Source organism: Candidatus Uabimicrobium amorphum (genome assembly GCF_009002475.1).
Classification (GTDB): Bacteria; Planctomycetota; Uabimicrobiia; order Uabimicrobiales; family Uabimicrobiaceae; genus Uabimicrobium; species Uabimicrobium amorphum.
In genome coordinates this window covers 3,748,645-3,979,330 of sequence record NZ_AP019860.1, presented here as the reverse complement: position 1 = coordinate 3,979,330, position 230,686 = coordinate 3,748,645, and the positions used below count along the sequence as shown (strand labels likewise).

Below are 230,686 nucleotides of genomic sequence, written 5' to 3'. Positions count from 1 at the left end.
GCCTCGGCGAAATCTTCGCGCGAAATACTCGTCGAAGACTTCTTTGTCACTCCAAGAGAAAATATGCACAGAGAGAACATCTTGGAACAGGGAGAAATCATCACTGCGATTCATCTTCCTCCCGCAGCAAAAAATATGGTGAGCTATTACTACAAGCAAAAAGCAAAGCAATCTTTCGACTGGCCCATTGCCGAAGTCGCCGTTTCCATGCAACTAGATGGAAAAAAATGCCAAAATCCTCGCGTAGCTCTTGGTGCCGCAGCCCCGGTTCCTATGCGTTCAAAGGAAGCGGAAAGTGCACTAAACAACCAAGAAGTGACCATTGATATTGCGGCAAGCGTGGGAAAAGAAGCGATGAAAAAAGCAACGCCATTGTCACAAAACAAATACAAAGTTCACATATTCCAAGCCGTAATAAAAAGAACAGTTTGTTGGGCTTCTGATATCGATCCATTTGCATAAGGGGAAAGACATGGAAAAGAAAGATATAGTTGTATCGAATTGCTGCCATTTGCGTTGCAAAATGGCCTATCTGCCTATCCCAGGAGAAACAGATTGGCGTACAAACCAGAGCTCATTGTCGAACTATTGGTGTTTGCGAACCATGACGCCCGTGGGACCCGATGACTACTACGTCGCTCCCGAAGTATGTCAAAACCGCCGAAAATGCTATGAGAGTGAAGAACTAACGTAGATTTTGGTTTTGTCTTGGCTATTAAGTCGAGGCATCTTTTTTATTCAAGGAATACAATTAATAAAAGGGCAATTCTATCAGCAAAAGCGATAGAATCGCCTTTTTTTGCCCTATAAGTTTTATAACAGAAATCTTTCTTATGAGATTGGTATGTAGATGGAAAAAACGATGGTATTTCTATATTCAATTATTTGATAAGAGTGATATGCTTTTATTTGTTTGATGTATTGCTATACGGGCAATTCTTGGTATTTTTTATAGTAAGTACAATTACTACTTTTGTAGTTCGAATCCAAGAAGTTAAAAAAGTATTTTTCATACTAACTTTATTGATGACAGATGGAAAAGTTTGATGTCCCTTGATATGCGAATGTGTAATTTAAAGCACTTTCCCAAGGGAGATATAATGAAAATAGAAAGCCTCAAGCAAATAAAAGTAAGAATGAAATTCAGAATGAGTCGAGAAAAGTTCACCACAAGTAAAAGCACCTGTAGATTTATCACTGTGGAAAAAAAATCTGACTACGACATAATCACCCTATCAAGGATACACAAAATATCAGAGTTGGAAGGTAGCAATATAATATGAAAGTCGTAAAAGGAAAAACCTTACACGCAGTTGAACGACACACCGAGTACCGTGGTTGCACCTTCTATTTGGAGGGGTCACACTGCCTCGATGACTGCGTTTTTGAGAACTGCTCTTTTCGGGGGGAGCTGCATTATGTGGAGTCTAACGAAAAAATTAGAACTCCTGTTTTTTCAAATTGCAGCTTTAACTGCAAAAGTGTATTGATTGATTCAATAGAATCCTATCAGATGATTCCAGTACCAGGAATGGAAAAATTACTTGAACTAGCGAACGAGATAAAAATTACACCTCTATGGGATTCGCAAGAAAAAATAAATATCGAGCTTGATCTACCCGAAATAAAAACAATAGATATTTCCGCTTGCAAGAGCTACAGTGAAATACCCATCGATTGGTTTGATAGGTTTCCTACGCTAGAGAAGGTTATTTTGCCTTTTGGATTAAATCTAGTAGCCACATTGAGAGAATTTCCTCCAGAAGAGAGAATTAAGTTTAAAGCATTTTACGAGAAAAGCAAAGGATACGCCCTTTGCCGCAACACTCAAAAGGAAGATACATGCGAATAGTAAAACAAAAAACCTTACACGCAGTTGAACCACGCACCGAGTATCGCGGTTGCACTTTCTATTTGGAAGGGCCACACTGCCTCGATGACTGCGTTTTCGACAACTGCTCTTTTCGGGGAGAAATGCATTATGTGGAATCAGAAGAATCACAAAGATATCCCGAATTCAGAAATTGCAACTTTAATTGCAAAGAAGTCTCTATGAAATCAATAGGAGTCGATGAACTGATTGCTGAAGTAGAAACTATAGACATAGAAAAAATAATTACAAAATTAATAGTCGTACCGTTTTCAGAAACACAAGACAAACTCAAAATAGAACGTGATCTACTCAAAATAAAGACAATAGACCTCTCCGCATACGAATCTTACAACGAAATTCCCGTTGAATGGTTCGAGCGCTTTCCTACTCTTGAGCGCGTTATTTTGCCTCTAAGCACAGATTTGGTGATATGCTTTCAAGAAATACCTTTGAAGAAAAGAATAAAGTTTAATATATCGAGAGTAAACAACGGTTACAAATTAACACGCCTAAAAAAAATAGACTAGTCGCCGTAGGCACACGCCCCGAAAGGGCACTTTGTCTGCGATCATCTACAAGGAAGATAAATGCGAATAGTAAAACAAAAAACCTTACACACAGTTGAAAATTTGCGTATAGAAGAAGATTTGTCGTTTCGTGGGTTTAAATTTTGTTTTACTTGGAATAGTCCTAAAATTAGAAGATTTTATTTTGCTTTTATCTACAAGGGCACTTGGAGTGTTGGTAGAAATTTTATTTCACTAGATATTGTTTGGAGTCCGTTTTACAAGTGTTATATATAACATCCTTTAAAATATGTTCATTGCTTGTTTTCCTACCTTTGCAAAATAACTTTTCTATTTTACGATTTGTCCTAGATGACCGATTTAACATTTCAGTTATTTTGATAGAAATGCAACCTAAACCTTCGCAGCGCCTTGTAATTGCATTGATTTATTTGTATTTATTTTATCGAGAATTAGCTCAGTATTTGAAATAACAAAAATAACAAGCATCTGTTATTTTTGTTATTTTTGTGTTGACAGGTTATCCAAATACATTGATAATAACAAAACTAACAAGGCTATGTTATTTTTGTTATTATTTAGGGGGAATAAAGATGAACCCTTATATCACTGGTTTTCCAGTAGCGCCCCAAGTATTTGTAGGTCGCAATCGACAACAAATGTATTTTCAAAGAGCAGTAAAACAAACTAGACTATCAAATCCTGTAAGCCCTCAAAATATTGCAATTATGGGAAATTGGGGAATTGGAAAAACATCTTTATTGAACAAGTGTCTACAAGATGCTCAGGAAGAAAACATACTTGTTGTGAAGGTAACTCTTAGTCCTGAGAAATGTAAAACAATGGAAGATTTTGCAGTCAATACAGTAGATGCATTATATCAATCTATCTGGCATTATGATTTTTCAACAAAGGTAAAATCTCAGCTATCCAAATGGAAAATAGATGGTTTTAAACTATTAGGAGTGGAAATAAAAAAGACAAAAAATAAATCTCCAACTCCAGCAACCATTCTCACAAATAAAATTAAAGAATTATGGGATATCATAAAAAATGATGTATCTCTTATGATCATTGCATACGACGACTTACACTATTTATCTAAGTGCTATGCCAATGGTCTCTATGACTTAAGGGCCATATTTCAAGACACAAGAGAAGCAGGGGTTCGAGCAATGTTAGTTGTGACAGGAGACAAGTCTCTTTTCTCTAATATAAGAGGAATTAGTGAACCGCTGGTTCGATTTTTCGAGCAAATACACCTTGGTACCTTTTCGGAGTTAGAAGCAAAAGAATGTTTAAAACGTCCTTTGGCCGTGAATAATATAAACTTAAAATTTGAAAAAAAAGTAATGGAGGAAATATTTCAAAAAACAGAACAACATCCATACTTCATTACATTCTTCGCCCATGACTTATTTGAGTACAAGTCAGCAGGTAGAATTACTATCAAATTATTCCAAAAAGTTTATCCTGAAATTTTAGAACATCTTGCTGCAACAAGATTTATAAATGATATAGCGATTACAAATGATACTGAACGAAAATTATTGGACTACTTTTGCCGAACTGAAACACTTCGGACAAAGGATGTAAAAGGTGTAACAAATCCGTCAATGGCGTTTAAAAGGTTAGAAGAAAAGAACTTAATAAAAAAAGTTAAAAGAGGTTACTATCAACTTTATCATACTTTATTTCGTGAATACCTAACAATATCTTCTCTAGATGAAAGTTTCTAATGCACCAACATTTATCTGCTCTTGTCGATAATGCTGTATTTATGAGATATCATCAACAATGATACATCTCTTATGATCATGCAATGGCAATTAACTCACTTTTGTTGGTAGAATTACCTTTTTATTGTCCAATTAACTCAAGCAAAAGACGCATAGAAATATTAAAAGTCCATCATGGTGAATCTTGTCAGAAGGATAAACGCAATGCTATATTACCAAACAGAAGATTTAGAGTTACCTGATTTACCAAAAATCCGACATGTTAAAGTTATTGGAGAAATGAAGTCTTATAATCACGATTTCACATTAGATGAATATCTTGAGAATACCTTGAGCCAAGACATAAATCATATTATTGTCGATATTTCGGGTGTCACCATCATGAATAGTGGCGCTATAGCTTGCCTGTTCGGTTTTGATGATAAATTTAGCATTTTTGGTGGAAAAATGGTTCTTATCCAAGTCCCCGAAAAAGTCTCGAGCCTTTTTGATATGCTCGGGATACCTTTTAAAATGCATAATACTTTAGAAGATGCGGTTCGTAATATCTTAAATAAGAACGATGCTTCTTTGACACGCAAAAAAACAATAAAATCTAAATCATTAGAAACAATCGAAAATAGTACCTCGTATCATGGTTGTACTTTTTTCTTAAAAGAAGACGATACATACCAAATAGCACATTGTACTTTTGAAAATTGTAGTTTCCGTACAGATATCGTGTTGGACGAAATAAAAGATTGTTTTTTTGAAAACTGTAACTTTTCAAATAGGTTTTGCCTTAATTTGGCTTACGCAAAGAGACTACCACTTGGACTCGGGATGCTTTCTTCTCTTACACACCTGAATTTACAAAGTGCGGAAATCACAAAGCTACCATGGGAAATAAGAAGATTATCTTCCCTTACTCACCTGGATTTAGAATGTTCAGAAATCACAAAGCTACCACCGGAAATACTAGGACTTTCTTCTCTTACGCAGTTAAATTTGCGTGGTGCAAAAATAAGAGAGTTGCCAAATGAGATCGGGCAACTTTCTTCTCTTACTCATTTATATTTGAGCGGTACTTGTATCGATGTTTTACCAAAAGAAATTGGACAACTCTCTTCTCTTAAAGTTTTAGATTTAGGTGGGACAAGAATAACAGAGTTGCCAAAAGAGATTGGGCAAATCTCTTCTTTGCGAACTATAGATTTAAGCGGAACAAATATAACAGAACTACCCAAAGAAATAACAAAAACTATTGATGTCGTTGTTTAGGATAATATTGATATAGATTTTAGTTTTGTCTTGGTTATTAAGTCGAGGCATCTTTGTTATTCAAGGAATACAAACAATAAAAGGGCAATTCTATCAGCAAAAGCGATAGAATTGCCCTTTTTTTATTGTAGCAAAGATATTTTTATGAATATTTATTGCTCTTAAATAGAACAAATACAAGAAGAAAACATGAATATAGTTACGGTAATATTTAAAAATAATAAATTTGCCTATAACGCTCTTTGAAATTATTCCGATCATAACACAAGGAATATATAACAGAGCAATAAAACTCTGGGCCTTTACATCAATGTAAAATTACTGGGATCAATACCTTTACTTGTGTTGCGGCCGACAAATTCCTTTCGCATGCCTACTGTACAAAAAATACCATGCTTAACAAAGGAGTTACACAATGAAGAAAACAATAGTAATGGTTTTATCATTTCTTTCCATCAGTTCATTATCTGCTCTTAGCATCGGAATAATTGGTACTAATGGTCGCGCAGGTCTTGAGAATGTATTGCAAGGTAATGGACACAATATCACTCAAGTCGCAAACACATCTAGCGATCTAGCTGATCTTGATGCTCTTTTTTTACTGCGAACAAATGGAGATAGTAACGTTAGAGATTTTGTATTCGGCGGAGGTCTACTTGTCACAGAATGGACAGGTGCTGACTGGGCGATCAATACGGGAAATCTTTTGAATGCTTCGATTTATGGCGGTGGATTCAAAGGAAACGATTTAGCTGTTACCTTCACTCCAGAGGGAGATTTTTTAGCCGAAGGAATTGGAGATAGTTATTCCGCAAACGGAGCAACACAATTTTTCCGCGATTTTAACTCAACTGGCCCAGAGGTCGATGTTTTGGCGACGCGTCCTGGTGGTGCAGCGGCTATCGTTGGAGGCGCTGCGGATCAAGGATACGTTCTCGCAATTGCCTATGATTGGGGAGATTACGGAGGTATTGGTCGTAGTCCAGGAACAAATCAACTCATATTAAATGCTCTAAATGCTCCTCGTAATAGCCAAGCTAACGTACCAGAACCTAGCTCTATCCTGCTGTTATCTATCGCTGTTCTTGTTGTTTTAGGATATTCTCGAAAAAGAAATTAGTTGTATGCACTCTTTTTGTTTTGGCCTTACTTAATAAAATAGTTGCAACAGTGTTTGAATATTGAGGTCACATCGTTCTACGACGATGTTTTGCGGTTGATTCGCGTAAATGTGTATTCACCTGTTCTTTTACGTCCTATGCGCAAGTTATTTTTTACAAGCTCTCGAACTAACCCAAGTTGGAACCCTGAATCCGCAGGCAACGTAACTCGCTGTAAAGTGGGAAATCGTTCAAACCAGTCAACGGGTATTTTGCGGTAAGATTCGTATGCGGATAGGTCTACTGTTTTTATTTTGGGTAAGTGCATATTGATTTTCATTTTGTCGTCTTGTTGGTAAAGTTGCGTGATCTTTAGGTGTCGTGTTATGGCTAACAATTTGCCTATTTCTGTATTTTTATAATCACATATGTCTCTATCTATGATTTCGCAAGCGACATTGTTGCAATTAAAGCTACAGTTGCGAAAACTAGGATACGCTCCCTTTTCTATATTCTCCACATAGTGCAATTTACCGCGAAAAGAACAGTTATCAAAAACACAATCATCGAGGCACTGTGGACCTTCCAAGTAAAAAGTGCAACCGCGGTACTCGGTATGCGGCTCTACGGCGCGTAACGTTTTACTTTTTATTACGCGCATATGCCCTTCTCGTGGATGAATCTCTTCGCCCAGTTCGACAAATTCATCTATGTTAATTTCACCTTTTTTTAGTTGGTCAACTAGGGTTTTTATGTCAACAAGTTCGTTTCCCCAGGAGGGAGCTTGTAACTCTACAAGGCGAAATGCACGTTCTTCTATGTCGTCTACGATAGCACGGGCTCTTTCTGCGTGCTTATGATGAAAAGTGGAAAGTAGTAGCGTTTCTTTTTCTTTTACCTTCGCGGTAATCAATTTCTTTTTGTATTCCGATGTTTTGCTCATGGTTTTACCTCCTGCGCTGCGGGTGCACTGTTAGTTGCTCGATGATTGAAATTTGTGTCAGACTCAGTTACTTGTAATTTTGTTCGATCTTTTGTATTACATTTTACGCTATGGTATCCTGAGGATTTTTATGGACAATAGCCCACGATAACATGGCCGCAAATATAAAAATACACAATTTCTCTAAAGCGTGAAAACTCCCCGACCAGTCGAGAGAAAGACTAAAAAAAGCGGGTCCTATGGCACTACCAAACACCATCATCGAGCCAGCAAAACCGCTGATACTTCCCAAATGCCCCAATCCATAAAAACGTGGCCAGGTAACGCTAATCAGTAAGATAAAAATTCCCCCACTAAAACCAGAGCTAACAATTAGTAGTCCATAACCCCAAGGTTGTCCAAGATAGAGAAGGCTTACGAGAATCATGATAAAACTAATGAGCATTGTAACTAGTAGATGTTTAAGACGTAAATAATCACTGATCCAGCTCGCAATAAAATTGACGGTCATCGAAATAATGGAAATAGGTAAAAATATAGTAAAAGCTTGTTTGGGATCGCGTCCTGATTCGGCAAAAAATACCGTAATATGAAATGTTACGGCAGTGAATAAAAAGGAGTACAGACAAAGACTTATTGCGTACAGCCAAAATACAGAGTCTTTGTAAACCTCATGTAATGTCCATGATTTTTTTTCTATACGCGAAAATTGCTCCTTCTCAAATTTTTGACCATCCGGTATAAGGCCGCAGCTTTGAGGGGTGTTGCGATTAAAAATAGCAGAAACGATCGTAAAACCGATGCCAATAAATGCCGCTAAAATTATCCATGTTCCGCGCCAAGTAAACTCTTCAATAAGAACGGAAAGTATTAACGGCGAAGAAGAAAAAAGAAGAGAGGTAAAAATGCTTTTTATACCATTTGCGAAGCCACGTTTATAGTGAAACCAAGCTTGTATCATATTGCGTGACGCCATCGTGAGTACACCTTGTCCTGACAATCGCAAGAACAAAAATCCACAAAAGATAGCAAAGAAGATGCACCATTTGGCGGGCACAAAAAATAGTATGTTGTGTATTGTCAAGCCAATGCGGTCTATTTGGCTAAGCGTTAGCAGGGTAAATCCGAGAACAAGGCTCGCGAGGCAGATGACAGTACGTGCCCCCCAGCGATCATAGAAAAAACCCATTTTGGTCAATAGTAGCGCACTACCTATTGTCCCGAACATATATGCTAGACTTAGCTCTGTTCTTGAAATTTGTAAAGCCTCGATTAACGGGTCTGTAAAGGCAGACACGCCGATTGTTTGTCCGGGAATACTCATTAGGATTCCCAATGTTCCAAAACCGACGATCGCCCATCCATAAAAAAAAGGACTATTTTTCACGGGAAAAGGCCAGTTACCGTTTTGTAAAAGTTGTTGATATTTTTGCATGACGCTCTTCTATAGTTGTAGTTTTTCATCTATGTATGGTGACATCTGAACAATAGGCAGCGCTGTTCAAATTTTCTATTCTAGCGAATATTTACAAGTTCTATTCCGTAAAGGCTTTTATCTTAGCCTATGCTAGGTAAAAACACACCTAGAATTTTATTTTATCGTTTTACCTTCAATTCTAAATTGTCAAGGTTAACCCGAGCAACTATTTTCACTTTTCCTCAATAGATTCCACGCCAAAAGTTTTTCAGTCTATACTCTAATATATAATATACACCATACCCTAGAGCCTTAAACAACATCTACATAATTCGTAAGAGTATATTTATATATACTGCTTTTAGTGTTTGCGAATTGTTTTTTTGTGTATTTTTTATGCTTTTTCGCATAGAATATTTTCAGGCTTTGATTTCGTTAAAGAAGTTGTAGAGATATAAACAACATGAACATGGAAATGAAAATGTTAGTTTTTAAGTGTGAGAAGTTTCGTTAAAACTTTTGAGGTATTGCATATGAACAAAAAACTACTCTACTTTTTTATATTGCTACTCTCTGCACCTGTCTGGTGTGAAAGTATATCGTTTACCGCGCGTTATATACAAGTTGACGATATGGGTCTTGGGTATCAGAACGGCGAAGATGTGAATTTTGAAGTAACTTTTAATCCTAATGAAATTATAGACAGTGATGTTCGTCAAGGCGCTGGTAATTTTTTTGATGCTAATGGTACTCTACGAATAACAGGCTCAGATTCTGGTGCTGATAATTTTTTAACAGGGTTTACGATTAGAACAAGTAATACAAGTACAGCCTCTTTTAGTGGTTTCAGTATACAAAGTGATAGTTTGTTTGAAAACACCAATATTGGTTACGCTCAAGCAGTGAGCTTTGTTTATGATTTTGATGGTAGTTTGAATTTAAACCCTGATGACTTAATTGATTTTTTTTCCGCTATTAGTGGGCTTCCCACTATAGGAGTCCCTCAATTCAGACTTACTTTCGGTGATGATTTACTCGACCTCATTGAACCAAGTGAAGCTCAGGGAGCCCAAGGAATTACGTTTGTTAATTCAGGTCCCATTCCTGAGCCTAGTACTTATTTTATCTTCATACTGGGGTTTTGTATCCTGATTTTTAGGCATGCGAAGTTGAAGTATTTTCCACCTAAAAGTTTGGCTTTTTCGTAAATTGTGATGATATACCCATTATTGACTTTAACAAAGGATTTAGAATATTATGTTCCAAAAACTAATGATATTTTTACTGATGTTGACAACTCCAAATATTTTTTGTGAAACTATTTTTAGTCTAGATCTAACAGGACAAGAAATTAATCAGAATAATAGTATTAATAAGAAAAATGCTAGCTTTTCTGAAGTTGGTACTTCACTCAGTATAACGCAAACCACACCCGGTTTTATGAATTTAGAGTTATTTGTGGCTTCAGCAGGACAAATAAACCCAACAGAGGACATTACTTTTTCTATCTCATCAACACAAACGCGATCTTCTGCAGGAGATTTAGATATTTTCTATGCATTACTAGATAGTTCCGATATTAGTACCGGAATATTTATTGTTGATGAAGGTAATGTTGCAAACTTTCGTTTAGAAGATATGACAGGTACTACCTTTAATGGTAACAGAAACAATTTCGATGCTCGAAATGACCAAGGGATCTCCGCTCCTCTACACAATTTTGGCGAACAAGGATTACTGGAGTCTACATTTGTATTCTCCGGTGGAGATGTCACTATAAATACGTCATTTAATGGTGTATCCGTTTCTCAATTTACGGTGGCAAACCCTATTGATTTAACGAGTGATTTGAGATTTGTTTTAGGTCTTAACGATATAGGGGAAAATTTTACTGTGGATAATTTATCGATCAATCTATTCACAAACACTGTTCCTGAACCATCTACTTATTTGGCAATTATCGTGGGACTACTCTTTTTTGGACTAAGTCGAAGAAAGAGCCGCAAATAGTTAGTGGCTTTGTCTTTTATTTTACAAACTGAACAGGATGAAAAACCAATTATCCTGTTCAGTTTGTTCATCTAGTCGAAATTTTTTATTCGTCGTTTTAGAAAATCAATTAGCTCTTGAAGTTCTTTGATGTACTCTTCGAGAGCGTTTACTTTTTGATAAAGACTACGCGTTTTTTCTTCGATGTCTAAAAGAGCTTTTTTCTTTTCACGTAGCGATTTATTGGCTTTTTGTAATTCTTTTTCATTTTCGCGAAGTTGTTTTATCTTTCTTTTTAAACTTTCTTCTATATCACGTCGCCTGGCATCACTGGCACTCTGCATTTCTTCCATATAACTGTCTCTCAATGCCTGTGAATTTCGCCGATCTTGAAGTGCTTTCTCTTGCCTTTCTGTCGCGTTAGCAATGTTATCTTTTGCCACTTTTTTCAATTCTTTAGCTTCTCTAAGCCATGCTTTTAGTTTTTTCTTTGCCAAACGAAGTTGTTTTTTTGTTTCTCTTATTTGTTGCTTCGCATTGACTATTTTCTGTTGTATGCTTTTTCTTTCGGCTCTTTTTTGCTCTTCACTAAGACGTACCTGCCACTCATGAGTCAATGGAAATGATTTACTGGCAAAAAGCTGTGGCTTTTTTTCTTGCGAGAACCATGTACTCTGCGAAAAAGAATACACTTTAGATTTGCGATTTCCGCGAATCAATTGAAAAGAAATATTTTCACATAACCACGCATCGTCACCGTCACAACGAAGTAATAAATACTTTATCTTTGAGACAGGGTAGTCAAAAGGTAAAAAAAATACATCGCTACTGCCACTTTCAAAATCGTCTAAAAAGGTGTCCAAAACGTGCTTGTGCGCTTCTTCTCCGTTGATATAGAGGTGCATGTCGTCATCACTTTTCGCTTCTTTAGATAATCCGGTTTGCGTCATGACTTTCAAAATAAAATCATCGCCCTCTATTTGCTGCCAATCGAGAATCGGAAAAAGTTCATGTGTTGTGGCGTTTATCTCTTTTTGATCCGCTTTGTCTGTAGAAAACCACTTATGGACTTTAAAATCGTACGTTTTGACAGCCTCGCCGCGAATGAACTGAAAAGAAATATTTTCACATAACCACGCGTCTCCTCCTCGAAAGCGCAGCAGAATGTTGTGAACTTTGGACATCGGATAATCAAAGCGAAAAGTAAATACATCGGTTGCATTGCTTTCCAAATCATTTTTTTCGGTATCTAATTCTCGTTTGAGGTCTTGATTACCATTGAGAAAAATGTATACTCGGTCATCCGTATCGGCATTTTCTACACCTGAAGTTTTGGTGGTTACTTTTAAAATGAAAGTATTATCTTTCTTTATGGTAGATGCACTACTTTCCCACTCCTGGGCGTTAACAGTGTGAAGCAAAAATAAACAACAAAATACCACTCTTAACCAGCTATTTTGATATTTTCTCATATTTTTACAAGGATTTCCTCGCCTCCGTTTTTAACAAAAAAGGTAAACGTTCTTTTATATTAATTTAATAGGCAAATAGCATGCCGTGGCTGATTCTTAACTTTATGACATAATTTTATGTATGTTTTATCGTACGTTAACAAGACTCTTCATAATCTTGTATTTTAGAAAGGAAATATAATGTCCGAATACATTCGCATTGCAAAATACACTCCAGACGCTTTTGCCGATTTTGACGGTACACAAGTGGTGGTTAGTGATTCTTTTGTTTTGTTCTGGAAACCTCCGTGTGCTTTTGGACAGTGGACACTTTCTCCTTTTGAGGTGGATGGTGTGCACTACAATTGTGCAGAACAATACATGATGGCAGAAAAGGCACGTTTATTCCAAGACGAAAAAAACGAAAAATTGATTATGGAAAGCGATTGTCCTCGTGAGCAAAAAAAGCTAGGAAAGCGCGTTCGCGGATTTAAAGAAAAAACGTGGCTTGAAGAAAGGTTTGCAATCGTTTTTCGAGGTAACATGGCCAAATTTTCACAGAATCTCGATTTAAAACAAGCCCTGTTGGAAACGGAAAATCGAACGTTGGTAGAAGCAAGTCCTCTCGATAAAATATGGGGAATAGGTTTTGCCGCCAATCAGGAAGAAGCATACGACGAGACAAAGTGGAACGGTTTAAACTTGTTGGGAAAGGTTTTGCAAGAGGTTCGTCAAGAACTACAAAGTGATGCGTGAGTAAACTCCGATTCTACGAGACAGACAACTACGGAGGATTGTCGATGCGAAAAGTAAAATCAAAAGTATTGAAAGAACTAGATAGCAATACCACCTATGATGCATGTACTTTTTATTTGAAGGAAGACAAATATTCTATTCAAAAGTCTACTTTTAAGAATTGTAGTTTTCGTAGTAGTGTTACGTTTACAGATGTATCAGATTGTCGTTTTGAAAACTGTGGGTTTTCCGAAAAATTTCGCTTGGATTTGTCCTCCCAAAAGCTACAAAAAATTCCTGATTACGTTTTCGAGATGGCAGAACTACAGGAGTTGTGTTGCAAACACAATGATATTGACGTAGTACCACCGGAAATATCCCAATTAAAAAAATTAACGGTACTCGAACTTGGATTTAACAAAATTACAAGTCTTCCTTTACAAATATCCAAACTAAAGAATCTTAAAAATCTTAGCTTAAGTGGGAACGGTCTAAATACATTTCCTTTAGAAGTTTTACAAATCGAGAATCTTGAAGTGTTGTCTTTATCTCATAATCATATCGACAGCATTCCACAAAATATAGATCAATTACATCTACAATCATTGAATTTGCAGTACAATCGTTTTGAATCTTTTCCTCTTTCTCTGCAAAACTTGCGTCATCTCAAAAAACTATATTTGTCAAACAATGAGATGAGTGAATTGCCTAGCGAAATTGGCAAACTACAAAATCTCGAAATGCTGTATCTAAGTGAAAATCGAATTTCATACTTACCCGAAGAAATGCAGCAACTGCAAAAACTGATAGCCCTAGATCTTAGACGTAACCAGCTTTCATCATTTCCCATAGCAACTTCACACTTGCCAAACTTAAAGAAATATGATTTGAGCCGTAATAAAATTAAACAACTTCCACAGCAACTCCAATTACCTAAGTTACGTTCACTTGAGTTATTTGACAATGAGGTAAAAGATATTTCGGTTATTTTGAATGAACTTATAAATCTCCAAGAACTCGGGTTAGGTATGAATAAATTAAGTACGCTTAGTGACCAAATAGGTAATCTAAGACAACTACGATTTTTGGACTTGTCTCGTAACAAGCTACGTAAAATACCGGCAAAGATCGGTCAATTACGACTCTTACAAACGCTAGAGCTACAAAATAATAAGCTCCGTGAGTTGCCTCCCCAAGTAGGACAGTTACAACATTTAAAAAAACTAGAACTACAACACAACAAACTCAATGAACTGCCCAGCGAAATCGGTCAGTTGCAGAGCTTAGAAGTATTAGACGCGAAGAACAATAATTTACAAATGCTACCTTCCTCTATAGGAAAATTGATGCATTTAGATCGACTAGAGCTCGAGAAAAACAGTCTATGCGAATTACCGCCAGAAATAGGAAAAATGCAAAACCTCCGCATTTTGCGTTTAGACGACAATCTCATTAAAGAATTACCAGATTCCATAGGGTACTTGTCCAATTTAGGGCTTTTCACATTGCGACGAAATCAAATACAAAAACTACCAGAGAGCATAACCATGTTACATAAACTACAATATTTGTCCTTACAAGAAAATCCTATCAGAGAATATCCAGATGCGATTCGTAGCATTATTAACCTGTAAAATGTACTGCCCTCCTAATAATCATCTCGAAAAATAGAAGTTTTACAATGCTATAGCTAATGTTGATTAGATTGGAACATTAATTGCTTCGAAACATGTTAGTGAGACACCTTAACACATATGACTTAATGTTGAGTATAGGAGTTCTGAGATGTTTATGCGAATTACTCTAATCGCGCTTGTTGTGTGTATGACACCTTTGTATGCAATTCGTCCTGGGCAGACGAAGAAGTACCGCGTATGGGAAGGAAAGACCGACAGGCACTATACATCCCAAAATGGGTTACGTGCCTTTTCCATCTGGGTTGGGGACGACCAGACGGTTGTGGAAGCGCAGTGGCATGAAGAAGTCCGAGGTGGTCACAAATGGGTATTGCGCGGAAAAGCAATCATCAGTGGTAAAAATAGACGTTCTTCCCGGACAGTTTATTTGCGTCCAACAGAAAAATTTCGTCTTACTGTAAAGGGAATGCGCTCATCGCGCGGTAAACAAAAGATTTGTTACTATTGGGTTCGGTGCATCAATAACCCTTCACCGGGCGTTCAGATGTACAATAGCAAATATTTTACAGATATTGGAACATGGTTTAAAGCAGGACCTTATCAGTATTGGTACTGGGGAGGATGCTCTACATGGGTGATGGTCAATCCCATTGATAAACAAATTTTCTTGTTTGATGGTTATGTGAGCAAAGCAACAATTGGTAGAACACGTAACTTTGATTATACAAAAGTGCAGCGCAAACGTGTGGTGCGTCTGGTAAACGTATTGCGTCACTTTATTCGACGTGGTTTCAAATTGGAATGCATTTTAACCTCTCATAAATATGGCAATCATCTAGGGGATATTCCGTATATTTTAGGTGGGATAAAAGCGACCGCCGATCGCGATTTTATGCGAACAGGAATGGCTCTTACTGGCAAAGCGCAAAAGGAGAAAGTTTCTGTTATTATGTGTCGTGAGGCTTATGAGGATCCTTATTATGGTAAGCCGGGCTATGATAGCAATTATTTCAAACCGCCTCGCGATGATATCTTTATCCCGACCTTTTACAATGTTCATCATATCCACAGGTACTTTACCAAAATTAATGGTAGTGGCTTTTCTGTTGCGGCAAAGACCCATCGCTTTGGTAATTTTGTTATTGATATGTACGTTTGGGATCATGGAATGATGGGGGACGGCGATATCTTAGAATTTGGAGATTTGCGAACAATAGCATACCGAATTACCCGTGTCAACGGTAAGAAAGCTGCAAGTGTGTTTTTCACCTCTGGTTTTTGTGAAGATAGACATTTCTTTCTTGGTTTTAGTCGGCAGAAAATTCGTTGCCACCATGTTATTATGGCGTGGAGCGGTCATGAAATAAACGCAGAAGCAGCAAAAATAATTGAGCTGTTGGACAATAGCCCTGTAAAATACAATTATCTTTTTGCCAACCTCACGGATAATAAATCAAATCCCGGAGGAATGAAAGATGAGAACGCGGAAGTTGTTGATATGTTTGGTATGTTGCTGGAAAAAGGTGTGATCGAAAATTACCCAGGGGTGATTACTCCGCGCATAAAATGGAAAGGGAAAGAGCGTCTAATACGCTTGGGAGCTTTTTCGAATAGAATCGGCGTTGATTAAACATTTTTTAAAATTCATTCATGAGCAAAAATCTTTTTTATCGGTAAAAATAAATGAAACGACAAGAAAAATATACAATATGGCATTATTTGGCTCTTTTTTCTTTACTACTTTTACTACAGTCTACGTTGTTTTCGTCAAGAGCCACGAAAGAAATCTCTTACAAAGAATTTCGCGATTATCTCGCAGCGGGTAGAATGGAAAGTGTCGTACTTTCCACAAATAGTATTGTTGGAAAATTAAAGGATTCTCCCAAAGAGCAGAAGACCGATTTGACACAACCAAGCACACAAAGCGACTCTAAAACTAACCGTATGAAAGACAAGTCGCAAAAAATAGAGAAAAAGGTCGTGCGTTATTTTCGCGTAGTTCGCTTAGAAGACAAGAAACTCATTGAAGATTTGCAGGCGGCCAAAGTGGATTATCGAGGGCGTATCGAATCTAATTTTCTATCGAATTTCTTTTTCAATTGGGTTTTACCCATAGGATTTATGATACTTATATGGACGTTTATTTTTCGACGTTTTAGTGCGACGCAAAATCAATTTCTCAATCTCGGTAAAAACAAAGCGAAAATTCAAGCGGAAAATCTCAAAAGCCAGATTACCTTCAAGGAGGTAGCCGGGATTGATGAGGCCGTGGAAGAGGTACAGGAAATAGTCGATTTTCTCAAAAATCCCGATAAATACACGCGATTGGGAGGAAAGCTTCCCAAAGGGATTCTTCTCGTTGGTCCTCCAGGAACGGGAAAAACCTTGTTGGCAAAAGCTGTTGCCGGAGAGGCGGAAGTTCCTTTTTTTAACATCAGTGGCTCAGATTTCATCGAAATGTTTGTGGGAGTAGGAGCGGCAAGAGTTCGTGACCTGTTTAAAGAAGCCAAACAAAAATCACCGTGTATTATCTTTATCGATGAAATAGATGCGATTGGTAAAAGTCGTTCGCGACATTCCGTATCCGGGGGATACGATGAACGAGAAAATACTCTCAATCAACTACTCGTTGAAATGGATGGATTTCAGTCTGGCTCGAATGTAATTATCATGGGCGCGACAAATCGTCCCGACTTACTGGATAAGGCACTTTTACGTCCGGGTCGCTTTGATCGGCAAGTCCTAGTTGATAAACCTGATTTAAATGGTCGCATCGATATCTTTAAGGTACATTGCCACAATATCGTTCTTGCCGATGATGTCGACTTTCATAATTTAGCCGCGCAGACTCCAGGATTTGCTGGTGCCGACATTGCCAACGTTGCCAATGAAGCGGCCTTGCTCGCGTCGCGTAAAAATAAAGACCAGGTAAGCAAACAAGATTTTGAAAATGCCATTGAACGAGTCGTTGCTGGACTTGAGAAGAAAAGTAAATTGATCAATGCCAAAGAACGCAAAATAGTGGCTTATCACGAGTCTGGGCATGCCATTGTTGGTTATTTCACTCCTGGAGCAGATGAGGTACAAAAAGTTTCCATCGTACCACGGGGGTTTGGTGCACTAGGATACACATTACAAATGCCTCTTGAAGATCGTTATTTAATGGGGAAAGAAGAACTACTAGGTAAAATTAAAGGGCTACTAGGGGGAAGAGCTGCGGAGGAAATTATTTTTAGTGATATTTCCACAGGAGCTTCTAACGATTTGGAAAGAGTTGCACAAATTGCGCGTAACATGATTACCGTATATGGTATGAGCCAAAATTTACCGAATTTTTCCCTAGTCAATAAAGGAACACCTGGTTTTCTCGGGCAGGATAACCTCATGTACAAATGCTCCGAAAAAATAGAACAAATTGTCGATGAAGAAGTACTGGAAATGATTCAACATTGTTATGAGGATGCAAAAAACATCCTCATCGAAAAGAAACCCCTACTCGAAGAAATGGCAAACGCTCTTTTACAAAAAGAAGTCCTAGAAAAGAACGAAATTGAAGAAATACTTGGAAAAGAAAATAAATCTTAATTGGGTAACGCCATTATAGTTTGTGCGCAACAGCCAATTGCAGTATTTCCCATAAAGATTTGACATGTTCGAGTGTGGTTGCTTCCGCGCCAATAGAGATACGAACCATCCATCTTCCGTCAAGTTTTGCCGGTATTAGATAAGCTTTACCACTTAGGTTAACTCGGTTTACCCAATCCAACGTATGTTTATCTAAATCATCTCCGGCGAGATGTGGCGGGCAGTGGTGGACACAAACGGTTTGCAAAATAACAGGAGCCAAAACTTGCCAATGAGGCATGTTCTCCACTTGTTTTTTTAGCCATTGCGCATTTTCCATATCTCTTCGGAGTCGTTTTTGCAATCCCGTAATCCCCTGATCTCGAATTAAAGCCCACAATTTTAACGCACGAAAACGTCGTCCTAAAGGAATGCCCCAATCGCGATAATTTTTTGCCTCATCATCATGTGCGGTTTGTAAATAACTGGGATTGGTAGACATGACGCGAATGAGATGCTCGGAGTCCTTGATATAAAACAAAGAAGTATCGAAAACAATTCCCAACCACTTATGAGGATTCAACACCAAGGAATCCGCTTGTTCAATGCCTTCCCACATCCAACGACACTCTGGTAGGATCATCGCCGAACCCGCCATGGCAGCGTCCACATGTAACCACAGGTTGTATTGTTGGGCAAGTTTTGCCATTTTCGCAATAGGATCAATGGCCGTGGTACCCGTCGTACCTGTGGTAGCTACAATAGCGCAAGGTTTGAATCCTTGGACCAAATCTTCTTTAATTGTTTTTCGAAGTGATTCGGCATCTAAGGCAAATTGATCGTCGGTTTCAATAAACCGAAGGTTGTGTAGCCCAAATCCAGCTAACAAAGCCGCTTTTTTTACCGAGCTATGGCTTTGGGTAGAGGAGTATACAATCAATGGTGATTTTTCCCCTTGTAAGCCGCTGTGTACTTGACAATGATTCGAAGTTCTCTCACGTGCACAGAGCAAGGCAACCAAGGTGGAGGTGGAGGCCGTGTCTTGAATGACGCCTTGCCACTGCTCCGATAAACCAACCATTTGTCGCATCCAGTCACACATGACTTCTTCCACTTCTGTCAGGGCAGGCATCGATTGCCAATTCAATCCAATACCACCAATTCCCGAACAAATTATGTCGCCTAATATAGAAGATAATGTGGCGTTACCTGGAAAGTAGGCGTAGTAATGGGGATGATTCCAATGAGTAACTCCAGGTAAAACAATATGGTTCAGATCATCTAGGAACGCGGCAAACGATTCGGAATCGCTCGGAGGAGTCGTTGGTAATTTTTCAGCGATGGCACCTGGATCTAACGAAGCCATTACCGGATGCTTTTCCACATTTTCACGGTAATCTGCAATCCAATCAATAATTTGATGACCATATTTTCTAAAATCTTCAGGTGTCATTACTTTTCCCCTTTTATTGAAAGCGACAAATGCAACAAATACACATAGTATACACTAGAAGAGTAAAAATTTTATAAATTTTACGTATCTTTTATGGAAGACCTATTGTAAAAATGTTGTAGAAACAAAAGTTTATGTTTACCAATCACAAGCAAAATAAACAGCGTTTTGTATGAAAAACGCTTATAATTCCACAAAATATTACGAAAAGAAAAGGTTTGTCCGATGAATAAGAAAAGTCTTTTACTTAAAATTCTCGTGCGTATGGTTTTGAGTGTTGTGGTATTTGGTTTGATGCTCTTTTGGCCCGCCGGTACTTTTTCCTATACGGCAGGTTGGATTTATCTTGGTGTTGTGTACAGTTTTATGCTGGTGATGACGAGTTATTTCTTTAAGCACGATCCCGCGCTACTGGAACGGCGCATGCAAATGAAGGAAAAAGAAGCGGAGCAAAAATTATTGATAAAGCTTGCTTCTTTGATTTATCTTTGCGGTTTTTTCCTACCAGGTTTCGATTATCGCTATGGTTGGTCTGAAGTACCAATGGAGTTGATCATTGCCGCTAACGCGGTGGTAATGGTAGGATTGATTATCGTTTTTTGGGTGTTCAAGGCCAATAGCTACGCAGCACGTACGATCGAAGTGTTTGATGGACAAGAACTCGTTTCTACAGGTCCTTACGCCATTGTTCGTCATCCCATGTATACCGGAGTGCAACTCATGTTGCTGGCTACCCCTATTGCCCTAGGTTCTTACTGGATGCTCATTCCTTTTGCACTATCGCCATTGTTTTTCTATTTTCGTATCAAGAATGAAGAAAAAGTGCTGTGCGAGCAACTCGATGGATATTTACAGTACCGTGAAGAGGTACGTTATCGAATGTTTCCATACATTTGGTAGAAATTTAATGATTCGTGGTGAAAACTTGGAGGAAGTTTCGTGAAAAAGCTAATGACTATTTTGTTTACCGTTTGTTCTGTTTCCTTACTGTGCCAAACTTTTGAGGATGACAAACAAGCACAGAGAAAAAAACAAGCAGAGGTCTATTTTCAAAAATCTTTAGAATTGTACTACCACAAAGATCATGCGACAAAATCTTGGAAGGAATTACAAAAAGCCATAGATCTAGTTCAAGATCCACGGTTTTTAGCGCAAAAAGCGAAAATGATGGTGCTGGGATATGGAACAGAGAAAGATGACAAAGGGTATGCACTCCTTGAGCAACAAATAGAATCATTGAAAGCTAATAAAGACGGCTTCTCACTTTATTTTTTAGGTTACCTGTACCATTTTGGAGAGGTTCTTGAACAGGATGTTACAAAAGCGGTGGCTTTCTACAAAAGAGCGATAAAAAAAAATAATAGCTTTGCCATGTATAATTTAGGGGCGATGTACGACGAGGGGCGAGATATTGACTTTGATGAAGAAAAAGCTTTCAAGCTTCTTAAAAAAGCCGCTAAACTAGGACATAGTCCTGCCATGTCTCAATTAGCAATTATCTATGAGTACTACGAGTCTATCGCTGATCCTGAAAAAGCTCGATACTGGCATAAAAAAGCAGCGCATAGTGGTTACATTCCCTCCATATATTTCGTCGCAAAAAAGTTAAAAGATATCGATAAAAAGCTCTTCTTATATCAATTAGGTGTTGCGCGCGGAGATATTGAGTGTGCGGAGTTGTATTTACGAACATGCTATCAGCAGGAATACAAAGAGAAAATTTCTCCAAATCACATCGCAACGCTTTCTAAGTCAGAGAAAGTAACTCATCTGGAAACATTAGCTCTCATCTATGCGTGGCGACAAGACAAAGAAAACGTTAGTACTCATCATGACAAATTAAGTTATGAAGCCAAAGCAAAAGTAAAGCTATTGTTAGAAGGAAATTCACCGAAAACAACGGATTCGATATTGCGTAAGAAATGGAATGAGTTCATAGGCGTCCACATCAATAAATTTCCCAAAGAGAAACGGCAAAAGAAATGGAATGGTATATCCGTTACCCAAAAATGGTCTTCTTTTCCTGATTTGTATGAAATGCAAATGTCACCAGACGGTAATTTTATCGCGATTGCTTCGGAAAGTAGCACTACTCTTGTCTTAGCCACAACAAATGGAGATGTTGTTTGGATGAGAAAACTACATAAAGGGGAAAACACACAAGGAATAGCGGTAACCAGAAATGCAGAGATGATTATCATTTCTAACGGGGCTGGTGTCATGGCATACTCAAAACAGGGCCAACTGTTGTGGTTTCATCAACTAGAAGACGCTCAATGGGATGTTGCCGCTTCTGAATTGGGAGAAAAAATCTATGTCAGCCATGGTTGGGATTTATATTGTTTTAGTGATCAGGGAAAAAAACAGTGGCAGGCAGAGGTCAATGCTCGCGATTATAGTATCTGGGGCGTAGATACTTCACAAAATGGAGAAGTCATACTTCTTTCCACCAATAGCGATGTCATCATCTGCGATAAGAATGGTAAAGAAATCGCATTTTTTGATATTTGTAAGGGAAATAATCTAGGAGTTGTCGACTTAGATCTTGAAGGCGAAACGTTTGCGGCTTCCTACAACAAAAATCAAGCTTATATTGGATTATATAGTGTTGAAAAAGGCAAGTTGTGGGAGACGAAAGTTGATACTGGTGTTCACTGTGCCTTTGTACAAAGAAATCTAATTGTTTCGACAAGTCGAGACGGCAATATTAGCGTACTGGATTTACAAGGGAATGTTTTAAAGTCTTTTTGGACGTATGTCATCTACACCCTCACAGCACCTTATGACAGAAAGATTTTTGCTGTGGCAGGAGATTCTGTTCATTTGTATTCCATTGCTCCATCAGATAAATAACGGCGCTAAGTAAGGTAATGTTTGTCAGAGGAGATATGTTTATTTGCGCAATTCTTGTACTTTCTGCCAATGATAATTGGCTTCTCGGGGGCGATTTAGGTTTTTATAACAAAGATGTAATCCATAATGAGGTTGCCACATATCGGGAAAAATGGAAATCGCTTTTTTGAAATCTTTGATGGCGCGTTTGTACTTTTGGGCTTGTGCATGAAGAGCACCTCTATTTGTGTATGCACCGGAATAATTTGGACTTAATTGGATAGATTTATTGTAGTCTGCTAGGGCCAATGAATTTTGTTGTAAATCTTTGTATAGAGTTCCCCTGTTGTGATAGAGATCTGCATCATTAGGATTTAGCTGTAGCGCAGCATTAAAGTCACGCATCGCCAATGGATACTTTTTTATTTGGGCATATAGAATCCCGCGATTTCTATATGCTTTCAAATATCTCGGATTTATTTCTATCGCTTTGTTATAGTCCTGTAGTGCTAAATCATATTTCTTTAGTTTACAATAAAGAAGTCCACGATTATTATAAGCTCTGGAATACCTCGGATTTATTTCAAAAATTTCGCGATAGTCTTCTAATGCAAATTGATATTTACCCAGTGCTTCGTAAAGTAAGGCGCGATTATTGTAGATATCTGGACTAGCTGCGTTTAAGCTGATGGCCTTGTTAAAATCGGACATCGCTAAATTGTATTTTTTTAAATCGCGATAAAGAAGACCACGGTTATTGTAAGCTTTTGTATATTGATCATTATGCCTTATGGCCGCATTAAAGTTCTCTAACGATCGCTTGTACTGCCGCATTTCGTGATATATATTTCCCAGGTTGTTGTAAGCACTAAAAGACTCCGCGTCAACCTCAATGGCTTTCTTCAAATAAGAAATCGCTTTTTTCCGTTCTCCCAGTTCGCGATAAAGGTTGCCGTGGTTGTTGTAAGCATTCGCATACTTAGGATTAATTTTTTCCGCTTTTTCGAAATCTGCTAAGGCCTTCTGATACTGTTTTAACTCTTGGTAAGTAAGGGCTCGATTGTTATATGTTGTACTATCTAGAGGATCAATTGAGAGAGCTTGTGCAAACGACTCCAACGCTTTTTGATATTGTTTAATCTCTCGGTAACGATTACCTAAATTTGCGTAAGCCGTCGCACTTTGGGGATGTTGTTTGATTTGTTTTCGATAATATTCAATACTTTTTTGTGTATCACCACTTTGGGCACTCACATACCCCTTGATAAAGTTCCAGTTTTGGTTTTCTCCGTATTTTTCGAGGTCTTGAAATATTTCAGAAAACAACATCGCAAACTTCTTATCTCTTTGCAAAATTTCGTATTTCTCCATCGAGTAATTTAAGATGGACATTACTTTATTGAGAGCCAGTTTTGAGTTATTTTTTTCCTGCTTCATTTCAACGACAGCTTGTTTCATTTTTTCTATTGCGTGCTCCATTTTTGCGGCTGCCTGTTGGGCGTTTGTTTTTGCCTTTTCCGCCGAAGTCCACGCGGAAAAAATAACCATCAGAGAAAGAACCAGAACCACAAAAATAGCCATGAGGCTACCACAGATTACTTTATGTCTGACAACAAAGTTTTTGACCACATCCCAAGATGTATATTTTTTGGCTATGATAGGACGATGCCCTTGAAAGTTTTTGAATTCTTTTGCGAGCACTTTAAAATCGTTGTATCTTTTTTGTGGTTTCTTGCTCAAACATTTTAGACAAATAGCCTCTAAATAAGGTGAAATATCTGGATTGAGTTGTCGCGGAGGAATGGGGAAGTTATCCATGATTTGGCAGATAATATTAATTTCTGTTTCTCCTTGAAAAACAGAACGATATGTCAATCCTTCGTACAAGCTTGCTCCTAAAGAATAAATATCGCTTTGATAGGTAGCTTTCCCATCTACCTGTTCTGGGGCCATGTAAGCCACTGTCCCCAACATTTGCCCTGAACGAGAGAGTTTTTTGGTTTTATCGGATATTTTTGCCAATCCAAAGTCCATGATTTTTGCCGTACCGTCTTGAGAAATCATGATGTTACTTGGTTTTATATCACGATGGATGATATTATTCTGGTGAGCGTAGTGTAGCGCTTCACACAAGTAAATCATTATATTGACAAGTTTGCCAGCTTTTATGTTACGGTTTTTAATCAAGTCGGAAAGAGTACTGCCTTCAATATATTCCATGGTAAAATGCGGACGTGGCGCAGTGCCATATTCATAAAAGCGTACAATATTTGGATGATTTAACTTGGCAATAGCACTTATTTCCATCAAGAAACGTTCGATATATTCTGGTTCTTCGCAGAGAATTACTTTGAGCGCAACTAAAGATTTCCGTTTTGTATCGTAAGCTTTATAAACTACTCCCATACCACCACGACCTAATTCACCAAGTAGTTGGTATCTACCAAACATGGGATATTGATTTGCCATTGTTTTTTCCTTTAGCGATACGGTTGAATGAAGACTGTTTCGTTGATGAATCAATTACATCTTTTACAGTTTTCATTGTAATAGATGGCCTATTTTATAAGAAGAAAAATCCACTGTGAATCTGTTGATTTGATCGAACAATTTACATAAAATGTTGAAAGAACTGTGTCGTTATAGTCGTTGATTCTATGGAGTAGATACTTGATATGAAGGTAAAATCTAAATCGTTAACTGCAATAGAAAATAATACATCCTATTATGGGTGTGCTTTTTTTTGGATGAAGACGCGAAGTATAAAGTACAAAATTGCACTTTCGATAATTGTAGTTTTCGTAGTGATGTAACTTTTACAAAAATACAAAAAAGCTATTTTGTAAACTGCAATTTTTCCAAAAAATTTTGCCTAGATTTAAGTGAACAAGAGTTGGAAATAGCAACACAACACTTAGAAGGCATCGCAAAATTATCTTCTCTTACTCATCTAGATTTAAGTCGTACGCACATAACAGAATTGCCACCGGCGATTCAACATCTCGTATCCCTTACTCACCTGAATTTACCGCAAACAAAAATAAAAAAATTACCAAAGGAAATAGGGCAGCTCTCTTCTCTCACACACCTCAACCTATCCTTTACGAAAATCGTAAAATTGCCCAAAGAAGTGGAGCAACTATCTTCGCTTGTCCATCTAACACTGCGTGGTACAAGAATCAAAAAGATGACAAAAGAAATTCAGCGAATCCCTTCTCTTACTCACTTAGATTGGAGTCATTCAAATTTAATTGAATTTCCAAAAGAAATATTGCAACTTCCGTACCTTGTTCATCTGAACTTAGGATATTCAGACATCGCTGAATTACCAAAAGAAATAGGGCAACTTTCTTCTCTTACCTTTTTGAGCCTGAGTAACACTGAAATAACTAAAATTCCCAAGGAAATAGGGCAACTCTCTCTCCTTACTCATTTATGCTTAAGGGGGACAAGTATTACGAAGTTACCCAAGGAAATAGGACAGCTCTCTAGTCTGACACATCTGAATTTGGGACGAACGCAAATAACAAAGCTTCCGAAAGAAATAGGGCAGCTCTTTTCTCTAATGGATTTAGATTTAGCAGACACACTAATAACAAAGCTACCAAAAGAAATAGGACAGCTCTCTTCTCTTATTCATTTAAATTTAGGGCGAACGCAAATCGCAAAACTCCCAAAAGAAATGGGAAAACTCACTTCTCTTCGACGTCTAGGGATCGCATTCACCGAAATAAAAACATTTCCAAAAGAAGTAAAAAATTTATCATCACTTGAAATCTACAGGTTGATGGGTTCTTAAGTAATATCTATCTAAATGGAAAGAGAAAAAATAATGTGTAGAATAATATGTATTTTATCATTTATCGGATTGGGATTTTCGACGGTAAGTTCCCAACAAATAAAAGAAGAACAAGTTGTTTTTTTCCACGGTAACGTTCGCTTAGCAGGAACATTGGTACTGCCAAAATCGCCAGGACCTCATCCTGCCATAGTGGTTGTTCACGGCTCAGGTGCTTCCGATCGTAGTAACTGGGAAGATCAAACGCGCCACTTCCCGCAACATGGTATTGCGCTTCTAAAATTCGATAAGCGTGGTGTTGGTGATTCTAGTGGTGATTGGCGTTTGGCCACAATGGCAAATCTTGCTGACGACGTGATTTCGGGTGTAAAGTTTTTACAGCGTAGAACAGATATTCGGTCAAATAAGATTGGTGTTTGGGGAGGGAGTCAGGGATGGACCGTGGCATCGCTTGCCGCTGCGCGTAGTAAAGGTTCTATCGCTTTTGCCGTTGTTATTTCAGGTGACCCTAAAGGCTTGTGGGAACAAGAAAAATATCGCATCCGCGTCGCTCTCGCCCAAGATAAAGTTGCGAAAGAAACTTCTACTCGTGTGGAACATCTGATGAATTTGATGCAAACGTATTTTGCGACAGGTAAAAATTACGGAGCTTTAAAGGAATGTGCCCAATCTCCGCAATACAAAAAACACCTTCACTATGTGGTTCGTGGAGGTGTGATTCCTCCCGAAAATCACCCATTAGTGACATACTGGAAACTAAACTTTTCTTATAAGCCACTGAGTATTATACCGCAAATTCATTGTCCCATTTTATCTCTATGGGGGGACAAAGATTCGTTGGTCAACGCTCATGATGCGGAAGAAGTTGCAGGAAAAGCGTTTCGTGAAAGTAACCACGCTAATTATACTAGTAAAGTAATCTCAAATGCAGATCATGGTCTTTATTATCGTAAACAATCAGGAATCGGCTGGGCCAAAGATCGTAGCAAGTTTGCCCCTGGGGCTATGGAATATATGACTTCGTGGGTCCTTAATGAAATCAATAAAGAATAAATAAATCTTCGGTAAATTTATTTAACAAAACGCATCTTTTTTTGCCCTGCGTCATTTTAATGTTTGTTCTACAGTTAAAAAAATATGAATATATTTGACTAAATATATTTTTATTGTAGAGTATATTGACTTTTTCATATTAAGAATGTATAATATGATAAAATAATCACTTTAAGATGTGTGTGGCTCTGCCCACGTGTACTCACAACTTGACTTATTAGAGGAGATCAATATGAGAAAAATCATCTTTGTAAGCCTTTGTTGTATGTGTTTTCTGGCGTGTGCTATACCAATTAATGACAATTCTGACACATATTTAGATCAAACGTACATGAAGCCCGAACCTATTTACGAATTAGACCCGTATCACCCACACAGGTAATTTTTCCGAAAAAAGCAACGGGAAAAAGGCAAAACAGTTTGACAAACGGATAAGGTAGTTCGTTTGTCAAACTGGATAATATGAGTCAACAACAACTATTCGCCTTCGAATAGTCCTTGGAAAAATTAGACAGGATTAACAGGATGGATAGGAATGGAGTAAACGAAGCGGTGATCAATCATGCTCAACTTTTTTTCGTAGGTAGTCATTTGTAAGGTGTTTTACTACATCAAAAGAATCGGCTTGCATTTTCTTTAGGCATTACCTTCCTCAATCCAAAAAATACAATACCTAACAACATAATAATGAATGTCCCTGGCTCTGGCACAGCCTTTTTTCAACGAAGCACACAAACGGACTTTCGATCACAGGTAAAGTGTGAATTATTTAAGATATCATATCAATCTTGAGTTTCACTTATCAAATACAGACTATTCTTTATGACATAAAAGTATGATAAAATTGATTATATAGTCAGTCTGACACCTTTTTTCGAAAGTGATTTATGGATATGAAACTCTTACACAATAAATACAAAATTGAAAAAGTGCTTGGACAAGGTGGAATGGGACGTGTGTACTTGGCAACAGATGTCCATTTTCATCATCAAGTGGCCGTAAAAGAATGCCTAACGGATAGCAACAATACAAAAATGATGCGACGTATAAAGCGCGAATATCAATTTTTAAGTAGTATACAACATCCGAATATTGTCAAAGGATTGGATTTTTTTACCGCTCATAATCGTCATTTTATTGTCATGGAGTACGTTGAAGGAATTACCCTACAAGATTTTATTATCGAGTACGAACAGAGCATTTCTATAGAAAAGCAATTGGAGATCGCCAAGCAGATATGCAGCGCCGTTGCGACATTAAACGACCAAGGAATTATTCATCGCGATTTAAAACCCTCCAATATTATTTTAGTCGGGGAAGAGTACACACCAAAAATACTAGATCTTGGTATTGCAAAAGCGGTGAACCACGAATTGTCAACGCTGACACAAACGGGAGGAATTGTGGGGACCGCTTGTTATATGAGCCCTGAACAAGCAAAAGGACGTGTGAAAAAAAACACCGATGTATTTAGCCTGGGTGTGGTGTTTTACCAGTTTTTTAGTTGGATGCCAAATTCGCCTTTTTATGCAGGTCACAGTTATTCGAGCATGGTAAAAGTCATCGAACAGCAGTTGCCTCCTTTAGAAAAGATTGTAGAAAAAACACCGGAAATTCTACAGATATCGAATGTTCTTGAACGTGCATTACAAAAAAATCATCTAACACGCCTTTCATCTGTACAAAAGTTGTTGGAACAACTGCAAAATATCGACACGCCTTTATGGTTGATATACAGCCAAAAAGCTTGGCGAAAAGCCATACAATACAAGCACGTTGTCGCGATGTTGTGTGTATGTCTGTCACTGTTTGTGAGCTATGTGTTTCTGTCATCAGATAACGAAAAAATACGCAACAGGGTAGAGACTTATATGAATAGGGGGCTTGCGGAATACGCTGATCAGCGTTATGTAAAAGCGATTGATTACTACAATAAAGTGATTGAGCTACAACCAAATCACCCTACAGTATATCACGATCGTGGAATTGCGTACTTGGATAGCAATAAATCATTGTTGGCATTGAAAGATTTCCAAAAAGCGTTAAAAATAAATCCCAAGCATGCGAACACACATTACTGTATGGGAATTTTGCACAATAATAAGTTGCAATATAATCAAGCGATTGGTTACTTCAATCGGGCGATTGAACTAGATGCAAAGTACGATGCCGCGTATTGTAACAGAGGTTTTAGTCATAATAAACTTGGACAAGCAGAGCTGGCAATTCGCGATTATACACAAGCAATAAAAGTCAATCCTCGTTCCCCAGATGCTTACACCAACAGAGGTGCAATTTATTCGCGTTTAAATCGTTATGATTTGGCACTTCAAGATCTTGACAACGCATTGCGTATCAATCCAAAAGATGTGGAGGCGTACTTCAATCGTGGCTCTTTATATTTCAAAATGCAGAACTGGCAAAAATCGCTGAGTGATTTTAATACCGCGATTGCTTTGCGCCCTGAGTATGCCGAAGCGTATCATAGCCGTGGTATTGTTTATGCTACATTGAGGCAAGACCAACAAGCATTTGCTGACTTTGCAAAAACCATTGCTTTACAACCGCGACATGCCAATGTTCACTATAGCACAGGTATACTTTATGCACAGCAGAGACAATACACAAAAGCGATCGAGTTTTATCTACTGGCAATCAAATATGACCCCATGGATGCAGGATCTCACTACAATTGTGGAAATAGTTATCGCGCCCTAAGAAAATTTTCATCAGCAATAGAGCATTATAGTAAAGCGATTCAAATACGTACGAATTATCCTGAAGCGTATGGAAATAGAGGTCTAGTTTATCGGCATCTGGGAAAATTTCAAGAGGCCATTCATGATTTTCAAAAAGTGATTGAATTAGATCCTGCGAATGCCGCTACAGCTCAAAAGTGGATTAGACAGACTCGATATTTGCAACAAACTAAGAAATAAGAAAGCTACCGTACAAACATGTACAGTTCATCGTTTGCAAAGATCGCAGCAATTTACAAAAAGGCTACAGGAAATAATAGGTGAAAAATGACTAAATTATCTGAAATATTAGATTCCATCGTCGAAGTTAACAAACGTAAACCAAGAGAATCCTTTTATTCTTACATCTATAAGAATCATTCCTCTTGATATTTTTTTAAATCGGTCATCATTTCTACTACTGTATATCGATCTTTGATAGAGGCAGCCATTGCTTTTTCTACAATACAGACGACTTTATTGTTAATGTTAGGATTCCTCTCTCTTAGAGGAATGTAATCGTTTTGCTTTTTCGATGTCAAAATTTGCGAAAGATTTGATGCCAAAAACGGAGAAAATCCTTTTGACAAAAGCACATATAGGGAAATACCTAGCGCATATACATCACTAGAAGGGGTACGAGTTCCTTCCTTCATGGATTCTAGAGCTAGATATTGAATATTCGAATAGATATTTCTTTGATTTCCTTGGTTTATGATGTTATATACATCGTATTCAAAAAAACCCGCTAACTTTACAATGTTGCCAGAGGTAATTAGTATATTATCAACAGAAATATCTTTATGTATTACTTTCTGTTTATGAGCATACTCCAATGCTTCTAAAACAGAAATTGCAACTTTTAATATCTGTTCTGTTGTTAAATATCTTTTCGAAATCATGTCTATAAGTGATGAACCTTCGAAAAATTCGGTTACGATGTAATAGCGCCCGTTATGCAGGCCATGATCTTTAATTTGAATAATGTTTTCATGTTTCAATTTTGCGATATTCACTTTTTTTAGTGTGGAATATTTTTTGTCGCTAATAGTTTTTTCGCTAAATCTCAACATTACTTTTTGGTTATCACACAAATCCTTAGCACTATAAACGCGCACCTCTATTTCTTCCTTGAGATATCTCTCAATTTGATAACGATTAGCAATAATAGGTTTGTCCATATTTTATACCTCAAAAAGTTTGGGGCGTCAGTGTCAATAAGAATCGAGTTTTTCAAATTTTGAGTTTGTTAGGTATCCCAATTTAAAACCGCTTTGAGTCCAAAATGATCGGATGGAAAAACAGCTGGATATTCAGAAGAAACAGGTTTTGTTCCTAATAATTCAATGGTTTTTGGTTTCCATCTGAGGCTAGAAGTTCTATTTAGAATTCTATCAAATCGCACTTGCTTTTTCTTTCCTTTTATTTTCAACCTCATCAAATTAATGTCTGTATCTTCCGTAAATCCTGGCTGATTAGGATGTAATATAGACCAAATGTCTTGATATTCATTTTCAATATTTTTGTTTTCCTCCCAAGAACTACTTGAACAAAAGCTTATTGAACGTAGCTAAAATAGAATATCATTTTTAGGAAATAGAGGAAAACGATTACTCTCATTTATACCTATAAATAAAAAAATCAAAAATATATCAAAAAAATTAGATACGCGAAAAAAAAGTTTCCAAACATTATGTAGAGTAAGTCTACAGCGATAATTTTTTTGAGCGATACTATTCCTGCGGATCACAGGAATGAATCCGAATAGAAGGTGACAGATTTACCAAAAATGAAAGTAAATATACGTGCTTTTAGATCCGCTAGGGAATGACACTAGTAGCAAAATAGTATCAAGGAATACGGCGGATGATATTTATCCACTAAATCAAATTTTATAGAGGTCAACCAATGAAAAACTTATTATTGATTTTTGTAGTAATGCTGAGTTCCTTGGTTTTTTGTCAAAGTGAATTCGAGCAAACTTATTTCCAAGGAAAATGGAAGCCAAGTAATGAAGCGATAAAGAACACTTATGCTTTAGATGAGATTGGCGATTTTGGAACATTTGTTATTGATGAAGAAGGCAAAAAAATTCGGATACCTGATCTACTATATTCTGTAAAATTAGGAAAAGGTAGCTCTAATCTGGGAATCAGAGCTATCCCCGTCAAAGATCATGAGCATGATTTTGAAATTGTTGTAGATGAAGAAGGATTCGTTCGTTTCGATTACAACAAACAGTACTCTGATTTTAAATGGGGCAATGGCTCGCAATTAATAGATGAACATCTACAGTCTATTATGTTTGATGGGCAAAAAAACGAAGAGCTATTTGCTTTGATTGGTTATACCCACCCTGAGAGCCAGGATAACGAATATTTGACCGAAGGCCGTATTAGTCATATGGGAGTATATATTGGAGATGGAGAAACGCGCCATTCTCCTTACGACTACGATCCGACATGGGGAGCTATTGAATATCCCGTGAATGTATATACTGTCTCATTACGAGGTGTTTCTCAAAGAGCCTTAAATGCCAATTTTCGTATTACAACACGACTGCTTAACGAAACAAACGAAGGTCCAAGATTTCCTGAAGATTACACTTTTGATTGGTTTCGTACGCACAATTTAGAAGAATTATTAGCGTTTTATCGTGGTTGGATAGATCCTACTTACGTACGAAGAGATCTAAACGAGAGACTAATGCGTGCAGGTGTAGCAGGTGTTGATCTAGATACTCCTTACCAACATATCATCTCCACAGAGCAGTTTCTGCAAACCTATTGTTCTGAACACATGACCATAATCGTGAATATTGCCATCAATTTACCTCAAACAAAAAAAGGTTACCAGGAGATATGGGGAGAAGAAGAAGGAGCGAGACTTTTTACTTTAGCAAACGAACTTTGGGTCAAAATGACAGGAGAAAATATTCCTCAAGAAATCGTTTCTTCATTTGACAATCCTTTGTGGAAAAGAAGATTAGGATTTTCCAATGATATTTTGATCAATAATCCCAAAATACGCGAAACGGCTTTTGCGTTTGCCTGGAAACCTCAAACCACAGCGGATCTTTTGGGTGATTTTGTAGGCCAGTATGCATCTTTTGACAAAGTCTCTGTGGTAAGAAGTGTCATGAGTATTCTGTCGTTTGCTCCTGAAATACAAAAACGCACAGGTGTATCTGCCGAAAAGTATATGGAGTTATCGTTGTTGTTTATAGATAAAATGTTCAAGCATCATTTTCGTCTATTTTCTGCACAACAAGATCTAAGAAGCAAATCCAAAGAAGCACAACAGGCAGTATCACAACAATATTTTGCACAACTAAAAGGTATTTTCGCGAACATGCTTCAAGAGCAACCTGAAGTACTATTTCTCATAAATCAAAAGCTTGATGAAACTCAGCAAAGTGCTTTTAGTCTGATAGAGAACCAAGTAAGCTATGAAAGTTTTAATGAAAATTCGAAGACAATTACCGAGATTTTACGCTTAAAAATCGAAGATAAATATGCTTTGAGTCTTGGAAAAATAGCGTGGATTCAATTCTTAGTCGATTCACACAAGAAAAATATCGTTGTCATAAAACCCGATGGCTCTAAAAGTCTAGAAAGTTTGATGAATATTGCGCGTAATGCAGAAGTAAAACTTGAAAAAGTCGTTGATCAAGCGGCTGCTGGTTCTAAATTTGTAAAGTTTTACTCTCCTCCCGCGATCGCACATCGGATTGTAAATAATCTGCACTTAGACCTTACAGATCCTGATATACTTATACAAGCAGTCGCCACTGTTTTCGATCATTCCGAAGTAGAAATTAATGAAGAATACGATGTAACAACCGATAATACTTTTGAAATGGCGAGAAAAATGAGAGAGTTTGAAAACGATACTCCCACTTTCGGCGAAAATAATCGCTAAGTAAAAATACTGACGATATCCAGGGCGCGTTTGTCTTTAAATACTTGCATTATGGTGCAATTCTTGAATGCCAACGCGTCCTAACAACGAATTGTGTTGAGTGAGAATGTTCTCGTTTTCAACACATTCTCTCTCAATCCTCTATAATCCAAGGAACGTTAGGTACTGCAAGAACAGGGCATTTCGCATTACGTAAAACTTGTTCTGTGTGACTTCCACGAAACATATCTAGAAAACCATCGTGACCTTTTGTTGTCATAATAATCAAATCCCCTTGATTTTCATCAGCTTTTCCGATAATTTCTTTCACCAGATTACCTTTGCTAACAATTGTTTGCCACTTCCATCCTTGCCTTTCTTCTGTATTTACAGAGGGGCAATTTTCTCCGACATGGACAAGAGTAAAACAAACTTTATCGAGTTTACAAGTTAGAGCAAGTTGTGTGGCGCAATTGATGGAATATTGAGGGTCTGGGTCTTTGGCGATGGGAATAATAATATTATGCAGTTTTACTTTTCCTGTGTCATATGAGACAAACCCCTGACATTCGCCGGGAATAAATAATGTAAGCGTTTTTGACTCCCTGGCAATAGGCTCAGAAATAGATTTGTCCAACCATCGCGTAAATCCTTTTTTTTGATTTGTTGATAGAACGATCATGTCTAATTCTTTCGTGGATATATAATTCGAAATTCGCGAGAGGGAATTTGCCCCCTGAATACCTACTTTTTTTACAAAAAGGCCCATTTTTTTTAAATCTTGTGGAGTACTATTTTCAGGAAGTAATTGCCATTTTTCTAATAACTTTCGCACCTTAGGAAAATCGTCTGAGGTAACACTTTCTGCAACATGTAAGATATCTAGTTTTGCGTTTGTTAATAAACTAAATTTCACGGCATGGGCCAGGGCAATATTACTTGCGGGGGATAAGTCAGAGGGATGAAAAATTTGTTTAAATGATAGATCCATCAAAGAGTATCCTTAAAGTTTGGGTTAATTGCAATTTGTTGTTAAAACATAATTTGAATATCCTAGGAATTTCTTTTCTGTTATAACAGATAATTTATATAATTGGCTTCAAAAAAATAAAAAAATGAAAATCGATAAACACTACAGTTGAAACTTACTATCTTTTCGTATTGTAAAAGCTTTTCCAGGTGAGGAGAATTTTCATGTACCACTTGCGCATTATTTGTTTATTTACTATTTTACCCCTAGCCCTCCACGCTAATTTTGACTTACAAGAAGCGGTTTCCCAAGGGAAAGTAGAGGCAATAAAAAAGTATTTATCCAGCTTGTCAGCGGAGGAAAGAGCAGAGTTACTAGATCCTGAGTATGATGAAACAGAACAGCTCTTTCATACCGCTATTGAAAATAATCATCTGCAAATCGTAAAACTACTCTGTGCGGACGATGCAGAGACTTTCTCTGACTACTATTTGGATTTTTCCAGGAAGCACAGCAAGGAAATTTTCGCCTATTTTATGGAGAACTCCAACTACAATTACACACCGCTTATGATCGCGGCATACATGGGACAAGTTGAACAGGTCAAAAAACTGGTAAAAGAAACGGAAGACATAAACGCGGCAACCGAAGCCTACTACGAAACAGCTCTTATGTTTGCAGCAAATGCCGAAATTTCAAAAATATTAATCGAAGCAGGAGCAGATTCACAATTAGAAAATATCGAAGAAGAAACAGCTATCCACTATGCCATAAAACATAACAATGTGGAGCAGTTTAAACTACTCATCAACTACCTAGATCCAGAGAATAAAGATGACGTAATTTTGGACATCACAACAAAGCAAATGCTAAAAATTGCCTTAGACTCTGGAGCACGCTTATTGCCACCAGATAAAATGGGATTTCTATGCTATGCTGTCGATGATCAAAACAAGCAATTGGCGAATTTACTACTCGAATGTGGTGCAGATATTAATAAGCCAGATGCGGAAGCATATCTCCCGCTCATGTATGCAGAAAGCAAAGAGTGGGCAGAGTATTTAGTGTCCAAAGGGGCAGATGTCAACGCAAAAAGTGAAAATGGCACCATAATGCAAAATGTTTCGCGTAACGACCAACTGATCGCCTTCTTGGTGGAGCAAGGAGCAGATCAGTGGACGCATTTTATGTATCTAGCGTGTTTTGGTCACAACGAAAAAATACAAACACATCTTGCCAAAAACAATACCGATTTACACAAAAGAAATATTCATGGTGAAACACCGCTTTTGATTGCCGCAAGCAACGACCAAGTAAAAACCGTGGAGATATTACTTGAAGCTGGGGCTGACGTAAATGCCGTTGACAATGAACAGTGGGCTTCAATTATGTACGCTGCGAAACAACCAAATAAAGGCATGATGCAAATATTGATCGACAATGGAGCAGATCTCACCTTAAGAGATAACGAAGATGACAGTGCTATGAGCTTTGTACAAAATGAGATAGAAAATGCCGAACATGACCTGAAAGAGATGCTAAGATATAAAGAAAATTATACAGAAGAAGACTTTGCAGAGACCAATAAAATACTTGCTGATGGTAGAGCCATCAGAAACATGTTGCGCAAAGCAGGTGTAGATGGCTGGAACAAGGTTATGTATGCTTCTCTAATGGGTGATCACAACACACTAGAAGAGCTTCTATCAGACGAATCTTTAGATTTTCATGATGTACATGCAACAAACGACGATGGACAAACAGCGCTAATGTTCGCAAAAGACAAACGCGTAGTAGACATACTTGTCAAAGAAGGGGCAGAACTAGAATCAGAGACCGCAAAAGAAGAAACGGCTCTAACTTTTGCGGTAAAAGCGGGTAATAAAGAAGTTTTTGATGCTCTGATAGAAGCTGGTGCTGATATCCACTTACACAACAGTAAGTGGGAAAGCTTAGTGGAAATTGCCATTCAAAAAGAACAGACAGAGATGGTCGACTATCTCGTCAAACACAAGGCACGAGGATGGACACCTCTTATGGCTGCGGCGTACAAAGGAGATTTACAAATGTGCAAGTCACTACTGGCAAACGGTGCAAATCTCAACGCCAAGAACAATGACGGTGAAACAGCGTTCCTCGTCTCCTTAAAACACAAGTATAACAGCGAGCTTTTTACCTTTTTTATTGAAGAAAAAAAAGTTGACATCAACCAGAGTGATAAATACATGTACACCGCTCTAATGCACGCGGCTTACTATCTCGACGCAGTAGCAATTGTTGACGTACTGCTAGCAGATGGTATTGATCATACCCTAAAAAATAACTACGAAGAAACCGCTTTTGACATCGCATTAGACAACGCTGATGCGTACGGTGTCCAAGCATTTTTCGACAATGACAAAGCACCAGGTTGGACGCCTTTACTAGCCGCTGTTTACCGCAAAGATTACGAGGAAGTCCTTGTGGCTATTGACGATGAAAATGTCGATTTCCAGGCACGAGATAAAAAAACAAGAACGGCGTTGTTGCTGTGTGTAGGAGAGAAGTGGGATGAAGACGTTTTTGAGTTATTGTTAGACAAAGGTGCTAACATCGAAGACAAAGACATTTTCGGTCGCGGTGTTCTCCACCATGCTGTTGCTGCAAAAAATATCGCGGTATTAAAACGTCTACTTGCGAGTGGTGTTGATCTAGATGCGCAAGATTCCGAGGGAAATACCGCACTTATGATGGCAATTAGAGACAATAACCACGCCATTGTCGCAACACTGAAGGAAGCAGATCCAGATATCTTGTTAGAAAACAAAAACGGAGAAAGTGCGCGGAGTTTAGCAAAAATGTCTGGCGATGAGAAAATGATAGAATTGGTAGAGGACAAATAGGCAATGGAAATCGTTGTGACTAGGCTAATTTTTGGAAAAGAGCTGATATCTGTGCCAGACTAAAAAATGCCGTAAACTTTTGCACATTTATTGGATTTAAGGTGTTATAATGGAACTTGCAAACCAATTCATTTAAGGGGAAAAGTTGTGACAAATAAACAAATGACCATTGCCCAATTGTTAGATGAACAAATAGAAACTCTCGGAGAGCATGAAGCACTGGTATATGTAGACCCACCACTTCGCTATAGCTACCGCGAATTTGGTGAAATGTGCAAGGTTGTTGCCAAGGGTTTTCTGAAAATGGGAATTGCCGCAGGGGATCATCTTGCCGTTTGGGCAAACAATGTTCCGGAGTGGGTAGTGGCACAATTTGCGTCGAGTAAAATGGGTGCTGTACTGGTTACGGTAAATACCAATTATCGTCAGGCAGAGTTAGAATATTTACTAGAGCATTCCGATAGTAAAACTTTAATTCTAATTGACGGAATTAGAGGACGCGAGTATCTCGATACGATCTACGCGATATGCCCTGAGCTTCACGATTGCAAACCTGGTGAGCTGAAATCTCAGCGCCTTCCACTACTCAAGAATGTCGTGTACATAGGTGACGAGAGTATGCCGGGGATGTTTTCATGGCAAGATATTGTTGAGATGGGAAAAAGTGTAAAAGATGAAGATTTACAAGAGCGCCAGAATTCTTTACATGCTGAAGATGCGATTAATATTCAGTACACTTCCGGGACAACTGGGTTTCCCAAAGGGGTAATGCTCACGCACAATAATCTAATTGGCAATGCGAGGAGCATTGTCGAGTGTTTGCGGCTTACAGAGAAAGATCGTCTGTGTATACCGGTTCCGTTTTTCCATTGTTTTGGTTGTGTTTTGGGAACACTAGTTTCTGTTGTTTCAGGAGCTACAATGGTGCCCGTCGTTTCTTTTCGTGCCCCACAGGTGCTTGAAGCGATTGTTAAAGAAAAGTGTACCGTGATCCACGGAGTACCAACGATGTTCATTGCCGAACTCGAAGAGATGCAAAAGCAAAACTACGAGATCACGTCATTGCGTACCGGAGTTATGGCCGGAGCTACCTGTCCTATCGAAGTGATGAAGTCCGTTGTAGAGGTAATGGGGGCTGAAGAAATTTGTATTGCTTATGGACAGACAGAAGCTTCGCCTGTTGTTACCATGACGCGTACCAACGACCCTATTGATCTACGCGTAAGCACCGTAGGACGCGCTTTAGAAAATGTGGAAGTAAAAATTATTGACGAAGATGGTAAAACAGTGGCAAATGGTGTACAAGGAGAGCTTTGTTCACGTGGATACTTGGTGATGAAAGGTTACTACAAGATGCCCGAAGCTACCGCAAAAGCGATTGATAAAGATGGCTGGTTGCATAGTGGTGATTTGGCAATTATGGATGAAAATGGTTATTGCCGTATTACCGGACGTTTAAAAGACATGATCATTCGCGGTGGGGAAAATATATATCCTCGGGAAATTGAGGAATTTCTATACCAGAATGAAAAGATAAAAGATGTACAGGTAGTTGGAGTTGTCAGTGAAAAATACGGAGAAGAAGTTGCGGCATTCATCCAGTTAAAAGAAGGGCAAAGTGCTGACGAACAAGAAATTCAGGAGTTTTGTAAAGAAAAGATATCGTGGCATAAAATTCCCAAATATGTGTTCTTCATCGAAGAGTATCCTACGACAGCAAGTGGTAAAGTCCAAAAGTACAAACTGCAAGAAATTGCTGCGGAAAAGTTAGGAAGAAGTTAAATCTACAATCATAACGATTCTTAATTCGTAGGAACTATGGTTGAACTAAGTCTCCAGAAGTCTTCGTCTTCTATAGCTCGGGGACTTCTGGAAACTTAGTTAAATTTGCAATATTTTGCTAACGATTTTTATGTCTTCTTGCTTATGTAATACAATGCGCAAATCTTCGATAGCAATACGATCACTTAGTGAGTCGTGTAATGCGTGTGCAAACTCTTCGGTACTCAGGGGACCATATCCGGTTGCCAGAGCGGGAACAGCGACCGTTTTCGCATGCAATTCTTCACATTTTTTCCATACGTTTACCAATAAGTCGCGAACAAGTTGGGAACTAGACTCATAAAAGCCATTGATGGCAACAGCGTGAAGTATGTGTTTTACTTTTAACGCTCCTGGGCCAGTCACAACGATACTTCCTTCTTTTACCCAACGACGATCGTGCTTTTTTAAGTAGTTGCGCAATTCTTGCTGAACGCATTCTCCCCCTCTTTGCAAGATGGCGCCATTTACCCCTCCTGACATGTTCAAGGAGGGATTTGCTGTTGAAATGAGAACATCCACTTCTTCGTCTATGATGTTACCACTTTTCACAATGATATTCACTTTTTACTCCTGTAAATAATCGCATTCTCGGTAGTTTATTTTTCCACTGTTGGCAAATTATGATATCTTTTATTTTATAATATTGTTATATAAATTACGATAGACACAAATTGGCTATGGAATATTTATTTTCACTACTTCTTTCTTATTAGGATGCGTTCGCTATGTTTAAACTACCTTGGGAGATGACAGGAGCATGGCTTGTTGCAATTGTGTTTTTGATATTTGCTTTGCTTTTTCGTGCTATCGCACGTCTTTTTTTACGCTCACGTGTAGGAAATGTTCGTATGGAAGTGAATGAGGAGTTGGTAGATGTTGGTCAGATAAGAGTGATCGGTTATTTTTTTCAGTGTATGTTTTTATTGTTTTGCGTACTTTTTTTGATCGCTTTGGGAGTAGAGACGGGTGTTATTGAGAATGGTGATCCGTCTCCTAGTACCGGTAAAATAGAGCTTTCTCCTGAACAAGAAAAAATATGGGCGAAAAAGTTAGAAGAACTCAATAAGTTACCCGAAGAAGAGAGAAAAAAGCGTTTGCTAGAGATGATGAAAAAAGCGGTCAATAAGAGATGAAATGTTTTCTCCAATATCTCCTGATCCATAGTTGTAATTTTAGAAAAATTTACAAAATGCTAAGCCTGTAACTACAGAAAAATATACGAATTGGTACAATACAATTTTGCAGTGTATTTACCAATTCATCAATTATTCACCTAACCCTGGAGGCGGTATGTCTGATCTAAGGCAAAATAATCTAGTGGAACAACGTACAAATTGGGAATATAAAATTCTCGGTTCTATGTACATTGGATATATGGCATTTATTCTTTGCCGAACGGCTATTTCAGCGTGTAGTCCTGAAATGATTAAGGATCCAACGCTTGGATTTGACGAGGACACATTTAGCAAGATAGCTTTTTGGGGAACCATTGGTATGGTTACCGGAAAACTTCTTACGGGAGTGATTGCCGACCGTTTAGGAGGGCGTACTGTTTATCTTGTGGCCCTCACAGTTACGGCGATAATCACTGTTGCTCTTAGCACGAGCAGTTATTTTGTCATGTTTGCCACTCTGAACTTCATCATGTTGTTTGCGGCAGCAGCAGGTTGGCCAGCAATGGCAAACTTAATTTCGAATTGGTACCATTCGAGTAAATTTGGAAGGGTTTGGGGAATTATATCGACAAGTTCGCGTTTGAGTGCGGTTCTTTCCGCACTATTTTTAGGCTATCTGCTATCTAAAATGGACTGGCAATATGTTTTTTGTATTGCTGGTGGTGTTGGACTTGCGGTCGTGGCTCTAATCTTCTTCTATCTAAAAGGACACCCCCGAGATGTTGGGTTAAGTGAAGTTGAGCCAAAAAAAGCAAAACATGTGGAAGACACACCGACAAACCTAAGTCACGCACTGGATGACGCCAGTCTCAAAGAGGCTCTAATTACTTTTGCGACAAGTGGACGATTTTGGCTGATGTGCTTGAGTTTAATGTGTACTACCGTATTGATGGAATTCATTGTCTTGCTTCCTCTTTACATTGATCAATCTTTTGATGTTCCGAAAGGTTATGCCACGATCACCTCGGCAATTTTTCCCACAGGTTGCTTAATCGCTTTAGTGGGAGGCGGGTTTGTCTATGATGGAGTCTCGCGAAAAGGTAGAATTGCTTTGTTAGGCGGTTTGCTGACTTTGACTTGTTTTTGTGTTGCGACGCTTCTATACTTACCAAGTTTTGGGATGTCTGGTTCTGCGAAATTTTTTATCGCCGTCGTCACCTTATTTTTCTTTGGACTAACTGTTGCTCCTGCTTACTATCTTCCCATGAGTATTTTCTCGGTAGAATTTGGGGGAATACATTGTGGTCTACTCATCGGTATCATCGATGCTACTGGCTATGGGGCATCCGCACTTTACTTGTGGCAGGGCGGTAGTATTGTAAAAGATCACGGTTGGGGTGCCTTGTTGCAAATATTTCTCGTCATCGCTGTCATCGCTACTTTGATCACCGCGTGGTTTGCTTATGAGGATTACAAAAAAGGTCCGAAACAAACGTCATAAACGAATTCTTTTCTAAATCATCGCGCCAGATTTTGTTAGCCAATACGTATGTTGGAGTTTAGCAAAATCTGGCACTTAGCGGAGAAAAGTAGGCTTTCATAATCCTTTAAAGATTTCGTAAAAATAGACATTTTTTTGTAAAAAATTATTGTGTTGCATCTTATTCGCTAAAATAGACTCAAATGCTCTTATGAGGAACCCTATGGACGTATCAATACCAAAATCGTTAGAAAACCATAAATGGTATATCAAACGAGATAAAAAAGCAATCAATGGGCAAGGCCCCTTCACTACTCAAGAGCTAACCTACTACGTCCAGAGGGGCCGATTAAAACCACACAATTGTATATCACTTGATCTAGAATCTTGGAAAGAAGTAACGGCTGTCTTTCCCCATATTCTCTCGTCGACACATGTCTTAAAAACATTGCAGCAAAACTTTGCGTATACGGCGCAATGTTGCAACCACGTAAAACGTCACCGTCAGAGATGCATCCTCAAGAACTAATGGATTCTGGCATTGGATTCAAGGGACTGTAATATCCGTTGCTTTTCGATGTTTCAACCTGTCTAAAAAAATATATTCTTCCTAAACGGTGGGAATATGCCTTGAGCAATAAGACGACATAAAATTTGGCTTTACCACAACTTGAAGTTGTTGTTCTAAATTGATAGCTATTTCTTCTATTTGACGAATGGAGATAACACCTGCACTTTTTACGGAGAGAAGTCCCGTAATTTGAAAATGCTCTGACCTGTGATTTACGACATCTTCTGGTGCAGCCATCGCGATATACCCATCAAAATGAGGATCATCTTTTGCATTTCCAACGTGGTTACAGAAAACAACTCCGGTGCGATATACAAACTTTATACAAGTCGTACATGTTGGAGCAAGTCGCTTTGTTTTTGCCAAAACAGTTTTGTCTTGCAGTATATCAAGCAAATGAAGCGCGACAAGATCTATGCCATAAACGCTGCGAATATTACGGTACATATACCCTGCACCACTGATGCGAAGAGTAAACTCCATTACGCGAAATTTTCCATTGCGGTCTTGGCGCATGTCGCAATGAAAAAGAGCTCGTTTTACTCCTAAATGTTGGACAATATCTTTTGCTATCTTTGCTAAATCTTCTTCTAAATCCGGTTTACTAAAGGGAAGTGAATATAAGTCACTATGAAAATGCTTCCCCGTTTTGTGAATTTGATTATGGATTCCTCCAAGGTAAAATTCGCCATCAATAACGACACCATCTACCGTCACTTCTTCACCGGGTAAATATTCTTCTGCCAAGGCAACGATATCTTCATCGCCATTATAATAATTTCCATATCCAGATTGCGAAAAATTTGCGATTTGTCGGTATGCTTTTTCCATAGCGGGTAAACTATCTACAAAGTAAACGTTTAAACTCGAAGCGGCTTGAGTTGGCTTAACAATAAGTGGCAATCCTATTTTGTCAATAATAGCTTCACAGCACTTTATATTTTTTATCGGAATCGAAACAGGAGCAGGTATGTTGTTTTTATGCAAAAACAATTGTTGGTTGTATTTATTACGTGCAATTTTTGCCACTTGAACAGGTACATGATCCGCTTGTAAAATTTCATTGACCATGGCATTTAATACGATATCTGTTTCTTGAAAAGTAATGGCAATTTTAACTCCGCTATTGACAATTTTATCTCGAATTAGATGAAAGGCTTCGTCTACGGAACATGAAGGGATAATTACTGCTGCTGAAAAGCGTTGATCAGTAAGCGCTTGTTGTTTCTCTGTTACAATAACAATGTCTATTCCTAAGTTGCAAATCGTGGCGATATGGTCTACGTGGCAATTATAACCTTTACGCATAATTAAAAGAATTTTCATACCTGTTCCATAAAAGAAGTTAGGAGTTTTAGTTATACTCCCAGTATACTAAGATAGAAAACGAGTGTAAAATTAAAGTTTATAATACGTGTCATTAATATTTGTTATTCAGAGTTTTATATTGATCACCGATTTGAGGCCTTTTTTAAAACTTATTAAATTGAAATATCGTTTTTTTTATTTAAAAATAAAAAATTAAGATACGCGAGCTTTTTTTTACCAATATATAAGTGAGAGAATCAAAAACTAGAGCTAAACTTCATTCTCAATCCAGCTCCTGAAGAGTGTGTTGTAAATAAAACGTAGAAACAATAAAGGAAAAAAATGAAATATTATTGGTGGATTTTAATTTTTTGCTGTAGTGTGTTTGCGCAACAATCTCAAGAAATAGTTGATCTTCACTCCGCAGTACGCTTAGAAAATGAATCTTTCGAAGATAGTTATCAACGCTACCAAGCAAAACTAACATGGGCAGGAATTGCAACTCGAGAGTCCAAAAATGTTTACGATTATGCAAAGCCTTTAGACGATTTAGACTACAGTGAAGCACCTCAATGGAAAAACTATGAGCAAGTTGTCAAGAGGTTTAAGAAACTACGAGATGCTCGTTTTATTTACACCACCAATGTCAAATTCCCGCGACGTTGTTCGTGGTTATATCCAATAGATGGTTGTGCCGCTCGGGCAGCTCTTACCAGCCAAAATGCTGCTTTATGGGGATACAAACGCCCGGCAAAGATATTTGTTTTTGGCAATCTAAAAGTCGATACCGAGTACTCGCCGAAAGGTTACGTTGAATGGTTTTATCACGTTGCTCCGATTGTTGCAGCAAACGACAAGTACTACGTTTTAGATCCTTCTATCGAGCAATCGCGTCCTCTCACTGTTCGGGAATGGCTACAGCGGATGACAAACGATCTCCAAAGTGTAAAGTTGACGGTGTCTAATCCTTACACTCTTTACCCCCAAAGCCCCATGAATAACACCGACCCGTTAGAAGATGCGCGAGCTTTGTGGGAACAGCACATTTTTCTTGAGCGAGAGTGGAATCTTCTGGAGAGATTACAAATGAACCCTCAAGAAAAACTCGGGGAAAAACCTCCTTGGAAACAGAAAATGGTAAATAATCACAAACAGAAAGACTCGCTTTAAAATCGGCCAAGAACGAAGACTATTTCCGCAACAACATAACACAACTTTGTTGATGATTTCCTCCCGAATTTTATCTTATTATCTCCAGATTTGGAAGCTGTTCAATTTCTTTTGGTAGCTCTGTTATATTTGAATTATATAAGTTCAATGTTTTAAGAGAAGAAAGTTGGCCAATTTCTTTGGGTAACTCTGTTATTTCCGTACCAGCTAAACCTAGTTCTGTAAGAGAAGAAAGAAGTCCAATTTCTTTGGGTAACTTTGTTATTTTTGCATGATACATGTCTAGGTGAGTAAGGGAGGAAAGTTGGCCAATTTCTGCGGGTAATATTATGTTATCTACATGGCTTAGATCTAAAAAAGTAAGAGAAGAAAGTTTTCCTATTTCTTTTGGCAGCGCTATTATATTTGTATAACTTACGTCTAATGTTTCCAGAGAAGAAAGTTGGCCAATTTCTTTTGGTAACTCTATGATGCTTGAATAACGTAAGCTCAATGTTTTAAGAGAAGAAAGTTGTCCAATTTCTTCTGGGAGCATCGTTATTTTCGTGTTATGTAAGATCAATTTAGTAAGCGAAGAAAGTTGTAGTATCTCTTTTGGCAATTCTGTTATTGGTGTATCCGTCAAATCGAGATGCGTAAGAGAAGAAAGTTGTACGATTTCTTTTGGCAATTCTGTTATTTGTGTACTACCCAAATCTAAATGAGTAAGCGAAGAAAGTTGTGCAATCTCTTTTGGTAATTCTGTTATTTTTGTCGCACCCAATTTAAGTTTTGTAAGCGAAGAAAGTTGTTCAATCTCTTTTGGCAACTCTGTTATTTTTGTGAAGGTCAAATCTAGGCAAGTCAGATTAGAAAGTTGTAGTATCTCTTTTGGCAATTCTGTTATTTTTGTATTGTACAAATCCAAGCAAAATTTATTCGAGAAGTTGCAATTAACAAAACGACAATTTTCTATTTGACGAAAAGTGACATCCGTTTGAAAACTACAATTCTTAAAAACACACCGCGTAATTTTGTATTTTTCATCTTCTTTTAGAGAGAAAGTACAGCCATCGTAGAACGTATCATTTTCTATTATTTCTAACGACTTAGATTTTTTTTGTACTATCCAGCCATCTTTGTATTTTACTAAAACGTTCGTTTTTTGTGCTTGCTCAACAGTGATCCAACGACCTTTACATTTTACAAGGCCTTTCGCTATTTGAGCCTGATCAAACTCTTTTTGAGTTATCCACTTTTCTTTATACTTAACGAACCCTTTTCCTTTTTGAATTTTTTCAAAATCTTTGACGGAAATCCATTTTTCTTCGTAGTGTATTAATCCTTTCGCAATTTGAGTTTGCTTGAATTTTTCATCTTTCGTCATCCATTGATTGTTGTGTAAAACTAACCCTTTCGCAAGTTGATCGCTTCTAAATTTTTCTTCTTTTGTTACCCATTTCCCTTGATGCAAAATAAACCCTTGGGACCTTTTTGATAAAACCTCTATTTTCTCTTTTATGCTGTTTTCAAAATTTACTAACATATCATTTATTACGTTAAAGTGTTTTTTCAGAGCATCTTCGTAAAGGAGGTAATTTAGTCTCTGATCGTAATCCAGTGAATTTTTTTGTAAGAACGAATACCCATCTAAAACTTTTTTATAAAATGGAAGACTTGAACTATGTTCTTTTTTCTCTTCGTAGTCTAAAGCTTGGCTTAGATTTTCGACCAAGACGAGATATTCCATTTCTATTTGAGCTTTTTGTTTAAACTCTCCATTTGGATATTCGTCTAAATAACTTTTATAGGCTACGGATGTATTTTTAGCTTCCGCTTCTTTAAATTTTTTTAAATCTTTGTTTTCGCACCCTATAATTAGTAAGAATAAAATCACAATAAAAAAATGATTTTTGTAATTCTTTTTCGGTATATACATTTTTTTCTCCTATTTTTTGGGATCACTTACACTTTTAGATGAAAATAGGGTTTTAGATGAAAGAAGATACAGAAACGGTATGGAGATTTTGAGATGTACTTAAATTCCGCGTCTTGCACAAATGCCGCGATATTTAAATATTTATATGGAAGAAAGTAACTTTGGTTTGCTCTTAGAAGTATTTGTCTTAGACCTTCGGTACAAATAAAGACAAACAAGTAAAAATAGTAGGATATATGTTGAAGGTTCAGGAACAGTATTACTAAAAGCAATACCTTGAATGTTACCGGTAACAGGAGCAATAATAGTCGCATTTCCAGTTGCCGTATCTATGGTGGCTAACTGGTCAAGCCCAGCATCTACACCAAATAAAACGTCTTCAGAATTAAATGAAATTCCTTGGGCAACGTTGATGGCGTTAAAATTACCTATGGAAGTTCCTACTCCCGTAATTGGATCAATACTTATTAACTCATTACCAGTGCCTCCCACTGCACCAAATAAGTTTCCCTGTGAATCAAAGGCAATGGCTGTAATATTTGCAAACCCTACAGGCCCAATGAAAGTTCCGGCTCCCGTAATAGTGTTGATGGTAATTAAGGAATCTGTGTTATTGTCAACCCCAAATAGAGTATCTGTGCCATCAAAACTTAGTGCTCTAACATTACCAAAGCCGATCGCTCCAATAGCAGTGGCGGCCCCCGTAAAAGGGTCAATACTCAATAGTTGATCTACACTAATATCTACACCAAATAAAGCATCTGTTGAGTCGAAACTCAAATCTCTAACATTACCAAATCCAAGAGCTCCCACATTAGTTACATCTCCGGTAGTTGTATCGATCGTAACTAATTGGTCAATCGCAATATCAACCCCAAATAATACTTCTGCTTGTGCCGTAGTTACAAAAAAACAAAAACAAATGATTATTTTTTTTAAGAAAGCCATCATTTTAGACTCTTGTCTATCTCTGTAGAGAGCTAAGTAGATTAACAGAATTGCAATAATATCATTTTTATCTTAGCATAACTGATTGTACCTCTCAATTATATTTGGAGAGTCTTTTGTGAAAAAATTAAGATGGATATAATTCCATTCGTGCCCAGTGATACCCATAATTCTAGAATACGAATTTTTTCATTGTTGATCGTCTTCCTCTATAACCACCTGCAAAATTATGTTTCCGCAAAATAATTATGTAATTTTAGACCTATAAAAATTCGCAAACGTATGGGAATAGGAAGACGCGTGGAAAGAGGTTTGGCAAAACGGTGATTTGTCTACGTAAATTTTAGCAAACGAATCGCATGCGATCTTACGTATAATATTTCTATAAAACGTCGCTATAAAGTTTTATACGCAAAGCAGCGACAGACCCAAAACTACTTGTTTAAGGTTTCAACTATGGGAATTCTAAAAAAAATCCTAATCAAAAAAACGTATGTTGACACGTTATTTTTACAAGCACGAAAAATCGTGTGTCATCACTGTAATAAACCGTTCACGTATATCGCAACTAAAAAAGGAAAAGCAACACAAACAAGTTTGCGATTTGTAGCACCTGACGATGGTGATCTGGAAGATCACATGAATAAGCACGGTTTAAGATGGGCGAAAAAGAAAAAACTAGGAGAGGCTTTGTGCCCGCATTGTAAACGGTATCAAAGTTGGATGGTGATGAAGTCGCGGTTATCTCTTTTGCCTCGTTGCTGGGCTACTATGTTTGTCTTTGCTATGATTATTGTGTCATTCACCATTGATGATCGTACACTTACTAGTACTTTAGGATTAGCAATACTTTTGGGCCTTACGACCGTTTTAGCAATGGTGCTAGTTGCACTACTTGGCATCCGTTCCGGAGTACACAACGAACGAGATAATCGCTCAAAAGATGACGAACGCTTAGCTAAACTAATACAAGAATGCCAAGTTTCAAAAGCCGATCCTGTTGAAGTGTGGTACTTTCATCATATGGGTATGGAGTTAACCGAAGCAGACGCATCTGTTTCTTTAGGATTTTTAGATCTTACACCAGGAGCCTGCCCAGCATAGAACTCGAATACCGGATGTTAACTGGGGAGAAAGACAACAACAGTTGCAAAATATCTGAGTTATTTACTCTCCCAGTTTTCTAAGAGTTGGCAAAAGCTTTAACAAGTGCTCCTAGCAAAACAAGCCAGCCAGTAACAATCACTAATTTTTCTCCAGGTAACTTTATAATGGATATAAAATTCAATGCTTCATCCCAAACATCAGAAAAACGAACGGCACTATACGCAAGAATTCCGATCACAGCCAATTTATAATCTGCTATCAAAAAGCAACACAAAAAAAGAATGAGCAACAACAACAAAGATACTGTCTCCTGGTTTACTCTAATTTCGATTTTTTTCATTTCAACCTCTTACTCTAAAAGATAAACAATATTTATTTTATATAGGTATTGTCTTTGTATAGAGAAAAGGTGATCGTAAAAATATTATCTGACATCTAGGCATTCGCATCAACGCTATTTAACAGATTTTTGATTGTCATGGCTCAAAACAACAGAAATAGTTTTGGTCTCTAATATTTTTTGAGCATCTACTATTTTTACTACATATTGCCCTGCTGCAAGACAAAGAGTGGCGGATTCCTGTTTTGTTTCTACTAAAATTTGATCTGCAGGGATGGCATTTACTTGTTCTTGCGCATAAAAAGCTTGTACAAGTATGGGAAATGCTGCACTTGGTGGTAAAGCAACAGGTACATGTTTACGTATACCACCTAACAGTAACCATGTGGGGCGTCCTTGTTTTTCTTTTGTTTGTGGATGGAAAACTTCGATATCATAACGGTCTTTTCTTGTCCAAAAATGTTGTTTTTTTTGTAGAACAAATGGTTGTGGCATATTCCATGTTGCGATGGCGGTGCGATAATTTGGGTCTGGCTGTGGACGTTCGTACATAGAGGTTTGAGAAATAGTCAGTGGATCAATACCTGTTAATTTACGGAATTGAATAGCCATGACCACCCATTTTTGTATTTTACCATCTGCAAACATCATCCCTGGTTTTTCGTTGATGTGGGCGTAACCTGCATGCACAAATATCTTGGCTTGAGGATCTTTCTCAAAGACTTTTGCAAGGTTTTTGGCTTGTTGTAAATCTCGGATATTTGCTCTTTCTATTGAGCCAAGCGTTTGAAGCTTTTTGCGTTCTTCTTCACTAAGAAAACTTTGTTCGTATGCTACGATTTTATAACCTGTTTTTATCGCGATCCGTACCAGGTCGGCGTAAACGGGTTCTTGGGTATAATAACCTGTACGTTTTGTCGGATACTTACTCATTGAGGCACCAGGCGTTAATGTTTCTGCCGCAAAATAACGAAAACCTTTTTGATACAATTCGTGTAGTAACAAAATTGAGAAAGCCCTATGCATGGGAACGTGATGAGCTTCGTTGACAAAAATGGCTTGCTGTTTTTCGGATAATTTTAAAATTGTAGTAACGGCATCTTGTGCTTTATATTCTTCACATTTTAGCGATGTTTTCTTTTTAACAGTATCATATCGCGAATCATGTATTTCTATGGATTTTTTGTATTTACCCATCCATGAATACAACATCGAGATATTGGAAAGATAGGAACGTTTATACTGTGACTTGAGGTATCGCTCCTCATTTTTTTTCAATTCCCAAAAAACTTCCATGTAGTTTTTGTGGCGAATTTGGAATAAAATTGCATCTGGTGAAGAAAGCTCTTCACAACGCACAAGTGAAAAAAGTATTGCAAAAATTATGATAGGCTTCATACATTTTCTCCGTAATTTTGAGTTTAGTCCATATAGAGACAATGATTACAAGAAAAAATTCACACAAATATGAAGAATATAAACGCCAAAAATAAGCTTGATCAATGAGTTTTGACACATATAAAATAACTTATGCTCTTTTGCGTAGTGAACATCACAAAGAAGTCAAGATAAGGACAAACAAATGATACAAAAAACATTTCCTGGACCCTCCAGTCCCTGGTGGTGGCAAACATACTCACTCATAAGAGACCCAGATTATACCAATAAATGTTTACAAAAATATGGAGAGCCTTTTTACATAATGCTAGAGCCGAAAACTCCATTTTTGTTTTTTTCTCACCCTAAGGCGGCACGTGAGGTTTTTACTGCACATTACAATGACGTTTTCGCTGGACCTGTCAGTGAGTCATTGCAACCTCTTTTGGGAAGAGAGTCCCTATTACTCATCGATGGTGATAAACATTTAAAAATGAGACGTTTCATGACACCTGCATTTACTGGAAATGCTATGCACTCTTATGGATCTGTTATTCGAGATACTACTCTGCGAAATATTGAATCGTGGCGGGAAAACTCTCATGTCGTGATACAAGAAGCGATGCAAGATATATCGTTAGAGGTAATTTTACAAGCCGTATTTGGTTTAAAAGAAGGGGAACGTTTCCAAAAGTACAAACAGGTACTGGTTGATTATATTTCTGTTTTCAATGGAAAAAATGCTATCTTTTTATTCTCTACCGCATTTCAAAAAGAAATTTTTAGCACATGGAGAAAGTATTTGAAGATGGTTAAAATGGTGGATGAACTTATATATGGCGAAATTGAACTCCGTAAAAAAAAACCAAACCAACAAGATATATTTTCGCGCCTTTTAACTATACGCGACGAAAGTGGCAATGGTTTATCTGAAGTAACTCTACGCGATCAACTATTAACACTGCTTCTTGCAGGGCATGAAACAACAGCTTCCGCATTGGCATGGGCTTTTGATTGGATTCATCGTAATCCAATAGTTCTAGAGACATTGTGCCGTGAACTACAACCATTTAGCGCTAATTTTGATATTGAATCTATTGCTAAACTACCTTATCTTGATGCCGTTTGTCGTGAAACGCTTCGTTTGCATCCAATCGTTTCAGACGTTGGACGGTTACTTCAACGCCCGATGTCTATTATGGGGCATGAAATTCCAGCAAAAACAAATGTCATTATTAGTATTTCTCTAATGCATCGTCGTCCAGATTTATACCCAGAGCCACACCTATTCGATCCACAGCGTTTCATTGAGAGAGAATATAGCTCATATGAATATATTCCCTTTGGCGGTGGTGCCCGGCGTTGTTTGGGGATTCATTTTGCTTTCTATGAAATGAAAATTGTACTCGCATATATTTTACTTCATTTCCAACTAAAACTATACAGCAATAAACCGGTCTCACCTGTACGCCGCGGAGTAACGTTTTTACCTAGTGGAGGCGTACCAATGGTAGTAGAAAAAAAATTGGCCGACTAGGGAACAAAATGATATATAAGTTCTTTCCGGTTCGTATACCCATATTGCCGTAAAAAGATCGCATTTGGTTGTAATTTTCTAGCTTCTTAAGCCAAATTTGACCTTTATACGGCCGGAGAATAACAATGATCTTCCTAATCGAAACCAAGTTGTTGAAGAATATTCATTTTAAAAGACAAAAACGCTTGTTCACCAGTTAAAATTTTTTCTTTTTGTTTGTCTGTTAGCTGCACTTTCATTTCATGCCATATTTTTATAAAATAGTTCTCTAATTCTCCTCCCTCATAGTATTTCTCTGCTTCTTTAGTAATAGAACATAGACCAAAAAGTTCACTTTTAATTTTAATAAATAAATTCGAATCTTTAGAGCCATTACCTACCTCAAAGAGCAAAGAATATTTTTGTAGCTCAACATACTCGCTAGTAATTTTTTTCAAACGTTCAACGTCTATCTTTTCCAGCTCCTCGTCGTAATCTTCTACAACCTCTTCTTCGTTATCATCTTCTACGATCTCTTCGTCATAGATCGCATCTTCAGGTTCTACTTCAGCATATTCTTCAGGAACTTTCCCGTCTTTCCAACGAATCACATACAATCCAAAACGTCCATTGTGCTCAACGCTAGGTTCACGATTTGGAATAGCAAATAAATAAATCACTTGGTGTGCCGCGATTCCTGCTGCTGGGAGAACAATACCATTCCCTATAATATTCCCTACAGCAATAGGCACGGGACTAAGCGCTTTTCCAACAGGAAAAACAACAGACCCTGTTAATCCAAAACCAATTCCCACAGGAGCTGTAACCATGCGAAAAGTTGGTCTGAATATATAACCCCAAAATACATTTCCCCCTATACGAGGAATCCATCCAAAAGGTGTCTCGCGAACATTTGCGCTAATGTCCGTGGTTGCTTTAGAAAAATCCTCAGCAATCCCTTCGATTAAATACTCCGTAAAACAAGCCTTCGAAAACACCAACAAATTTTTATTTAAATCAACGCAGTATTCCCAAAACTCGCTATCAGCATATTCTTTTAGTGCTTGTCTCGAACCTTTCCAACCGTCTTTACTCAACTCAAACATTGGAGACATACCTGGAACAAGCCAAACTTCCCAGCGATTGCCATGCTGATCGGTTAATTCACCATCCACATATAAATCTCCCATTTGGGAAGCATTGGTAAAAACAAATGGCCGATTTGAAGAACACGAACATAACACAAGTAAACATATAAAGATCCACCACTTCATCGTATTTCCTCCACATTGAGTTAATGATCTATTAATAAATGAACGTTTATTCATTAATTAGTTAATAAGAGAGACGTAATTGTTTAGAAAATGTTTGTTATAAAAAGAATTTTATACTTGTGGTACCACAATTTCCAAATTAAGTAGATGGTCTGTAAAGTTGAGAATTACTACAATGAGAAAATTTGATGTGTAATTTTAGGTGAATTTTAATCTTTTTTCCACGAAGATTTAAATGTGTTTCTCCACGAAAACTACATTGTTGAAACGCTACGTTTTTCAGATCTTTAATTTCCAAAGACTCAAGGTAAAAACAGCAAAAATTGTATTTGGTATTCGGTTGTATTTTATTTAGGTTTTTTCTCTCAATGATATTCATATCGTTTCTTTCAATGGTTTGCACCACCCCCATAAGTGAATTTTTATCTTCAAGAAGTTAAACCTTAGAATAATAAGTAATCAAGTGTTTATCTCAACATTTAGGTTTTTTAGAGTATATGTAGTAAAATTCCATGCGAACTAACGACTTTTATGTAAAATAAAATTTGTTTTTTTGTGTTACAATTCTAAATGTACAGTGAAAGCCAAACATAAATGGCTGTGTTTTTATCATTCATATTTGCAGCGTCGAGGTAACTTTAATTTCCGTTAAGGTGAAATATTATGAATTTGGGAAACGAATTCCAAGAAATTCTCAACACATGTAAATGTGCTAAATTCTATGAGTTTGGTATAGATGAAGTTATATTCAACCATGATGAGCAAGATCCTTTAGTTGTTATTAAAATGGGTCATTATAAATGTGGTGATTTTGAAATTATTTTTAAAGAGGTACTACATCACTCGATAATGTCGGAGTCATACATATACATGCACGATGAAGATCACTGGCAAGAGAAAAGTTTTATTGCGCAAGCCAAAACAAGTCAATATGCAAAATTCATTGGTAGCTACACTTTACTATACTCTCAGTTAGAAGTACATGATATTGACGAGTCACAACTAAAACATTTTAGAGTACTTTCTCAAAACTTTTTCGTTGATATACTCACTACAGAAATTCCACAATTCAAAATGATTATTACAGATCAATAATAAAGTAGTAAACATCTGCCTCTTGAGAGTTGATTTGAATAGCTTTGTTAATCGACTAAAGCCTCCTTATATTTTTTACTTTATTGTAAAGAATTCCGGGATTGCTGTAAGCAGAAGAATTTTGAGGATTTAATTGACTTGATAGACTTGATGCAAAATCAAGCTTTTAGATACAAACCAAATTTTTTGAATTATGCTAATAATTAGCAAAACAGTATTCTGCTAATTCCGTCATTTTCTTTTTCACTAAATTTCTCTTCTCAATTATTATTACAATAGTCAAATTTAGAAATAGATGGGAAATACGAAATGAAAGTACGGAAATAACAGAGTTACCAAAAGATATTAAGGAGATTCCACTTGATTATAAGAAGGTGAAAATTGGCTTACATATTGACAACTATAGTTATCCCATTGTTTAGTACATGAGTATTTTTCATAGTCGTTGTAAGTATGGGATTTCTTAATATATTTTCCAGGTATAAGTGGGGTGTGTATACCAAGGTGAATATAATAATCGATGGATAAATATGTGACTGCTTCAGAAAAAGACGTACAAGGTAAACGTAATACCCAATGGCAGGAAGTGTACGTGGCATATATAGATGTTTTTTTAGTCAATGGGCTCCTCACGGGGTCTGTTCTTTTAAGGAAAAATGTTATGCAAAGACTACTTGTCCTTTTTTTGATGTTTGCTGTAAGTTTTCATGCTGAAGAGGAATTTTCAAATCTTTATGAGGCAATTGCAGGAAAATGGGAAGGAAAACAAACATTCCACAGTCATGACTGGTGGCCACAAGGAAAACAAGGCACCGCTGAAGTGACCTTTAAAAAAGTACTCGATGGAAAATTTATCGAGTCGCACCTTGTTTCTAAAGTCGCCAATGAGAAACCATTTGTTTTAAAAAGCATGAGCAGTTGGAACTCTTACACAAAGCAGCTTCATCATTGGGAATTCGACAATATGGGTTTTGGCTCGTACTATATGGGAAAAATTGCCCAGAAAGCAATCACCCTCGTACACAAAAATAAAGACTTTAGTCTAAAAGTTACCTATACCTTGTTGGATAAAAATCATTTTCAGAAGATCGTATATTATTCTCAAGATGGTAAAAGTTGGAAAAATATCATTACTGGGGATTTTAAGCGTGTATCTGAAGGCAAAGAACAGCATACACCAGAAAAACACGGCGAAAAGTAGTTTTCCACTACATGCAATTCCAGCAAAACAGACGTAATTATTAGTATTTCTCTAATGCATCGTCGTCCAGATTTATACCCAGAGCCACACCTATTTCGTCCACAGCGTTTCATTGAGAGAGAATATAACTCATATGAATATATTTCCTTTGGCGGTGGTGCCCGGCGTTGTTTGGGGATTCATTTTGCCTTTTATGAAATGAAAATTGTACTCGCATATATTTTACTTCATTTCCAACTAAAACTATACAGTAATAAACCGATCTCGCCTGTACGCCGCGGAGTAACGTTTTGCCTAGTGGAGGCGTACCAGTGGTAGTAGAAAAAAATTGGTCGACCAGGGCCTAATAATTGAGGAAATTTATGAAAAATATGAAGATCTTAGTTATATTGTTAGCTATTGCATTTATCGGCTGCCAAAGTAACGATGTAAAGGCAAGCAATGTTGAAGCTCAAGTGACTAGTACTGCACAGAAATCTCCAGAGACTACTAATCACAACGATTCTCCCAAAGAAGTAGTGAAGATGTACTTTCATTCCTTGTTATATGGAAAATCCACGAAAGTATTAGACTACCTTCATTCTGAAGGGTTAGAAAAACTAAAAAGATTGATAGAGCAACAGGGAATGTCTATAGAAGAATTTCTCTTGAAGCAAAGAGAGCCTATGCAATATATTACAATAGATGTGAGTATTGTAAATGAATCTATACACGACGAAAATGCTGAGGTTACGGCCAGATTTGATGTGCGCAATAAAGAAGAACCTAGTATCTATGATATAAAAGAAATTGACGTAATCTTACAAAAAGAAAAAGGTCTTTGGAAAGTTTTCGAAGAAATAAGAAGAGATGTACCTAACAACTCATAATAAAGTTGTCTAAGAGTATTGTCAATTAACTTCTGTTCAACTTCTAGACTTGTTGGTAACGAAAATCTACTAAAAATGATAACTATTGATGACAATAAAAGCGTGAAAATACAAAGGCCAGCCGAAATAGTCAAGGTCAGGGAAAACCAAGAGAATATCTATAAAAAGTTTGGTGGTTTTGAAGTGTAAACAAACCTCCCTTTCTCTGAGGGGAGACTTTTGATTCTTGCCGTCTTGACATTTAGGAATCCTTCAATGTAAAATATTTTTTGTTGTAACAATAGGATACCTTTTTTTTAAAATACATCTCACTTTTTGTATTTTTTCAATTCGCATAAGACATAACATTCTACTCTAAACTTCGCAGGAATCTAGCAATGACAAAAATACTTATTATATGCACATTATTTTTTCTGCCTGGGTGTTACACTGTAGGTTGTGTAACAGCAAATACAGTACACAATTGGATTGCCTGCCCCGAAAATCATAAAAGTACAGACGAGTGTTATCGTGGATCTCCTGATGGTTTTTTCTTGCCTATCTCAGCACCTCTTACTCCAGTAGGATTGGTAGTAGGTCCTATCTTTGGTCTTGTAAGTGGTAGTTTTTCACATATTTTGTCTAGGCCACAAAAGAAACAATCTCTCCATGAATTTTAGGTAGTGTCCCATGAGTATTCGAGTATATTGAATTGGCATTAGTCCTCCCAAACCAAAAGCACAATTACACACCCGAGTAAATCTACAGAAAATATACGATTTAAAAATGTAAATTTTCTGAGAGGAAGCTTTACTGATGTTACTTTTTCTGCTTTTTATAACGGTAGTGGTGGTGGTCTCGTAAGACTACAAGTATTTGCTCTTGAAAATGGAAGTATAACTTCTAATAGCGGAGTAATAGGGCTTAATCTTGATAATAATGCTGCTACTTGGGAGGAAATAATAGGAAGTATAGCTCTCACAGATAATGACGATTCTTTGTTTATGAGTGTCTTTGCGGCCACTGTTGCCGGTGAAACTTTTGTTGATAATGTTAGTTTTAGCTTTACGAGTGCGAGTACTGTACCAGAACCATCAACATACATAGCATTCTTATTCGGTATATTGGCTATCGGATACTTGCGCAAAAGAAAGTAAAATAACCTTAACTAAACACGAATACAATCCCGTCAGCCATAGCGCTGGCTTTTTTTGTAGTATATTTTACAGATAATATTATCTCAAGAACATTTTTAATGTAGTCGTTTGTTAAAGGTATTTTTTTATGATGAAAAAGGTTTAGAAATTAATGTTGTGTAGTTAATAGACGTTTTGTGTGTTTTGATACAGCCCCTGTAAAATAAAGAGTATAGGTACCCTTTGTTACCATTTTTTAATGTAATATTCTTCCCAAATCTACACAAAAATGAGTCTTTTTTGTCTCAGATCTGTCTCATTTTCCACTCTGGCTTATTTTCGCAATCCATCTACAACAATAGAACAATACTATATTGTTTATGTAAATAATATTTTTTAAAATTGTAAGATTACCCGACCTTTTGCTAATTTGAAGGAAATATAAATGTACATACCAATAATACTTGCTAATCAAGATATACCAATTGGTATAGCGGTAATACTTTTTGCTCTTTTCTCCTTGGGATTTATAATTTATGGTATTCTACTTTTTAAAGACGGTAAAAAGCCCGCTGGTGAAACAGTTATAGAGGTTCGTAGTAAAAATCCAATAACTAGAGGTAAGGATGCTGAAATTGTAGAAGGGGCTGGTGGAACAATTTCTGCAAAAGTAGAAGGGCGTATTCTAAATATTGAATTACATCCGACAGTTGAAGACTTTTACAAAATGATGGAATATAAAAAATATTTAGTTGTCATAACTAATAACAATAGTTTTTTTGCTCCAAAAGATCACATAAAAATATTAAAAGAGATTGGCGAAGATAATTAATTCTAGAGGTTAAATTACAGAGTAAACGAAGTCAAAAATTGAGACTTATCTGAAATACCATGTAACTCTTTCCATCCATGTGTGCAGCACAATATTCTTTAATAAAGAAGTAGTCGATGAGTAGATGGCAGAGATTTTACCAAACAGTTAAAAGTAATAGCTGGTTATATGCAGCGCTCAATTTATTTCATTCCACCAATTGAAATAAAAAAGTGTCTGGCTGACTATCTAACAGTGTAAACGATCCCAAAAAATCAACCTAGCAGTGTAGAAACCTCCCCAGAGATTGAAGCTTATGAGTCAGTAATAGAGCAGTTAGAATCTATAGTCAAAAGCAAAAAAGCTAAGCAAGAAGACTACAGTAAATGGCATGTTTATTTACCCAATTTTTGGCGTTGGTAAAAAGACTCTTAAACAGATACAATGTTAGCGAAATTCATTTAGGTCTGGCACTAATCTTTAATTTTAACCAAATTAATAAGAAAACCAAAAGCACTACGTATAAACATCAAAAAAAATAGAAGGTGAACAATAAATCGAGCGCGAAAAAAAAAGGAGAAATACCAAATGAACAGGAGCCATCTAATTTTTATTAAAACAAAGTTAATAATAGTAATGTGTTTAATTTTAACAACAACGAATATCGAAGGGCAACTCATAACGATAGATTTCATAGGGGAGACAATGGATACCGGTGTAATAAATGGGGTAGATGTTTCCGGGCAAGCACTTACAAACGTGACGTTTGAAATTACCGATAATCTTACTTTCAACGCTGGTAAGATTAATACGGGGTCAGGAAGCGGAGATCTTATCGCAGTAAGTTTCACACTAGGAGGAACGGTATTTTCATGGGACCCCGGCACATTCGACAGCGGTTTAGAAGTAATAACAGATGGCCTTGGCCGGATCAGAATAGGCGATGGAGGTTTGAATAACACAATATTCACAGGAAATTCGTTACAAGGAACCCCCCCGATAAACGGAGAAACAATCCCTGAATTTTTAGTGGAAATGGTAAACGCCCCAATCCCATTCACATTTTCATTAGTTACCCGGACAGGGGTAACATTAAACGATGGATTATCAATAGGAGTAGAACTTAATAGCTCTGGAACAGGTACCGCGACGTTCGGAGGCGTCCCAGCAGTTCCCGAGCCCTCAACTTATATTGCTATACTTTTTGGTTTGGCTTTGCTTGGTTTTAGAGTACGAAGAAAATAAGAGTATTGGCCAAATCACAAGAGCGGAATAGGGCCTTTAGCCGTTATTGGTTTTAGCAGCTAAAGAAAAAATCATGTGTTGAACTGCGTTATCTAGTTGTATAATTAAATAAATCAAAGTAGAAAGGAGAAGAACATGGAACCTACGATAATCAATGAAGGAAAAGAAAAAGCTTACAGTGAAGATGGTGTTGATTTGACTTTGATCGACTAGATGCTGTCATTAACTCCGCTCGAGAGATTAGAGTTTCTGCAAAACCACATAAATGCAATACGGAGGTTAGGAGGTGAAGTTGACTGATTTTATAAAGATTTTTGAAGTATTTTCTAAACGCCAGCTTTGATGCCCTACAATTTTCATCACTTTGGTCGGATCTTGACCCGACATGATCATATGCGAGATATAACTTTTACGGAGAGTGTGGATGTTGACACCATCAACGTTTACACCGCGTTCTTCTGCATGGCGCAAAATCGTTCTAAAGCGGCAAAGTATATTACGCAAACAATGTTGATTACCCAAGCTATTTACAAATACCAGTTTTCTCTTGTTTTTATTAGCATTGAGTTTCAAGTTGTGTAGCATATCATATAATTTGCTCACAATAGGCACGTAGCGCGTTTTACGACTCTTTGCCTTATGTGAACGCACAATGATGATACTACGATCCAAATCGACGTCCTGTACCTCAAGATGGATCATTTCACTAACACGCATACCGGTGCGCAACAAAAAACGCAATTCCTTTTCGATCACACTCCCCTGCGCTAACTCTTCTATAATTTTAACATCGGCCTTAGTAAGGATTCGCGGCGAATCCTCTTTGTCAACGCGTATACCATCGACATCCTCAAAAGGATTCTCTGGTATCATGTTGTTTTTTTCGCCAAAGCAAAAGCTCTCTTGTGGCTCCGGTATCGATTACATTAAATGTTGGCCCGAACGCCGATAGAAACTTTGCAAAGAGGTAGAACAAATTATTTTAGAAGACAAACCACAGTCTACATTAATGCGGGTTAGGGATATTTAACATGATAAACAGATTGAGCAAAATACTTAAGACCCTGTGGACTGATTTCAAAAGGACACTAAAAACGATGAAAATGCTTTTGCCAGTCATCCTATTTTTTTTCGATGCTAGTCACCAGTTGTATGTCGCTTTCTCCTAAAATATTAATCTCATAAGTGTAAGCTCCTAAATGATACTGTCAGACATAGGAAAAGTAAAGGAAGCACAAATCTCTTATTTTTCATAATTTCATGTGGAGTTCTATTGCCTAATGTTCCAAATAAAAGCGACTATGTAAATTGTATGCTTCAAGGCCAATCCAAAAGAGTTTCTGGGTTGTTAAAAACTGTTAATGCTGATAGAATAGAAAAAATGCCACTGTTTATCACCAAGCAAGTGGTATTTTGAAAAAATTTATCAAAATATCTAACAAATAGAACATGTAAAAAAATTTTTATTATCTACTTTTTTTGACCGCAAAATTTAGCAACAAAACAATAAAGAAGTAAAAAAGGTACAGAACTACTCTTCCAAGTGTTCTCTGACCACTATGAGGCTCTATCGTTGTTACCAGTAATTTGAACTTCAGTGAGAGGGACTACTCTTGAAAATATTTTTTCGCATTACCCACAGCCCATATTTGCACCTTTTAATGGGTATAATCTTGACCTTTGTTTGTTTAAATGAAGCTTGGGACACGTTAGAGGAAGATATGAAAAATCTTGATGCCAAAGGCCATCATGGCCTATTTTTGTATGGTATTTTAATGGTGGTTAAAAGTCTTTCTGAAATACCAGAGAAGTTTGAGCATATTAAATCGGATTTTTTACTTCTAAGGCATAAGAAAAGTGGCAAAGAAATAGTTCATGCACCTCATGGATTAAAACTGGAGGATGCAAAAAAGAGAGATATTGCCAGTTTGATTAAGACAAATGCCTGTGAATTGCTATTACACAGCGAAGCTCCAGATTCTGTATGTTTGCTAACAGTTCCCAAGAACACCTTCGTCTTAACCTGGGGACATGCCATCGTTTTTAGTGATGGAAAAAACAAAAAACATACTCATCTTTGTATTAGTCTACAGGTAGACAACGATTTAGAGCATAGTGTCATCCGCGATATCTGGTTGGCAAGTAACCACGAGGAAAAAGTTGAATATACAGATTCAAAAATACAAATGAAAAAACTACATAGTTGTTGTATACGCTGGCTTAAAAAAGTAGAGTATAACAAACTGCGTCCATCTAGCCCTAAAAGAAAAATGTGGGAGGTTGTTCCTAAAAATAATCGCATTAGAAAATAGGACGGCACTATTTTTGATTTAGAGCTTCCCATATTTGTGAATCTCTCATAAAATCCATCAAACTAAATGCTGTTTTGCGAATAGCTGTTTTCATTGATAGAGACATGTTTTTTATTTCTTGTACGGCATTGTTGACCTGATCTGCTTTCAAAAATGCATATAAACGCATTGCTTCTATTTCAACTGTGGGATTTACTGAATGAGACTCACCGAGTCCTCTAAGGTTTGATGGAAAAATGATTGGAGACTCCTGTGTCGCATAAGGTATATCTTTTATTTCTTTGCGTATCTCCTCTGACAATTCAATGATCTTTTCCCAGTTCTGCATTTTATAGTAGATACGTAGTCTTGCAAATTTAGGTCCCCAGTCCTCTGGAGAAATATAACTCCAAGCATCGAGACATGACATCATACCAAGAAAATTTCTTTGTTGCTCATATGTGTGAGATAAAATAATGTAGAGTTGTTCAAGTGCATGGCTTCCTGAACGATTTGGAAGTTTTTCCAGTGTTAGACGTTTCATTAGTTCTGGCCATTGTTTTTCCCAGGTAGGTATATTTTTCCATTCTACTACTTCGTTATTTGAAATTATTTCTGCACATTCTTCTGCCGATGTGTAACTTGTTGGAAGAGTATCAACGAAGTGTTTTTGCCAATGATCATTGAATTCAATAATCTGTTTTACTCCTATCAAAGCTGCTTCTACTACCCGAAAGATACTACCTGGATCATATGGAATGATGATTAATTTTGTACGGCGCATTACTCCCAATCGACTCGGTCTCGTTAAGCTTCCGTTCATCCAGCCTTTTCCATAACACGCAATGGCGATACCTTTTGCTGCGATTAATTCTATTAGTTTTTCCCGTTCTTTAGAATAATTTCCCATAAAAACTACTTCGTTAAAAGGAGCAGCGGGGTCATCAATTCTGATAGATTCGGGTGATATTGTCCACAATATAGGAATTGCTCCTGTTTTTTTACTATTGTTTGCTGTGGTGATCCATAGATCAAAACGGCTATGAAAATCGTCCCAAACTTTTTGACCCCATGTGTTTGCAAATTGGTCATCGTCAAGTGTTAAACCAATTATCTTTGTTCCTAGTTTACGAATTTTATCGCAAATGTCTTGTGACAGATAGTCATACGGCGCGTGAACCAGCAACACGTGAGGACGCAATTCTTGGATAACTTTCAATATCATAGAACGATATCCTGAAGGTCCAAGTATATGAATCGCTTCGTAGGGAAGGGGCCAGGCTTTCCAACCAGCACGTCGTACACTGGGAGTCAGCCAATGAGGTAGGGAGCCATTTATATCTAAGAATTCTGTTACCAATAACCTTTTTTCACACATTTTTTATCACAGAACCAGGAAAATAGTTGTAGTCGTTGTCGTAACCATATCGTTACGACAACGAATATCATTGAGATTAAGAAATACCCAAGATAACTTACTTCTTGTCATCTCCAGGCTCTTTAGGAGCCGAGTCATCTCCTGCAGAGGTAACATATTCACCAGGTAAATATTTTGCTACCCACATTTGCGCCAGTTGCGCAGCAGTAATGGGCTTTAAAAAATACGTAATTGGAACACCTGCTTGCCCAGCAATCGCTTTTTGAACATAATCTTCAAATGCTGTCATTAAAGAGTTTACATCAAGCATCTTATTGGATTCTTTATCACCGTCTTGAACTGCAGAGACGCAACTTTTAATGGTAGTTGCCTTCATTGCAGCAATTTGGCCTCTTGTTTTGTTATCACTTGCTTCAGAAGTAACTGTCTGTTGTTCTCCTGCCGTAGCATTTTGCATTGTTTGCAGTTCACCCATCATAGCGTCAGGACTAAAATTTGCAAATTGCTTTACTACGACATCAACATTGTTTGCTTTGATACAAGGGATTACACCTACAGTAACAAGGCTAACATGGGAAGATATGCTTTGCTGGCTCAGTAACGATTTGGCACTGTTGGAAAATGAACTACTAACTCCAAAGCCCCCTTCGTAACTTCCAAACCACGAACCAACTTCCATTTGTGCCTGCAAACCAGCGGCAGCAGAATACATCTGTTGGCTAGATTCTGTGCCCGATTGTTTTAGAACATGAACCATTCCAATAAAGCATGATCCATAAGTCGCACCAGAAATCAGATTAAAAGATTTTTCATCTTTTGTTTCTTGCTTTGCCGCAATGGCCGCCATACTCGCGCCGCTATTTGTTTTGATCATATCGTCAGGGAAAAGGCGATTCCAAACACGTATACCTTTGTCAACATCGATGTAAAAAGGCGCAAAAACAGACGCTTGCTTATGAGTACAATTGGCTGTAATTACTAGAGTACCTTCTATATCATGGTGCTCTCGTTGATGACTTACCTGTGATTGTGCAGAAGCGGATGCTTGAGCACTATACTTGTCACCTAAGAAAGAAGTTGAAGCAGAAACAAATGACTTCAAAGCTGCCATGGATGACTCCGAGCTTTGACCCGTTTCCGCAAAGGAAAAATATTGCGAATCCATATGTATAGAGTCTGATGACAGAGGTTCCAATTTGATTTGACTACGATTATAATCGATAGGACTTTCTAAACTATCACTTACTTGAGCAATTTTAGCTTTTTGCGCAGCCACTTTTGGAAGAGCATCTACAGAGACTTTTGCATATTTTTTAGCCGCATCCAAAATTTCTCCACCTACTTTTGCGATAGAGTCATTTAATTCGCTTGTGTCAATCCCCATATTAACAAGATCATTCATTGTCATTTGTAATTTACGCTTTAGCATAATTGCAGAGTTTAATTCTCCCTGCGCAGCGTCAATAGGCGTTTGTAAAGCAGATATTGCTTCTAGTACTTTTAATTTTTCATCAGGAACTATGTTGCCAAGGGCAAGAGAAGGATCATACGGAATTTCAGTACTCATGGAGTAAATCCTTTACAATATCTAAATTAGATTAAATTTATCTGGTACATCATCGTTAAAATAATTGCTAAAAATTTATGATATACCAACTAAAGAAAATGTAATAACCTTTAATAAAAATTTAAATTATAAAAATATTATAAGAGAATTTGGATTATAATAAAGTAATTAATTGTTTTCTTTACTTTTTAAAACCTTAACTTTCTAATTCAGATAACCCTATTCGCCTATAGTGTATCGAACGTTATAATCAATCAAAGTTTCGAAAGATAAGGAGGTGAGTGCCGCCAAAATGACTAAAACCTAAAACGCTTTACAGTCAGGTAAACTGATATTGCAAAAATTGGAAGAATGCGAACCTAGACAAATAAGCGCATTTTCGCAAAGAAGGATTGTATTATGTAACAGTCAGAAAGTTGGAAAACACTACGAACAATGAATCTAAAATAAATGAACGCTATTCTCATTTCCTTTATGGGAAATGAGGAAGGAAGAAAGTTATGTAGAGTGTAACTTGTTCGGATTAACTTATATAGAACAGATTATTTTATCTTGAGTTCTGTAAAATTTAAACTACGTTACTAGCATCTTTTACTATCTCTTCAGGTATCTATAAACCGAAGGTTTGGAAATACCATATTCATCCATTAGCTCTTTGATTAATACTCCATCGCTTCGTTTTTTTCGCAATTCAAGTACTTGTTCAGAGTTAAGATTTTTCTTTCTTCCGAATGAAACCCCTTTTTCTTTAGCTTTTACAATTCCGTCCATCTGACGCTCATGGCGAATTTCATTTTCAAATTGTGCGATTGCTCCTAGAATAGCAATCGTCCTGTGGACATACTTGTGTCAATACATTGATCAATTACTTTTAAGTGAACACCTTTGTTGTTGAGCATATCTGATATTTTGCATAAGTGTAAAGTCGATCTGGCTAATCTATCCAGCTTAGTGACAACTAAAGTGTCGCCCTCTCGAACGAAATTTATACATTCTTGTAACGCAGGTCTTTGATCTGTTGTTCCGCTTTTCTTTTCTTGGAAGATTTTTTCGCATCCATTCAACTTTTCCAGTTGAACATCCAATTTTTGGCCTACACTACTTACCCGCGCATATCCAACTAACATTTTTACCTCACAATCAGGGTATCATAAAGTAGACTTTATGATACCTATTCAAAACAGTGTCTCAATTCATGTCTCAAAAGTAGATTCTCATAATCTCTTAGACATTTTGTTACGAAAATTAATCTCCTCTTTGCAAACCCCACTGAGGAGCAGATGCAGGACTAAAAACCCAAGGATCTAAACAGATGAGTGGATAATACAGAAATACTAAAGAGTAATTTGCAATCTCCCATACCTGAGTAGGTTTAGGCTCGATAAAGTAAAAAGCATCAACACCTAAGCCTGATGACTTCGTCATTTCCATTCCTCTTCTGGATAGTATGTAATAACTTGAAAAATATAAAACCAAGATACAAACAAAAATATATGTCTTCTTCTTCATGTGTTATTTCACCTAATTAATTGTTTTTATCTCAATCTTCTTTTACAGCCATAAATCCAAAAAGCCGAACCGCTAACCAAGTATACCAAGCGCGAAATTTATTCATTCCTCCTGCGATGTTTATTTCATGCATAACATCATCTGCCCATTTGCGATATGTTTTTGGCAAAAGTCCTTGACGAATTAAGTGATATAGTGCGTCGTGCACAAGACTTGATTTTATAAATGGATCGGTGTCAATGCTGATCCCAGAGGCTCCGTCCCATGAGAAGCCGGCTTTTATGGTGATTTTGTCTTTCTTTAGGGTAATGAACTTATCAATAGCTAAGTATTCGTTATTTGGATCTGATTGTGGCGGTGATGTAATTGTGGCTTCAAAGTCGTTTTGTAATATGTAGAACTTGAATAAGTATAGTTTTCTTATCAAGCGATACCTAAGTATAGTTGTTGTGATTATCGCACCTCCATTTCGTATTTCATGTTATGGGCTATACATTCTTTGCAAAATTTGCCTTGGCCATGGATGTAAAGTTTGCCTTTTTTCCAGCATACATCACAGCGTTTTTTCTTTAGCCACAGTAGCAATAGTTTTGATAGTTCACTTAGCATGTATTCTCCTGCTGTTAGTAAATTATGATATTTTTGACTTTAATATATTTTACATAAATTACAATAGAAATACAAATTGGCTACGGGATATTTTCGAAAAAATTGAATTTTATTTTATTGGGAGGTTGGTTGTGGTTTACACGTCACATTTGGTCATAGTAAATAAACCGAATTTAAGTTACCTGTGACGTGCTAAGTGTATTGTAAAATATGATGTATAGAGATTTGTGTCATAGGTGTCACACTTGTGGACGGTAAATTTTCTTTTTATAAAAATATATTTTTTTTGCGATGAATTGTTGGTATTAAAATGTATTTTTTTAGAATGCTAAAAAATATCATTTACCTATGACACCTATGACATACTTTTGGCAAAGTATTGTACAATAAGGTTTTTATCGTGTCATAGGTATAGTAATTTGAGGTGACTTAGCTATGACACCTATGACATTAATACGATATCGATTTTGAAATTGAAAAGCTTATTGGTAATTTTATAGGGGAACAATGGAATGTTAGAAACAATCCGCTGGAATAGGTTTACTTATAGTGCTTATTATTTATGGAGTTATCGAATATCTTGATGGTGAACTTACAGGAAAAACTATTGTAAAAGTCAAAAAGAAGTGTCCAAAAACAACAGGGCCATTATGCGAGGTTGTTGAAGGGGCTGGTGGAAGAATCGAGGTTGAAGTAACAGGCCGAATATCAAGCGTAATGTTAGATCCTGAAATTGAAGACTACTACAAAATGAGCGTCGGTAAGAAATATTTAGTTGAAACCTTGCGGATGTTGTTGTTCAGTAAACATTCTATTATAGAATTTCTTATTTTTTACTCAAGTATTGTATGGACTTTAAATATTTGGGAATACTTGTTTTTTTAATCCCAAAAAAGAAAAAGTGATGTGTCAATGTCGGGGTGGTTGGTGGATGGGCTATGAATTGGCTCGAAAGAGTAAGTTCTCTTTCGAGTTTATTGAAAACTTACTCTTTGCTGATGAAACAAATTTTGAATTAGCGATGTTTTTTTGATCGAAAAATTAAGAGGCCAAATAAAATAAATGCAAAATAAGTTGATGGCTCTGGGACGGCGGCGGAAACTTCCCTAATAGCTACAGCACTAACTGCGGTAAATCCAACCCCATCTGGAAATTCTCCAACTTGTATGTCTATTTCTCCACTAGCATTCGCATTCATTATAATAGCATAAGAACTTAAGCTATTTGCACTTAAACCATCTTGTCCATTGATGTCAAGTTCATTAACTCCCGGAGTAAACGAAGTGATAAAGCTCGTCTGAGTATCGCCGGTTATAGTCACTTCGTTATCTGCATCTCCTATAAATGGAGTAAAAATATAAAGCTCATAGCTTGCTCCAGCAGTCAATCCTGTCCATGTCATAAAATTTGCTGAATTTTGTCTCCATGCATCATCAATGCCTGGAAATAGCGCTGTTGTATGCGTTGGAACCTCTGCAGCTGTAAATGTTGTACTTAAGTTAGTTGGGGAAGCATTGGTTCTCAGTCCAATAGAAGTTGACTGCCCATTTTCATTGATGAGATTTGTAAAGGTGTTGGTACCACTTGGTACAACAACTCCATTCCAGTTGGTTGGCGTATTGCTTCCTGCACTGATATTAAAGTCGACTCCGATTATGGATGTTGCGTGTATACTAGATACAATAAAAAGTGATAAAAACAAAATTTTCATTATAAATCCCTAGCTTTAATTGAAGTATTCTTTGGTTAAGTGTTTCTAATTATAATTTTTATATGAAGTTAAAGCTAGGGATTTATAAGTTAATTTTGAGCAGATGAAATAATGGCAACTCTAGGATGAGTAATTTTTTCTAGAGAATAGTACAACATTAAAAGGAGAAATTTGCACCAAAGAATTTTCACAAAAAAATAAAAAGGTAAAATTTTAGCGAAAATGGGAGAATTTTGGCTGTTGTGCGGAAAATTTTTGTCTCAGATCTGCCTCGCGGGGAGTTTTTTGATTTTGGTGATTTGCTGAAAGGCTTGAAAAATTTAGCACGCCCAGGAGGATTCGAACCCCCGACCCACAGATTAGAAAGATATGGTTGTTTTACAAGGAGGGCCCATAAAGTTAATTAAAATAAAGTCTTACGGGATTTCTCTTTGGATTTTTGTTACTTGGGTTCCTATATGGTTCCAGTTAATTCAAAGCATATTAATCATGTCTTATTTTCGATAGAAAATTTAAAAATCGCTATGCTTATTAATTTAAAGTATTAATTTGAATTTTTGCTATTCTTGCTTAACAGAAAAATATCGTTTTTTTGTGAAAAATAGATTAAAAGTGTATGATTTGTCGTATATATGCACAAAATTTCGCAAGTGGTAGGGAATAGGTAAAATGGCTCACAAATTTCGTAATAAATGGTGGTATCTTATAGCTATAGTGAAAAGAAATTTGAAAAAGTATTTTCAACAAAAAAACTAAAATATGGGAAGGTTAAAAAAAAATTGAGCTAGAGAAAGAATGACTCGGAATTGATATCGAAGACTATGAGTACTAAATGAGTATTTGAAATTTTGTTGTAAGCTCAAAAAGACAGATCCGTTATAAGAGACATTTGTTTGTAGCGATATGGACCGAAAAGTTTGGAAGAAATACGCGGATTATAGAAGGACGTTTCTAACACAACAATAAATTTTGACCTCAAAACAATAAATTGAATGTTCAAATGGGTAATTGAACAAGAACTAGCTACGAGCGATTCGCTGTGATGAACTCTACAATATTAAAAAAGAAGATATCGAAAATAGAAAATTATATATCTTCTGAAAACACAAAAGCAAACTATGCACGAGTTATTCCCCCTTAAGAATAAATGTATTAAAATACTTAAAGAAGAATAAAGAAAAAATTTATTTATTTTCTACCAAATACAGACAAAAAAAATGTTCGTACTGGAATTAGTTCACGTTTTCGCGCTATAATAAAAATAGCAAAAGAAATTGGTTTATTGAGTATAGATAAAAATTACAAGCACTATCTTGCGCCAGACTATGGTGTTGATATTATCGAAAAGTTACCATATTAATATGGTACCCTAGATTAGGGCGTGTCCTCTGTAATGGTGAGCAAAATCGTGCCAAACAAGATATCAGTCCTATAAGAAATTTATAGAAAAGCATGGCATGAATGTGTAAAAACTACAGCAAAGATTTTAAAGCCTTAAAAAAAAGACAATTCAAGAGTTGAGCAATAAGATTCAAATATCTATAGATTCGAAAGAATGCTTGGATAACGTTATAATTGAACGATTTTGAAGGAGTCTGAAATATGAAGAAGTCTTTCTTAAAGAGTATGATTCTGTTGAGCAAGCAAAAGTAACTATTCGCGAGTATATTCAGTTTTGTAACAATGAAAGGATACACCAATTTCCTGGTTATTCTACACCAAGCGAAATATACTTTCGCTTTTACAATAAAAAAGTAGCTATCTAAAGCGCTGTATTTCTTTCTTATTCTAGATCAAAAAATGGTATTGACAAATGCTAACACTATACTAATTCAATGAGGTGACGAACCTTATATAAATGTCTATCGTAATTTCTTAAACTTTTGTTGTTTTACTTAGCAGGAATAAGGGGAAAAATATCTTTTGATCCAACTTTTGTAAAGCCTCTTTGTTTAGTGCAATATGCTTTATCAACGATTAAAACACCTGCTTGAATATTAGGAAGGCATCAACGCTCTTTAATGGAGTGAGATTATCTTTTATGCAAATCTTTAGAGAGTGAATAGAATGAATTTATTAGGACAAATTAATTCCGCCGCCAAAAAAAACCTTACTACACTAGACCTGTCTTACAGCAAATTAAGCGAATTACCAAAAGAGATCGGACAACTTACAAACCTTACCACACTAGACCTGTCTTATACCCAATTGAGGGAATTGCCAAAAGAGATTGGACAACTTGCAAACCTTTCCACACTAAGTCTGACTGACACCCAATTAAGCGAATTGCCAAAAGAGATTGGACAACTTACAAACCTTACCACACTAGACCTGTCTTACAACAAATTAAGCGAATTACCAAAAGAGATCGGACAACTTACAAACCTCATTACACTAAATCTGCCTTACAACAAATTGAGCGAATTGCCAAAAGAGGTTGGACAACTTACAAACCTCATTACACTAAATCTGTCTTACAACCAATTAAGTGGATTGCCAAAAGAGATTGGACGACTTACAAACCTTACTTCACTGCATCTGTCTTACAATAAATTAAGTGGATTGCCAAAAGAGATTGGACAACTTACAAACCTTACTACACTAAGTCTGTCTTCTAACAAATTGAGCAAATTGCCAAAAGAGATTGGACAACTTATAAGTCTTTCTCGTAACGATGGATTTTTTTGGGGACTTGATTTAAGAAATAATAATTTTGAAATACCAGAAGAAATACTAAGCTGCAATCCTCAAGAAGTCATCCAATATATTCTTGACTTAGGTGACGGGGCACGTCCACTTCACGAAGCCAAAGTCATATTTGTAGGATTCGGAGCAGTAGGAAAAACATCTCTTATCAAAATGCTTACAATAGGAGAATATAGCCCTCTCGAATCAAAGACCGATGGAATTGAAATTACAGATTGGAGTTTTCCTTACGAGAAAAACGAAATTAAGTTACATATCTGGGATTTTGGTGGGCAAGAAATAATGCATTCTACCCATCAATTCTTTATGACAAGACGTAGTGTTTATGTTTTAGTTATAGAGGCAAGAAGAGAGGATAAATATGGAGATAATGAACTTGAATACTGGCTTAAATTAATCAGTAGCTATGGTGGGGATGCTCCAATAATTGTGGCTATTAATAAATGCGAGATGCATAAAGCTGATATTGGAAAAGGTCTGCTAAAGAGTAATTACTCCAATATTGTAGAATTTATAGAAACTTCTTGTGAGAAGAAAATTGGTATTTCTGAGTTAAAAAATTCCATTCAAACAGCGATTGGACGACTAGAATACTTAAATGATAAAATTCCGCCTAGTTATTTTAAAATCAAAGAGTATCTAGAATCAATAAACCATGATTACATTTCTTACTATAAATATATACAAATATGTATGGACATAGATGGTAGTTTAAACGAGACCAGCGTTAAAACGCTTATGCAATTACTGCATGATTTAGGTATTATGTTGAATTTTCAGCAGAAAGATAGACGGCTTGAAAATACTCAAGTGCTTAACCCTAGCTGGGTGACTAATGGAGTATATCAAATCATTAACTCAGAGAAGTTGCTAAATAACAAGGGGGTTATTTCTCTTGAAGAAGTCGGAGCTATTTTAAAAAAAGAATATCAATATCCAACGCCGAAAGAGTGGGGATTTATTCTTGATATAATGGTAAGTTTTGGTTTATGTTATCGCATGTATGAGCAAAATGAATCTTATTTTATACCAGGAGCTTTTCCAAAGGATACCCCCAAAGATTTTAAGTGGGAGCATCAAAACTCATTATGTTTTCAATACCATTATGATATACTTCCGAGTAGTGTTATCGCTCACTTTATTGTTCGGACACACAACTACATAAATAAAAGTGATTTCTGGCGTAATGGGGTGGTATTAAAGTATGAAGATAATGAGGGGTTTATTAAAGCAGATCCCAACAACAATAAAATCTTTATTGAGATAATAGGAAAAGGTAATCGTAGAGGAATGCTCTCATTTGTTAGAGGGCAAATTAATGCTATTAATAAAAATCTTGGTAAAGTGAATGCTCGAGAAATGGTTGTTGTTGGTCAAAAATATAATGAAGATATACTTCGTGAATACGGAGAAATTGTTAACCATGAAAAAGACGGAATAGAAAAAATTTATATTTGGGAGATCAGAACACATAGAAATGTAAGAGAATTAATCGAAGGAATTGAAGACAAGAATACATACGATAAAAGAAAAATCAAAACAACAAGAGGTTTTAAAGTCTCAAAAGAATTTATAGCTTTTATCAAAGAAAAGCGAGACAAAAAAGGATTTACAAATAAAAATTTAGTTGAAGATGGTATAGGAGTTAGCGAAAAAACACTTAGTAATATATTTAGCTACAAAAGAGACTCTTTTAGCAAAGAAACGATTGAAAATATATTAAAATATTTTGGCTTAAAACTTTCTGATGTATGGATGATGCTGCAGGATTGAAAAATCACTTATTTTTTGCAAAAGTTGCGTTTATCTATATGGACACTAAGATTGTTATTTCTATAACATCTCAGTGTAAATGATAATGTTACTAAACCTCTACAATAGTTTTATAAAAACATTTCACAACTCAATTTGCTATCTTTTCTAAAGACACTGTAACCAATGGATTGTTGTAATCTCTCGTTATAATCTTTTGCTAACTAATATAGTTAAACTTAGAATATTTCCGCATTAAGTAATTGGTGATCGTAACTTGTTATTTTTTCATTACGGATTCAAACAATTTCCTATCCACCTACTTCTAATTACCTCCAATTATTTCCATTTACTTCCATTTGTTTTCCATTTACTTCCATTTGTTTTCCATTGAGAATCTAAAATTGTGGATGTATAATTTAAATTATAGAAATATATTGAATATAATTAGGAGAATTAAGATGAATGGATTTATACTGTTTAATAGTAGAGAAAATTTGATAAGATTCCTACAAGAATGTAATTTTCCAGAATTCAATGTTTCAAAAATAAAACCACTTATAACTTTCAAAAATCTATCAGATGAAAAAGTAAGAATAATTAATGATTTGGTAAAAATACACAATGCCAAATTAAAGAAATCGCAAACATATTCTATGTGCTAGTAGTACCCCGAAGGGTACTACTAGTCTTCCTAACCCAATGCTTCTAAAGCACTTCTACAATTTATCATACCACTACCAACACACAGTTTTTTTAATGACAATTCTGTACAAGATTCCTTTATTATTCTTTTTACATCAGCAGGTGTAAGATTAGGATCTTTTGCTAGTAGTAGAGCTGCTAGACCAGAAACTTGAGGGGCTGCACCACTTGTCCCCCACCAGTCTAAATAATGATACACACCACCCCACATTACTTCTCCATATGTTGGTGCTACACAATCAGGCTTACTTTTTGTTACAGAAAGTTGTCCAGGTCCTCTGCTACTATCTCTGTGGCCAAAGGAATCAGCGGTTTTTGGTTCACAACACATTTGATAATTTTCATCAACTGTTCCCACTGTTATGACCTCATCAAGTGAATTGATATCCCAAATGCTATTTGGGCTACACAATCGAGGATCATTTTTACACACTTTAACATGATTATTTCCTGCAGCAAAAACAACAACAATTCCTCTTTCTACAGCTATTTTTATAATATCCATTAATGGATAGTCATCAGGCGTTTCTGGCGCAGATTCTGAATAAAAACCATATGAATTATTAATTACAAGTCTATGAACTCTCTTTGTGTCTACTAAAGTAATAAGGTGTTCATAAATTTCATATAACTCGGCTTCATCAAAAGAGGTTTTGCATGAAATTAGAGTTGTCTTTGGTGCGACACCACTATACCTTGCTCCTTCTTCATCAGTTGCTCCAGCAATACTGGCAACCATAGTTCCATGACCGATGATGTCTGTCCAAGCGTTCTTGGAAGCAGAAGGACTCATAGTACTTTGTTTTTTTTTGGGAAACTCGCAAAGAGGAGTATGTATACCCGTATCTATAATTGCAATGTGTGTTCCTTCGCCTTTACTTAAATCCCAAGCTTCGCGAGCAAAAATATCATCTAAAACATCATTCATCCCTTTTGGGTGATAACTCAAAGGTTGATAGAGTTGCTCAACAGAAGGATTAAAAAGAAAGCTAAATTTTCTAGAAGGTATTACCGAAAATCCTTCTTGTCGTACCTTTTCAATTTCTTCTTTTGTTAGATCATCGACAATCGTTAATGTCGGATCAATCTTTGAAATATGTACTTTTTTTCGTTGTAGACTGGTCTGTAAAAGCTTGGAACGCCTTGTTACGCTAGAGGACCGCAGAAAAAATTTTCCCATAGCTTGTTTCCTCTCTTTGATTTAGACTAATTTTTAATTTAAACTCTATAATTCAGTATAGATTAGTTAGTTTAGTACCATATCAGAACTATTTCTTTCAAAATACTGGATGCTTGTTATCGCATGCATAGTGCATTTACCTTGAAAGCATGTATAGTGATCATATCTTTTATACTTTATTACATCATAATCCGGCTCTAAATTACTAATAAAGTAGTAAATTTTTTTTGTAACGGCTACTTGAACAAGATTCAATGTTTGGCTTGAAACTGTCAAGATGAAAATAAGAAAACGTCGACTTTAAGGAGTACTTAATCAATAAATGACAAATATTAAGTTATCATTAGAGTTTGCTGGACACTTTTAGGATCAAGTTAATTATCAGTAGTATTTAGTTCAGCAAAATAAGGACGGTTACCAGATACACTACGACTTGCTTCTCTATCATTATTGAGTTTTCTTCATGAAGCTTTTCAACTCCTACAATGCCTTTGCTGCCTTTTTTTCTTTCAAAAAATGTTCTCGCTAACAAATTTTGAGTACTAAATCTCAAGTAGAACTAAGCAGAAATCTTATTTGAGAAGTTTTCTAGATAGGTAAAAGTATTTTATTCATGAGAAAACCTTTGTCCACTTAAATTTATATTATTCACTAAATATACAGTAAGAGTCCAGAGGACAGTTAGATGCTTTGGAGTAGAAACGTTAGATCATTTTGCTGCCGTAATAATAGAGCCTATGTCATTTAGCTCAGAAAACGGTGCTTTTTTGTTTTAAGTAATTTTATCTGATATAATCAGACGAAAGATACAAAACGATATTGTGTATCTTTTCGCAATTCGCCTGGAATCTTTGTATAATAAATACAAGAGCCGCATTTGATAGTATACAATTCAAGAACTATATTTTTGAATGATACTTACCACCAACCACAAACACATTTATGTATTTTTCAATTCTTTTGGAGATAAACTTTGGAATTTGTTCAACCAATTCGTGATAAGAAAAAAATTGATTCGATAAAAAAAATATTGAAAGCTAACAGCCTTCGTGATTATTGCATGTTTGTTTTAGGAATAAATTCTGGTTTAAGAATTAGCGATTTGTTGAATTTGCGAGTTGAGAATGTTATTACTTCTAAGAATAAAGTAAAGGATCGTATTTCTATTCGCGAGAAGAAGACAAACAAGTACAAAGATTTCCCTATAAGGGATAACGCCAGAAAATCCATAGAACAGTACTTACAAACCAGAGATTATAGAACGGATGAACCACTTTTTGTTTCCAGAAAAAAGCAAGGTTTTCTAAAACGGCAACGTGCATATCGAATTATCAATGATGCCGCTAAAAGCGTTGGAGTCCAAGGTAAAATAGGCACTCATACGCTTCGTAAAACACTCGGGTATCATGCTTATCAGTCAGGTAAAGACATTACCATTATCCAAAAGCTTTTTAATCATTCCACTCCGAGAGAAACACTGGATTACATTGGTATTACACAAGATGATGTCGACGATATATATTTGAATTTAAACCTTTAATTCTCAAGATTATGAGGTATTCGTTGGGGTTAGGTAGTTGAAATACTTTTGATGGAAGCTTGACAGTTTTTTGTAGTTACATTTCTATTGTAACGCCTATAAATAGATTGCAGAAGTTACATTTGTTTCCATTTACTTTCAATTGAAAATACCTCCTTGTGCAGTAGGACTTGGTAAATGAATTGTTTTGCAAGTCTAAACTGTCCAAAGAGACTCTAATGAATTTTGTAATATGAGAATTAAAAAAATTATGGGAAGTTTTCTGCAACAACTGGCATCATTTTTTTGTAAGCGGTATAGTTAGCGCTATTATCTTTATAGCTATCGAAAACTTTTTCTTGAAATAAATTGAAGAGGTCAATCTCTTACAAAAGTGACCTCTTCAATCTTGCATCAATAATAATTTTTTCCTATGCTCATATTAGGGTAATTTTTTACTAATAAAAATTAGATATTTCCAAAGATTCAAATCCAGACATTTTTTTTGATATATACAACTGTTTGTGTGTTGAACTTGAATGTGATTTCTTTTTTCTTTTTGGTTCTCTATTGCTCTACTATAGATTTCTTGAGAAGAAGGTATTATATTACTTGTAATATCTCTTTTTCTCTCGACTCTAAAATTATTTTTTGTTAAAGTTTTATAAAAAGAGCCTGCTGTTTCAAGTTTTGGAATAGCCCAACCATTCATCCAAAAATTTAGGTACATTTTTTGCCAAGAAGGAATAAAGTTGTTTACTAAAAAGCAATCTGCAACAATAAGTAAACCACCCACTTTTAAAACCCTATTTGCTTCTTTTATTGTTAGCGTCATATTCTCACTATGACAATAACTTTCTTGAGCCCAAACGACATCAAAACTATTATCTGGAAATGATAGTTGATTGAAATCCTGAACTTGGAATTCTGTTAATTTTTGTAAGCCCTCTCTTTTTGCAGTGCTTTTGGCCTTTCGTACTTGGTGATCTGCAATACTTATACCTGTAACTTTACACGAAAATTGACGAGCTAACCAAAAAGAACTTGCTCCTACACCACAACCTGCATCTAAAATTTTAGATCCCTTCTTTAGTTTTGCTGTTCTTGATATTTGTTGGTTTATTTCAACTAAAGAATCAATATGGTTCTGAACTTTGGAATCGTAGTATCCATAATGCATTGCGTATGCATTATTATTACCCCAAGATTGATATGATGTATCGGTATTTTCATAATACTTCTTGACTTTTATTGTTTGAGAATTTAGCTCTATAGCACGTGGGAACATGTTAGATCCTTAATATTTTAAAATAGATTTAGATTTTTGATGTAATTTATGTATTTTTTGTAGTTTGCATATATAGTCGGTTAAGTTGAATGCTTTAATTTTTCCCTCAAAAGTCGATATTTTTTTTATCAAAAAATTCATTTTCTGTTCAAAAAAACGGTAATAATTCGAAGACTTTATTCTTTTTTTTATTTTATTAGTATTTTTTGATTCTATATTTTTATAAGACACTATATTATTTTGGAATGCCCATACAAATATTCCACTAGAATAGTCTTGATGTGCTACCTCAACATCCCAAGTCGCCAGCCAATTACTAATAATCATATACTGTTCAGCCCACTTTAGAATTTGATTTATTGACTTTAAATTAGACGTTGTCGGTTTTTTATTTAACGACATCATATTCATCACTCCATATGGAAAAACTTGAATTGGAGGAGCCAATACTTCGATGATGCGGTCGATGTCTTGTTTTACTAGCCATGTTTTCTTTATATACAGAGGTTGACTGTTTATCGATAAACTTACCTGAAAAGAAAAAGATAACCTTTTTATAAAGTGTTTCATCATTGGTGCGAATAATTCATAATTAGGTAAACTCTTAAGGTTATTCACTAAGTATTCGTGTATTTCAGACGCAAGGTTTGCGTAACTACAACTTTTTTTGTTTTTTTCTTTTCCATTTAATATACACAAAAAGTCATTAGTTAGCTCTTTATCACAAGCTACATCAACTAAATCATCAATCATAATGTTAAATAATGTTGCTACAACATTCAGCGCTGGCAATTTAGCTTTCAATGTCTTCTCTATATCTTCAACAACAAGAAATTTTGAGGCTTGATTGATCCAGGAAAATATTTTTTTATTTCGTGGAAAATTATGATTTTCCACAAGGTTGTAATATTTCTTTATAAAAGAAATCGAGTTTTCTAATCCGCAAATTTGTTTTTGATGAATTTTTCCCATGATTTATCTTCCTTATCTAAAATTTAACTATAGGATTTAACATATTACTTATCTATTTTTTTGTAGGGGGTTCCCCTACAAGATAGTAGGGGAAAATATTACAGGAATCTTGGCAAATATACTGTATAAGTTTTTACCTTTTCCTGATTGCCAAAAAAAAGAAGTTAATGTAAAATGTATTTAGTATTGGCAATTGCTTTTACAGGAAAACAATTGCGACTAAACAAACTGAAATTAAACAAACTTCAAGGTATAGTTTATCTGTAACTTTATTTGCAATTAGAGCCGAAACTATACCAACAAATAACATCAAAATTTTACTAGTCATAATACGATGACTCCTTTACTATAAAAGGTGTTAGGAACCTTTATTGTAAGGTAAATTATTTGTGAAAAAAAATTAATTTAAAAGTATGTTTAGAAGAGGTTTTAGGCATTGTCATAGTTACTTTCTAGCTACTCACTACACAAAAAAGAAATTTTGAGGAATGAACGCGAGAGAAATTTTAGAAGAAGAAATTAAAAAGAAATGTTTAGGATCAGACCTGTCAATTACAACAACTATTTCTAGAGAAAAGAAATTTCTTAAGCCTGTTTTTCGGCAATTTATAGAAGAGATTCAATTTCAGTTTTATGGGAGTGATATTAAAGTAAACAAAGACTTGGTTACTCAAGGTTTTTGGAGAATGATGTTGTCTTTGGTAAAAAGAGAAACACAGGTTCAATATTTTGCTTTATACCAATTAAGTTTTTTTTACTTTTTGACGGTACATGGTAAAGCCCTGAACTTTACTAATTTTGATTTTGAGAATTTTCCAGTTCGTTATGGATTAGAATTTTTAGATAGATCGTGCTACCAATTTTTTTCTTATCACAACAGTTTAGTTTCTTGTCGGAAATTAAATTGCGGTGAGGAATCCCTAAAAAAAGCTTTAAAATTAGTACGAGAAAACCGATTAAACCAAGATTCCGAAGATTTTTTGCGATGGATTGGTCGTAATCAAAATTATTTCTCTACTACTAATATAGAAACATCTCAAAAGTATAATATTAGTAAATTTAAAAAATATTGTGGTGATTGGTTCGATGAAGTAAACACGATTGAAAATTTAAATTATCTAAAGTCAGGTAATCTTCAAAACTTCTTCAAATATGAGATTACTTTTGTTGTTAGATCCTTAATTTTGTACTCTAATGTGATCTTATGGGCCGAAGAAATTGGAATAGATGTAGTAAAAATAAAAGAAAGTATGGTAAATATTTTCTCCTATGGAGAAAATTATACAGAAGCCATTAAACAAGAAGGTTCTTATCTTAGAGAAGCAAAGCAGGATAAAAATGAATAGTTTTGAATTTAAAAATATGGCAGTCATACTTATAAGTGAAGCAGAAAATTATCTCAGAAATTATATATCCAATTTTATAAAAGAGTATACACCTATATATTTTCAAGATGACTATCAATTCCTAGATAAAATTGATTGTTCGTCAGAGATAAAAATAATCCTTTACTCAAACAAAATTGATAAAAATAAACTTAAAGAAACTGTAAATGATGAACATATTCGATGTGAAAACATCCACGATTTTATTAATAATAAAGAAAAAGCTATACCTCTAGATTTGTGTAAGCCTCGTGGTGGAAAAGGTTTTATTGATAATAAAGTATTAAATGAAAAACTCAGCGAGTCGATACTTCCGGAGCCTATTCGTAAATTAAAAACAAAAAGTTTTTTGTTTAAAAATGATAATGAAAAATCACAAGAAAATAAAAACGATGAAAGTATGCAAAATAAAAATGAGGAGGACAAGACCCCTCTCATTAACCACTTTCAAAAAGTGTAATGTAAAATTTTTGAGTGTGTTCCCTAAAGTTAAGATAAAATTTATTTGATTACGAAGTGCGGATTTTAGTTGCTAATCTTTCCCCCGCACTTCGTGAATTTCTCTTTTACATGCTTTGTCCCCACATCGACAGCTTTCAAATCTTTTGCCATTTCAGTAACGGCTTCTTTGTTACTAGACATCTTTTCCTCCTAAGAATTTAATGGTGTTGTTTCATTCTCCTGCAAAATATTCAAAAACGTGACAAAAAAATTTCAAAATATCGAAAACTTCTTGAGTAAATTGATTGTATTACTAAACTATTCTGAGTATTTACTGAACTTCCAAAACGAAATTTGCCTTATCCTTAACCAATCTTCAATATACTAACACTTGTATATATTTCGTTATTCAAACCTCCAGCCATTCCGAAACCATCTATGGTTTTTGTTGTTTGACATTCGTGTTGCACTTCAAAAAATTTTAATGCATCTATGGAAAAATATGCTTCTACAAAAGACTTGGCATTGAAACTCACGGATGAATTACTCGACTCTGAAAGGCCCAAATAAGTTATGGCATCCGTTATGTTTTCTATTGTAAGTTGATTGCTATTAACTCGATTAGAAATGGCCCAGGCGTTTACAATGTAAACACCCGAATCTAATGTAAATTGGTTCGTATTGAGGTTTTTTACTATTGAATCTGGATCATGTTGTATTGTGTTTAAATCACGAGTTTGTTTCGCTCCAGAAACAAAAGATCCACCGTTTACACCTGGTGATTTCAAATCTACTATCTTTGCATAACTGACCGATGTTACTATTTCATTTGCGAATAATTTTTTTATAGCCATTTTGAACTCTCCAAATAATTTGTGATTCTAAGTATCATCCCATATACAATGAAGCTATTACTAAAGGTTTAATTGTAGTGCAAAATTAAAATAAATATCGTAAAATACGACAATAACATAAATGCATATGATTCCAAATTTGAGAGGGATAAGATGTCTGAAGTAACACAAGAAGTTTCTACATACCAAATGGTAATGGCTGAAGAAAACGAGAGAAAACTATTAGAAATATATTGCGATGACAAGCGGGTTATTATTTCAAATAAAATCCAAGAAGTGTCGCAGAATGTATGTGATTTTGCCAAAGAGGTAATCCAAAATCATGACGAAGCACAACAAGCAGAAGTCGAGAATCTAAAAAGTGAAGTAGAAGATCTTCAAGGCAAAAATGTTTCTTTGCAAAACAAGGCCGAATTACTACAAGATGAAAAAGAATCTTTACAAAGACAATTTAGCGTACTCGACAAAGAAAACGAGCTACTAAAAAGCAAGACGCAAGAGCTAGAAAATACGATTAGCCAACTACAGGAAGACAAGAGAAGTTTACAAAGTCAACTCGATGAATTGAATAATGTAGGTGGGTAATCCGTGATTTGAAATATTGGCTACAATTTGTAGCCAATGTACTCAGGTAATTATTAAACAATAAGTTTAATGATCTCCCGGAAAACTATTTTCGAAACGAAGTTTTCTAGTCTTTCAAGTGCGTAATTTACGGCTTGATCAGTTGCAGCGCCTATGAGATCCTTTAGACTGTCAGTGATCATAGCCACGGCCGCTCCTGCCAGTTTTTTATCCGCTTCCGTTCCTACCAAAGAGTAAAATTTGGCCTTGGCCAAATCTTTCAATGTGTCGGTACCGATCTCATTGATTTCATTCCACACTTCTTGACCAGCTTCGTTTATGAATTCTTTTTTTAGATCTTCAAAGATGTTTTCGCGAGAGCTTTCGTTTATATCCGGCATACCTACTCCTTTTTAATTTTTTTGTCATGGCTTTGTAAAATTTCGTGTTGTTTCTTAATATCAAAACGCCAGTTCTTAAATTTTCGAATCAGGCCCATCTTGTATATCTCCAGGCCATTTTTTGTTGCTTGTTCTATTGCTTGTTGGTCTTCTTTTCGCACAGCTTTTTTGAGAATATCGGCGTTGGCGTTTTCAATTAGCGAAATAGCAACAGGGAACAATTCTTGAGAGTTTTCGTAACTTGTGTTCACAAATCTTTTTGATGGTCCCACTCCCGAAACACAAGCGGTTAAGAATACAGATAAAGTAATACACACTAAGAACATCACATAAATTCGATATGATGTGTTTTTCAAGTCGTGCTTGATTGTTTCTATAAAAGACATTTTTTCGGTGCTAATGTTTTGGATATCAGACATAGGTCCTCCTTTAAGATGCGTTTACAGTTCCCCAAGAAATCACGGGTTTATCTCGGAGAATGGTAATTTTGTTGTATTTTTGAGCTTGGTCTAAAATTCGGTCTATTGTTGAGTTAATGTTATCTTGGTTACCAAAGTTTCGACGAATTTCGACGTTTTCTACCTGTTGAGCATTTGCGATTAAAAAGAGCGCTTCATTTAGGAATATTTCCATAGTGGAAGAATCAACGATATATGCTGATCCAATTGGTGAATAAATAACATCGTCACCAACGGTAACTATTAGAGTATTGTTATTCTCGATGATGGCATCAATGAAACCTGTTTTCTTGAGTTCTTGCATCGTTTGTTGGTTTGGTAAATTGTGAATAGCGTCAATCACTTCCTGCTCAGTTGGTATAGTTGATTGACCTTCACCGCTACCGTTATTTACCCCTTCACTAGAGTTACCAATACTTCCACCGCTGCCAATACCTACAACTTCTTGTGTTAGTATCAGAATTAGCGAGAGAAAACCGCCAATCCATACGTATTTTCTGTTCTCTGGAGAAATGATCGATGCAGCGATGGAAGTCGCACCAGTTGCAACAACCGCAGCACCGACGGCAACGACTTTTTTTGTGGCACCAGGCATTACATAACCTAACCATGTATTTTCTTCTAGGCTGTTCATTATTTGTTTTGCCTTGGAGTGGGCAAGGTATGAAGATGCGAATCCAGAGCCACCCCACGAAACTTGGGTTATCCCTGATTCTTTTAGGTTGTCTATAAAGTCCATATTAGTCTTCCTTGGTAAATATTTCGTACTCTTGGCCACTCATTCCAAATCTGTTTTTTTTCGTTTTGGCAATGCCTTTTGCAACGACTATTTGTACTTGGGGATCGTGTATTAGTTGTGTGGTTCCTCTGTAGTCACCGTCTTTTGTCACATGTAAGATGTAAATAAATGTTCCTATCTCTTCGCGAAACTCTTTGATTTCTTTGGCGGTTATGCCTAGGTCGCTTATGGAATCAACGATTATGTTTGCACTGTTGTTTCTGATAAGTTTTAGGAACTCTTTTTTGTTTTTTACACTCTCAAAAATTAGGTTTTCACTTGGTTCGCAGTACTCTATTTTGTTTTGGAAATCTAAGTTTTCTAGCTCTTCTTCTGAGGTTACATAATAGGTTTTTCTCTTTGAGTTATTGGCAATGGCATCTGCTATTTGCAAAGCGAAGTAACTTTTTCCACTGCCTGGTTCACCATGTATCACCATCGAAAATTTTTTGGGCAAGCTACCAATGAATTCAAATCCTTTTAGCGGTTTACCGATGGCTTTTCTCTTCATTATTTCGCTTGCTGTTTTCGGCTTCGGCAAGCTCACTTGCACTGACGCCGGAATTTTTACAATCGAAAATATAGCATTACACTTTTTACAACGACGGCTTTTTTCTTCAGATATATTCTGGCAAGAGACACATAGATATTTACTGTTAGATACGACCGTACAAGACATAATTGAACTCCGTTTGATCTGCACCTGAGTCATTTTCAAAAACAAATTGAGCGTATCGACCTATTTTTTCTGCCGTAAATCCTGGTGTAGTGTTTGCGGTATAGCCAGAGGTATCGCTTGCCAATACAGTGCTTGCATCATCACTATAATCAATTCTAAAGGTACCGTTTTGATCTGTTTTGACCATACCGCTTAGACTTTCGTACTCTGAAACATCAATCCACGGTGAAGTGTGATTTCCGCCATTAACGATGAGTGTTGTATGTATATCTAGCTTTGTTAGACTATGTTTCTTTTGATGTAACAAATCGCTATTGCGATAATGGATATTTGTAACTACTGTTGCTTGCGATCCTGAAGCATTGATGATGGAAACTTTCGCGTACGAACCAAAAAGAACGTGATCGATTTCTTTTACTGTGTTGGCATTGATGAGTAAATCGGTTGTTTTCACATATGTTTTGGAATTTACCTCAATACCTTCTTCTACACGAAAAGTTACGTTCTGATTGGTCTTGATCATTCCTTGCAGAAGGAAGTTGCCTAAGAATGTAAACTCCTTAGTCTCACTAGAACCATCATCGATGGTACCATCAAAATAAAGTCCGGTTTTTGTTCAGGAAAATATTCCTCCAAAGGAAATTACTCGAGAAGAAGCTACTGTTGAGAAAGTTGTGCAAAAAGACGTTCCAGAAGAAAACAATGAACTCCCTGAAAAATGGAACGATGTTCTAGAAGATGCCTGGAAAAACCACAAAAACGGTTACGATCGTGAAAAGTTTTACAGGTTGTATAGTGATAGCTTTTGGACTCCTGAGGATGAAGAAAATTACCAAATGGAAGTCGCATCGCAAACGATTGATACAAAAAGTGGTGATTATACAATTCCAGTTTTAGCGAATGTTCCGATCGCAGATCCACAACCAACCTATGCCGATAAAAAGGAAGAGTTCGAGAAACAATATCCAATATTGACTACGCAAGAGGTCGAGAACTGGATAAGAAAAAGTCTTCCAGGATTTGCGATGAAAACGCAAAAGTTAATTGCCAAGCATTTTGGTGGCAGTGAACAGGAATTTTGTGAATATTTTAGTCGTCATCTAATACCAGCATACAAGTATCGCGGTAGTTTTAGTCCGAAAATAGCAATGATTAAGATTCGAGATAAAGAAGAGTTTTGTTTTGTTTAGGAGAGGGTATGGAAGATTTTGAAATTGTTGTGCCATTGGAGTTTATGGCCCGAGAAGACAATGTTCAAAGTTTGGTTCTTGGACAGGAGGTAATCATGAAAAGCATTGATGATTTTGTAAAAAAAGGTTATGCCGTAAAGGAAAACGACAGATACCTTTTGACGGAGAAGGGTGTTCGTTTCATGAATAGACTTTTTGCTAGATTAGAAATGAAAGAGACCATATGACTTTAGAAGAATTACATCATCGCCTTGGAAAGTTCGATGGATATGCGATAAGCATGTTCGATATTCTTTGCCATCGAACTGAAAATTTGGAAGATTGTATATGCAATGCTATCTCTGTAATCGAAGAAGATGGGGATTTGTATTCGATGGAAATATGGTCGGTTGAAAAATTGACGGTAAAGGGGGTGGCGCCCTGTGGCGAAACAATCATCGACCACATGTGGGATAGATTCCAATTTGAAGAATTCATGGAGGATGTTTCTGCAAAACAAAAGGCATTGCTGGGAGAAATGATCGCGGAAACAATATCAAATTGGATCAAGAAGGAAAATATAAATTTTGATTACTACACTGGAATAAAGAAAGAAACTGTGAGTTATACCGAATTACAAAGTATGGCGAGAGAGACCGAAAGAAAGGAGACCGCTTGAGTATAAAGGAAAAAGTTGCGTTTCTTTTAAAAAGAGATAAGCAAAATGAAAAGAGAATCAAGGATTTGGAGAAAGAGAACAAGAAAAAGGACAAGTTGATTTCTAAACTAATGGCTAAGAATTCAGCTCCAAATAAAAATTATCTTACCAAAGATCAAGCTGCGGCTTGGATAGGATGTTCTAGACGAAAAATTGACGACATGATAATCGGTGGCAATATCCATGTCGAATATCCAGGCTCTAAAGCTTGTATAAACAAGCATGAGATTATTCCTCTGATGAAAGGACTTAAAAAACAACATGGTTCATTACCGAAAGGATAGGAAATGTTGGGTTGCTTGTTGGCAAGATTCAAAGGAGAATCGAAGAAAAAAGAGTGGTTTTGACTCTAAAAAAAACGCAGAAATTTATGAAGCACGCCAAAAGATCTTGACGGAGAACAATTTGGCGCGCGGTGTAGATTATGATATCGACATCACAGTTGAGGAAATAGTTGCGCGTTATTTAGAAAAAGCGAAATATTCTATGAAAACGCGCTCCTTTGAAGTTGAAAAGCAATGCATCGAGAAAGTACTGGAATACTTTAGCGAAGAAAGTTTGACGTTGTGTCGCTACCTTAAAAGTAGTCATCTACAAGGATTTATCATGTGGCGTAAGGAGACCATTACGCCTCGGGGATCTCCCCCAAGCGATATCACAATTAATAAAAATATAGCAAGTATTAAGAGGGTTTTCAAGTATGGAAAAGATTATAATCTAATTCCCAATAACCCTTTCAAGAGTTTTAAAGCAATACGAGTTGATAAAGAAGATGCTCCGCGTATTTTAACAAAAGAAGATGTCAAGATAATCGAGGAGCTTGCAATAGATAGTGTTGTAAAGAATGAGCTATTTTTTTTGGTGAGAACTGGCATGCGTGCCAGTGAAATGATCAATCTTGAAGTTGGTGATTGCGATATTGAGAAAAAAAAGATCATTGTTCGTTCATACAAAGCTAAATCTCGAAGAACTAGATTTGTTCCAATGACTAAATCAATCCTAGAATTGATGAAAACTCTTGTTGTTAGAGCAAATGATGAGAAGCGAAAGCTTGTATTTGTTAATAGCAAAGGAAGAAAGCATAACTTACGCAATGTTTTAAGGAGATTTCAGACAATATTGCGTAAAGCGGAAGGTAAAGGTGTTAACATCGATGGTGTTAGTATACATACGTTAAGAAAAACGTACATTTCGCATATGATTATGTCGGGAGAAGATCCCGCTAAAGTGATGAAAATTGTTGGCCATGAGAGTTGGTCTACAATGAAGAAGTATCTGTATTTAACAGAAAACTACTTGAATGATATTCCTGAGATTTTTTGATGAAATTTATCTCTTTCAACACAATCACCACTACCCAGTGAATTTACAAAAAGCCTATAATTTAAAAAATGATAAATTTTCTGATAAAATTGACTCAAAACAAATACATTTATTTCGCTGTAATCAAGAAAAATAAATGTGCGAATTCCGCACATTTATGCTTAAGGCATTATTTGCTAATTATTTAAGAAATGTGCGAAATCCGCACATTTGACAAAGAATTCTAAAAGCACCCGAAAGACTTGGACTTTGTTGGATTTGTTGTGGTATTATGTATTTCTAAATTGAAATAAACAACTATGATTAAGGGGATCTATATGAGGAAGATATATCTTATTTTAATTTCAATTGTATTAAGTAGTGTTATCGCAGCTGCTCCGATAACAACAGATGGTTTAATAGCATTTTATGATGCTGATGACAATACTGCAAATGACCAGTCGGGAAACAGTGGACCAAATGGAACTCTGAACGGAGTATCTATCTCTCCTAATGGGGCTTTCAACCAAGGATTTTCTTTCGATGGAAACTCAAGCATTGATTTGGGAAATAATTCTATTATCGGTTCAGATACCAGTTTTTCGATAGTTGCTTGGGTAAACGCGAATAGTTTTAGCCCGCAAAGCGCTATCTATGGTGAGTTTAATACTAACAATGCAGACACACGTAATTACTTACTTCTTGATAGTAGCGGTAGAGTATTATTTGACCAATTTCCTAATACCGGTGGAGCATTAGTGAGTCAAAATTCAATAGCTATAGGCCAATTTTCACAGATAGTATACACTCAAGACGGAACTACTCGTAGAATATACATCGATGGTGTTCTTGAAGCAGAAGATACATCTATTGAGACATACCAAGGATCCATACCAGACGTTGCAAGAATCGGTTTTCGAGACAATCAAAACTTTGGTTTTGATGGCGTGCTTGATGAAATTGCTTTTTACGATCGAGCTTTAACTATCGAGCAAGTAACGAGTCAATTTGCAGCTGTTCCAGAACCGTCAACATACATCGCATTCCTATTCGGTATATTCGCTATCGGATACTTGCGCAAAAGAAAGTAAAATAACCTTAACTAAACACGAATACAAGCCTGCCAGCCATAGCGCTGGCTTTTTTTATGGCTTATTTTACAGACAATAGCATTTCAAGAACATTTTTAATGTAGTGGTTTGTTAAAGGTATTTTTTTATGATGAAAAGGGTTTCGTGGTATATTTTCATAAAAATACATTATTGTAACATGTACTAAATGATTTAGTGGTTAATTTAGTGGTTTTTGGGGACAAAAAGCGGGGCCCATATGGGGACATAAAACATCAAAAAGGGGACTTTTTTGCCAAAAAACGGCTGTTTTTGGAGTGGGGTTATTTCGGCCGTGAGGCTTGAAAATACTGGCACGCCCAGGAGGATTCGAACCCCCGACCCACAGATTAGAAATTAATGTGACTTTATAATCTACCGTAAGTATTAAACCTTTATATTTTCTTTATTTAATCTATATTTTACTATTCGTTACTTTTGGTAAACTTGCGCAATTTGCATGGCTAAATTGGCCAAGAATTAGAGTTGAATTCTACCATAGTACTACCAAGTTGGAGGGAAGCGTTGCTTGATATTTTTTGTATTATAATAAAAATGAAGATTCTAAAGAGCTCAAAATGCTTAGATCCATTTTTGAGGTGATGTTGACAAATGCATCTTTTGCATCCATTCTATAGTTTCCATATGTTGCAAGAATACTTATGTTTTTTTTACTTTAGTACTTTTACTTGATCACTTTCAGCATTTGTAACAGAAAAAATTACTAAAAAAAGTTTTTTAAGCTATCAGTAACTAGTAAAGGTATAGCCTTCTTGATCGATTTTTCTTCTAAAGATGAACTCTGAATCTTTTTAAAAATACCATCATGGTATAGTCTAGAAAAAATATTAATAGCATATCGAATAGTTTGTCCTTCTTGCATACCATGAACTTGAGCAAATTCTTTCAATCGAGAAAAGCTTACAGATTCTATGACTTGCTCTTTTTTTATATTAATATCTAACAAAGATAAAAATATCTCAAGGGAGTAATTCACCAATTCATTTATTGTCCACCTATAAAATTCAGCCACTGTACGTATTACGTTGTGATTTTTTATTGTTATACTTTTTCTTTCACTACTTTTGTTTTTTGCGAATCTTGAAATCTCAACTCGCTTTGTTTTTATACTAATTTTTTTACTATTGTCTTTTCGATTTTTGATATTAGTATCGTCTTTTAAGTATTCTGACAATAATTCAGATATAATTCCTTGAACGGTTCTTTTGTTTCCTTTTACAAGCTGATGACTCTGTATTTTGACAAGAGAGTTGTTTGTGTATAAGCCAGAAAAAATATCGATAGCATAACGAATGGCTTCTTTTTCTTCGATGTAGTACGATTTAGCATACTCTTTCAATCGCATAAAACTTTGAGATTCTGTAACACTTTTGTTTTCAAGATCTATGTCTAAAAAGGCAAAGTATATTTCGAGAGAGTAATTTACCAACTCATTTATTTTCCATCTATAAATTTTTGCAGTCTCCGATACTAAATTATAATTTCTGATTGTGATGCTTTGTCTTGTATCTTGACCATCAATTTCTCTTATGTCTTCATAATCAACCGCTTTAAGTGGAAATTCGGATTCAGCATTGTTTAGAGAGTTTTCCATATTTTTCCTTTCCAAAATATTTACTAAAATAGATTATACAATCATTACAAAATTTTTTTTGTAAAAAATAAAATTGCAATATTGAATTTTACAGTTCATAATTTCCATGCATCAGGTGGTTCATTTTGCACCGCGTTGATTCATGGATTACGGAGTGTGGTAGCCAATGGCATTTAAGATAGAAAAAAACAGACCAGATTCCGTCAAATCAATGAAATCATCGCGAAAATAAGAAGGGATATTAGTTTTTTGTTAATAAATAGCTACTAAACTGAAAGGGTATAATATGAAAGTAACTTTTATTTTAATCATGGTTGCCTTCATTTCGTCGACTCAATGCCAAGAGATATTTGATGATATTAAAGGGTTAGAAAACCCATATGTACGAGAGAGCTTTGCGGCAGAAAATGATTTTATTGGTTATGAGGTTGATAAATGTCTTGAAAGAACAAAATTAGCATATAAAAATTTTCCTTTGCCAAGTCTAGAGAAAACGGTGACTATTGATATAGTAAAAAAATATAAAATCGAAAATGAAGATGGTGAAAAAAGTGTTGAAAAAACAAGCACGACAGAAAAAAAAGTTGTTCGACAAGTTCTTACAATGAGCATAGGATCTTACAGCCAATTAAATCTGAAAATTACGGTAAGTGATAAGACAACTTTTGATAATTGTTTAGTCATATATGATTTGACTTCTCAGGGGACACCAAAAATTTTAAGTACTTACAGAAGCAAAGATAACATCTTCAGATCTTTGGATCAAAAATTCCGCAAGGAAAATAGGGATAGAGAAAAAAAAACATTTTCTTATAAAAATAATGAAGCGTTTCCTAAAGTTATAGGTCTTGTTTTGATAAGTAGGAGAGCTAAAAATTATTTAGATATGGGAAAGTATGAGTGGAAACCTGTCCCATTAGACTCTAATCATTTAATGATTTTAGGTGAAGGAGTTATAGGTTTTGATGACTATGTATACAAAGGATATAGATCCGTGATAGTTCAATACTACTATCAACAAGTAGTCAACAATTAAATAACCATACTCCACCTTCGAAAAAAATAACCAGAATTTCCAATTATATTTAAGGATTTTATGATGCAATCTACCCCAATTATCATTGTTTTGATTTTTTGTTTTACAATACCATTAGCTGCTCAAAATCAAAGTTTTGAAAGGGAAAGCACAAACATAATAGAGCAGATAGTTAAGCAAAACAATCAAAATCAAAGTCTTGAAGACAAAGAGTTACTTGAAAGATACAGAAATAATATTGGTGGTACAAGTTCTATACAGATCGAAAAAAGTTGGCGCTTTGATAAGTATTTAAGAGACAGAACCCAAAAATCTCAAAATGAAAGCAATAGAAGAGTATCTACAGAAAAAACTAGCACAAAGAGAATAAATGAAATAGCAAAAGATAAAGAAAAGAAAAAAAATAAGCAAGATAAATTGAAGTCGAAACATCGAAAACATAGATTTAAAATGAATACACATATAAACAGTCAAGAAGAGATAAAAAGGGGTTATGTAAATGAAAAAGGATTTTGCTATGCTCCGAGACCAAATTATGGAAGAGTAGTAAGAATTGACGGACATTCAGAAAAAAAATATACCGTTACAAAGCGTACAAAAGAAGAGTGTTTTACAGTCGGTACTATTTTCTATAGTAAAACAACATGTGATATAACGGACCTTAAGACTGGAAAAAAAACTAGAACAGTGAAAACATGTAAGGGAGTACATTTAAGTACAGGAACACCTCTATATGGGGCAACACGTACCTCCGTTTATTGTGAAAAAGAATAATAAGGCTTAATTTGAATATAATTATTGGAAATTTTTTAAAGATGTTCTTCTTGAAGAACATCTTTTCTCTTTTTCGTATATCTCCTCAGTGTCGATTTATACAATAAATAAATCGAATAAAAACATTGGTAATTCTACGAGAGCGAATAATTCTGAGTTTTGTATTTAATTTTGTCAAAATAAACTTGGCACATCTTGTAAATATTCTTCAGTCAAAAATAAGTACTTTTTCATAGTTTCCCAGCTTTGATGACCAACAATTTTCATTACCTTAACGGGATCTTGTCCTGACATAATCATATGCGAAATGTACGTTTTTCGAAGGCTGTGGATGTTGACCCCTTCAATATCTACACCATATTTTTTTGCATTTTTTAGGATAGTTCGGAAACGCCGTAATATATTTCGAAGACAATGTTTATTTCCTTGGCTATTTACAAAAACCAAAGAACGTTGATTTGCCTTCGCCTCATTGAGAAGTTCCTGTAGTTTGATACCTAAACCTTTGACGATTGGAACATAGCGTGTTTTACGACTCTTCGCTTTTACAGATCGAACAATAATAATATTTTTTCCCAAATCAACATCAGCGATTTCGAGATTGACCATTTCGCTAACACGCAATCCCGTACGAACCAAAAAGAATATCTCACTTTTAATAGTACTCTTTTCTGCCATTTGTTCAATGATTCGAATATCTTCTTTGGAAAAAATTCGTGGAGAGTCTTCCTTATCCACACGTATTAAACTAACGTTTGCAAAAGGATCTTGCGGTATTAGTTGATTTTTAGATGCTAAATTCAACGCTCTTTTGATTGCGGCAATGTTTTTGTTAACAGTGACATTACTAGGTGGTTTTCCTCTAGGGGTAATTGTCTCCTTACGCCATACAATAAAGTCTTGCAAAGACTTTGGCGTAAGCAAACGAAAATATATCAGACCTTTGAGATGGAAATACTCGATAACTTTTTCGACACATTGTTTTTCAACGAGGTAAGAACGCTCTTTCATTGTATATTTGGCTTTTTCCAGATAATGTTCGACAATATACTCAATTGTAATATCTTTATTGAAATCAGTACCTCTGGCGAAGTTGCTCTCCACAAGAACTTTTTGGCGCGCTTCGTATATCTGTGCGTTTTTCTTTGAGGTAAAGCCTGTTTTTACTTGGCGTTTACCATTGACATCAATCCAATTTGCGCACCATGTCTTGCGGTCTTTTCGATAGTAAACTATTTTCTCCTCCTCCTATTCGGTCTCATCCCACGCATATACGCTTTTACATCTTCAGGATGTAAGCATTTTTTGGCATTCGGCCACAGAATAGGAAGTTGGCCACTATCGATGTATCGATTTAAGGTTTCCTTAGAACAACCAAGCCACTCCATTGCTTCTTTCTTGGTTAGGCAATCTGCATTTGGCGCTGACTTTCCTGCTTCTATTTTTCTCAGCCGTTTTTCCAGGTCTTGTATTTTTTGTTTTAGCAATTCTTCCACTTGAAGAACTCCAACCAATCGAATCGCTCCTCATTGAAAAACGATGAGTTTACAATACCAGTACAAATCCGTAAGTCTGCACCAAAAGTATTGAATTGTACAACAAATATTTCAAAATTGCCACAGGGCATTTTTTGAATACAAATTATTATTATGAAACTATTTAGATCAATAATAGCCCAGTTATTCATTTTCATGAAAAAATCTCCATAATTCTTCACCATCGAGCCAAGTAAATAATCCGTGCTTTGCTGACATTATATAGTCTAGCTCTTGTAAAGAGTAACCCAAATCAATACCTTTGCGATATAACTTTGCAACTAACTTGCGTGGACACTTTATTTGTTTTTGTATATGCGCTGGTGGTTTGCATTTAATTGCCATTATGTTTGCCCACAGTAAATGTAGTTATAGATTTCCTGAGTGTTTTGTTCTGTCCATTTTCTCGCGATTAGTTTAATTCCCGTGTAGTAGTTTGGGCGAAAGCCATTTTCGTTTTTGATGGATAGCTTCTTCTTTACAATTTTTGGTGCGATTTTCTTTAACTCTTTACCCATCTTAGAAGCGCTGTAGCACTTATGACCGGAGCTAGAACACCAAAGTGCGTATTGCTCATAAAGGTCCATGCACAACACATCATTGCCTTCCTGAATTTCACAACAATCATTGACAAACTGTAGCAATGGATTACTGTATTCGCGAAACTCTTTCATTGTGTTGTTCATTGCTTGCGATTTTGTCATCTTGAAGTTGTTGTCTTGTAGTCGTTGTAAACCTTCCAACGCCCAATTTAAAACTCCAGGTAATTCTTCTTCCCAAATCTCGTACTTGAGATTTTCATTACGCTCCTCTTCTGACCATGTTTTGGCAATTTCAATGATGTCGAACCTACGATAAAAACCGTGTGAGCGATCCTTAGTCGGAATAAAGTCATTGGCGGCAAAAACAAGACGCGCATAGTTGTCAAAATAGAATCCGTCGCGGCCTTTGAACTCACCATGAAGTCGTCCACCGGAGATCAAATTCTTGACACGATCATCAATCGGAATTGTTGTCTTGTTGTCGCTACAAATATTGACCATTTTGTTGCGCAGTTTCGCGGTGTTAAAACGACCAAAAATCTCCGAGAGATCTAAACTACAAGAGTATTCTTTCAACAACGCTTGTAATGTTTCTACGATGACTGTTTTGCCGTTTCCCCCTGGCCCCATAAGATACAAAGCTTTTTCAATCCGTGTATCAGGTATAAGACAATACCCAAACCACTCTTGCAGGCGCATTAAAGTTGCTTCGTCAAGCTCCGTTTCCCACAAAAACGTTTTCCACTTAGGGCAATCAGCTTCGGGAACATAGTTCGTATTTACCTTGGAAGTAAAATACAAGTCCTTATCATGTTCGCGCATCTCCATCGATGTCAAATCTAAGACACCATTTTGCAGGTTGAGAAATTGCTTATTTTTGTCAAAATCAAAGCCTAACTGTTGCTGAACAGCATAGTTCTGTATCTGAAAATAAACATCTTCGACAATAGATTTACGGCACAGTTTGTCTCCAAGTTTATGCTGGATAAACGCCTTGATACGTCGCCCGTTTTCTGGTTCTTCCACCCAAATCCCGCTTGACTTATCGTAGGTCCAAAAAGTGGATTGATGAAAAATAAGACCATCGCCATACTCCGCCAATACAGTTTTCGCCAATAGCCCAGGAATCACCGACTGTTTACCGCGCTCACTAACTTCAATCCACTCCGGAGATTCTTCGCGAATGGCATCAACGCGACACTTCTCCACCATGGCTTTGATCATTCCCTTGCCAATGGCAGTGTGTTTTCTTACCTTAAAGCGATCCCATAAGATCGTGATGTCGTTCTTGTCATACTTAAAAGCTTCGAGTTTTTGTGCCAAGTAAAGATGATTTACCGCCGCAATTTCAGTAAAACAATTGTCATTGCACTTCGACTCATCTAAGGCCGTTTTCAAAGCCATTTGTGGTGAAGAAACTGCCGTCAACCAGTCATCAACTTTTTCGTACTCTTCTGGCCAGTGCAAAAAGTAAACAATCGCACCGCGCTTCCACAAAAACAAAAACAGTGACAACAGTTGCTTTTCTTCGTCTGGGTTACGTTCATTAGGACGATCAAAAGCGATATAAACCTCACGTCCCTTTAACGTAATACTTTGCCAGTCTCTGGTATTCCAAGTGCTAATTCCCGCAGATCCTAAACACAGAAAATCATCACCAATTTCCTGAGTAAGCTTTGCACACTTCTTTTCACCTTCGGTAAGAATAATAGGCTTCTTTGCCTTATGAAACTTTTTCTCTTCGCCATCAAGGTAGTACAACCAACAACCACCCTTTTTCGGCGATAAATACTTGGCACCTTGCAATTGCGGAAAAAGTTTAACGCGCACAAAATCTTGCTGATAAGGAATCACCATAATCTCGCTGGTGACCTGCGCTAGATTTTGCCCATCGTACTTAGCAAAACCTAAATTTTCTTTGAGCCAATCCGTTTTCTTCCTAGCAAGTGAATACACTCGCATGCGTTGAATTGTCTCTTGGTTTAATCCCGATCTCTGTAAATCAGAAATCGAATACTCAAGTAGTTCTGTAGCCATTAACACTCCTAGCTATAAACCATGCATACGACCTACCTCAAAAAAAACTTCTACGATTTATCCAACACCAAACAATTACTTCACAATATTGCTCTCCTGTGGCAAAACTCCTCAGACAAAACACCCATCGACAACAACACTTCTAATTTTTGTATTTGCTCAAAATTAGGTATGATTTTTCCACTTTCCCACTTACACACCAAAGAAGATCCACACTCCATGAGCCGTGCAAGTTCCTTTTGGGAAATTTTGAGCTGCTTTCTCCGATTTCGAATAGTATTTCCAAGATTCATTACACTTCTCCATTATTTCCTCTTGGGAAAATAATAATATCCAATTAGGAAAATGTCAACCCGGGAAATTTCTCTTTGGGAACTTTTTTGTGAAAAAGTTGGCATATTTCTATATAGCTGTTATTATTCAATGTAAGAAATATTAAGGAGTAGGACGTGAATATAGGAGAGTTGATAAATTTAGGGCTAACCAAGAAAAAAATGTCGCAAAAGGAACTCGCGAACCTTGTAGGTGTGAATCCACCGGCAGTGACCAAGTGGATCAGCGGGAAAAATAGCCCACCAGCAGATAAGCTAATTAAAATAATAAGCCTGCTAAACCTGACCGAAGAGTTCTTTCCCGAAAGGAAACAAGAACTCGAAAAGCTAGACAAAGAAACGAACCAAATAAATGCCCGTTTAGAAAAGTTAGAAAGCCTATTTGAGCAAGACGCACACGAAAACAATAAGAAGAAAATACAAGCGTTAGAGGCAGAAAACGCGATGTTGAGAGCAGCTATAGGAGACTTTGACCGGCAAGAACTAATAGAATCTATGCACCTCTTACGCAGTTTCGATTACGATGCGTTGCGAGAGGCGAGCAATCTAATTGAAGAATTTGGCAGCGCGATTTTAAAGAAAGCCGCCAAAAACCTAACCCGCAAAAAAGTGAAACAAGCCTAATCTCATTCCTTTGCAACAAGTTATGAAATGAAACTACGGAAAAAATACGGTTCAAAGTTGGCGAAACACAATTCTGCTATCTCCGCAAAAAAATATGTTAAAGTAAGCATGTCTACACTGGTAAAACTGTCTTTACTTTTCCCCACCTCGTCTAGTTTCTCTTCTTCCAATTAATTTTTTTCATCATTGAGTTGCCTGATTAATTTCTGGGTATCTTCTCTAGATATATGATTTTATTCTTCTGAAAACACGAATAAAATCTTCAAAGTATCAAAGTCACCTTTCTGAAATAAAATTATCATGGTCTCAGTAAAACAAAATTCATCACAAAAATATGGTAATCGAAAATACCTTATCCATAACTATTTTATTGATAAGTCTAAGCCAAAGTTAATTCTGTTTAACATCAAGTAGATTTGAAACATCGCATTAAACTTGCTATAGTATTTTATGATTTTGAAGATGTCTTTTTTGATGAGGTTTCTTATGATCGGTAAAACATATTTACAACATGCTATTATACTTTTTGTGTTATTTAATCTGGCATTTACGCAATCCGAAGACAAAAATTTAAACGCACGGCTAAAGACAATAGTAAAACAGCTACAATCCTCTAATGCACAATTGCGATTTTCAGCGCTAGCTGAGCTGGAGAAACTGGGAACTGCGACAAAAGCAATTCGTCCAAATTTAGAAAAAGCTTTGAATCAAGCAAATGGACGAAGTAAGCTAGCAATTATGCATGCTATCGGTATTATTGATCAACTAAAGAATAAAAAAGACTCTGATCAATATATAACGAAAAAAATAGCCACTAAACGTTCTTTAGCATCACGAGTGTCCAAAAACCTTGGTGGCCTCAATATCCTTGGTGTCAGTAACGACTTTCGGCAACGATTGCGCTATGGTAAACGACACGCACTAGTAATTGGGATTAACAAGTACAACAAATACTACCCTGAGTTAGATGGACCAAACTACGATGCTGGTGAAGTCGCATCTGTTTTGAGCAGTCGTTACGGCTTTGAAAATGTAGTATATCTTTGCGATGAAATTCCCAAAAATGTCTATCGCCGAAGTGAGATAAAAGAGGAAACCCAAAATAAATTCACGCCTTATGGAAAATCATATACCGCAACATATGGTAAAGAAACGATTGTAGAGACTCCGCTCATTACCAAAAAAGTTGTAGAAGGTCTTTTAACGCAAACTTTTGCAAAAGTAGATTCTAACGACGCTATTTTTCTGTTTTACGCAGGACACGGTGTACCTGGTCACATTGTCGCAACTCCAGAACACAAAAACGACAACGGCTATATTTCGCTAACAAAAATCGCCAAGAAACTTTCGCAAAAAAACGCCAAACACACGTTGATGGTACTCGACTGCTGTTTTGGCGGATCTCTTCTCCAAGACCAGTACAAACCAAAACTCGAAGGTTACAACAATGCCACTTTTCAATTTGGTACAGGAGAAAATATAGATCGCGTTTTTGCCCGTAGATCTTTTCAGGTAATCAGTGCTGGAACTGGGAATGAAGTAGTGGCAGATAAACTAAGCACCTCAACAAAGTATGCACAACTCACTGACACCAGTGGTCACTCCCCTTTTTCCGCAGTACTCTTACAAGCATTGAAAGGGTTGGTCGGGCGAGACGATGGTATAGTTCTGACATCTGACTTAGGTTACTACATGATGACGAACCTCACTAACGACAAACGTTTGGATGCTAAGCAAACACCTCGTTATGGCAGTCTTGGAGGTGATGGTGACTTTATGTTTTTTCCGGCGTACAAAGTTCTCAACCCAAAGCTTCTAGCACCACTATACCTGAGCGACAAAGTGTACGCCGACTTTCGTAGTTCCGGATGTGAAGCATTGGGGAAGTTTATCGACACTTACTCTGAGCAAGATCAAATTTCTCTAACGAAAAGTGCGCTACATCACATTGCAAAACTACTCGAAGATGAAGAACCCATTCCACGAAAAACTGCTTTGAAGTTTATCCAGGAGAAGGCCCAAAGACACGTTAGGAAAATAAAAGAATTTGACAACGTTGTATCTGCACTTACAAATTATTTTTCTTACGAGGATGAAGAACCCAAAGTGATAAATCTGGAAAGCTTCTTTTCTCTGAAGAATCTGAAACAAAGTGAAGCAGATTTGTATGAAGTTGTCGATTGTTTGGGAACGCTGCACATTTATGCAGACGATAAGGCGGTTGACATCCTTCAAAAGTATAGCAAAAGGTTAAAGTTGAAATGGGAAGAATTGTCGAAAGATAGAGTCAAGCCGCGAAGTGTGACAGTGAAACTAAACAAGCTAGAGAATCTCGAAAAACTAATTGGTGGAACATACCAAAATCAAGCCCTGATACTTCACCAGATAATTCAAGAATACCAATGGCTAACAACTTCTGGAATTCAAGAGTTAGAGTTTTATGAGAATCGTATGAATCTGTTTTTATCCAACACTGAAAATTCCGAGCGTACAAAAGCATTCGATTCATTAAAGAGTGAGTTTGAAGATAGTGATTTCGAAAAATATTTCAAAGTAAGAGATCAATATCTTAGAAAACAGGTTTTAGGATACCTTGAAAAAAAGGGAAAAGATTTAGATCTACTATTCAAACTATTCAATGAAGAAAATGAAAATATCAAAACGGATATAGCGAAAGATCTAGAGATAATAGGAAAAAGGGCTTTTTTAGCTATTGTTAATGAATTAAAAACTGACCAAAGCCAAAATCAAATATCGAAAAAGCTATTATTTGCTTTTCATCGTTGGAAAAAAGACTCACTGTTTGGATTAATAGACCAACTAAACCAAAAAGATCAAGATTTTTTTATTCCCGTTTTCGCAGAGGCAAATTTTGATAACCTTTATGAGGTGATAATAAATCGTAATCAAAGTAATGATGTAAGATCGAAAGCAGCTTTTATTATAATGAAAAGTGATATGAAGGAAGCTTTTATAGCTAAATTTTTCCTCTCCCTCAGTGAAAGGAGCGTGTTTGAAAAACAAAGAGCCATAGATATTATAACGTCGCAAGAAAAATATTTAGTAGTTAAGATTTTTTTAGAATTATTAAAAGACAAAAATCTAAATGTGAGAGGCTCTGCTGCAGAGGCATTGGGAAAGATGGGAGAAAAAGCAGAGAAAGCAGTACCAGCACTTATTCTTGCTCTAAAAGACCAAGTTCCAAATGTGAGAAGAGGTGCAACGGAGGCATTGGGAGAGATAGGAGAAAAAGCAGAGGAAGCAGTACCAGCACTTATTCTTGCTCTAAAAGACCAAGTTCCAAATGTGAGAAGAGGTGCAACGGAGGCATTGGGAGAGATAGGAGAAAAAGCAGAGGAAGCAGTTCCAGCACTTATTCTTGCTCTAAAAGACCAAGTTCCAAATGTGAGAAGAGGTGCAACGGAGGCATTGGGAGAGATAGGAGAAAAAGCAGAGGAAGCAGTTCCAGCACTTATTCTTGCTCTAAAAGACCTATATCCAAATGTGAGAAGAGGTGCAACGGAGGCATTGGGAGAGATAGGAGAAAAAGCAGAGGAAGCAGTTCCAGCACTTATTCTTGCTCTAAAAGACGTATATCCAAGTGTGTACAGAGGTGCAACGGAGGCATTAGGTAAAATAGGAGAAAAAGCAGAGAAAGCAGTACCAGCACTTATTCTTGCTCTAAAAAACCAATCTCCGTACGTGAGAAGAGGTGCAACGGAGGCATTGGGAGAGATAGGAGAAAAAGCAGAGGAAGCAGTTCCAGCACTTATTCTTGCACTAAAAGACGAGAGTAATGATGTTAGAAAAAATGCCACAAATGCTCTGAGCGAAGTAGGAGAAAAGGCCATACCAGCACTTATTCTTGCAATAAAAGACGAGAGTAATGATGTTAGAAAAAATGCCACAAATGCTCTGAGCAAAGTAGGAGAAAAGGCCATACTAGCACTTATTCTTGCACTAAAAGACGAGAATAATGACGTTAGAGCCCAGGCAGCAAGGGCATTGGGGGAAATAGGAGAAAAAGCGGAAAAAGCGGTGCCAGCTCTCATTCTTGCTCTCAAAGACCAGAATGACGTTAGAGCCCAGGCAGCAAGGGCATTGGGGGAAATAGGAGAAAAAGCGGAAAAAGCGGTGCCAGCTCTCATTCTTGCTCTCAAAGGCCAGAATAATGATGTTAGAACTCAGGCAGCAAGGGCATTGGGGGAAATAGGAGAAAAAGCGGAAAAAGCGGTGCCAGCTCTCATTCTTGCTCTCAAAGACCAGAATAATTATGTTAGAAACCAAGCAGCAAGGGCATTGGGGAGGATAGGAAAAAAAGAGGAGAAAGCAGTACCGGTTCTTATTGATGCTCTAAAAAACCAATCTCCGTACGTGAGAAGTTCTGCAGCAAAGGCATTGGGAGAGATAGGAGAAAAAGCGGAGAAAGCAGTACCGGTTCTTATTGATGCTCTAAAAGACCTGGATGACGGTGTGAGATGTTATGCAGCAGAGGCATTGGGAGAGATAGGAGAAAAAGCGGAGAAAGCAGTACCGGTTCTTATTGATGCTCTAAAAGACCTGGATGACGGTGTGAGATGTTATGCAGCAGAGGCATTGGGAGAGATAGGAGAAAAAGCGAAGAAGGCAGTACCAGCTCTTATTATTGCACTAAAAGACCAGGATGGAAGTGTGAGAAGATCTGCAGCAACAGCACTGGGAATGATAGGAGAAAAAGCAGAGAAGTCAGTATCAGCTCTTATTATTGCTCTAAAAGATCAATACCCTGATGTGAGAGAATCTGTAGCAGAGGCATTGGGAGGAATAGGAGAAAAAGCAGAGAAGTCAGTATCAGCTCTTATTATTGCTCTAAAAGACCCTTACTTCGATGTGAGAAGATCTGCAGCAAAGGCATTGGTAAAAATAGAAGGAAAAGCAGAGAAAGCGGTACCAGCTCTTATCGATGTTCTAAAAGACCAGAATGAAAATATTAGAATATCTGCAGCTGAGGCGTTAGGTAAAATAGGAGAGAAAGCAGAGAAAGCAGAGAAAGCAGAGAAAGCAGAGAAAGCAGAGAAAGCAGAGAAAGCAGAGAAAGCAGAGAAAGCAGAGAAAGCAGTATCAGCATTTATTATTGCACTAAAAGACCAGGATATAAATGTTGGAATATCTGCAGCTGAGACATTAGGTAAAATAAAAGAAGTAGAAAATGTGGAGTTTTTAACTTTTCTTATAAAAGCCCAGGAGGAAAATGTGAGAAAGTTTGTAGCATGGGCATTGGGAGAGATAGGAGAAAAAGCAGAGAAAGCAGTACCAGCACTTATTCTTGCACTAAAAGATCAGGATGGAAGTGTGAGAAAGTTTGTAGCACGGGCATTGGGAGAGATAGGAGAAAAAGCAGAGAAAGCAGTACCAGCACTTATTCTTGCACTAAAAGACCAGGATGGAAGTGTGAGAAAGTTTGTAGCATGGGCATTGGGAGAGATAGGAGAAAAAGCAGAGAAAGCAGTACCAGCACTTATTCTTGCACTAAAAGACCAGGATGAAAATATTAGAATATCTGCAGCAGAGGCATTAGGTAAAATAGGAGAGAAAGCAGAGAAAGCAGTGCCAGCACTTATTCTTGCACTAAAAGACCAGGATATAAATGTTGGAATATCTGCAGCAGAGGCATTAGGTAAAATAGGAGAAGTAGAAAATGTGGAGCTTTTAACTTTTCTTATAAAAGACCAGGATGAAAATGTGAGAAGATCCGCAGCAAGTGCATTGGGTAAAATAGGGGAGAAAGCAGTACCAGCACTTACTATTACACTAAAAGACCCTTACTTCGATGTGAGAGAATCTGTAGCAGAGGCATTGGGAGGAATAGGAGAAAAAGCAGAGAAAGCAGTACCAGCACTTATTCTTGCACTAAAAGACCAGAATAATTATGTTAGAAAAAATGCCACAAATGCTCTGAGCAAAGTAGGAGAAAAGGCCATACCAGCACTTATTCTTGCACTAAAAGACCAGAATAATTATGTTAGAAAAAATGCCACAAATGCTCTGAGCAAAGTAGGAGAAAAGGCCATACCAGCACTTATTCTTGCACTAAAAGACCAGAATAATGATGTTAGAAAAAATGCAGCAAGGGCATTGGGGGAAATAGGAGAAAAAGCGGAAAAAGCGGCGCCAGCTCTCATTATTGCTCTCAAAGACCAGAATGACGACGTTAGAAAAAATGCAGCAAGGGCATTGGGGGAAATAGGAGAAAAAACGGAAAAAGCGGTGCCAGCTCTCATTCTTGCACTAAAAGACCAGAATAATGATGTGAGAGAATCTGTAGCAGAGGCATTGGGGAAAATAGTAGGAGAAAAAGCGGAAAAAGCGGTGCCAGCTCTCATTATTGCTCTCAAAGACCAGAATGAAAATATTAGAAAAAATGCAGCAAGGGCGTTAGGTAAAATAGGAGAAAAAGCGGAAAAAGCGGCGCCAGCTCTTATTCTCGCTCTCAAAGACCAGAATAAGCACGTTAGAACCGAGGCAGTATGGGCATTGAGGGAAATAGGAGAAAAAGCGGAAAAAGTGGTGCCAGCTCTCATTCTTAATTTCAAAGACCCAGATTATTATGTTAGAATGTATTCATCAAGTGTGTTAGTTAAAATAGGAGAAAAAGCAGTACCAGCTCTTATTATTGCTCTCAAAGACCAGAATGACGACGTTAGAAAAAATGCAGCAAGGGCATTGGGAAGAATAGGAGAAAAAGCGGAAAAAGCGGTGCCAGCTCTTATTCTCGCTCTCAAAGACCAGAATAAGCACGTTAGAACCGAGGCAGTATGGGCATTGAGGGAAATAGGAGAAAAAGCGGAAAAAGCAGTGCCAGCTCTCATTCTTGCACTAAAAGACCAGAATGACGACGTTAGAACCCAGGCAGCATGGGCATTGGGAGGAATAGGAGAAAAAGCAGTACCAACTCTTATTGATGCTCTAAAAGACCAGGATGGAAGTGTGAGAAGAGGTGCAACGGAGGCATTGGGAGAGATAGGAGAGAAAGCAGAGAGAGCAGTACCAGCTCTTATTGATGCTCTAAAAGACCAGGATGGAAGTGTGAGAAGAGGTGCAACGGAGGCATTGGGAGAGATAGGAGAGAAAGCAGAGAAAGCAGTACCAGCTCTTATTGATGCTCTAAAAGACCAGGATGGAAGTGTGAGAAGAGGTGCAACGGAGGCATTGGGAGAGATAGGAGAGAAAGCAGAGAAAGCAGAGAAAGCAGTACCAGCTCTTATTTATGCTCTAAAAGACCAGAATAATGAAGTTAGAACCGAGGCAGTATGGGCATTGGGAAAAATAGGAGAAAAAGCAGGTAAAGCAGTACCAGCTCTCATTCTTACTCTAAAAGACCAGAGTAATTATGTTAGAACCCAGGCAGTAAGGGCATTGGGAAAAATAGGAAAAAAAGCGGAAAAAGCAGTGCCAGCTCTCATTCTTGCACTAAAAGACCGGAATAATGACATTAGAACCGAGGCAGCATGGGCATTGGGGGAAATAGGAGAAAAAGCAGTTAAAGCAGTACCAGCTCTCATTCTTACTCTAAAAGATCTGGATGATTGGGTTAGAACCCAGGCAGCACGGACGTTGGGGGAAATAGGAGAAAAAGCGGAAAAAGCGGTGCCAGCTCTCATTCTTGCACTAAAAGACCGGAATAATGACATTAGAACCGAGGCAGCATGGGCATTGGGGGAAATAGGAGAAAAAGTAGGTAAAGCAGTACCAGCTCTCATTCTTACTCTAAAAGATCAATACCCTGATGTGAGAGAATCTGCAGCAGAGGCATTAGGTAAAATAGGAGAAAAAGCAGTACCAGCTCTCATTCTTGCTCTAAAAGATCTGGATGATTGGGTTAGAACCCAGGCAGCACGGACGTTGGGGGAAATAGGAGAAAAAGCGGAAAAAGCGGTGCCAGCTCTCATTCTTGCACTAAAAGACCAGAATAATGAAGTTAGAACCCAGGCAGCATGGGCATTGGGGGAAATAAGAGAAAAAGCAGGTAAAGCAGTACCAGCTCTCATTCTTACTCTAAAAGATCAATACCCTGATGTTAAAAAATCTGCAGCAGAGGCATTGGGTAAAATAGGAGAAAAAGCTTTACCTTCCATTAGAAGTTTTATTCAAAATAAAGAAGATAAATTAGTAATAGAATTAGGCCTTGAAGCTTTGAATTATTATTTTTGGGACTACGTATACATGAATGAAAACAAAAAGGCTTTTAGTCAAATAGATATAGAACTTTTATCGCAATCGACAGATAAATACCATCTTAATACAGTAGCAGCCATTTATGCTTGGCAAGGAAGTGCAAAAGAAGCAAATGAATATGCAGTCAAAGCTGTGAAAAAAACCCCCAAAAGAGTGAAGTTACTACTTGAAGGAAAATCTCCCAAACAAGTAGAAGAAAAAATGAAAAAAGAATAACAGTTCATATTGTGAATCTCAATATGAATTGTTTTGGCAGTTAAAGTATGTCATTTCTTTTTAGATGTAGACTTGTTTTTTTGCGAGATTTAAGCCAGGTTTTGCTACTTAGGGGAATGTGCCACTAACTGTGGACATTACATTTCTATACCTAAACGATCAGGGAACATAATAACTAACTGTTGGAGGATGAGCTCTTATTCTTGCTCTAAACGGCCAGGATCAACGGGCAAGACTTTTTGCAATTAAGGCATTGGGAAAAATAGGAGAAAAAGCAGAGAAAGCGGTGCCTGATTTGATTCTTCTGTTGAAAGATGAAAGGCCAAATGAGATAAATTCTGTAATTGAAGCATTGGGAGGAATAGGAAAAATAGGAGAAAAAGCAGTACCAGCTCTTATTCTTGCTCTAAAGAACCAGGATAAATCTGTGAAAAGTTCTGCAGTAAAAGTATTGGGAAACATAGGAGAAAAAGCAGTACCAGCTCTTATTCTTGTTCTAAACAGCCAGGATCAACGGGCAAGACTTTTTGCAATTGAGGCATTGGGTAAAATAGGAGAAAAAGCAGAGAAAGCAGTATCTGATTTGATTCTTCTGTTGAAAGACGAGGATGAATCGGTGAGAAGATCTGTAATTGAAGCATTGGGAGAAAAAGCAGAGAAAGCAGTGCCTGATTTGATTCTTCTGTTGAAAGACAAGGATTCGTACTTGAGAAGTTCTGTAATTAAAGCATTGGGAGAAAAAGCAAGGAAAGCATTACCAGCACTTATTCTTGCACTAAAAGATCAGAGTTGGGAAGTGAGGCGAAGTGCAGCATGGGTATTGGGCAAAATAGGAGAAAAAGCCTTACCTTCTATTAGAAGTTTTATTCAAAATAAAGAAGATAAATTAGGCCTCGAAGCTTTGAATTCTTATTTTTGGGATTATGTATACATTAAAGAAAGCAAAAAGGCTTTTAGTCAAATAGATATAGAGCTTTTATCGCAATCGACAGATAAAAACCATCTTGATACAGTAGCAGCTATTTATGCGTGGCAAGGAAATAGAAAAAAAGCAAATGATTATGCTGTCAAAGCCTTAGAAAAAACGACCAAAAGATTGAAATTACTACTCGAAGGGAAATCTCTTAAACAAGTAGAAGAAGAAATGCGGAAAAAATAATGAGGTTATCATGATGGGACGAAAATATTTGCGATATGCTGTAATTCTGTTTACGTTATTTTGCTTAGCTTTTGCACAGTCGAAAGACAAAAATTTAAGCGAGCGACTAGACAAAATATTACAACAACTACAATTAAAAGATGCTCGTTCGCACCTTTTGGCATTGGTTGATTTAGAGAAAATAGGTGTGAATGCAATTTCTATTCAATCGGATTTGCAGAAATTACTGACAAACGCAAACGATAAAAACAAAAAAGCAATTGAACATGCATTAGATATTATCAAACGATATTTGCCACAACAAACTTCACAAAAGAAATTCCAAAAAACAGCCACTAAACGTTCTTTAGCATCACGAGTGTCCAAAAACCTTGGTGGCCTTAATATCCTTGGTGTCAGTAACGACTTTCGGCAACGATTGCGCTATGGTAAACGACACGCACTAGTAATTGGGATTAACAAGTACAACAAATACTACCCTGAGTTAGATGGACCAAACTACGATGCTGGTGAAGTCGCATCTGTTTTGAGCAGTCGTTACGGCTTTGAAAATGTGGTATATCTCTGTGATGAAATTCCCAAAAATGTCTATCGCCGAAGTGAGATAAAAGAGAAAACCCAAAATAAATTCACTCCTTACGGAAAATCATATACTGCAACATATGGTAAAGAAACGATTGTAGAGACCCCGCTCATTACCAAAAAAGTTGTAGAAGGTCTTTTAACGCAAACTTTTGCAAAAGTAGATTCTAACGACGCTATTTTTCTATTTTACGCAGGACACGGTGTGCCTGGCCATATTGTTGCAACTCCAGAGAACAAAAACGATAATGGCTATATTTCGCTAACAAAAATCGCCAAGAAACTTTCACAAAAAAACGCCAAGCACACCTTGATGGTACTCGACTGTTGCTTTGGCGGCTCTCTTCTCCAAGACAAGTACAAACCAAAACTCGAAGGTTACAACAATGCCACTTTTCAATTCGGTACAGGCGAAAATATAGATCGTGTTTTTGCGCGTAGGTCTTTTCAGGTAATCAGTGCTGGAACTGGGAATGAGGTAGTGGCAGATAAACTAAGCACCTCAACAAAGTATGCACAACTCACTGACACCAGTGGTCACTCCCCTTTTTCCGCAGTACTCTTACAAGCCTTGAAAGGGTTGGTCGGGCGAGACGATGGTATAGTACTGACATCTGACTTAGGTTACTACATGATGACGAACCTCACTAACGACAAACGTTTGGATGCGAAGCAAACACCTCGTTATGGCAGTCTTGGAGGTGATGGTGACTTTATGTTTTTTCCGGCGTACAAAGTTCTCAACCCAAAGCTTCTAGCACCGCTATACCTGAGTGACAAAGTGTATGCCGATTTTCGTAGCTCCGGATGTGAAGCATTGGGGAAGTTTATCGACACTTATTCTGAGCAAGATCAAATTTCTCTGACGAAAAGTGCGCTACATCACATTGCAAAACTACTCGAAGATGAAGAACCCATTCCACGAAAAACTGCTCTGAAGTTTATCCAGGATAAGGCTCAAAGACACGTTAGAAAAATAAAAGAATTTGACAATGTTGTATCTGCGCTGACAAATTATTTTTCTTACCAGGATGAAGAACCCAAAGTGATAAATCTGGAAAGCTTCTTTTCTTTGAAAAATCAGAAACAAAGTGAAGCAGATTTGTATGAAGTTGTCGATTGTTTGGGAACGCTGCACATTTATGCAGATGATAAAGCGGTTGACATCCTTCAAAAGTATAGCAAAAGGTTAAAGTTGAAATGGGAAGAATTGTCAAAACATAAAGTCAAGCTGCGAAGTGTGACAACGAAGCTAAACAAGCTAGAGAATCTTAAAAAACTAATTGGTGGAACATACCAAAATCAAGCCCAGATACTTCAACAGATAATTCAAGAATACCAATGGTTAACAACTTCTGGAATCCAAGAGTTAGAGTTTTATGAGAATCGTATAAATCTGTTTTTATCCAACACTGAAAATCCCGAGCGTACAAAAGCATTCGATTCGTTAAAGGATGAGCTTGAAGATAGTGATTTCGAAAAATATTTCAAAGCAAGAGATCAATATCTTAGAAAACAGGTTTTAGGGTACCTTGAAAAAAAGGGAAAAGATTTAGATCTGCTATTCAAACTATTCAATGAAGAAAATAAAAATATCAAAACGGATATAGCAAAAGATCTAGAACAAATAGGCGAAAGGGCTTTTTTAGCTATTGTTCATGAATTAAAGATTGACCAAAGTCAAAATCAAATATCGAAAAAATTATTATTTGCTTTTCGTAGTTGGAAAAAAGACTTACTGTTTAGATTAATAGACCAACTAAACCAAAAAGACCAAGATTTTTTTATTCCCGTTTTCGCAGAGGTCAATTTTGATAACCTTTATAAGACTATAATAAATCGCAATGAAAGTAATTATATAAAATCAAAAGCAGCTTTAATTATTATAAAAAGTGACATGGAAGAAGCTTTTATTGCTAAATTTTTCCTTTCTATAAGTGAAAGGAGTTGGATTGAAAAACAGGAAGCCATCGATATTATAATCTCACAAGAAAAATATATAGTTGGAAATATTTTTTTAGAATTCTTGAAAGACGAAGATTCAAATGTGAGAAGTTCTGCAGCAGAGGCATTGGGTCTGATAGGAGAAAAAGCAGAGAAAGCAGTACCAGCTCTTATTCAGGCTCTAAAGGATGAAGATTCAGAAGTGAGAAATTCTGCAGTAAAGGCATTGGGAAAGGCAGGAGAGGCAGAAAAAGTTATTCCAGTTCTTATTCAGGCTCTAAAGGATGAAGATTCAGAAATGAGAAATTCTGCAGCAGAGGCATTGGGGAGAGTAGGAGAAAAAGCTGTACCAGCACTTATTGATGCTCTAAAAGACCAGGATAGATCTGTGAGAGAGTATGCGGCAAAAGCATTGGGAATGATAGGAGAAAAAGCAGAGAAAGCAGTACCAGCTCTTATTCAGGCTCTAAAGGATGAAGATTCAGAAGTGAGAAATTCTGCAGTAAAGGCATTGGGAAAGGCAGGAGAAAAAGTAGAGAAAGCAGTACCAGCTCTTATTCAGGCGCTAAAGGATGAAGATTCAGAAGTGAGAAATTCTGCAGCAAAGGCATTGGGAAAGGCAGGAGAAAAAGTAGAGAAAGCAGTACCAGCTCTTATTCAGGCTCTAAAGGATGAAGATTCAGAAGTGAGAAATTCTGCAGCAAAGACATTGGGAAAGGCAGGAGAAAAAGCAGAGAAAGCAGTACCAACTCTTATTCAGGCTCTAAAAGATGAAAATTCAGATTCAACTGCGAGAAGTTTTGCAGCAAGGGCATTGGGGGAAATAGGAGAAAAAGCTGTGCCAGCTCTTGTTCAGGCTCTAGAAGATAAAGAAATAGAGAAGTTAGCGGTATTGCGTTTTCAGGATTTAGATTCAACTGCGAGAAGTTTTGCTGCAAGGGCATTGGGAATGATGGGAGAGAAAGCAGAAAAAGCAGTACCAGCTCTTATTCAGGCTCTAAAAGATAAGAACCCAAATATAAGAGGTTCTGCAGCAAAGGCATTGGGAGAAATAGGAGAGAAAGCAGTGCCAGCTCTTATTCAGGTTATAAATGAATCTGTGAGAGATTTGACAACAAGTACATTCGAAAAAATAAAAAAAGCAAAAAGTACATTCGAAAAAATAAAAAAAGCAAAAAAAGCAAAGAAGTTAGAGCGAGTGCCTATTCGCTCTCCAGAGCATAGCTTAGAGATTCTAAACTATGCAGCAAGGGCATTGGGAATGATAGGAGAAAAAGCAGAGAAAGCAGTACCAGCTCTCACTAGTGCTCTAAAATATAAAAGTCTAAATGTAAACTATGCATTTAGGAAAATAGGAGAGAAAGCAGTGCCAGCTCTTATTCAGGCTCTAAAGAATGAAGATCCGATTGTAAGACGGAATGCGGCTTGTATATTGAGATTTATCGGAAGAAAAGCAGAGAAAGCAGTACCAGCTCTTATTCAGGCTCTAGAAGACCAGGACTCAGATGTTAGAGTAAGAAATTCTGCAGCAAAGGCATTGAGAATGATAGGAGAAAAAACAGAGAAAGCAGTACCAGCTCTTATTCAGGCTCTAAAAGACGAAGATCCGATTGTAAGACGGGATGCGGCTTATATATTGGTTAGAATAGGAGAGAAAGCAGAGAAAGCAGTACCAGCACTTATTGATGCTCTAAAAGACGAGGATTTGACTGTGAGAAATTCTGCAGCAAAGGCATTGGGAATGATAGGAGAAAAAACAGAGAAAGCAGTACCAGCTCTTATTCAGGCTCTAAAGGATGAAGATTCAACTGTGAGAAATTCTGCAGTCTTGGCATTGGGAATGATAGGAGAGAAAGCAGAGAAAGCAGTACCAGCTCTTATTCAGGCTCTAAAGGATGAAGATTCAACTGTGAGAAATTCTGCAGTCTTGGCATTGGGAATGATAGGAGAGAAAGCAGAGAAAGCAGTACCAGCTCTTATTCTTGCGCTAAAGGATGAAGATTCAACTGTGAGAAGAGGTGCAACGGAGGCATTGGGAATGATAGGTGAAAAAGCAGAGAAAGCAGTACCAGCTCTTATTCAGGCTCTAAAAGACCTGGACTCAGAAGTGAGAAATTCTGCAGTACGTACATTAGTAAAGATAGGAAAAGTAGAAAATGTACAAATTTTAACTTTCCTTATGGAAGATGAAAATGTATTCGTGAGAAGTTCTGCAGCTTATGCACTGAGTAAAATAGTAGAAAAAACAGAGAAAGTAGTACCAGCTCTTATTCAGGCTCTAAAGGATGAATATCCGATTGTAAGACGAGATGCGGCTTATATATTGGGTAGAATAGGAGAGAAAGCAGAGAAAGCAGTACCAGCTCTTATTCAGGCTCTAAAGGATGAAGATTCAACTGTGAGAGAGTACGTAGTAAAATCATTGGGTAGAATAGGAGAGAAAGCAGAGAAAGCAGTACCAGCTCTTATTCAGGCTCTAAAGAATGAAGATTCCACTGTAAGACGGGATGCGGCTTATATATTGGGTAGAATAGGAGAGAAAGCAGAGAAAGCAGTACCAGCTCTTATTCAGGCTCTAAAGGATGAATATTTAGAAGTGAAAAATTCTGCAGCAAAGGCATTGGGAACGATAGGAAAAAAAGCAGAGAAAGCAGTACCAGCTCTTATCCAGGTTCTCACAGATAAAAATTTCGAAGTGAGAAATTCTGCAGCAAAGGCATTGGGAATGATAGGAGAAAAAGCAGAGAAAGTACCAGCTCTTATCCAGGTTCTCACAGATAAAAATTTCGAAGTGAGAAATTCTGTAGCAAAGGCATTGGGAATGATAGGAAAAAAATCAGATAAAGTAGTACCAGCTCTTATTCAAGCTCTAAAGGATGAAGATTCAACTGTGAGAAGTTTTGCAGCAAAGGTATTAGGCATAATAGGAGAAAAAGCAGAGAAGGCAGAGAAAGCAGTACCAGCTCTTATCCAGGCTCTAAAAGACCAGGATAGATCTGTGAGATATTATGCGGCAAAGGCATTGGGTAGAATAGGAGAGAAAGCAGAGAAAGCAGTACCAGCTCTTATTGATGCTCTAAAAGACCAGGATAAATATGTTAGATATCATGCAGCAGAGGCCTTGGGCAAAATAGGAGAAAAGGCAGAGAAAGCAGTACCAGCTCTTATTGATGCTCTAAAAGACCAGGATAAATATGTTAGATATTATGCGGCAGAGGCATTGGGAAAAATAGGAGAAAAAACAGAGAAAGCAGTACCAGCTCTTATTCAGGCTCTAAAGGATGAAGATTTCCAAGTGAGAAGTTCTGCAACAGATTCATTGGTGAGAGTAGGAGAAAAAGCTGTGCCGGTACTTATTGATGCTCTAAAAGACAAGGATAAATATGTTAGATATCATGCGGCAGAGGCATTGGGTAGAATAGGAGAGAAAGCAGAGAAAGCAGTACCAGCTCTTATTGATGCTCTAAAAGACCAGGATAAATATGTTAGATATCATGCGGCAGAGGCATTGGGTAGAATAGGAGAGAAAGCAGAGAAAGCAGTACCAGCTCTTATTCAGGCTCTAAAGGATGAAGATTTCCAAGTGGGAAGTTCTGCAACAGATTCATTGGCGAGAGTAGGAGAAAAAGCTGTGCCGGTACTTATTGATGCTCTAAAAGACCAGGACCCAAATGTTAGATATTATGCGGCAAAAGCATTGGAAAAAATAGTAGAAAAGGCAGAGAAAGCAGTACCAGCTCTTATTGATAGATCTGTGAAAGAGTATGCAGCAGAGGCATTAGGGAGAGTAGTAGAAAAAGTAGGGAAAGTATTACCAGCTCTTATTCAGGCTCTGAACGATGAAAGTTCAACTGTAAGAATGAAGGCAGCCTGGGCACTGTGTAGGATAGGAGAAAAAGCAGAGAAAGCAGTACCAGCTCTTGTTCTTGCTTTAGAGGATGAGGATAGAATTATGAGAAGTTTTGCAGCAGAGGCATTGGGGAGAGTAGGAAAAAAAGCAGAGAAAGCAGCACCAGCTCTCACTCGTGCTCTAAAAGACAAGGATCGGATTGTGAGAAGGTCAGCAGCAAATGCATTGTGGAGAATAGGAGAGAAAGCAGTACCAGCTCTTATTCAGGCTCTAAAAGCCCATAATAAATCTGTGAGAGAATATGCGGCAAAAGTATTGGAAAAAATAGGAGAAAAAGCGGAGAAAGCAGTACCAGCTCTCACTCGTGCTCTAAAAGACGAGGATCGGATTGTGAGAGTCTCTACAGCAAGGGCATTGGGAGGGATAGGAGAAAAAGCGGAGAAAGCAGTACCGGCACTTATTGATGCTTTAAAAGACAAGGACTTCTATGTACGCCGTAATGCAGTAGATGCATTGGGAGGGATAGGAGAAAAAGCAGAGAAAGCAGTACCAGCTCTTATTCTTGCGCTAAAGGATGAAGATTCAACTGTGAGAAGAGGTGCAACGGAGGCATTGGGAAAAATAGGAGAAAAAGCAGAGCTAGCCGTGTCATATCTTACTTTGGTTCTAGAAGATGAATATGAAGATTTATCTGTGAGAGATTATGCAGCGCAGGCATTGAGTAAAATAGGCGAAAAATCCTTGCTTCCCATTAGAAATTTGTATTTGAAGTACTAGCCATAAGTAAAGATTTACTCCTAGTAACCTTGCAGATGTTGCTGTTCAAACTTTTGAAGATATTGGTAGCATACATGATCTTATGCGCTTCGCAATGGAAGTCAATGCGATACACAATATCGACTTGTTTTGGTAGTTAAGAGTATGTCGTTTCTTTTGATATGCAGGTCTTTCTTTTCTGTGAGATTTAAGCTTATTTTGCTTCTAGATTAAAAAATGACGCCAAGTGCATTCAATTTATCAATAAATTTGAGAACTAACACAATGGTAAATTCAAATGTGAGATATAATGCAGCGGAGGCATTGGGGGAGATAGGAGAAAAAGCCTTACCTTCTATTCGAAGTCTTATTCAAAATAAAGAAGATAAATTAGGCGTCGAAGCTTTGAATTCTTATTTTTGGAACTATGTATATATGAAAGAAGACAAAAAGGCTTTTAGTCAAATAGATATAGAACTTTTATCGCAATTGACAGATAAAAGCCATCTTAATACAGTAGCAGCCATTTATGCTTGGCAAGGAAATGCAAAAGAAGCAAATGAATATGCAGTCAAAACTGTGAAAGAAACCCCCAGAAGAGTGAAGTTACTACTTGAAGGAAAATCTCCCAAACAAGTAGAAGAAAAAATGAAAAAAGAATAACAATTCATATTGTGAATCCCAATATGAATTGTTTTGGCAGTTAAAAAAGTATGTCATTTCTTTTTAGATGTAGACTTGTTTTTTTTGCGAGATTTAAGCAAGGCTTTGCTACTTAGCTTGTATATTCGCCATTTCCCGTTATTATTTTTTCTTGCCCTTAATTTACCATCGTGAATCCAGCGAACAACAGTTCCTGAACTCACTTTTGCCCATGCGGCGACTTGTTTTACGGTATACATATAACCTCCTATTTTTTGCGAAACAATGAAAAATTGACAAGGCTTGTCACGTTGGCCAATCCCTGTTCTACGCCTTGCAATCCGTTAATGAGTATTTCTTTGTTGTTGATGAGTATTTGTCTGTTTTTCCAAACCTTGTTAATTCCCTCGACAAAGGCTTGCGCCTTTTCGGGGTTTTGTTCTACGTATTCAATTAGGTTTGATACTGTTTTTGATAACATATTGTTTTCCTTTTATAGTAGTGGGCTTGTGATGAGTAGTTCCATGCGAGTCGCGATGGTTGTTGGTCCGCTGTCGATGGTTACATTGCCATTTGTGTTGGAAAAATTGATGTTGAGTTTTGTATGGTCTTTGGCGAATGAGTTATAAATTTTCGATATTGTATTAGCTGCAGTGAATCGTTTGTTCGCTATTGCAGCGGTTTGTGATACGCTGCGATCGGAGGCATTTAGGAGCATGTTGTTTCTAATTTCGATTTCATCTCCGGCCTGGTCACTGGAAAAAACTACATGGCTAGAGAATTGGATTTTCGTATTTTTTAGTGCAATAAACTCTGGTACTTCTAGTATGGTTTGTTCGTTGTCTGCACTGGTGAACACTTGGCTTGATGAAACGAATTTTAGAAACCGTTTTTGTTCATCAATACCTGAAAAACCTGTACCAGTGATAGGATCTAGCAATTGCCCAAATTGATCTGTAATGTAGGAACCAATATATCGTTTTTGTAAATCGCCATTTAGGGTGGCGTAGATCTTGCCAAATGTTGGCACCAAAGCGGAGTGAAGTAAATTGCCATTGTCGTCTAAGTAAAGATGATATAGGCTACCAGGTTGTATGCTGCCACCTTCTTCTAGGTTTTGGTTTTGGATGTCCAAGTCTACAAAATCCGATATGTCGATGTTTTTTTGATTTACAACGACTACTGGTAGACCTTCACCGCGCCATTGAATCGCAGGCTTTGGTGCAAATAGAAAGTCAGAGGCGAATAGTTGGCCTTTGTAATAGTTTTCAGGTAGTGAACTAGTTGTTTTGCAGCTATCGTTTATGCAGATGGTCATGTTTTCTCCTATTTTTGTTCTTTCCATTTTATCGAACAACGGCTACTGGCAGTGCCTCCTGTTAGGTTTTTACTGGTGATGAGTAATATTGTCTGCGTTGTTCCGTCTTCGTTTAGAACTAACGGTGAACGTAGAAACTCTTCGGCAATTTGACTGAATTCAGAGCGGTTTTCTAGAACAAATTCTTGTACCAAAGGTAAGCCAGGTGTAAATGATGTCATATTGTTGTTGAATTCAGCGATAGAATCATCCCCCACACTGTTCCAATCACCATCAGGTACTTGCGCACCGATGTAGATGATAAAACGGCATTCTTCGTTGTCTGCTACGTGAAATTTGATGTCATATGGCCAGATTTGACCGCGGTTAGTGATACCGTTAAATGTGAGTTTAGGTCGAATGGCTAATATTGCTTTTTCAGTGTTGGTTGTTGGGATGAAGTCATCACCGCTATCTCCCGCTCTAAGGTCACCTTTTAGATTGTTGGCATCCGTTCCTCCTTCCGAGTAAATGGTGGAACTTAGTTGTTTCATGCTGCTAGCCCCGGCGACGGCTCCGTCATTGAAGATCTCATAGGTGAGTGGTAAGTTCGCAGTGGTCATGTAAACGCTATCGCGCATGTTTACGTTGTGTATTGTGTGCGCTAGTATGTACCTGTCTTCGATTTGAAAGTAGATTTTTATCGCTCCGACACCACGCCATTGTAGTTCTATGCGCATGAGTTGTGCTTTCGTCCAATCGATGGATATACCACTTTCGCCTGTACCGTTGAGTTTGTCACCGTTCCAGTTTTGTTGTTCTATGGTGATATTGCCGATGGTGCTGGATTTTAAAATTAGTTTTGCGATGGTATTGTCTAGTTGTAGCAAAATACCATTGTCATCATCGTAGATACCTACCTGTTGTTTTAGATTTTCTTTTCCTGCGGCAAATACGAAGGCTTGCTCGATGACGTTAATAATGCCTAACTGGTAACGAAACCAGATATTGGTTCTTCTTCGCGCATGGCTACCATCATTGCCATCACCGGTGGACATTTGTACGCTACTTTCGTTTGGTAAATGGATGCTGGTTCCACCACCATTGTTACCCGACTCTCCCCAGAGTAAATCTTGTTTGTTGTACCGAAATTGCGCGTCGAATTGTGTCACGATGTTACTGACACGCATGCGATCCGTTGTTGTGTTTTGCAATTGCTCTCCTTCACTTTCGTTGACAATTGTGGAACTGTCGATAAATATGCTCATATGCTTACTCGCTAAAGTTTTGTTGTGCTTGTTTGAGTATGAAGTTCGCAGCGCTGTATCCGGCGTTGGCCAAACTACTCAGGGCTTCGTTTATTTGTTGCTTTGTGTGCTCCGATGTAAATAGTTCGTGTAGTTCTTCGTTGCTGAGTTTGCGTAGGATAAAATTCCATACCTCTTCGCCAGTTTTGCCGTTCATGATCATCGTGCCTGCTTCGCGTACTGCTTTTTCGGCGCTGGTCATTTCTGGTTGTTGCGTTGGTGTCTGCGTTTGAGTTTGAACTTGAGGTCGTGTTTCTGGTTTTGTTGTGGTTGTTGTGTATTGTGTTTGTTGTGCGCTACTTTTCCAAGCCTGCAACGCTTGAATCGCAGGGCCAATGATCTCTTCGCGTATCGCAGCAATTTTGCGAATGCTTTCTTCGGACTCGGTTAGGATGTTATTTTTCTCCAAGTTTTTTTTTAGTATCTCAAATCCGGCTTCTTGCATTTTTTGTTGCGTTCCGGTGACCATCGATAGAAACTGTGGTATCGAGTCCATTATGGGGTCTTTTTTGTCTTGTAGTGTCTTTTCTAGTAACAGTTTCTCAATAGGATTTTCGCGATGCATTAGTTGCAGTAGCATTTGTTGGTTTTGTTGTTGCTGGTTCATTTGTAGTTCGATCATCTTTAGGCGAATTTCTTCTTGTCGTGCTTCGCGTTCTTGTCGTGATTGTTCGTCGCGTAGGCGCTGTTCTTCTCTGCGTTTGTCGTCTTCACGTTTTATCTCATCCTGCCGTTGTTGTTGCTGTAGCATGAGTTGTTGCATGTTGAATTGCATTTGCATCATTGTTGATAGTTGGTCGCCACCTTGTGGTTGCTGCGGTTCGTCTTCGTTCATTTCTTTTTTTAGATTGTGCTTCATTTTTTGATAGCGCATGCTGCGTAGGTTTTCAACTTGTATTTCGTGTAGCTCTTTTTGAAAAGCGTCTTGTTTTTGGTTGTTTGCCGTTGGGATCTTGTAGTGATCGACGAGAGTGTTGGTGGCTTCTTTGTCGATGTCGTCGATGTAGAATTTTATTTTGGATGCGCGCGCAACGGTTTGGTCGTTGTTGTACAGCGTAATGCTGTAGGTTCCTGCGCCACCCCATTTTTGCATTTTGATCTTTTCCTTGAGATCCTCGGTGGAATTGCTTTCGGTGATCGGAATGCGAGCGACTCTGCGCCAGCCGTTTGTTTCTGGATGGAACTTCTTGATCTCCCATTCGGCATCAGTGTAGCCATCGCAGCTATCGATGGCGTTTTGCAATTCCTGAAACTTTTCTTCCTCATCTTCTATCTGCATTAGAGGAACGTTTGTGGTGTCTTCCTGTAGTCCGTACAATGTTTGTCTCCCTTATTAAATTTGCAAACAACAATGTCATTACCGCGTCAGCGGTAACCCATTTGCATGGGCATGACATTGCGTTGGTGAATCACAAATTTTGATCACTAGTAGTTGTGGTAATAGATGTATCTTCCCAAGCCTTTATTGACAAAGCTGGTAAACCTACACTCCTTGCAATTACAAAAATAGGCGTTGCCTACTACTCTCCTTGGCCTTCCGCGTTTTCCTTTTTGTTTTAGTTTGCGTGTACACTTTTTTACGCGTAGTGACATGCCTAAGCAAATGGGACATTCTGTTAACGCTGCGATTTGTATTTCTCCAAAGTTTTGCGCTTCGTAGCTATCTATTTTTACTTCTCCCTTATCGTATGTTGTCGTGATGTACTCTTTGTATTTACTTGCGTGGATAAAACCGCGTGAAAAGCATTTCTTGCAGTGAAACTTGGCGAAGTATTGTTTTTCATGGCAGCGTTGTAGAACGATTTCTTCGTTACATATCCAGCAGTGTGCAGGAGTGTACTCTTTTTTGATTATAGCAGTCTTTTTAATGGTATTTATTTTCATGACGATTCCTTTTGTAAGTCCGTGTTATTAGTACTTTGAAAGTCTACTACGTTCTATACGGTTACGGACAAGGTAAAAGTGTTTATTTTTTGATTTTTTTGAAATTTATTTGTATTACCAAAATAAAGATTGTCATTTTTTGCATGGAAAGAATACATGGAAGCTGTAGTTTCATATCACAAATTTCACGGGGATAATGCTGGGATCATTGCCAACACGCAAAAGCTGGTGAAGATCACGGAAAGCGATTCGATGGATCTTGACATCATTCGTTTGGCGCGGGGTATTTGTAGTGAGTGGCATGCGAATAGTAAGAATGCGCGAGAGAAGGCGGATGCGATTCATGATTGGATTGCGGAAAATATTCACTATCAGTTTGATCCTGTCACCACGGAGTTGTACCAGGATAGCAAGACCACACTCAAAGAGGGTTTTGGGGATTGTGATGACTTTGTGATCTTGGGGATGGCGCTCAATGCGGCGGTGGGAAACTATTCGCGTGCGGTGTTGATTGCTGCGGACAATGAGGTGCAGATTGACCATGTTTATTATGAAGTCGAGGTTGGCGAGAATGAGTGGCGTGCTTATGATGCTACGGTGAATGGCGCAGAAGCGGGCTGGAAGCCTAAACCGGAAGTTGTGCGGCATTATGTGTATCTTGATGGTTCTGTGGGAACGGGGTTTTTTGGCAAGATATTCAAGGAGCTTAGTCGTTTTTTTCGCAAGTTCGAGAAGAATGTCATTCGTCGGCCTATTAAAGAAATTAAGCGTTTTGCTGAGAAGAACTTCAAGGATATCTATCAACCGATTTCTCGATTGGCGCGTAAAATTCGCGATGAGCGGCGTCGGTTGTTTGAAAAAATCGCCAAAGGTTTAGATGATCTGACGGAGGATTTGGGACCGTTTGGTGGTATTGCACAAACGGTAATCAAGGCGGCGGCAGCGATTGTTGTTTCGCAGGTTGCGGGGGCTTTGGCGCGTTCTCTTTTTATGCAGGGAAATAGTGGTATCAATGCCATTGCATCGGGAGCGTCGCGCGTTGCGGTTAGCCCGATGATTGTGGAGAATGCTACTTTTTCGGCGTTGACCATTCCCGAAGGTTCGCCTTTGGAGATGAGTGCTGAGGAGTGGGGCGTTTTGTTATCGATTGCAATGACGATTTTGAGCGCGGGAGCTGCGGCGGTGGGTAATGTGGCTTTGGTTGCGGTTACTCAGATTGCCCAGACAGCGAAAACGGCGATTGATGTGCAAAATGCCATAGACGAAAAAGAAAAGCTACTTGATGAGTTGAAGCAGATTAAAGCACAGGTACTTGCCCAAGCTCAGGCACAGCAAGAGGTGATCTTGAAGTTGGAAAAAGATATTGAGATATTGCGCAAGTTTCAGCAACTTCATGAGGAATATGAGTTGAAAATCAAACAGTTTCGCGATGAGAACAATCAAGAGATCAAGAACTTTACCGCTGAGATGGAGATCGCTTCGCAAAAGAGAATCGAGTTGCATAAAGCAGATATTGAACAGCGTAAATTACAAATTCAGTTATTAGCACAGAAGGTTGCACGCGATGCAGAAAATTCAGCTTCCGTTGCCGTTTAGTCAGACAAATATCAGATACAAAGAAGAACCGTCTATTGGAAGGCAGTATCTACGACACGAGCGGATTACTGAGCATAGGGTTTCGCGAAAAGAGCAGACATATGTTCCTTTTATGGAGGAAGTGTTACAAAAAGCGATCAGTGCAGATTTTAGTGAGGATCGTCCACAAGATGAGATCGAGGTTGAGACAAAAGCTGTTGCGGAGTATGACAATTGGATTACGTTTTCTAGTGTTCCTATGAAAGTTTTTAAGCGTCCTCATGGTGGAGCTGGTTTTCATAAGCGTTCGCGAAAACTTCAGCGCATGATTTACGAAATGAGTAATGTGAATACAAAGCTTGAGTGGCGTAATGAGATTGAGTACAAGCGCGACTTAAAGAAGATTGTGCGTAAATTACTGGCGTATGCCAATGCGAAGTACATTTTGTCTGAGTTGCGTAAGGGGAAATCTCTTGCTGAATTGTTATTGCCAATTGAGTCGGTTTGGGTGGGGGATTTGGCGGATCTTGTGAACGAGCGACTACAGTTGGTAATCGATAATGAGGCACTGTTTCGCGAGCAGGACGATAAGTTTATTGCTGATTTTGCGGTTGCTTATTCGGCGATGTATTACTCGCAGAAATTAGAAGAGAGCGATGGCAAGGGCGCTTTTTATGTGTTTATTCCGAAACTGTTTAGGTGTTGTAGTCAGATTGAACGATTGACAGCGAATTTAAATGAGTATGCGTCGCTGATACCGGTTTCGATGCCTTTTTCTAAGTACTATATCGCAGGTGCTCCACATTTTAAGGTAATCCAAATACCTTTTTACAAAATTGATTTGTTGCAGGGAACGAGTTCGGGAAGAAAAAATGTTCAAATCATGAATGATCCGGCAACCATGCGATTGGTAATGCAAAAAGAAGTGCGTTTTCATTTTCTTATGCAGAAATTGCTGCACAAGTTTATCACCATAAATCTTGAAGAATCGCGAACGACACAGAAGATCGAGGAAGAGATTGTCGCGCAAGTAGAAAGATATAAAGTCGGAGCGCGTATCGCTCTTTTTAGTGGGCGTAACATGTTTAGTTATCGAAAGACGCATGAGTTTTTTAGCTTGGCGATTCAGACGTTGGGTAGAAGCATCGAAAAGCACAAACTGGCGACGTGCAATGCTAACAAAAATAATTACTTTGCGACGTTGCCGAGTTTAGAAGAAACGCCTTATTTTAATAGCGATCAAGTGCAGCGTTCCAATGAGAATATCGATAAATTCAAAGAGGCATATCACCACTTTGTAAGTGACGTAAAAATCGATAGTAACTATGACGATTTAGAGCGAGATATTGCCGCGAAGATCGCCTTTTTTCTTTTGTGCCAAATGGCGGTGGATAAGTCTTTCGTTGCGTCGATGTTTGCTAATGCGATGAAGGACATCAATGACTTGCAGCACTTTTGGAAGATATCGAACGAAAACAAGAAGAATTTGGCCGCGGAAATCGATCAACAAAATGCATTGCGTGCGCAAGAGCTACAAGAGGAGAACCAGGCCGCTTTTGAAAATGACCTAGAAGATCAATTGGCGGTAGAATTTGGAGAGAATCGTCGCGCTGTTTATGATCAGGAATATGCGAAGTTAGAGCAAGATTTGTTGGGGCGTTACGATGCATTGCTTGGTGAATTGCAAACGGCAAATGAAAGACGCAAGGAAGTGATTGAAAAGCAGGTTTTCGCCAAAGAAACGTTAGAGGTTATGCGTTTGGAGAAAGAGTTTGCCAATGAAATGAAGGTGCTACTTGGCGAGATAAGAAAGGCAAAGCATGCATAGAACAGGAACGGGATTTTTGGATTTATCGAGTGCGCTGGCACTTTCTACGACAATTTCTACTTTGGGAAATGTGGGGATCTCGGCGTTTGGCACGATCAAGGGACTGGATTTACAAGAAGAGCAACTCAAGTTGCAAGAAGAGATCGCGGAGAGACAACTGGATATTCAAAGCAAAACCACTGAACGTGAGTTGGAGATACTGGATTTACAAATCGAAGGTTCCAGAGCATCGCAGGAGATTGATTTAGAGGTAGAGCGCGCCATCGCTGATCTGCAAATTTCTCAGGCAAAGACATTGCAACTTGAAGAAGAGATCAAACGCGAGTTGGTATCGTTGCAGTTTGAAAAGCAAACGGGGAAAGATACGGAGTTGGTGGAAGACAATGTGATTTTGCAAACAGTGGATACACCTGAATCTCAAAGTATTGATGTTGTACCAGCTCAGGAACAAGTATTGGCACCAATTCAGCGGCCAACGAATCGTGGCAATGTTTCTCCGATGTTGTTCATTGGCGGTGGGATATTGGCGTTTCTACTGTTCGGTGGGTCTAAGAATAAATCAAGGTCTCAAAGCCAAAATCGATAAAAGATTTACAACTGTTCCATAAAGGCGCTCATTGCTATTGAATTAAGATTTAACTCATGAAAAATTTACGTTTCGTGTCATTCCTGCGAAAGCAGGAAACCAGTTTATGCGACTGGGTCCCGCATCAAGTGCGGGATGACAAGTATTGTAAGTCATTGTAATGAGTTAATTCACTTGGCTTCATGATTATGAATTGGTCATGTCAAGCACGGAACGACAAGCTTTAGAGAAAATCAAATAAAGGAAACGACGCATGGCAAATGAGTTTGAACAACAGGGGACTTTCGATGAGTTCATAGGTGATCTAGAGGCAAATCCCGTCATACAAGAGCTTTCGCTAGTGGAGAAAAAGCCGGAGCCTTCTATTTTGGAAAAAGGTTTTGCGACTTTGACTAGTGTCTCTCAGGGCACGATAGATTTGGCGAATAACATCATCACCAATGTCGCGGCACAGAAAGACAATGTGATTGCGATAGGTGAGATTATTCGTAGTTTTGATCGCGATGAGAGAGAAGAGGCGCAAATCAAAACCATTGATCAGTTAAAGAAAGAGCAGGAGATACTGAAGGCTTCGTTGGTACAGGCAAAGCAGCAAAATCAGGAAGCAGCCAATTTCTTGCAAACGGAACTGGCGAAGAAAGAACGCGCGATTGGTCTGGCAGGAGGTGGATTTTCGGTTAGTAGCAATACATTGTTACTTGTCGGTGGTGGCTTGGCTCTATTGTTACTGCTGAGACGATGATCACATAATGAAAACGTTAATTTTACAAATCGCAATAATAACGAGGTAACGAAATGGCGAAAAAAGCAAAAAAGAGAAAGATGGATCTCTCTGGAATCGCTTGGGTATCTGGAGGCATGGGAGTGTCTGAGCTTGCGGGGCGAGAAGTGGAAAAGCTTGTTTCTCCGATGGTGGCGGACAAGATTCTCAACGCCAATTCCCTAAGTGACAAAGGTAGGGTGTCTATTTATCGCGGTGCACAGGCAGCATCGAAAGCGGCAGGAGGCTTGGCGGCGACTTGGGCAACGTACAAGGTAGCAAAGGCGATGAAGGTCAAGGAGCAAAATGTCAAGGCGGTGAAGATGGGTGGTTTGGGAGCGTCTATTCTAAACGCGCTCAAGTGCATTCTCGAAATCAAAAATGCCTTTGGCGAAAATGCGCAGAGTTCGGCGGCACTTCTTGTCGAGGAGAGAAAGCGTCTGGCGATTAGCGCACCGGCATCCACGGGAGCTTATTTGACGGTGAATCGTACCGGGGCTTACTTGACGAACAAATCACAAATTAACCAAACTGGCGCGTACATGACCGCGGACGAAAAGCCAGTGAAGATTATGTAACAACAACATTCCACGGACTAGGAGACTTATAGATATGGAAATTATTACCCGCCCAAGTGCAATGGGAAAGTCGCTGCGTATGCTGAAGAAAGATCGCGGCGATGCAATACTAGAAACGGTGAAGTGGATCTTACACAGCGAAGCCGTTTTGGGTTCGGGAACGGGATCTGGAAATCAGAATTTGACGTTTTTCCGCAGTTCTTCGGGAACGAATGATCGTCAGACCAACCTGAAAACCGATGGGCAATTGGCAAAACCGAACGAGTTTTTCCTTTATGGGATTACGGTGTTTTGTCCGAATGGCGCTGACGTTGCCGACATTGCCAACTTGTTTAACTTTGGCGTACTGCGATTCAAAATATCCGGCAAAGAGTATGTCAATGCGCGTTTGCATTATGTACCGCCTGGAGGTGGTATCCAAGGTTATGGTTACGCAGATTCGGTTGGTTCTCCGACGACGCGTGACTTTGTGACCAATGGTGTTCCGTTGCCGAATACGTATTACAACGTGTCGGTAATGAAAAAGCCTCTACATATTGTGGATCAGGAGAGTTTTGAGGCGAGCATCGATGTGATCGGTGGTGGGGATTTTAATACCGCGATGCCGGTTACTTATGGTTTGCACGGGATATTGGCGCGACCAACGGTTTAATCCAGTTATTTTATTGAGGGTAGCTTATGCCTCGTAGACAAATAGAGGCAAAGCTCAAACCCGTTGCGACAAATTTTCTCTTTAGTGGAGAACCGTTTATCGTGAAGCGCGACGGGGAGATGGCTTTGCCGAATCCATTGCTACAAAAGATGACGCCGTATTGGTTGTCGTTTGATGAAAATAGTGCCGGAACAAATCGTTTGCTATTGTCGGCGCAGGAAATTGGATTTGCGACAATGACCAATGATTTTGGTGGTGATATCGAAATCTACGCGTTGACTGGTGACCAGGATGATTTGGATTATACGTTTTTGTTGAAAGACCATCAGAGTGGCAGTGAGTTTATGAATCGCAAGATTCATGCGCAGACGGTGATTGGTACCAATGAGCGACCGTTTTTTCTGCCGTTTCCGATTTTGATCGATCGCGATCAGGTGATTGATCTCGAAGCGCGTAATGGAGCAAATGACAACGTCACCAAAGGAATTGTACAAACGTATTTGGGGCATCGTTATTATTTTGACATCAACGACCTACAGTACAAAGAATTTGGCGCACTGTCGCGTAGTTTGCGCACGTATTTTTATACCACGGACAATGATGTGGCGTTGGTGGCAAATGGCAATGAAGCTTCGTTTATCACCATGCGTAGTGATGCATTTTTTTACTGGAAGCGCATTAGTTTTTTTAGCGATGGTGAGTTCAAGCTCAATATCAAGCGTGCAAACTCTAGTGTGGAGTTCAATAACGTGGAGATCAACAGCAATGCATTTGCAGGAAATCGTGAGCGTTATTGGGATTTTCGTTTGCCGATGGTACTTTCACCAAAAGAGCGATTGCGTTTTGAGTTTACCGACTTATCGGGGAATCCCAATCGTATTTTTGTGACGCTAACCGGAGCAAACTTTTATGCAAATATAGGCGTTTAGTATGAGTGAACATGGTCAATATCTAGCAAAATACAGGTTTTTGTCGGGAATTGCCGAAACTTACGAATCACGCAGCCTGGCACGTTCGCCGCAACAGGTTTTGATTCCGGCGGGGGAAGTGTTGTGGATTCCGGTGACTAAAGCGGAAGTTGGGCATACTGTCGTCACAAAGAAGATAACCTTTCGCGCGTTTTCAGCGCAGGCAGAACAGGATTGCAATATCGTTCTCGATGTTGGGGATCACTACTTATTTAAGTCGGGTAAATTCGCAGATCCCAATAAAAGCAGAGGTACGTTTAACAGTCGCTTTGTGAAAGAAGATCGCACACCGGGAAGTAGTGCGGTGTATAGCGGTGGATTGTTAACGCAATCAAGTGCCGCCTCTGGAGTGGCGACATTTCCGGACAACTTTATTACTTCCGAGAGGTATCACGCTATTTGTAAGGAAAATCAGGATATCTACTGGAAGGTACTGAACCAAAGTGCGGTGTATGACCATGTGTTGTTGCTCAATGTTTACGCGTGGTTTTATCCGAATAAGGAGGTGTAAATCTGATGGAAGAAACGCGAATGATTGCACCAACTAAGCAGGAAATGATGATCATCGATGATTTTGTTGGTAGCACTAGCGGTTCGCCTTCGCGTAGAACGACAAAACACTTTGCGATTGTGGGGCAGGCAAAGCTTGTGGTTCTTATTCATAGTAATGTGCAAGTGACTTTGACGATCCACGAAGGTATCGACGAGACGGCTCCTGGTATTGGGACTTCCATTGCGCAAACGGAGGAGATCATCGAAGCTGGATGTGCGAAAAAGATCGAAATAACATTGGGTGGCAAGTGGGTGATTCTCGATGTGCTTTCTGATTCGGGTGATGCAACGATACAGATATTTGCAACAGCGAGGGCGTTTTGATGGGAAATTTGATTAGTATCAACCAATCTACAGGGGCGAATTCGGAAAAGGTTGTGCAAATTGGTAAAGAACAAAATCCTCTTGCGGCAATTGCTGTTTTTGCGAGTAGCGGATTTGATGTGCGTGATGCCGATAGTGTTGTGGCTACGGTTTTGGCAGATCAAAGTGGAATGTTGTTTATTGAGTTTTCGTGGGATAATACCAATTTTACCGCGTCGGCTTCGTATGCCTATACTGCAAATGATCCATTGGGGATATCACTGTCGGTGGTGGCAAAGTATGCGCGTATTCGCTTTGTGAATGGAGGAACCGCACAGACGTCAATGTTGCTGGAGTGGGGAAAGAAAAAGTGAGAATTTGTCTGGGGTGTAATGAAGAGGTTTACGGCGTAAGTTGTTGCGGACTTATCATTGATCTGGAGAGTGTTTTAGGCATTACATCTAATGACCTAACCGCCAGAAATACTACAAACTTGGAACAACAACGCCGCGTAGACGAACATTACCATGATCATTTGTTTGATGACTATCATGATGAGGAAAATCTTGTTTCTACGGACATCGCTTTTGAAACGGAAGTACAAGAGAACTACATCAAAGGCTTTGAGTTTCTCGGATCTTTGCCGAAGAAATATCGCTTGATGATCCATGGACTACCTGGAAGTGGTAAGAGTACATTTTCACTGATGTTTGCCAATCGCATTAGCAACGCGCATAGCAAAACGTTGTATTTGTGTGTGGAAGAAGGTGCTAAGTCGGCGACGATGCTCAAGAAAATTAAGCAGATGCGCATTCGCAACAAGCATTTGTATTTGTTCCACAGCAACAACGAAGATGAAATTTACCATCGCATCGCGAGTTTAGGCATTAGCAATGTCGTTGTGGATAGCGCTAATCGAGGGCATATTCCATTGGAGTTTCTGATTCGCTTGTATGAGCATATCGCAGGTGTACTTGTGTACACGATGCATAGCACCAAAGACGGAAAGCATCGTGGTGGGACCGAGTTCGCGCATGAATGTGATATTGAGGTGCGTGTCACCAAAGGTGTCGCTCAAACGCTCAAGAATCGCCATGGAGAGTTGGCCAGTTATCAGATATTCAAGAAAGTATACAAAAATGGATCTCATAGATGTAAACGGCAAAATTTTACGATCGTACCCGACTAATCGTGTGAAGGTTAAGAAAGCTCGTAAGCAAAAAGAAAAAAGCAATAATGTCGCGGCGGGAGCTGCAACTGGTGTGGGAACGTTCTTTATCAAAAAGTTTGTCGAAGACTTTGTCAAGAGAGCGCAAAACAATGTTGTCGCCGATACGCTGTTACCAAAAAAGATGGAGGCGCGTTTGTTTTCGTATCCGTTGTCAATCGCGAGTATTATGCTGGCGCGTGCAAATGTTCCTGAACAACAACGCAAGAGTGTTACTTGGTTTGGGATTGCGGGAATGCTGGTGCACGAATTGATCAACTTTTCGCAGGGAAATCAACAATCAAAAATAGCGGAGTTTATTGATCGTGACGCTGTTAGTGAGAGCTTTGTATTTGGCGAACGACAGGCGACTAGCAGTAAAATATTCGATGGCAATGGAAACGAGATTACCTTTGATGAATTTCGCGAACGTGTGAGAAAGATTGCGACGAGAGGGGACACCGTAGAATTGTTTTTCTTTGCGAATATTACCAATGCTTTTCATGGGACCATCAAAGACTTTATCGATGACGAAAACATTACTTTTAGAGAAAAAACTATCGAGGTGTAACATGGCAGAGATAGGCAAAACAGTTGTATTAAGTGGCTTGGCATTGATGGGGTATATCTTTCTGCGTAAGGGCAATAAGTTTTTTGTTAGTCCACCTATTGAGCAGCAGCTAGGCATTCGCAACGGACAAATCGTTGCTGACGTGGTGGAGCGTGATCGCTTGCGTGTTGGTGCAAAAGTATTGACTATTGGTGAATTGATGGATCTGGTGCTGCGTGAGAAGGTACGCGTTGTGAGTATCTTTCGTTTTGACGATGAGGAAGAAAAATCGATTTTAATTGAGGAAGCCAAAGAGAAATTACGTTCAGTGGGAGCCATCGTTCGTACTCAGGTTTTCTTTCGCGCGATTGGTAGTTTGCCTTTGGAGAGAATCGACGATCTTCTAGAGCTGTTGGTATTCAATCAGGAAGACACTGCGGATAACTTGAACATATTTGTGCGTAGTAGTAACAACGTATTTGTTCCTATTGAGCAAGACACTGGACAGGTACAGGAAATGCTTGTTGATGAGTTTGTATTGCGTCGCATAGTGACGCTTGTGGCTCCGGTATCGATCACCTTAAACGTTGACCAAAACGCGGATAGGAACTTTGCCAAAGAAGTAGAACAAATTATTTTAGAAGACAAACCACAATCTACATTAATACGGGTTAGGGATATTTAACATGATAAACAAATTGAGCAAAATACTTAAGACCTTGTTGACTGATTTCAAAAGGACACCAAAAACGATGAAAATGCTTTTACCAGTTATCCTATTTTTCTCCGTGCTAGTCACCAGTTGTATGTCGCTTTCTCCTAGTGCAAATTATGTTGACCGCCAGGTCGAAAATGCGGAAGAGATTTTTCCTGTTGTGAGTCGCCTGATTGACTCGGCATCGCAGGAACAAATTGCCACGGCAGCGAATATACAAACGCAAAACGAAGAGATCATTAATCATTACAAAGATGCACTGAAAAAACGGCTCGAAACCTGGCTGTATTTGATGAAAAAGGAAAAGCAACTTTTGCAGAAAGGTGAGTAATCATGAGCGAATCTAAACTCGAAAAGATCGACAAAATCTATAGGGATTTGCGGGAAGTATTTATCGAAAACGAAGGTGTGAAAATATTCACCGAAGCCAAAGATGTGGTAAAGCCTTTGTTGTATGACTTAGCCAAGATCACTTTTTACGCATCTATCGTGGAAAATAAAGAAGATGAGCAAGCGCTAGCGGCTATTGCCAAGTTGTATAAGGAATCTCTAAAAGATGTGCAACTGGCAGTTGCCGATGAAGCAAAGAACTATGCGCTAGAGCGATTGGAAAAATTTATACGCGACATGGCACTAAACGTAGGACTTAAAATACTACTCCCTTAAAAAATTAGACAGGATTAACAGGATTGACAGGAATATAAATGGACTAATTAGAAAAACAATATCGAATGACAAAAACGATTTTTGATTGTTTTTTATTCTGTTCCATCTTGTTAATCCTGTCTAAAAAAATATCCAACACCTACAACTAAAAAGCTCGCTTTTTGGCGCATACACACAACTGCGTATGCGCTTTTTTTTATAGGAGGACATAACGTGCGTACCAAAGAAGCGGCTGCTTTTGTCGCTAGAAATAAAAAAGTAGCACCACCGAGTTTGGCAACTATACAGAAATGGGCAAAAAGAGTATGGCGTATCAAGGCGTTTAAGAATCCATTTATTACTGGTAAAGAGGGTTATCTTGGTGTACTTGCGTGGGATATTCCCAGAGAAGGTTTGGAGTAGTTTCTCAAAGATCGATGTCGCAAAATCGACAACAAACTACGTTGTGATGTTGCCGAGAAGAATCCAGTATTGAAGATGACTTTTGCGCAATACGTTAGTGCGCAAATTAAAGACAAAACAAAGAAACACAAAGCGTGGATGAAAGAACAAATTGCCGAACGACAAAAAGTTATCAACCAATTACGTTCTGTTAGAAAAAAAGGTAATACGCAAAAAGCGAGAGAACGCGAAGCGCAGCTCGAAGCGTTCAAAAAAAGTTTTAATAGCGCATTTTATAAAGACATTGCTCCTGGTGGAAAACTCTATTGGCAGATAGAAGAGGACTATCTTTCCTTTCTGGCTAGAGCGAAAATACAAGGAAAGAAGATCAATAAAAAGATACTCAACTCACTTGGAGATGCCAAGAAGGACTTTGATTTTTTGACGAATAAAATTGCCGCAGAAATTAAGAAATCGCGCGCAAGTAACTTGAAGTTGGTGGGGCTAAAAACTAAGAAAGTGAAATTGCAAAACTTTGATATTGTTTTGGCACCAAAAGTAGATAAACGCTTTATATACAAGATTCGTAGGGCTGTGGTTGATTATTCCTTGATATGGATATTATATTACAAAGGAACGTTCTATCGGTTAGAGAAAGAAACCGCAAACTATATCACCATGGACAAAGAGTGGATAAAACGTTATCGCTTTGAGCACAAAATTGAAATGCTAAAAGAGCAAATCTTCGATGACAAAATAGTTGCCAAACTTTCGCCAAGCAAATATCGTTTTGCTGAATTTGAGCAGATGATGCACAACATCAAAAAGGTAACGAAAACCGATTTACCAAGTGATTCACTATGGGATATACATCGTTCAATATTCAAGGAATGCCGAAAAAACAAACAAGTATTTTACGACTATCCCGATCTATATTTGTTTTCGAGTAAACGTGACGCGGATTACACCAAAATGGCGAAGATAGCCAAGAGCAATAAAGACTATCCTTATTGGAGTAAACAACCGGTCAAAGGCAATATGTACCTGTTTCCCGAAGTTAACAAGTTATGTTACACGATATCCGCCGACCGCGATCCATACAGCAAGAGCTACAAAGTTACTCTGGAACGTCGTAAAGAATACGAGCGCATCAATGCCGGTAAGAAATACAAAGCTTGGGGAGTAGAACGTCGTTATTGGATTATCGGTAATGTATCGATCAGTGATAGGAAAAAGGCATTGGCGGTGATTAAAACGGTTGTCAAGTACTACATTAAGCACGATGAAAATGGTGTTCCCATATTTGATCTAGAACCACTACGCACAGAATTAGCCAAATTACTGAAGCACATTTAGGGATATACGATGAAAACAATCAAACAAGTTGCTCAAAAACTAAAACTCAGCGGCTCATATACCTACGTTTTGATCAAGAAATTGCGTATAAAACCACGTGAGAAAAACAATCGTTTGCACATCACCGAAGCACAGTTTAAAAAGCTTGCGAAGTATATGAAAAAACAACGTGAAGGAAAGAAACAACGGGAAATAATCGCCAAATATCGCAAGGACCTAACCCAAGTTGCTGCCAAGCGCCGTGACATTGAAAAACAAGTGAAAGTACAACGCAAAACCAATCGTGCGCTGAAACGTACAGGAAAACGGCAGATGAACAAGATTAAAAAAGAGATGAAAGCTCACGAACGCTTTTGTACCAGAGTAATGCGCGACTGCAAACCAGATCGTAAAACGCGACAAATGCAAAAGATGGAAAGTGAGTATTATGGCTACTAGTTATCGTTGTAAGATAGTAGATTTACAATACAAAATCGCCAACGAAGCGGAGAAAGCGCAGGAGTTGATTCACGAACTCAAGAAACTTGTCAAAGAGAACGAAAATCTTGATGTGATTAACCTGCGCAATCTACGTGAAGCAAAAGAAATACAAAAGCAAGCCAAGAATACACCGTTTGCAAAAAAATGCGCAAATCTTGTTGGCCGTACCTGTCACAAGAATAAACAGCGCATTCGCATGATCAAAAAGAATCCACAAAAATATTCGTTAGCGGAGTACCTAAAAGCGTATGGGTTTAGCGAGAGGGATCTTACTTATGCACGCCACCAAAATTGCACGGGTACAAACAAGGCAAAACAAAAACGATGTATTGAGCGAGCCAAAAAGCGACAGGAAAAGGCACTTATACTAAAAAAGAAGTGGCTACAAAAAAAATCGTAAATAGTCCTACGATACAACGGAAATCTCATTATTATTTATCTAGAGATAGCTCTTTTAACCAATAAACTGATGAAGAGGACATTTCGAAAAGATGGCATTGGCAGGCCACATTGTATATAGAGCTGGTATAAATTTTATCTATTCTGGCGGCTGGGCGATGAATATGACCGCACAGAACTAAAGATGGTTGGATATCGCATACCCATTGGTAAGTTCTTTTGCTACCACCGTCTCTTTGAAGATTTTTAGCAGTTTGGGTATTTTTTGGAGGAACATGGCTTAGTAGCACGGAAGGATATTTTGCTATGCTTATTTGCCACTTCGCTTTTTTTCTAAGGGCAACATCTTTTATATGATTTTTTTCATGAGGATAGTCTTGGGCTCCAAGACCCATGAAAATGATTTTATTAAAAGTATATACTTTCTGATGAATGTTAACTACAAAAGGATATTTTTCTATCTCCTCTATAATGCGCGGTTGGTATTCATGATTTCCAGGTATAAAAATCATTTTTATTTGAGCTTTTGCCAATTCGTCTAGTGACTCTTTCCAATAATTACAGTAGAGAGTAAAATCGCCAACGCAAACTAAAAAATCAACTTTGTGATTTTTAGCATGCTGTACTATTTTACGATGTCGAAATAAACTTGTATGTGTGTCTGCAAAAGCAATAAATCTCATCATTAGTCCGTTTGAATATTAAACAAAGTAAAGTTGTTTTTTCGTATCAATAGTGTTCTCTAAAGTTATCTCACATAAATGTTTTAAAATTATATTTTTTACTTCTTTCTCATTGTAGCAGTTGTTTCTTTGGACAGCGTAATAATTTTGCGCAACTATTGAATGCACAAGGTCACCAAATGTTTCATGTGGTAAACGTAAGTGTGATGTTTTTTTGGGAAGTATTTTGATTAAAAAATAAGATAGCGCACTTGTAAAAACAGCGAAACTAAAATGAACACAAAACATCGTGGCAGACATTAGCATTAAACTTTTATCTAGTCTAGTTAAACTGCTTGACACCCAGGCTCTTTTAATCCTATATGGAAGTGATGTTCTAAATTTTTCCCATTCTTGTAAGTTGTTCGTTAAAAATATTGAACTTAGAGGTGTTTTTTTTCTGATTTTATTTTTGCCAACACCAAGGTTTTGCTCAAAATAATGTTGTACTTTGCGGGCGACTTTAAATGTTGAACAGGAATCAGTCTTTTTTCTTTGTTTAAACAATGATAAAATGAAATTAATAAAATCTTGCACTGTTATAGCTTTACAAAAATACTCATCGTCTATTCCTATTTCAATGTTAAAAGACGTTTCTAAATCGGATATCACTTCAAGAAAATTCAAAAAATCAATTTCAACTTTTTCCATAAAACAATTCTCTTTATTTGTATGTCTACGACATGCATTACACAATGTTTTTGAATATTTATGACTAAAATCAATCTTACTATTATAAATAGGTTTGTCATAATTTGGGAGAAACAAAATGAGAAAAGGTGTAATATTCTTGATTGTTTTAGTTAGTATTTACACTCAAGAAACAAATTTTAGAAGCATTACATTGGATATCACAACTGAATTTCCTATAGGAGAAAATATAGACCCCAAGGTTGTAGAATTAGATGGAAAAGATGTCCGCCAGAACTTATTCCCCTCAGGTATATATGAGTTAAAAATTATAGAGCCCGGATTTTTATCTATATGTAAAAGTGTAACTATTCCTCCTGGAGATAGCCCTTTCGTAATTAGAGAAACACTAAGAACAAAGCTGCGAAGAATAGATATCAGAATTATTTATGATGTTGAACCACCTAATCGCTTAAAAACTTACAAAATTACAATGTCTCCTTTAGCTCAGAGATCCATACAAAGAGAAGTTAGAAAAGGTGATACTATAAAACCTGGTAGTTACTTGTTGAGAATTTCGCAGCCAATGTACGAGTCTATTGAAGTAAAACAACATGTATGGCCTGATAATCGTACGTATGTTATTGATCAAAAATTATTTGCCAAGCAAGTACCCATTAATTTTCAGATCTCTCATGATGTAAATCCTCCAGATTCGCTTGGACCATATTCTGTGTGGTTGATGTCGAAAAAACTACGTGTGCTATTTATGGGGGGAGAAAAAATTCGTCCTGGTAAATACGATTTGAAAATTTTTCAACCAGGGTATTACACAATAAAAAAAGTGATTGATATCAAACCAAGTGAGGATTTATTTTTAGTTAAAGAACAATTAATCGCAAAGAAGCGTACCATTTGTTTTGAACTTCTTGTAATCAATGGAGGATGTCTACAAGACGCCAGTAAAATTATCAATCTTGATAACCAGAAAGAAATAGGTTTTAGGGATACCTTTAAACCAGGACAAAGAATACATTTACTTTATAAGTTTAGGCGTTATGAAGATTTCGAAATATCCACTATTTTACCTCCTGGCGAAGGTCCTTATCACTTTAAAAGAGGAATCGCTCTTGTTCATCTTCACCCACTTGAGTTTACCGTTCGTCATAGTACAAAAATGATGGATGGCATTAAATATGAATACACCTTCACCATTGATGGAAAAACTCTTCAAGATATCCATATCAAAAAAGAAAAAGGTATTGGACGTTTTTATTATACATTGATGATACCCAAGGGTAAGATTTTTCGGGCATATGTTGGTTATAAGTATATGGAAATCGAGTTGAAAAAATTTCGTTCAGGAATGAGTATTAAAAAACCTAATCGTATATCTGTTATAAAATTGATAGAGCATCTTAAAAAAGTTGGGGAAAAAGATGGAGATAATGCCTCTTTAAATGTAGTGATAAAACTTTATGAAAACTCTGATGACAAAGAAATGTTGCAACAATTGAGTCGATCAGATATAAAAGAATTAGTTACTCGTCTCAAATCTTTGAAACTAAATAAACCAAAAGAACAAAACCAACTACAAAAATTGATAGATCATCTCACTCAAGATAAATAGAGGTTGTTATGAGTAAAAATTTTGTTTTTGCTGTTGTAACTATATTGACTTTGAGCTGTATTCACTGTGAAACGCTGTTGGATATAAATCAAGAGTACTCAAATTTAGAAAAAGAGTATTATTTATTACGTGATATCGCAATGACAGGGGACTGGTTGGTTGTAGATAAACGCCTAAAAGAAATGGACTATAAACAGCGTATCGAGAAGTGGTTAAGTCTGGATTGCCTTGCTAAGTTTGATCCTCAAGATGATAAGAGAAAACAGGTAGAAAAATGGCTTAGCGATTTAAATATTTGGCTTAAGTATATTGAAGAATATAAAAATCCTTGCTGTGAAGGTTTAGGTTGCATTACTACCAAAATAACTGAAATGTTAAATCGGTCATCTAGAACAAATCGTAAAATAGAAAAGTTATTTTACAAAGGTAGAAAAACAAGTAATGAATATATTTTAAAGGATGCTATTTCTAATATTGATATGAGTATTCCTGATTTGCAAAAGTTTATTGAGGTAGCTGAGCAAAACAAGAAGTATCCGTTGTTACATAAGCTTGGAAAACAAGCAAAGCGACAAGTGAAAAAGTATTTGTCTTTACGTAAAAAAATAAAAGTAGAATTAGAAATTATTGATCGATTAAAAGAAATTCAATTCAATGGAGTCATCTGTATATCTGATCCCAAAAAAAAACAACAAAATGTAGTATTCATTGGTAACAATATTTTTCGAGTAAATGATAAACTTAAAAGCGGCTTTACTGTAAAAGAAGTTCGAAATGGTGAAGTTGTACTAGAGTATAAGAGGCGGTATTTTGTTTTATGTAAAAAGAGAAATGGCAGAAAATAAAAAAGACGGCTTTCTAATCTGTGGGTCGGGGGTTCGAATCCTCCTGGGCGTGCCAGTATTTTCAAGCCTTTCAGCAAATCACTAAAATCAAAAAACTCCCCGCGAGGCGAATACGGGGCAAAAATTTTCCTCTCAACAGCCAAAATTCCCTCATTTTTACGCGAAATTTCGTTTTTTTGTATTTTTTTGCGAAAAATTCTTTGTAAAAATTTCTTCTTTTAATCTTGTATTATTCTCTAAAAAAAATTACTCATCCCAAAACCATTCGCCTGTAGTAAACGATATCCAATTTCTATTATTTGTTATAGCTCCTATAGATTTATCCTTTGACCACATTTTTCCATTACTGTCTACTATCTTTAGTTGAAATCTTTCAGATATATCATGTAAACAATCAGCCCATTCATTAACATTATTTTTATTTGCACCTGGGATATAGAACTGAAAGAGGACACTTTCTAGATGCTCTTTTTCAAAATATACTCTGACTTCTCTTTCATACGAAGAACCAAATACAGGTGACTCAATTACATCACCATATACATAGCGATAACTGCTATTCCAAGATGTATAGAAAATATAATTTCTATCCTCTAAAAAACTACATACTAGATTTTTATCAACAACTGCGCCTGGCACTTCAACAGAGTCTAATAATTCCGCATTGCCGTCCAACACAACCCTTTGTTCTCTATTTGGTGGAAACAAATCCACAGAAACTTGATGGACTCCCATAGAATCTCCTGTTTATAGGTATTTCAAACCACATAGTATCGAATGTCATAGGTGTCATAGCTAAGTCACCTCAAATCACTACACCTATGACACGGTATAAGCCTTATTGTACAGTACTTCGCCAAAAGTATGTCATAGGTGTCATAGCTAAACGATATTTTTTAGCATTCTAAAAAAATACATTTTTTAATACCAAGAAGTCATCACAAAAAAAATATATTTTTATAAAAAGAAAATTTACCGCCTACAAGTGTGACACCTATGACACAAATCTCTATACATCATATTTTACAGTATACTTAGCATGTCACAGGTAACTTAAATTCGGTTTATTTACTATGACCAAATGTGACGTATAAACGATAACCAACCTCCCAATAAAATAAAATTCAATTTTTTCGAAAATATACCGTAGCCAATTTGTATTCTTTACGTAATTTATGTAAAATAAATTAAAGACAAAAATATCATAATTTACTAACAGCAGGAGAATAAATGCTAAGTGAACTATCAAAACTATTGCTACTATGGCTCAAGAAAAAACGCTGTGATGTATGCTGGAAAAAAGGCAAACTTTACATCCATGGCCAAGGCAAATTTTGTAAAGACTGTATAGCCCATAACATGAAATACGAAATGGAAGCGCGATAAATTACTACAACACGACAATAATTTTCGTTATATAATAAATTTGTGGACTTTAAAATTAATTTTAGATAACGTAAGGTGGGTAATGAGAATTTTTTATTTGATAACGATTATTTTATTGATGGTTTCAGCATGCGATTCATTTGTTTACTATTCAAAAAGATCGAATGAACATCTATGTACAGTGTGTTTTTCCCAAAAATACACGGAGAAGCCATACACCTACGCCCTTGGCATACGCATCCCACTTATACCTCAAAAATATATTAAAAAATCCCATACTTACAACGACTATGAAAAACACTCATGGACTAGACATAATCATAAGTGGGTATTTATAAAGGCATCTATTACTGGATATGTAGAAGGACATTCCCACGGAGGCATAAAACCAAGTCGCAACTTTTTTGCACAACAATATGAAAAAAGTATTTCGTTTCGAAATTTCATCAAGCAAAAAATTAGGAATAAGAAATTGTCAGCAAAAAATGTCTATCAAATGTTACTTGTAAAAGCATCCTCTTTAGAAAAAAAAGATATAAAGCTACAAAATGCCGGCTACTACCTTTACTGCGAATTTGAAAAAGTAATTTTAAATAACGCGAATGATTGATATTTTTCACCTAGAGGTTTTATGTAAAAAAGATATAGACAATATTTTCGTGGTGTTTACTGATAACTATAAAACAAAAGGAAATATATTGATACTCGACCAAATAAAACAAAAACTACAAGAATCAGAAACAAAACTCCAAGCCGACTCGATTGTATTGTTTAATAAATTTTCGACCAAGGCAGGAGACCTAGAAGTTTTTATTACAGATAGACTTTACAAACAATGTCGAAAAGGGAAAGTATGGAAATCACGAGCAATGCTTTCTACGCTAAAAAATGCTATCTATGGCTTCGACATCAAAGCCTCAAGAAGTCGTGGTGGATTAGATGGAATATTTCGTATAGACAGACATTTTTCGCCTATAAACTCCATGATGAAAAAAATCTTTAACTTTCTTGATAAACCAGATCCGTTAGTAGCCAAAATAGGTAAACACTTTGACTCTTCTGTTGAAAACTGGATACCGGTCAGATTGGTATCCCATAATTTGAGATTGTTGGGCATAATTTTAAACACTAAAAAAGGCGCACAATTAGTACTTGTCGATTATGACAAAGATAAGGGTAACTAACATCAATACATTTTGTGTTTTCTACACTTGCGTAATAGGAGAGCTTCGAATCTACGGCAATTAGAACAATAATAATCGCGTTACAATTCATAATAAATTTTAAGTGTGTAACAAACGTTCGTTTGATGCACTACTAAAATTAAATTTGTCGACTACGATAGCTTCGAGGTTTCAAGTGTGCAAAAATTCCATGCAAAAAACAAAATGCAAAAATAAACCTCATAAATGAGTTCTAGCACAGTTTTAAGGAAAAAAAGATATGCTAGTTGGATATGTTCGAGTTTCTACCGTAGACCAAAACTTTGATCTACAAATTGATGCTCTCAAAAAGGCAAATTGTGAAAAGATATTTAAGGACACAATTTCGGGAGCTAAATCGGAGCGGAAAGGACTTAATGAGGCATTGGATTACCTTCGATCTGGCGACACATTGATTGTATACAAGTTAGATCGCTTGGGACGATCTTTGAAGCACCTACTCGAGATCGTCAATGATCTACAAAGCCAGGGAATTCAATTCAAAAGTATCCAAGAATCGATAGATACTTCCACAGCCACAGGAAAGTTCTTTTTTCATATAACAGCTTGTTTCGCAGAGTTTGAAAGAAATTTGATACGAGAACGTACCAAAGCGGGTTTAGAAGCTGCAAGAGCTAGGGGAAGAAAAGGCGGAAGGAAAAAAGTTCTTACGCCTGAAAAATTTAATTTAGCTCTCAAATTGTACAAAGAACGTTCTCATACAGTGGATGAGATTTGCCAAAATTTAGGCATCAAACGAAGAACTTTCTATCACTACTTAAACAACCATGTTCAATAAGGAAGGATTTTTGCCTGAAAATATATCAAGTAGCCAATAGCTAAAATATCAATAGTTAAAACTATTGTAGAAGCAAATATAAGATTGTAACACTTAAGTACTTTTGTTCTACGAAGACAAAATAAAAGAGGAAACGCAAACGCAAAAGCAACAAACAATATTAAATTAAAACACATTTTTGTAAAGAATATATCATCCACTCTTGTGCATCCACCTAGGCTATAGCCATATTCAAGGTTTGATAAAGTTATGAGGAGAGCCCAATACCACGAAGTAAAAAGTAAGAAAAGTGCTTGTATTTTGCTTTTTGCTATAACAAAAATGAAGTATGCAAAAACCAGAGTAACAGTAGGGTATAGCATAAAATAATGATAACTACGATCAAAGAAACGAAGCCATATACTCAAAAGTCCTGCTACTAGTAGTCCCATCAAATATGCAACAAATATTCTTGTCTGGAACACTCATCTTCCCCCAATAGCTTTTATCCAAAGATATAAACTAAATTTTGCTCACTACTATCAATAACGGAAAAAAGAAAATGAAGTTCAAATGATGATTGCTGTCAAAAGAATATGGGCTAAAAAAAATGATGATGGTTGGATTGAAAAATTTTGTAAAAATTTAGTGCAAAATTTACCACAAATTAGGAATAAGAATTCTACCGAGATGCTACCAGAGGGATTTTTGAGTTTTGGTGATTTGCTGAAAGGCTTGAAAAATTTAGCACGCCCAGGAGGATTCGAACCCCCGACCCACAGATTAGAAATCTGTTGCTCTATCCAACTGAGCTATGGGCGCTTTGGTTTATGTTCGATAATAATTACTATATTTTGCACGTTTAGTCAAGTAAATATTCGAAAAAATCCGCGTTTTTTTTAGGGGTTGTTGCGTATACTATAGCAAGCCTTGGTGACTTGTGCGGCTGGCTTTTATACATAAATTGGCACATAATTTGAATTTATGACTTTTACATAAATCATTTTGTTAGAGTGAATTCAAATATGAACAGTCGTAAGTGTTGCTATGGCTACGTTAATTTCGCGATATGGATCATTTGTTTTATATATTAGATCAACCTACAATTTGACGATTTATCGTCGCAATTGATGCAAATACAACATTTTAGAGGAGTGGGTTATGAATATTTATCTTAGAGTCGCTATCATTTGTGGGGTGGTGTTGCTTCATGGTTGTGGTTTTATGGACGTGATGAGGGATGTTAGTGAAACTACGCAGAACACCACTAAGTCGTTGAAGAATGTGACGGAGTCATTGCAGAAGGTGGCGTCAGGGATTGAGATTGATCAGAAGTCTTTTAATGAGAGTATGACGCGTACTTCGGAGAATATTGAGAAATTGACGGCTTCTCTTCATGAGACTACGGAAGGTATTTCGCAGTCTACGGCGAATATTGCGGTTTCAACTAAGAGTATGGCGGACACGGCGCATAGTATTGATAATTTGACGCAGTCGCTTAGCAAGGCTACTAATGTTACGAATAAGCGGATTGAGAATATATTTGATAAGATTGATTCGGCGGTGGTGGCTTCGCAGGAAATGATTGCGCCATTGAAGCAGGTTAGTCAAAATTCGCAGAAATTTTCGCAGGTGATTGATAAGACGGTGGACACGGCGAATAAGGTTTTGGATAAGGTCCAGGGGATGAGTAGTGATGGACAGCTTTCTAAGGTGACTATGCAGTTGGAGTCTTTGGGGAGTAGTGTGGATGCGTCTTTGAAGAATTTTGAGAAAATTACGGCGAATGCTAGTGAGGATTATAAAAATTTGCGTTCTAATGTGGCGTTGGCTTCTCAGGATTTGAAGAAAGAGGCTATTGAGAATTTTGATCGGTTGACGGATCAAGTGGTTAAGACATTGAAGAATCCTTATGCTTATGGCCCATGGGTGGCGCTTTTTGCTTTGTTGTTGATCTTCTATTTTTTATCTACGCAGAGTAAGAGGCGTTTTCAGAATTTTATTCGTACTCAGGGGGAGAATTTTCGGCGGCAGAGTGCGCAGTTTGAGGTGATGCAGAATTTGCGTGATCTTTCGGATAATATTGCTCTTGATAAGTGGCGAAATCCACTTAAGACCACGGTGATTAAGTCGAATTTGTTGACTGTTTTTGATGATGCAGTTCCCAATTTGGTGCAGCTTTCTCGGGAAAATGTTCCTTTGGTGATGCGCGAGCTGATTTTGGATTTATTTTGTGCGCAGAAGGATGAGCTTTATAAAAAAGATTTGCGTCGTGTTCATTTGGAGAAGGCTCATTGCTCAGGTGTGAATTTTTATAAAAGCGATTTGCGTCACGCATATTTATGCGAAGGCGAATTTACCGAAGGGGATTTTTGCAAAGCGGACTTGTCAAATGCAGATTTTGATGGTGCAAATTTAGAAGGGGCACAGTTCAAGAGTGCTAAGCTTGTGGGGGCGAATTTGTGTAATGCGGACTTAAGTAAAGCAAATCTTGCGGGAGCGAATTTGAAGAATGCCAATTTAGAAAATGCCAATCTTTGTGGAGTGAGTTTGAAAAAAGCAAATTTGACGGGAGCAAATTTGCATGGGGCAAACCTGGAAGGGGTTGATTTAGAAGAGGCAAATTTTAGCGGAACTATTTTTGAGAATCTCACCGAGAGTAAAATACTTACTGTATTTAGAAACAAGTAGTTGATAGGTGTTTGATGAGTGTTACGTGGATTTTGGATTTTGATTATGATTTTACGGCTCCGCAGGAAGTGTCGCGCCATGTGGAGAAGTTTGTTGTTGTGCCGCAGGATTTTTTGGTTCGGTGGCCAGAGGTCGATCATCCGTGTGTTGCGTATGGTACGATGCGTAAGCTCATGATGATGACACGACAACCCGAAATTTGTGAAGCGGTTTTTGATGACTATTTGTCACTGCGTTGCTCGTATTACTATCGCTATATTTACGAATTTCTGGGGCGAAAGGCGTTTATTATTCCATTTCAGGCGTTGACTTGTGTTTCGTGGTCGGAGGTATTTTCTGAGCGCGTTTTTATACGTCCAGATCAAAACACCAAGCCTTTTGATGCGCAGACTGTGAATGTAGGTGAGATGGATGCTTTTGTGGAACGTTATCGCCATCGTTCTTTGTACGATTTGGTCGTGGTGAGTGAGGTTGTGGAGTTGGGGGATGAGTATCGATGTTTTTGTCGCAATGGTCGCGTATTTTGCCATAGTTCGTATCCAGAACCGCCGTACCATCCAGCTCCGCCACGAGTGCTTGAATTTGCCGAAAAGGTGGCGACGTTACTTTTGGATAAAGGGTTTTCTTCCATGTTGACCATTGATGTGGCTTGTGGAGATCGTTTGCGTGTTGTGGAGATTGGTGGGGTGAACAGTTGGGGAATCTATGGCGCGAACATTGAGGACTTTATACGTAATATGGAAGAAGAAGCGATCATTCGCTACCAGGAAATGTAGTTTTACAAATTCGTTACAAAGATATTTGTGGAAATGTTATATACTAGGTGTAGTATTTTCGATACAAATAACAATATTAGGGAGTTTGTCATGCGGAATTTATTTATTGTGTTGCTTTGTTGCGGGTTTGTTTTTGGAGATTACGCGGTGGAAAAAACGTTTCATGGGTTCTATAACAAGCCTCGTAACATGCAGTTTGAAGTTGTTGTTCCGAAACCACGCGTGGTGAAAAGCGCTGAGGATTTGAAAAGTTTCCAAGGTTTGATTGTGGCCAATAAAATTTCGAAAACTTCTCCGGCCAAACCTAGTGATGATCGACTGCTGAGTAAAGCGTCTGTTGATTTTACGAAACACATGCTGTTGGTGATGTTTAACGATGAAGCGATGGCAGGTAAAGCTGTTGTAAAGAGTATCAAAGTAAAAGATAAGTCTATGGTGGTGAATTATGGTTTTGCGGCAGAGTTTGTGATCGGTAGTTATCCTACCGATGTGGCTAAGTATACAGCTGTACTTGTGTCGCGTTTTGATGGTGAAGTTAGATTTGTGCTCGAAGAAAAAAAAGAAACATCGCTCAAGTCGAATATTTTTCGCAAAAAACTTGATCTACAGTACATCACTGTGAAACCTTGCTCTTATCTTGAACATCCTCCTCAAGTTGGGCACGAGAATCCCGATATTACTGTAGAAGTAGGTGCAACGTTTGATGTGATCAATGATATGGGAAGTTATCTCCACGTTGTGTTTTACGATGGTAAAGAAGGTTATATGGTGAACGACAGTAAGTGTTGGCATAAGCTGACCACAATTTACGGAAAAATAGTTGAGATTCCTTTTCGTGAAAGCCAAGAGTCTATCGATCTCGGTAAAGAAAAAATGACTTTTATGTTAGAAGCGGTACAGGAAAAAAAAGCTACGGCCAAAGTGGGCTATACTTTTCACGAGTCGGCACTAAAAATGTTAGATAAGATAAGCAAAATGGCAGGTAATCGCGTGATGATACGTGGTTTTGTCGAAGGAGGAGATGCTGTGTTGGGGGTTGTGCGTATTTATGGAATATGGAAGATGAAAAATACGCGTAATGCTGTTGACAAATAGATGTGGACGCGTGGAGCTCTGATCAGCCCTTATCAAGCAGGAATCCATGAAAGTAACTAGACTCCAAGTTTCGTCAGGTGTGACACGGAAAAAATTAATGTGTGTCTCCACTAGTTCGTTGTAATGATATCTTTTTGTATAAAAAACCTTAATTTGTAATTTAATAACGGAAGAATTCTCCGCCTAAAGAAAGTAGGAAAAATATGTTCAATCGCATCTCTATGACGTTTTCTTTGATGGGAACTTGTTGGACTACACTGAAGAAAGACAAAGAAATGCTGTTTTTTCCTTTTGTCTCTACCATTGTGAGTTTAGGAATAATTGTTCTCTTTGCTATGTTTAACTACAACCTATCCCATAAAAATCCGGTGTGGTTAAAACAATACGGAGAAGTAGTGACAATTGGTATTTTTGCGGCACTAGGCTTTTGTATTGTTTTTATTACGTCTCTTTTTAATGCGGGAATCATTGCCTGTGCCAATATTCGTTTACAAGGCGGAGATCCTACAGTGAAGGATGGATTAAAAGCAATGATGTCGTGTATTCCCGGAATTATGGGATGGACTTTCATTTCCGTAACCGTTGGGATGATTTTAAACGCAATTGAAAAAAACTCTAAACAAACTGGACGTATCGTTAGTAGTTTTCTCGACACTGCGTGGAATATCGCTAGCTTTTTTGTTGTTCCTCTAATTGTGATTGAAAAACGTGCTCCATTTTCGGCGGTGAAAGAATCTGCGTCGAAAATAAAGGAAACATGGGGAGAGCATCTAACGAGCAGTTTTAGTTTCGGTGCTATTTTCTTTTTTGCTGCTATTCCAAGTATTGCAGGTTTTGTACTTGGGATATACATTAAAAGTTACATTGTTATTGGTGTCGCAGCTCTATACGGCTTATTGGTTATGCTTGTCGTCACAACTTTAGAAACCATCTTTCGCGTGGTAATGTACTATTATGTCTACCATAATTTTGTGCATGGTGAATTTGATGAGCATGTTTTAAAGCAATGCTACGAAACAAAGGACCAGTAATCTGGAACATTCATTTGTGAAAGTTGCCTAGGTGTAGATATTCTCTAGTACTTGGTGCCCCACAATCGGCGAAGCCAAGTAATAGGACATTAAGGCGTTGCAGTTCTCCCGCTAGAATAAGACCATACGCTGCGGGAATTTGGATGGCAAGTGAATCGTGTTGTACAAATTTTTGTAGGAGTGATTGGGTTTGGGAATTTTGTATATTGGCGAAGATCCACAATATGTCTGCCGTAAGCTATTTTAGCATTTTTCTTACTTTATCTATTTCTGATTGCAGTTGGCTTCTTGGTACACCGTAGTGGATGGCGTTCTCCCAATCTTGTAGAGCTAAGCGTAGTTTATTTTGTGCTGCGTAAACAAGACCACGATAATGATAGGCATTTTTACTTTTATTGTCTAGTTGCAACGCTTTGTTCAAGTCATTTTCTGCTAGTTTATGTTTCCCTTGCATGTATAAAACGCTTCCTCTACTACTGTAGGCCTCTACATAATTGGGGTAGATAGCGATCGCAGAGGAGAAATCTTTTTGCGCCAAATCAAAATTTCCTAAACTGATGTACAATTCCCCTCGATAAAAAAAAGCCGTCGCATAAGAATTTTCTAACGCAATCGCTTTGTTGTAATCTACCAGTGCCAATCTAAATTTTCTTTGTTTATGATGTATAAACCCTCGCCAACAGTATGACGGAGCATCACTTGGGTTAGATGCGAGTACCTTGGATAAATATTTTTTGGCAATATCAAACTTCTTTTGCACAATGTAAACTTTTCCAAAGTTATAGCATAATTTAGGGTCATTAGGCCGCATTTTTTCTGCTGTATTGTAGTCCACTAGGGCTTCTTGATAACGCTCCAAGTGAAAATACATGTTGCCTCTGTTGTTATACGCTTCAAAGTAAGTATCGTTTAGAGAAATGGCTTTGTTGTAATCTTCCAATGCCTTGTCGTATTGGTTAAGTTTGAAAAATATATTTCCACGGTTGTTGTATGTTACCGCTTTGTTGGGGTTTTTGGCAATAAAGTTATTGTAGTATTGGAGAGCTAATTCCAATGTGTCTTTTTGCGTACTACTATCAAATAAAATGGGCCCGAAAAGCTCATATTTCTCTATAAGAGGTAAATTTTCCGGTTTTGATAAAGTTGTCACAAGTGGTTTTACTAGCTCTTCTTCAAAGAATAGGTCTGCGTATTTACTCTTCTGTACAAGACGATAAAATTGAACCGTGGATTCGAGAAACTCTTCTTTGATTTTTATGTTGGCTTGGAGTTCTTCATTGGCTTTCGCTTTGTCGGCAAGAGCGTCCATTAAAATAAGAACACTACCAACAAGAACAACGAAAACAATAAATATACTCGCAAAAATGACCTTATGTTGTATAAAAAGTTTTTTGGCGGTATCCCAAGACGTATATTTTTTCGCCAGGATGGGCTTGTTATTCTGAAGGTTTTTTAACTCTTGCACGAGTTGTTTAAAGTTTTTGTATCTTCTGCGCGGATTTCGCGAAATACATTTCAGGCATATGGCTTCTAAATACGGACATATTTCGGAAGATATTTGTCGCGGAGGAACCGGATTTTTATGTAGAACTTGTACGATGATGTTCTGTACGGTACCACTGTACATTTTTTGGCCCGTCAGAATTTCATAAAGTGTCGCTCCAATAGAATATATATCGCTTTTGGGGGTACATTTGCCGTTGACCTGTTCCGGAGACATGTACGTAGGAGTGCCGAGGATTTCTCCAGATGCAGATATACTTTCCCCTTCGGTAAATTTTACCAATCCAAAGTCCATAACTTTAGGTTGTCCGTTTTTGTCAACCATTATATTGGATGGCTTTATGTCACGATGAATGATCTTTCTACTGTGGGCATATGCCAGCGCTTCGCATATTTTGATGAACAGATCAATGAGATCTGTACGATTTAGTTTTTGGCTGTAGCGCGTTAGTGTTTGCCCTTCGATATATTCCATTGCTAAGAATGGTTGTGGGGAATCTCCACACTCGAATAAACGTACAATGTTGGGATGGTTTAGTTTTGCCATTGCCGTGTATTCGGCTGCAAATCTCTTTAGATTGTAATGACTAGCGAGTACTTTTAACGCTATAAATCTTTGTAGTTTATTGTCATATGCTTTATAAACCGACCCCATACCACCACGGCCAATTTCTTGTATGATTTCATAACGATTTTTAGATGCGGCACCATTCATTTGTTTTACTTTCGTTGTGTACTGTTGTTATGGGTAATCGCAGAAGCAGGTTTAACGACAACTTAGACACGACAATAATAGCAAAAAAAATAGAAGGATAAAAAGAAAAAGATGAGAATCAAATGCGCGATATGAGGGAGAGAATGTGCATGATATATTTTCAATTCTAAATGAACGTAGAACTGAAAATATATCGCTATAATATCAAATTGTTTCCTAATTGCTAGTGTCATTATGGATGCGGCTTTTGGGAAAAACGCAATAGATACCTTGCTAGCAATTAGGTTTTTTGTCAGACAACGCGATGTTTTTATAGATTTGATAAGGCACGTACTATATCCATCGTTGTAACAACACCGACGTACTGTCCTTTTTTGGCAACAATTACACGGTGAATTTTCGCATTTACCATCATGCGGGCAAGTTCTGGAATGGCTGTGTCTTCACTAGCGTGAATAACTATAGGGGTCATGATTTTTTCAATAAGAGTACGGTCTTCAATGTCAATCTTTGCCTTTATTTTTTCGCTCATAGGTGTTTCGATATTGCCACGATAGAAACTTTTATCTTCTTCATCTTGTGACTCGATTAAGTCATATATGGAAACAACTCCTTTAATTTCATCATTGTCATCAACAACAACAACCCCACCAATTTTATGCTCTGAAAAAACGTGCATGAGTTGCTCGAAAGACGCACTATGGTTAATGCAGATAATGCTATCGGTCATGATATCTTTTGCGGTTAAGTTTTTTAAGTCGTCAATAGTTTTGATTTCCATGATGTTGTCCTCTTTTAAAGTAGAAGAATGTGTAAGGTTTTTTACTTATTTTTAGCAGTGTTAACTTTGTTGTGTAGTATTGTGCAAAAAATATACCAAATGTTATTTGGCCGTTGGTACAATTTTATACATGGCGTCTTCCAAAGTGAACTCCGTAAAATCTCCGACAAGGGAAATTGTGGTGGGAAAAATACCAGGGGTTGCTGCAATGGGAATCCACGGACGTTCTATATAGTTCAAGATAAACAATCCATTTTCGTCGCCCATCGCTGCGAAAACGTCCTCGTAACTCTGCCAAGTGTTGATAGACAAATTTTGTTTGAGATATTCGCAAGTGGTAGAGACACTACGTACAGGAAGCCCTATTTCACTTACACTCAATATACTCTCACTGGAAAAAGGGGCGTTAGATTCATTACTGAGGTTATGTCGCGCAATAAATTCGACAATGTTTTGTTGCGGATCGAGAAAGTAAAAAGCATGAGCATTCCACGCCTCAAAATGATAATCTTCTTTGCCATTGGTGTTGATCACCATCGTTCGTGAAGCAAGCCATGCTTTGGCCGCGGCAAACTGGTTGTGCGGTATGTTAAATGCAAAGTGATAAAAGGGGTTTGATGACGTATTGGGCGCTTGGGAAAATACAAGTGCGGTTGTTCCCGTTTTTACAGTAAAAGAGTTTTGGTTCTCTTCTACAATGGGAAGTTCGAGTACCTCATGGTAAAATTTTCTTTGTTGCTGTAAACAACTAGTGTGTAATTCAAGTTTGGTAATTTGCATTATTGTTCCTTTATTGCAAAAGAATGGATTGCAAATAATGTTATTTTACTACAGAAAATAGGGATCTTTATGTTACTTTGTAAAAATTACGGAAATAATTTTATATAAGGAAAAATTATGCTAGACACACAAGGTTTTGACAAATGGGCGGGAGACTACGACGAGTTTATTAATAAACATCTCCATTCATTTCCGTTTTGCGGTTACTACGATGTTTTAGCGGCGGTACAATCTTTAATTCCGTCCAAAAAAGACGTTCAAGTTCTGGATGTAGGTATTGGTACAGGTTTGTTGTCTTATGAACTATACAAGAGTGGTTGTCAGGTTTACGGAATCGATTTCTCGCCAAAAATGATCGTAAAAGCGAAAAGTAAAATGCCCAATGGAGTATTCGAAGTGGTTGATATTTCTGCAGACAATCTCGGCAATATGAAAAACCACAAATATGACTATGTAATATCAAGCTATTTTTTACATCATCTAAGCCCACAGCAACAAGTTTCTTTTTTGAATAACATTGCCCAAAACAATTTGAATAGAGGCGGAAAAATTATTGTGGCAGATATTGGTTTTGCTAGTCGAGAAGAATTCGACAAAGCATTTATCGAATATGAAAGATTATGGGATAAAGATGAATTTTATCTTTGCGGAGAAGAGATAGTACAAAAATTGGTTGGACTTAAGGCGGAATACAAACAAATTTCGACTTGTGCTGGGATTCTATGCTGTGAATAAAAGAGAGCGTGTTCTAATGTATCAGAACACGTTAAATTATGGAAAAATATTGAGTGTACGACCTTGTCAATGTTTTACCTGCTCATCTAAATTATCTATGATGGTTCCTAATTTGTATTTGGTGTTTTTTTCCTTTTTGGCCACAAAATAAGAAGCATAAGACTTTCCCCACTGCTCCATTGAGCTCAATATAGGAATAAGTGATTTTCCTAAATCTGTTAGTGAATATTCCACCTTGGGAGGCACTTGGCGATACACTTTACGGTGTACAATTTTATCTTTTTCTAAGTCTTTGAGACTTTGGATGAGCATTTTTTCCGAAATGCCGATTATCTTCCTGCGCAGTTCCCCAAAGCGAATATTTTCGTGTTGAACTAAATGAAACAGCACTTTTGGTTTCCATTTTCCACCGATAATCATCATTGCAAGTTGGAAGTAACATACAAATTCTAAATTCCCCACTTTTTTTAATTCACATTCGTCCATGAATCCCCCGTTAAATCACATTACATACTTTTTAGTTAGTATTAAACTTAATAGTAGGTACTTGACCAAAAATACATACTATATTATTTTTTAGTAAATGTAAACAATATTCATTTTCACTCAGCATGTGGTGAAATTTTTCGCGAATACTGGGCTGTTATTTTTTGAATGGGAGATGTTATGAAAACTATATTACTTATTTTAGGTGCCGAAACAGGTGAATTTGCTGGTGGAAAATACAATCGTGGATTGTTTGAGGCCGCCAAAGACTGTTTGTCTTCATCATTTAATGTTGTTACCACAATTGTGGAAGACGGTTACGAAGTGCAACAAGAAATTGTGAAGTGGAAACAAGCGGATTTTATCATTTATCAGTATCCGGTTTATTGGTTTATGATGCCCTCTATTTTAAAAAAATATATGGATGAGGTTTACGCCTACGGTGAGTTTTTTGCTTTTACCGACGGTGCGTATGGTTCGGGCGGTTTGATGAAGGGGAAAAGTTTCATGCTTTCTACCACATGGAATGCTCCCACTGAGGCATTTGGAACAGATTTTTTTGACGGGGGAGATCGCGACGCAGTATTGTTACCGATGAGAAAGAGTCAATCTTATTGTGGTTTAGACGAACTAGCACATTTTTCCTCGCACGACGTGATTAAAAATCCAGATTTTGATGGCGACAAAGCACGATTTATTGAGCATCTTCGCAATGTATTTCAAGTTGGTAGTTAGTCTATAATTAAAATACGGTTACTATTTGAAAAGAGAGGTAAGTATGTTCGAAATGATTAAGTACAATAAAGACAATGGCATCGCCACGATCACTTTGAATCGTCCTGCAAAATTTAATACTCTGAGGTCCTATTGAGGAGCAACTACGCAAAAAAGTAGACATTCAAAAAGAGAAAAAAGATAAGTCGTGAAATATACATCGATTCTAATTGGTATGTCATTACAATAGGAGATTACAAACATGACTGATACAAACGTGATAAGTGAAAAAAAACTACGTATCGATATTGTTTCTGATGTTGTGTGTCCGTGGTGCATCATTGGTTATAAACGCCTTGAAAAAGCGTTAGAGATTGTTGGTGATAAAGTGGAAGCGGATATCCACTGGCATCCATTTGAACTCAATTCTAAGATGCCTCAAGGTGGCGAAAATTTACGTTCGCATCTCGCTGCAAAATATGGAACAACTCTTGAAGGAAGTATCAAAGCTCGTGCGAGTCTGACGAAGATAGGTGCCGCGTTAGGTTTTAAATTTGACTACTTTGATGAAATGAAAATGTTCAATACATTCAAAGCGCACCAAATACTGCATTATGCGCGTACAAAAGGTAAAGAAACCGAGCTGAAACTACGTTTGTTTTCCGCGTTTTTTGGCGAGAGGCAAGAAATTGATCAAGTGGAAGTGCTCGTTTCTGTAGCAGAAGAGATTGGTCTAGATGCCGCAGAAAGTCGCGAGATTTTAAACGATGGGCGCTATGCAAATGCGGTACGCGAAGAAGAATACCAATGGCTTGCGCGAGGTGTCCGCGGTGTTCCGGCTTTTGTGTTTGATGACAAACATATTGTTTCCGGAGCGCAAGATCCCGAAACTTTGGCGAGTACCATTTTGCAATTGCATCAGTAGTAAGTTGTTAGATATCGTTTAACTTCTAGCTTCTAACCTCTAACTCCAAATATTTGTATGCTTCGCCGACTAAATAGATCGAACCGATGATCAAATAATCGTGTATACCCTGTTTTTGCAATACTCGTACCGCATCGCCAAATTCGTTGGCGATGGCATAATTTTGTTGTTGCAATTCTTGTGGGATTGGGTGCTGTGCGTTTGCTGCGGTGACGACGATATTGGGGAAGATTTTGCTGATCATTTGTAGGTGTTGTTGCGCGGGACGGTTGCGTGTAACGGCGAAGATCACACCGGTGTTTTTCGAGAGAATATCTTTTTCACGTAACACCTTAAGCACTTCTAAATCGCTTTGCAGTGAATGCATATTGTGCGCACAACAAAAGACGTATTTGTCAGCGTTGCGTTGTACGATTTGTAACCTTCCTGGCCATGCCGCATTTTCCAATGCTTGTTTTCCTGCCTCTACGGAAAACTTTTGCTTCAGTGTTTGTTGCGCGGCATTCCAAGCGAGAGCGGCATTTTGCGCGTAGTGCTTTCCTAACATGGGAATCGTTATTTTTTGGTTGTCTATATCAAAAACAGTACCTGTTTCCGCTATGTAAAAATTAGATACTTGTGGAATAAAGAAAATTTCTTTACAATAGATTTCTGCTTGTTTTTGCATAAAGTTTTGCACAATCTGGCTTTGTGGCGAAGAATACACTTTTTTTGCGTATTGACTGACGAAAAACTTTTCATAGGCGATTTGTTCTAGTGTATCTCCCAAATATTCACTGTGGTCTTTGGCAATGGGGGTGAATAGAACAATGTCGTTTTTTATGGCGGTGGTGGCATCAAGACGACCGCCTAAGCCTGCTTCCCAAATGACAAAGTCAACAGGGTGTCGACAAAAAAATTCTGCCGCGACCACCATGAGCTTTTCAAAATATGATAGTTGTTTTTCGTCAAAAATATCGCGAAGCTCCATGTACACTTTTCCAAATTCATTGGCGGAAATGCAGTTGGCATTGTAGCGAATGCGTTCGGTAACATTTACCAAGTGTGGTGATGTAAACAGCCCGACATTGAAACCGTGCGCACATAGAATTTTTTGTAAAAACAGTGCGGTTGTTCCTTTGCCATTGGTTCCGACAATTTGTATATTTGTTGCGTTTGGCCTGGCGATGATTTGGGAAATTTTTTCTAAATCCCATTTTTCATGTAGTTCTACGGTCTGGTTTAAATGTTCGAGGGCTTCTACATACGAAGTCATACAAAGTCCTTTATTTGGTAACAAGCTGATGAAGTCTGTACTCTCTATACAAAGCAATGTTCTTCGTGGTAAAGTGGGCAACGCCATTTCGCGTGACATTTATTCCCAATTTCCCGTAGAATGTACATTTATCGATACTGTATATTTTTCGGGCATTGCTTCGCAAAAAACATTTGGCGTTGTGTTTGATCGCGACGATTGGTTGGAGTTTGTCGAAAAATCCTTGTTGTTACTGCGCGAAAAACTCGATGTTGTACATACCGGTTATTTCGGTTCCGCAAAACAAATGCAGGCAGTATCCTCAGGACTATCACAGTTATCAAAAACCATCGTTGTCGTTGATCCGGTTATGGGAGACAATGGTAAAATTTACGTCAAAGATTGTGTTGTACAACAATACCAAGATTTTTTAAAATATGCGACAGTAATCACACCCAATTTTTTTGAATTGGAAGTACTTTGCCAGCAAAAAATTCATAACTTGGAAGAACTGGTGGCAAGTTGTCAGAGTTTAATTGCGCGTTTTTCACGTTTGCAATTTGTGGTTGTCACGTCCGTGCGTTTCGCGAATGTACAAAATAATATTGTCATTGTCAATAAAGAGCAAATGCACCAAGTGGAAAAAAAGTTTATTTACGAAGCGACTTTTGGGGGGTGCGGAGATGTTTTTACGTCGCTTCTTTGTTGTTACTACTGCTCAAAGCCCGATATCGTTTGGGCCGCACGTCAAGCAATCGATTACCTCTACACTGTCATTGAACTATGCGTACAAAATCGTTGTGGACATTTAGACGTGAAGCATATTTTGCCACCGCACATTAAAGCATTATCTATACCTCGTTAATTTAAAAAGGAAAAAAACATGTATCGATTATTACTTCTGGGAGTCGTTGTTTTTTCATGTTTGTTTGCCGAAAATCGTTACAGCATGGTTGAAATTTATGTCCATGAGGGCAACGCCGAAAAAATAGCCGACTTATCATTTTCTATGGAATGTACTGCTCACCAACATTCGCGAAATGGTGACATTCTTCGTCTACCACTCACCGCGAACGAAATGAAAAGATTGCAGCAAAGCGGTGTTTCTTACAAAGTAATTATCGACGATTTAAGCTCTTTTTATGCAAAGAGAAGCCAGGAAGATCTTGAAGAAGCGCGCAATGAACTTCGCGATTCAGGTACCGAGATGAAATTGGGATCTATGGGCGGGTATTTTACGGTGGAAGAGGTGATCGAAAACCTTGACTATTTATCGGAAAAATACGGTAAGAAAGATCTGATTACCATCAAAAAATCTATTGGAAAAACAGCCAACGGTCGCGACATTTACATGGTAAAGATTTCCGACAATGCTTCTCAGGACGAACAAAAAACAGAAGCACAAGTCATGTATACCGCCGCTCATCACGCTTGCGAGCCGGCAGGACTGATGACAGTTTTTTATTTTATGTATTACATCTTGGAAAACTATGAAACCGATAAGCGCGTTCGCAATATTCTCGACAACCGCGAATTGTTTTTTATTCCACTTGTCAATCCAGATGGCTATGCATACAACCAGGAAACAAATCCCAACGGTGGTGGATTGTGGCGTAAGAATCGCAATAAAACAGGTGTGGACCCCAATCGCAATTATGGGCCAATGAAGTATTGGAATTTCAAAAACAAAGGTTCGAGTGACGACCCCGAAGATTCCACATATCGCGGAACACAGCCTTTTTCCGAAAAAGAAACGCAAGCGATACGCAATTTTGTTGCCACAAAAAATATTCGTTTAAATCTAAACTACCACGCATTCGGCAATGTAGTTTACTATCCATGGGCACACAAAGATGTGATTGCTTCGCCGCATTGTTTGCCTTTAGTGGAGCGCATGACGCGCTTTAATGATTACTCATACGGTTCTTCCGATAAAATGATCTACCCCATTCGCGGTGATGCCGATGATTGGTTCTTGGAAGAACAAAACATTTTATCTCTAACTCCAGAGGTGGGAAGTTGGTGGGATGGTTTTTGGCCATCACCAAAGCGTATTTTTAAAATGGCAAAGGAAAATGTCGATGCCAATTTAGTCACTGCCGAATACGTTGACGAATTGGATAAATAATTGACCATGTGCAGAAAAGCCAGACGAAAACAAGTCTGGCTTTTTTTATGGGTATAAAGAGTACGAAATTTGTTGGAACGCAATACCTATAATTGAAAAGTGACATTGTCGCAGTGCGAATTTATTTGCGATAAAACAGGACTTTGGGAATTTTCGTCGTTGTGATTTTAGTCGAATAGAGGCGGCAACATAAATCCACCCAATCCTGCACCGACGGCGATGAGTAGCAAAAACGCTAAACATCCCAACCCATCACTATCGTAATCTCCGGTGAATGCCTCTATAGGAGTTTTGGGGCCGCTTGAAAACATGGCCGCTATAAACCAACCAACAAATGCACCTATTACAGCACCGATTATATTGAACTCTCCCATGCTTTCCCTCCGAGTTTTTAACATAAATTTAAGGAATTGTGAAAATTTCACTTTAATGTTAAACTGTCTTAATAAGGGCAATTATAATGCCAACAGATCCATTTATTTGGCAAATCCATTCGCAAAGTTTGGGATAATAAATTTTTTTGGACGCCTAAAAGGAGAGCGCAGCGGGCGCGTTACATTTCTATGGCAAAAAAATACATCAAAAAAAGATACAAAATAGAGAGAAATATCGGTCAAGGAGGAATGGGGTTTGTGTATCTCGCTACGGATAGCAAACATCAAGATCGCAAAGTCGCGGTAAAAGTAATTCATCCTCAAAATCTGGGAACCGGAGATTGCCTGCAGCGTTTGAAAAGGGAGGCTCGATATCTATTGCGTCTTTCCCACCCGAATATTGTACAGTTGTATGATTTTTTCGAAGACAATAAACAATTTTTTTTGGTGATGGAGTATATTGAAGGTGTGACACTTGAGGAAGTTTTTCTTAGTGGTGAACCTTTATCTATCGAAGAAAAATTTATGATTTCTTACCAGCTTGTCAGTGCCATTCATACGATGAATTCTGCAGAACTCATTCACCGCGATATTAAGCCCAGTAATATCATTTACATTGCCAAAAGGCGTCAAATTAAATTAGTGGACTTGGGAATTGCCAAATCCATTTCTACTCAAAATCACACTTGTAGTTTAACAAAGACAAACGCCATTCTCGGAACACCTGGTTATATGAGTCCGGAGCAAGTCAACGGGGATACGACAGACAAAAGCGATGTGTTTACTACCGCTACTGTTATTTACCAACTATTTGCCAATTTATGTGAGTCGCCGTTTCTTGGAACGAATAATCTCAACACCATGTTAAAAGTGAGCACCCAGGAGCTTACGCGTCTAAAAGACGTTGCCAAAGAAGAAATTCCCCATATTGTAAAGTTGTCACATATTGTAGAGCAAGCACTGTGTAAAGATCCGCGGCGGCGTATTAGCATCGATAATTTTTATGATGAAATTCGCGGCATAACGAGTAAATATCTTCCCACCAACGAGACTTGTATTGTAGAACCGCGTGTTTCTCGAAAGTCGTGGCGTTTTGTGAAAGAGCAAAAATCGCCAAAACCTTGGAGTCTATATATTATGCTGAGTCTGACTCTTATTTTGGGGGGGAGTCTGGCACTGATTTTTTGGGGTTTTGCACAGCATACGCAGCAGGAATCGCTGGAAAAATTTACCGAAATTATGCAATATTTTTCTCAACGTAAATTTGAGAAAGCTTGGAGCGAAAATGAGAAGTTTTTAACTCAGTCTCCACAAGAACCGTATCTGTGGATGTTGAAGTCGTTTATGTTGCACGATGGAATGGGGACACGACGCCAACTTTATGAGAGTAAAAGAATTGCCAAAAAGTGGTATAAAAAACTTCCGCAAAATACGAAATATACACATTATTTTTTAGCGAAATGTTATTTTCATGGGCTTGGCGTAGCGCAAGATTTACCAACAGCATTAATATACGCAAGAAAAGCCTCATTAAAGGCCTTTCCGTTGGCTTTTACGTGCTTAGGTGAGATATACCTCAAGTTGAAGAACAATCCTGCGGCATTTCGCGCTTTTACTAGTGGGACAAATTTGGGATGCGTGGAAGCGAAACGGCAATTGGCGATGTTTCATCTACACGGCAAGGTTGTTGCGCGAAATGGCCAAATCGCTTTAGAGCTTCTGCAAGAATCTTTTCGCGGAGGAAATATTTTTGCAAGCAATTCGATAGGGTTTATTTATTACAATGGTACAACGTTGGTTCCTAAAGATCAGGTAATGGGAGAAACTTGGTTTATTAAAGGTGCTAATCTTCGCGATCCTATTTGTCTGAACAACATGGCGTCTATTTATCTCCAAGAGCATGGAACGGCACAACAGCGTAAAACTCTTGTGGAAATCTCCGAAATGTTTACAAGTGCAGCTCAAAATAATTGTGATTTGGCAATGCGGGCATTGGGGAATATGTGTCTCCGTAAATTTGAACGGCCTTACCAAGGCCTCTTTTGGCTGTTTCGTTCTATTTTACACGGCAATAATTTGGCAAAGAATGATCTAATTGCGCTTGCGAAACATACACCTAGAAAAAAAATACGCGTGCAAATATTGTTGGGAAATAATTATGCGCGCTATGTTTTAGGGCATTGGCTTATTAAAAGATTGGGAAAGCCTACCAAGGGAATGTATTGGCTGATACAAGCTCACTTGAATGATACACAGCAACTGGGTATCATTGACGATATAGTGATGCAACAAGAGGGGGGAAATATTTTTCCGAGTTCACATTCACAAATCAAAGAAGGTGCTGTGGTTCTTGGCTTTTTTTACGAAAAAGGTATTGGAGTGGATATGGATGTAGAAAAGGCACAAGAATACTACAAGAAAGCGGTAGAACTCGGAGAGGATTCGCCGAAAATTTTACAGAAGATCCATACAACGAAATGAGAAAACTATATTGGTGGTCATTAGTGATCGTTGTGGTGGTTGTCACGCTCGCCGTGATTTACTCGGTTTCGTTGGGAAAAGTAAAAAGAGATATTCGTCTTTTACTATATCAAAAATACTTTAAGGTAAAGCAAGTTATTGAAAATCCCCTCATTCCAGCTTCGCATAAATATTTTTCTTCGCAAATGCAAACTCTGTTGGAAAGATTCCAAAAAAAACAGTTTTTTTTATCGCGCATATTGTATCGCGATAAAAAAATACAGCTATACTTTTATTGCGGTGGGGTATGTCAGATAAAGTGGGTGTGGGATATCTCTAAGTCTCATAAGTATATCGAGATTACGAACACCAATAAATCGTTGACATATCTTTATTGTCCTTTTGTGATTTATTTCCCGTAGCGATCATCGTTAGGGATTAAAAACTCAATTCTTCCGTTTTACCTCATCACCTACTAGTACATAATATCTTCCATTTTCCAGAACGCGATCGTTTTCCTTTAGACCGTGAACAATGATTGCGTTGTCGATGATACTGCCGACGGTAACGTTTTTACGCGCGACATATAATTTTTGTTGTCTTTGTTGTAACGTCAGAACATAGAACCCTAACTTATCTTTGAATATGAGTTCTGGTGGTAAACTGAGTACTTTCTTTTTGCGTTTTAGGATAATAGAAACATTGCTGAACATTCCTGCGCGTATCAGGCCGCCTTTGTTTTCGATAAGAATTTCTCCAAGAAATGTTTTTGAGGTCGGGTCGGTCTTGTGGGCGATGCGCGATAAAGTACCTTGAAAAGCTTTGTCGGTCAATGCCGAGAAGGATACCTGTGCTTTTTGCCCCACTTTAAGAACCCCTATTTGACTTTCGGGGATGAAAATTTTAACCTTAACCTTATGCAAGTCATCGATGACAAATGCGGGCTGTGCCCCAGAATAAAATTCTCCCTCTTCAACATTGACTTCATGGATGGTTCCGCTAAAAGGGGCATGCAGTTTTGTGTAGGATAAATTGAGTTTGGCAAGATCTACGCGCGTTTTTGCCAGAGCAACCTCGTCGCGAACGAGTTGAATGGTTTCTTCTCGTGCACCTTGTTGCAAAATTTCTAATTGCTGTTCGGCAATTTTTCGATCTTCAAGGGCCACTGTTGCCTGGGTTTTCAAACCGTCGAGTTCCAATACCGAGACGACATTGCGCTCGCGAAGTTTCTTTTTGGTTTGTAGCGTAAATAGTTTGTTGTTGTAAACATCTTTTAACATCTCTATTTTCATTTTGGCAATGGCAACCTCTTCCGTACGAGGGCCTAACGAAATTTCCTTTAATTTACTTTGTACTAACCGCAGAGCTTTTTGTGCCTGGACAAGTTGTAGATTTAGATTTTTATCTTCTAGAGAAGCAATTACCTGCTCTTTCTTGATCGTGGCGCCTTCGCGATAATGTATTGTGTGAATCGTTTCACGAATACGAAAAGACAGTTTTGCGGTTCTGTAAGGGTGGGCGAATCCGCGAAAAGGCAAATTGTCATCTATCATTTTTGTTTGAACGTTATATACAGTGACCGAACGAATCTCCTCGTTTTTATGGGGAGTTTTGCCCTTTTCACATGCGATGATGAATAAAATAATCAAGATATAAATTCTCATATTTACCTCAGAGTAGAAAGATCCCATATTGTTTTGACCAAGCTTTGAATTTTGTCTGCACCTTGTTCGACGAGCTTTGGTAAGTAGTCTAACTCATTGCTCGATATATAGTGCATATTTTTGATGGTGTGCCGCAAGTGTGCCGATGGTTTTTGTCTACTTCGTTCTACAGAATGTAGGAAATCCTCGCGGGTTATATTGTCACTGGTAATGGCAATCGCAATGAGGTGCAACTGAGTATGCTTACATAAAATTTGTAGAACATCGTGTGTCGACAATTTTTCTAGATCTAAAATCACAAAATCAGGGTCTACTTTTGATTCGCTGTCTGTTTGCAGAAAGTGTACATGGTTGCGATGGCTCAGTAAACGGTTTACTTCGCTTTTCCATGATGTTTTCTCTGGATAAACAAAAATGCGGAACGATGGTAAGACGCCAAATTTCATTTTAATATCTTCAATAATGCGAAACATAACCGGGGCAAATACTAATGTCAAGATTGTGGATGTTGCTAAGCCAAAAATAACAGAATAGGCAAAGGCGCTCCAAAAATTACCGCCCCAGATCGCCAAAGGTAGCAAACTAAAAATGGTTGTAATGGATGTGGCAATGATGGGAATGAGTCTTGTCTCGGCAGCGTCCACTAACATTGCGGAATAACTCTCATAACTTTCGACAAGTGCCACTTGGTTGCGCGCCATTTTACGGTTGGCAGTATCCACCAACACGATGGAGTCGTTTACAACAATGCCTGCGAGACTGACAAAGCCCATGAGTGACATAAAGCCCAAAGGCATCCCCAGTAAGTACAAACCAATTACCGCCCCTGCGATTGCCAGCGGTACAATGAGTAAAATAATGAGGGGTTGAAAAAGACTGTTGAACTCAAAAGATAAGATAACATAAATAAGAAATACGGCCAATACACCGGCGATTAATATAGAACGAATAGATTTACGCAGTTCTTCGTCCTCTCCCGCAAAATGAATTTCACAACCCGATGGCATTTCCCAGGTGCGAATGGTATTTTTAACCTCTGCGGTAATTTCAGAGGCCAAACGGTTCTGGGTGTCACTAAATACATAGGCATGTAGTTGTTGGTTGTAGCGATGTATCTGGGTTTTCTCTAGGTCAAAATCAATTTGCGCTACTTGGGCAAAGGGGATTTTGACTTCGGTTGCCGCGGAGGAAAAATACAATTTACTTATGCTGGCAAAATTTTGACGATCTTCTTCACGTAAACGCACGACAACGTCAATTTTCTCTTCGCTAGAAAGAAATGTCGTTGCGGTAACGCCGTGGAATGCGGTGAAGACATCCTGCGAAATTTCGTTGTGTGTGATGCCTATTTGATTGAGACGATACGGATCAATTTTTAGTTTCCATTTGTATGTATCTTCACCAATATTATCCATCACATTGCGTGTTCCGTGCATTTTACGCAATAATTTCTTTAGGCGTATCACTACCTTTTCAATGTCTTCGGGATAATTCGATGATACGCGAATGGATACGGGAGCCTGAAAGGGTTGCCCATGACGAAATTGACGTACGCGTGTACGTGCTTGAAGAATATTGTTTTGTAGCTCTTTTTGAATAGCATGTGTTACTTCGGTTATGTTGTGGGTATCTTGTTTTAGGTTAATGACCGCTTCCATATACGCCGGATTTTTTAACTTCATGTCGCCATTTTCATTGTAATAAAATTTGGGAGCGCCATTTCCCAAGAAGTAGATAGTGTCGACTATTTGCGGAAATTTTTGCTTTGTGAGGACTTTTGACATATTTCGCGCCACATCTTCGCATTTTTTCAAATTTGAACCCTCGGGCAGATAAACATTCACAATGAGCTGTGGACGATCGGCAATGGGAAACAGTTCTAGCTTCATGGTGAGACCAAGCGCTGCGGCTGTTCCGGCAAAAGCGATTCCACCAAAAGCCACGAGATAACGTTTTTTTAGTGACCAGCGAATTAAACGCCGATATTTTTTCCACCACATGCGATGACCGCTTTGCTTGCTCTGTAATTTTTTAGGGCGCAACCAAAAGTACAGGATCGGAGTCAAAGTTAAGGCCACATATAGTGAACACATTAAGGTAATAATGACGACCGTGGGAATAGAACGCAAAAACGCACCCGTTGCTCCGACCATAAACATTAAAGGAGTAAAAGCGGCAACGGTTGTCAGTGTTCCTGAAATAATCGACGGAGCGATTTTATTTACTCCAATGGCGAAAGACTCTAACCAACCATGTTTTTTTGTGGCAATTTCATGGTAAATACTCTCGACAATGACAATCGAGTTGTCTACGAGTAGACCAAGAGCAATTACCAAAGATGCGATCGACATTTGTTGCAAGGCAAATCCAGTGAAGCGAATGAACAAAAAGGATATCACAATTGTCAAGGGGATCGAAATAGCCACAACAATGGATTCGCGCAAACCGATAAATAAAAATAGCACCAAGATCACCCAAAACATACCTTGGAGTAAGTTATTGTAGAGTAAGGTGAGTTTCGCATCGACAAAACGTCCTTGGTCTAGATATACTTTTATCGACATGTTCTTCGGCAAAATCTTTTGTAGTTTATCCTGTGCAGAGTAGTATTCTCGCTGAAAACGAAAAATATCGTAACCTTTTTTCATGGTGACGGTCAACGCGACCACTTTTTCTCCGCGATAAAGAATCGAGTAGTCAGTATCTTTGTTTCCCCAGCGAACGTCTGCGACATCTCTAATGTAAACGGCTTGATTTTCTGCGGAAATATCGACAACGGTGTTGCGAATTTCTTTTAAATTGCGAAATTCGCCCTCTGCTTCGATGCGAAAGCTTTTTGTTCCTGGTTTGATTGTTCCTCCGGGTTTTACATCGTTACGCAACGCCAAAGCTTGTGTTATTTTACGAATAGGTATGCGGTATTTCGCCAGCTTATCCAAATGTAGAGACACAAATATTGCGCGGTCTATTCCACCTTTTATTTCGACAGTCTCGACTCCTGGTAAGTTAAGGCAGCGTTTTTTGAGTTGTTCGAAATAGTATTCTAGTTCGAGAAGAGAATGTTCTTTACTTTTGAGAATACTGATAATCGAGTAATTCTTCACCATTTCGTCGAAAATAATAGGGGCAAGTGTTTCCCTAGGTATTTTGGCGCGCACATCGCGAATTTTGTCTTTTAATTTTTCAAAAGCCGTTTCGAGATTTTGGTCATAATCAAAAATAATTTCAAACGCTGCAAGACCATTACGTGAAACAGCAAAGACTTTTTCAATGCAATCTAGTTCGAGAATGACTTTTTCCACTTCTTGAGTCACTAGTTTTTCCACTTTTCCTGGGTCAGCTCCTGGAAAAGGGATAATGACACGCATCATATTGTATTTGATCGTGGGATCTTCCTGTTTCGGAATCTTGTAGTACATGGCAAGACCACTACAGATCAGTACGCAGCTTGCGAGAAATACAATTCGTCGATATTGCAATATTTGATAGAACACGACATCACCTATTTTTTTGCGAACATATGTTTTAGTAAAAATTTGCTACCAGCAACAGGACAGCAGGCCACCGCCGCAAGTACTCCGCCCATCATGGCACCTATAATGCCAGGAGAAGCCATATCACTTCCACTCAAAAATAATCCGTTTAACGGTGTACGTGGTCGCGTCCATGGCGAATGATAGCGTTGTGGAGTGGGGGCCAATCCATATATACTACCATTACTTGTACCCATAAAGTGATTGGTGCTAAGGGGAGTGGAAAGCTCTACATAATCAACAGCGTTGCGTAATTTGGGAAAATATTGCCAAAAGCGCTGGAGAATCTTTTGTGTTATTTGTTCTTTCATTTCTTCGTACTGTGCACCGCGTTTCTTCCAGGTCGTGTCTTTCCATTGCGCAAATGATTCCCAAGGCACAAATGTAATGATTTCCGCGGTGTGATTTTTTTGCTTTCCTTCTTTTAGCGAAGGAAAGGAACAGTACAAAATGCCTGGCGTCTCTTCGTGGTGAACATCCCAAGTCGCATACTGCACGCCGTAGTCCTTAAACAACCATGCGTTCGCAGTTGTGGCTCCTAATGTACGAATATCTTCTTTAAATCCCAAGTGTAGACAAAGATGTGCCGGAGTCGAAGGCATTTTTTGTACTTGTTGTAACCACGAAGGAATAGGCTGCGGTAAAATTTTTGGTAGAGAATGTAAGGGAATTGCCGCCACAGTACGTGGAGCAAAAATCTTTTCACCGTTTTTTAACTCAACGCCAACAGCACGATCATTTTCTATACAAATTTGTTTTACCTCTGCACAGACACGCGTCTCCCCTCCTTGGTGGTATATTTTTTTTAGAAAAGCGGTTGTTAACTGTTTGCCACCACCCACAGGATAGTATCCGCCTTCATGGAAATGACGATCAATAACAGCCTGTATGCCAAATGAAGATTCATCAGGCGGTGAGCCGTAGTATACCCAACGCGCGGTGAGTATATCAAATAATTTTGTATTGTGAAATAACGGCTCCATTACCTCCATTGTCGTTTTTCCAAACCATTTCCAGCTATTTCTCCCGAGTATTCGATCAGCGATACTCAAGTAGTGAGGAAATAAACAACGCGCCCCATAGTACATTTCGAGATTACACAATGCTTTTTTTACTGTGGAGAAATATTGTTGAATTGCTTTGCGCTCCTTGGGAAACATCTGAGACAACATTTGTATCTGTTTTTGTATGTCACCATAAATAGATATGGTTTTGTCAGGGTAATGAAATATTTCACACACTTCGCCCATGGATTTCCACTCAACGGCATTGTCCGTGAGTGTGCGTAGAATCCTTCCCTCTAAATAATGTGAACCTATCTGACCAATAGTGTGAACACCTACGTCCCATGTGTACCCGCGCCTGGAAAATGTGTGTGTAAAACCTCCTGGTTGATAGTGCCGTTCGAGTAGCAACACTTTTTTACCAAAGTAACCCAAAAGAGCGGCGGTGGCCATCCCCCCGATCCCCGAACCGATGACAATGTAGTCCCATTTTTTGTTTGGTACCTTTTTCGCGTAATATTTCATAGCGTGGCCTGCAAAATAAAGTGTGAAAAACTACTGGGAACCCACTTTCCTTTTTGAAGAATAAAAGAATATGCGGTGTGCGATGCTGTGGCTAATTTTTGCAGTTCACCATCTACAGATTTGTAAAAGTTAAACTGCAAATCGAGGCAATATTCGTAGCAATGTTGCAAGTACATTTTTACAACAATGACATCTCCAGGCATTGCTTCGCGCAAATGTTGTATATGGCAATTGGTGCAGCGTAGTTCTGCTTCACCGTAGTTCATAAAACTTTGCAACCACAGATCGCGTACTTCGCCCATCCAATCGGCGTAATTACTCCAATAAATGTTGCCTACAAAGTTGGAATGTCGTGGTGTTGTACGAAACGATTCTTCGAACAATAGTTTACCAAGCTGTGGACCTTGCGCTGCGATAAGTTGACTTTGTCCTTTTTCCCAATCGGTTGTCCAGGATAAATCGCGGCGGTGACCTTGTTGGGGAAGTGTTTGCAAAATCCATGAATGCATATCTTGTGGATAGGCCACCGGTTTAACAACACCATGGTCAATGACTTTTGCCCATGTCGTGGTTTGTGCTATCTCGGCTATGGGGCGGCGTACGTTGTCATTGCAGGCGTAAAAGCGGTATATCATTTCTAAACTAGCGTCTTGTGTTCCATACAAGCGTTCGTTCCAACATTCGACCTCAATAAAACTGTCTTGTTGTGGTGTGTCGATAATTTGCAGTTTCGTTTCCTTGGTGATCCAAGCGTAATTTTGCGAAGAAATGTACTGTGTTGCTTTTTCGTAGATACCATTTTTACGAATACCTACTTCTCGTGTTTCACCAATCCAGTGCAAATATGTCGCGAAATGTGTACCGCCACTAGGGTTGCCTAGGTATGCAAAACGCATCGGGAAACGATATAAAAAGTTGACTTCTCCTCGCTCTCCGCGTTCGTGATCTTCCACCGTAAATATTTTGTCGTTAGCTTTGGCAGGCATTTGCAGTGGTTTATGATTTTGCGATTGTAGGTACTCCGCTAGTTTCTCGGGGTAAGGCATTTGTGTTTGCTGTTGTACGATGCGAATTTGATAACCGCGTAGCTCTTCGACAACGTTTCCGGTTGCGTCACTGACAACGACATCTCCCATGACATTATTTTGTTCCTGGCCACGCAGTTGTGTCTGTGCATATACTCTGTTGCTGTTTTTGAGATCTATATCGATTTTGTCAATAGCAATGGGAAGTCCCAATGCCGGTGTAATAATAAGTTGTCCCATTTGTAATAAGGCATCACGCTGATAAGGGTTACCCAGTGTAAAGTTTTCATGATGACAATACCACTTGTCGCTGTGTGGCCCATTGGCTATTTTTGCGGTACATTGTTGGCGTGATAAATCGCAAACTTGTTCTATTTGCTGGAATAGCGTTCCTTGAAATAAAATAGGTCCATAGAGTTTTTTGGCGTCTTCAATGTATCGTTGTTGTGGAATTTGCGCAAAGTTGTTTTTCATACCGTTGTTAACAATCACCGTGGCGGAAAAATGTACGACGTCATAGTTGCTATCTTCGCAGCGAATACAGCAGTTGAAAATCTTATTGTTTTTGCGTTTGATGTCAATGCGTATGTTTAGCTTGTGGTTGACAACAATAGGGTATGTTAGTTTGACATCGCTAAAACGAATATGAGCGATATTTTGTTGCCAAAGATATTCAACGCCTTGTGCCATTGCCTCTAAACCGAAGACCGTGGGGAATAATTTTTTTCCATCAAAAATGTGGTCGTTTAAATACTCGTCGTGCTGTACATCCAGTGTGTACTGAGCACTTAAGTTTATTTGTGGAGTGTAGTTGACAATATTGTCGATAAAGCATTTCTTGGGGGTTGTCTCAGGTAAGGACAATGGGGTGAAATTTTTTCCCATTTCGCTGCAAATAATCACTTCATCAGGTTTTTGATTTGTGGAGATCCACTTCATGAATTGGTCGACGCCATGCTTTAGTGGAATCGCTTTAATTCCTTGACTGTCTAGGTGAGAAATCGTACCTAGATTGGCGGCCATGCCCACTTCTTCCCATGCCGAAAATGCGAAAGCACAACTTTTGCGATCAGGGTTGTTTGCTTGCCATTTTGCTAGCTTACGCCGAAGGGATTCGTTGGCAAAAGCATACCAAGCGTTGCCGGCTAAGCCAGTCACGCCTATGACAGAAGTAAATGCGATGACCTGTTTTGTATGAGCACTATGCTGTAGTAAATTGTCAAGTCCGAGGAGTTTGGGAGCGATTTCGTGTTGCGCTTGTTGTAACGAAACTTCGGCGGCTTTTCGCGGTATATTTATTCCCGCACCGTGGATGATCCATTCTATTTCACCAATAGAAGTTTGTACGTTTTTCATGACGGTATTCACTTGAGATGCGTCGGTGATATCACATGAGAAGTAATGGATACGATCACCAAATGCCGCAAAGGGTTCTAAGGAAACTTTTTCACGAGGAGAACTTCCCAACAAAACGAAAGTTGCTGCACATTTTTGAGCCAACTCTATAACACATTCTGCGGTGATTCCCTTTGCTCCTCCACTTACAACGACGACATGTTGTGGAAGAGGCAATTGGTTTTTGGTGTCGGGGAAAATGAGCTGCCAGTGTGGTGTAAGACGCTGTTGTCGTTTGTTATAATACACACTGCTGAAATGGTGTTGATTGTGCGAATGTTCTTTGGTGACAAGTTGCGGTATACACTCCATGGGGAAATCGTGAGAAATTCCAATAAAATTTACCCCGAAGTCGCGAATCTCTCGTTGTAGACTGGCAAAAAAAGATTCGACTCCCTCATCGCGTTTTATATTACGTTGGCTATTAGGATCAAGGACGGTGATATGTTTTATTGATGATGAATTTGCGAGTTTTTGTAGTAACGATATATCAAGTGTTGTATCTTCAGGTAGTACAAATATTGCACTTGTTGCGTGCGAGTCAATGGCAAAACTTTTGCTCAGAATACTTGCGAGGCGACCACTGGTATCTCCGACGAGGCGATAGTTTGCTTTTACCATTTCTTTATCTGTAATTTCTTTTTGTCGCCATTTGCGAACAAAAGAGTGTACCCACGATGATTTTTTGGTCGCTTGCTTTAAAGCACACACTTGCTGAGATAACTCATCTAAAGTGGCGTTGGTAAATGCTGTTGGCTCAAAACTTTGCTGTAGTTGAAACTGTTGGGAAAATACCGATATGACTTCGGCAGATTTTATGGAATCTAAATTCAAATCATCGAGAAGACGATGTTGCGCGTGGATGGTTTCTAGTGGGAAGCCCGTTAGTGCGGCAATGCGTTCACGTAAACTGAGTAGCGGTTGTTTTGCACTGGTAATTACTTGTTGTTTCGCGGTAGTTGTTTGCTGAGGTTTGTATTTGCTATTCGCGTCTTGCTCGCATGGATTGATGAGGAATTTGCGTTTTTGTGGAGCTACATAAGGATGTATAATGCGGTTGTGGAATAGCACTTGGCTATTGATTGTGACACCTTTGGTGAAAAGTGTCGCAACAATTTTACATATGTCATAGCTCGTACCCGCCTTGGCTTCTATTGGCAGGCATAAATGCTCGCTGCGAATTTTGGCGGCAATATTACTTAAAACCTGTCCTCCACCTAATTCGAGGAGTATGTCACAACGATCCATGGCTTTGTTGAGTAGCGAAACAAAATCGACTTGCGCGGGAATTTGGTGTTGTAAATACTCGCAGGAGTTTATATCTCTGTGTAACTCTCCATCCACACCACTAATGAAATCGACATCTAAATTTGTAGCATTGTTCGGAGTGGTGCACATGCTGCCAGAGATGGCACACATGTTGCCAAATTGGGCAGCGCAAGGCTCCACTAGTTTGCTGTGAAAAGCGCGAGAAACAGGTAATACGATTGCATTTACCGGAGAAATGTCTTTAATACAACGTAGCGCATGATGATGGCCAGCAATTACCGTTTGTTGCGCATGGTTTTTATTGGCGATAACGGCGTAATTTTGTTGTAGAGGATCTTGCGACTGACACTGCGCTTTTGTGATAATTTGTTGCGCGTGTTCACTATCTGTTCCCAAGCTCAACATTCCATCATTGCTATGCTCGCCACTCATTGCTATACCGCGATTGGCGGCTATTTCCAGTAGTTGTTTTTCACCAAAAGCTCCTGCGGTATGTAGTGCCGCCAGTTCCCCCAAACTATGTCCACATACGACATGTGGTTGGATTCCTAATTTGGTGAGTAAACGCAAATGTAGAAGCGCTGCGAAACAAATCGCGGGTTGAGCAAATTTTGTTTGTTTTAAAATAGAGCTATAACTATCGCGGTGATCAATCATCGCTGTATCGTCTGGATAGAGTGCTTTTATCCAGGTATTGAAATTTTTTTCTCCGAGGGCATTTTGCAATACTTGTAGTAGCTGTTTTTTGTCGTCTGTTCGCATAAACAGCTTGTGAGCCATGGCAATTTTTTGACTACCTTGTCCTGCAAACATGAATCCGATGCGCGGTTTTTGCGTGGTGTTGCCAAAAAAAGCATTGTGTGGAAGTTGTGCCTCATTGCGCAAAAATTCTAAGACGTCTTTTAAGGTTTTTGCCAATTCTTTGGGAGTGGAAGCGATAATCGCCAAACGTTCTTTGTATTGTTTATTCACATTGGTAAAAAGGAATGCCGAAAGGTCGGCGAGTTCACATTGGGCAATTTGTTGCGCCTGAAGGTAGAGTTCTTCACACTTTTTGTATAGATTCTGTTGCGAAGATGCGGAAAAGACGAATACTTCAGCATCTTGTGTATGGGCGTTGTAAAAATCCAATGATTTTTCGATGGTAAATTCTGTACTTTTCTTGTCAGGGGATTCTAAGGCAATATGTGCATTAATACCACCAAATCCCATTGCCGAAACACCAGCTTTGATTGGTTCATCACGGGAGTAGGCGTTGCAAAGTGGATATAAGTTACGTGCTTCTTTACGAAAAATATTGTGTGGATTTTCACATCCGGCAAAGGGTGGCAATACACGTTGATTTACCGCGGCAACTGTTTTGATAAAGGCACCTATTCCTGCCGCTGCTTTTGTGTGACCGATGATCGATTTTAATGATGTTACGCCACAGTTGCGTTCGGTGTGGTTGCGAATACCTTGTAACGCAGTGTGAATACTCTCCAGTTCAACGCGGTCTCCTAGAGTTGTGCCTGTTCCATGACCTTCGACAAAATCGATGTCATGGTAATTTGCACGTTGCCATGCACTACTCAGCGCGCGGACCTGTCCTCCTACTTTGGGGGCGGTGATTGCACCTTCGCCATCGGAAGATACTCCCCAACCGCGGACAATTGCGTAGATATTGTCGTTGTCACGTATGGCTTGTGGTAAGCGCTTTAAAATGACAATGCCAGCGCCTTCTCCAGGCATCATACCGCACGCGCGCTGATCATAAATGGCTAAGCGCGAAGTGGCCAATGCCCCGGCTTTCGAAAAACCGACCATTTCAAAAGGGTCAAGGCTGATATCTATGCCCCCGGCGATGGCCATATCTAATTCACCGTTTGCCAGTTTTTCTACCGCAGTGGCCACCGCTAACAGTGAGGAGGCGCATGCGCCGTCAATGGTATAACCTCCGCCACCGAAACCAAAGAAGTTGCAAATGCGGCCTGCGATGGTGTTGGATAAACTTCCTGCAAGAGTATCTTCGTTTGTCGGTGGAAAAAACCCTTTAAAGGATTTTTTGATATTTTGCAATAATAGTTGCTGTTGTTGTTCATCAATATCTTGTTTGCGCATTTCCTCAAAAATAACGCGCTCTACAAATGGCCAGCGTAAGCGTAGAGATCTTGCTCTTGTGAACTCTCCAGTTAAGGTATTGCCGATATATACGGCGGTTTTTTCGCGTAATTTTTGGTCTTGGATATTGATTCTTCTGAGAGCCTGCTCGGCCAAATCTAGCGCGAGCCAGTGCACCGGATCTGTACTTTCATATGTTTGTTGTGGAATACGCCACTTAGTAAGGTCCAGACTCCAATTGTCAATGAATGCCGCCATATCTAGGCTTGTGGTATCTTCCACTTGAGGATTGTCATTGCAATATGAAGCGACAGGCATCCTTTTTTCTGGAAACTTGCGAAAATGTTGACGTTTTGCCAAAACATTTTCCCATAGTTCTTTTACATTTGCCGCCCCAGGATAACGACAGCTCATACCAATAACAGCAACAGGTATTTCCATAACGAACCCTTCCTTACTACAAGACTACTTGTGCCTACAACTTCTACGGTGTATAATGTCGTAAAAAATTTAAAAACAGGTACGACATGAAAAAACGATACTCTAAACAACAAAGACGCACAATGATTTTAGAAGCGGCGCTCATTTGTTTTGCTCATAAAGGTTATAATGGTACTACAACAAAAGATATCGCAACGCAAGCCGACGTTTCCGAAGCACTGCTCTACAAACATTTTCCTAATAAAATGGCAATTTATGCCGCAATAAATGATTTCTGTATCGAAGAAGGTAGTGAAGTGGGTAGTATTGTTCTCAAACAAAAAAACTCCATCTTTGCTTTTATTTCGTCGGTGTACTTTTTGATGTACGTAGTTGTCTTTGCGACACCCCTGAAACGTAAATACAAAGGTATTTCCCACCGCTTATTCGTTTACAGTATTCTTGAAGATGGTCAGCTTATTGAAAAATTTCATCACAGTAGTGTGTTACCGTGTATTCAAGCTATCCGTCAGTATTATAAATATTTAAAATCGCAAAATCACATAACAGAAACAACTGCTGCGGTTGATAATCTCATATGGTGTGTGTACTCTGTTGCCGCAATGATGACTATTTTTGACCTTTCCGATAAAGAGTTGGCCTTTGAAGGTAGTATCAAAAACTCTTTCCATGATGCGGTTATTTTTGCGTTACGCGGACTTGGATTGAAAGAACAAGTCATTCGCGATCATTACGAGCCACAACAACTTCAGGACTATATCGAAGATTTATTTTCACAAAACTCTGCGGTGTAATTCCGCTATAGAATATTATTTTTTGCATTGCTTCACAAGTAAGTAAGTGTTTACTTACTTGTGTTTTTGTAATTATAACAACCACAGAAAAAATGTCAAATGTATTTTGATAAGGTGTGTAAAATGAAAAATGTCGTACTTGTAATTATCTTGAGCACTCTTTTGTATTCGCAATCCAATATTTTATTTACCGATCCAGCGGTTCCCAAAGTATACAAAATAAAAGATCTACCACCGCGCTCTCCTGTTAAACAGCTTGAATTGACCATTTACCGTAGCCCTAAACCGTTGCATAAAAACGCCACAACGCACGATTGGGATACGTTTTTGGGACCGATGCAAAATGGGGTGTCTACAGAGACACATTTGAATGATACATTTGCGAAAGACAATTTAAAACCAATATGGGAGGTGCGTAAAGGCCAGGGTTATGCGGCTGTCGCTGTTATAGGGAAGCGCGTCATACTTTTCCACCGTATTCGCGAACAAGAGGTTGTGGAGTGCTTGCATGCCGAGAATGGCAAACGTTTTTGGAAGTTCGCGTATGCTGTCAATTACCGCGATCGCTATGGTTTTGGGAACGGGCCACGTTGTCAACCAATTAGTGACGGTGAATATGTGTATACTCTTGGTGTCGAAGGTAAATTGCACTGTTTACATTTAGTGTCGGGACAAGTATTGTGGGAGCGTGATTTGGATAAAGAATTTAACTTACGTTCTTGTTTTTTTGGTGTGGGTTCTACCCCTGTGTTGGAACAAAATTTGTTAGTGATTAACCTTGGGGGAGAAGAGGGGCCGTGCGTTGCTGCATTTGATAAACGTAGTGGAAAAATGATTTGGGGTTGCGAAAAAGAGTGGGGCGCTAGTTACGCATCACCTATTGCGGCAAACATTCACGGCAAACGTTATATCTGCGTTTTTGCTGGCGGTGAAAGTCGCCCAGCCCATGGCGGACTTTTGGTGATTAAGCCACAAAACGGCGAAGTTGTTGTGCGTTTCCCATGGCGTGCTAGGCGTTATACTTCGGTAAACGCTTCTTCTCCTTTGGTGATAGATAACAATATTTATTTGTCGGAATGTTATGGGGCGGGCCAAGTACTTTTGCGCGTGGATAAAAACAACAAATATCGCGTGCAGTGGAAAAACAAAAAACTACAGACACATTTTATGACGGCCATTTATAAAGACGGCTATCTTTATGGGATCGATGGTCATGGACCAGCAAATGCACCATTGGTTTGTATTGAAGCGAAGACAGGAAAAGAGATGTGGCGTTATGAACCGAAATGGCCGGTAAAAGTAACGACCAAACGCGGACAACGTACATTGCGTTTGCCTCCAGCGCTGGCTTCGATGATCCTTGTTGACGGTCGTTGTTTGTTGCTCGGACAATATGGGCATTTAGTGTGGTTAGACTTAAATCCACAAAAGTACACAGAATTGCAACGTACACACCTTTTTGCTGCACGTGAAACATGGAGTATGCCTTCTTTGAGTCGCGGTTTGTTGTATGTGTGTCAAAATGATCGCGGATTGGATCAAAGTAAACCGCGATTGTTGTGTTATGATTTACGGAAATGATGATTGCGAATTCATTTAGTTGAGGAGAGTTGATATGAATGAGAGTACGCCAGTTGTTGTGGAGCAAGATTTTGAAACTTCTGTTGAGTGTTTGTGGAGCGCTATTACTGTCGCAGAGCAAATGAAGAAGTGGTTTTTTCAGGACATCGAGTCTTTTGAGCCACAGGTGGGATTTTCGACAAGATTTAATGTGCAAATAGACGAAAATAAAAACTTCGTGCATCTGTGGAAACTGACAGAGGTCGTGCCTAGAGAGAAGATTGTTTATCATTGGTGTTACGAAGGATATAGTGGAGAGTCGTTTGTGACTTTTGCGCTTTCTGGGGATGAACAACGTTCTTCGCTGAAGGTAACACATGTGGGATTGGATAACTTTCCAAAAGATGTCCCCGAACTTAGTCGCGAGAGCGGTTTGCAAGGATGGAATTACTTTATCAAGTCGAGTTTGAAAGATTATTTGTCTTCGGATAACTAAAATAAAATTATGAGGATAAAGTCATGTCACAATTGTTTCGTATAATGTCTTTTAATATTCGCTATGCTTCGGCCAATGACGGCGCTAATAACTGGGAAAAAAGAGCGAGTGCTGTAGTGGAAGTCATACAAAAATCGCGAGCAAGTATTATTCTGGTTCAGGAAGCGCTTAATTTTCAGCTCGATTATATTCAACAACATTTAGGAGGATGGTCGCGTTTAGGAGTCGGACGTGACGATGGTTGCGGGGCGGGAGAGCACTGTGCTATTTTGTATCATCACCATGAATGGCAATGGAAAGAGAATAATACGTTTTGGTTGAGCGACACTCCTCACCAACCAGGTTCACGGTCTTGGAATACTGCACTTCCACGTATATGCACTTGGGCAAAAATGCACCATGTGCAACACGATCGCGATTTATATGTTTTCAATACACATCTTGATCATAAGTCGACGGCGGCTAGAAAAAATGCGGCGAAATTAATTCGCCATCATATTGAGAATGTGTCTGCGGAATTTCCCGTTGTACTTTGTGGCGACTTTAATGAATCTCTGCGCGGAGAAGCGGTGAGAGAGTTGTGCTATGATGATTTTCTTCGATCGGCATGGGCAACAGTTTATCCCCAGATAAAGAAGCCGGGAACGTTTCACGATTTTGTGGGAGTGAAAAATGGACTTGTGATTGATCATATACTGATCAATCAACAAATTGATGTACGCAATTGTGAAATAGATGGTGCGCGATATCAAAATCGTTATCCTTCAGATCATTTTCCTATTATTATAGAGTTTGCTTTTTAACAATTATTAGCGAAATTTATTAAATTTATGTAATGATGGCATGCAATTTAGTTATAATTTATATGTATATCATATGTGTTCTTTATTCGAATAAAACTTTTACAAAAGTAGTGAAACTATGGAACTACTCAATAATCGTTATGAATTACGAAAAATACTTGGGGAAGGAGGGATGGGGCGTGTATATTTTGCTACAGATACCCACAGTAAAAAGAATGTTGCGATAAAAGAATGTCAGGTGTCTACACGGCGAGATATAAAGAGAATCGAACGCGAATTTTCCTTTCTACACAAAATAAATAGTGTCAATGTTGTACGAGGATTGGAGTATTTTTCTATAGAAGGTCGATATTTTATTGTAATGCAATATATACAGGGGATAACTCTTGATAAATTGATTGAAAAAAAACCTTCGCATATTGGCCTAGACGAACAACTCAACATCATCACTGAAATCTGTAAGGCGGTTACCGTTCTACACGAATACGGAATTGTACACCGCGACATAAAACCTGAAAATATAATGCTTGTGGGGAATGAATACCGCCCTGTTCTTCTTGATCTTGGTATTGCCAAGATGGTAAACAAAGAACTGACAGCGATTACACAAACCAATGAGGTGATAGGTACCGCAGGCTATATCAGCCCGGAACAAATAAACGGCCGCGTTGCGGCAAACAGCGATGTTTTTAGTTTAGGCGTGATGTTTTATCAATTCTTGAATTGGGAGACACAGTCACCATTTTGTGGCTCGCGCATTATTAATACGTTAATGAATATACATCGCAAAAAATTGCCGCTTATTTCCGAAACGATTTCTTCCGATAAAGATTATCTTCACAAGCTCGCAAAAATTATAGATCTTTCCTTGGAAAAAGATAGTGTTATTCGAACTTCTTCTGTCGCTGTCATGCTAGATCAATTGAAAAACATTAACAAAAAACGTTTTGTCGCTTCGGGGAAGTTTTGGAAACAGCTTAATAAAGCCAAGTGGTATATTTTGTGTGGTTTAATCATTGTCTCTATTTTATTGTACATAAGGAAATCTTCTTTAGATGAACAAAAAGCGGTGGACTATGCGAGTCGGATCAGTCAGCTTTATGGTTTACAAGCGTATACAAAAGCTCTTGAGGTATGCAACAAAGTAATTGCGGAAGGACTTGATGACGACGATTTATATTTTCGCAGAGGATCGATTTACCTCGAATTGAAAGAATACCAAAAATCGATTGTTGATTTTAAAAAAGCAGTGGAACTTGGCTTCAAAGAATCATCTGCGTACAACAACATGGGGTTTAGCTACTATAAATTGCAGCAATACGAGGAAGCCATTAAATATCTAAATCGTGCTGTGAAAATTACTCCTTCGGCACACGCTTACAACACTTTGGGAAATTGTTATTTTATTTTAAATAAATACGACCTTGCCCTAGAAAAATTCAAACAGGCACTAAAAATCAAACCCATTGCCTATGCATATGAAAATGTAGGAAATGTATATCAGGTTCAGAAAAAATATCTTCCAGCTATTGCAAACTTTAGCAAAGCAATCGAACTTAAACCATATTCCTCTACCGCTTTTAACAACCGCGGTCTTGTTTATTTTGAATTGAAGGAGTTCGAAAAGGCTCTAAAAGATTTGAAGAAAGCGCGCTCTTTAAATCCCCTTGTTCCAGAACCATATATTAGTTTAGCGAGATATCACTATTATTTTCGTCATTTCAACCGAGTGATAGAACTTTACACAAGAGCCATTGAACTGGAACCACGCATTGATTTTTACAGTTCGCGCGGTCTTGTTTATTTTCAACAGAAAAAATATCAAAAGGCTCTTGCGGATTTTAGTCATGTCATCACAATGGATACTTCTTTTGTCGATGCGTACTTAAAACGGGCGACTATATACTATATATTGAGAAAGTTCGACGATGCGTTGCTCGATATAAAAAAAATAAAAGAATTGCAACCGAATTTTGCGGATGCATACTTGTTGGAAGGTAATGTTCTTCATGCACTAGGTCGTTTGGACGAATGTATACAAAAATGGAAAAAATCGATGGAGTTAAACCCAAGTTATACTACAGGTTTGGAAGAAAGAATAAAGAATGTAAAAGCGCAGATGAAAAAAAACAAATAGTTGCGTATGGCGAAAACTTTGTATTCTTTGGGGTTTTTTGGTAATATTTTATAAAAATTTACCGAAGATTAAGGTCGATAGTAAAGGAAACAAAAAATGCTAAGATACACAACTGTTGTATGCCGTGAAGAAGGGATCGATGTAGAGAAAGCGCAAAGTGACATTGCTGCGATGGACAGTGGTGCTCACGCAATGGGAAATAGAATTTGGGAATTGACGGCAAAAACAATCACCATCAACAATATCTGCAAAGTTTTAGAAAGAGACTTTGACATTACAGATAAAGATTGTTACGACGAAACAACAGCGTTTTTGGGCAAATTATTAGAGCTCAAAATCATCAAAGTTACCGAAACCAGCCAAACGAAAAAAATACCTAAACTTCCGCGGTCTACACCCAAAAGTGATTAATGTAAGCATTCATAATATTTAAGCCTTACGAAGACGAGAGATCTGTTTGTGATAGAAGGAGCGTATATGGAAGTTAATTTTGGACTTACTTCTGAGGACTACGCAAAACATCGTGCTGGTTTTCCACCGCAGTTTTTTGATCGCATTCAACATTTTGCTATTGGAACACAAAATCAAAAGATTCTGGATATTGGAACGGGAACCGGAACATTGGCAAGAGGTTTTGCGCGGCAGAAATCTATTGTAACAGGTTTGGATGTATCGCAAGAATTAATTGAACAAGCAAAAGGTTTAGATGCCGCAGAGAATTTGCATATTGACTATGTTGTTGGTCGTGCAGAAGAAATGAATTTTGCTGCGCAAAGTTTCGATTGTGTTACCGCGGGGCAATGTTGGCATTGGTTTGACCGTAGTACCGTTGCGCGTAAAATAAGAAGTGTACTAAAGCCCAAAGGTGTTTTGGTGATTGCGCATTTCGATTGGCTTCCCATTGTAGGCAATCTTGTGGACGTGACGGAGAAACTTATTTTAAAGTACAATTCCCAATGGAGCATGAACGGCGGAACTGGTGTATACCCACAGTGGTTTACCGATGTGGCTACCGCAGGATTTTGTGATATTGAGTCGTATACTTTTGATACTTTGGTTACCTACACACACGAAGCGTGGCGTGGTAGAATACGCGCCAGTGCCGGAGTTGGGGCGAGTTTGTCACCTGAAAAAGTGGAGATGTTTGACGGTGAACTGAAATCTATTATGGCAGAGCAGTTCCCGGAAGATCCGCAGCAGATATTGCACAGGACTTTTACATTAATATGTAGAAATTCTGTGGATTAATAGTGAAAATAGAATACGCATAGTAAACTACAATATTCTATCTTGCAAAGGATGATTATGAATATTTCAACGATTATGAACAAAAATGTTCAGACAATTGCTAGCGATGCCTTAGTCAGCCAAGCAATGAAAGATATGAATCAAAAAGAAATTCGCCACCTTGTGGTCATGGATGGCGAGAGTGTTGTCGGGATTATTTCGAATCGTGGGATACCTATCAATTTAGCAAATTTGACCGACGAAGACGACAACTTTAAGATGTGGTCGGAGATAAAAGTAAAAGACCTCATGACACCTAATCCGGTTATTTTTAATCCAGGTGATGAAGTGGTAAAGTTAATGCAAGATGCCATTGACACTAAGTTTGGTGCTTTTCCTATTATGGATAAGGGTAGGCTCATTGGTATTGTAACGGTAATTGACTTATTACGTGTGGGTTTGGAGGCTTTGCAGAGTAAGAATTAGTGTAGGTATAGGTATTCGTTTGTGTGCGATGCCCTCACCATCGCCTTGTAGATTTCAGCTACGCTGAAAGCAACAAGCCTCATGCCTCTCCCACGGGAGAGGCGTAACACGTCTTAATTTGTTTCCATTCGTTTTGATTGATGCATATCAGAGTTCAACATCAATCAAAATAGTGTTTGGATCACTCCTTTTGTCTCGCAACTCAAACGAATTTTGTTTTTCCGTTTCACTCATTTTCTTCCACTACGGTAATTGGTTGCTCTTCATTGCTATGGCTGCTGAAAACCGTTCCCTCCTCGCTCGTACCTTCTATTTTTAAATTGGTTTTGGCGGTTTTTATATCGCGAATTTTATCTATAATGCGGCGAATTAATCCTATGCGTTTGCGTTTTACCTCAATCTCTAAATCAATGGAAGCATTTGGTTTCAAAGTTATGTTTTTATTGAGAACGCGCGCCTTAATTGCTTTGGTTAATTGAATATCTCCCTCGATGCGCAAATTTTCGATTTTGTGTGGTAACAAGCTTTTTAGTGTTAGAATGACATGATACACTCTTTCGCGAAAACGCCACTTGCGGATGCGAAATTTGTTGAGTTTTATTTCGAAAGGGCGCTTGCGAATTACTGTATTTTTGTGTACTTCGAACGGAAATTGGAAATGCTTGCTCGCTGTTTCTACTTCCACATGACCTTTTAATATCATTCTTAATGTTTGTCCTTCGTATTTTTCTTTCATGTCATTCCACGTTTTACGGGCAATGTGTAATGGAATACGAATGACATTTACTTTCTGCGCCACCAAATTTTGTACATGAACCTCTCCGCCCATTACCTGTACACCTTTTACTATTTTACGGTATGTGATGTTCAGTTTTTTTATGTCGTGGGCAAATTTGCTAAATACATTTAGTTTTAATTGTAGTTGCATATTTTGCCGACTCATTTTTAAAATTTGTAAGGCCACAGATTTTATTTCTAGTGATTTTCCTTGTAAATAAGCGTCTTTTTCTACGCGAAATGGAATTTGAACTTTTCCGCGTGTGGTTTCCCCTTGAATATTTCCGGTGATAAGAAACGGAACTAATTTACCAATATTTTCCGCTTTTGAGGCTTCCAATTTTTCTTTGTCTAAAACAATGGGAATTTCAAATAAACTCGAATGAGTGTCTTTTACATAATTGAATTTACCCTTGGCGATGTTATTGTGATTCATGAACATGTTGTACGTAATATTTAGAGCTTTTATTTTCGGTGCCGGAGTTATGTCTAATTTGACGCGAATGTGTTTTTTCCCCGCTTTTTCTTTTACCTCTAGACCGAGTACACGCACGTTTCTTTTCGGCGAAGACAGTAAGATATCTTTACGTACACGGAAAGGGACTTGCTGATCGTTTATGAACGCTTTACCGGTTAGAACTAGTGGTACTACCTGCCCTCCGTGTTTTTTGCGCAGTGTTTTGAGTTTTTCGACATTTATTTTTATGGGAATTTGCGCATGCATTTCTTTATTTTTAGGTGTTAAAAGAGCGCGGCCTGTCACCACTTGTGTATTGGCCAAACTCACGCGATAGGTAATTTTGGCTTTACGTGGTTTTGTATTACTTATCTTTAATGACGCTTCGATGTCCATACTGCGATCACTGTTTACGCGAATGAGTAAGTTTTGTACTTCCGCTTTTGCTTCGCGCGGCTTTAAAAGCACTTCTTTCGCAATAGTAAACGGAATATGAAACTCCTTCCCTGACAACTTTGCATGTAGTTTGCCGCTGACGATGAATGTGCACAAGGCATTCTTTGGCAGTGCTTTTAGTTGTTGTGTATTTATTTTGACAGGAATTGCTAGTTCTCCCCTGGAAAAGCTAGCGATTGAGGATCTGATCATTGCTTTTCCTGATACAATATGTTTATTGTTAGCGCTCACCTTATAAACCGCATGCAGGTGTTCAATATCTTTGTCGCTAGAGTTTTTAATTTCAACAATGGCATTGATCGAGACGTGGCCGTGATTGATGACAACGTCAATGTTTTTTACGCGGTGGCGCGGTTTATGGCGATCACGAAGAATAATATTTTTGTGTACTTCAAAGGGCGCGTCTATGAGCACTGATTCTGTTTGTAGTTGTAGGAATCCAGATATTTTTAGTTTGTGTAAAGGTGAGTTTTGTTTGTATGTACGTATTTTGTCTAAGTCGATTTCCGCCGGTAAGTTTAGGAGCAGTTGTTGTTTTGTGCTTTCGATTTCGACACTTCCCGTGGCGACTTTTTGTTCGTCGATGAGAACGTTGTAGTGCACTTTTCCCGACTTAATCTTTTTTGTATTGGCGACAGTGAGTTGTGCGTTTATGGTTGTTGGGCCGTGGAGTGGTTGTTGTACATTGATATGGTGAATTTTTGCGTTGAGTTTGCGACTAGCCAGTAAGATGTTTTTGCGCACGGAAAAATGAAATGACATATGCTTTGTGGCAATATTGCCTTTGATGAGTAATTTATTTACCGCGTCGCTAGAGGATTTAGCACGTAGCAATTTTGTTTTTTGTATGCGTAGAGGTAGGGTGACAATTCCCTCCGATTTGGCAGGTATACCATTACTGATGAGTTTGCCTTCGACAACTAGCGAATCGTTAAAGACCACATTGTAATCGACGTTGAAGTGTGGAATGTCTTTTTCTTTAGGATTTTCGACAATAATGTCTGCAGAGATCAATATTTCATGTTCGAGTATGTTTATGATGAGTTTGTCGATTTGTAAATGTTTGTTGCTGTTACCTTTGGGGAGAGGTATTTCTCGGGAAAAGTGGAAAGGGATCTCGATACTTTGTGAAGCTGCTTGAAACGAACCGTTAAATTCAAGAAGTATCGTTTTGCTGTTTTGCTGACGGATTTGTTGGAGCTTATCGATAAAAATAGTTGTCGGGAGTACCAACGACGCGCGGTTGTTTTCTATTTTTTGCGCGGGTAGTGTAATACTACCTTCTACAATAGTATTACTCTGCGTTGCGATTGCGTAGTGGATATCAAAATCTATGACAGGTATGTTTTGTGCAACAAGATGTACGTCGATATTCACTTGTTTCTCATGGAGATTGATTTTGACTTCTTTGATGGTGACACTTGCCGTGGAAAATGACCAAAAGAAGTACCCCGCAACTCCCGCGGTGACAACAATTGTAAAAAGTATAGCCGCTTTTATTTTTTTCATTTTGTAACTCCGCAACAATTATTTTTAAACTTTGGTAAACGCGATCAGATACATTATACTAATAAAACGCTTGGTACGCGTTAAAAATGACAAAAAGCGTTTGGAGTATCCACGCATATCCAGATAGACCACAAATATAAATAGAACGAGGATAATATGTATATTGCAACTTATACTGCTAGTGCAAATATTGCCGTTGTGAAGTACTGGGGGAAGAGAAATGAGGAGCTTATCTTGCCCTATAATAACAGCCTTAGTTTCACCATGGATGACAATTTGCAAACAATCACTACGGTGATGTTTTCTGAAAAATTTTCGCAAGATGAGCTGTGGTTAAACGGCAAAAAAATGGATTTGCAAAAGGGGAAAAAATCGCATGTTTTACCGGTGGATTTACTGCGTAAAAAGGCCGATATCGATTTGCCAGTGCGTATTGTTTCCAAAAACTGCTTTCCTACAGGAGCAGGGTTTGCATCTTCTGCATCAGGTGTTGCAGCTCTTGTTTGTGCTACATCCAAGGCTTTGAATTTGACGTTAAGTGGCAAAGAACTCTCCATGTTAGCGCGTCAAGGTAGTGGTAGTGCTTCGCGAAGTGTTTATGGCGGTTTTGTTGAGTGGCTGAAAGGTGATTTGGAAGATGGTACGGATTCTTTTGCACAGCAAATTGCTCCTCATGACCATTGGCCTGAGTTGCGCAATGTGATTGCAGTTGTGGAAACAGAAGAGAAGAAAGTAAGTTCGCGACACGGGATGAAAACAACCACCTTAACTAGCGCTTTATATGAAAAACGTTTGCAATATTTAGAGGGGGTAATTCCAAAAATGAAAGAAGCGGTCTTGCAAAAAGATTTTGCGACTTTCGCCGAACTAACGATGCGCGAGAGTAACAGTATGCATGCCTCTATGTTAGATACCTGGCCTCCAATTATGTATTTGAGTGATGGCTCGCGCGAGGTGATTTATATGGTCGAAGATCTCAACGCTGAATTGGGAAAAACTGTTGCGGGTTATACTTTTGATGCGGGACCTAATGCACACATTTACACTACGGAAGAATATGAGTCTGTGATTAAAGAGCGCTTGGAGAAAATAGCTCATGTCAAAAATATTGAAGTATGTAAAGTCGGACAAGGTCCACAACAAATTAGTGACGAAGCGCAATTTCTTATTGATCCTCAAAACGGCGAACCGCGTTTGTAAAGCAGCTAAAAATTATTAAAGAGATAACTATGCAAATTTTTGTGCCAGGAAAATTAATGCTATCAGGAGAATGGTGTGTGCTAGAGGAAGGCTTGCCATGCATCGTGATGTCTGTCAATGCGGGAATTTCTATTTTCATTACACCACAAGATGAATACACTTTTGCCGCCCCGGATTTTCAAATACATACCACTAGGTTTTCTTATGATGACGGAAACATTGTGTGGCGCGATTCGCTAAATGATATTCAACAAGCGCAACTGCACCTTTGTTGTAAAACAATGGGCATTACTTTGCAATATTTACAAAGTAAAAATATTGATTTACGCCACTTTTCACTTACCACTTCTTCTAAACAAACCATTGTCGAAAAAGACAATGGCAAAAAATACAAAATTGGGTTGGGAAGTTCTGCTGCCATTGCTGTTGGTGTTGTTGCTGCTATTTTTCAACTTCACGATTTGGATATTGAGCAAGCGCAAAACAAAAAAGTGATGTTCAATATCGCCTGTATCGCTCATTATCTTGTTCAAGAAAAGTTAGGAAGTGGTTTTGATATTGCCGCATCTGTTTGGGGAGGTGTTACGTATTACAAGAGATTTTCTCCGCAGTGGCTTACTGAAGAAATGCAACGACATGGGGTTGTCAGTGTATTAGATAAAGATTGGCCGGGACTGTACTGTGAAAATTTATCGTTCCCTGAAAATTTAAGGTTACTTGTTGGATTTGTTGGTTATAGTGCCAATACGAAAAAGTTGATTCGCTCCCTGTACGAGTTTCGCGACAAAAACCCACAGAAATATTTGGACAAGATGCGCGAAATATCTGTAGTAGTTGATAGTATTAAGGGGAGTCTATTATCCCCAAATACCGATGAGTTACTTGGTCTTATTACAAAGAATCGTTATCTTTTACGCGACATGAACCAATTCAGTTATCGCAAGTTAGAAACAAAAGAGCTGGCGTTTCTCGCTGATATTGCGGAGGAGTATGAGGCCGCTGGAAAATTTTCGGGAGCAGGAGCCGGAGATTGTGGCATAGCCATTGTGCCAAAAGAAAAAGACAGCGAGCGAATATTGAAAAAGTGGCAACAGTACGGGATTATTCCGATCGATTTATCTTTAAGCCGTCGCGGCGCGCATGTCGTTACGCACGGTCCGTAAAAATACAGTGGAGAAAAGTTCAGAATTTCTTGTGGCAAAATGGCAATGATGATATAATTTTTCCGTTCCAAACTAGAATATATTATAGAGAGTTGAAAAAGCTATGATAAAAATTCGTTGTATCAAAGGTTCTTTGGCCAAAGAGGAATTTTGTTTTCACACCAGTAGACGAATTTCTATAGGCCGTTCGAAAAAGAACTTTATTAGCATAGAAAGCAACAGCAAAATATCTCGCCATCATTGCATACTTGAAATTGTCCCACCATTCACTGTTTTTTTACACGATTTGGGAAGCCGCAATGGTACATCTATTGGTGAATTGCATGAAAAAAAGATTTCTTTTGTCAAGGTAACAGAAGGGTGCTATTTGCATTCGAAGATATACGTTCGCGTTATCGATCATATTTTCGAAATACAGTGTCGCGAAGCGGAAAATAAGATATCCTGTTCAAAATGTGATAAGACAATCTCAACGCGTGAATGTGCCAATGGAGGGTGTGTGTGTGGAAGTAGTACGATTTGCGATGCTTGTTTCAATAAACAACTCACTACAGATAAAAATTTTATCGACAATTTAGAAATTCTGGAAAAAATAGATGAGGACTCCGTTGCGTCTACATACAAAGCGCGTAATGTCCTTAGCGATTGCAAAACATTTGCTATAAAAATTATTCCTCCTGCATCTCTTTCAAATGAAAAGCAACATCAACAATTTTTGAACGAACTAAAAATTGCTACAAAAATTAAGCACCCGAATATCGCACGTTATTTAGGCGCTGGTTTTGTCGCGAAAGGCAATTGTTTTTACATTGCGATAGAATACGTTCGCGGAACAAATCTTGACGAACATTTGCAAAAGCTGCAACGGCCCTTAAATCTGCAAGAGGCCAAGCCCATCTTTTTCCAACTACTCGACGCACTGCAACACTTACATTCGCGGAAATTGGTTCATTATGATATAAAGCCTACAAATGTCATACTCCAAGAAGACAACAAAGTAAAATTACTCGACTTTGGATTGACCAAAAGTTTTGAAAAAGCGGGCTTGCATGGCTTAATTTTACACAAACGCCTAAAGAAAACCCGTGAATACATGGCGCCAGAGCAATGTTGTGATTCTAGTAACATCGATCCACGATCCGATATTTATTCCTTGGCAGCGACATTTTACTTTTTATTGACACAGCGCAATATATTTCCCGGAGAAACCACCAATATGTTGCATAAAGTTTTGTTCACGCCTCCCATACCTATTCAACAAAGAGATCCATCTATTCCTCTGCGCCTAAACAAAACACTGATGAAGGCTTTAGAAAAAGAACCGAAAAATCGTTATCAGACGATCGCCGAATTTAGCGAGCAGTTGCGCGAAGACTTCCAAATAATTTAGAGCAATTCATTTGTGATGTAGTCTTTATTGGTGTGACGAATAAAAAAAACAGGGCAATAAGGCACAGCGAAATCCATGTGATAAAGCCGACGGCCAAGGAATTGATTTTTGCGGGCAGCCAACGCGGTCTCCATGTTCGCAAGCGCATTTCTAAAAGCCAATACATTCTATCGTACCATGAGATTTTTATTATGATTGGTTGGGCGCTAGGTGCAAAACAATTGGAACGTATTTGCGGATAATAGCTTGGTAGTGATAGATCATCATTGTCCAAATATATGATGCTAGTGCGCGGCCGTGCACTCATGTATAGTTTTATGGTGACTTTTTGTTGCTCATCGCTAGTAATTGTTATTTGTTTTTGTAAAGGTTCATAACCCTTTTTTTCCGCCTTAATACTATAATCTCCCGGTTGGAGTTGTTGTTTATATTTGGAAATTTTTTGCCCTTCCAACCACACCTTGTCAGGACGAATAACTTGATTGTTGTAGTCTGTGTAAAATTCTAAGACCACTTCTTGACTTTGCAAAGAACTGCCTAAAGACAATAAACACAGTAAAGGTAGTAAAAGTAATTGTTTGTTCATCGTCGCCTCCTATCTGTTTAATATAAGAATCGTTGTCTATTTTAGACATAAGCAACAAAGAAATATTCAGCGATAAATAAATCTTACTTTTTGATTGGGTATCTATATGGAAAGAATAGAACGTCAGCAGTTAAAATCATTAGAGAGTGATAAGGAATACAATTCTTGTGTTTTTTACTTAGATGACGAAACACACACCATCAAAAATTCACGTTTTTACCACTGTAGTTTTCGATCACCAACAAGTCTTATATTAAAAAACTGCAAATTTGAAAATAGTAATTTCTCCTATCTGCACCTTGTATGCGATGACGAAATATCGTTAGAGTATTTAGAACTAAAACCCAATGCTTTGACTATTAATTTTCACATACGGAAAATACCACAAGAGATTTGCCAATTACGAAATCTGGAAAAATTAATTGCTGATAGATCAAGGATCTCTAGCTTACCGCCGGAAATTGGACAACTCACTAGTCTCACACACCTAAATCTTCGTGGTAATTTTTTAAAGAATTTACCTGAAGAAATGGGAGAACTTACAAGACTTACATATCTCAATCTGGATGTAAACAAGTTAACTTGTCTGCCATTTTCCATTGGCAAATTAGAAAATCTTACTTATTTAAGTTTACGTAATAATGCACTAACGGATGTACCAGTTTCCATTAGCAAGCTCAAAAATCTATCGAATCTAAGTCTCGCCGGTAATAAACTAAATGATTTTCCCGCTACCATTAGTGAATTACCCAACCTAGCGGATTTAGATCTAATGGGTTGTGGTTTAGCAAAATTACCAACAAGTATCGGTCAATTGACTAACCTTCGCTCCTTACTTCTTTATAACAACGAACTAACAAAGTTACCTGCCGAAATTGGTCGACTAAAAAATCTTGCGAAATTGGGGTTGAGTGACAATAATCTACAAGCACTACCAGGTGAAATTGCACAATTGTCCGCGCTAACAGAACTAGATTTGCAAAACAATACTTTCGAACTTTTGCCAAAAGAGATCGGTGAATTGACGCGTCTTACTGAACTCAATTTGTGGGGAAACTCGTTGAGAAAATTACCAACAGAGGTCGGTCAGCTTGTAAATCTTAAAATACTAGAGTTGACAGGAAATCAGTTAACGGAATTACCTCGCGAAATTGGTCAACTTGTCCATTTGAAAACCTTAAGTTTTGAAGGAAGTCATTTAACAGAACTACCAGCAGAGATTGGACAAATTACGCATCTGGAAAATCTTCATATATATTTTAATAATGCCTTGACAAAATTACCCGCAGAGATCGGCCTACTTACTAACCTTAGGTATTTGATAATACGCGACAATCAATTAAGTGAATTGCCGGCGGAGATAGGAAAACTTACGAACCTTGAGTATTTAGATTTGAGTGAAAATAGAATAGCACAACTACCAAAAGAGATCGGAAAACTTTCCAAATTGAGAGAGTTAAATCTTTTCAATAACCGATTAACTCACTTACCTTGCGAAATGACAAACCTCACATCTTTGACATTACTATCTTTGGATGGAAATCAGTTTGAGTTACCGCTAGAAATGAATAAAAGTCCTCAGGAGCAAATACAGTTTGTTTTGAATAGAGCACATACATAGCGATAAAAATTTTTTATTTTTTTGGGATACGCGTTATTTTTTTCTCCAATACTACTGTAGAAACCGATATTTGAAACGACATAGTCACAAACAACTTTTACTTCCCAGGAGAATTGAAATGAAAAAAACCATCCTTTTGATTTTTTGCACGGTTACGTTATTTGCACAACAAAGCGTTGAAAACATATACAAGGAAGCGTTTAAAATTGCAACCAATCCCGATGAAATTTCTAAATTTAGAGATCCAGCACATGCACTGTCTGACTTATGGGGATATAGTTCAAACATTCCTTTCAAGCTTTTTTATGAAGAATCATCTATATTTGACTGGGAAACTACTAAGAAACCTGAGCCTGGTAACGCTATTCTGTTTAAGGAAAGCGAAGACATTTATTTGATTTTAGGTGTTGTCAAAACAATCCAATATCAAGAAATTCGAATATTTCTAGATCTAAAAACGTTTAAGGTAATCTTTTCTCAAAAAAGAGCGAGCGAATATAAAGTTATTCGAAAAAAAGATTTAATACGCAATGCCTCCCTTCAAAGGCACGCCGTGTCGTACGCTTTTAAAAGTTCTTTTGGAGAGTCTTCGCACAATTTTACGGGTGTTTTAAGACCTAAAGACATGGTGGTCGCAAAGTTTTATCCTATCGCTACCATCGCCTTTACCAATTCGGAGCAAGCAACCATTCACACCACAAATCAGCAAAAAGTTGTGAAAAAATTTGAAGGAAAAATGATCTCCGGCTCTGTGTGTAATTTCTTTGATACAAATGAGGGAGAAATTACTCTGGATGCTAAAATTATGGATTCACAGCAAAATGCTTCTAGCAATCCTGACGCTTTGCTTGTATTGGAAATGGTCGTTATAGAAAGAGATTAACCTTTACGTTGCAAGCGCTGTTAAAGCAGTGCTTGCAACGATTTTACTTTAATGTAAAACATTTTTGAACGCTTGAACCACACGTTCAATATCGCTCTTCGTGGTTTGCCAATTGACCACACTAACTCTCATCACCACATTTCCATCCCATTTGGATTCCGAGAAAAAAGCTTCGCCGCTTTCGTTTACCTTACGTACAACTTGTTGGGTGTACTTATCGTGGTCATTGGAATTATTTCCCTCAGGATCGCAGAATCTTATCAGAGCCTGGTTTAATGTTGGTTTCCATATGATTTCCGTGTGCGGTAGCTTTTCCATTTCTGCGACAAAGAATGCGCAATGGTCACAGCATCTTTCCACTAAATCAGCCACACCTTTTTTTCCTAACTCTTTCAACGCCGCGTAAACAGGCACTCCTCTCGCACGTCTTGACCACTCTGGTGTCCAATCGATTTGGTCACGAGCAGTTTTATGCGGGGGCATATACGCCGCGTGAATGGTCATCGAGTTGCGATGTGATTCGCGGTCTTTGACGATGGCGATACCGCAATCAAAAGGAACATTGAGCCATTTATGTGCATCTGTGGCCCAGCTATCGGCTTGTTGAATGCCTGCGGTAAAGTTTTTTAGCCGTAAGCTTGCTCGGGCAAAAAGGCCAAAAGCACCGTCGATGTGTACCCAGGCATTGTGCTCTTTGGCAATGGGAATCAATTCACTAAAGCTATCAAATGCGGCGATGTTTAAATCTGCGGCGTCGAGCACCACAATTTTGGGACCCGAATACGCCTGTATTTTCTTCGCAAATTCTTCCTTGAGTATTCTTCCTTTCGCATCGGTAGCTATTTTGTGTAAACATTTGTTACCTAGGCCCAGGTAACGCACGGCACGGTCTACGGAGCCGTGACGATGTTCGCTGGTGAAAATGCCAATTTGTGGTGCGCCACATAAGCCATCTTGGTTGACATCCCAGTCCAAATCTTTGAGTACTTTGTATCGCGCAGCAGATAAACAAGTGAAGTGCGCTAGTTGGCAACCGGTGGTAAAACCAAAAGAGCTTTCACGCGGTAGGTCTAAAAGTTCGAGAATCCATTTTCCGGCAACCTCTTCGACAACGTTCACCGCAGCACCACAGGCAAATAAAACTGCATTTTGATCCCAACTACTTGTCAACCAATCGCTGGCAAGAGCTGCTGGCAATCCTCCACCGATGACCCACGCAAAAAAACGTCCTCCGGGGCTTCCTAGTAAGTTATCTTTGCAATTGTCTACTAAGTGACGTACCACGTCTTCTCCAGGCATTCCGTCTTCGGGCATCGCCACCATCAGCCTGTTGAGTAGTTCTTCGCGGTCCGCTTTGTTTAAAATGGGATTTTGGTCTAAATTTTCTAACCATTGCTTGGCTTCGCGAAATGCTACGTCAAGTGCTGCATATTTGTCTTTCATAATATTTTATCCGTTTAGTAAGGTATTTGTTATTAAGACACTTGTTTAACAGTTGTACGCCACTTTTTTGACCTATCTAAATTTATTGTTGATCTTCATTTTCATCATCAGGAAACGCTTGTTCGTAAAGCTCGTCGCGAATGTCGTCTCCTGGTACTGTCCACCAGTAGGGTTTATCTACTTTGGGTTCCACATGTTCATGTATGGAAACGAGTCCTAAAAGCTCGATGGGGTTGGCGGCCAAGAAATCGTATTCGCCTTTTTCCGCAAACCACAACAATGATTCTGGTATGATCATTTCCTCTTCATCTAATTCGCCTTCGAGGCGAAGTTTGTATCCTTTGTTGCGGATAATGCGCAGACAAGTATTGTATACATTGCAATGGCTGGATAAGCGTGACATATTTTTTCCTGTTTCGTTGTTGTTGCAACGCAAGTGAATTTTGTTTTTACCGAAAGAGAATCATTACGCCTCTCCCGTGGGAGAGGCATGAGATTTGTGGCTTTCAGCGTAGCTGAAATCTACAAATTCGATGGTGAGGGCACCAACATGGAAACGAATCGCTAAAACAAAACCAATATAAACATACGAAGAAAACGTGCGTCTATCTTTAGTTCGGGGGACGGGCGGACACGAGGTCCGCCCCTACAACGCACTGTGTAATAGGTTGATGATAATTTTTTTGAGCATTATCACTTCAAATGCTTTGCAAAAAATGCCATGGTTTTTTCCCAGGCGTTTTCGGCAGCTTCTTTGTTGTAACGTGTTCCCGAGGGGTTTGCGAAAGCGTGGTTGGCCTTGGGATAGATATTGATGTCCGCATTTTTATTTAGTGACTTTAACGCTTCGTGGAACGTGTTGACACTTTCTACGGGAATTCCGCGATCGAGTTGACCAAATATTCCGAGAACAGGTGCGGAAAGTTTCGCGAGTTGCTCTTTGTCGTTTACCAATCGTCCGTAGTAAATGACAACGGCATCAATTTTGGCTTCGAATAACAGCCCACAACGCAATGACCAGTGGCCTCCGAAACACCAACCAATGCTACCGATTTTTGTTGCTTTGCAGTTGTTTTTTAGGTAGTTGTGAGCTTGGTTTAGGTTATCTAATGCTTGTTGTTGGTTACCCATGGCTTTTTTCATCAGCTTTAGCGCTTGTTTTGAAGTTTCGGCGGTGTTGCCACCATACATATCTACGGCCAATGCCACATAACCTTGGCTGGCGATTTTGCGTGCCATTGTTTTGATGTTGTCATTTAGTCCCCACCATTCTTGGATGACGATCACTGCAGGTAAACCTTGTGTTGTACCTTTGGGGTGGGCAATGTAACCTGTTACTTCTTTACCGGCTACTGTTGCATATACCACATCTTTTGCCGTGACATCTTTGACATCTTTTTTGGCAATGGGTGCGGCGATGGGTTTGTCATTTCGGTGTTCTTTTTCCATTTTATCGGTGTAGTCGTCTTGGGCGATGACAAAGCCCAAAACAATCATAAACATAATAAAAATGCGCATAGTTTTATCCTTTTGCAATAAATTTAGTCTGTAACAGCATATTTTTTTAGAACTTCAATATCAACGTGTTCAATTGCTTGAACATGAGTCGCTTCTAAGACAACAGGCGGGGCACATCCGGCTTTTTCCGCCTCGACCCACCGTGAAATGCACAAACACCACTTATCCCCAGGTTTTAAACCTGGAAAATCATACTGTGGAACTGGTGTGATGAGATCGTTGCCTTGTGCGCGACTAAATTCCAAAAATTCGGCGGTCATTTTAGCACAGATGATATGGGTGCCATAGTCGTATTTTCCGGTTTCACATTTACCATTGCGATAAAAACCTGTCATTGGGTCCTGGCAACAGCATTGTAGGTCGGTCATGAGTACATTTTTTGCCATGGTAACTCCTCTCTAAAGTTGTTTAGTTTCTCTTAGTTTTACTTTACACGAAAAATGATATCACCGGTTTGTTGTTCCCGGCTATACTCTTTTTGGGCCTTATTGTCTTGTAAGTCTGGGCCTATGGACCAAAAATGACATGACGTATCATCTTTATGATATTTAAATGATTGTTTTGTGAAAGGATCCTGGAGCATATCTTTTCCAACGGTCGCTGTTATTTGCGATAGATTTTGTGGAAAGCTACCGTTTCTTATTTTCCATAGTTGCAGAGCAACCTGCACACTTAACGCATGGATTCTTGTTTGATTTTCAAAACTTTTTCGTCCCATACTACCGACGGCAGGTGCTACCATGCTCAATAAAATCTTAGCAATGTTATTTGAAATAAATATTGTGTAGCGCTGCATGAGTTTCTGTTGTTTTTCACGATCATCTTCAATGATGTTTTTCATTTCATGATGGAACTGTTGTATTTTTAACATCATTTTGAATATATCGACATACACTTCTGTTTCTATATTATCATCTAATTTTTGCATTTTGTCAAAACTATCGCATGACTGAGCAAGGCGCGTGTAAAAATCTTCTATGTTTTTAGTTATGTGTGTTTTCATTAGAGCAAAATTGTTTACACCGGCATTTTTTGCCCACTCGGGAGTATCTTGGGGAGTACTTAATAAGTGATCGATCTGGCTAAACGTCGTTGACATGGAATTGATGATCATATCCTTATCGTACATGATGGTTTGCGAGAGATTGTTTGTGCGGTAGCGTTTTTTTAATTCTTGTAGTAACCATTCACATTGTTTTTCACTGAGTTGTGGAATTATTTGTTGCAAATGTGGTATTACGTTACCGATGATCGCATTTGCGACCAAATGCGAAATGAGTATATTGTCTCTGTTTAACTGTAATGCAATTTCATAGGCCGATAAATATTCCTGACATGCTTTTTTTATTTCGCCCTGTCCTGCGAGACTGGCCCCATTCCACAGAAGAAATTTTGAGATATTGCGCAGATGAGACAAATGTGGCAGAAGCAACTCTGCGGTTTTTTCATGACTTTGCAGTTCACGTATAAAACGAAACGACTTCATGTTAGCAGCACGGCGCGCTAAATTTAAAAATTTGCGATGCTTGTGTAGAAACACCTTCAATTGCTTGTCGGTAGCGGCGTTATTATTTTTAATAACTTCTTCTGTATGCATTTCAAATTCGTAGTCAGTTTCGGGGATCTGATCAAAAACGCGCATGTAAAGACCAAAACGCTCATCTTTATACATCTCTTCGTAACGGAAATCGTTTAATTTTGTGAGAATGGTTTGCTGTTGCTCTAGTAGTTGATTTAGGTGTTTTTGATGTTGGTTCTCTTGCGGTTGAAATACTTTGATGGCACGGCGAAAAAGAGTCGCAAAAGATGTGACGTTTAATTGATGTTTTATACTAAAATTTATGCCACGATCCATTCTTTGTAATATGAAAGTAATGGAGCCAATTTGGGCGATGATATCTTTCTGCTGCTGCTGTATTTTTTGCTGTTGTTGTTTATATTTTTTCTTTGCTTTCGCGATTTGTTTTTTGACTTGTACAAGTAGTTGTTCGTATTCATTTTCGCGGCATACATAATTGAAATGGTTTCCTTTGCAAAAATCGTTTTTCCCAGGAGTGGAGTCGTCTTCTGCAAAGAACGATGGATCTTCTTTTTTGATAACAAAATCTTGTAGCAGTCGTGTATCCATATTAAGAAGTACACTGCTCGCTTTGTGTGAAAATTTTTGTAACGGATACGTGTGAAATTTCGCAAATGAGAACGGTGCAGACACAAGTATATGGTCGTGAACAAACTGAATATATATAGGGAAGTCTAATTCTTCCACGACAAATGCGCTGCTTTTCGCGTCGTAGCGCACATTGTTAAATGACTTAGTCACTTGCTGGAATATTTGCTGGGTTTTTTGTAAGTCCGTCACTTGTAAGGCCAGAGAACCCGAGAAAAAATTTTTTCCAAAAGCATTTGCTGCCATCGCTATGTTTCCCGAAAGCAAAGGTAGTACATCTTGGTTCAAATCAACTTGGAATTTTTGACGAAACTCTTGTTCGAAGTCGTTTATTTGTTGTTGTTCTATTTGCAGAATATTTGTGGCGATATAACGCAGTGATTTTAAGTTAATAGATAAATTACTCCATAACGGTGGGTTTTCCATAAAGCCATATAGCTCGTTGTCTAAATCTTTGAATAGAAAATCCTTTTCCACAAGTTTGGAAAATTTTCCGTCACTGTCAAAAGTTACAAATATGTCACTTTGTACTCCTGTCGTCGTTACGTGTATTTTACCTGCTAAGGCCGGAATCACATTCGCAATCGAGTTGTTTACAACAGGGGCGTGCTGCGCTATAAGAGATGTGCGACAGTAAACAAATAACTGATCGTCGTCGTTTGCGAGTTGCGATGCTGCGATAAAATTAGGCACTGTCGCTAGAGACGTTGGCTTTTTATTGAGGAGTTCGAGAGGATTTTTTTGCGGCATCAGAAAAAAATAGCCATTGCGAAAAACACCGTGTATGTCTGTATTTAGAGACATCATAACATTGTTGTTACTCTGGGCAAATGACATTTGATATTTGGTACAAAGTTTTTGTAGAAACGCTAACGCTTTTTGTTTGTCGCTTAATTGTATCGCGACAAGCGGTGTGTTTTGTAACATAGCAATTGCGATGGGCTTGGTAAACGCAAATCCTGTTTCTCCACGAATGAGTTCGTCAATGGTTGTATCTGCGACTTGTTTTAGTTCATTGTTCGCTGTTTCCGCGTGTTGTGGATGGTGTTTTTTTAACTCGGAAAAACCCAGATTTTCGACGATGCTCCATAGGTCACCAATGAGAAATGCTTGGGTATCTTTTGGTAGAGTACTGGCTATGGTATTTGTCATTTCCTTGACTTCTACAGCATAGAGTGACAACGTCAAAAACAATGTAATACATAGTTTTCTAAGCATAATTTTATCCTTTACAAATATTTGACAAAATTTTTGTCTTTCGTGTGCGATGTTCCCTTTTAAGTAAATCGCTGCGGTAATGCAATCACTAAAGAAGTAGCGGTTTGGATTTTCGCTCATTTAGTCTCGAAAGTTTTCCATTCTTGGGGAAGATTATCGGCGATGTAGTTTGTAACGACCCACCCGGAAGAGTTTCTGTTCACTTCGCAGATTACCGGAAATATATAGTTTTTATCTCCGCGATCCAATAGGGTCCGTACGGCGTTTTTCCAGTGAGGTTGTGGTTTTATGGTGAAGTTTTGTTGTGCAATTTTGATGGTGATTGGTTTGTCAATGTCAAGCATCTTATCGTTAATGAGTAAGCGCAAATAGTCGCCGCTTTCTTCAATTACAATGGCATTTTCTTCGCGATTTAAATGAACATCGATGTCGGAATATTTTGTGGTATCGTTTCCTAGATCTAGCCAGTAGAATTGCGTTTTCCCTTCTTTAACGCGCAATTTGGCATATACACTGTTCCAAATGACACGTTTGGGAAGAGGATTGCGTCTGTGGTTTGCCATCCACTCAATACTATTGGTGTTTGCTTGTTTTGTGGTTCTGTTTTTATTGTTTAGCCATTTCTTGGGAGAGGCAATTACTTTATTTATTTTGTAATTGCGGTGACTTGATTTGTATTGCCAACTGTTGTGTGAACTAAGCGGGTGAATGAATGTTTCACATATAAAACCACCGTATTTTTTGCGCATTTTGGTAAATTTAATGGTGTATTTTGCCGCCTGTTTGTGACGAGAATAGGCATGGTCTAATTCTCCCATTTGTATGAGAAATGGTACGTTGCGACAATTTTTTATTTGTGTGCCATTGGGATGTCCGGCCATCATGTTTACCGCCGCAAAACGATCTGCCATACGCGGCGTTATTTGGTAAACGCCATCGCCACCGGCGGAGAATCCAAATAGGTATATGCGATTCGGATCTACATCTTGAAAAGCAATCATGTTTTCAATTAAGCGATCATACATGATGTAGGATTCTTTCCTGAAGTGTAGGTTCCATGTATCGCTAATACCTCGCGTCGCCACTAATATACCGGTGGTAATGGAGTTTTTCCACGCGTTTTCTGGTCCCCATTGACCATTGTTTATTGTGGTATGTGTTCCACCTCCGCCATGAAGATATATGTATAGAGGATAACCATCTTGTGGTTTTTTTCCTATTTGCCAAGAAATAAATCTCATTACTTTGTCATTGTAAAAAATGCGTCGTATTTGCGAAGTTTTTTTACCACGATATGTGGGGTAGGCGTAATCAATTAGGGTATTTTCTTTTTGACGCTGTGGATCTTCGTTGAGAGAATTAAAATACTTTTTCCAAAGTACATATTGAAAATCTTCTTGGGCGTTTATTGTGATAACACTAAAAACAATGACCAGAAAAAAGTATTTCATTGTGTTCTCCCCTATTTTGTATATTGTTCCTCTAAATGTTTCACTATCTTTTCCACTTCGTGTTTTTGTACTTCAATACCAACTATGGCGACAAGACCTTTTAATTTTATCTCTATTTCATCGAGTGTCATGTCATTTACCTTGCTTTGGAATTCCAAACGCGCTTGTTCTAGTTTGCCTTGGTCTTTTTCTAACGCAGCGTAAGCGCGACTGATATCTAAAACGGTATCTGTTTCCATATATGTTAAGTCCTGGACAAGAGCAATGTAGAAGTCGCGACGAAAAAAATTCAAACGCGAAAAGACCAGTGCGTTGGCTAAGTTGACGATACCCGCCTTTTGTTTTTGCAATTCCTCTTCGGAAAGTTGTTGTTCTTTGGCTTTTTTGATACGCTTTACCGCGGGAGCGCCAAAACGATTTAGATCCAATTTGTGCATTCTGTCTAGGTTACCTTGCAATTCACGCAGAAGAAAGCCCATGACTTCTCTTGTGCGAAGTTTTAACTTGCGTTTTTCATTTTGGATGGCAGTTATATACGCTAAAATACCACCAATAAATATCCCCACAATTTCCGCGATGATTTCTACAAACATTCTCAATTCCTTAAAGTGATTCTTAACGACAAACGATAACGACAAAAGTAGTAAAATTTCGATAAAAAAACTGGTTCTTCTAAAAGTTGGCGATTATACTACGAACAAAACGTTTGAATATTAGTGTCCATTATAATAGCAGCGTAGTTAAGTTGCTATTGTAATTTAAATGTGTATTATGTACACCGTGTCTGAAAAAAATACAATGAAGAAAAAATACCAAAAAATGAAATACACTGTGTTGGTGATCTGCGTCGTCGTCATTGCTTGGAGTTTTTCTCGTTATCGCCAAATGACCATTGCACAAGTGGCCGTGTATGCCAGTATGCAAAACGCAAGTTGTTCTACAAAAGTTGTCGCCATCCAAACATTTGGCGAAATAAACAGTGAGGAATTGTATCCCTTGACGGAACTGTTTTCTGAACTTTACGGTATAGATGTTGTTTTCTTAGAAAATATTGCGATTCCCGAAAGAGCATATCTTAAAGAGAAAAAACAATGTGACCTTGCGGTACTGAATGACGTGTTGGCGGCTAGAAAAAAAAACGTAAAGTGTTTGCGATTAATTGGTTTTGTTGATAAAGACGCGACAGATGGCAAGTTAGAGTATTTATTGGGAATGGCTTCTCTAAGTCGCGAAGTTGCCACGATTTCTCTTACAAGACTTCGCGAACGTTATTACCATCGTAAACAAAATGCGTTGTTATTTCGCGAGCGTTTGTTTAAGTTAACTTTGCATGAATATGCCCATACTTTTTTTTTATTGCATTGTACAAATAATTGTCTAATGCAGTTTACACCACAAATCGAAAAATTTGATGGTAAACCTTTGGGGTTTTGTTGGCTGTGTTTGCGAAATTTTACCACATTGTATCAAGCATATTAAGTGTATCTATTTTTGTTCAAGGGACTTTTTATGAAAGAATTGACATGGTTTTTTGATTTTATTTCGCCATTTGCCTATTTGCAATTTGAAACGATGGCAAACAAATTACCGGAAGACATCCATATAGAATACTGTCCGACTCTCTTTGCGGGCTTCCTGAATCATTGGGAGCATAAGGGACCTGCGGAAATACCGGCGAAGAGAACTTTTACATATCGCTATGTAAAATGGCTGGCACAGAAACAAAACATCCCTCTCAATATGCCCGCCGTACATCCGTTTAATCCACTCGCGTTGTTGAGGTTGGCCATATGTTTACATTGCAGGGAAGATGCGGTACGTAAGATTTTTCACTTCATATGGCGCGATGGCAAGAGCGTGGACAATGAGGGACAACTTGGTTCATTGTTGAAAGAACTCGATGTCGAACCACAAGCACTTGCAAAACCGGAAGTAAAAAATAAGTTACGCGAAAATGGCGAACGTGCAATTGCATTAGGTGTCTTTGGTGTGCCTACTTTTGTGTATGACAGACAAATATTTTGGGGATATGACAGCACAGAAATGCTTGTCGATTATATGGAAAACCCACAGATGTTCGCCGCAGATAAGGAAATTGAAAAGCTCCCCATGGGAAATATTAAGCGAAAATTTACTTAAGGAAAATGTTATGTATCTACATATTGTATTAATAACAATACTCTTTTTACTCACGGGATGTGGTGAAAGTTTAGCCATCACTCCCCAGGAAAAAGTTGTCGCCGAGAAAATTGGTCAAGAATCTGCTAATACGGTTTTGCGTACAATGATGATGAAACTGATGGAGGAAGTCCAAAAGGATGGTCCAGTGGGCGCCGCGAAATTTTGTTCGGAAAATGTTCATGATTTGACCAAGGAAATTAAAAAAGAATTGAAAAAAGGAGTGAGCATTAAGCGAGTTTCTCAAAAAAATCGCAATCCAAAGAATGCTCCTACAGCCCAGGAACAAAAAGCGATAGATTTTTTTACCACTAAAATCAAAAGTAAGGAAGATGTTCCCGAAAAGCATTTAGTAAAAAACAATGAAAATGGACAAGTCTTTGTTAATTACTATAAGCCGTTGTATGTAGCACCACTGTGTTTGAATTGTCATGGAAATCCACAAAAGATGTCGCCAAAGTTAGTGGAGATGTTAAAGAAAAAATATCCACAAGACAAAGCCGTTGGTTTTAAGCCCGGAGACTTTCGCGGGGTACTCAAGGTTTCTATTCCCGTAGCGTTGCTGAAGTAAGTTTTTGAGAATCCTGTCAAATAAATCTTTTGACAGGATTCTCAGGATTAACGGGATTTTTTTTGACACCTTTTGATGCTTTTGCGCAGTTCTTTTACTTTGCGCCTTTCATCTAGGGCATCGAAGTATTCCATACTTTTTTGATAGTAATTCGCCGCGGTTGAATATTCGCGAAAATCTTGTTCACAAATGATGGCGACGTTTTCGGAGAATACCGCACAATTTAGTAGATTTTTTTGGTTCTCTGCAATGGTAAACGCTTCTTCGAAAAATTGTCGCGCTTCGTCGTGTCGTCCTTGTTGTCTGTAGATAATTCCAGCATTGGTCAATGCTTGCGACACATTTTCCAAATCTCCCACGCGACGGCTTATCCGTAAAGATTCTTCAAAATGCGCTAGTGCCTCATCGTAATTTTCATAACCTTCGTAAATGTTACCTATGTTATTCATTTCGACGGCCACACCTCGTTCATAGCCCGTCTCTTTTTGAATTTCCATTGCGCGTTGGTATCTCTCAAAAGCTTCTTCGTACTCTTCAAGTGATTGGTACACGCGACCAGTATTGCTTATACAAATTGCCATTTGCAGAGGGTTGCGTAGTACTTCGTATGTGGCAATGGCTTCTTCGTAATACTCTAAGGCTTCGTGGTGTTCTCCGCAAATTTCGTACAGATTACCAATACTGTTAAGAGTCGTGGCATACTCATCATTCGCTTCGGTTTCGCTCAGCACATCTAGTGCTCGTTGGTATTGTGCCAAGGCGTCTTCATATTCCCCAGCCTCTTTGTATGCGTCGCCAATATTGTTCAAACAAATGACAATTTGACCTACCTCTCCTAGGTTTTCAGATAACTCTAAGGCCTTATGATAGTAGTTCATCGCTTCCTCGTGTTCGCCAGCATCTTCTCGCAAGGAAGCGATATTGTTATAACCAGTTGCAATTCCGCGAGGATCATTGATTGCTTGGCTGATTTGCATGGATCGTTGGTAGTGATCATGCGATTTGTCGTAATCTCCCAACGTTTGGTATAAACTAGCGATGCTGCTTAGATGTATTGCCATGCCTTTTTGGTTACCCGCACTGCTGTCTAATTCGAAAGCTTTTTGGCTGCACTCCAATGCCTGTTCATATTTTTCTTCGTCGTTATATATAATGGAAACATAACCGAGGCTAGCAGCGATTCCTTCCTTGTCTCCAAGAATTTCGCTAATTTTTAATGCTTTTTCATAGTATTGGGCGGCCTCATCGTAGAATCCTAATGTTTTACGTATACTCCCCAGGTTTTGAAAACGCAATGCTAAACCTTTTTTGTTACCGGTGCTGCGATCAATTACAATCGCTTGTTCATAATATTCTTGGGCCTGAACGTACTGGCCTTGTAATTCGCAAATATTTGCTAAATTATTGAGAAATGTCGCCACTTCGCGTTTGTTGTCTACTGTCTCCATGTGTTCAAGAGCTTGTTCGAAGTATTCTTGAGATTTGCTATAATTTCCCCATAGATGGTAAATGCTGCCGACATTGTTGAAACCAATCGCCATGCCCTCGTGATTGCCTAACTCTGTTTCGATGTCTAAAGCTTTTTGATAGCATTCTAACGCCTGTTCGTACTGTCCTAGAATGTCGTAAAGGGCACCTAAATTGGTTAAGGCCGCTTCAGCACCATAGTCTCTTTCTTCGCATATGGCTAAATTACGCTGTTGGCAAACCACAGCTTGCTGCGTTTGTCCGCTTTGTTGTAGCAGTAAACCAAAAATACTACAAGCAAGCGCATGATCGAGATGTTCGTGGGCCCATACTTTTAGAGATTCTTGTAAACGCTTATTTTTTGTTTCTTGCCAATCTTTCTGCTGCTGAGGAGTGTAGTGAACGCGTTCTATTTGGTATTCTTCGGCGATTAAATGGTCAAAGACTTCAGGTAATTTGCCGTGGACAATTTGTGCTTTTGCCTTGTACAATTCCGCCAATTGTGCTACATAACTATTTACCGGCTCTTTGTAATCGGAAAGTTTTAGAAAATTCCATACAAAACCTTTTGCCTCACCATTCTGGTAAGCTGTGACCATTGCTAAGTAGTCGAGATCTATTTTTAGGTCTGCCCCGCTATAGCCCCAAAATACCATGTAATATTGGGTAAGTAATTGCTCCATCACCGTTTTTTTTACTTGAGGAAGTCCTTGTGCTTCTTGCTCAACGGTCGCGGTAATGGTTTTAGGTTCGCTAACACAGCCATGAAATTTGAAAACATGGACAATGTTGTCGTCTTCCAAAGAAAAATCCGCAAATTCCTCTTCGGTGCGATAACTTTTGTAAGGTAGTCCTTCCCTACGCAATGCTTCTTCAATGAAAACATCAAAGTTTGTGGTAACAATGTATTTTAAGTAACCTGCTTTGGCCATTTTGCTCAAGTAGAGATGGTTGGCATTGGGTTCCCCATCGTTTAACGAACGAAAACATTCAAAATAACCTTCGCAATTTGCATCGATCATCGATGCAACATACTCGGGAGTTAGTCCTTTTTTCCCCTCGACGGCAATCATGTCAATTTCCGTAAGTTTCGATAGATAATCGTCGAGAATATGATCGCGACTAGCGACGGCTTCAAGTGTGTAGTCGCGCAATTTATGCCAATCAGGCAAACCCGCAGGGGGTTCTAGGCTAATCCCTGCTCCACAAAAAACCACCGCTTGCTGGTCATGAAATATACTCGCTAAATTTTGGTGAATTTGTTTATCTAACTTGAACATTCTTCTCGCTTTCTTAAGGCATAAAAATTCGAAAATGGAACTCGGAGTGCCTGTTGCAACAGGTTCATGAATTCTATGATATTTGCGATGTAAATTGCTAAAATTTTTTAAGGAGTGTTATTTATAGGGAGGTAGGAGGACTTGTGTATTACCGTCCTCCTATATTTGTTACTCGGGGACAATATGTGTGCCGTTGTTTCCTTGTAAAGCATCCGCTAAACATTCGGGCTTGGTAATAATCACTTTTTTGCCACCGTTTTCTAAGTACTGTATTGCAGCTTGTATTTTGGGTAGCATACTGCCAGGGGCAAAGTGCCCTTCATCGACGTAAGTTTTGAGTTCTGCTACCGTGACGAGATTAAGGTTTTTTTGCTGTGGAGTGGCGAAGTGAATCGCTACTTTTTCTACAGCTGTGGAGATGATTAAAATATCCGCACTTATTTTGGTGGCGAGTAACGCCGAAGCCAAATCTTTATCAATGACCGCCTCACAGCTATGCAGAATACCATTTGCATCTCTTGTGACTGGTATACCTCCACCACCACACGCCACAACAACATTTCCCATGTCGAGAATTTTACGTATGCTTTGTGATTGAACAACTTCTAATGGTTTGGGAGAAGCGACTACGCGTCTGTAACCGCGATTTGCGTCTTCCATCATTTGCCAATTTTTCTCTTTTTGTAGTTTCTCCGCTTGTTGCTCTGTATAAAAAATGCCAATAGGTTTCGTTGGTTGTGAAAATCCTGGATCATTTTTGTCAACGACGACTTGGGTGATCACTGTTGTTATATCTTTTTTTAGGCCTTGGCGCTGAAATTCGTTTTGTAAACATTGTTGTATTTGGTAACCAATAGATCCTTGTGTATCCGCTCCACATATATCCAGAGGAATTGTATGCAAAATGTCTTTGCAATGCTCTGAACGTAGTAAAATAAATCCGACTTGTGGCCCATTGCCATGTGTAATCAGTAGTTTGTCTTGTCCATTGTACATCCGGACTATTTCGCGGCAGGTTTGTACCACACACTCCCATTGGTCTTTTAGTGTTTGCTTTTCGTTATCTTGGATTAAGGAATTTCCACCGATAGCAATAATAATAGTTTTTTGCATTTTTTGACTACTTTAGTTTGTGAAATGTATCTAAACATAGTACTTGATTACTATTATTATAAATTTATAATTTGTTTCAGTAAATAGAATTATCATTACCCAAACAATAAGGATATACAATGAACTGGTCTCCCGATACATATCAAAAGGCTTGGCATTTTGCCACATTTGCTCATAACGAGCAAACATATGGTGGACGAAAAAAGGGTGTTCGCGTCCCCTATATTAATCATATCGCGAGCGTTGCTATGGAGGTAACTTGGGGTTTACAATGCGTGCCACAAAGTGATCATAATCTTGCCATACAGTGTGCACTTCTACACGATACCATTGAGGATACACAAGTTACTTATAAAGATATTTTACAGACGTTTGGTAAAAGAGTTGCTGATGGTGTTATGGCACTTAGTAAAGATGAAACTCTAGGAACGAAAGAGCAACAAATGTTAGATTCTCTAAAACGAATCCAACAGCAACCACCAGAAGTTTGGATGGTGAAAATGGCAGATCGTATTACAAACCTTTATTACCCACCGCACTATTGGGATAAGGACAAAATTCTGCGTTATCAAAAAGAGGCAAAGGTCATTTATGATCATTTGCATAAAAGTAACGAATTACTTGCACAAAGACTTGAAAAAAAAATAGAAGAATATAACCGTTTTTTGCATTAGTAGTACTGTGGTTGTTTTTGTAGTGGTAATTTTGTATACTATGTCTTAATATTAAAACTTAGGTTTGTGTCTTTATTGGTATTTGATGAAATACCAACATTTTTGATTGAAATACGTATAGCATATATAGGGTTAGCACACAAGCCGTAAAACATAGATAATTTATAATAGTGTGTAAAATGAAAAAAACAAGAGATGATATTTGTGCGCCTCCGAGTTCTACGGATGTACTCTATGGAAAAATAATACATCACAATAAAATATTTGGTGATAATCAGTTGGAAATGTTTTTAGATGAGCTTGAACATTACCACATCACTGGTGCACAACTTTCATTGATGGACTTTATTGTTGAACAAAATATGTTAAACCCTTCGCAAGAAATTATCATTCGCGAAACGTTTAAAAAACATATGTTACACACAAACGACTCTTTTATGGAAGAAGCTCTTAAATTTCTTCCCAAAGCCAAAGATACAATAGACCGCTACATAAAAAACAACAAGATAGAAGAACCAATACCTTGTAATGAACTACTGCGGCTTTCTATTTTGCCACGTCGTTACTATAAAATATTATGTTGTTACATGCAGCATTTTTGGCTGAGTGAAGAAAATAAAATTTTATGTGATAGTTTGATTGATAATGATCTTCTAACGCGCAAACAACTTGATGAACTAAATAAGAAATATAACTATTTCATTCATACGGGAACCTACAAACCTCTGGTTTTTTTACTAGACACGATAACACAACCAAATATTCTCAATTTATACCTACGTGCAGTTCGCAGGAGTATGATCACTAGCAGTGCAATAGAAAATTATATGTAGAGCCTCGTTTCGAATACCTCAGCTAAAAAAGAGTTATGTTTACTCATTTCGAGTGTTGACTTACCAAATCTATGGAAAATGACTTTTCATAGAATTATTTTTACTGCTTTTTATAGGAGACAAGACATTGTCATCTAAAAATATACTTTTTTCGTTCGTCGTAGTTCTACTTCTATTTTCTCCACAACTAGAAGCGAAATTGCTCATTACTTATGGTGATGATATCGTTAAAGTAGCTGAACTTCCTGCAGAGATGAAAAAACAAGCATCTGTTGCTGATATGTGTATTGGATACAAATACGGACAGTTTGGTGTGTTCTATTTACAAATATGGACATGGAGTGGTGAGTTCTGTCTGTACAGCGAATCACAAAATACATATTGGACTTTAGACGAAAAACAAATAAAAACACTAAATGAATCTGTACCTGGCGGACTGAAAGCTCCCTTTTCTTACACAGTGCCTCCTGGACTGATCGTGATCATTATCGTGATTGCAATACTGATCTTCATTGGTAAAAACGCCGATGATGAAGAACCAGCACCTGAAACTGCTGCTAACAATGCCGAAGGTGATACTGTCGGTAACGGGTAGAGCTTAATTTTTTAGTGGCAATAGACAACTTTGTGCGCAAAGTTGTCTGTTTCTCAAATCAACAAGGAAAAAAAAATGGCAACGATAAAATGTAAAAGATGCGGAAAAAAACATTCCAGTGCGGCAAGGTGTTGTATGCACTGTGGATACCCAAAAAAGATACAGAAGAAACCCAAAAAAGTGATTAAACCAAATGTTGCAAGGAAAGGTGAAGACAACACCATTCGCAACCTATTTTCAGCTCTTGTAATACTTTTAGTCGTCGCTTTTATTGCACAAGCGGTACGCAACAACAATACTGGCAGTAGCTCCAACACGACACGAACATTTACGACTACAACAACCACAAAAACAATACCACGCACAACCCCAAAGAAAAAGGTTACAAAAAGTTATCCATCAAATGCATTTGCTCCTTTGGTGGACTATGTGCGCAACAATATGAATGATCCCGACTCTTTCGAACATGTTTCGACAACACAAGAGCAAATGGGAAATGCCCGAAGTATCTCTATGGTATACCGCGAACGCAACCCTGGCGGAACTTTGGTCACAAAGAAAGTCAAGGCGTTTGTAAGTGCCGACAATATCATACGTGGCGTAGAATACGAGTAATTGTAGATTTCTCTCGTATTGCAAAGCATACGAGAGAATACGCTCATTACATTGATTTTGAATAGGTATTTTTGCTGTGGGCAATAAAGTAATAATCAAATTTTTGTGCAATGTTGCGAATAAATAAACGTCCTATCTCTGTCACCTTTATAGAGTCTTCCTTGAGAATAACAAGACCATCCTCTTCCATTTCCACCAATTCTTCTAAAGCCTTTGAGAAATAGTCATTAAATACAATCCCATACCTTTTTTCAATGTAGGCTTTTTCTAAATAATTATTGCACATTATTTCCATAATGACATCGCGACGTAAGTGGTCGTCATCTGTCATTTGTCGCCCAATGAAAATAGGTAATTTTCCTTGAGATAAGTTGGTTTTATACTCTTTGATTGTTTTGACATTTTGCACATAGACATTGTTGAGTTGGCTAATTGCGGTAATTCCCATCGCATAAATTTCGACATTGCCATTGGTGGTGTATCCTTGGAAATTTCGGTGCAATTCTCCTGCTTGTAGAGATTGCGCTAGGCTGTCCGTTTCTTTGGCAAAGTGATCTAAACCAATGTGGACATAACCAGCTTTTTGCAAGCGTTGTGTCGTTTGCGAAAACATCTCCCATTTTTCTGCCATTGTGGGAAGAGTGTCTTCCTTAATGAGCTTTTGATGTTTTTTCATCCATGGAACGTGAGCATAGTGAAAAATAGCCATTCTATCGGGATTAAGTGCGACAATTTTTTCTACCGTTTCCGCAAAAGTTTGTGGGGTTTGATAAGGTAAACCATACATTAAATCGACATTGATGGAGTGAAAACCCAGGTTGCGCGCGGTGGTAAAAGTTTCGGCAATCATCTCGTAATCGTAAACGCGATTGATGGCTTGTTGTACTTGGGCGTTTAAGTCTTGTACGCCCATGCTCAGACGGTTGCATCCTAACTTTGCCATGACAGGTAAATGATCAGGGGTTAAATTGCGAGGATCAACCTCAATGCTAATTTCGCAATCTGTTGCAATATTAAAGCGTGAATTTATGTGCGAAAATAAACTTTGCAATTGCTCACAAGGTAGATAACTTGGCGAGCCTCCTCCCAGATGAATTTGTACAACTTGACGTTTGTCATCAATGAGTTCGGAAATCATGTCCATTTCGCGAAATAGCCACTGTAAATACTCTTGCATGTATTTTTCACTGTGCGTTACGATCATGTTACACGCGCAGTAGTAGCAAAGTTTCTTGCAAAAGGGTATGTGGATATACAGGGATACATCTTCGTTGGATGACTTCGCTTCCTCACGAAAAGAATTTACCGAAAAATTGCTGGTAAAATGTGGTACTGTGGGATAGCTAGTATAACGTGGACATGGGGTACTGTATTTTGTAAGTAAATCAAAGTTGAATGAAGATGTATGCATATTTCGCTCCTTTAGACATATTGACGTAATTTAGAACGCGAAAAACATGAGCAATCTTTATGCCAAGGTTCGTGGAGAAAATGATATCGTCGTCCACGCTTACGGACCAATGGTATTATTTTAAGTGTAATGACAGAATTATAGTTTCGTGTCATCCCTGACTTGATCAGGGATCCAGGCGCTTTAAAGTCAAATTTATATTGCTGGTTTCCCGCTTCCACAGGAATGACATGAATTTGTAAGTATTTCAAGTTTACTTCTTAAGTCAATGGTATTCACCTCACGGATATCGTTGACTTAAGAACATTGTGATTGCAATGCCCGTACCTAAATGATGGTCGTGAACGTGAACGACTATCGATGCCTCAATCATTAACAATGTTAAGCGTCGCGTAAAAATCAAATACAACTTATTTACCGAAATCCACATCGATATCTGGATAATCTTTCTGGAGTCTTTTCAAAAATACTGATTTTTCGATAGCTTTGTCACCCTCTTTTTCACGCCTGTAAAGTTCAAATAGACATTCAAAGAGCAGTTGCGCTAGTTTGGTATTTTTCATCTTACAACAAATATTAATTATTGCCGCATTGTCGCGGAAATTTTTAAACGGGGAGAAATCGTCAATTCGTGCTAAGAAATTCTTTTCATAGGCTCTTAATGCCAGAGAGTACTGATGATTGTTTACATAGTAGTGCCCAAGATCGGGTAGAAGAGAATGAGGACAGACTTTGGGGCTAAGCACTTTGCCCCAACCTTGATGTTTGACGATCTCGACAGGATTAGGGGATTTTTCTTGTAACATTTTGGCCGCATTTAATAAATATGCGTATTGTATATAGCGATTACTTTTTACTCCTACTTTTTCGTTATTTACATTTTGTTCTTTATCTTTCCGTTCTTTTTTGTGGGAGGTCAGTTGAAAGATTTTGTTTATATTGGTGAAAAAAGTGCCATGGTCAAAGTAAAAAAAAGCCCTGGTGGCGATAGAACGACTGTTGCTAGGATCTAGTTCACAACTCTTATCAAGCCAGTATCGCAATTTATGCGAAATGGCAGGAGTTTGTTGGCGTAATTCGTGAAAGAATTCGCGCATTTTTTTTAATTTCTTATATAAAACAAGGTCATCCGTTCTCCATGAAAAAACATCGTCGAACTGTAAGGTGGCCTTTTTTGAGTTGCGCATCCAATAATTTTGCATAAACAAGTTGATTCCTTGCGCGATTTCTGCCGCAATTTCTGTGTCTCCTTTGTGATTTTGATAAAATACTTCTAGCTGATTTAAGCTTCCCAATGAGATATACGCCACTGTTGCTGCACGTCTGACTTTAAGCTGAGGGTGCTGTAAAAAATTTTGAGCCATGCGTCTTTTTTCGTTGCGACTTTTTGTATTTGGAATGGGAAATTTCGCTTTTTGTTCACCAAAGTCTATCTCTTGGTGTAGTTGGTACAGCAAATAGCTAAGAAGCTTTGCATCCGTGATTTTTTGCAACGGTAGATGAATATTTATTAGTGATAGTTTGTATGTGATCATGCATTGCGATGATTTTGGCAAATTCGGCAAGTGGTCTATGATCTTTGAAAGTAAACCAAATGCACGGAATATATTGTTCATATCTGCAGATTTTCTGTCGCGTAGATCTCTGAAGAATTGGTAGAAGTTAAAGATAAAAGTCGCACTATTTTCTAGAGGGGAAATTTCTATGGTTGATTTTTTGTATATGTTGCTATCGAAAATAAATTCGTCTCTATTCTTTCCTGCACTGTAGGCGAACATTGCGCGAAGGCGTACAGTACGATTGGTTTCTTTTCGCAAGCAGTCTTCTATGTCTTTAATCACCGCCTTTAATAAGAAACCGTACTTTTCGCTGAAGGAAAAAACCACTTCCTTTACTTTGTTATTTTTGTCATTGATACCACGGCGAAATACTTCGACCAACTTTTTTTTAGGTATTACAGCACCTTTCTCTATATGTTTCTTAATCCAAAACATGTAGTGTGTGTACTGTCTTATTAGAGGTGAATCTGACTCCATTCCTGTATTGACGAGAAATTTTGCACTTTCTTTGAAGAGAGGCATATCGTCCTTGTGGTGTAAAAGGCAATGTAAGCTAGCTGCGGCAGCAATGCGCAAACGCAGTGTGTTATCTTTTTTGTTTTTCATAAGTTTATACAAGAAGGCTTTTTCACTTTCTGCAATGATCATTCCCTTAGGGGAGAGATTGCGAAATATACAGTCTAGCGGCTTTCGTAAGTGGCTAGTGTATAGAGCACGGGCGATGAGAATTTTCAAAAATTTGTCTTCTTGTGGTGATACTTCCAAGTGATTAGCGAGATACTCTCTAAGGGGTAACTGTACCGCTAAGTAGTTTTCACGCAGTACGACGGCGGTAACAATGCGCGTAATGAGGTCGACTTGGTGATCGTTTACGATATGGAGTAATGGTTCAAAACCTTTGAAGTATAAACATCCTTTGGCAAGTAAATACTTTTCTTGAACACTTGTTTTGTCGTTTTCGTCGGTGAGCATATGTACGAGAAGTTGTACGTCTTCTTCTTTTTCAAAGGGATTGTACAGCCATATGTTGTTGTACTGCGTGTAAAACAGTTGGTGAAAAATCATGGCGCGTTTTTCACGGTAACGGATTTCATTTATTTGCTGTAGCATGACAGATATTTTTGTTGTTAACCATGTAGGGAGGTCTTTGTACATCGATTCTACTTGCGCGTTTAGAGGTTTGTTGTAACGAAGACTTAACAATGTGCGATACAGCGTTTCTTGTGGTGTCTTGGAATTCTTTGACAATTTGCTAAGACTGCGGACAACACTTTCGATTTTGGAACGAAGCGTTTTCGGAGAAAATAGCTGTTGTTGTCCTTTTAACCAAGCAATATAAAGTTCTCTGTAGTGTTGTTGCCAGTTTTTCCACTTGTCGTGTAATAGATCTGGGCACGGCATAATACTTTCTTTTAAAAATTTGTAACTAATGGCTTGATAACATTGCTCACGTAATAGTGGTTCGTGATAAGGTATTTCGTGTAGTAACTCCGCAGCATCGAGATCATTGTTTACATAAAGTACTTTTCGTGCCAGTGTAAAAGCAGCGTAATACTTTTTTTGGCTTAGATAAATTTTCCCCAATTTTGTGGCGTAACGTACCACCATTGGTTTTTTTGCGACACATCTTTGTAAGTAGTGTTCCGCTTTTTTATTGTCGCCAAAGGGAGCATCTTTGCTATAAATATCTGCCATCGCTTCTAAAAAATTAATGTCTTCCGCAAAATCATTTTCAATAGAAATAAACAGTTCCAGGGCTTGTTTGTATATATCATGAGTTTGTGGAGTATCTTGGGAGTCCATTGCGTTGGCTTTGTGCATCAAGCACATTGCCCAGTAAAATTTGCTGTGAAAAGTGGTTTGGAGCGCAAAGAGTTTTCTTGCCTCTTCGTAGTTCCTGCTATTGTAATAACTCAAAGCTCGATAGTATTGGTATTCGTTTCGTTGGGGAAATTCTTTTAGAATGTCCAACGCCTTTTGCAACATACCTTTTTCATAATAGGCTTTGGCAATGCTAATTTTATACCCTTCGGCAAGAGATGATGGAATCGCTACGTTTCGCAATTTGCGATTGTGTATATCGTTTATGATACGATCTACTTGCCGTTTAATTTTTTGTTGATCGTCACTTAGTGATATGTCTTCTGGCACTTGCTCTTTGCTGCTCCATACTACAAACACAATACTAAAAACGATGAACATAAGCGCGGTGATTGCCCACTTGAAGCGGTGAAAAAATGTGTAATTTGTTTTGATATGCCCATCTTGCAAAAACAATTTTAAATCATTGGCGAACATGCTGATATTTTTATAGCGATATTCCTGTTTACGTGTCGTTGCTTTTTCCCATATGGTATCGATGCGTTTGTCTAATTGTGGCTCTATCCTACTTGGTGAGAGTACGGTCTCGTGTTGTATTTTAAATAGAATTTCCAGAGCTCCGTCTCCGGTAATCATGCGTTGCCCTGTCACGGCTTCATATAAAATAGCTCCAATTGCGTAGATATCTGTTTGAGCATGGATGGCAGACCCTTTGCCCGATACTTGTTCCGGCGCCATATACGCCGGTGTTCCCAGAACATCTCCAGTTTTGGTAAGGTCAAACTGCTGATTGTTGCCGACTTTTTTCGCTAAACCAAAATCAATGATGATGGGGTTGTGATTTGGGCGAATGAGAATATTTGCCGGTTTTAGGTCGCGATGTACAATTCCCCTGCGATGCGCATATCCCAATGCCGTACAAATTTGTATAAAAATCTTGATTTTGTCTTGCAATGACAAGTCGTTATTTTGTAAATATTCGTCCAATGGTTGGCCATCGATAAACTCCATGACCATATAACGGTATTGTTGTATAACACCTGCATCATATACCCTACCGATATTGGGGTGGTCTAGTTCGGCAACGATTTGCATTTCTCGCGTAAAACGGCTGTAACCTTGCTGCGCGGAGGTATCAACTTTAATCGCTACAGTGCGCTGCGGATTTTGTTGAATTGCCTTGTAAACAACGCCCATACCACCACTACCGATCTTGCCAACAACTTGATAACCGTTCCACGCGTTGCCAATGGAAATATTCACTTGAGTTTTTGCAAAATCATCCATGCTGTGCCCTTTGTTATGGTATTTATTTATCTAAAAGATGTTCGAGATTTGTATTATACAATTGTTCTATTGTGCGTACGAATTCATTGCGATTTCCTGGAGCAGAAACGCCTTTATCACGGCTTTGAAGTTGATACAGGTGCCCCAACATTTTTTTCGCAAGCTGTGGTTTGTTCATTTTATGATATATGACGATCATTGCCGCATGATTTTTTATCCCATGAAAAGGATCTGGCTTTCCCGAACGCAGTAAAAAGTTTTTTTCGTAGGCGCGCAGTGCACTTGAATATTTTCCTTCTTCTAAATGATACCTTCCCAAATTGGCCAATAATGCTCCGGAAAAAATATCGACGTCGACATTGAAATGCCCCACATCTAGGTTTTTTTGCGTCGTTATGTCAAGGGCGCTGAGTAAATACACTTTTTTTAAATAGTCTAAACCTTTTGGTACATCATTTATGGCTTTTCGAGCATCATGTTCAAAGGTGTTTTTGTTATAAATAAAAAAAACTTTGTCAAACAAGTACAGTGTGTTTTGTGGGCGAAGTTTTGTATATATATTTGCCCAATACATTATTTGTTTTGCCTTGTGTGGCTCATTGCGACGCAAGTGTTCAAAAAAGTCACGCATTTTTTTGAATACAGTGAAGTATGATAGCTCATGAGATCTCCACTCATAGATATCTGCGAGCCAGAAGCTTTCTCGTTCTTTGGCATTGGTAATCCAGTAGTTGTAAACGAAAAGATAGATGCCATGGGCAATAGCCTTGTACATTTTTTTATTGTTTTTGTGCTTTTCGTAAAAACTACGCAAGAGTGATTCATTACACAGGGAGACGTAACTCACCGTCGCATAATATCTGACTTGTTCATCCGGGTGTTGTAAAAAAGCGTGGGCAATTTCTCTTCTTTCACTTGGTTGTTTTGCTCCCAAGATGGGCAACATTTTCTTTAGGTCTCCGACTTCTACCTCTTGATATAACTGGTACATAAGGTAACGCAGTAACTTCGTATCTTCAATCTCCTTGAACTCTTGTAGCGAACGATGCACCTTTAGTAGAGACAATGGGTAGGAAATCATGCATTGTGAGGAAGGTGGAAGTTTACTGATATGTTGTCGTGTCTTTTGTAGCATTTGTATTAATTTTAATCCTTTTTCAAACTCCGCTCCTTTGACGGTACGCAAGTCTTCATAAAATTGGTACAGACTGAAAAGGAAAATAGCGCTATACTCAAGAGGTTTGGGATTACTATTCGCGTGAACGTCTTTGTCGAACATAAACAGTGTTTTTTGTTTCTGAAGGCTGTAAGCAAACATCGCACGAAAGCGTACGTTGGGCTTTTCTTTACGAAAGCAATTTTTTACTTGTTGTTTTACATTCTTTATAAAATGGCGAAACTTTTCACCAAAAGACAACACAACTTCTTTCACGCGGTCACTCTGGTCTTGTAAGCCTTGACGAAGTACCTTGACAAGTTGATATTTTTTGGCCTGTGTTGGCAATTGAATGTTGTCTTTCATGAAGAACATGTAGTAAGCGTAACTTCGCAAAATTTCATCTTGTGATTCTTTTTGCATTGCGGCATTCAATATTGCTGTCGCTGTCGGTGCGTCTTTTAGTAAACAGTGCAAACTACCGGCGGCAACTATGCGTACAGCATTGTCTTTATCTGTCATCAACGATTGCAATAGCATTTTTTCTTTTTGAGAGATAATCGCGGTATATTTACCTTCGATTGCTTTTGTGGCGCGCCTAGATATGTCGAGTGGTTTCCATATATGAGGTACATACAATGCTTTGGCCACAAGGATTTTCAAGAAAGACTTTTGTGTTTGTGATAGTTGCGGTGTCATTGCTTGAGGCAGTTTGTATAGCTCTGCAAAAGAGGGCGATAAATAATTTTCGCGTAGAATGACTGTTGTGATAATACGCGTGACTAAGTCACCTTGATGATTGTCTAGGATATGGAATAGTGGTTCAAAACCCACAAAATGTAAGCATCCTTTTACTAACAAATACTTCTCTTGGGGAGTTGTGATCGAGAATTCCTTTTTCAATATTTTGACGAGCGCGCGTTGATTTTTTTTATGAAAGTCACGACTTCTTTGCCAAGTGTTATTTTCTTGAATATACGCCAATTGATGTAAAATCATTGCCCGCGTTTCTTGTTGGCACTTTGCCGTTATTTCACGTTTGATACTTTGGATGAATTCTTGTAGAGGTTTTAAACTAGTTTGTCTTTGAATTTTATCTAGCTCGTCGCGTAATGAATTATCATAACGCAAATTGATGAGAGCTTTTCTTTTTAGATTTTGGACATTTTTTTCTTTTAAATGCAATGTTTCTACGTTTCGTAAAACATCACTGGGTTTTTGGGATTGCCGTTGCGCCGCCAATCGGTTTCGGTAAGATGCACGATGTCCTTCGCGTAAATTTGGCCAGGTTTTTTCAAATAAGTCGGGACATTCAATGTCTTTTTCCTGTAGAAATTTATAGGTGAGGATTTGATAGACATATTCGCGCAGTTTGGGTTCGTGATAAGGAATTTCGTGAAGTAACTCGAATACATCAAGATCACTGTCGTGTATAAAATTTTGTACCAAGTTACAGGCGTCGTAATACTGTCCTTTTTCAATATAAAGTTTGGCAAGTTTTATAGAATAGCTTGCTACGGAAGGCTTTTCTTGGACGCATACTTTTAAATATTTTATTGCTTTTTGTTTGTTTGTTTCCGTACCCAGTTTAAGGTGTGTCTTTATCATTGCCTCCAAAAAATCGAGGTCATTTGCAAAAAAAGAGGCGATCTCTTGTAAATTTTTGAGTGCTTTTTTGAGTTGTGCTTTTTTCCGTGACGGAGATTTTTCATTTTCGCTGGTTTTTAATATACAGCTTGCCAAGTAATATTTGGCATTGGCGTCTTTTGAATCAATATCTTGAAGTAACTTTTGCGCTTTTTCGTATTGCCGATTTCGGTAATATAATAAAGCTTTGTAGTAGTTCAGAACACTGTTTTTTAAATTTTTGTTATGTAGTTTTTGGAGAATTTGGTTGGCATATTTATAGTCTCTATTTTCATATAACGTACGTACGACTTGTGTCTTTAAATGTAATTCCAAAGAGTCTATGAACTTCTGTTGTTCTTCGTTTAGGGCTTGATGAGAAAGAATATGGTGAATAATTTTATCGATGCTTTTTTGATGTTTACGTCCTTTTTCGCTATTTTTTACATTCACAGGTTGTTTTTTCATGAAGAAGGAGTTTTGAATCAAAAATGCGATTGTACATATGACAACTAGTGAAATCATCAGCAATTTTTTGACGGAGTGGTGTAATTTTACATTTTTATTTTGCAAAAAAAATTGCAAGTCGCGAATCAGCTGTGACATATCTTTGTAGCGCTGCAAACGACTGCGACATACAGCATTATGCCATATAATATCAATTTTTTTATTCAGCGCCGTGTTTTGCTTGCTTGGGGGAATGTGCTTTTCGTGTTGTATTTTGTACAAAATTTCTAGAGAAGTGTCGCCTTCAATCATGCGTTTGCCGGTCATGAGTTCGTAAAAAAGTGCACCTATGGCATAGATATCCACCTGCCCATCTAAAAGATCTGTTTTGCCGGAGATTTGCTCCGGAGCCATATAGGTAGGTGTACCTAGCACTTCACCGGTTTTGGTGAGGTCGAATTCGCGGCTATGCATTCTCTTTGCTAAACCAAAGTCGATAATAATTGGTTCGCCACTTTGCGTAACCAAGATATTCGCGGGTTTTAAATCGCGATGAACAATTCCCTTTTGATGTGCATACGATAAAGCGGTACAAATTTTAATGACTATTTTTATTTTGTCATGTAGTGACATTTGTGTTTGTTGTGCGTAGAGATTTAAGGGCGTACCTTTGATAAATTCCATTACCATATAGCGATAGTTGTGGACAATACCCGCATCGTATATTTTGCCAATATTGGGATGATCTAGGTTCGCGGCAATTTCCATCTCTCGTGTAAAGCGTCTTTTATTTGTATGTGAAGAGGTATCTATTTTTATGGCAACGGTCCGCAAGGGATCGCGCTGAATGGCTTTATAAACCATCCCCATACCACCTTGACCTATTTTGCCGGTAATTTCGTAGTCTTTCCATACTTGTCCTGGAGATATGTCTACTTGAGTTTCCGCAAATTCATCCATGAAGATCCCTTTATCTATTTATGATGCTATATGTTTCTTTTAAGAACAGTTTTTTGGTTATGCGGGGATTTCCCCACTCTTTACGTCGGTACAATTCATATAGGTAGTCAGTGAAAATGTTCGCTGTTTTTGTTTTGGATTGTTTTGTGTAAATATATGCCATTTGGCAGTGCTCTTCTAATATGGCATAGAACGGAGCATATTCAGTTGATTTATACAAAAAGTTTTTTTCGTACATGCGTAGTGCTTGTGGATATAACTGTAAATGGAGATATATCTTTCCCATTTTAGCAGCTAAATGTGTATTTATTTCACGTATGTTCATTTTTTCTATATAAGAAATGGCTTCGTTTTTTGAGTAGTTGTCAATACGCGCTTGTAGTAGGTACATTCTGTATAGAGTCCGTAAATGGCTTCCTTCATACGTGGTGTTTATATCGATGGCTGTGCTGAGTTTTTCCCAAGCCTGATTTTTTATATGGAAAAAGCTACCAGCAAAAGAATATATGCTTTCTTCAGGGTTTAGCTGTCGGGCCAATTCCAGATATCTTTTATAGTGCGAAAATTTTTGTGGTGAATGATCTTTCAAATGTAAAACGAATTGTTTTACTTTACCAAAAGTGTTTGTTAGCACCAAGTGCAGTGGTTTGTTGGAAAACATATCAAATAAATTAATTTCATTATTCGAGCCAGTTGTGGCGCTACTCCACTCATCGCAAAAGGACAAATACAAGCCATGTGCTGTTCCTTTTCGCAAAAATATATCCGTTGATTTTAGTGCTTGTTGTATAAATTTTTGTTGTTCTTTTTGCGAAGCAAATGCCAGAAAACTACCAATCGCATATTGACGTACTTTGGCATTTTTATGGCGAATAAATTGTCGGGCGGTATACATTTTTTCGCGTTTGCTTGTTTGTCCAAGAAGCTTAAGATAGTTGACTTTGTTGGGGCGTTCCGAAAAGCGCACTTCTTGTTGAAATTGACAAAGATAGTACGCCAGTAAATTGTTATCACGGACTTTTTGTAAATCACTCAGCGACGGATATACATCGACTAAGGACAATGTGTAAGAAATCATGCATTGCGAAGACGGTGGCAATGTATGAAGATTTTTATCCAAATAGGCAAAAAAGCGCGATAAGTTTTGAATAGTGAATTTGTTGATTCTTTGTCCTCGTGTATCCCAAAAGAACTTGTAGAAGAGGAATAATACGATCGATGTATGCTCCAGGGAAGTGAAAGTATCTTTTTTTTGTTGATAGAGGGGGTCGGTGAATAAAATATTTTCATTTTGACGAAATGTCCAAGCAAATAAAGCGCGAAAGCGTATTTTTACCGATGTGGAGTTTAAACATTCTTCAATTTGTGGCATAATCTCGCTAATACGCTCTCGATATAACTCTACATGAGGTAGAACTATTTCGCGAATTGCTTCCTCTTCTTGCAAAGCCTTTTCATATAGTGGAAAGTAAGAAGCTTTGTGTTTTGCATATAAGGAATTCCAAAATATGTAGTGCGTATAGCTTTTTATGGAAAAATCTTCTGAGCCCATGGCGTTGAATATCGTCTGTTCAATGTCTTTCCATTCCGCAAGGTTTTCGGGAGTTTCTTGGTAGAGGGCAAACAAACTAAGTGCGGCCGCTAGTGAAGTTTTTTGTGTAGGCTGTTTCCACAAATAAAGTAAAAGCTGTGTTTCACTCTTGGGTATCGTTTTGTTATTTTTGTAGCGATAAAAAGTGTCGCGGCGTTTTATATGATGAAGTACATACATCGATTGCGCAACGAGCACTTGCAAAAACTCTAAGTCTTGTCCTACATACAATTTTTGTCGTGACAATTCTGTAAAAACATCGGTCTTGGCAGCAAGGTAGTGTTGTCGCAGCACAGCGCTACAAACAATACGTACCCATATGTTGTCTTTTTTGTTGTGCGCGATGCGTATGATCGGTTCAAATCCAAATATTTGTAAATGAGCTTTGACCACCAAATATTTTAAAAAGGGATTGCGTTCTTCATATAGCATTTTTAGTAGTAGTTCACTTGTAATGTCTGCCATGTCGTTGTTTTGTTGATTTCGATACATGTACACTAGTTGGTAGTAAGTTTTTGCGTAGATTTCTCGTTGTTTAATTTTCTTGACTGTGTGGTGCGTTTCGCGTAAAAAAGTTTTGAATTTATTGGGAATGTCCGTTCGACGTAAAGCGTTTTGTATATCCTGGTCAAAAGTATTACTGTAGCGCAAATTAATCAGGGCGTCTTTTATTATTTTTTTCAGTTTAGAATCATCAACAGGTTTTAAGAATGCCTGTATTGATTTTGAGCGGTTTTTTACGCCTTGTAGCCATGAAATGTAGTCTTGTTGATAGTGTTTCTCTATAGAAGCCCATTTTTCTTTAAACATGTCTATGGGGTTGATGGTAATTTCTGTTCGGTAATTGCTCATCACTGAATAATAACATAAACGTCTGAGTCGCGGCTCATGGTAAGGAATTTCGTGAAGTAATTGCAAGGCTTCAAATGAAGTGTCTATATCAAGAGATTTCTTTAGATATACAAAAGCTTTGTGATAGTTCTTTGTTTGGAAATATATTTTTCCCAATAGTAACGCATATTTTCCGCTCTCACCGGAAAGACGTAAACAGCGCAATAAGTACTTTTCTGCTTTTTTGATCCTTTGGTATTGTGGAGAAAGGTAAATTTGTGCAATATATTCCAACAATTGAATATTCGATTCAAAACTTTTTTCCGCTTCGAGTAAATGAGCGAGAGCATGAGGATTATGTCCTTGATGAAGGTAACAAAGTCCCAAATAATAATGATACTTTGCGTCTTGTTTGTTGGCGATGAGCAGTTGTGTAAAGCCTTTTTCGGCAGTTTTGTATTTTTGTAAGTAGTAAGCAATAAAACTATCGTAGTAGACTTTGTTGAAGAACTGTGCCGGAACTTTGTCAAAAGTAAGTTGTGCGTCCTGGTATTGGCTTTCGCGATAAAATGCTTTAGCAATTTGTAGATTTTCTGTGGTGTTCAATGAGGAAGACGTGGCGATCAGTTGTTTTGCTTTGGCAAATTTATGCTCCTCTATGCGCTGTAGGATAAGGTGAAAGATCGTATTGCGCGTTGCGGTCTTTTGTAAAGGGGCCTCACTACGGAAGTTATATAAGAACAATAGCGTTATTACGAGAGCTACGATGGCCGTCGCAGCAATTGTGAAGAGTGATTTGCGTTCTTTGCGTAGCGATTTTCCTTTTGCCACATTTTTTATGTCGGAAATGAGTTGTGCTAGGTCTTGGTAGCGTTCGTTTTTCTTTTTTGCCACGGCCTTTCGCCATACGTTTTCGAGATTTTTATTGGGCAAATCAGCGACTTGTGAAAGCGGTAGAAATTTTTTATCTTCAATGTAACAGAGAACTTGTAATAGATTTGAACCGCGAACCATTATTTGTCCACTGATCATTTCATATAGAATCGTTCCCAGTGCATATACATCTACTTGTTCATCGATGGCCGAGCGCGTTCCGCTAATTTGTTCTGGGGCCATGTAATTCGGCGTTCCTATCACATCTCCTGTTTTTGTGAGATCAAAATTTTCATTTTCGATGTGTCGCGCAAGTCCAAAATCAATAATCATGGGGTCGTGATTTTTGGTAATCATAATATTGCTAGGTTTCAAGTCGCGATGGACTATTCCCTTGCGATGCGCATACCTCACCGCCTGGCATATTTTGGTAAACAGTGAGAGTTTTTGCGGTAATGACAAATGATTCTCTTGCAAGTAAAGGTGTAAAGAAACTCCATCGATGTAATCCATTACTAGGTATTTGCAATTGTTTTCGACACCAGCATCGTATATTCGCGGAATCCGCGGATGGTTTAGCTTTGCGGCAATTTGTGTTTCGCGGTAAAATCTGTCATCATCGATATAATTGGCGCGAGAGAACTTGATGGCGACGATACGTCGCAGGGTTTTTTGTTCTGCTTTATATACAATTCCCATGCCCCCGCGTCCAACTTCTTCTATAATACGGTAGTCATTCCAATGTTGATTTTTTTGCAAATACACGGCCGTTCCTCTACTTCCAGTTCTTTTTGATTATGGGGTATTTTGACTTGATATCTTCAATGAAATCTTGTTTGTCTATTTTTTCCTTGTGCCAGCTATTGCGGCGTATCAATTCGTACAAGTAGTCGAGCAAATATTTGCCAGTTTCAGGTTGCTTTTGTAAAAAATACAGAGAAACCATTTCATTGTAGTCATTGTGTCTTAAGGGTAAAATGTTAGTATAACCGACGTTGGTTAGAAAATATTTTTCGTAAATACGTTTTGCAATTTCGTATTTATGTAGTTTGCGATATGCTGCTGCAATGTAGGTCGCGAGAAAAGAAACACGGTGTTGTGATAGACAATCAAGTGCTGTTTGTGTTTGTTGCTCTTCTAAACAAACCTGAACTAGTTTCAGGGTGTAAATGTCGAGCTGGTTACCGGCTTCTCCATTTTTGTTTAGGTCAATGGCTTCTTTGATAAGTTGAATGGAGTTTTTGTTGGGAAATAGATATGCTTTGGAAAATTTATAAACACTTGATTTTGGGTCTAAAGTACACGCGAGTTCCAACAACGCTTGGAGTTTTTTTGACTTTTGTGGGGTGACATTTGCGACATACTGCTTCATTTCAGAGAAACGGCGATTCGTTACTGTTGACAACGGTTTTCCGGAAAAAAAATTATATCCCAGACTTTCCTTAAAGTTAGATTCTGTAATACAGCTGTTGACCAATGAATAATACAAACCTAATGCGACGCCTTTTTGGTAATCCATGTGTGCATCAAGTGCGCGGTGGTATATTTTGATTTGTTCCGCTGGAGCAGCACAGGCCACATAGCTACTTATGGCAAACTTTTGTATCTTCGAGTGATTATTTTCGATAAAATGTGCGGCAATACCTTGCCTTTCTTTGGCATTTTTTGCATTTAAAAAAATCAGCAAGGCCGATTGAACGCCTATATTAATTTCTTGTTTCAGTTGGTGAAGGTAATATGCCAGTAGTTTGGGATCTTTTATTTTTTTGAGTTGATCTAGTGATGGGTGCACCTTCATGAGGGAAAGTACGTATGAAATCATGCACCGCGATTGCGGTGGAAGTTTGTCTGTAATTAGTTCTCTTTTTAATATGTCGAAAAATTTCATGGCCTTGGTGATGTTTTGTTGATTTCTCGTACTAAAACTACGCATATCAAAAGAAAATCGATAGAGTCTAGAAATAATAATTGTCGTTTTTTCCAAAGGAGAAAGTTGAGGAAACCATTTTTTATAAAAAGGGCTTTCGAATATATTGGCCTTTAGTTTCTTGTTCAAACTCCATGCGAAAAGAGCATACATGCGTATTTCTTGCACGTTAACACATTGATCTATTTCTTCTGTGACCTCGGAGATAAATTCGCCAAAAAATTCCGCATTGACCAGAGCCATTTTACGTATGAAAGTATCTTTGTGCAGTAAGGACTTTTTGTAAATGGGTAAGGTTTTTTTCCGCGAACTCAAAGGTAATATCTTCCAAAACATAAAATGTGCATAGCGACTAAGTCCCCCCTCTTTATTCATTTGCAGTTGTATAATTTTATTGGCTTTTTGACTTAGCTGCGGATGTGTGTCGGATACCAAAATGCCCAAGCTGATGGCCGCAGAAATTTTTACCTTGGGAGATTGTTGTCGCATTAAATACTGTAAGACTTCTATTTCAAAATCAGGGATAGATTTACTGTTGTAGTAACGCTTAAATGTATCTTGGCGCCTGTATTTATGTGGGACATACATCGCTTGGGCGATCAGTGTTTGTAAAAATATTCCACTCTTTGTGGGCAGTCGGAGTTGTGGTAGTTTTGCAAACACCTCAATGTTGACCGCCATGTAATGTTTACGTAATACACTACAACAAATCATTCGCGTGACAGGATCGACATTTTCATCGTTGGCGGTCATAATGATGGCATCAAATCCGAATATATTTAGATACCCTTCGGCAAGGAGATATTTTAAAAACGTATTTGTTTCTCGGTGCAACTGTTTGTGCAAGAAATCTTTATCTATGCCTACAAAACCTCGATGTTGCCAACTGTGATTGCGGTACATGTAGGCTAGAGAATAATAGACACGCCCGAGTTTTTCTTCTGCGATGGTCTTTTGAATTTTACGATAAATATTGATAAAAAACGTCTTGTCGCGTTTTGATAATTTTGGGTTCAGTTGTGCTTGCCCAACTTCCTTGGCGAAAGATTTGCTATAGCGGAGGCTCCATAGAGCGTTGCGTGTAGACTCACGCATTTTTTCGTCGCGCATTGGTTTGATAAAGGGATGGACTGAAACATCGCGATTGTGGTAAGTACCTTGCCATGCAACGTAATCACGACGAAAAGTAAATTCTATTTCACGCCATATTTCTTCAAACAAGTCGGGTTCGCGAATGTTTTGATATGATACGCTGTGGTACAGTATGAGTTGGTAGCACATCTCTCTTAATAGCGGTTCTTCATAGGGGATTTTATGCAAGAGTTCGAGAGCTTCCTGGTTGTTTCCCGATGCCAACGTTTGTTTGAAATAGGCAAATGCCTCAAAGTACTTTCTTTTTTCCAAGCTTATTTTTCCGAGCATCAGTGTATACTTGGCAGTGACGGGGTATAGCCGTAAACATTTTTTTAAGTATTCCGCGGCTTTATCCACATCCGAGTGTCGATATATCGCAGCAATATTTTCGAGAAGAATAACATCTTCCTCAAAATTTTGTTCGGCCTTTAACAAAAATTTAAGCGCTTGTTGCGGTAATTTTTCGTGGAACAAGCACATTCCCAGATAGTAGTTTAGTTTGCTATCTTGGGGGTGCTGTTCCAGGAGTTGCGAAAAATGCTGCCGTGCTTTGTCGTATTTTTGTTGTTGATAGAATATGAGCGCTTGTTGATAAGCAACGTCAAACGTCGGGGGGAAATTTTGCAATACGTGTATGGCGACATCGTATTTTCTGATACGGGAGTACGCTTTGGCAATTTGAATCCCTTGGTATTCACTCACCGGTTGTAGTTTGCGCATGATGATACCGGCTTTTTTCAGCTGATCATTGTTGATATGATGTAGTAGTTTTTCAAAAGACAACAGACGTTGTTTTTCTAAACTACTTAGTTCGATGGTATGTTCGACTTCGCTTTGGTGTTTCCACAGAAAAAATGATGCGGTTAGAGCAAGTAAAACGAGCGCGACAATGAATGCACTTTTCGGGCGGTATGTGTGTTTGACCTTTTGTCCCTTCGTGTGTAGTTTTAAGTCGCGAATGAACTCCCCCATAGTTGCATAACGGTGGCTTTTTTTCAACGCCGTCGCATTGCGCCAGATAATCTCCAGATTTTTATCGACATTTTCCATTACGCGCGACGGGGGAAGAATTTTGCCATCCTGAATAAAGCACATCACCTCAAAAATATGACTTCCTTTTATCATACGTTGGTTTGTCATAAGTTCGAAAAGAATAGCGCCCAAGGCATAAATATCCGCTTGGTGGTCTATTGCCGAACGTTTTCCGGCAATTTGTTCAGGAGCCATGTAGTGTAGTGTACCAACTACATCACCTGTTTTGGTCAAATCGAACTCTTCATTGTCTATTTGTTTCGCGATGCCAAAATCAATTACCACCGGTTCACCGTCATCTTGGACAAGGATATTTGCCGGTTTTAAGTCGCGATGGACTATACCGTTGCGATGCGCAAAATGTATGATGTTGCATATTTTGATAAAGAGCTGTATTTTTTGGTTCAATGAAATATCTGTATCTTTTAGGTATGTACCAAGGGGTTTGCCAGCAATGTACTCCATGACAATATAACGGTAGTTGTTCTCTATACCAGCATCATAGATTTCCGGAATACGTGCATGTTGTAACTTCGCGACTATTTGGATTTCACGCATAAAACGTTGGCCGCTGTTTTCCGAAGTGTTTGCTTTCGAAAATTTGATCGCAACAATGCGTGAAGGCGAAATTTGCTGTGCCTTATACACCACACCCATTCCACCACGTCCAATCTCGTGTAGAATTTCGTAGTTTTTCCACGTTTTTTTTGTCGAATTTGTAATGTACTTCACTCAAAAGCTCCTACCATACGATATCGATATGTGGTTTGGATTTTTGTAATTTCTTTAGAAAATCGTCTTTCGCTGGCTCAGTATTTTTTTTGGCGCGCATGCGGCGGTCTAGCTGGTAGAAATACTCCAGAAAAATTTTGGCGGTTTTGCGATGATCGTTTTTTATATAGCAATTCATCATTTCACTGTGATAGCTAATTATATCACTGAATGGCGAAGTGTCTTTTGTTTTAGATAAAAAATATTTCTCGTAGAGTCTTAAGGCGTTGTTGTATTTCTTTTGGTCTTCATAAATCCTTGAAAAATAAACTAGTAATGATGCAGGAATTTCATGGACGGAAGGGAAATATTTCTCTACTTGTTGATTTCTGTTATTTTTGCTCAGAAGCTTCAGAAGTCTCAGAATATACATGTATTTAAAATTACCTGCGTAATGTTTTTGATTGTATTCAATGGCACGAGCTACGTTATATATGGCTTTTTGGGGAGGAAAAAACAAATGTTGCGCATAAATGTATTCACTTTTTTCTGGGCAAAGTACAACGGCGTGTCTTATCCATTTTCTATATTTTTCAAACTCTTCGGGGGATTCACTTGCTTTTTGTTCTACGAACTTGCGTAAGCGGAGTAGGCCGTCAGCGAGAATAAGGTCCAGGGATCTATTACTAAATAAGTCATCAAAAGTAATGCTTTTTGCTTTCTTGTCGTTTATCCAGGCATTCTGCAGGGAAAAGTAATGTCCAAGTGCGACACCTTTTTTTAGACTTTGATCTTGTGAGGCTTTTGCTTTGCGGAATATTTTGTTGCGTTCTTTGTCAGAAGTAAACGCTGTGTAACTACTTGAAGCGTACATGCGAACTCTGGGATCTTTGTGGGATAAAAATTGTTTGGCAATATAGTATTTTTGTTTAGGAGATATCGCTCCAATGTAAGGTAAAAGAAACTCTTTATTACTACCTATGTCCACTTGCTGGTGCAGTTGATAGAGAAAGTATGCGAGCAACTGCGGGTCTTTTATGTTCCGTAGTTTTTGCAAAGACGGGTGAAGTTGAAGGAGGGACATGACATAGCTTACCATACACTGTGATGTGGGTGGTAACGAGTGTAGTTGTATTTTTAGCTGATTTAAAAAGGCAAGTGCACGTGTCAAAACTTGTGTTTGATTTAGGTCTTTTAAGCGTCGCGTGTCGAAAAAAAACTTGTAAAATTCGAATAATAACCTTGAACTTTGTTCTAAGGGGGTTAAATTTTTTGCGACACTTTTGTAGAGTGTATCTTCAAAAATGGTTTTTTTGCGTTTGTGTAAAGCCCAAGCAAAAAGAGCACGAAAGCGTAGTCTCTGTGACTGTGTTTGTAAAAGGCATTTTTTTATTTCTGGTATGAGCTCACGAATACGGTGACGAAATATCTCTATTTGCGAAAGAACGATTTCTTGGATAATACGATTGTCACTTTGAAGAGCTTGTTTATATTTTTCAAAGTACTCCGCTCTTTCCGCATTGGGGCTCATCCAAAATAAAGAATGAGTATAACTCGCCAGAATCTCATTGTCGCTTTGCATCGCACGAAATATAATTTTGTTTATTTCTGCGAAAGTTTCCGTATTTTTTGGTAATAGGGCATGAAGGCTCAGCGCTGCTGTAGTAGAGACATGTGTAGATTTAGAGTTACGTAGCAAATGCAAAAGTAATTGTTTTTCCTTTTCTTCCATTTTGTTGCGGTAAGGCATGGGGCGATGAAAAGTATCTAAACGATAGAGAAAATGGGGAGTATATAGGGCCTGACAGATACTTATTTGCAAAAACTCCTGTTCCTCTACGGCAAGTTTCTCTTTGCACGTTGGTAAAGAGTAGAAAACGTCTATATTTTCTGCGAGATAATTTTTGCGCAGTACAATGACACATAGCATACGTGTTACTAAATTTTCGTTATTGTTTTTGGCTATTTCGACAATGGGTTGAAAACCGAACATGTGAAAACAACCTTGGATGAGCAAATATCGCAAAAGTACTTTTTTTTCCATGTGCAGCATTTTCAAACAATTTTTGGCGTTGATATCTGGGAATTTTTTTGAGTGCCAGTTATTGTTGCGTTGCATGTGGGCTAGTTTGTAATAGATGGCACGTTGTTCTTTGGCCTTCATCGCATGAACTTCCTGTTGGAGTTCTTTAAAAAACGTAACTGTCGATTCTGGGAGGCTGGTATCTTTTAGTAGTCCGTTTATCTTTGCGTCGAACTCAGGATTGTAGCGCAGTGTGATTAGAGCGTCGCGTACAGTTTTTTTGATTTCATCGTTATTAATTTTTTTCAAAAAGGGTTGTAAGTCACCTTTGCTGTTTTTTTTCGCGTGGTGCTGTGCAATGTAATCTTGACGATAACGATTTTCGATTTCCTCCCATTTGTCGGAACAGAGGTCGGGAGATTTCATCTCTTTTTCTGAAATACATTTATGCATAAGTGATTGGTAGCACCATCTGCGTAGTAACGGTTCGTTGTAGGGGATGTCATGCATTAGTGCCAGGGCTTCAAAAAAATCTGAGGTGTTAATTGCTTTTTTCAAATAAGAAAATGCACGGTAGTAGTTTTTGTCATGCAACTCTAGTTTTCCAAGTCTGACGGCGTATTTACCAGTATACGGAGAGAGAGAAATACAGCGTTTCAAATAAGTTTTAGCCCCCAAAATATTTTGTTGTGCCTGTAATATCTCAGCGATGGTCTCTAAAATAGGAATATCATTGCTAAAGCTTTTCTCTGCTATTTGCAAATGGTGCAAAGATTTATGGAAAGCGTTTTGTTTAAAAGCACTCATTCCTAAATAATAATGGTATTGAGCTTTTTGCTCCTCTTTTAGGAGTGCTTCAAAAGACTTTTGGGCGTTTGCGTATTGTTGTTGCTGATAAAGAATAAGTCCTTTGTAGTATTTTGCGGTAATACTTTGATTGGGGAGAGTGTCCAAAAGCTGAAAGGCTTTTTTGTATAATCTCTCATTGTAAAGAGTTTTTGCAATTTCCAGCAATTGTTGATTGTTTAAATCTTTTGTGTCAAAATTCTCTGGTATATTTTTGTTCTCTATGTTGAGTATGATTTGTTGAAATTTCTTTTGTTGTTTTTTTTGTTGCTCTTTTTGAGCTTGGCTTAGTTCTATACTCTCAAGTTGAGAACGATAACTTTGATAGAACATCAATGTTATAATGGAAATAGCAACAAGGAAAATGCCCACCGCATAAATGTTGTTATTGGTAGGAGCTTTTACCTTCCCCCCCTCTGCAAATTTACGCAAGTCGTCACCAATACTTTTTGCACATTCGTACCTGCGGTGTTTTTTGATCGCTGTGGCCTTACGCCAAATATTGACAAGACTTTTATCTGCTTGTGGGTTGATTTTATGTGGTGGAATAAAGTCGGCCTGTTGAATTTGGAAAAGAGCTTCCAACGAATTTGTACTTGTGACCATTCTTTTGCCACAAATTATTTCGTAGAGGATAGCTCCTATCGCATATATATCTACGCGACGATCTATATTCGAACTTTTTCCCACAATTTGCTCTGGTGCCATGTAATTAGGGGTTCCAATCACTTCTCCTGTTTTTGTTAAGTCAAAGTTGCGCGTTTGCATGTCTTTGGCCAATCCAAAATCAATCACCACTGGTTTGCCATTGCTAGTGATCATTATATTTGCGGGTTTTAAATCTCTGTGTATGATCTTTTGCCGATGCGCATAGTCGATAATGGAGCAAACTTCGATCATAATATTTAATTTTTGTTGTAGAGATGCGGTCTCAAAATACTTATCAAGCGACTGCCCTTCAATATAATCCATGACTAAATATTTTTGATTATTTTGAACACCTGCATCGTATATTTTTGCTATCCCAGGGTGATCAAGTTGCGAAGCTATTTGCATTTCGCGTTCAAAACGCCTTATGCTTGAAGTCGAAACGGCTTTGCTAATTTTTATGGCAACTATTCTTTGGGGATGTAATTGTCGTGCTTTATAAACAGCACCCATACCACCTTGACCTATTTTTTCCAAAAACTCATAGTTCTTTAAGTGGGAAATTGTAAGGTCTTTGTTATTCAAGAAATCATCCCAAATACGTGTATTTTCAAATTCTTGCATCTGATAGCTACTCCCTGCTGATAGTAGAATACATCTTAAACACCCTTAGATAAATTAAAACACAGAGGATATATATAAAAAATAAAAAAATGAAAAAGCGTTACTTCCAGTTTTTTTTGATTTTGGGATACACTATTACGTGAAGGTAAAATGATCTACTTCGCACTCCTACCAAGAACTTTTTATGTATGGCTTCTCACCACAGACTTTTTTGAAAAATTTATCGCTATTTGTGTTGCGGCTGTGTTTTTGGCGGCGATATAGCTGGTAAAAATACTGGAGAAAAATTTTTGCCATGCTCTTGTTGTTTTTCTTTAAATAACAATACATGATGTCGCTGTGCTCGGTTATCAACTCTAATCCAAAGGGGGAGTAATCATTTACCCGTGCTAAAAAGTACTTTTCATAGAGTTTTAGTGCATCATCGTAGCGATGTGCTACACGGCACTTTTCGGCAAAATGTATCAATAGTGCGGGAGGAATTTCGTGTAGTGTAGATATGTATTTGTTTAGATTATTTTCTGGGAAAACGCCCGTTCTTTGATGGACCATGTCAAGAAACTTGATGACGTTGATGTGTATAGCGTTGTTGTCTTCTACTGGGGAGGTAATATTTTCCTCGGGAAAAAACAAATGATAATTGTATATGTATGTGCTTTGCTTTGGACAAAGATCCATAGATCTCTTTGCCCATATGCGGTATTTCTTTAATTTTTTAGGCGCTTCATTTTCAATGTAATGGGCAAATTTTATCAGCCGTGAAAACTGTTCAACTAGGGTAAGTTCGATCGATTTACCACTAAATAAGTCTTCGAAACGAATACTGGGCATTTTTTTGTTTTTTATCCAGGCATTGCGTAACGCAAAATAGTGACCGAGCGCTACACCTTTTTTAAGGCTTAGTTGTTGTGATGATTTGGCCAATTGGAACATTTCCGTTTGCTGCTTTTCTGTGGAAAAAGCGACATAGCTACTTACCGCATACATTTGTACTGCTTCATTGGGGTGTGATAAAAACTGTTTGGCAATGTCGTGCTTTTCTTTGGTCGTGAAGGCCTTTACGTAATTTAGGTACGCTGTTCTGTTACCTAAATCCACTTGTTCGTGTAATTGGTATAAAAAGTAAGAAAGCAAGGCCGGGTCTTGTAATTTTTTTAATTCCTGTAGCGGTGGATGAAGTTGTATCAGAGACATTACATAGCTGATCATACATTGAGATGTTTGTGGTAGTAAAGGGAGTTCTTTTCTTAGGATACTTAAAAAACGGAGTATCTGCGCAAAGATTTGTGCCTGACTAAAGTTTTCAATTCGTCGTGTTTTCGCAAAAAATTTATAGAACATCATGATAATTAAAGCACTGTGTTGCATCGGAGTTAGTTTTTTGACGAAACGTTTATATAGTGGATCTTCGAATATCGTTTTACCTTGCCGTTCTAATAAAGTCCAAGCAAATATAGCGCGGAAACGCAGCATAGGAGATTTAGACTGCGTAATGCATTGCGGAAGTTCTTCCATTAATTCTTGGACACGCTGATGAAAAATTTCTACCTGCGAAAGTGCAATTTCGCGAACCATGAAACTGGGATGTCGCAAAGCTTTTTTATACTGGGAAAAATACGCAGCTTTTTTTGCGTTTGGGTTTAGCCAAAACATAAAATGAGTGTATCTACTTAGTTCCAGGTCATCATTTTGTTGCAAGGCTTCAAAAATGAGTTTGTCAATGTGTGCTGGGCAAGATCTTTTCTCCGGTAGCAATGCATTGAAGCTGATCGCCGCGGCAACAGCGGCACGCCGTGAATGAGAAAAGTCAATAAAATGTTGTAGTATTTGTAACTCCTCCT

185 protein-coding genes, 1 tRNA gene and 1 pseudogene (2 of these 187 running past the window's edge) are annotated in these 230,686 nt (G+C 38.1%); 111 read left to right on the top strand and 76 right to left on the bottom strand.

The window, feature by feature from the left end; all coding sequences use genetic code 11:
• From UABAM_RS14335 to UABAM_RS14305, 7 genes are all read left to right on the top strand, one after another.
• Nucleotides 1-462, top strand: partial view of an FAD binding domain-containing protein gene (locus UABAM_RS14335; RefSeq protein WP_151968691.1) — the 3' portion only. Its footprint begins 531 nt before the window's first position; 462 of the gene's 993 nt are visible here — the last part of the coding sequence; its start codon lies off the left edge, out of view; the stop codon is at nucleotides 460-462.
• A 10-nt stretch (nucleotides 463-472) separates the two neighbouring features.
• On the top strand, nucleotides 473-694 hold the full coding sequence (locus UABAM_RS14330) for a hypothetical protein (RefSeq protein ID WP_151968690.1): 222 nt from the start codon (nucleotides 473-475) through the stop codon (nucleotides 692-694).
• A gap of 819 nt (nucleotides 695-1,513) precedes the next feature.
• Complete coding sequence (locus UABAM_RS14325; protein WP_151968689.1) at nucleotides 1,514-1,852, top strand: hypothetical protein; 339 nt, start codon at nucleotides 1,514-1,516, stop codon at nucleotides 1,850-1,852.
• Entirely contained in the window at nucleotides 1,843-2,400 is a 558-nt protein-coding gene (locus UABAM_RS14320; protein WP_151968688.1) for a hypothetical protein, read from the top strand. The genes UABAM_RS14325 and UABAM_RS14320 overlap by 10 nt, the downstream gene beginning before the upstream one ends.
• 593 nt (nucleotides 2,401-2,993) lie before the next feature.
• The gene (locus UABAM_RS14315) at nucleotides 2,994-4,139 is read left to right on the top strand and encodes a type IV toxin-antitoxin system AbiEi family antitoxin domain-containing protein (protein ID WP_151968687.1); all 1,146 of its coding nucleotides are present in this window, start codon (nucleotides 2,994-2,996) and stop codon (nucleotides 4,137-4,139) included.
• 204 nt (nucleotides 4,140-4,343) lie between these two features.
• Nucleotides 4,344-5,399 carry a leucine-rich repeat domain-containing protein gene (locus tag UABAM_RS14310; RefSeq protein WP_173013322.1) on the top strand — a complete coding sequence of 352 codons (1,056 nt, stop codon included), beginning with the start codon at nucleotides 4,344-4,346 and terminating at the stop codon, nucleotides 5,397-5,399.
• 415 nt (nucleotides 5,400-5,814) lie between these two features.
• Nucleotides 5,815-6,519: a PEP-CTERM sorting domain-containing protein gene (locus UABAM_RS14305; RefSeq protein ID WP_151968685.1), complete on the top strand. Its 705-nt coding sequence runs from the start codon at nucleotides 5,815-5,817 to the stop codon at nucleotides 6,517-6,519.
• Nucleotides 6,520-6,596: 77 nt separating this feature from the next.
• On the opposite strand, the gene UABAM_RS14300 is transcribed toward UABAM_RS14305, so the two are convergent.
• Complete coding sequence (locus UABAM_RS14300) at nucleotides 6,597-7,442, bottom strand: hypothetical protein (RefSeq protein ID WP_151968684.1); 846 nt, start codon at nucleotides 7,440-7,442, stop codon at nucleotides 6,597-6,599.
• A 103-nt stretch (nucleotides 7,443-7,545) separates the two neighbouring features.
• Entirely contained in the window at nucleotides 7,546-8,877 is a 1,332-nt protein-coding gene (locus UABAM_RS14295; RefSeq protein ID WP_151968683.1) for an MFS transporter, read from the bottom strand.
• Nucleotides 8,878-9,392: 515 nt separating this feature from the next.
• On the opposite strand from UABAM_RS14295, the gene UABAM_RS14290 reads away from it, so the two are divergent.
• Nucleotides 9,393-10,067 carry a hypothetical protein gene (locus UABAM_RS14290; protein WP_151968682.1) on the top strand — a complete coding sequence of 225 codons (675 nt, stop codon included), beginning with the start codon at nucleotides 9,393-9,395 and terminating at the stop codon, nucleotides 10,065-10,067.
• A gap of 49 nt (nucleotides 10,068-10,116) precedes the next feature.
• Nucleotides 10,117-10,869: a PEP-CTERM sorting domain-containing protein gene (locus UABAM_RS14285; RefSeq protein WP_151968681.1), complete on the top strand. Its 753-nt coding sequence runs from the start codon at nucleotides 10,117-10,119 to the stop codon at nucleotides 10,867-10,869.
• 71 nt (nucleotides 10,870-10,940) lie between these two features.
• On the opposite strand, the gene UABAM_RS14280 is transcribed toward UABAM_RS14285, so the two are convergent.
• Complete coding sequence (locus UABAM_RS14280) at nucleotides 10,941-12,320, bottom strand: PLAT/LH2 domain-containing protein (protein ID WP_151968680.1); 1,380 nt, start codon at nucleotides 12,318-12,320, stop codon at nucleotides 10,941-10,943.
• 180 nt (nucleotides 12,321-12,500) lie between these two features.
• On the opposite strand from UABAM_RS14280, the gene UABAM_RS14275 reads away from it, so the two are divergent.
• From UABAM_RS14275 to ftsH, 4 genes are all read left to right on the top strand, one after another.
• Nucleotides 12,501-13,055: an NADAR family protein gene (locus UABAM_RS14275; RefSeq protein WP_151968679.1), complete on the top strand. Its 555-nt coding sequence runs from the start codon at nucleotides 12,501-12,503 to the stop codon at nucleotides 13,053-13,055.
• A 44-nt stretch (nucleotides 13,056-13,099) separates the two neighbouring features.
• On the top strand, nucleotides 13,100-14,668 hold the full coding sequence (locus UABAM_RS14270; protein WP_151968678.1) for a leucine-rich repeat domain-containing protein: 1,569 nt from the start codon (nucleotides 13,100-13,102) through the stop codon (nucleotides 14,666-14,668).
• 151 nt (nucleotides 14,669-14,819) lie between these two features.
• Entirely contained in the window at nucleotides 14,820-16,301 is a 1,482-nt protein-coding gene (locus UABAM_RS14265; protein ID WP_151968677.1) for a hypothetical protein, read from the top strand.
• Between the two features lie 53 nt (nucleotides 16,302-16,354).
• Nucleotides 16,355-18,256: an ATP-dependent zinc metalloprotease FtsH gene (gene ftsH / locus UABAM_RS14260; RefSeq protein WP_151968676.1), complete on the top strand. Its 1,902-nt coding sequence runs from the start codon at nucleotides 16,355-16,357 to the stop codon at nucleotides 18,254-18,256.
• Nucleotides 18,257-18,269: 13 nt separating this feature from the next.
• Here the strand turns inward: ftsH and UABAM_RS14255 are convergent, their stop codons facing one another.
• The gene (locus tag UABAM_RS14255) at nucleotides 18,270-19,688 is read right to left on the bottom strand and encodes a pyridoxal phosphate-dependent decarboxylase family protein (protein ID WP_151968675.1); all 1,419 of its coding nucleotides are present in this window, start codon (nucleotides 19,686-19,688) and stop codon (nucleotides 18,270-18,272) included.
• 225 nt (nucleotides 19,689-19,913) lie between these two features.
• On the opposite strand from UABAM_RS14255, the gene UABAM_RS14250 reads away from it, so the two are divergent.
• Both UABAM_RS14250 and UABAM_RS14245 read left to right on the top strand, forming a co-directional pair.
• Complete coding sequence (locus UABAM_RS14250) at nucleotides 19,914-20,588, top strand: methyltransferase family protein (RefSeq protein ID WP_151968674.1); 675 nt, start codon at nucleotides 19,914-19,916, stop codon at nucleotides 20,586-20,588.
• Nucleotides 20,589-20,627: 39 nt separating this feature from the next.
• On the top strand, nucleotides 20,628-22,541 hold the full coding sequence (locus UABAM_RS14245) for an outer membrane protein assembly factor BamB family protein (RefSeq protein WP_151968673.1): 1,914 nt from the start codon (nucleotides 20,628-20,630) through the stop codon (nucleotides 22,539-22,541).
• 39 nt (nucleotides 22,542-22,580) lie between these two features.
• Here UABAM_RS14245 and UABAM_RS14240 read toward each other — a convergent pair whose 3' ends face one another.
• Nucleotides 22,581-24,989, bottom strand: a complete 2,409-nt coding sequence (locus UABAM_RS14240) for a serine/threonine-protein kinase (protein WP_151968672.1) — start codon at nucleotides 24,987-24,989, stop codon at nucleotides 22,581-22,583.
• A 274-nt stretch (nucleotides 24,990-25,263) separates the two neighbouring features.
• On the opposite strand from UABAM_RS14240, the gene UABAM_RS14235 reads away from it, so the two are divergent.
• Together UABAM_RS14235 and UABAM_RS14230 are read left to right on the top strand one after the other, a co-directional pair.
• Nucleotides 25,264-26,319 (top strand): leucine-rich repeat domain-containing protein, encoded by a 1,056-nt coding sequence (locus UABAM_RS14235; protein ID WP_151968671.1) that lies wholly within the window; start codon nucleotides 25,264-25,266, stop codon nucleotides 26,317-26,319.
• A 33-nt stretch (nucleotides 26,320-26,352) separates the two neighbouring features.
• Nucleotides 26,353-27,372 carry an alpha/beta hydrolase family protein gene (locus tag UABAM_RS14230; RefSeq protein WP_173013321.1) on the top strand — a complete coding sequence of 340 codons (1,020 nt, stop codon included), beginning with the start codon at nucleotides 26,353-26,355 and terminating at the stop codon, nucleotides 27,370-27,372.
• Nucleotides 27,373-27,983: 611 nt separating this feature from the next.
• Here the strand turns inward: UABAM_RS14230 and UABAM_RS34190 are convergent.
• Nucleotides 27,984-28,082 carry a PEP-CTERM sorting domain-containing protein gene (locus UABAM_RS34190; RefSeq protein ID WP_151968669.1) on the bottom strand — a complete coding sequence of 33 codons (99 nt, stop codon included), beginning with the start codon at nucleotides 28,080-28,082 and terminating at the stop codon, nucleotides 27,984-27,986.
• A 177-nt stretch (nucleotides 28,083-28,259) separates the two neighbouring features.
• Here UABAM_RS34190 and UABAM_RS14220 point away from each other — a divergent pair, with 177 nt between their 5' ends.
• Nucleotides 28,260-30,311, top strand: a complete 2,052-nt coding sequence (locus tag UABAM_RS14220) for a tetratricopeptide repeat protein (protein WP_151968668.1) — start codon at nucleotides 28,260-28,262, stop codon at nucleotides 30,309-30,311.
• 176 nt (nucleotides 30,312-30,487) lie between these two features.
• On the opposite strand, the gene UABAM_RS14215 is transcribed toward UABAM_RS14220, so the two are convergent.
• Nucleotides 30,488-31,291 carry a serine/threonine-protein kinase gene (locus tag UABAM_RS14215; RefSeq protein WP_151968667.1) on the bottom strand — a complete coding sequence of 268 codons (804 nt, stop codon included), beginning with the start codon at nucleotides 31,289-31,291 and terminating at the stop codon, nucleotides 30,488-30,490.
• 727 nt (nucleotides 31,292-32,018) lie between these two features.
• On the opposite strand from UABAM_RS14215, the gene UABAM_RS14210 reads away from it, so the two are divergent.
• A complete protein-coding gene (locus UABAM_RS14210; protein WP_151968666.1) occupies nucleotides 32,019-34,031 on the top strand; it encodes a hypothetical protein in 2,013 nt (670 codons plus the stop codon).
• Nucleotides 34,032-34,164: 133 nt separating this feature from the next.
• Here the strand turns inward: UABAM_RS14210 and UABAM_RS14205 are convergent, their stop codons facing one another.
• Nucleotides 34,165-35,001 carry a universal stress protein gene (locus UABAM_RS14205; RefSeq protein ID WP_151968665.1) on the bottom strand — a complete coding sequence of 279 codons (837 nt, stop codon included), beginning with the start codon at nucleotides 34,999-35,001 and terminating at the stop codon, nucleotides 34,165-34,167.
• A gap of 203 nt (nucleotides 35,002-35,204) precedes the next feature.
• Between UABAM_RS14205 and UABAM_RS14200 the strand changes: the two genes are divergently transcribed.
• Nucleotides 35,205-37,862, top strand: a complete 2,658-nt coding sequence (locus tag UABAM_RS14200; RefSeq protein ID WP_151968664.1) for an ankyrin repeat domain-containing protein — start codon at nucleotides 35,205-35,207, stop codon at nucleotides 37,860-37,862.
• Between the two features lie 162 nt (nucleotides 37,863-38,024).
• On the top strand, nucleotides 38,025-39,644 hold the full coding sequence (locus tag UABAM_RS14195) for an AMP-binding protein (protein ID WP_152022009.1): 1,620 nt from the start codon (nucleotides 38,025-38,027) through the stop codon (nucleotides 39,642-39,644).
• Between the two features lie 99 nt (nucleotides 39,645-39,743).
• Here the strand turns inward: UABAM_RS14195 and UABAM_RS14190 are convergent, their stop codons facing one another.
• Nucleotides 39,744-40,247, bottom strand: a complete 504-nt coding sequence (locus UABAM_RS14190) for a macro domain-containing protein (RefSeq protein ID WP_151968663.1) — start codon at nucleotides 40,245-40,247, stop codon at nucleotides 39,744-39,746.
• A gap of 164 nt (nucleotides 40,248-40,411) precedes the next feature.
• Here UABAM_RS14190 and UABAM_RS14185 point away from each other — a divergent pair, with 164 nt between their 5' ends.
• Nucleotides 40,412-40,819, top strand: coding sequence for a hypothetical protein (locus UABAM_RS14185; RefSeq protein WP_151968662.1), 408 nt, complete (start codon nucleotides 40,412-40,414; stop codon nucleotides 40,817-40,819).
• A gap of 157 nt (nucleotides 40,820-40,976) precedes the next feature.
• Complete coding sequence (locus UABAM_RS14180; protein ID WP_151968661.1) at nucleotides 40,977-42,302, top strand: MFS transporter; 1,326 nt, start codon at nucleotides 40,977-40,979, stop codon at nucleotides 42,300-42,302.
• A gap of 589 nt (nucleotides 42,303-42,891) precedes the next feature.
• On the opposite strand, the gene UABAM_RS14175 is transcribed toward UABAM_RS14180, so the two are convergent.
• On the bottom strand, nucleotides 42,892-44,178 hold the full coding sequence (locus tag UABAM_RS14175; RefSeq protein WP_151968660.1) for an ATP-grasp domain-containing protein: 1,287 nt from the start codon (nucleotides 44,176-44,178) through the stop codon (nucleotides 42,892-42,894).
• A 324-nt stretch (nucleotides 44,179-44,502) separates the two neighbouring features.
• On the opposite strand from UABAM_RS14175, the gene UABAM_RS14170 reads away from it, so the two are divergent.
• On the top strand, nucleotides 44,503-45,330 hold the full coding sequence (locus UABAM_RS14170; protein ID WP_151968659.1) for a protein-glutamine glutaminase family protein: 828 nt from the start codon (nucleotides 44,503-44,505) through the stop codon (nucleotides 45,328-45,330).
• 70 nt (nucleotides 45,331-45,400) lie between these two features.
• Here UABAM_RS14170 and UABAM_RS14165 read toward each other — a convergent pair whose 3' ends face one another.
• Together UABAM_RS14165 and UABAM_RS14160 are read right to left on the bottom strand one after the other, a co-directional pair.
• Nucleotides 45,401-47,248, bottom strand: a complete 1,848-nt coding sequence (locus UABAM_RS14165) for a leucine-rich repeat domain-containing protein (protein ID WP_151968658.1) — start codon at nucleotides 47,246-47,248, stop codon at nucleotides 45,401-45,403.
• A 141-nt stretch (nucleotides 47,249-47,389) separates the two neighbouring features.
• A complete protein-coding gene (locus tag UABAM_RS14160; RefSeq protein ID WP_151968657.1) occupies nucleotides 47,390-48,199 on the bottom strand; it encodes a PEP-CTERM sorting domain-containing protein in 810 nt (269 codons plus the stop codon).
• A gap of 453 nt (nucleotides 48,200-48,652) precedes the next feature.
• Here UABAM_RS14160 and UABAM_RS14155 point away from each other — a divergent pair, with 453 nt between their 5' ends.
• Complete coding sequence (locus UABAM_RS14155; protein ID WP_151968656.1) at nucleotides 48,653-49,300, top strand: hypothetical protein; 648 nt, start codon at nucleotides 48,653-48,655, stop codon at nucleotides 49,298-49,300.
• A 79-nt stretch (nucleotides 49,301-49,379) separates the two neighbouring features.
• On the opposite strand, the gene UABAM_RS14150 is transcribed toward UABAM_RS14155, so the two are convergent.
• Entirely contained in the window at nucleotides 49,380-49,643 is a 264-nt protein-coding gene (locus UABAM_RS14150; RefSeq protein ID WP_151968655.1) for a hypothetical protein, read from the bottom strand.
• A gap of 114 nt (nucleotides 49,644-49,757) precedes the next feature.
• On the bottom strand, nucleotides 49,758-51,041 hold the full coding sequence (locus UABAM_RS14145; RefSeq protein WP_151968654.1) for a hypothetical protein: 1,284 nt from the start codon (nucleotides 51,039-51,041) through the stop codon (nucleotides 49,758-49,760).
• A gap of 184 nt (nucleotides 51,042-51,225) precedes the next feature.
• Between UABAM_RS14145 and UABAM_RS14140 the strand changes: the two genes are divergently transcribed.
• Nucleotides 51,226-52,557, top strand: coding sequence for a cytochrome P450 (locus UABAM_RS14140; protein WP_151968653.1), 1,332 nt, complete (start codon nucleotides 51,226-51,228; stop codon nucleotides 52,555-52,557).
• A 134-nt stretch (nucleotides 52,558-52,691) separates the two neighbouring features.
• Here the strand turns inward: UABAM_RS14140 and UABAM_RS14135 are convergent, their stop codons facing one another.
• A complete protein-coding gene (locus UABAM_RS14135; RefSeq protein ID WP_151968652.1) occupies nucleotides 52,692-53,810 on the bottom strand; it encodes a hypothetical protein in 1,119 nt (372 codons plus the stop codon).
• Between the two features lie 663 nt (nucleotides 53,811-54,473).
• On the opposite strand from UABAM_RS14135, the gene UABAM_RS14130 reads away from it, so the two are divergent.
• From UABAM_RS14130 to UABAM_RS14095, 8 genes are all read left to right on the top strand, one after another.
• A complete protein-coding gene (locus UABAM_RS14130) occupies nucleotides 54,474-54,905 on the top strand; it encodes a hypothetical protein (protein WP_151968651.1) in 432 nt (143 codons plus the stop codon).
• Between the two features lie 661 nt (nucleotides 54,906-55,566).
• A complete protein-coding gene (locus UABAM_RS14125; protein ID WP_173013320.1) occupies nucleotides 55,567-56,106 on the top strand; it encodes a DUF1579 family protein in 540 nt (179 codons plus the stop codon).
• 36 nt (nucleotides 56,107-56,142) lie between these two features.
• Nucleotides 56,143-56,424 carry a cytochrome P450 gene (locus tag UABAM_RS14120; protein WP_261344006.1) on the top strand — a complete coding sequence of 94 codons (282 nt, stop codon included), beginning with the start codon at nucleotides 56,143-56,145 and terminating at the stop codon, nucleotides 56,422-56,424.
• Nucleotides 56,425-56,468: 44 nt separating this feature from the next.
• Nucleotides 56,469-56,975: a DUF4878 domain-containing protein gene (locus tag UABAM_RS14115; RefSeq protein ID WP_151968648.1), complete on the top strand. Its 507-nt coding sequence runs from the start codon at nucleotides 56,469-56,471 to the stop codon at nucleotides 56,973-56,975.
• A gap of 377 nt (nucleotides 56,976-57,352) precedes the next feature.
• Nucleotides 57,353-57,634, top strand: coding sequence for a hypothetical protein (locus tag UABAM_RS14110; RefSeq protein WP_151968647.1), 282 nt, complete (start codon nucleotides 57,353-57,355; stop codon nucleotides 57,632-57,634).
• A gap of 324 nt (nucleotides 57,635-57,958) precedes the next feature.
• The gene (locus tag UABAM_RS34185; RefSeq protein ID WP_151968646.1) at nucleotides 57,959-58,111 is read left to right on the top strand and encodes a PEP-CTERM sorting domain-containing protein; all 153 of its coding nucleotides are present in this window, start codon (nucleotides 57,959-57,961) and stop codon (nucleotides 58,109-58,111) included.
• A gap of 424 nt (nucleotides 58,112-58,535) precedes the next feature.
• Nucleotides 58,536-58,922, top strand: coding sequence for a hypothetical protein (locus UABAM_RS14100; protein ID WP_151968645.1), 387 nt, complete (start codon nucleotides 58,536-58,538; stop codon nucleotides 58,920-58,922).
• Nucleotides 58,923-59,489: 567 nt separating this feature from the next.
• The gene (locus tag UABAM_RS14095; protein WP_229759400.1) at nucleotides 59,490-60,146 is read left to right on the top strand and encodes a PEP-CTERM sorting domain-containing protein; all 657 of its coding nucleotides are present in this window, start codon (nucleotides 59,490-59,492) and stop codon (nucleotides 60,144-60,146) included.
• A gap of 279 nt (nucleotides 60,147-60,425) precedes the next feature.
• Here the strand turns inward: UABAM_RS14095 and UABAM_RS14090 are convergent, their stop codons facing one another.
• On the bottom strand, nucleotides 60,426-61,019 hold the full coding sequence (locus UABAM_RS14090; protein ID WP_151968644.1) for a tyrosine-type recombinase/integrase: 594 nt from the start codon (nucleotides 61,017-61,019) through the stop codon (nucleotides 60,426-60,428).
• A gap of 848 nt (nucleotides 61,020-61,867) precedes the next feature.
• On the opposite strand from UABAM_RS14090, the gene UABAM_RS14085 reads away from it, so the two are divergent.
• Nucleotides 61,868-62,458, top strand: coding sequence for a hypothetical protein (locus tag UABAM_RS14085; protein ID WP_151968643.1), 591 nt, complete (start codon nucleotides 61,868-61,870; stop codon nucleotides 62,456-62,458).
• A gap of 7 nt (nucleotides 62,459-62,465) precedes the next feature.
• On the opposite strand, the gene UABAM_RS14080 is transcribed toward UABAM_RS14085, so the two are convergent.
• From UABAM_RS14080 to UABAM_RS33440, 6 genes and pseudogenes are all read right to left on the bottom strand, one after another.
• Nucleotides 62,466-63,662, bottom strand: coding sequence for a CgeB family protein (locus UABAM_RS14080; RefSeq protein WP_151968642.1), 1,197 nt, complete (start codon nucleotides 63,660-63,662; stop codon nucleotides 62,466-62,468).
• A gap of 250 nt (nucleotides 63,663-63,912) precedes the next feature.
• Nucleotides 63,913-65,382, bottom strand: a complete 1,470-nt coding sequence (locus UABAM_RS14075) for a hypothetical protein (protein WP_151968641.1) — start codon at nucleotides 65,380-65,382, stop codon at nucleotides 63,913-63,915.
• Nucleotides 65,383-65,976: 594 nt separating this feature from the next.
• Nucleotides 65,977-66,509 (bottom strand): annotated as a pseudogene (locus tag UABAM_RS34180) (recombinase family protein).
• Nucleotides 66,510-66,627: 118 nt separating this feature from the next.
• Nucleotides 66,628-66,807: a hypothetical protein gene (locus UABAM_RS14065; protein WP_151968640.1), complete on the bottom strand. Its 180-nt coding sequence runs from the start codon at nucleotides 66,805-66,807 to the stop codon at nucleotides 66,628-66,630.
• 115 nt (nucleotides 66,808-66,922) lie between these two features.
• Nucleotides 66,923-67,318 carry a DUF1353 domain-containing protein gene (locus UABAM_RS14060; RefSeq protein WP_173013319.1) on the bottom strand — a complete coding sequence of 132 codons (396 nt, stop codon included), beginning with the start codon at nucleotides 67,316-67,318 and terminating at the stop codon, nucleotides 66,923-66,925.
• 26 nt (nucleotides 67,319-67,344) lie between these two features.
• Entirely contained in the window at nucleotides 67,345-67,500 is a 156-nt protein-coding gene (locus UABAM_RS33440; RefSeq protein ID WP_173013318.1) for a hypothetical protein, read from the bottom strand.
• 549 nt (nucleotides 67,501-68,049) lie between these two features.
• Between UABAM_RS33440 and UABAM_RS14055 the strand changes: the two genes are divergently transcribed.
• A complete protein-coding gene (locus tag UABAM_RS14055) occupies nucleotides 68,050-68,385 on the top strand; it encodes a hypothetical protein (RefSeq protein ID WP_151968638.1) in 336 nt (111 codons plus the stop codon).
• Between the two features lie 130 nt (nucleotides 68,386-68,515).
• Here the strand turns inward: UABAM_RS14055 and UABAM_RS14050 are convergent, their stop codons facing one another.
• Nucleotides 68,516-69,211: a hypothetical protein gene (locus UABAM_RS14050; RefSeq protein ID WP_151968637.1), complete on the bottom strand. Its 696-nt coding sequence runs from the start codon at nucleotides 69,209-69,211 to the stop codon at nucleotides 68,516-68,518.
• A 1,595-nt stretch (nucleotides 69,212-70,806) separates the two neighbouring features.
• Here UABAM_RS14050 and UABAM_RS34175 point away from each other — a divergent pair.
• The gene (locus tag UABAM_RS34175; protein ID WP_152022007.1) at nucleotides 70,807-70,977 is read left to right on the top strand and encodes an IS3 family transposase; all 171 of its coding nucleotides are present in this window, start codon (nucleotides 70,807-70,809) and stop codon (nucleotides 70,975-70,977) included.
• A gap of 301 nt (nucleotides 70,978-71,278) precedes the next feature.
• Nucleotides 71,279-73,690 carry a leucine-rich repeat domain-containing protein gene (locus tag UABAM_RS14040; RefSeq protein WP_151968636.1) on the top strand — a complete coding sequence of 804 codons (2,412 nt, stop codon included), beginning with the start codon at nucleotides 71,279-71,281 and terminating at the stop codon, nucleotides 73,688-73,690.
• Nucleotides 73,691-74,363: 673 nt separating this feature from the next.
• Here UABAM_RS14040 and UABAM_RS14035 read toward each other — a convergent pair.
• Nucleotides 74,364-75,554 (bottom strand): S8 family peptidase, encoded by a 1,191-nt coding sequence (locus UABAM_RS14035; RefSeq protein ID WP_151968635.1) that lies wholly within the window; start codon nucleotides 75,552-75,554, stop codon nucleotides 74,364-74,366.
• Between the two features lie 973 nt (nucleotides 75,555-76,527).
• On the opposite strand from UABAM_RS14035, the gene UABAM_RS14030 reads away from it, so the two are divergent.
• On the top strand, nucleotides 76,528-77,094 hold the full coding sequence (locus tag UABAM_RS14030) for a site-specific integrase (protein WP_151968634.1): 567 nt from the start codon (nucleotides 76,528-76,530) through the stop codon (nucleotides 77,092-77,094).
• Between the two features lie 421 nt (nucleotides 77,095-77,515).
• Here the strand turns inward: UABAM_RS14030 and UABAM_RS14025 are convergent, their stop codons facing one another.
• Nucleotides 77,516-78,361, bottom strand: a complete 846-nt coding sequence (locus UABAM_RS14025) for an SAM-dependent methyltransferase (RefSeq protein WP_151968633.1) — start codon at nucleotides 78,359-78,361, stop codon at nucleotides 77,516-77,518.
• 9 nt (nucleotides 78,362-78,370) lie between these two features.
• Entirely contained in the window at nucleotides 78,371-79,333 is a 963-nt protein-coding gene (locus UABAM_RS14020) for a hypothetical protein (protein WP_151968632.1), read from the bottom strand.
• Nucleotides 79,334-79,821: 488 nt separating this feature from the next.
• Between UABAM_RS14020 and UABAM_RS14015 the strand changes: the two genes are divergently transcribed.
• Nucleotides 79,822-80,679 (top strand): hypothetical protein, encoded by an 858-nt coding sequence (locus UABAM_RS14015; RefSeq protein ID WP_151968631.1) that lies wholly within the window; start codon nucleotides 79,822-79,824, stop codon nucleotides 80,677-80,679.
• Nucleotides 80,672-81,178: a hypothetical protein gene (locus UABAM_RS14010; protein WP_151968630.1), complete on the top strand. Its 507-nt coding sequence runs from the start codon at nucleotides 80,672-80,674 to the stop codon at nucleotides 81,176-81,178. Before UABAM_RS14015 ends, UABAM_RS14010 begins: the two co-directional genes overlap by 8 nt.
• Before the next feature lie 346 nt (nucleotides 81,179-81,524).
• Here UABAM_RS14010 and UABAM_RS14005 read toward each other — a convergent pair whose 3' ends face one another.
• Nucleotides 81,525-82,013, bottom strand: a complete 489-nt coding sequence (locus UABAM_RS14005; protein ID WP_151968629.1) for a hypothetical protein — start codon at nucleotides 82,011-82,013, stop codon at nucleotides 81,525-81,527.
• Nucleotides 82,014-82,166: 153 nt separating this feature from the next.
• Here UABAM_RS14005 and UABAM_RS14000 point away from each other — a divergent pair, with 153 nt between their 5' ends.
• Nucleotides 82,167-82,598, top strand: a complete 432-nt coding sequence (locus UABAM_RS14000) for a hypothetical protein (protein ID WP_151968628.1) — start codon at nucleotides 82,167-82,169, stop codon at nucleotides 82,596-82,598.
• Between the two features lie 53 nt (nucleotides 82,599-82,651).
• Here UABAM_RS14000 and UABAM_RS13995 read toward each other — a convergent pair whose 3' ends face one another.
• The 5 genes from UABAM_RS13995 to UABAM_RS13975 are packed head-to-tail and all read right to left on the bottom strand — an operon-like array spanning nucleotide 82,652 to nucleotide 85,416.
• On the bottom strand, nucleotides 82,652-82,978 hold the full coding sequence (locus tag UABAM_RS13995; protein WP_151968627.1) for a hypothetical protein: 327 nt from the start codon (nucleotides 82,976-82,978) through the stop codon (nucleotides 82,652-82,654).
• Between the two features lie 2 nt (nucleotides 82,979-82,980).
• Entirely contained in the window at nucleotides 82,981-83,397 is a 417-nt protein-coding gene (locus UABAM_RS13990; protein WP_151968626.1) for a hypothetical protein, read from the bottom strand.
• A 10-nt stretch (nucleotides 83,398-83,407) separates the two neighbouring features.
• On the bottom strand, nucleotides 83,408-84,175 hold the full coding sequence (locus UABAM_RS13985; protein ID WP_151968625.1) for a hypothetical protein: 768 nt from the start codon (nucleotides 84,173-84,175) through the stop codon (nucleotides 83,408-83,410).
• A 1-nt stretch (nucleotide 84,176) separates the two neighbouring features.
• Nucleotides 84,177-84,893, bottom strand: coding sequence for an RAD55 family ATPase (locus UABAM_RS13980; protein WP_173013317.1), 717 nt, complete (start codon nucleotides 84,891-84,893; stop codon nucleotides 84,177-84,179).
• Nucleotides 84,871-85,416 (bottom strand): hypothetical protein, encoded by a 546-nt coding sequence (locus UABAM_RS13975; RefSeq protein WP_151968623.1) that lies wholly within the window; start codon nucleotides 85,414-85,416, stop codon nucleotides 84,871-84,873. The genes UABAM_RS13980 and UABAM_RS13975 overlap by 23 nt, the downstream gene beginning before the upstream one ends.
• Nucleotides 85,417-85,567: 151 nt before the next feature.
• Here UABAM_RS13975 and UABAM_RS13970 point away from each other — a divergent pair, with 151 nt between their 5' ends.
• From UABAM_RS13970 to UABAM_RS13945, 6 genes are all read left to right on the top strand, one after another.
• On the top strand, nucleotides 85,568-86,083 hold the full coding sequence (locus UABAM_RS13970) for a hypothetical protein (protein ID WP_151968622.1): 516 nt from the start codon (nucleotides 85,568-85,570) through the stop codon (nucleotides 86,081-86,083).
• An 8-nt stretch (nucleotides 86,084-86,091) separates the two neighbouring features.
• A complete protein-coding gene (locus UABAM_RS13965) occupies nucleotides 86,092-86,310 on the top strand; it encodes a hypothetical protein (protein WP_151968621.1) in 219 nt (72 codons plus the stop codon).
• Nucleotides 86,307-86,741, top strand: a complete 435-nt coding sequence (locus UABAM_RS13960) for a hypothetical protein (RefSeq protein ID WP_151968620.1) — start codon at nucleotides 86,307-86,309, stop codon at nucleotides 86,739-86,741. The genes UABAM_RS13965 and UABAM_RS13960 overlap by 4 nt, the downstream gene beginning before the upstream one ends.
• A complete protein-coding gene (locus UABAM_RS13955) occupies nucleotides 86,738-87,064 on the top strand; it encodes a MerR family transcriptional regulator (protein WP_151968619.1) in 327 nt (108 codons plus the stop codon). The genes UABAM_RS13960 and UABAM_RS13955 overlap by 4 nt, the downstream gene beginning before the upstream one ends.
• Nucleotides 87,042-88,103: a tyrosine-type recombinase/integrase gene (locus UABAM_RS13950; RefSeq protein WP_151968618.1), complete on the top strand. Its 1,062-nt coding sequence runs from the start codon at nucleotides 87,042-87,044 to the stop codon at nucleotides 88,101-88,103. Before UABAM_RS13955 ends, UABAM_RS13950 begins: the two co-directional genes overlap by 23 nt.
• 317 nt (nucleotides 88,104-88,420) lie before the next feature.
• Nucleotides 88,421-89,173 (top strand): LamG-like jellyroll fold domain-containing protein, encoded by a 753-nt coding sequence (locus tag UABAM_RS13945; RefSeq protein ID WP_173013316.1) that lies wholly within the window; start codon nucleotides 88,421-88,423, stop codon nucleotides 89,171-89,173.
• 742 nt (nucleotides 89,174-89,915) lie between these two features.
• On the opposite strand, the gene UABAM_RS13940 is transcribed toward UABAM_RS13945, so the two are convergent.
• Entirely contained in the window at nucleotides 89,916-90,806 is an 891-nt protein-coding gene (locus UABAM_RS13940; RefSeq protein WP_151968617.1) for a hypothetical protein, read from the bottom strand.
• Between the two features lie 286 nt (nucleotides 90,807-91,092).
• Between UABAM_RS13940 and UABAM_RS13935 the strand changes: the two genes are divergently transcribed.
• Both UABAM_RS13935 and UABAM_RS13930 read left to right on the top strand, forming a co-directional pair.
• Nucleotides 91,093-91,842 (top strand): hypothetical protein, encoded by a 750-nt coding sequence (locus UABAM_RS13935; protein WP_151968616.1) that lies wholly within the window; start codon nucleotides 91,093-91,095, stop codon nucleotides 91,840-91,842.
• A gap of 60 nt (nucleotides 91,843-91,902) precedes the next feature.
• The gene (locus UABAM_RS13930; RefSeq protein ID WP_151968615.1) at nucleotides 91,903-92,616 is read left to right on the top strand and encodes a hypothetical protein; all 714 of its coding nucleotides are present in this window, start codon (nucleotides 91,903-91,905) and stop codon (nucleotides 92,614-92,616) included.
• A gap of 174 nt (nucleotides 92,617-92,790) precedes the next feature.
• Here the strand turns inward: UABAM_RS13930 and UABAM_RS13925 are convergent, their stop codons facing one another.
• The 5 genes from UABAM_RS13925 to UABAM_RS13905 form a co-directional block, all read right to left on the bottom strand.
• Nucleotides 92,791-93,720: a tyrosine-type recombinase/integrase gene (locus UABAM_RS13925; protein ID WP_151968614.1), complete on the bottom strand. Its 930-nt coding sequence runs from the start codon at nucleotides 93,718-93,720 to the stop codon at nucleotides 92,791-92,793.
• A 128-nt stretch (nucleotides 93,721-93,848) separates the two neighbouring features.
• Nucleotides 93,849-94,130, bottom strand: a complete 282-nt coding sequence (locus UABAM_RS13920; RefSeq protein WP_151968613.1) for a helix-turn-helix domain-containing protein — start codon at nucleotides 94,128-94,130, stop codon at nucleotides 93,849-93,851.
• Between the two features lie 165 nt (nucleotides 94,131-94,295).
• Nucleotides 94,296-94,496: a hypothetical protein gene (locus UABAM_RS13915; protein ID WP_151968612.1), complete on the bottom strand. Its 201-nt coding sequence runs from the start codon at nucleotides 94,494-94,496 to the stop codon at nucleotides 94,296-94,298.
• Nucleotides 94,496-96,730, bottom strand: coding sequence for a phage/plasmid primase, P4 family (locus UABAM_RS13910; RefSeq protein ID WP_151968611.1), 2,235 nt, complete (start codon nucleotides 96,728-96,730; stop codon nucleotides 94,496-94,498). The genes UABAM_RS13915 and UABAM_RS13910 overlap by 1 nt, the downstream gene beginning before the upstream one ends.
• Nucleotides 96,731-96,810: 80 nt before the next feature.
• The gene (locus tag UABAM_RS13905; protein ID WP_151968610.1) at nucleotides 96,811-97,023 is read right to left on the bottom strand and encodes a helix-turn-helix domain-containing protein; all 213 of its coding nucleotides are present in this window, start codon (nucleotides 97,021-97,023) and stop codon (nucleotides 96,811-96,813) included.
• Between the two features lie 156 nt (nucleotides 97,024-97,179).
• Here UABAM_RS13905 and UABAM_RS13900 point away from each other — a divergent pair, with 156 nt between their 5' ends.
• From UABAM_RS13900 to UABAM_RS13880, 5 genes are all read left to right on the top strand, one after another.
• Complete coding sequence (locus UABAM_RS13900) at nucleotides 97,180-97,686, top strand: helix-turn-helix domain-containing protein (RefSeq protein ID WP_151968609.1); 507 nt, start codon at nucleotides 97,180-97,182, stop codon at nucleotides 97,684-97,686.
• Between the two features lie 486 nt (nucleotides 97,687-98,172).
• Nucleotides 98,173-106,116 carry a HEAT repeat domain-containing protein gene (locus tag UABAM_RS13895; RefSeq protein ID WP_173013315.1) on the top strand — a complete coding sequence of 2,648 codons (7,944 nt, stop codon included), beginning with the start codon at nucleotides 98,173-98,175 and terminating at the stop codon, nucleotides 106,114-106,116.
• Nucleotides 106,117-106,315: 199 nt separating this feature from the next.
• Nucleotides 106,316-107,275, top strand: coding sequence for a HEAT repeat domain-containing protein (locus tag UABAM_RS13890; protein WP_151968607.1), 960 nt, complete (start codon nucleotides 106,316-106,318; stop codon nucleotides 107,273-107,275).
• 10 nt (nucleotides 107,276-107,285) lie between these two features.
• Nucleotides 107,286-114,428 carry a HEAT repeat domain-containing protein gene (locus UABAM_RS13885; RefSeq protein ID WP_151968606.1) on the top strand — a complete coding sequence of 2,381 codons (7,143 nt, stop codon included), beginning with the start codon at nucleotides 107,286-107,288 and terminating at the stop codon, nucleotides 114,426-114,428.
• A 279-nt stretch (nucleotides 114,429-114,707) separates the two neighbouring features.
• The gene (locus tag UABAM_RS13880) at nucleotides 114,708-115,070 is read left to right on the top strand and encodes a hypothetical protein (protein WP_151968605.1); all 363 of its coding nucleotides are present in this window, start codon (nucleotides 114,708-114,710) and stop codon (nucleotides 115,068-115,070) included.
• Between the two features lie 53 nt (nucleotides 115,071-115,123).
• Here UABAM_RS13880 and UABAM_RS13875 read toward each other — a convergent pair whose 3' ends face one another.
• The 6 genes from UABAM_RS13875 to UABAM_RS13850 all read right to left on the bottom strand — a co-directional run bounded on the left by UABAM_RS13875 (nucleotide 115,124) and on the right by UABAM_RS13850 (nucleotide 119,537).
• Entirely contained in the window at nucleotides 115,124-115,309 is a 186-nt protein-coding gene (locus UABAM_RS13875; protein ID WP_151968604.1) for a helix-turn-helix domain-containing protein, read from the bottom strand.
• 8 nt (nucleotides 115,310-115,317) lie between these two features.
• A complete protein-coding gene (locus UABAM_RS13870; protein ID WP_151968603.1) occupies nucleotides 115,318-115,530 on the bottom strand; it encodes a hypothetical protein in 213 nt (70 codons plus the stop codon).
• A gap of 12 nt (nucleotides 115,531-115,542) precedes the next feature.
• Nucleotides 115,543-116,367: a hypothetical protein gene (locus UABAM_RS13865; protein ID WP_151968602.1), complete on the bottom strand. Its 825-nt coding sequence runs from the start codon at nucleotides 116,365-116,367 to the stop codon at nucleotides 115,543-115,545.
• A gap of 8 nt (nucleotides 116,368-116,375) precedes the next feature.
• The gene (locus UABAM_RS13860) at nucleotides 116,376-117,614 is read right to left on the bottom strand and encodes a hypothetical protein (protein WP_151968601.1); all 1,239 of its coding nucleotides are present in this window, start codon (nucleotides 117,612-117,614) and stop codon (nucleotides 116,376-116,378) included.
• 4 nt (nucleotides 117,615-117,618) lie between these two features.
• Nucleotides 117,619-118,971: a hypothetical protein gene (locus UABAM_RS13855; protein ID WP_151968600.1), complete on the bottom strand. Its 1,353-nt coding sequence runs from the start codon at nucleotides 118,969-118,971 to the stop codon at nucleotides 117,619-117,621.
• A gap of 107 nt (nucleotides 118,972-119,078) precedes the next feature.
• Nucleotides 119,079-119,537, bottom strand: a complete 459-nt coding sequence (locus UABAM_RS13850) for a hypothetical protein (RefSeq protein ID WP_151968599.1) — start codon at nucleotides 119,535-119,537, stop codon at nucleotides 119,079-119,081.
• 252 nt (nucleotides 119,538-119,789) lie between these two features.
• Here UABAM_RS13850 and UABAM_RS13845 point away from each other — a divergent pair, with 252 nt between their 5' ends.
• From UABAM_RS13845 to UABAM_RS13755, 19 genes are all read left to right on the top strand, one after another.
• Entirely contained in the window at nucleotides 119,790-121,133 is a 1,344-nt protein-coding gene (locus UABAM_RS13845; RefSeq protein WP_173013313.1) for a transglutaminase-like domain-containing protein, read from the top strand.
• Nucleotides 121,102-122,940 (top strand): hypothetical protein, encoded by a 1,839-nt coding sequence (locus tag UABAM_RS13840; RefSeq protein ID WP_151968597.1) that lies wholly within the window; start codon nucleotides 121,102-121,104, stop codon nucleotides 122,938-122,940. The genes UABAM_RS13845 and UABAM_RS13840 overlap by 32 nt, the downstream gene beginning before the upstream one ends.
• Nucleotides 122,933-123,526, top strand: coding sequence for a hypothetical protein (locus UABAM_RS13835; RefSeq protein ID WP_151968596.1), 594 nt, complete (start codon nucleotides 122,933-122,935; stop codon nucleotides 123,524-123,526). Before UABAM_RS13840 ends, UABAM_RS13835 begins: the two co-directional genes overlap by 8 nt.
• Before the next feature lie 253 nt (nucleotides 123,527-123,779).
• Nucleotides 123,780-124,268 carry a hypothetical protein gene (locus UABAM_RS13830; protein WP_151968595.1) on the top strand — a complete coding sequence of 163 codons (489 nt, stop codon included), beginning with the start codon at nucleotides 123,780-123,782 and terminating at the stop codon, nucleotides 124,266-124,268.
• Nucleotides 124,269-124,348: 80 nt separating this feature from the next.
• A complete protein-coding gene (locus UABAM_RS13825; protein ID WP_151968594.1) occupies nucleotides 124,349-124,864 on the top strand; it encodes a hypothetical protein in 516 nt (171 codons plus the stop codon).
• Between the two features lie 34 nt (nucleotides 124,865-124,898).
• Nucleotides 124,899-125,516, top strand: a complete 618-nt coding sequence (locus tag UABAM_RS13820) for a hypothetical protein (RefSeq protein ID WP_151968593.1) — start codon at nucleotides 124,899-124,901, stop codon at nucleotides 125,514-125,516.
• A gap of 26 nt (nucleotides 125,517-125,542) precedes the next feature.
• Complete coding sequence (locus UABAM_RS13815) at nucleotides 125,543-126,445, top strand: hypothetical protein (protein ID WP_151968592.1); 903 nt, start codon at nucleotides 125,543-125,545, stop codon at nucleotides 126,443-126,445.
• A 1-nt stretch (nucleotide 126,446) separates the two neighbouring features.
• Nucleotides 126,447-126,995 carry a hypothetical protein gene (locus tag UABAM_RS13810; protein ID WP_151968591.1) on the top strand — a complete coding sequence of 183 codons (549 nt, stop codon included), beginning with the start codon at nucleotides 126,447-126,449 and terminating at the stop codon, nucleotides 126,993-126,995.
• A gap of 5 nt (nucleotides 126,996-127,000) precedes the next feature.
• Nucleotides 127,001-127,360 carry a hypothetical protein gene (locus UABAM_RS13805; protein WP_151968590.1) on the top strand — a complete coding sequence of 120 codons (360 nt, stop codon included), beginning with the start codon at nucleotides 127,001-127,003 and terminating at the stop codon, nucleotides 127,358-127,360.
• The gene (locus tag UABAM_RS13800; RefSeq protein WP_151968589.1) at nucleotides 127,360-127,713 is read left to right on the top strand and encodes a hypothetical protein; all 354 of its coding nucleotides are present in this window, start codon (nucleotides 127,360-127,362) and stop codon (nucleotides 127,711-127,713) included. The genes UABAM_RS13805 and UABAM_RS13800 overlap by 1 nt, the downstream gene beginning before the upstream one ends.
• The gene (locus tag UABAM_RS13795) at nucleotides 127,710-128,528 is read left to right on the top strand and encodes a P-loop NTPase family protein (protein ID WP_151968588.1); all 819 of its coding nucleotides are present in this window, start codon (nucleotides 127,710-127,712) and stop codon (nucleotides 128,526-128,528) included. The genes UABAM_RS13800 and UABAM_RS13795 overlap by 4 nt, the downstream gene beginning before the upstream one ends.
• On the top strand, nucleotides 128,479-129,117 hold the full coding sequence (locus tag UABAM_RS13790; RefSeq protein WP_151968587.1) for a hypothetical protein: 639 nt from the start codon (nucleotides 128,479-128,481) through the stop codon (nucleotides 129,115-129,117). The genes UABAM_RS13795 and UABAM_RS13790 overlap by 50 nt, the downstream gene beginning before the upstream one ends.
• A 1-nt stretch (nucleotide 129,118) precedes the next feature.
• Nucleotides 129,119-129,781: a hypothetical protein gene (locus UABAM_RS13785; protein WP_151968586.1), complete on the top strand. Its 663-nt coding sequence runs from the start codon at nucleotides 129,119-129,121 to the stop codon at nucleotides 129,779-129,781.
• Between the two features lies 1 nt (nucleotide 129,782).
• On the top strand, nucleotides 129,783-130,142 hold the full coding sequence (locus UABAM_RS13780; protein WP_151968585.1) for a hypothetical protein: 360 nt from the start codon (nucleotides 129,783-129,785) through the stop codon (nucleotides 130,140-130,142).
• Nucleotides 130,143-130,144: 2 nt separating this feature from the next.
• Complete coding sequence (locus UABAM_RS13775) at nucleotides 130,145-130,477, top strand: hypothetical protein (RefSeq protein WP_151968584.1); 333 nt, start codon at nucleotides 130,145-130,147, stop codon at nucleotides 130,475-130,477.
• Nucleotides 130,478-130,690: 213 nt separating this feature from the next.
• Nucleotides 130,691-130,879 carry a hypothetical protein gene (locus UABAM_RS13770; RefSeq protein WP_151968583.1) on the top strand — a complete coding sequence of 63 codons (189 nt, stop codon included), beginning with the start codon at nucleotides 130,691-130,693 and terminating at the stop codon, nucleotides 130,877-130,879.
• 69 nt (nucleotides 130,880-130,948) lie between these two features.
• On the top strand, nucleotides 130,949-132,214 hold the full coding sequence (locus UABAM_RS13765) for a hypothetical protein (protein WP_151968582.1): 1,266 nt from the start codon (nucleotides 130,949-130,951) through the stop codon (nucleotides 132,212-132,214).
• Nucleotides 132,215-132,223: 9 nt separating this feature from the next.
• Nucleotides 132,224-132,652: a hypothetical protein gene (locus tag UABAM_RS13760; protein WP_151968581.1), complete on the top strand. Its 429-nt coding sequence runs from the start codon at nucleotides 132,224-132,226 to the stop codon at nucleotides 132,650-132,652.
• Nucleotides 132,642-133,094: a hypothetical protein gene (locus UABAM_RS13755; RefSeq protein ID WP_151968580.1), complete on the top strand. Its 453-nt coding sequence runs from the start codon at nucleotides 132,642-132,644 to the stop codon at nucleotides 133,092-133,094. Before UABAM_RS13760 ends, UABAM_RS13755 begins: the two co-directional genes overlap by 11 nt.
• Nucleotides 133,095-133,125: 31 nt before the next feature.
• Here UABAM_RS13755 and UABAM_RS13750 read toward each other — a convergent pair whose 3' ends face one another.
• The gene (locus UABAM_RS13750; protein ID WP_151968579.1) at nucleotides 133,126-133,779 is read right to left on the bottom strand and encodes a metallophosphoesterase family protein; all 654 of its coding nucleotides are present in this window, start codon (nucleotides 133,777-133,779) and stop codon (nucleotides 133,126-133,128) included.
• Nucleotides 133,780-133,794: 15 nt separating this feature from the next.
• A complete protein-coding gene (locus UABAM_RS13745; RefSeq protein WP_151968578.1) occupies nucleotides 133,795-134,466 on the bottom strand; it encodes an acyl carrier protein in 672 nt (223 codons plus the stop codon).
• Between the two features lie 118 nt (nucleotides 134,467-134,584).
• Between UABAM_RS13745 and UABAM_RS13740 the strand changes: the two genes are divergently transcribed.
• Nucleotides 134,585-136,075, top strand: coding sequence for a hypothetical protein (locus tag UABAM_RS13740; RefSeq protein ID WP_151968577.1), 1,491 nt, complete (start codon nucleotides 134,585-134,587; stop codon nucleotides 136,073-136,075).
• An 8-nt stretch (nucleotides 136,076-136,083) separates the two neighbouring features.
• Nucleotides 136,084-136,920, top strand: a complete 837-nt coding sequence (locus UABAM_RS13735; protein ID WP_151968576.1) for a hypothetical protein — start codon at nucleotides 136,084-136,086, stop codon at nucleotides 136,918-136,920.
• Between the two features lie 246 nt (nucleotides 136,921-137,166).
• On the opposite strand, the gene UABAM_RS13730 is transcribed toward UABAM_RS13735, so the two are convergent.
• On the bottom strand, nucleotides 137,167-137,655 hold the full coding sequence (locus tag UABAM_RS13730; RefSeq protein ID WP_151968575.1) for a hypothetical protein: 489 nt from the start codon (nucleotides 137,653-137,655) through the stop codon (nucleotides 137,167-137,169).
• A gap of 495 nt (nucleotides 137,656-138,150) precedes the next feature.
• Here UABAM_RS13730 and UABAM_RS33435 point away from each other — a divergent pair, with 495 nt between their 5' ends.
• The 4 genes from UABAM_RS33435 to UABAM_RS13715 all read left to right on the top strand — a co-directional run bounded on the left by UABAM_RS33435 (nucleotide 138,151) and on the right by UABAM_RS13715 (nucleotide 140,307).
• Nucleotides 138,151-138,306, top strand: a complete 156-nt coding sequence (locus UABAM_RS33435; protein WP_173013311.1) for a hypothetical protein — start codon at nucleotides 138,151-138,153, stop codon at nucleotides 138,304-138,306.
• Nucleotides 138,307-138,388: 82 nt separating this feature from the next.
• Nucleotides 138,389-138,916, top strand: coding sequence for a hypothetical protein (locus tag UABAM_RS13725; RefSeq protein WP_151968574.1), 528 nt, complete (start codon nucleotides 138,389-138,391; stop codon nucleotides 138,914-138,916).
• Nucleotides 138,909-139,490, top strand: a complete 582-nt coding sequence (locus UABAM_RS13720) for a hypothetical protein (RefSeq protein ID WP_151968573.1) — start codon at nucleotides 138,909-138,911, stop codon at nucleotides 139,488-139,490. Before UABAM_RS13725 ends, UABAM_RS13720 begins: the two co-directional genes overlap by 8 nt.
• Nucleotides 139,491-139,749: 259 nt before the next feature.
• Nucleotides 139,750-140,307 (top strand): recombinase family protein, encoded by a 558-nt coding sequence (locus UABAM_RS13715; protein ID WP_151968572.1) that lies wholly within the window; start codon nucleotides 139,750-139,752, stop codon nucleotides 140,305-140,307.
• A gap of 727 nt (nucleotides 140,308-141,034) precedes the next feature.
• Here UABAM_RS13715 and UABAM_RS13710 read toward each other — a convergent pair.
• Nucleotides 141,035-141,108 (bottom strand) — tRNA-Arg (locus tag UABAM_RS13710).
• Between the two features lie 339 nt (nucleotides 141,109-141,447).
• Between UABAM_RS13710 and UABAM_RS13705 the strand changes: the two genes are divergently transcribed.
• The 4 genes from UABAM_RS13705 to UABAM_RS13690 all read left to right on the top strand — a co-directional run bounded on the left by UABAM_RS13705 (nucleotide 141,448) and on the right by UABAM_RS13690 (nucleotide 145,879).
• The gene (locus UABAM_RS13705; protein ID WP_151968571.1) at nucleotides 141,448-142,977 is read left to right on the top strand and encodes a pentapeptide repeat-containing protein; all 1,530 of its coding nucleotides are present in this window, start codon (nucleotides 141,448-141,450) and stop codon (nucleotides 142,975-142,977) included.
• Between the two features lie 14 nt (nucleotides 142,978-142,991).
• Complete coding sequence (locus tag UABAM_RS13700; protein ID WP_151968570.1) at nucleotides 142,992-143,753, top strand: ATP-grasp domain-containing protein; 762 nt, start codon at nucleotides 142,992-142,994, stop codon at nucleotides 143,751-143,753.
• Between the two features lie 90 nt (nucleotides 143,754-143,843).
• Nucleotides 143,844-144,848 carry a hypothetical protein gene (locus UABAM_RS13695; RefSeq protein ID WP_151968569.1) on the top strand — a complete coding sequence of 335 codons (1,005 nt, stop codon included), beginning with the start codon at nucleotides 143,844-143,846 and terminating at the stop codon, nucleotides 144,846-144,848.
• A gap of 203 nt (nucleotides 144,849-145,051) precedes the next feature.
• Nucleotides 145,052-145,879 (top strand): DUF6159 family protein, encoded by an 828-nt coding sequence (locus UABAM_RS13690; protein WP_151968568.1) that lies wholly within the window; start codon nucleotides 145,052-145,054, stop codon nucleotides 145,877-145,879.
• Between the two features lie 238 nt (nucleotides 145,880-146,117).
• Here UABAM_RS13690 and UABAM_RS13685 read toward each other — a convergent pair whose 3' ends face one another.
• The 3 genes from UABAM_RS13685 to UABAM_RS13675 form a co-directional block, all read right to left on the bottom strand.
• Complete coding sequence (locus UABAM_RS13685) at nucleotides 146,118-148,097, bottom strand: protein kinase domain-containing protein (protein ID WP_151968567.1); 1,980 nt, start codon at nucleotides 148,095-148,097, stop codon at nucleotides 146,118-146,120.
• Between the two features lie 310 nt (nucleotides 148,098-148,407).
• The gene (locus UABAM_RS13680; protein ID WP_151968566.1) at nucleotides 148,408-148,878 is read right to left on the bottom strand and encodes a CBS domain-containing protein; all 471 of its coding nucleotides are present in this window, start codon (nucleotides 148,876-148,878) and stop codon (nucleotides 148,408-148,410) included.
• A 102-nt stretch (nucleotides 148,879-148,980) separates the two neighbouring features.
• Nucleotides 148,981-149,658, bottom strand: a complete 678-nt coding sequence (locus tag UABAM_RS13675) for a VOC family protein (protein ID WP_151968565.1) — start codon at nucleotides 149,656-149,658, stop codon at nucleotides 148,981-148,983.
• 117 nt (nucleotides 149,659-149,775) lie between these two features.
• Here UABAM_RS13675 and UABAM_RS13670 point away from each other — a divergent pair, with 117 nt between their 5' ends.
• Nucleotides 149,776-150,393 (top strand): class I SAM-dependent methyltransferase, encoded by a 618-nt coding sequence (locus tag UABAM_RS13670; protein ID WP_151968564.1) that lies wholly within the window; start codon nucleotides 149,776-149,778, stop codon nucleotides 150,391-150,393.
• 66 nt (nucleotides 150,394-150,459) lie between these two features.
• Here the strand turns inward: UABAM_RS13670 and UABAM_RS13665 are convergent, their stop codons facing one another.
• Nucleotides 150,460-150,879 (bottom strand): winged helix-turn-helix transcriptional regulator, encoded by a 420-nt coding sequence (locus tag UABAM_RS13665; protein ID WP_151968563.1) that lies wholly within the window; start codon nucleotides 150,877-150,879, stop codon nucleotides 150,460-150,462.
• Between the two features lie 180 nt (nucleotides 150,880-151,059).
• Between UABAM_RS13665 and UABAM_RS13660 the strand changes: the two genes are divergently transcribed.
• Nucleotides 151,060-151,614, top strand: a complete 555-nt coding sequence (locus tag UABAM_RS13660) for an NAD(P)H-dependent oxidoreductase (RefSeq protein WP_151968562.1) — start codon at nucleotides 151,060-151,062, stop codon at nucleotides 151,612-151,614.
• Between the two features lie 241 nt (nucleotides 151,615-151,855).
• On the top strand, nucleotides 151,856-152,518 hold the full coding sequence (locus UABAM_RS13655) for a DsbA family oxidoreductase (protein WP_151968561.1): 663 nt from the start codon (nucleotides 151,856-151,858) through the stop codon (nucleotides 152,516-152,518).
• Nucleotides 152,519-152,543: 25 nt separating this feature from the next.
• Here UABAM_RS13655 and UABAM_RS13650 read toward each other — a convergent pair whose 3' ends face one another.
• Nucleotides 152,544-153,773, bottom strand: coding sequence for a bifunctional folylpolyglutamate synthase/dihydrofolate synthase (locus UABAM_RS13650; RefSeq protein ID WP_173013310.1), 1,230 nt, complete (start codon nucleotides 153,771-153,773; stop codon nucleotides 152,544-152,546).
• Nucleotides 153,774-153,801: 28 nt separating this feature from the next.
• On the opposite strand from UABAM_RS13650, the gene UABAM_RS13645 reads away from it, so the two are divergent.
• Complete coding sequence (locus UABAM_RS13645) at nucleotides 153,802-154,617, top strand: PfkB family carbohydrate kinase (protein ID WP_173013309.1); 816 nt, start codon at nucleotides 153,802-153,804, stop codon at nucleotides 154,615-154,617.
• 18 nt (nucleotides 154,618-154,635) lie between these two features.
• Complete coding sequence (locus UABAM_RS13640; protein WP_151968558.1) at nucleotides 154,636-155,880, top strand: M14 family metallopeptidase; 1,245 nt, start codon at nucleotides 154,636-154,638, stop codon at nucleotides 155,878-155,880.
• 167 nt (nucleotides 155,881-156,047) lie between these two features.
• Here UABAM_RS13640 and UABAM_RS13635 read toward each other — a convergent pair whose 3' ends face one another.
• Nucleotides 156,048-156,254 (bottom strand): hypothetical protein, encoded by a 207-nt coding sequence (locus UABAM_RS13635; protein WP_151968557.1) that lies wholly within the window; start codon nucleotides 156,252-156,254, stop codon nucleotides 156,048-156,050.
• Nucleotides 156,255-156,443: 189 nt separating this feature from the next.
• On the opposite strand from UABAM_RS13635, the gene UABAM_RS13630 reads away from it, so the two are divergent.
• Together UABAM_RS13630 and UABAM_RS13625 are read left to right on the top strand one after the other, a co-directional pair.
• Nucleotides 156,444-158,735: a serine/threonine-protein kinase gene (locus UABAM_RS13630; protein ID WP_151968556.1), complete on the top strand. Its 2,292-nt coding sequence runs from the start codon at nucleotides 156,444-156,446 to the stop codon at nucleotides 158,733-158,735.
• Nucleotides 158,732-159,136: a hypothetical protein gene (locus UABAM_RS13625; RefSeq protein WP_151968555.1), complete on the top strand. Its 405-nt coding sequence runs from the start codon at nucleotides 158,732-158,734 to the stop codon at nucleotides 159,134-159,136. Before UABAM_RS13630 ends, UABAM_RS13625 begins: the two co-directional genes overlap by 4 nt.
• Before the next feature lie 24 nt (nucleotides 159,137-159,160).
• Here UABAM_RS13625 and UABAM_RS13620 read toward each other — a convergent pair whose 3' ends face one another.
• From UABAM_RS13620 to UABAM_RS13605, 4 genes are read right to left on the bottom strand one after another with little or no spacing between them, the layout of a single operon-like run.
• Nucleotides 159,161-160,378 (bottom strand): efflux RND transporter periplasmic adaptor subunit, encoded by a 1,218-nt coding sequence (locus UABAM_RS13620; protein ID WP_173013308.1) that lies wholly within the window; start codon nucleotides 160,376-160,378, stop codon nucleotides 159,161-159,163.
• Between the two features lie 2 nt (nucleotides 160,379-160,380).
• Nucleotides 160,381-163,872, bottom strand: a complete 3,492-nt coding sequence (locus tag UABAM_RS13615; protein WP_173013307.1) for an efflux RND transporter permease subunit — start codon at nucleotides 163,870-163,872, stop codon at nucleotides 160,381-160,383.
• A gap of 8 nt (nucleotides 163,873-163,880) precedes the next feature.
• Complete coding sequence (locus tag UABAM_RS13610; RefSeq protein WP_151968552.1) at nucleotides 163,881-165,440, bottom strand: phytoene desaturase family protein; 1,560 nt, start codon at nucleotides 165,438-165,440, stop codon at nucleotides 163,881-163,883.
• On the bottom strand, nucleotides 165,437-171,670 hold the full coding sequence (locus tag UABAM_RS13605) for a type I polyketide synthase (RefSeq protein ID WP_151968551.1): 6,234 nt from the start codon (nucleotides 171,668-171,670) through the stop codon (nucleotides 165,437-165,439). Before UABAM_RS13605 ends, UABAM_RS13610 begins: the two co-directional genes overlap by 4 nt.
• A gap of 86 nt (nucleotides 171,671-171,756) precedes the next feature.
• Here UABAM_RS13605 and UABAM_RS13600 point away from each other — a divergent pair, with 86 nt between their 5' ends.
• The 8 genes from UABAM_RS13600 to UABAM_RS13565 all read left to right on the top strand — a co-directional run bounded on the left by UABAM_RS13600 (nucleotide 171,757) and on the right by UABAM_RS13565 (nucleotide 179,173).
• Nucleotides 171,757-172,464: a TetR/AcrR family transcriptional regulator gene (locus UABAM_RS13600; RefSeq protein ID WP_151968550.1), complete on the top strand. Its 708-nt coding sequence runs from the start codon at nucleotides 171,757-171,759 to the stop codon at nucleotides 172,462-172,464.
• A 123-nt stretch (nucleotides 172,465-172,587) separates the two neighbouring features.
• Entirely contained in the window at nucleotides 172,588-174,045 is a 1,458-nt protein-coding gene (locus tag UABAM_RS13595) for a PQQ-binding-like beta-propeller repeat protein (protein ID WP_173013306.1), read from the top strand.
• Nucleotides 174,046-174,079: 34 nt separating this feature from the next.
• Entirely contained in the window at nucleotides 174,080-174,520 is a 441-nt protein-coding gene (locus UABAM_RS13590; protein WP_151968548.1) for an SRPBCC family protein, read from the top strand.
• A 23-nt stretch (nucleotides 174,521-174,543) separates the two neighbouring features.
• The gene (locus UABAM_RS13585; RefSeq protein ID WP_151968547.1) at nucleotides 174,544-175,323 is read left to right on the top strand and encodes an endonuclease/exonuclease/phosphatase family protein; all 780 of its coding nucleotides are present in this window, start codon (nucleotides 174,544-174,546) and stop codon (nucleotides 175,321-175,323) included.
• Between the two features lie 118 nt (nucleotides 175,324-175,441).
• Entirely contained in the window at nucleotides 175,442-177,460 is a 2,019-nt protein-coding gene (locus tag UABAM_RS13580; protein WP_151968546.1) for a serine/threonine-protein kinase, read from the top strand.
• A gap of 96 nt (nucleotides 177,461-177,556) precedes the next feature.
• On the top strand, nucleotides 177,557-177,871 hold the full coding sequence (locus UABAM_RS13575; protein ID WP_151968545.1) for a PqqD family protein: 315 nt from the start codon (nucleotides 177,557-177,559) through the stop codon (nucleotides 177,869-177,871).
• A 66-nt stretch (nucleotides 177,872-177,937) separates the two neighbouring features.
• On the top strand, nucleotides 177,938-178,708 hold the full coding sequence (locus UABAM_RS13570) for a class I SAM-dependent methyltransferase (protein WP_151968544.1): 771 nt from the start codon (nucleotides 177,938-177,940) through the stop codon (nucleotides 178,706-178,708).
• 57 nt (nucleotides 178,709-178,765) lie between these two features.
• The gene (locus UABAM_RS13565) at nucleotides 178,766-179,173 is read left to right on the top strand and encodes a CBS domain-containing protein (RefSeq protein WP_173013305.1); all 408 of its coding nucleotides are present in this window, start codon (nucleotides 178,766-178,768) and stop codon (nucleotides 179,171-179,173) included.
• Nucleotides 179,174-179,399: 226 nt separating this feature from the next.
• Here UABAM_RS13565 and UABAM_RS13560 read toward each other — a convergent pair whose 3' ends face one another.
• A complete protein-coding gene (locus tag UABAM_RS13560) occupies nucleotides 179,400-182,372 on the bottom strand; it encodes a hypothetical protein (RefSeq protein WP_151968542.1) in 2,973 nt (990 codons plus the stop codon).
• 156 nt (nucleotides 182,373-182,528) lie between these two features.
• On the opposite strand from UABAM_RS13560, the gene mvaD reads away from it, so the two are divergent.
• The 3 genes from mvaD to UABAM_RS13545 all read left to right on the top strand — a co-directional run bounded on the left by mvaD (nucleotide 182,529) and on the right by UABAM_RS13545 (nucleotide 186,125).
• The gene (gene mvaD / locus UABAM_RS13555) at nucleotides 182,529-183,572 is read left to right on the top strand and encodes a diphosphomevalonate decarboxylase (protein WP_151968541.1); all 1,044 of its coding nucleotides are present in this window, start codon (nucleotides 182,529-182,531) and stop codon (nucleotides 183,570-183,572) included.
• 29 nt (nucleotides 183,573-183,601) lie between these two features.
• Entirely contained in the window at nucleotides 183,602-184,735 is a 1,134-nt protein-coding gene (locus tag UABAM_RS13550; protein ID WP_151968540.1) for a phosphomevalonate kinase, read from the top strand.
• A gap of 103 nt (nucleotides 184,736-184,838) precedes the next feature.
• Nucleotides 184,839-186,125: an FHA domain-containing serine/threonine-protein kinase gene (locus UABAM_RS13545; RefSeq protein WP_151968539.1), complete on the top strand. Its 1,287-nt coding sequence runs from the start codon at nucleotides 184,839-184,841 to the stop codon at nucleotides 186,123-186,125.
• On the opposite strand, the gene UABAM_RS13540 is transcribed toward UABAM_RS13545, so the two are convergent.
• The gene (locus UABAM_RS13540) at nucleotides 186,088-186,711 is read right to left on the bottom strand and encodes a PEGA domain-containing protein (RefSeq protein ID WP_151968538.1); all 624 of its coding nucleotides are present in this window, start codon (nucleotides 186,709-186,711) and stop codon (nucleotides 186,088-186,090) included. The two genes, UABAM_RS13545 and UABAM_RS13540, sit on opposite strands and share 38 nt — an antisense overlap.
• Nucleotides 186,712-186,817: 106 nt before the next feature.
• Between UABAM_RS13540 and UABAM_RS13535 the strand changes: the two genes are divergently transcribed.
• Complete coding sequence (locus UABAM_RS13535; protein ID WP_151968537.1) at nucleotides 186,818-188,332, top strand: leucine-rich repeat domain-containing protein; 1,515 nt, start codon at nucleotides 186,818-186,820, stop codon at nucleotides 188,330-188,332.
• 118 nt (nucleotides 188,333-188,450) lie between these two features.
• Complete coding sequence (locus tag UABAM_RS13530; RefSeq protein ID WP_151968536.1) at nucleotides 188,451-189,215, top strand: hypothetical protein; 765 nt, start codon at nucleotides 188,451-188,453, stop codon at nucleotides 189,213-189,215.
• Between the two features lie 48 nt (nucleotides 189,216-189,263).
• On the opposite strand, the gene UABAM_RS13525 is transcribed toward UABAM_RS13530, so the two are convergent.
• From UABAM_RS13525 to UABAM_RS13495, 7 genes are all read right to left on the bottom strand, one after another.
• Entirely contained in the window at nucleotides 189,264-190,658 is a 1,395-nt protein-coding gene (locus UABAM_RS13525) for a pyridoxal phosphate-dependent decarboxylase family protein (protein ID WP_151968535.1), read from the bottom strand.
• 82 nt (nucleotides 190,659-190,740) lie between these two features.
• Nucleotides 190,741-191,061, bottom strand: a complete 321-nt coding sequence (locus UABAM_RS13520) for a hypothetical protein (RefSeq protein ID WP_151968534.1) — start codon at nucleotides 191,059-191,061, stop codon at nucleotides 190,741-190,743.
• Nucleotides 191,062-191,351: 290 nt separating this feature from the next.
• A complete protein-coding gene (locus UABAM_RS13515) occupies nucleotides 191,352-192,176 on the bottom strand; it encodes a dienelactone hydrolase family protein (RefSeq protein ID WP_151968533.1) in 825 nt (274 codons plus the stop codon).
• A gap of 23 nt (nucleotides 192,177-192,199) precedes the next feature.
• Nucleotides 192,200-192,562: a DUF2237 family protein gene (locus UABAM_RS13510; RefSeq protein ID WP_151968532.1), complete on the bottom strand. Its 363-nt coding sequence runs from the start codon at nucleotides 192,560-192,562 to the stop codon at nucleotides 192,200-192,202.
• A gap of 38 nt (nucleotides 192,563-192,600) precedes the next feature.
• Nucleotides 192,601-195,681 (bottom strand): hypothetical protein, encoded by a 3,081-nt coding sequence (locus UABAM_RS13505; protein ID WP_151968531.1) that lies wholly within the window; start codon nucleotides 195,679-195,681, stop codon nucleotides 192,601-192,603.
• Nucleotides 195,678-197,012, bottom strand: a complete 1,335-nt coding sequence (locus UABAM_RS13500) for a hypothetical protein (RefSeq protein WP_151968530.1) — start codon at nucleotides 197,010-197,012, stop codon at nucleotides 195,678-195,680. Before UABAM_RS13500 ends, UABAM_RS13505 begins: the two co-directional genes overlap by 4 nt.
• Nucleotides 197,013-197,023: 11 nt before the next feature.
• Nucleotides 197,024-197,605, bottom strand: coding sequence for a hypothetical protein (locus UABAM_RS13495; protein WP_151968529.1), 582 nt, complete (start codon nucleotides 197,603-197,605; stop codon nucleotides 197,024-197,026).
• Nucleotides 197,606-197,810: 205 nt separating this feature from the next.
• Between UABAM_RS13495 and UABAM_RS13490 the strand changes: the two genes are divergently transcribed.
• From UABAM_RS13490 to UABAM_RS13480, 3 genes are read left to right on the top strand one after another with little or no spacing between them, the layout of a single operon-like run.
• Nucleotides 197,811-198,491, top strand: coding sequence for an archaemetzincin (locus UABAM_RS13490; protein ID WP_173013304.1), 681 nt, complete (start codon nucleotides 197,811-197,813; stop codon nucleotides 198,489-198,491).
• 30 nt (nucleotides 198,492-198,521) lie between these two features.
• The gene (locus tag UABAM_RS13485) at nucleotides 198,522-199,151 is read left to right on the top strand and encodes a 2-hydroxychromene-2-carboxylate isomerase (protein ID WP_151968527.1); all 630 of its coding nucleotides are present in this window, start codon (nucleotides 198,522-198,524) and stop codon (nucleotides 199,149-199,151) included.
• A gap of 10 nt (nucleotides 199,152-199,161) precedes the next feature.
• A complete protein-coding gene (locus UABAM_RS13480; RefSeq protein WP_173013303.1) occupies nucleotides 199,162-199,761 on the top strand; it encodes a Tll0287-like domain-containing protein in 600 nt (199 codons plus the stop codon).
• A gap of 47 nt (nucleotides 199,762-199,808) precedes the next feature.
• On the opposite strand, the gene UABAM_RS13475 is transcribed toward UABAM_RS13480, so the two are convergent.
• Together UABAM_RS13475 and arcC are read right to left on the bottom strand one after the other, a co-directional pair.
• Complete coding sequence (locus UABAM_RS13475) at nucleotides 199,809-202,508, bottom strand: tetratricopeptide repeat protein (RefSeq protein ID WP_151968525.1); 2,700 nt, start codon at nucleotides 202,506-202,508, stop codon at nucleotides 199,809-199,811.
• A gap of 168 nt (nucleotides 202,509-202,676) precedes the next feature.
• Nucleotides 202,677-203,621: a carbamate kinase gene (gene arcC, locus UABAM_RS13470; protein ID WP_151968524.1), complete on the bottom strand. Its 945-nt coding sequence runs from the start codon at nucleotides 203,619-203,621 to the stop codon at nucleotides 202,677-202,679.
• 119 nt (nucleotides 203,622-203,740) lie between these two features.
• Here arcC and UABAM_RS13465 point away from each other — a divergent pair, with 119 nt between their 5' ends.
• From UABAM_RS13465 to UABAM_RS13450, 4 genes are all read left to right on the top strand, one after another.
• Entirely contained in the window at nucleotides 203,741-204,295 is a 555-nt protein-coding gene (locus tag UABAM_RS13465) for an HD domain-containing protein (RefSeq protein ID WP_151968523.1), read from the top strand.
• Between the two features lie 179 nt (nucleotides 204,296-204,474).
• Nucleotides 204,475-205,128, top strand: coding sequence for a hypothetical protein (locus UABAM_RS13460; RefSeq protein ID WP_151968522.1), 654 nt, complete (start codon nucleotides 204,475-204,477; stop codon nucleotides 205,126-205,128).
• Nucleotides 205,129-205,255: 127 nt separating this feature from the next.
• Nucleotides 205,256-205,723: a hypothetical protein gene (locus tag UABAM_RS13455; protein ID WP_151968521.1), complete on the top strand. Its 468-nt coding sequence runs from the start codon at nucleotides 205,256-205,258 to the stop codon at nucleotides 205,721-205,723.
• A gap of 75 nt (nucleotides 205,724-205,798) precedes the next feature.
• The gene (locus UABAM_RS13450; RefSeq protein ID WP_151968520.1) at nucleotides 205,799-206,338 is read left to right on the top strand and encodes a hypothetical protein; all 540 of its coding nucleotides are present in this window, start codon (nucleotides 205,799-205,801) and stop codon (nucleotides 206,336-206,338) included.
• A 46-nt stretch (nucleotides 206,339-206,384) separates the two neighbouring features.
• On the opposite strand, the gene hemN is transcribed toward UABAM_RS13450, so the two are convergent.
• The 7 genes from hemN to UABAM_RS13415 all read right to left on the bottom strand — a co-directional run.
• Nucleotides 206,385-207,749: an oxygen-independent coproporphyrinogen III oxidase gene (gene hemN, locus UABAM_RS13445; RefSeq protein WP_151968519.1), complete on the bottom strand. Its 1,365-nt coding sequence runs from the start codon at nucleotides 207,747-207,749 to the stop codon at nucleotides 206,385-206,387.
• A gap of 410 nt (nucleotides 207,750-208,159) precedes the next feature.
• Complete coding sequence (locus UABAM_RS13440) at nucleotides 208,160-212,416, bottom strand: serine/threonine-protein kinase (RefSeq protein ID WP_151968518.1); 4,257 nt, start codon at nucleotides 212,414-212,416, stop codon at nucleotides 208,160-208,162.
• A 22-nt stretch (nucleotides 212,417-212,438) separates the two neighbouring features.
• Nucleotides 212,439-216,605 (bottom strand): serine/threonine-protein kinase, encoded by a 4,167-nt coding sequence (locus tag UABAM_RS13435; RefSeq protein WP_151968517.1) that lies wholly within the window; start codon nucleotides 216,603-216,605, stop codon nucleotides 212,439-212,441.
• A gap of 10 nt (nucleotides 216,606-216,615) precedes the next feature.
• Nucleotides 216,616-220,665: a serine/threonine-protein kinase gene (locus UABAM_RS13430; protein ID WP_151968516.1), complete on the bottom strand. Its 4,050-nt coding sequence runs from the start codon at nucleotides 220,663-220,665 to the stop codon at nucleotides 216,616-216,618.
• A 10-nt stretch (nucleotides 220,666-220,675) separates the two neighbouring features.
• Nucleotides 220,676-224,725, bottom strand: a complete 4,050-nt coding sequence (locus tag UABAM_RS13425) for a serine/threonine-protein kinase (RefSeq protein ID WP_151968515.1) — start codon at nucleotides 224,723-224,725, stop codon at nucleotides 220,676-220,678.
• 10 nt (nucleotides 224,726-224,735) lie between these two features.
• Nucleotides 224,736-228,845 carry a serine/threonine-protein kinase gene (locus UABAM_RS13420; RefSeq protein WP_151968514.1) on the bottom strand — a complete coding sequence of 1,370 codons (4,110 nt, stop codon included), beginning with the start codon at nucleotides 228,843-228,845 and terminating at the stop codon, nucleotides 224,736-224,738.
• A gap of 168 nt (nucleotides 228,846-229,013) precedes the next feature.
• Nucleotides 229,014-230,686, bottom strand: partial view of a serine/threonine-protein kinase gene (locus UABAM_RS13415; RefSeq protein ID WP_173013302.1) — the end only. Its footprint extends 2,413 nt past the window's final position; 1,673 of the gene's 4,086 nt are visible here — the last part of the coding sequence; the start codon falls outside the window, past its right edge — the gene reads right to left on this strand; it ends in the stop codon at nucleotides 229,014-229,016.

Bases quoted from the DNA above. Each gene is read 5' to 3' on its own strand.
- UABAM_RS14150 (WP_151968655.1), bottom strand. From the start codon at position 49,643: ATGAAAAAAATCGAAATTAGAGTAAACCAGGAGACAGTATCTTTGTTG.
- UABAM_RS13630 (WP_151968556.1), top strand. From the start codon at position 156,444: ATGGCAAAAAAATACATCAAAAAAAGATACAAAATAGAGAGAAATATC.
- UABAM_RS13845 (WP_173013313.1), top strand. From the start codon at position 119,790: ATGGATCTTGACATCATTCGTTTGGCGCGGGGTATTTGTAGTGAGTGG.
- UABAM_RS14125 (WP_173013320.1), top strand. From the start codon at position 55,567: ATGCAAAGACTACTTGTCCTTTTTTTGATGTTTGCTGTAAGTTTTCAT.
- UABAM_RS13525 (WP_151968535.1), bottom strand. From the start codon at position 190,658: ATGAAAGACAAATATGCAGCACTTGACGTAGCATTTCGCGAAGCCAAG.
- UABAM_RS13570 (WP_151968544.1), top strand. From the start codon at position 177,938: ATGGAAGTTAATTTTGGACTTACTTCTGAGGACTACGCAAAACATCGT.
- UABAM_RS14305 (WP_151968685.1), top strand. From the start codon at position 5,815: ATGAAGAAAACAATAGTAATGGTTTTATCATTTCTTTCCATCAGTTCA.
- UABAM_RS13910 (WP_151968611.1), bottom strand. From the start codon at position 96,730: ATGGCTACAGAACTACTTGAGTATTCGATTTCTGATTTACAGAGATCG.
- UABAM_RS13645 (WP_173013309.1), top strand. From the start codon at position 153,802: ATGAAGTCTGTACTCTCTATACAAAGCAATGTTCTTCGTGGTAAAGTG.
- UABAM_RS14210 (WP_151968666.1), top strand. From the start codon at position 32,019: ATGAAAAACTTATTATTGATTTTTGTAGTAATGCTGAGTTCCTTGGTT.
- UABAM_RS13840 (WP_151968597.1), top strand. From the start codon at position 121,102: ATGCAGAAAATTCAGCTTCCGTTGCCGTTTAGTCAGACAAATATCAGA.
- UABAM_RS13465 (WP_151968523.1), top strand. From the start codon at position 203,741: ATGAACTGGTCTCCCGATACATATCAAAAGGCTTGGCATTTTGCCACA.
- UABAM_RS14270 (WP_151968678.1), top strand. From the start codon at position 13,100: ATGCGAAAAGTAAAATCAAAAGTATTGAAAGAACTAGATAGCAATACC.
- UABAM_RS13490 (WP_173013304.1), top strand. From the start codon at position 197,811: ATGAAGAAAAAATACCAAAAAATGAAATACACTGTGTTGGTGATCTGC.
- UABAM_RS14205 (WP_151968665.1), bottom strand. From the start codon at position 35,001: ATGGATCTATCATTTAAACAAATTTTTCATCCCTCTGACTTATCCCCC.
- UABAM_RS13620 (WP_173013308.1), bottom strand. From the start codon at position 160,378: ATGAGAATTTATATCTTGATTATTTTATTCATCATCGCATGTGAAAAG.
- UABAM_RS14170 (WP_151968659.1), top strand. From the start codon at position 44,503: ATGAAATATTATTGGTGGATTTTAATTTTTTGCTGTAGTGTGTTTGCG.
- UABAM_RS13625 (WP_151968555.1), top strand. From the start codon at position 158,732: ATGAGAAAACTATATTGGTGGTCATTAGTGATCGTTGTGGTGGTTGTC.
- UABAM_RS13635 (WP_151968557.1), bottom strand. From the start codon at position 156,254: ATGGGAGAGTTCAATATAATCGGTGCTGTAATAGGTGCATTTGTTGGT.
- UABAM_RS14080 (WP_151968642.1), bottom strand. From the start codon at position 63,662: ATGATATTGAAAGTTATCCAAGAATTGCGTCCTCACGTGTTGCTGGTT.
- UABAM_RS14085 (WP_151968643.1), top strand. From the start codon at position 61,868: ATGAAAAATCTTGATGCCAAAGGCCATCATGGCCTATTTTTGTATGGT.
- UABAM_RS13975 (WP_151968623.1), bottom strand. From the start codon at position 85,416: ATGATCAAGACCAATCAGAACGTAACTTTTCGTGTAGAAGAAGGTATT.
- UABAM_RS13500 (WP_151968530.1), bottom strand. From the start codon at position 197,012: ATGAAATACTTTTTTCTGGTCATTGTTTTTAGTGTTATCACAATAAAC.
- UABAM_RS13485 (WP_151968527.1), top strand. From the start codon at position 198,522: ATGAAAGAATTGACATGGTTTTTTGATTTTATTTCGCCATTTGCCTAT.
- UABAM_RS13915 (WP_151968612.1), bottom strand. From the start codon at position 94,496: ATGGCAATTAAATGCAAACCACCAGCGCATATACAAAAACAAATAAAG.
- UABAM_RS14140 (WP_151968653.1), top strand. From the start codon at position 51,226: ATGATACAAAAAACATTTCCTGGACCCTCCAGTCCCTGGTGGTGGCAA.
- UABAM_RS14115 (WP_151968648.1), top strand. From the start codon at position 56,469: ATGAAAAATATGAAGATCTTAGTTATATTGTTAGCTATTGCATTTATC.
- UABAM_RS13600 (WP_151968550.1), top strand. From the start codon at position 171,757: ATGAAAAAACGATACTCTAAACAACAAAGACGCACAATGATTTTAGAA.
- UABAM_RS14135 (WP_151968652.1), bottom strand. From the start codon at position 53,810: ATGAAGTGGTGGATCTTTATATGTTTACTTGTGTTATGTTCGTGTTCT.
- UABAM_RS13935 (WP_151968616.1), top strand. From the start codon at position 91,093: ATGAAAGTAACTTTTATTTTAATCATGGTTGCCTTCATTTCGTCGACT.
- UABAM_RS14075 (WP_151968641.1), bottom strand. From the start codon at position 65,382: ATGAGTACTGAAATTCCGTATGATCCTTCTCTTGCCCTTGGCAACATA.
- UABAM_RS13640 (WP_151968558.1), top strand. From the start codon at position 154,636: ATGTATCGATTATTACTTCTGGGAGTCGTTGTTTTTTCATGTTTGTTT.
- UABAM_RS14005 (WP_151968629.1), bottom strand. From the start codon at position 82,013: ATGGCTATAAAAAAATTATTCGCAAATGAAATAGTAACATCGGTCAGT.
- UABAM_RS13575 (WP_151968545.1), top strand. From the start codon at position 177,557: ATGCTAAGATACACAACTGTTGTATGCCGTGAAGAAGGGATCGATGTA.
- UABAM_RS14220 (WP_151968668.1), top strand. From the start codon at position 28,260: ATGGATATGAAACTCTTACACAATAAATACAAAATTGAAAAAGTGCTT.
- UABAM_RS13760 (WP_151968581.1), top strand. From the start codon at position 132,224: ATGAAAACAATCAAACAAGTTGCTCAAAAACTAAAACTCAGCGGCTCA.
- UABAM_RS13695 (WP_151968569.1), top strand. From the start codon at position 143,844: ATGCGGAATTTATTTATTGTGTTGCTTTGTTGCGGGTTTGTTTTTGGA.
- UABAM_RS14020 (WP_151968632.1), bottom strand. From the start codon at position 79,333: ATGGGAAAAATTCATCAAAAACAAATTTGCGGATTAGAAAACTCGATT.
- arcC (WP_151968524.1), bottom strand. From the start codon at position 203,621: ATGCAAAAAACTATTATTATTGCTATCGGTGGAAATTCCTTAATCCAA.
- hemN (WP_151968519.1), bottom strand. From the start codon at position 207,749: ATGCATACATCTTCATTCAACTTTGATTTACTTACAAAATACAGTACC.
- UABAM_RS13785 (WP_151968586.1), top strand. From the start codon at position 129,119: ATGGCAGAGATAGGCAAAACAGTTGTATTAAGTGGCTTGGCATTGATG.
- UABAM_RS14175 (WP_151968660.1), bottom strand. From the start codon at position 44,178: ATGAAAATTCTTTTAATTATGCGTAAAGGTTATAATTGCCACGTAGAC.
- ftsH (WP_151968676.1), top strand. From the start codon at position 16,355: ATGAAACGACAAGAAAAATATACAATATGGCATTATTTGGCTCTTTTT.
- UABAM_RS33435 (WP_173013311.1), top strand. From the start codon at position 138,151: ATGCTAAGTGAACTATCAAAACTATTGCTACTATGGCTCAAGAAAAAA.
- UABAM_RS13495 (WP_151968529.1), bottom strand. From the start codon at position 197,605: ATGTTTGTAGAAATCATCGCGGAAATTGTGGGGATATTTATTGGTGGT.
- UABAM_RS14065 (WP_151968640.1), bottom strand. From the start codon at position 66,807: ATGACGAAGTCATCAGGCTTAGGTGTTGATGCTTTTTACTTTATCGAG.
- UABAM_RS13580 (WP_151968546.1), top strand. From the start codon at position 175,442: ATGGAACTACTCAATAATCGTTATGAATTACGAAAAATACTTGGGGAA.
- UABAM_RS13870 (WP_151968603.1), bottom strand. From the start codon at position 115,530: ATGTTATCAAAAACAGTATCAAACCTAATTGAATACGTAGAACAAAAC.
- UABAM_RS13420 (WP_151968514.1), bottom strand. From the start codon at position 228,845: ATGCAAGAATTTGAAAATACACGTATTTGGGATGATTTCTTGAATAAC.
- UABAM_RS13830 (WP_151968595.1), top strand. From the start codon at position 123,780: ATGGCAAATGAGTTTGAACAACAGGGGACTTTCGATGAGTTCATAGGT.
- UABAM_RS13505 (WP_151968531.1), bottom strand. From the start codon at position 195,681: ATGAGCGAAAATCCAAACCGCTACTTCTTTAGTGATTGCATTACCGCA.
- UABAM_RS13810 (WP_151968591.1), top strand. From the start codon at position 126,447: ATGAGTGAACATGGTCAATATCTAGCAAAATACAGGTTTTTGTCGGGA.
- UABAM_RS13440 (WP_151968518.1), bottom strand. From the start codon at position 212,416: ATGGATGATTTTGCAAAAACTCAAGTGAATATTTCCATTGGCAACGCG.
- UABAM_RS13820 (WP_151968593.1), top strand. From the start codon at position 124,899: ATGGAAATTATTACCCGCCCAAGTGCAATGGGAAAGTCGCTGCGTATG.
- UABAM_RS13515 (WP_151968533.1), bottom strand. From the start codon at position 192,176: ATGCGCATTTTTATTATGTTTATGATTGTTTTGGGCTTTGTCATCGCC.
- UABAM_RS14160 (WP_151968657.1), bottom strand. From the start codon at position 48,199: ATGATGGCTTTCTTAAAAAAAATAATCATTTGTTTTTGTTTTTTTGTA.
- UABAM_RS14185 (WP_151968662.1), top strand. From the start codon at position 40,412: ATGTTTAAACTACCTTGGGAGATGACAGGAGCATGGCTTGTTGCAATT.
- UABAM_RS13860 (WP_151968601.1), bottom strand. From the start codon at position 117,614: ATGAGCATATTTATCGACAGTTCCACAATTGTCAACGAAAGTGAAGGA.
- UABAM_RS14285 (WP_151968681.1), top strand. From the start codon at position 10,117: ATGTTCCAAAAACTAATGATATTTTTACTGATGTTGACAACTCCAAAT.
- UABAM_RS13815 (WP_151968592.1), top strand. From the start codon at position 125,543: ATGCCTCGTAGACAAATAGAGGCAAAGCTCAAACCCGTTGCGACAAAT.
- UABAM_RS13530 (WP_151968536.1), top strand. From the start codon at position 188,451: ATGAAAAAAACCATCCTTTTGATTTTTTGCACGGTTACGTTATTTGCA.
- UABAM_RS13650 (WP_173013310.1), bottom strand. From the start codon at position 153,773: ATGACTTCGTATGTAGAAGCCCTCGAACATTTAAACCAGACCGTAGAA.
- UABAM_RS13690 (WP_151968568.1), top strand. From the start codon at position 145,052: ATGTTCAATCGCATCTCTATGACGTTTTCTTTGATGGGAACTTGTTGG.
- UABAM_RS14035 (WP_151968635.1), bottom strand. From the start codon at position 75,554: ATGGGAAAATTTTTTCTGCGGTCCTCTAGCGTAACAAGGCGTTCCAAG.
- UABAM_RS13705 (WP_151968571.1), top strand. From the start codon at position 141,448: ATGAATATTTATCTTAGAGTCGCTATCATTTGTGGGGTGGTGTTGCTT.
- UABAM_RS14310 (WP_173013322.1), top strand. From the start codon at position 4,344: ATGCTATATTACCAAACAGAAGATTTAGAGTTACCTGATTTACCAAAA.
- UABAM_RS13545 (WP_151968539.1), top strand. From the start codon at position 184,839: ATGATAAAAATTCGTTGTATCAAAGGTTCTTTGGCCAAAGAGGAATTT.
- UABAM_RS13655 (WP_151968561.1), top strand. From the start codon at position 151,856: ATGACTGATACAAACGTGATAAGTGAAAAAAAACTACGTATCGATATT.
- UABAM_RS14275 (WP_151968679.1), top strand. From the start codon at position 12,501: ATGTCCGAATACATTCGCATTGCAAAATACACTCCAGACGCTTTTGCC.
- UABAM_RS13930 (WP_151968615.1), top strand. From the start codon at position 91,903: ATGATGCAATCTACCCCAATTATCATTGTTTTGATTTTTTGTTTTACA.
- UABAM_RS14100 (WP_151968645.1), top strand. From the start codon at position 58,536: ATGTACATACCAATAATACTTGCTAATCAAGATATACCAATTGGTATA.
- UABAM_RS13775 (WP_151968584.1), top strand. From the start codon at position 130,145: ATGAGCGAATCTAAACTCGAAAAGATCGACAAAATCTATAGGGATTTG.
- UABAM_RS14265 (WP_151968677.1), top strand. From the start codon at position 14,820: ATGTTTATGCGAATTACTCTAATCGCGCTTGTTGTGTGTATGACACCT.
- UABAM_RS13605 (WP_151968551.1), bottom strand. From the start codon at position 171,670: ATGGAAATACCTGTTGCTGTTATTGGTATGAGCTGTCGTTATCCTGGG.
- UABAM_RS13740 (WP_151968577.1), top strand. From the start codon at position 134,585: ATGAGAAAAGGTGTAATATTCTTGATTGTTTTAGTTAGTATTTACACT.
- UABAM_RS13535 (WP_151968537.1), top strand. From the start codon at position 186,818: ATGGAAAGAATAGAACGTCAGCAGTTAAAATCATTAGAGAGTGATAAG.
- UABAM_RS14050 (WP_151968637.1), bottom strand. From the start codon at position 69,211: ATGAAAATTTTGTTTTTATCACTTTTTATTGTATCTAGTATACACGCA.
- UABAM_RS14295 (WP_151968683.1), bottom strand. From the start codon at position 8,877: ATGCAAAAATATCAACAACTTTTACAAAACGGTAACTGGCCTTTTCCC.
- UABAM_RS14195 (WP_152022009.1), top strand. From the start codon at position 38,025: ATGACCATTGCCCAATTGTTAGATGAACAAATAGAAACTCTCGGAGAG.
- UABAM_RS13980 (WP_173013317.1), bottom strand. From the start codon at position 84,893: ATGTCTTGTACGGTCGTATCTAACAGTAAATATCTATGTGTCTCTTGC.
- UABAM_RS13965 (WP_151968621.1), top strand. From the start codon at position 86,092: ATGGAAGATTTTGAAATTGTTGTGCCATTGGAGTTTATGGCCCGAGAA.
- UABAM_RS13790 (WP_151968587.1), top strand. From the start codon at position 128,479: ATGGATCTCATAGATGTAAACGGCAAAATTTTACGATCGTACCCGACT.
- UABAM_RS13950 (WP_151968618.1), top strand. From the start codon at position 87,042: ATGGTTCATTACCGAAAGGATAGGAAATGTTGGGTTGCTTGTTGGCAA.
- UABAM_RS14180 (WP_151968661.1), top strand. From the start codon at position 40,977: ATGTCTGATCTAAGGCAAAATAATCTAGTGGAACAACGTACAAATTGG.
- UABAM_RS14130 (WP_151968651.1), top strand. From the start codon at position 54,474: ATGAATTTGGGAAACGAATTCCAAGAAATTCTCAACACATGTAAATGT.
- UABAM_RS13905 (WP_151968610.1), bottom strand. From the start codon at position 97,023: ATGAATCTTGGAAATACTATTCGAAATCGGAGAAAGCAGCTCAAAATT.
- UABAM_RS33440 (WP_173013318.1), bottom strand. From the start codon at position 67,500: ATGCTAAGTGAACTATCAAAACTATTGCTACTGTGGCTAAAGAAAAAA.
- UABAM_RS13520 (WP_151968534.1), bottom strand. From the start codon at position 191,061: ATGTCACGCTTATCCAGCCATTGCAATGTATACAATACTTGTCTGCGC.
- UABAM_RS13875 (WP_151968604.1), bottom strand. From the start codon at position 115,309: ATGTATACCGTAAAACAAGTCGCCGCATGGGCAAAAGTGAGTTCAGGA.
- UABAM_RS13435 (WP_151968517.1), bottom strand. From the start codon at position 216,605: ATGGATGAATTTGCGGAAACTCAAGTAGACATATCTCCAGGACAAGTA.
- mvaD (WP_151968541.1), top strand. From the start codon at position 182,529: ATGTATATTGCAACTTATACTGCTAGTGCAAATATTGCCGTTGTGAAG.
- UABAM_RS13715 (WP_151968572.1), top strand. From the start codon at position 139,750: ATGCTAGTTGGATATGTTCGAGTTTCTACCGTAGACCAAAACTTTGAT.
- UABAM_RS13685 (WP_151968567.1), bottom strand. From the start codon at position 148,097: ATGAATGGTGCCGCATCTAAAAATCGTTATGAAATCATACAAGAAATT.
- UABAM_RS14300 (WP_151968684.1), bottom strand. From the start codon at position 7,442: ATGAGCAAAACATCGGAATACAAAAAGAAATTGATTACCGCGAAGGTA.
- UABAM_RS13835 (WP_151968596.1), top strand. From the start codon at position 122,933: ATGCATAGAACAGGAACGGGATTTTTGGATTTATCGAGTGCGCTGGCA.
- UABAM_RS14290 (WP_151968682.1), top strand. From the start codon at position 9,393: ATGAACAAAAAACTACTCTACTTTTTTATATTGCTACTCTCTGCACCT.
- UABAM_RS13800 (WP_151968589.1), top strand. From the start codon at position 127,360: ATGGGAAATTTGATTAGTATCAACCAATCTACAGGGGCGAATTCGGAA.
- UABAM_RS13550 (WP_151968540.1), top strand. From the start codon at position 183,602: ATGCAAATTTTTGTGCCAGGAAAATTAATGCTATCAGGAGAATGGTGT.
- UABAM_RS13670 (WP_151968564.1), top strand. From the start codon at position 149,776: ATGCTAGACACACAAGGTTTTGACAAATGGGCGGGAGACTACGACGAG.
- UABAM_RS13805 (WP_151968590.1), top strand. From the start codon at position 127,001: ATGGAAGAAACGCGAATGATTGCACCAACTAAGCAGGAAATGATGATC.
- UABAM_RS13660 (WP_151968562.1), top strand. From the start codon at position 151,060: ATGAAAACTATATTACTTATTTTAGGTGCCGAAACAGGTGAATTTGCT.
- UABAM_RS13460 (WP_151968522.1), top strand. From the start codon at position 204,475: ATGAAAAAAACAAGAGATGATATTTGTGCGCCTCCGAGTTCTACGGAT.
- UABAM_RS14280 (WP_151968680.1), bottom strand. From the start codon at position 12,320: ATGAGAAAATATCAAAATAGCTGGTTAAGAGTGGTATTTTGTTGTTTA.
- UABAM_RS13865 (WP_151968602.1), bottom strand. From the start codon at position 116,367: ATGACCATCTGCATAAACGATAGCTGCAAAACAACTAGTTCACTACCT.
- UABAM_RS13995 (WP_151968627.1), bottom strand. From the start codon at position 82,978: ATGCCGGATATAAACGAAAGCTCTCGCGAAAACATCTTTGAAGATCTA.
- UABAM_RS14255 (WP_151968675.1), bottom strand. From the start codon at position 19,688: ATGACACCTGAAGATTTTAGAAAATATGGTCATCAAATTATTGATTGG.
- UABAM_RS14165 (WP_151968658.1), bottom strand. From the start codon at position 47,248: ATGTATATACCGAAAAAGAATTACAAAAATCATTTTTTTATTGTGATT.
- UABAM_RS14095 (WP_229759400.1), top strand. From the start codon at position 59,490: ATGAACAGGAGCCATCTAATTTTTATTAAAACAAAGTTAATAATAGTA.
- UABAM_RS14320 (WP_151968688.1), top strand. From the start codon at position 1,843: ATGCGAATAGTAAAACAAAAAACCTTACACGCAGTTGAACCACGCACC.
- UABAM_RS13560 (WP_151968542.1), bottom strand. From the start codon at position 182,372: ATGAAAAAAATAAAAGCGGCTATACTTTTTACAATTGTTGTCACCGCG.
- UABAM_RS14230 (WP_173013321.1), top strand. From the start codon at position 26,353: ATGTGTAGAATAATATGTATTTTATCATTTATCGGATTGGGATTTTCG.
- UABAM_RS13510 (WP_151968532.1), bottom strand. From the start codon at position 192,562: ATGGCAAAAAATGTACTCATGACCGACCTACAATGCTGTTGCCAGGAC.
- UABAM_RS14145 (WP_151968654.1), bottom strand. From the start codon at position 51,041: ATGAAGCCTATCATAATTTTTGCAATACTTTTTTCACTTGTGCGTTGT.
- UABAM_RS14200 (WP_151968664.1), top strand. From the start codon at position 35,205: ATGTACCACTTGCGCATTATTTGTTTATTTACTATTTTACCCCTAGCC.
- UABAM_RS13675 (WP_151968565.1), bottom strand. From the start codon at position 149,658: ATGCAAATTACCAAACTTGAATTACACACTAGTTGTTTACAGCAACAA.
- UABAM_RS13735 (WP_151968576.1), top strand. From the start codon at position 136,084: ATGAGTAAAAATTTTGTTTTTGCTGTTGTAACTATATTGACTTTGAGC.
- UABAM_RS13610 (WP_151968552.1), bottom strand. From the start codon at position 165,440: ATGAAATATTACGCGAAAAAGGTACCAAACAAAAAATGGGACTACATT.
- UABAM_RS13595 (WP_173013306.1), top strand. From the start codon at position 172,588: ATGAAAAATGTCGTACTTGTAATTATCTTGAGCACTCTTTTGTATTCG.
- UABAM_RS13475 (WP_151968525.1), bottom strand. From the start codon at position 202,508: ATGTTCAAGTTAGATAAACAAATTCACCAAAATTTAGCGAGTATATTT.
- UABAM_RS14240 (WP_151968672.1), bottom strand. From the start codon at position 24,989: ATGGCAAATCAATATCCCATGTTTGGTAGATACCAACTACTTGGTGAA.
- UABAM_RS34185 (WP_151968646.1), top strand. From the start codon at position 57,959: ATGAGTGTCTTTGCGGCCACTGTTGCCGGTGAAACTTTTGTTGATAAT.
- UABAM_RS13590 (WP_151968548.1), top strand. From the start codon at position 174,080: ATGAATGAGAGTACGCCAGTTGTTGTGGAGCAAGATTTTGAAACTTCT.
- UABAM_RS13700 (WP_151968570.1), top strand. From the start codon at position 142,992: ATGAGTGTTACGTGGATTTTGGATTTTGATTATGATTTTACGGCTCCG.
- UABAM_RS13750 (WP_151968579.1), bottom strand. From the start codon at position 133,779: ATGATGAGATTTATTGCTTTTGCAGACACACATACAAGTTTATTTCGA.
- UABAM_RS14000 (WP_151968628.1), top strand. From the start codon at position 82,167: ATGTCTGAAGTAACACAAGAAGTTTCTACATACCAAATGGTAATGGCT.
- UABAM_RS14025 (WP_151968633.1), bottom strand. From the start codon at position 78,361: ATGTTCCCACGTGCTATAGAGCTAAATTCTCAAACAATAAAAGTCAAG.
- UABAM_RS13665 (WP_151968563.1), bottom strand. From the start codon at position 150,879: ATGGACGAATGTGAATTAAAAAAAGTGGGGAATTTAGAATTTGTATGT.
- UABAM_RS13725 (WP_151968574.1), top strand. From the start codon at position 138,389: ATGAGAATTTTTTATTTGATAACGATTATTTTATTGATGGTTTCAGCA.
- UABAM_RS13745 (WP_151968578.1), bottom strand. From the start codon at position 134,466: ATGGAAAAAGTTGAAATTGATTTTTTGAATTTTCTTGAAGTGATATCC.
- UABAM_RS13850 (WP_151968599.1), bottom strand. From the start codon at position 119,537: ATGAAAATAAATACCATTAAAAAGACTGCTATAATCAAAAAAGAGTAC.
- UABAM_RS14015 (WP_151968631.1), top strand. From the start codon at position 79,822: ATGAACGCGAGAGAAATTTTAGAAGAAGAAATTAAAAAGAAATGTTTA.
- UABAM_RS13730 (WP_151968575.1), bottom strand. From the start codon at position 137,655: ATGGGAGTCCATCAAGTTTCTGTGGATTTGTTTCCACCAAATAGAGAA.
- UABAM_RS14090 (WP_151968644.1), bottom strand. From the start codon at position 61,019: ATGATACCAGAGAATCCTTTTGAGGATGTCGATGGTATACGCGTTGAC.
- UABAM_RS13895 (WP_173013315.1), top strand. From the start codon at position 98,173: ATGATCGGTAAAACATATTTACAACATGCTATTATACTTTTTGTGTTA.
- UABAM_RS13720 (WP_151968573.1), top strand. From the start codon at position 138,909: ATGATTGATATTTTTCACCTAGAGGTTTTATGTAAAAAAGATATAGAC.
- UABAM_RS13565 (WP_173013305.1), top strand. From the start codon at position 178,766: ATGAATATTTCAACGATTATGAACAAAAATGTTCAGACAATTGCTAGC.
- UABAM_RS13450 (WP_151968520.1), top strand. From the start codon at position 205,799: ATGGCAACGATAAAATGTAAAAGATGCGGAAAAAAACATTCCAGTGCG.
- UABAM_RS14215 (WP_151968667.1), bottom strand. From the start codon at position 31,291: ATGGACAAACCTATTATTGCTAATCGTTATCAAATTGAGAGATATCTC.
- UABAM_RS13825 (WP_151968594.1), top strand. From the start codon at position 124,349: ATGGATCTCTCTGGAATCGCTTGGGTATCTGGAGGCATGGGAGTGTCT.
- UABAM_RS13985 (WP_151968625.1), bottom strand. From the start codon at position 84,175: ATGGACTTTATAGACAACCTAAAAGAATCAGGGATAACCCAAGTTTCG.
- UABAM_RS14325 (WP_151968689.1), top strand. From the start codon at position 1,514: ATGATTCCAGTACCAGGAATGGAAAAATTACTTGAACTAGCGAACGAG.
- UABAM_RS14040 (WP_151968636.1), top strand. From the start codon at position 71,279: ATGAATTTATTAGGACAAATTAATTCCGCCGCCAAAAAAAACCTTACT.
- UABAM_RS13755 (WP_151968580.1), top strand. From the start codon at position 132,642: ATGGCTACTAGTTATCGTTGTAAGATAGTAGATTTACAATACAAAATC.
- UABAM_RS14155 (WP_151968656.1), top strand. From the start codon at position 48,653: ATGGGAATTCTAAAAAAAATCCTAATCAAAAAAACGTATGTTGACACG.
- UABAM_RS13885 (WP_151968606.1), top strand. From the start codon at position 107,286: ATGATGGGACGAAAATATTTGCGATATGCTGTAATTCTGTTTACGTTA.
- UABAM_RS13680 (WP_151968566.1), bottom strand. From the start codon at position 148,878: ATGGAAATCAAAACTATTGACGACTTAAAAAACTTAACCGCAAAAGAT.
- UABAM_RS13945 (WP_173013316.1), top strand. From the start codon at position 88,421: ATGAGGAAGATATATCTTATTTTAATTTCAATTGTATTAAGTAGTGTT.
- UABAM_RS13480 (WP_173013303.1), top strand. From the start codon at position 199,162: ATGTATCTACATATTGTATTAATAACAATACTCTTTTTACTCACGGGA.
- UABAM_RS13585 (WP_151968547.1), top strand. From the start codon at position 174,544: ATGTCACAATTGTTTCGTATAATGTCTTTTAATATTCGCTATGCTTCG.
- UABAM_RS14110 (WP_151968647.1), top strand. From the start codon at position 57,353: ATGACAAAAATACTTATTATATGCACATTATTTTTTCTGCCTGGGTGT.
- UABAM_RS13940 (WP_151968617.1), bottom strand. From the start codon at position 90,806: ATGGAAAACTCTCTAAACAATGCTGAATCCGAATTTCCACTTAAAGCG.
- UABAM_RS14330 (WP_151968690.1), top strand. From the start codon at position 473: ATGGAAAAGAAAGATATAGTTGTATCGAATTGCTGCCATTTGCGTTGC.
- UABAM_RS14010 (WP_151968630.1), top strand. From the start codon at position 80,672: ATGAATAGTTTTGAATTTAAAAATATGGCAGTCATACTTATAAGTGAA.
- UABAM_RS13990 (WP_151968626.1), bottom strand. From the start codon at position 83,397: ATGTCTGATATCCAAAACATTAGCACCGAAAAAATGTCTTTTATAGAA.
- UABAM_RS13780 (WP_151968585.1), top strand. From the start codon at position 129,783: ATGATAAACAAATTGAGCAAAATACTTAAGACCTTGTTGACTGATTTC.
- UABAM_RS14250 (WP_151968674.1), top strand. From the start codon at position 19,914: ATGAATAAGAAAAGTCTTTTACTTAAAATTCTCGTGCGTATGGTTTTG.
- UABAM_RS14315 (WP_151968687.1), top strand. From the start codon at position 2,994: ATGAACCCTTATATCACTGGTTTTCCAGTAGCGCCCCAAGTATTTGTA.
- UABAM_RS13960 (WP_151968620.1), top strand. From the start codon at position 86,307: ATGACTTTAGAAGAATTACATCATCGCCTTGGAAAGTTCGATGGATAT.
- UABAM_RS13540 (WP_151968538.1), bottom strand. From the start codon at position 186,711: ATGAACAAACAATTACTTTTACTACCTTTACTGTGTTTATTGTCTTTA.